Raw genomic sequence first — 230,686 nt, 5'->3', positions numbered from 1 at the left:
GCTCCGTGCAGCGTCTCTTCACCCGGCTGGAACATAAGCTTAACTGTCCCGCGAAGCTGCTCTTCGCTCGCCTTCAGAATCTCCGCCGCCCCCAGCAGCATGGAAGTGTGCATGTCATGCCCACAGGCATGCATATTTCCATTCAACGACGCGTAAGAGAGCTCCGTTTCCTCTGGAATGGGCAAAGCGTCCATATCCGCACGGATCAGAACCACCTTCCCTTCATGCTGTCCGCCAATGGTAACTGTTAGTCCTGATTCTCCTATGGGAGTGGGCTTAAGACCCATCGACTCCAATGCCTCTTTTACGTATGCAGTTGTCTTAGGCAAACTTAGATCAAGCTCAGGAATCGCATGAAGATGATGCCTGTACATGACCATTTTGTCCTGCAGCTGATGAGCCATACTCATTAAGTCTTCAGCTTCTACACTCACAATGAACATCTCCCAAAGCATAAATTAAATGAACGTAAGAACAGTGTAGGCATTCCTCCTTTGTATTTTAAGACTTTTTGAGAACATGTTTATCGTACTTATAAATTCATCCACTGTCAAGATACTTTTAGACATTTTAAGAACATTATTTCAGTAGGCCGCCGGAACATTGTAATATCACATTTATTGTGATATAACTCTTTTGATTGAACTGTTCATGAAAGGAATCAATTATGAAAATCAAGCTGGGTATTATCACGCCAGAGTCCCATATGGATTACTTCCGCGCCATTGAAGAAGAAATGCGGCCCCTGTGCCAGTTCCGCTTCCTTACCATCAGCAACTTCCGCGAAACAACGGACATTTATCTCAAAAACCTGGATTCGGTGGATGGATTTGTGATCAGCGGGAGGATGCTTTACGAGGCCATAGACAAGGAATGCCTTGACGATAAGGTACCTGTTCACATTTTGCATGATGATGAGAATCTGCTGTACAGAGAGCTTTTCCGGCTGCTGGTTACAGAACCTGAGCTTGATATCTCCCGAGTCTATGTGGATTATGCGTATGTCATCGATTCTTTCAGCGAATTCCAGCAATATCTGACTCATGAAGGAAAGCCCGTTAGCAGCGGAAATTTGCTGGAGCGTGTGGAGATCATGCTGGAGAACCATATCACGCTGTGGGAAGCTAAGAAAATAGACCTGTCCATTACAGCCTTCGGTCACTTTGTTCCAGAACTCCAAAAGCACGGCGTCAAATATATCTTAATCCGGCCAACTTTGGAGAACGTTAAAGAGACCATCAGCGAGATTATTAACGAAATTACCATCCTCAAGCTTAAGAACCAGAGGGCAGTGGTCGCATGTTTATCGGTCCAAAATGAGCAGCACTCCTCCGAAGAGGAGCTTCATGAGCTGAAAGTCCTGGTCGGCAATTTTTTGCGCAGCGTAAATCTGGCAGACACGGCCCAAATCTCAGAAGGCTATGTCAGACTGTACACCACCTACGGCAATTTCATGAGAATCACCTCTAACGCGCATAACTGTAGCCTGCTGGAGTATCTGGAGGAGCGTATACAGGGCAAGGTGAAGATCGGGTGGGGCTCGGGGCATGAATATTTTCAAGCGAACGTTAACGCCACCAAGGCTCACAGACAGGCCGAAGCCTATACGGGCAGTTCCAGCTTTTTCATAGACGAGAATCAGAAGGTTGCCGGCCCCATGCGGAGCATGAATGTCATCCAGTTCTCTGAACAGGGGGACCCGGAAATCATCGCCTTAGCCAAAAGGATCGGAATCAACAACATCAATTTACAGAAAATCATATCCTATGCAGCAATCATGCGAACCAATAAGCTATCCTCTGAGGATGTTGCACAGTGCCTGTCCATGACCGTCAAAGGTGCCAACCGAATTCTTAACAAAATTGAGGAAAGTAAACAAGTACAAACGGTATTTGAAAAAAGGGACAACAGTAAGGGGCGGCCCAAAAAATACTACGAGCTGTTGTTTCTCGACAATGAAGGGCGCAAATTAAGCGGATGACCATTGGCAAAAAGGCATGTTTTCAATTTTGAAAACATGCCTTTTTGCGCTTTTTTAACATTCAAATTACGCCTTGGCCGGACGACCAGTGCTGCACATGCTGTAAGAACCGCCGCGTGGCAGGTGAAGCATATTTCATCGAGTTGACCGCGATGCCCAGGGAACGAAAGCTCCGCTCCTCCAACTCAAGCATGGCAACACGCTCATACTGGAACCTGGTGACCAGCTCCGGGAGGATGCTGATGCCCAGACCTTTTTCCACCATGGCAATAATGGCGTAATCGTCACCGGCTGAGAACTTGATGTTCGGCTTGATGCCCGCCTTCTCCAGCACCCGCTGTACGTCATAGTCCGAACCGGGCTTCGGAATGATGAAGTCCTCGTAGGCGATCTGAGCCAGCGGCATATAAGGGGACTTGCTCAGCGGATGGCTGAGCGGGAGAATCGCCAGCATCCGGTCCTGCTTTAGCGGAATGACTTCGAACCGCTCCCTTGTCGGCAATGATAGGAATCCGCAATCGACCACCCCAGCCTCGATCCACTGCTCAATCTCCAGATACCCGCCCTCCATCAGCTTGAACTCTATGTAAGGAAATTCCCGGCGGAACTCCTTAATGATGTCCGGCAGCCAATGGACAGAGACACTCGTGAAGGTTCCTATGGTAATCGTCCCCGTCTCCAGACCATGAATATCCGCTACCTGCTGCTTAAGCTGCTCATTCCAGTTCAGAATCTCCCGGATCGGCTGCATCACCTGCTCCCCGTTCACCGTCAGCTTTACCCCCGACCGGCTGCGCACCAGCAGCGGAAAGCCGAACTCGTGCTCCAGGCTGCTCAGCGTGTGGCTGATTCCGGATTGGGTGAAGCCCAGCGCATCTGCGGCCCGCGTTAGACTGCCCAGCTCCACCACTTTCAGGAACACTTCGTACTTAATCAGACTCATGTCCAGCCCCCTCACTTAACATGATAATTTCTCATGTATCCTATGATAAACATTCAGTTACCTTATGTATTCATGCGTATTATACTATATTCACTTGAAATAAAGAAGGATGATGACTGAATGAAGCCGCTTAAGGCCGAGCTAATGCTCATTGTAGTAACACTATTCTGGGGCTCCTCCTACCTGTTCATGAAGCTGGGATTGGGTACACTGGGAGAATTCAATCTGATCGCACTGCGCTTCGGGCTTGCGTTCATCCTGGCGGGGCTGCTCTTCCGCAAACGGCTGCGCAGTATGGATGCCCGAACCTTGAAATACGGAGCCTTGCTCGGCTTCCTGCTGCTTGGCGTATTCACCTGCATCACCTTCGGACTGAAGACCACTACGACCTCTAATGCCGGTTTCCTGGTCGCTCTGACCGTTGTGTTCGTTCCGATGCTGGAGGTTCTGGTCTTCCGCAAAAAAGTCGCGCCCCCGCAGATCTTCGGCACCGTGCTCGCCATCAGCGGCATCGGGCTGCTTACGCTGAACGGATCGCTGCAAGTCCAGCCCGGTGATCTCCTCTGTATTCTGTCCGCAGTATTCTATGCGGTGCAGATTCTAGTGACGGGCCGGGCGGTTAAGACCTGCGACTCGCTGAATATCGGCATTCTGCAGCTCGGCTTCGCCGGGGGCTATGCTCTGATTCTATCCGCTATCTTCGAGACGCCTTCGCTGCCGTCCACCCTTCCGGGCTGGATCGCTATTCTGGCTCTGGGGATCTTTTGCAGTGCCTGCGGGTTCATCCTGCAGCCGGTTGCCCAGAAGTACACTACACCGACCCGCACCGGTCTGATCTTCGCACTTGAGCCGGTATTCGCTGCCTTCTTCGGCTACTTGTTCGTGCACGAACAACTCTCGCTTCAGGGCTATACTGGTGCCGCTCTTGTCCTGCTGGGGATTCTGGCCTCCGAGCTGCTGGGCAAGCTGCATATGGTTCCTCCGGCAAGGCTGCTGAAGAAGCGGCGGGCGCACTTATAGCTTAGCAAATGTATGTGCCAGCCTTAGCCAACCGCTTATTTATTGAAGCAACAGACGATTGAGGTGCATTAGTGCACCTCATTTTCCACTTTAGCCCGCATCTAGCATACTCAGGTGCACTAGTGCTCCTCATTTTGCTCCTTTAGCCAGCATCTCGCGTATTCAGGGGTATTAGTGCACCTCATTTGCTCTTTTTGCCCACATCGAGCATATTCAGGTGCATTAGTGCTCTTCATTTTGCTCCCCAGACTTCAACTGGTCCAGCGTCCTCCCATGCACCCTCGCACCCGCCCATTGTATTCAGTTTCCCATATACATCCGGCTCGAACCCACGGACCTCTATAGCTCATGCCCCACCAGATCATCCAAAAACCAAAAAAACGCCCCCCTGCCAACCGGCAGTCAGGGACGTTCTTTGTTAGTCTATAACGATTATCTTACATAGCAGCTACAACCGGTTAATGCCCCATCATCATGGCGGCATCCGTCTGCTGTTCTTCAGGAGAAGGTGCAGCGCCTGCTGTCTTTGGACGGCGCAGAATCAGACTGAGCACCACTCCGGCTACGGCGATGCAGCCCGAGAGGAAGAAGACATCCCCGAAGCCCTGTACGGCAGCGGCAAGCGGATTACTTCCGGCGGTCATTTTATCCATATGCACGGTAATCTGGCTGGTCAGGTACCCGGTCATACCGGCAACAGCGAACGATACCACAACCTGCTGGGCAGCGGCGGTAAGCGGGGTAACCCGGTTCACCCATTCACGCGGCGCAGAGTTCAGAACATGGGTGTTGACCGGCATCATCGACAGACCCATACCGAGGCCCATCATCACCAGACACAGCATAATAATAGGAAGACTGGTGTCTACTGTAACTCCAGAGAGCAGGAACAGGGCCGTCGATATAATGCTGAGACCTACGAATACCAGCGGACGTGCACCGATTTTGTCAAACAAGCGGCCGCCCAGCGGCATCCCTACTCCGGAAGCCAGCGCCTGGGGAAGCAGGATCAGACCCGTCTCGAGCGGCGTGTAATTGCGGATCTGCTGAAGATACAGCGGAACGAACAGCATGGAGCCGAACAATGCCGCCTGTGTGACCCAGGACAGAATAATCCCGCGCGTGAAGTCCGAGGAACGGAAGACGCGCAGCTCCAGCAGCGGATGCTTTTGCAGCAGTTCAACAATGACAAAGACGATCAACGCGGCTCCGCCAACCGACAAGCCTACGATAGCCCCGGTTGAAGTCCAGCTCTCCCCGCCGCCCTGATTGACGCCATAAGCCAGCATCGAGAAGGCGAGCGGAGCCAGAATGATTCCGAGGATATCGAGGTGAGCTCTTCCCTTTTTCTCGGTCACCGGCAAATATTTAAGGCCCAGAATAATACCTACAATACCGATTGGCAGGTTAATCAGGAAAATCCAGTGCCAGCTTACATACTCCACCAGCCAGCCCGAAAGAATCGGCCCCAGGGCCGGAGCCAGCAGCATTGGAATACCGAGCATTCCCATGATAGAGCCTCTGCGCTCTGCCGGAGCGAGCCTGAAGACCATCGCCATCCCGATTGGAGCGACCATGCCGCCGCCAAGACCTTGAATGACGCGGAATAGAACCAGCTGCCCCGAAGTCTGAGCTACAGAGCATAATACAGAGCCAAAGACGAACATGGCAATGGTCGTTAGGAATACCTGCTTGGACCCGAACCGGTCCGTCATATAGCCGGCCAGCGGAATTACAGCAGCGAGCGCAAGTGTATAGCCGGTGATCGCCCATTGAACAGTCTTCAGATCCGTATCGAAATATTGCACCAGATTCGGAACGGCAACATTGACCGCGGTGCTGTCCAGAATAACCATGATCATCCCGACAATAATCGCCAGCAAGGATGGCAGTATAGCTCTCAGAGAGAACGGCGCCTCTGCTGCTGCGGTGCTACTTGGATTCATAGGTTTTGACATTCTCTTGTCCACTCTTCTCTCTATTCATGATTAGTTATACTTGTGAAAATAAAGCTCAAACAACCCGTCAATCTGCTCCTCCAGCGGGGCCAGCCTGAAGATCTCCTGAAGATCCTCACGCTCCTTCGGGAAACTGCTCACCATAATTACCGGGAAGACAATCGCCCCGTAGATCTGCAAATTCATCATCATGAGCTTATCGCGGTCCTGTTCTCCGGTAATCTCCCCAAGTGCGTCCAGAATCCGCTCAATCCGCATCAGCTTGGAATATTTCGCATATTCATCGTGGGAGCCCATGATATGATGCCGCTGGTCAAGCATCTGCCGGGCCATACCGGGATAGCGGTTGAGATTGACAATGTACCGCGTGAAGAACAGCTTCAGGCGCTCTTTTGGCGGCAAAGATGTATCCTCCAGGACCTTAAAGGCATCGTCAAAAGTCGCCATAAGCTGCTTCACCGCATCGCCGAACAGCTTCTCCTTGGAGCCGTAGTAGTAGTTCACCAGCGCCAGATTGGTCTCTGCCCTCGCTGCAATACTGCGCAGGGTGATGCAGCGGAATCCCCCCTCACGGATTAAGTCCACGGTGGCATCCAGAATAATCTGCTTCGTATCTTTGTCCGTTGAATCCGTCTTACCGTCCGGTTTGGCCATAATGAAGATTGCCGCCCTCCTCTGTCACAGAATCTTAATCATTGATCTAATCAACGATTTAAACATTGTTTAATTCGAATTTAAAATTACTCTCTTTCCGGCATTCTGTCAACAGAAATATAAAGGGAGAATTCCTGCAGCTATGCTTAAGCCGTGGAATTCTCCCTTGGGAGTGAAGTTATGTCTTATACGAATCTAGGGTTGGGCCGGGCTGGCCAATACTTCATTGGCTGCCTGAACCGGCGTTAGAGTCAGCTTGGTGAGCTTACCTGAAGCGCCCAGTTCCAGAGTCAGTACGGCCTCCGCTTTGGTGAAGGACAATACGCTCACAATCATCATTACTCCATCCTGCTGTGTGCTGGTGGTCGATTTCACTCCGAGGTAGCTGCCCGCCGGCGTATTCATCCCTTCCCAGCTCTGCTGGAGCACCGGAAGAACAGCGGGTTCTGCATCCTTGGCGTAATACCGCTCCTTCAGCGCCGGATAGTTACCGGTTACAAGCAGACCCGCTACGGCACCAGCCATTACCTCCGGTGCGTATACGTCAACCTGGTCTGTTTCCGGATTATAGGAAGTGACTAACCCGATTGCTGCAAAAAAAGACAGCGGCGCGTACGCCTTTTTTTGTTTTAATTCAAAGCCGCCTGTAAAAGGTACTTTGTTCTTGCCGTCGAGCACAAGCTCCTTACCGGAGAGTCTGAACTGAACGCTCTCCTGGAACCGTTCCAGCAGGAACGTCCCGGTAGCACCACTGAAGGTGACCTTATACTTGAGGGCTTGGGCCGTCTCCCGCAGCGGGAGCATAATGTCCGTTCCGTCGGTATAGGCCGATGCCCCCCCGCCTAGCTGCAATTCCTGCCCGTTCACGATAATCCTCAAGCTTCCGGCGGCACTAACGTTAGGACTGGTCAATACACCTGCTCCTGCTGCAAATAACATTACACTAAGGAATACGGTTACGATTCTTTTGAACAAATCGATCCCACCTCTCCTGTATTAGAATATTATGCACGCATGCTTCAGAGATTAACCTTACATTATTCATTAACCGTTCTGTACAGCTTTGGAACAGCCCTACTCCACCTTGAAGTTGAAATATTGCTTCGGATAAGGTTCCTTAATCAGGGTGAAATGCCACCATTCCTTGGCGTACGGCTTGAAGCCCTGCTTCGTCATCGCATCCTTCAGAATCTTGCGGCTCTCATGCTGGGTGCTGCTGATGAGCGTCGTATTATAGTAAGAGATTTCACCGAAAAAATCATAAGGGCTGCCCATATCCACCAGCTTGCCTGTACTCTTCTGGGCCAGGGTCAAGTCGATCGTGCTGCCCCGGGAATGCCCCGATTTCTTGGCGATGAAGCCCAGCTTGAACAGATTGCGCTTGTCCAGCTTCGGATAATACTGTGGCTTCATCTTCAGATCGGAAGCATCCTGCGACCAGCGCACGAAGTGATTGACGGCTTGCTGCGGACGGTATGCGTCATAGATTCTCAGGATATAACCCTTCTGCTCCAGATCTTCGCTAACCTTCTTCAGTGCAGCAGCGGCAGTCTTCGTGAAGATCGCGAGCGGTGCCTTATATCCGTCCACTCTGGTGCCGGTAAAATTATTCTCACTATAATAACGGATCTCATATTGCGCCGAGGGAATAACCTCATCCAGATAGACAAAACCGCCGGGCAGATTATTTTTCTTCACAACTGTACTTGGTGTAAACGGTGTCTCAGGAGTCACGGATGCCGCTGTAGCCGTTGTCATGGCGCCCAGAAGCACAGCCCCGCTTACAATCATTGAACCTAACAGTAATCCGAGTCTTGTACCTGTATATCGCAGCTTGTTCACGATGCTTACTCCTCACCTGCCTCATCCCATATTTACCCTTCCAGTATACGGTGCAGCCCCAGGGAGCGTCTATAGTGAAGATGGAGCTTGACCCGCCGGGAGCATATCTTTACGCCGGTAAATCCCCATCAGCAGCCCGGCAGCAGCGAATTCAATGAAGACATGCTGACCGTAGCTCAGGAATGGAAACGGTATGGAGATCAGCGGCATTCTGCCGCTGAGTATAGACAAGCCATACAGCAAGCGGATCGAGAGCATCAGCGTCAAAGCAAAGATCAACATCCGGCCGTAAGTGTCGCTTACCGCGCGGGCGCAGGAAACCATTTTCAGCACAAACCAACAGGTTAACACAAGGAGCAGTAGCCCCCCGGCCCAGCCGAAGGTTTGAATCAGCACCACGGGAAACAGATCCGTATATGGATAAATCAACCCGTTCCCTGCTCCTTCCAAGCCATGACCCTTCCAGCCGGCAGAGGTAAGCGTCCCATGTATGATCCGATTAATATAGCCTGCACCTGTCACTACATCTTGGAAATAGAAGGCATCAATGTTCCGGTCACTCCAATGCAGTTGACTCCAAACATATAGGGCAACGCCTGATACACTGCTTACAGCAACAACCATAACGCTTACCCAACGCCGGGTAATCCTTATATATAATGGTAAAGCAACAACCAGATATACAACCAGCTCGGCAAAAGAAGGGATAAGAATATAAATGGCCGCAGGCAGCAGCAGCAAGCCCAACTCCAACCAACTCCTCAGTCGTCCGCCCGTAGTATTCTGCACATTTGGTCTTTTCCAAATTCCTGCAAGCGCCACAACGAAGAGATAGGGACTGCAACCAATCAGATCAAATGGGAATCCCAGAATAGAAACATAGCGCCTGCTGCCATTCATCATCTCAGGACCGAGCCACAGACTGGCAGCAATCATTAGTAACGCTCCACCATAGATAAAGCCTGAGGCCCGCTGCAATTGCTTGAAATTGATGAAGAACATTCCGGTCATAGCTATAAGACCAAGGATGATAAAGACAGACTGACGCAACATTAGCGCATTAGGAATAAGATCCTCAGTGAATCCCGCCTCCACAGCTGCCATCCCCAGCAGACTTACCGCCGACAACAATATTACACCGGCCAGCAGCCCCCAGGGAATGCGCGGTTTATGAATCTGGTGCAGCTCTCTGCCTACGGCCTGCGGATCACCTAGTTGCCTGATCGCATACTGCTGAGCCTCTTCATCGGTAGCACCAAGCTCCAGCCGCTCCGTCACCAGGTCTGTGAAGTGTCCGCTTAGCTCGTCCCGGATTTCTTTATGCATCCCTTTGGCCCTAACTTGTGCGCACACTGTATCCAGATAACGCTCCAGATCCTTCTTACTTTGCTCCATCATCCGCTGCCCTCCCCCAGAACGGTATCCATGGCACCCTTGAACAGCGCCCATTCCGCCTTCTTCTCCTGCAGCTTGTGCTTGCCCTCATCCAGTAGCCGGTAATACTTGCGTCTGCGTCCGTCTACCTCCATCCAATACGCTTCCACCCAGCGTTCACTCTCCATCGCATGAAGAATCGGGTAGAGCGTACCCTCCTTCAGGGCAAAAACCCCCTGTGAGCGCTGCTCCAGCTCCTTAATCAGCTCGTACCCATACAGCGGCCTGTCCAGCAGCAGAGTGAGGATCATCGTACCTGTACTCCCCTTCAGCATTTCTTTGCTGACCTTCATCGGCATTCCCTCCTGTTTGTTTCGCCTATACATCGGTTATCTATGCTTAATATACAGGATTATCCAAATGCAGTCCAGTATTTATTCACCCAGAATGAAGTCATTTGTGCTTATCCTGTTTATAGTACAATTATAGCTGTCAGCCGACACGTTATAATATGCTGTCTATTATCACCTCAGGTGAAGGAGGACTTACTTACTATGAACGAATTGTTAAATATGAAGGAATTGTTCACGCAGATTATCAAACAAGACGTCAAACCTTTTTTCTCCGCGCAAGGCTATCGGACAAAGGATCTGAATTTCAACAAAATAGAGGGCCAACTCAGCTATAAAATCAATATTCAGAAATTCAAGTACAATACACACAAGGAGCTCAGCTTCTATGTGAATTACAATATTCATTCCGAAGAGCTTGCGCAATATAGGCCTGCTTTGTCTCTGGGTTTGGCTCACTTCTATGCCCGGATCAACCAAATCGTCCCCGCCGCCCCGGAACGCTACTTCCTGACGCCGGAAGTAGATGTGGACAAGTTCACGTCAGACCTGCTGCTCCACTTGGATCAGGGGCTTCAATTCTTGTACACCTTAACCGATGCCAGGGCCATTATTGAATACTATATGCAGCGGACAGCACTGCATTTAAGTGAGGAGACCTTCGGGTTCCTGCTGGATACAGGGGATACAGAGACTGCGGAGCAATACCTGAAGCAGCTCCAGGCGAAATACGGCGCCGAGAAGCGCTGGGCGATCTTGGAGAAGAAGTATGCAGTGGTCTGGGAGAAATACGGAAGCTCTTCCTAGTGGCCCTTGTTCAATCCTCCCCATTAAAGTATAAAACACAAAAAAACCTCTCCCGCCAAATTGGTTGCCCATTTTAACAAGGAGAGGTTCTTATTCATTTGCAGATAATTAATGCATAGAAGCCTGAGTCTTGTGTGATACGATGACACGCTTAAGGAAGAATGCAATCACCAGACCTATAATAGCCATGACCATTCCGAAGATAAAGGCATTCTGCACTCCATGAGTGAAGGCAGCGCCGATGTTTAGCGGATCAGCCGGGTTAGTAACGGTCTGCATGTAGCTTTTGGAGCCGGAGGTCATGATGCTTACCGCCAATGCTGTACCAATCGCACCCGCCACCTGCTGGAGTGTATTCATAATGGCTGTACCATGCGGGTAGTATTCCATGGGAAGCTGATTGATACCATTCGTCTGTGCAGGCATCATAATCATGGAGATTCCGATCATCAGCACACTGTGAAGCACGATCACGAAGACAACGGTCGAAGTAGCTGTAATCCCCGAGAAGAACCACAAGGAGACGGCGACGAGCGCCAGTCCTGGGATAACCAGCCATTTCGGACCGTATTTGTCGAACATACGCCCCATAACCGGCGACATTAGGCCGTTGATGATTCCGCCCGGCAGCAGCAGTAATCCTGCCTTGAAGGCTGAATACCCTTGTCCCTGCTGCAGATACATAGGAAGAATCAGCATCGAGGAGAGAATAACCATCATACAGATGAAGACCATCAGTACTCCAACCACGAACATCGGGAACTTGAAGGCGCGCAGATCAATCATCGGCTGCTTCATTGTCAACTGGCGGATACAGAATAGAATAAGGGCAATCGCACCGATCACGATGGCGATAATAACCTTCGGACTTCCCCAGCCTTCTGCTTCACCAGCACTGCTGAAGCCGTAGACAATACCGCCGAAGCCGAAGGAGGACAGAATAATGGACAGGACATCAATCTTCGGCTTCGTCACTTCCGTGACATTCTGCATGAAGAGAATTCCGCTAATTAGGGCGATCACCAGGAACGGCAGCGATAGCCAGAAGATCCAGTGCCAGCTTAGGCTCTCAATCAGCAGACCGGCAATCGTAGGTCCAATCGCTGGAGCTACCATGATGACCAAGCCGATAAGTCCCATCGCCGCCCCTCTTTTCTCAGCGGGAATGATGATTAGAATCGTATTGAACATCAGCGGCAGCAGCAGCGCGGTTCCCATCGCCTGCACCACTCTCGCAGTGAGCAGAAACTCGAAATTCGGCGACATCGCCGCAAGGAATGTGCCCAGAATAGAGAAGCATAGGGCAGCGACGAACAACTGTCTTGTGGTGAACCACTGCAGCAGCATCCCCGAGATCGGAACCAGAATGCCCAGCGTCAGCAGATAGGCGGTAGTCAGCCACTGCGCCGTCGATGGTGTAATTTGCAGGACATTCATAAGATCACTTAAAGCTACATTTAGGGCGGTCTCACTGAACATGCCGATGAAGCCGGCAATCAGCAGGGAGATCAGAATAGGTAAAGTCTTGAATTGCCGGGGTTCGCTTGACCCCTTGTCAGTCATAGTTGCGTTCACTCTCGTATCCTCCTGGTATCTGTGTATATCTCTCTCTGGTCTTGCGTATTACGGTTAAGCCAGTATTGCCGGAATGCACTCTGCCGCTGCTTCCAGCGGTTGAATATTTCTGCAGGTCAACGCCTGCAGCAGCGCTCCCTCGAACAAGGAGACCACCACCGAAGCTTTGCGCTCTGCCGTTTCCTCCTGTACCCCCTCCCGGATCAGACGCTTCGCAATAATATCCTGCCAATCTCTGAAGACACACTGGCAAGCAGTACGAAGCTCATGGCTGACACAGGAGGTCTCCACGGCTACCCAGAAGCTGAACGGAACGAGCCCTTCAAAAGAAGATTTTTCCGCCTCATTTGCCATAGACATGATGAAATTCTGCACTGCCTGAGCCGGTGCCGCTTCACCCTCCATATAATGGCGCAATAAATGGGCTACCTCTTCACTAGTCCGGTTAATGCAGGTCAGTGCCAGCTCCTCTTTGCCGTGGGGGAAATAATAATACAAGGAACCCTTGGGCGATTCGCTGTCCTTGATGATCTGATTCAGTCCGGTAGCATGGTACCCCTGTGTAAAAAACAACCTGGAAGCCGTATCCACAATGGCTTCGCGTGCATTAGGCTTGTTCGACAAGCTCTACACTTCCTTATCTTGACGATCCAACAATTATAACAATTGGTCTACATAATAAAACCACAAAAAAACTTCCGTTGTCAATGGATAATAATTTCAAAATTTAATTTCTGTTTCTTGATCGTAGCACATAAGGATTGCTACTTCCGCGTTCTGCCGTTATAATCGAGTTAAATTATATAATTCCAATGAGAAAGGTTTGATTTACATGAATCAAACGCCTTCCGTGCAGGGAATTCCCCGGCCGCTAGTGAAGCTCAATCAGGCCTTCATTGTCATATGTGTATTACTGGCCTTGCTCACAGGTCTCCACTGGATTCTCGCCCTCCCGCTTGCCGCGGGATTATCCGGTCTAATTTTCGGATATAATCCCGTCATCAAGCTGTGCAGCCCGCTGCTGAAGAAGCCGCGCTCCGCCTATGTGCTTGAAGACCCGGAGCAGCAGCAATTCAACCAGAAGATTGCCGTCTTCAGTCTGGCGGGCGGACTGGTCAGCTTTCTCGCCGGCTGGACCATCGCGGGATATCTCTTCAGTCTGATGGTCGGAATCGCAGCAACGGTTGCCATTCTCGGCTTCTGCATCGGCTGCTTCCTTCATTATCAGTGGAGAATGTACACTCACAGACGCAAGCAGGCCGGGCTTCACAAATAATCCGGATTTCCTTCCTGCTGCATACCTCTACTCCTTGTCACAGAACAGGCCAGCCAGTCCTTGCAGCAGTAGAACACTACTGTCAAGGCTTGGCTGGCCTGAGTTCTCTCTTCTTCTATGCTTCGAATCTAAGGTGTAAACCGATCAGCGTTCCCTGCCTGCCACATCCCAGCGGTGACGGAATTTCTCCAGGCGCGGATGGACCTCTGCCGGCGCTTCGGAGAGAAGCAGACGCAGCTTGACGATCCACTCCTCGAAGGAGGAGAAGGAGGCGAACAGATTCGCCATATCTGGAGTCAGATAGAGGAAATACGGTGCAGGATAGATATCGCTGATATGACGCAGTGCCGAATCCAGCGGGGTGTACTTCTTTCGCTTACCTTCGAGGCTCTCCACGGTGATGAAGGACTGTCCCTGCTCTTTTTTCCACTCATGCAGCCGGTCATCCCGCTTATACCAGGCCTTCACCGGCTCCTTCGTCATCCGCCGGACGGTTTCTTCATGCAGCGGGTAGAGCACTAGCTTCATGAACTTGCGGTCCACTGCCGTCTCTGCCGCCTTAAGCAGCTCCATATCCGATATATGCTCGAACGAATCATAGAAGATCAGCGTCCCCTTACGTTCATTGGCTGGCGGTTCATAGCCATAAGGCATATGTTGTATGTCGCGTGTCATCATATTACCTCCCGTGTATTACTGCCTATAGCATATCATGCTACCCGGAACGGCGTACAATTCTGCAAGTTTATTATACAAGCACTGCTGCTCAGTTCCCTTGGCTTCATCCGCTAGCCCAGCTCTTCGCGGAACCATTCTATGGTTTCCCTAATGGCCCGCTTATACGATGTCGGATTGTACTCGGGGAACCGCATCATGAATTTATTATCATTCAGCAGAAGCGGATACTCGAATTCATATAGAAGCTCATGGAATTCGTTCGCTTCCTTATTGAACACACCGGCTACTCCGACTGCCCATGCCGGCAGCGCACAGCACTTCCCCTTGCTGCCAGCCGCTTGCTGGATGTTCATCAGGAATTGCCGCCCCTCAATAGCGCCGGAGCCGGATACATGCCACTCCCCCTGCTCGCCGCTCTCCGCCAGCAGCACGGCCGCCCTGGCCGCATCGCGGATATAGACCAGATCATGCGGGACATCCAGCTTCACCGGCCACTTAATCGTTCTGGCCTGGAGGGCTCCGCTGAAGATCGGTCCGAATAACCGGTTCGTGACATTGGGACCGTAATAATCCGGATATCGCGGAATCACGTAACGGAAGCCCCGCCGTTCAGCCTCCGTCTTCAGCAGCTCCTCCAGTTGATTCCGCAGCTTCCCCTTGCGGGTTCGTGCCTCCTTCGGATGGCGTTCATCCGCCGGAAGATATTGGAGCTTGCCGTAACCGTAAATATTGCCCGGAAATACCAGCGTCTGTCCGGTCCTAAGCAGGCGGGTTACCCGCTCCAGCGCCTCCGGCATGACAGAGTACCAATCCTGATACGGCACATTAAGACAGAAATAGACGGTTGTTACCCCATTCAGCGCTTCAGCCAGCACCTTCTCATTCATTACATCTACTGCTGCTATGGTCAGCAGCGGCCCCTTCAGCCTGCGCAGAGCCTGACTGGAACGGTGGTATGTAGCTGTCACTAGCTTGCCCCGTGACAGTAATTCTTGTGTGATAGAATGGCCCAGACCGCCATTACCCCCAATTACGAGATTCATAACATGAACGGCTCCTTATCGAACGCATGAAGACCTTAAGCAACCTGCTAACGGTTCATTCAATCTGCCCGTGATTATAATTCGCAGTATGGAAGAACCAGATCATCCAATCTTCTTCCTTAGAAGAGGAGGATATATATTCCATATATCTGCACTGTTATCAGTATATCGCCTGTCAGTTACTATATTCATTGGGTTAATTTGACGATTCATGTCGATTCCGGGCTTTTATATGGACATATGGTGAATTATTGCATTTCAATAGTTTTGCATCAGTGGATTTTCTGCTCAGTTAGAATAGTCTAGTTGCGTATGCTTCTGCTTCTGATAAGCATATACAGCCGCACCCAGCGTACCTGCACGGCTGCCCAGTTCAGCCTGAACAATCCGGCACCGGCTGGCGGACAGCTTCAGCGCATGGGCATTTACAGTATCGCGGACACTGTTCAGGAGACGGTCTCCTGCTGCGGCCATGCCGCCCCCGATAATAACCAGCTCCGGGTTCAGCAGATTAATCACATTCGCCAGCCCGTATCCCAGCAGCTCCCCCGTCTCATGCATAACCTCAATGGCCAAGGGGTCTCCAAGATCATAAGCCTCTGAGATCATCTGCGCCGTGATCTGCTTCTGGGTCTGCTTGGTCCAGGTCTGAATCAGGCTGACCCTACCTGCCTCCAGCTTCTCCTTGAAGGTATTCACCATCCCCACCGCAGATACATACCTCCCCAGGCATCCAGAGCTTCCGCAGCGGCAGGGACGTCCCTGCCGGTACATATTCATATGCCCGATTTCACCTGCGCTGAAGGTTGTCCCATACAGCACCTTGCCGTCATGAACCATCCCGGAGCCGAGACCGGTCCCGAGTGTGAGCAGTATCAGATGCTTATGCCCTTGTCCGGCACCATGGTGCCATTCTCCGTAGAGATTAACCCGCACATCATTATCTATGTAGACCTCGAAGCCGTAGTATGGCTTCATTTCGTTGACCACATGGACCTGCTCCCAGCCGGGAAAATTCGGTGAGAAGACCGACAGGCCCTCCTCCGGGTCGAGCAGACCAGGGATTCCCATTCCCATACAGGTAATCTGCGACTCGTAAATTCCGCTTCCTGCACATAGCTGTGTAACAGCAAGCCTGATCCGCTCCAGCACATGTGCCGGACCCTTCTGCGCTTCTGTGGGTATCGACAACTCCTCCAGGGCTGTGAAATGCTTATCAAAAAGGCCTGCCTTGATATTGGTTCCGCCCAGGTCAATGCCGACTATGTATTTATCCATTCTGTCCCATCCTTCTTTCCCTATTAGAATGCTGTACCTCTCTTCTCTTATTATGCGCTTTCAACATTTAGATAAGTAGCATTTTCCGAGCATCTGGATAGTACGTTTCACTTGAAAGCGAACATCCTGCGGATAGCGATTGCTGTTATTTTATTGACAAAGAGGGCTGCCCCGGCAGCCAGACTTATGCTGCGGGACAACCCCCATTGTATAGCTATTTCATTCAACCGTCTTAAGACCCGGCGCCCTTATACCGCTTGACGCCATAGCTCCAGGCCATCAGGCCGATGCTGAGGAAGACCACGCCGACCAGCGGGGTCAGCAGGGCCATCGTCCGCATCTCATCGCGGTGCAGGAACAAGGCTGCCGGATATATCCCGACAAAAGCGAACGGGATAATCCAGGTAAGCAGCACCTGAATCGCCCGGTTGTAGATCGTTACCGGATAACGTCCGTACGTCTGAATGTTATACATCAGCGGCAGAATGCCTGTAGGCGCATCCGAATAGAACGACAACGAGGTCAGTGTCGTATAGATCCCTGTATAAATGGCTACAGCGCTGAGCGTCAGAAGAATCAGCATCGGCAGGGTCCACCATTCAAACGGCAGGCCCAGATTGCTGCCGCTGATCGCCATCACAATCAGCCCGATGAAGGAGCCGAACAGGGATGGCGGGTCCACATTCTCCAGGAAGATCTGGAACAGGTTATGCGCCGGACGGGTCAGGATGCGGTCCATTTCGCCTTTGACAATATACCGCTCACTGAAGCCCCACATATTGACGAAGCAGCTGAACACGCCGAACGGTACCATGAAGAAGCCGTAGACGAACACCACTTCGTTCTGATTCCAGCCGCCCAGGCTGTCAGTATGCATGAAGATGACCAGGATGAAGATAAAGTTCGTCGCCTGGAACAGCAGGTCGGAAATGACCTCCACCCAGAAATCCGCGCGGTAAGTTAACCGTGTTTTCATATAATTCTTCAGATATTCAATCAATAAGCCCAGGTAGTACATAGCTCAGCTTAACCCCCCTGCACGAACAGCCGCTGACGCGCTGCGTGATTTAGCCAGACAATCGGAATGAGCAGAATCAGGAACCAGATGACCTGGATACCCAGCACATTCCAGATGCCTACCCCCTGCACCCGGCCTGTAAATACTGAGCCCGGCAGATAGGTAATCGCTTGGAAGGGAAGAACTTTAAGCACGGAGGACAACCAGTCCGGGAATAAGGTAATCGGCACAATCAGCCCCGAGAACAGATCCACGACCACACGCTTCATGCGCATCATCCCCTCATTGTTCTCCACGAAGAAGGCAGACAGGCCTGTGATAATATTAATCTGCGAGCTGATCAGGAAGCTGAAGAACAGCATGACCAGGAACCCGGCCCAAGCCGAAGGCTCCGTAGGAAGCTGTACCGGAAACAGCAGAATGGCAATCACCATGCCCGGGATCATCAGCATCATGAAGCGGAACAGGCCTTCGCCGAGGCCCTGCATCATTTTGACCAGAACATAATTATAAGGCCGGATGAACTGGATCGCAATGCTTCCGTCACGGATATCCGTAGAGATCTCCCGGTCCAGATTATTGAAGTAGAAGGCACGCGCCATCCAGGACACCGCCACATACGTGGTCATCTGCGCCCCGGTAAAGCCGCCGAGCGATTCACCATCGCCATAGATCGCTCTCCAGGTGAAATAGTTCACCCCGATATTGAGCGTGTAGATCAGAATCCCCGAATAGTAATTCACCCGGTAAGCAAGCATCGTCAGGAACCGGATACGGATAAAATCAAAATAAGCGCCAAGCAGCAGCCTCCGCCCATTCTCCCCGGAACCGCCCCGAGAACCTCCGGAGGAGGGAACTGCCGTTGCCAGCTTCTCAGACATGGATAACCTCTTTCTCATCGCTGAGAGCGGCGATCCGCTCCTCCGGCTTCTCTGCCGAGCCTGACTGATAAATACTGCGGACGATGTCATCCGTATTTGTTTCGATGATTTTGATGTCTGTAATATCGGCCTGTCCGACGACCCGGCCCAGCACATCCGATACATTCAGCTCCAGCGGAATCCAAACCTTGGCCGCCAGCTCATTCTCTGCGGTCCAGGTCACCGGCATGCCTTCCGTCCAGCCGATCAGCTGCTGCAGCTTCGTGGCTGTTCCGAACTGGAACTGCACCTCACGCCCGGTTCCCCAGCGCTGCTTCAGATCATCCAGACCTCCGTCATAGATAATCCGCCCGTCATCCAGCATGATGACCCGCGAACAGAGCGCTTCGATATCCTGCAGATCATGAGTCGTCAGCAGGATGGTTGTGCCATGCTCCCGGTTCATATCCTTCAGGAATTCGCGGATCTCCGACTTCACAACAATATCCAGTCCAATCGTGGGTTCATCCAGGAACAAAATGGACGGATTGTGCAGCAGTGCCGCTACAAGCTCGCAGCGCATACGCTGGCCCAGGCTTAATTTGCGGACCGGACGGTTCAGCAGATCCTGAAGCTCCAGGCGTTCCACCAGCTCATCCAGACGTTTTTTGAAGTCCTGTTCGGACACGCGGTATACCTTGCGCAGTAGCTGGAACGACTCAATAACGCCGATATCCCACCAGAGCTGGCTCCGCTGGCCGAAGACAACGCCGATGTTCTGCACGAACTTCTCGCGTTCCTCGTACGGCACGAAGCCGCCGACAGTCAGACTGCCGGCGGTCGGGACAAGAATTCCGGTAAGCATTTTGATCGTAGTAGACTTCCCTGCCCCGTTCTCCCCAATATATCCGCAGATTTCACCTTCGGGAATGCTGAACGAGATGTCCTTCACTGCTGTTACTTCGGAATATTGCCGCTTAAACAAATCAGCGAAGGCCCCTTTGAGGCCCTCGCGGTTTTTTTGGACTTTGAAGGTCTTGCGCAAGTCCTGCACTTGTATAGCATTCATAGGTTACCTCACTAAGCTAAGTATTGGGTTCAGTACCCCATTATAATGGAACGGATGCATATCCGTCCAGCCTGCTTATTTAGCCACTCTTCCCTCAAAAAACTCTGCACCCGGCACAGCCTCCAGATGTCCGGAACGGGCCACCTTGGTCCGCAGGTACTTCTCATTGAAGGCCGATACGTCGCCCCATAGCGGCACCCGCTTCACTGTATTCATTCCGGCAGCCCGTAGTGCTTCCAGCTTCTTCGGATTGTTGGTGATCAGAGTCACCGGATGGCTGCGCAAATGCTGAAGCACACTAATCGCATCTGTGTAATCTCTGGAATCATCGGCGAACCCAAGCTCCAGATTGGCCTCTACTGTATCATACCCTTCTTCCTGAAGAAGATATGCCATTGCTTTGCTGAACAAGCCAATGCCTCTTCCTTCATGATTCGCCAGATAAAAGAGGGCCCCGGCGCCATGCTGGGCAATCATCTTCATCGACTGATGCAGCTGGAAGCCGCAATCGCAGCGCTTGCTGCCGAAGATATCCCCGGTATGGCAAATACTGTGCATTCGGATCAGCGCTTCCTCGGAATGCTCGAAATCTCCGTAGACCAGGACACTGGACTGCTGTCCATCTGCAAGCTTCATTGAGGATAAACGGCTGATGAGCAGCTCGGTAGCCTCCTTGCCTTCCGCGCGCTGAAGCTCTTCGTCCGTCACGTTCAGCCAGCTGTACCATTTGAAGGTGATCGTCTCCCCGTCCAGATTGACAGGCAGAGTAATAGGTCCGACCAATATATTCATGGAATGTTCCATAGGAATCCGGCTTATTTTGTTCTGTAGGATAGATAGGATATCTGGGTTAATCATAAGAGCACCGTCCTAAAAGTTTGATAGTATACGCTTCTTCGATTCCATTACGCAAACTTGCTGCGAATAGAGTGCACTTCGTTTTAAATTTTGATATTTAATTTTCTTCACAGTAACTATTTGTAAGTTAGTTTATCATTGTAATATAACTTCGTCAAGTTATAATATATATTTAAATATTTATAATTACTTATTGTAAGTTTATGATATAATGAATGCTGAGGTGATCCTTATGAATGATTTTGAGATGTGCCCGCGGTTTGAGAAAGCGGTAGATGTGCTTAGTAAGCGGTGGGTCGCCCTGATCGTGTTCGTCCTGATGGATGGTCCGCGCCGGTTCGGAGAAATTGAGCATTGCTTGTCCAACCTTAGCGGAAAGGTCTTGTCAGACCGGTTGAAGGAAATGGAGGCTGAGGGGATCATACAGCGTTCTGTATACCCTGAGATGCCCGTACGAATTGAGTATTCGTTAACCGATAAAGGTACGGCCCTCGCTCCCATTCTAGGAGAGATCGGTAACTGGTCAACGGACTGGATCGAGATCGGCGTGAGCAAATGATTCCCGCACGGCACGCGAAGCAGCGCCCTTGAAGCTCCTGAACAGGAACCTTCGGGGCGCTGCTTTGTTTGTTTTTTAAAGTATGCACGGCCTGATTCCTACAGATCCTTACGCTGAAAGCGCAGAAGTCCCAGCCCAAAGATAACCACAGTATAGATTACAGCGTATACGACAAAGGTATTAGACGGAAATGAATTGAAATTCATGAGACTAAGCGCCCCGCTATCCATCGACACCATACCATTCATATCCTGTAAACTGAACAGCTCGACAGTCATTCGGCGCTGCAAGGTATCTGCGGGCATAATCATCGAGATCATTCCGGTCAGATTATTCAGCACCTTCAGTCCGTCGTCCTCCAGTCTCAGCGACCCGCTAAGCTTATCTACCATCCCTCCGAGAAATCCCGCCCCGTAGAGCATCGTCATGAACACACCGTTGCCAAGCGCCGAGAATAATCCTGAACCCAGCATGGATACGGAGATTAACAAGGGAACTACAGAGGCGAACAGCAGGAATGACTTCGCAAGCACGACTGCATCTCTAGGAACATTCGCGTGGGCACTTGTAATCAGCAGAATCGCAGTGAACAGAATGAGGGCATAGATCGTTCCCAGCGTGACGAAGCCCAGCCAGCGGCCAAGATACCATTTCCAGCGCGGCAGCGGCCGGGGTAACAGAGCCTGCATGACCCCCTGCTCCGCTTCACCGGCAATCACCGAGAAGGAGCTGAAGATCGCCAGAAAGGCAATAACGAATGCGCCGAAGAAGAAGCCCAGACTCAGAATAAAAGCGCCGTTCATGTACTGCATGAACAACCCGCTGCCATTTCCCAGCGTTCCGGCCCCCTGATCGTTCATTCCCACGGTATCGGCCACGAACCAGAAGGCAATCAGGAACACCAGAGTCAGCAGGAGGGTTAGCAGCATCACTTTTTTGCGCAGCATTTCCTTCCAGGTCATTGCCAGTATGGTTCTCATTCCTTCTCCCCCCTATGACTAAGCCCGGCTACCGCATCCATGAACCAATCCTCCAGCCGTTCAGACTGGCGGTTCACCTGGTACAACGTCATTCCCTGCTCCACCATCAGCCCGTTCAGCCAGCCTGCCTGTTCCTCATGATCCAGCTCCGCCGCAAGCCATACGACGCTTGAATCTGACTCCTCCCGTGCCGGAGCATTGCCCGATTTACCCGCCGCAGGCATGGATTGCCGGATGGATAGACCCGTATGCTCATTAAGCCAGGACAGCAAAAAAGGCGTGTATCCGCCCACTTTAAAATGCCAGCTTGTCCGTTTATTCAGCATCTCCGCTACTTTGCCGTGCCGCAGGACCGCTCCGTTACTCAGCAGAGCCATCCGGTCGCACAGCACTTCAACGTCCTCAAGTAAATGAGAGTTGAGAAAAATAGTAATTCCCCGTTCCTTCAGCCGCTGCAGAATCTTCCGCACTTCCATTCTCCCGATGGGATCAAGGGCTGAGGAGGGTTCATCCAGGAACAGAATCTCCGGGTCATTCACCAGCGCACACGCAAGACCCAGCCGCTGCTGCATTCCCTTGGAATAATGCTTGACCCGGTCCCTCCCGCGCAGCCCGATGCCTACCTCCTGCAGGAGCTGAGGAATTCTCTGGTCCATGACGGATTTGGGAATCCGGCACAGCTTGGCATGAAGCCTAACCACCTCTTCACCGGTCAGCCAATCCTGGTAACGGTACAGCTCCGGCAAATAGCCAATCTTCATTTTGGCTTCCATAGAGCCCAGCGGATGGCCCAGGATGGAAGCATGGCCGCCTGTTGGTGAGATGAGTCCGACCAGCATTTTGACAAAGGTACTCTTGCCGGCACCATTGGGGCCGAGGAAGCCGAAGGCTTCCCCTTTCCCCACAGTCAAAGTAACATCCCGGCAACCGCGCCCGTTCGGATAAGCTTTGGTCAAGGCGTTCGCATCAATCGCAGGGATACTGCTCATTGTGTGATCAACTCCTGTACCTTCTGGATGAACTGCTCGCGGTCAGGATAGATATCTCCGCCGCTAAGCTGCAGGAACTGCCCCTTTTGCACCCAGACAGCCGTATAGCTGTTGCTGTTACTGAACTTCATTTCAGTAAGAATCACCGGCGTACCGGCCACCGTAATCTGTTCATCATGACTGCCCTTAATCAGCGGCATCGGCAGATCGCCGGACAAGATCCGGCTCTTCTGCAGGCTGCTTCGCAGATTGTCGGGAATCAGCGGGAAGTTCACAACCGCATCAACCGCTTCGTCCAGATCCACAGAAGGATCTACGGTAACGACAGGTGTGTTCATTTGTGACAAGGCTCCCCAGTGTTGATCGCTGCCCAGATCATAATTCACCTGCTCGGGGATATGAAGCGTAATCGGTTTGCCGTCTACAGATGCAGGCAGCAGATTGTCCGAGCCCAGGCGTTTCAGCGCCTTATTCACTTCCTCCACCTTCAGGTTCAGTGTGATATCATAGGACCCTCTTACCTCTACAAGCTTGGCTGAATCCATACCAGACCCCTTCAGCGGCTCATAGCCCAGCATGCCTTGGATATCCTTGAGCGGAACATTCCCCTTCGCCTCACCATTAGTGATGGAGACGTCACCGAAGGCCTCAAGGGATTGTTCAATATTGCCATTACCATTCTCTGTTATCCGATAGAACATATCCCGCAGATCGCCTTCTTCAACAACAGTAGCCTCCTGCATCTTGAACTGGTTCAGCAAGGCTGCCATGGCTGTATTCCCTACCGGAGTAGCCAGAATTGCTGCAAAAATCGCTACGCCTGCCGCCGCTGCGGCCCACTTGCGGGTGCGGCTCATCATAGGCCGGCGTGACTTCCGCCCTGTATTTTGCACTGGCTCCGCTGCTGCAAGGTTATCCGCCATTGCTGCCGTAAGCAATTCATCTGCTGCCAATTCTGTTCTATCTGATCTATCAGTCTTGGCAGCTTGTTCCTCAAGAAGGGGATTTTGCTTGCCCCATGCAGCCCATACTGGATTGACCGGCTCGTCTCCCAGCTTCTCCTGTAATCTAGCCCAGGCTTCATCTGTACTCTGGGGCTGTACCTGCCCGTTTGCTCTATTCATGGTTTCTTTCCTCCCGGATCTCATTATTCTTGCGGAATGGATTTCACCGCATGGTGTTTCAGTTTGGCTGTCGCCCGGCTTAATAGAGTTCCGACCACGGGCGGCCTCACTCCCAGCTCCCCGGCGATCTCAGCATAGCTGTAGCCCGAATACTTAAGCAGCAGGGCTTGCCGGTCCCGCTGAGGAAGATCCTCCAGCCAGCTCCGCACATCTTCCTGATCCAGCTTGCTGAGGACCACTTCTTCACCTGTAGGAGCTGAAGCCCCTGCATCATATAGCAGCTCCTGCTTGTTGATCAGACGCCGCTCTCTCACCCGCTGATTCAGATAATCATATCCGATCCGTGTAAGCACTCTATGCAGCCACGCCCCCAGAGCCGCCGGATCATCCGGCGGATTCCGGTAGAGTCTGATAAAAACCTCCTGTGCCAGATCATCAGCAGCACTCTCGTCCCTCACAAGTGCCGCCAGCTTACGCCGCACACTCGGGTAATGCTCATAAAAGATTAATTTGTATGGGTCTGATTCCGGAATATTCATTAGGTAAATCCTCCTTATCCGCTGCAGCTATAAGTAAGACGAAGGCTAAGGCAGATTTGTATCACCTTGCTTCAAGATTTCTCTCCAGCAACATCCCGATCCGCTGCGCCATTACGTCTGGAGAGAGCGGCTGTCCATTCTTGAACCACCATTCCACTACCCCAACGATCGCTGATCCCAGAAACTGGATGTCTACATTACTGATGTTGGCTGAATCCTTGCTGCTCCCACCAGACAGGCTCTTATCCTTCTCCAGCTCTCCGAGGAAGAATTCAAGAAACCGCCCGCGGAAAAACAAGCTGCCTTTACTCCCCAGCAGAACAGAGAAGAACATCGAATGCTTCTCAAAATATTCAAACCACACCAATCCCATTTCGGTATATCCGGCGGCATCGTCAGAAGTTTCGCAGATTTCTCGTATATTGCCGATATGCTCTTCTATGAGCTTGTCCAGAAGATCAAATTTGTCTGTGTAGTGAAGATAAAGGGTTCTGCGGCTGACATCCGCTCTATCGGCAATGTCCTGTATTGTAATTTGATCAAAATCCTTCTCCAGCATCAGCTCAATAACAGCCTTTTTTAAGGCTTCCTGGGACTTGCGTATTCTCCGGTCGATCTTTACCACTCTGTCCTCACCAGCTTTCCTGCAGATTACTGCACAATTCCATTGAAGTCGTGAATTAATGCACAGAATCAGGCTTTTTAAGACTTGTATCGATTCTTGTTCTGCTTATTATTATACATACATGCTTACTAATTCACGACTGTGCATTAAAAGGAGAATATCATAATGAAAATTGCAATTATCGGAGCCACTGGAGGAACGGGAAGAAAAGTAATGGAGCAGGCACTTGCAGCGGGACATGAGGTTATAGCTGTGGTACGCAGACCAGAGGCACTCTCCCCTGCAACTGGGCTTACGATCCGGCAAGGGGATGTATTCGACAAATCCAGCATGATTGGGGCCCTTGCCGGAAGCGAAGCGGTCATCAGTTGTGTTGGTCCTCCAAGCAACGTCTCCCCGGATACTGCCGGCAAGAAGGGCCTGGTAAATCTTAAGGCAGGCAAAAATGTCATGGCGGCCAACTTCTCGCCCGGTACCGTCATGTCAGAAGGAATTACAAATATCCTTGCAGCCTGTCAGCATCACGGAGTTCAGCGGCTGGTGATGCAGAGCGGGATTAATCTGAGTGACGGAAGTGAGTTGTCACTCGTCAACCGCTGGGCTGTCCGCTTGATGCGCCGCATTTTCCGCAAAGCGATTGAGGATAAGGCAGCTGCTGAACAAGCCGTAATGCGCAGCGGATTGGACTGGGTGGTCGTACGGGCGTCCGTGCTTAAATACGCAGAGAGTTCTTCTAATTATACGGCTGGCCCATTGGCCCGCATACATCCGCTCCAGGCGCTGCCTTATGCTGCCTGTGCCGATTGCCTGCTACGTGCGGCAGGCAACGAGCCGACTTGGGTCCGCAAGGTGATCAACGTAGGCCGATAGGGAGCAAGCGAACGAATGAGCAAAAAACAGACACCCCGCGAAGGATGCCTGCCAGGAAAAGCTATTCTGCTCTGTTGACCTTCTTGAAGCTACATCAGTTTCTTGATATCATCCTTGAGTTGCTCGGACTGTGGTCCGAACACAATCTGTACAGCGCCCTGCCCAAGCCGCATAACTCCCGATGCACCAAGCTGCTTAAGCGCGGAATCCTTAACCGCCTTGTCATCATTTACGTTAAGACGCAAGCGGGTAATACAGGCATCGATGCTGCGGATGTTCGCAGGACCGCCGATGTTCTCCAGAATCTTAGCGGCTCTAGAAGAGGACGACACTGTTGTACCGCTCTTGGACAGATCAATCAGGTTCTCTTCCGTCTCATCCTCGCGTCCTGGAGTTTTGAGGTTGAACTTGACGATAATGAACCGGAATAACACATAGTAGAGGACGAAGAAGCCAAGCCCGACTGGAATCAGCACCCACGCATTGGTGGACTGCTTCATGTTAAGCAGGTAATCAATGAGCCCGGCAGAGAATCCGAACCCGAGCTTCACCTCCAGCACATACATTAGGAATCCGGCAAAACCCGTCAGCAAAGCGTGTACCAGATACAGCAGCGGCGCGAGGAACATGAAGGAGAATTCCAGCGGCTCCGTGATTCCCGTCAGGAAGGAAGCAATCGCCGATCCGATGAAGATGGACGCGACCATTTTGCGTTTCGACGGTTTGGCTGTATGAATGAATGCCAGGGCTGCGCCCGGCATAGCGAACATCATAATCGGGAAGAAGCCTGTCATGAACATTCCCGCAGTCTTATCTCCGGCGAAGAAGCGTGTCAGATCTCCGTGAACAATATCCCCTGCAGCGTTCGTGAAATCACCGAGCTGGAACCAGGCGATAGCGTTGATTACATGATGCAGGCCGAACGGAAGCAGCAGACGGTTAGCCGTCCCGAATACAAATGCCCCTGCACCGCCGAGACCAACAACCCAGGTACCGAAGTCACTGATGACATCCTGAATCGGGCTCCAGATCATGCCGAACAGCACTGCGAGAATCATGGTGGTGATAGCGGTAATAATGGGTACGAAGCGTTTGCCTGCGAAGAAGCCAAGCCAGTCCGGCATTTTAATATTATGATATTTCTTGTAGAGGTAAGCAGCCCAGGCTCCGGCAAAAATCCCGCCCAGCACGCCCATATTCAGCTTCACATCATCGGCGATGAATGGCATTTGGGCTGGAAGCACCTTAAGAATACTGTCCAGCACCTGATAAGCAATCAGGGCTGACAGCGCGGCAACCGCATCACCTGCGAACCCGATCGCTACCCCTATTGCAAAAATCAGCGCCAGATTACCGAAGATTGCACCCGCACCCGCATTCAGAAAAGGAGCCACATACTGGTTAAGGAATCCCCCTACGGTACTGCCCAGATGGAAATCCTTCTCATAATTAATCAGTCCGAACCCTTGCAGAATGGCTGCCGCCGGTAAAGTTGCCACTGGAAGCATCAGAGATTTCCCTAACTTCTGTAGAAAAGCCAACATAATGAAATCATCCCCCTGGTTTCATATTAATAAGTGTATGTTCTATAGCTGTGAAGCTGCTGTGGTAAGAATACTGCTCGTTCCTGCCGTAACCTGGCCGTAATGACAATTCACCTCCGGGGTTTCCTCCCCGTTACTAGTTACTATCACTGGAGTAATGGTACGGTAGCCCGCAGCCCGGATCGCCTCCAGATCGAATTCGATCAGCGTCTGCCCTGCCTGCACTTCATCTCCGGTGGCAATATGGCTGATGAAGCCCTCTCCCCGCAAGCTGACCGTATCAATTCCAATGTGCATCAGCAGCTGTAGCCCGGAGGCATGCTCCAGGATTAGAGCGTGATTAGTTTTGACCACATGCGCAATTTTCCCGTCAAAAGGTGCCGTTAAACGTCCCTCTATAGGTTCTATGGCGATACCTTGGCCCATATGCCCACCAGCAAAGGTCTCATCCGGCACTTCCGTTAACGGTACGGACTGTCCGCTGACCGGAGCATATATCTCCAGGCGGGTTACCGCCTCAGTAGGTTTCTCTTCTTTTTTGGCTTTCCATCTCGAAAACATAAAACTCACTCCTTGCCGCTGCTATTTATTCTTCTCTATGGTCTGGAACAGCCGGTGCAGATGCATAGCCAGGAAGCAGATTTCTTCTTCGGGTACGTCTACACTGAGCTTGCCCTGCATGAATGTGCCCATCCTGTGTGCGAGCTTGTATTCATCCTTGAATTCCTTCTTAATATGCTTCACAAAAGGATTGTCGATAATCGAACCCTGCAGAATCCGTTCAATCGAGAATCTCAAGTGGACCATCAGCCGGACATGATTCATACTGCCCTGCTCGAAGCGGATCTTGCGCTCACTGCGGATCATCTCCATCAGCTCGCTGACAATGTTGGAGGCCTTCACGAGCTGGCCCACCGGCACATTGCTGACCGCAGAATAGACGTGGTAAGTAAGGAAACCGACCTCGTCTTCAGGAATCTGCACTTCAAAGCCTTCGCTGATCTTCTCAGCCGCCTTGGAAGCGATCTCAAATTCCTTGGGGAACGTCATCCGGGTCTCCTCCAGGAATGGATTCACAATGTCCATCCCGCTGCGCAAGCGGAAGATGGTGAATTGGATATGGCTGGGGAGCGCCAAATAGATCTTGTCGTTTAACTTGCCGGAAAACTCACGGGCGATATCAGAGATAATCTCATCCGTGATCTTCATGACTTTGGGATCAATATCCTCCAGCAGAATCTGATACTGACTCCATTCCTCCCGGTCCTCCAGCCGAAACAGCTTTTCAATCCGGGGATCATCCGAATCAATAACACCCGTATCCTTAAGCGCAAACCCGATGCCCTTGCCGATAATTACATATTCCTTGCTCTTCTTGCCGCCCTCTACCATCACGACATTATTCCCAATCACCCGCAGCACCTGAAATTGTTCAGTGTCCCTCGCCAAGTTCCCCCTCCTTTCCGCCCATTGCCTGATTTTTTGCACAAAAAAGAGCCAAGACTGGACTCAAAGTAATGAGTACGAATCTTGGCTCATGCCCTGTTAAGGTAACACGCCACTGCATATAAATGATCATTTATGAACCCATCATAAAGCATACCTTGTATCCCCGTCAATGGGTTTTTGGAAAAGTCAAATGTACCGGCACATTCGTGTAATGACGTCCTGCATCATTACCGGCTTGCTGATGAAATCAGTGGCTCCGGCGGCCTGGCAACGCTCACGGTCTTCCTTCATGGTCTTGGCTGAGATCGCTATAATCGGGAGGTCGGTGAGATGCATCTCCTCACGGATAATGGATAGCGTGTCGTAGCCATCCAGAACCGGCATCATAATATCCAGGAGTACGATATCCACCTCCGGCTGCTCTCTAACCACTTGAAGACATTCATACCCTGTCTGAGCGGTAATGATGATCATTCCGTAAGGCTCCAGACCCTTCTGGAGGGCATAAATATTGCGCATATCATCATCTACAATCAGCACAGTTCTGCCTTGCAGCTTGGCATATTCCTTCTCGAACAGGGAGTCCTGGCTAATGCCCGGCTGACCTTCAAGATGGACGGTCCGTGAGTGCTCCGCCCCGGCTGCAGTCTGAGCCAGCTCCGCCGGATGGAACGGTTCTTCTTCACTGTCCAGTTCACGGCAAGGGAGATACAAGGTGAATGTACTGCCCTTGCCCTCATCGCTCTCCAGGCTGATATGTCCGCCCAGTAGCTGAGCCAATTGCTGGGAGATGGATAAGCCCAGACCAGTTCCCCCGAATTTGCGGGCTGTCGTTCCGTCCACCTGGCGGAAGGCCTCGAAGATCAGGTCACGATTCTCCGCGGAGATGCCGATTCCGGTATCCTGTACAGCAAAGGCCAGCACCGGCCCCTGTGTTATGTAACGCTGATCCGAATACGCCGCCAGCTTGGTAATTTCTACGGTAACCGTGCCCTGTTCAGTGAATTTGAAGGCATTGGACAGCAGATTCCGCAGAATCTGATGCAGCCGCATCTCATCGGTGAAGAACAGATCCGGAACCTCCGGGTTCAGAGTCACGTTAAACTCTACATTTTGCGCTTCTGCAAGCTTGCCGAAATAACCCTGCAGCAGCGATGGTAGCTCGGTGAGATTAACGGCATCCATTTCCACCAGCATTTTGCCGGCTTCCACCTTGGAGAGATCCAGAATATCGTTAATCATATTGAGCAGATCACTGCCTGAATTGTAGATGACCGAGGCATAGCCCAGTTCTTCCTCATTTAAGGTATGATTGCGGTTCTCCGTCAGGAGCTGTGAGAGAATCAGCATACTGTTCAGCGGCGTACGCAGCTCATGCGACATATTGGCCAGGAACTCAGACTTGTAACGCGAGCTCTGCTCCAGCTGTTCATTGTACCGCTCCAGCTCGATCGCTGCATTCTCGGCTACATATTTCTGATTCTCAAGCTCCTTGTTCACGGTGAGCAGCTCGCTGGTCTGACTCTGAAGCTCCTCCGTCTGCATCTGCATCTCCTCAGATTGCGTCTGAAGCTCCTCCGATTGAACCTGAAGCTCTTCGTTCATCACCTGCGATTCATGCAGAAGCCTCTGGATCTCCATCCGGGTCTTCACCGAATTCACGGTAACACCCATCATGTCCAGCAATTCCTTCAGCAGCTCGAAATGATACGGTGCCCAATGGGTCAGCGCAGCGATCTCCAGTACGGCAACGGTCTTGTTCTCAAAAATAATCGGAGCGATCACAGCGAATCTGGGTGCCGTTCTGCCCAGAGCAGAGTTGATGTAGATATAGTCATCAGGCAATTGCTCGATCACATTCATCCGCTGATCCAGCGCACATTGACCTGCCAGGCCTACTCCAGGCTGAATAACCTGCGGCCCGATGCGCTCTTCCTTATTCTCTGCGCCTGCATAGGAATAGATGCGCTCGAACAGTTCATCATTATTCACGACATATATAGTGGCATACTGCATTTCCAGCATAACCGACAACCGGCTGACAAAAATTCTGCACAGTGAAGGCATATCAATGGTCTCTTGCAGGGCAATCGACATCGAGGTGAGCTGTTCGCTCATCCACTGCTCCCGCTGCACGTTATCCAGCAGTCCGTTCGTCGCTTCGCTGAGGTCATAGATTTCATCAAGTGTCTTCACCTTAATGCGCTCTGAGCGGTTACCGCCTGAGGCAATGCTGTTGATGGCCTGTATGACGCTGTGCAGAGGATTCACAATGCTGGCCGAGAGCAGATAAGTGATGAGCAGCGCAAGTACGACCACCAATCCCCACAATATGTACATGGTGATCAGCAGCTTATGATTACTGTCCTTCAGGTTGCTGATCCGGTCGTTCGTGAGCGTTCGTTCGATGTCACGGAAGTAATCGGATTGGGAGCGGATCGTGTCGACGAGATTTTTCCCCGTATCGTTGCGAAAAAAAGCGTTGACCGCCTGCGTATTGCCATTCTTCTTCAGCTCAACCACATGCTGCCCGGCGACATCGACCCACTTCTCGATATTATCCGTAACCGTGTCCAGATTCCGCACCTGATTCGGGTTATCGGCAATGAGATTATTCAGCTTAGCTGCATTAATCCTCCACTGTACCAGCCCGTCATTATACGGCACCAGGTAAGACTCATCATCGGTAAGGACGTATCCCCGCTGTCCGGTCTCCATATCGAGTACATTTTTCTCAATTTGATATGTAAGTTCATGAACTTCTATATCATGATCGCTCAAGAACACGGTTTCTTTCTCCAAGCTGTTAATCCGGCCGGAGACTATAATCAGAAATAGGCCTAACATTAATAGTATCATGACATATCCAAGTGCGATTTTGCCGCGGATCTTCAAGTTCCAAGCATGCTTCTCCGGCAATGGTCCAACCCCCGTCCAGAGTTATACTTATGCTGCATATTGTTTATTCTCACGTTGTGGCTGCACAGGGCTTACAAATACCCCTCCGTGCGGGGCACAGGCAATCTGTCCTTGAGCTGACGCACATTGGCTTCCAGCTTGATAATGATATCCTCAAGATCCTGCGGATCGATCCCCTTAATAATCGGCACAGGGGCCGGAGTGGCTGCGGTCTTCACCTCTGCCTTCAGCTCTTTCATCTCAATCTGCTGCTCCTGCCACTTATCCATCAGATCCGCTATGGTGGCATAGAACCGTTCATAATCCTTAATAACGCTGTCCAGGAACGTATCCACCTCTTCGGCATCATAGCCGCGAAGCTTCATACTGAATTCCTTCTCGTGAATTGTAAGTGCATCAAGGGTAATACCGAGCTGGCTGAACAGCTTTCTCTGCTTATCCAGCCGCCGTTTCATATGTTCGTCCATTTCATAACCTCCAAGTGTATGCTGCTTTCATCCGGCAGTAATTATTATAACAGGGTGAAAGCAGCCTGAAAATATCACTAAAGTTACAATTCAGCATAGAGATGTCCGCTGATTGCCCTATAACACATGAGCCACTTAACCAAAGACCAATTGAATACACTCCGGGCAGCCCTTAAGGAGCGCAAGGCAGAGCTGGAGCAGCATTTCTCCGGCAATGGAGCTGAAGACAGCCTGCTTGGTGATTCCCTTATTCTCTCTACGGGCGAGCTCTCTTCTGTCGATAACCATCCTGCCGATACAGGAACAGAGACGTTTGAACGAAGCCGCGACCTGTCCATTAATACCTCGCTATCCGAAGAATTAACGGAGGTCGAGGCTGCTCTTGCGCGGATGGATGACGGAACGTACGGCATCTGCGAAGCCAGCAAGCAAGAGATTCCTTATGAACGGCTTGAAGCCATCCCCTACACCCGCTATACCGTGGAACATGCCCTAACCAGCCGCGACACCGGCGCACGTCCTGTGGAAGGAGAGGTCATGACCCCGCCGCCAGCCGGTGCAGGCGAAGGACGTCAGCAGAATAGCGGAAGATTCGATGACGCCGGTACCTGGGAAGCCGTGGAGAATTATGGCAGCGCAAGCTCACCGGTGACCCCGCCGGACCAGGATTCTGAAGATGAGGATTCCTGATCGGCCAGTTCACAGCTTATAAGGCTCGTGGATAGACTGATATTGATGAGTCCGCCGGATCGTGGCCTGATCGATATACATGAGCCCGCCAGCTCGTGGATCTGCCATCAAAAGTTGTCTGCTACCGCTTTATTAAGGATTCCAAGACAACGGTCAAGGTCAGCCTTCACCTGCTTCTTATACAGCTTGGCCTTCTCCTCCCCATCCGAAGTGAAATGATACAAGACAATCTCCTGAAAATCGACCTTCGGGTCGCTCCCCTTGAGCTGCTTGGTGCGGTACAGTATCCCTTGCTGCACTAGCTCATGCAGGGCGCGGTAAATTTCACTTTGGGGAGGCGAATAGCCATGAGCTTTGAAATCTCTGCGCAAATCCTCTAGCATCTGATAACCATACCCTTTGTGCTGCTCCACCATAGTAATCAGGTATACCTTTATAAACGCCCGCTGGGCAATCATAAACGCCATAAGACACCTCCCGGGGTGTTTTTTGTTTGAAATCGTATAGCAGGAAAAACTGTTGCCGCTTGGCAATTCCCACTATTACTCTAGTATAAACTCTATTTCCCAGCTTTCACAACAAGTTATTTAAAATTAGGGAGGATGCCGGGGCAGTACTGTCGTCGAGCAGGGAAATGCTACAATACAGAAAAATGCTACAAATAGTCATTTAGAGAGTTGCCTATTTATCGAGCTATTTGTCGAGAATGGGTTATCTTCACTTTTTCTGTTTTTGAAGTAGATAGGTAAGTGGTTGGTATGGGGTTTAGATGTCGTGGACGAGTGTGGTTGTTGATTTTCGAGCTTCTATTGTGAATTTTTCATATGATGAAATATTGTTTTTAGTGGAAAAACGTATCTTATTTCATCAAACTTCGAGGATTGCACGGCAGCAAGCGGAAAAAAGACCGTTAATTTTACTCGTTTGCCTTCAAGTTGGGGTATTGTGGTTTTTTAAGTGCTCTTTTTCCAATTGTTGCTGTAGATACGCGAAAAAGCTCATTAATAAGTGTTGAAAATCCAACTATTCCCCTACTGTAATGGCTCGTAGCCTCCAGGCTTGTCCCCTGTCCCGCCTTATGGCTCTATGTAGATCTATACAGGATCTGAGCAGGTTGGGTGGTTGGTGGTTTGCGGTATGGAATTTGCGGTTTGTTGTGAATTTTTCATATGTTGAATTTATATAATAAGCGGCTGTATGTGTCCTTTCCCTTATGTCACATTATAATGAAGGAATGCGATGCAAGCCGCAAAAAGAACTGCCTGGGGGTTGTCCCGCAGGCAGTTCTTAGAGGGTGCTATATTAGCGGGGCAATATCCCGCTATATCATTAGATTTTGTCGCGGTTGTAGAGGTCCGGGTCACGGTCTGCATTCATCGCGCCCCTGTTGCCCAAGGTATTGCCAACCGTGGTATCTCTAGGGACCAGATCCGGGTTAGTTGCTCCGCGGTCTGCCAGCGTATCCTCAGGGTACAGACTGTCGTACCGGCCCGAGTTAAGTGAACGGTTCCCCCGGAACACAGTATGGATATCTCTTCCGCGGCCGTTGTCATCGACGAGGACGAGGATTTTGCCGCTGTCGATGTAGCCTTCGTAATCTCTGGCCTCATCCTCGGGAATGCCGAGTCCGATTAATCCGCCCACTAGACCGCCTGCTCCTACTCCGATGGCAGCCCCTGTTAACGTAGCTGCGATTGGGCCTGCGGCAAGGATTGGACCAATTCCCGGAATGGCCAGCGCACCGATTCCGGCCAGCAGTCCGGTAATTCCGCCTACTACGCCGCCGGTGGCTGCACCTGTAGCAACGCCTTCCGGCGCCATTGTTCCTGTATCTTCGGAGATGTGTTTCAGGTCATCTCGATCCTTCGTTATTACTGAAATCTCATCGTTCGTGAACCCTTGACTCTGCAAACTTTCAATTGCTCTGGTTGCTTCTTGTTCCGTATCGAATACGCCAATAATTTTCTCTGTCACTTGAAGCCCTCCTTCGTAATTGTTGTTCGCTATTGTATTACCCGTTCACGCAGTGCCCAAACAGGAAATGCTTCATCAGCTGCACTAATACCTGATTACCCTCTCATTCTATTTGGAAGGACGGGTACGGCTAGTCGGTACTGCCTCCAGCGGATTATCAGGCCAGTAGTGCTTGGGGTAACGTCCTTTCAGATCTTTTTTCACCTCGAAATAGGTGTTCTGCCAGAAGCTGGCCAGATCTGAGGTAATCTGCATCGGCCTTCTCGCCGGAGACAGCAGGTGCAGCAGTACCGGGACCTTCCCTCCGCCGATCCTCGGCGTATCCGTCTGCCCGAACATCTCCTGCAGCCTGACTGCCAGTACCGGCGCTCCCGGATTGCTGTAATCCAAGGGAACCCGCGAACCGCTCGGTACCGTAATATGCGTCGGCGCCTCCTTGTTCAGCTGCTGGCGGCTATTCCAGTCCAGCATCCCCTCCAGCGCCTGCGTCAGCTTCACCCGCTGCAGATCACGGAGATTCCGCATCCCTTGTATAAAAGGTGCCAGCCATTCCTCCAATGTATCCGTCAACGCCTCATCCGACATATCGGGCCAGTCGGCCCGCAGCGAGTGCACGAATTCCATCCGCTGCCGCAGCTGGAGGGTTCCCTTCTCCCAAGGCAGCAGCTGTAGCCCTTCCGCCGCAATCACCTTTAGCAGTACGCTCTCTGTCTCCTCGGAAGTAGCCCGCTCATGGGTCGTTTGCTTCAGAATGAGCGCCCCCAGCCGGGTCACTCTTCGCGCCTTGACGCTTCCGCTCTCACTGTCCCAGTAGACTTCGCGCTCCTCCAGAAGGCTGTCCGCATGATGCTTCAGCAGGTCCTGCTCGGAGAGCGCTGCGGCAAGCATAATCCGGCTCTGCCCGGCACGGTCATCCACGCCGGGTGCCACGATGTAAGGCGAGCGCGCCAGCGGCTGCCCCTCGCGCATCGCCGCCCCCCGGCCGCCGGAGAGCAGGAACGCGCCATTGCCGCGTCCCTGCCCGATGCGGTCGGGATAGGCGAACGACAGCAGCAGGCCGCTGCGGCTGATGTCGCCGGGCCCTTCGCCCGGCGCTGCCTGCAGCTGCGCCAGGAAGCTGCGGCTCTCGCGCTGCACCGCGCGCAAGGCCGCCGGGTCCGCTCCGCCGCTGCTGGCGGAGCGCTCGAACCCGAGCAGCGCCTCCACGCGCAGCGTGAGGTCGCTATCTAGAGCCGCGGGACCCTTGAAGAGGTCCCGCTCTTGCAGCAGCGCAGCGAGCCTGGCGGCGAGCGGCGCAGCTGCAAGGTCTGCCGCGCGCAGCAGCATATGCGCGATGCGCGGGTGCGCGCCAAGCACGGCCATGCTGCGGCCGTGCGGCGTAATGGCGCCGCCGGCGTCCAGCGCGCCGAGCTGGCGCAGCAGCGCCGTGGCCTGCGCGTAAGGCGCGGCAGGCGGCGCGTCCAGCCAGGCGAGCGCTCCCGGCTCCGGCACGCCCCAGAGCGCCAGCTCCAGGGCGAGCTGCGCCAGGTCGGTCTCCATGATCTCCGGGACGCTATCGTCCGGCAGATGATCATGTGCCTCCCGGCTCCACAGCCTGTAGCAGACGCCCGGCGCTGTGCGGCCTGCCCGGCCGCGCCGCTGGTCGGCCGATGCTTTCGAGACCGGCACCGTCGTTAAGCGCGGCATGCCGGTACGCGCAGAGAATACCTGCGTCCGGCGAAGCCCCGTGTCAATCACGGTGCGTACCCCTTCTATTGTCAGACTCGTCTCGGCAATGGAGGTTGCCAGCACAACCTTCCGCTCGCCTTCGACCGCAGGAGCCACTGCCGCATCCTGCTGGTGCTGCGGCAACTGGCCATAGAGCGGCCGCAGCACCGTTCCCGGCGGCAGGCTTCCTGACGCCAGCTCCTGCTCCGTCCGGCGGATCTCCCGCTCTCCGGGCAGAAAAACAAGCACATCCCCAGGCTGCTCAGCGAGCACCCGGCGGACAGCGGCAGCTGCAGACTTCTCAGGAGTAGCATTACTTGCCTCAGGCATATAGATCGTATCCACAGGATAGGTGCGGCCCGGGCATTGCAGGACTGGCGCTTCCCCCAGCAGAGAAGCTACGCGGTCTCCGTCCAGAGTCGCCGACATCACCAGAATGCGCAGATCCTCTCGCAGCACACTCTGCGCTTCAAGCGCCAGTGCCAGTCCAAGATCCGCATGCAGACTACGCTCATGGAACTCATCGAAGATCACAAGCCCCACATCCCCAAGCGAAGGATCGCTCTGGAGCATTCTCGTCAGCACGCCTTCCGTCACTACAACAATGCGTGTATTCCGCCCCACCCGGGTATCCATCCGCATACGGTAGCCTACAGTCTGTCCCACACTCTCTCCCAGACATGCAGCCATATAAGCTGCGGCCGAACGGGCTGCGAGGCGTCTGGGCTCCAGCATCAGAATAGTTTTACCGGCCAGCCAAGGCTCCTCCAAAAAAGCAGGCGGCACCGCCGTTGTCTTCCCCGCTCCAGGCTCAGCAATCAGAACCGCCGCTGCACGGCCTATCAGAATTCTCTTCAGGTCAGGGAGCACCTGCATAATTGGAAGCTGCTTCATTTCATCTCTCCATCATCTGCTAAAAGTTAAGTTAAATCTCCATCTCCCTATCATCGGCGAATTCATTCCAGATATCAAGCGGTTCGTTGTGCATCTTCATACAAAAAGACTCCGGTTCCATGAACCGGAGATCTCATATCACTTGTCACAATTCTTCTATCTTCCATCCGCCCAGTCGCCCTGCCATATCACTAACTACTCACCACCATCCCGTTCCACCCCGGCCAGCCGCTGCCCGATCGCGTCCCCGTAATCCGCATATGCAGCATTGCCTTCAAGACCCCGTTCCTGCATAAGCATCTGAAGACGCAGCCGCTTCAGCGAGAGCTTGCCCTCCAGCTCCTTGCGTTCCCCGGCAGTGCTGTTGCCGCTGCGGTGGCAAGCCACCAGCAGCTCTTCGAGTGTTACACACTCTGCCCGCAACGTCATTTCCTCCGGCAACAGCCCGGCGTTCTTCATAATCTTGTAGGACATCCGCAATTCCTCCGGTACGCCGGAGAGATCCTCCAGCGCAAGCGGCTTACCGTGCCCCGGCAGATTGGAGAACTCTCCGCTGCGCATCGCTTCCTGAATTCTCTGTTCTGCAAGCCAAGATAATATAGCCATATACACCGCACCTTTCATCAGCAACTGAGGATCTCTTCTTCATTACATCCGGCTGATCTGCCGCCACAGCTTTGCCCTCATTTTACCACAGCCGCTGATGAAATTCCTTCCGCTGCCCTGCTACAGCTACCATTTATTTCTGCTTATGATAGCCGCGCTCCCCGTAAGGAGACAGCTGCTCCAGCCACTTACTCTCCATGTCCGGCAGCATCTTGCGGTACTTCTTCAGCTCCAGCACATCCGCCACGAAATCCTCCTCAGGCTTAATCTGCTCCAGCACCTCGAAGCGGAAGCCGGCTTCCCCGCGTTCATTCCAGTCTTCCTGCAGCGCCTTGTTGTCATGGCCTTTGATATCCAGCATGAACTTATGCTTATTCCAGACCCCGTCCAGATTCAGACTGCTGCCCACATACATTTTGTCGTTGCCGGTGTTCACAATCCGGTATACCCCCATCGGCCTGTGCGAGTGCGCATAATTATATCCCAATTCCTTGCGTCTGGTTTTGTCCGTCATTTCTTCTCTCCCCTTCTTCTCTCCGTTATAAGTTCACCCAGTAGCTGCTTCCGTCTTCTTCACGATCCAGCAGCCCGTAATCGATCAGATACCGCCGGAGCGTCACGTAATCGGGGTAAGCGGCTTCGAGCACCGCATTAATTTCCTTCTCACTGTACCTGCGTCCTGTCTCAAAACGCTGCAGCAAATGGCGCAGAATAGCCGCCTTCCGCTTCTGCCGCTTAGGGAACTCTGACAACGGGCCGTCCGGCCCTTGTTTGAAATAGGTGCCCAGAATATCGGCGTTCTCCTGCTCGGTAATCGCGAACCGTTCATCAACCATCACAGCCGTACGCGGAATACTCACAAAAGGAGACGAAGCTCCCGGCTTCTCCTCAGCCAGCTCCATAACCGCCAGAAACAGCTTGGCCTGCTTCACCTTCTCGCGAAGCGTGAACCGGTGGTTACGCACCGTGGAGGTGCTGCCGATTCCCAGCTCCTTGGCTGCTTCTGCATCGCTAAGACTTTGGCGGAAGGCCTGCAGCAGCCCCTTTTGCAATTCGGTTAACCCGCTCAGCTTCTTGTCCAGCGTCAGCAGCCAGTTGAACATCCCGCCATGAACCCTGTCCACATGCAGAGCGGCGTACTTCTCCGCTTCGTAATACTGCCCGCCATCCTGATAGATCAAGCCCTTCTCGAAGGCAACACCGCAGACCAGACAATGGTACTTTTCCGTCCGCTCTTCCGTCTCCACATTATAGCCCTGCTTCAATTCTGCAATGGACGCATTCCAGAATTTCTCCGATATCCGCACCGCCCCATTCTCTTCTGTCAACTGGATCATCACACCCTTTGTTTACTTTTATATAGACATATTATCATTTCGTTTGTTATTTTACAACCATCTAATTAGATTGTTTGCCGCAAAAGAAAAACACCGCCACTCATGGCAGTGTCTCTGGATCCTGAAGGATCGCTATTTGTCAGTTCTTATAATGCAGACGAAGCCTATGACAGCAACGACTCCGCACCGTCAATCACAATCTGCGAGCCGGTAATATGAATGGATTCATCCGAGGCCAGGAAGGCAACCAGATCGGCGACATTCTCCGGTTTGCCAGGTCCGTCTGCCAGCGGCTGTGCTCCTTCAGGGAATTCAATTGGAATAACAATCGACTCCACATCATCGTTCCACTCTGTGCTCTCGTCGATATTCGTGGCAATCGCTCCCGGACAAATGACATTAACACGGATTTTGAACTTAGCCAGCTCCAGTGCAGCCATCTTGGCAAAAGCGACCTGACCGGCCTTAGTGGTACTATATGGTGACCAGCCGAAGCTGGTAAATCTGCTGTTGCCGTTGATCGAGCTGGTAATAATAATGCTGCCCTTGCCCTTCGCCTTCAGATGGGGAATGCTGTATTTCAGCGTCAGGAACGTGCCTGTGAGGTTGACCGACAGGGTTTTCTCCCAATCGTTTACGCTCAGCTCCTCAATCGGCCCGACTACTCCGTTAATGCCTGCATTGGCGAACACAATATCCAGACCTCCGAAATGCTCCACGGTTCTGCGCACCGCTTCCTCCATCCGCCCGGCATCCGAAGTATCCACATCAATCGCTAATGCACAGTCCTTGCGCAGCTTGTTCAGCTTCTGTTCCAGGATAGAGGTACGTTCGTTCACCAGATCGAACAAGGCGACATTCGCACCTTCACGTGCCAGCTGGATCGCTGCCGCTCTGCCGATTCCCGAGCCCGCACCTGTAATTATGGCTGTTTTCCCCTGAAAACGTTGCTTTTTTGCTATATTTGGGCTCATATGTACACTCTCCTTCCGTGGATACCATTCTGCTTGTAATGGCTCTGTTTCAAGATTACCCAATTGGTGCTTGATTATAATCATGTTATGCAAAAAATTGCACAAACCTTGTGCAACATGCACAGCAAATCTGCTAACTATGCCCAAAGTGCAGCTTACCAGCAACAGCAAAGACCCCACATCTGCGGGGTCTCTCCTCTAACGTATTTAATTCTCCAGCTGCCGTACATCCACCTTGACCGTAAGTTTGCCCGCTCCTCCACGGTATACGCCTTTGACCGGAACAATATCCTTATAATCCCGTCCATGCCCAAGCTTGATATACCGCCAGTTCACTTCAACATTATTGGTCGGATCGAAGCCCAGCCAGCCCGTACCCGGAATATGCGTCTCCACCCAGGCATGTGAGGCCTGTTCGAAGTTGGCATTGCCCCCCTGCAGGTCTCCGACAAAATGGTACCCGCTCACATAACGTGAGGGCAAGCCGACACTGCGGCAGACCGCAATCATCAGATGCGCATAGTCCTGGCAGACTCCGCGCTTGAGCATCAGTGCTCTTTTTACCGTAGTATTGACGCTAGTCGCCTCAGGATCGTACGTAAACTGCTCATAGATCGTGGACGACAGCTTCCGAGTCCATTCATACATATCTTCTGCTTCCTCAAAAGGATGCTGCGACGCGAATTCCACCAGCTCCGGCGTCACCTCGGTGTACCGGGTAGGCAGAATAAACTCTATATAGCGGTTCTGAAACTTCTCGTCATTCAGCAGCTTCACCTGCTCCTCCAGCGGGATATGCGGCAGATCCGTGCCTTGCGCCTTGTCGAGCGTGACCACGGTAGCTTTGGTGTGGATCACCATTTCCGTATGCGGCTTATTCACCGAATAGGCATGAACCCGGTTGCCGAAGAAATCCTCATAGGTCAGCAGATTGGCCGCCGGATGCACCTCCACCTCATGGTGATAGCAGGATTGCCGGTAGTTCGTGCGCGGCGTCAGCCTGATCTCATTGACACTGTCCGTCACCGGCTCGGGGTAGCTGTAGGTGGTTGTGTGATTGATTTGTATTTTCATACCGAGACTCCTTCACGGCGAAAAAAAGCACCGTCCATCGTTCTGCCGAGCCTCTGACAGGATATCATTAGTGACTCCAGCACATCCAGGGCCAGGTCCCCGGACATCTCATCCTTCTCCATATAATCCAGCTCCGCTTTGATCTTGCCCGCCTGCCGGATCACCTTCTCATGCCCCGAGCCTTTCTCTGTAGTGTCCAGCTCCAGCTTGGCCAGATGCTCCTCCAGCTTGTGGAACGAGAAACGGATCGAACGGGGAAAGAACGGGTTCACAATCAGGAATTCCAGAATGCACTCCGGCGACATATCATCGGCATAATACCGGCGGAAGGACTGATAGCCGCTTACCGATTTCAGCACGGCCTGAAGCTGGGTATAGATGGAGCTGATATCCTTCGACTTGCAGGATACCGTGACGGTCTGCAGGATACGTGTCGTATTCTCTGCCCGCTCCAAGAACCGGCCGCTCTCAATGAAATGCCATTCATTGCCCCGCAGCATCACCGATTGCTCCGCACCGAGGAACATCGCCGCCCGTTCCTTAACTTGCTGATAGAATTGATGGGGACCGCGCATGATATCCGCTACTGACTGCTCCCCCAGCCACAGGTTGAAGCCGTTGACAATATCCCACAGCTCACTCGGCAGATGCTGGCGCAGGGTGCGCAGATTGTTCCTAGCCTGATGCACACAGGAGAACAGGGAGTTGGTATTCCCCAGATCCAGCGTGATGAAGGACAATACATCCTGCTCGCTGAAGCTCTCAAACTGCCGCAGATATTCGCCTCGCACCCCAAGCGCGTCAATCAGGCGCGACCACTTGTGGCCCTCTTCCTGGAAATCCTCTTCCTGCTGGATATGGTAATGTACATCGATCAGCCGGGCGTGATTCTCAGCCCGTTCAATATACCGGCCGATCCAGAATAGAGCCTCCGCATTGCGATTCAGCATTCTAGCCACCCCTTTACCTTAGAAAAGTCTCTAGGCCATTACCCAGGTATCCTTCACTCCGCCGCCTTGGGAGGAGTTCACGACCAGCGAGCCTTCACGCATCGCCACCCGGGTCAGGCCCCCTGGAATGACATGCGGCTTGCGGTCAGCCCCCATCAGCACAAATGCTCTCAGATCGATATGCCGCGGAGCCATGTTGCCTTCTGACAAGACCGGCGCACGGGACAGCGACATAATCGGCTGGGCGATATAACGCTCGGGTTCTGCCAGTATTTTGAGCCGGAAGTCTATGAGCTCCTCCTTCGTCGCCTCACTTCCAATAAGCATGCCGTAGCCCCCGGAGAGAGATGTCTCCTTCACGACCATTTCAGACAGATGATCCAGCACATACTGGCGCTCTTGCGGCCGTGACAGCAGATAGGTCGGCACATTGCCCAAGATCGGCTCTTCATTGAGATAATAGCGGATCATATCCGGCACATACACATACATGGCCTTGTCATCGGCTACCCCGGTTCCCGGCGCATTGGCAATCGCGATATTTCCTGCCCGGTAGGCATTCATCAGACCTGCAACCCCAAGCAGCGAACTGGGCTGAAAAGCAAGCGGATCAATGAAATCATCATCCAGCCGGCGGTACAGCACATCTACCTTGCGCAGCCCGTTCATTACCTTCAGGTAGATTTTGTGGTCCTGCGCGACCAGGTCGCGGCCCTCAACGAGATGGATCCCCATCTGCTGTGCCAGAAAAGCATGTTCATAATAAGCCGAATTGTATTCCCCCGGTGTCAGTAGAGCAATGACCGGGTCTTTGGTCCGGGACGGGGACAGGCTGCGCAGCACGGAGAGGAAACGGTTCAGGCTGTGATCCACATCGCGGATGGAGCTGGCAAACGACAACTCAGGAAACAACTGGTTCATGAGTGATCTGCCTTTGAACAGATACGAGAAGCCAGAGGGTGTACGCAGATTATCCTCAAGCACATAATACTCGCCGTCATGGTGCCGGATCAGATCGATTCCGGAAGTGGTGATGTACGCACCGCCGGGCACGCGGAGGCCGGACATTTCCGGCCGGAAATAACAGTTCGAAATAATCATCCGCCGCGGCACTATGCCGTCCTTCACGATGTATTGCTCATGGTAAATATCATGAATGAACAGATTCAGTGCCGTAATACGCTGCACGATGCCCGCCTCCAGCCGTTCCCATTCCCCCTTGGGGATAATGCGCGGAATCATGTCAAACGGAATCGTCCGCTCCATAGGCTGATCCTGTGCCGGGTTATACAGCGTAAAAGTAATACCTTCTTCCATCATCCGACGCTGCATCAGCTTCTGCTTGTCTTGCAGCTCTTCGGGGCTCATCCCGGAAAACATGCGGTTCACATGCTTGTAATGAGGCCGGACGTTCCGTTCATCCGCATACATCTCATCATAGAAATGCTGCAGCGGATACGGTGACAGACCGGGCAAAGGATCTAGTTTGGACATGAGCCCGACTCCTCTCGGATCAGTATAATGTGTTATGTTTCTTAACAAATAAGTTCAAAATATAAAAATTCACCACAAAAATATGATTTACTACCTTCATAATACGTAAATAATATTATCCATGTCAATATATATAACAGCAAAATGGAGTTTCTGAACCATACTACGGTTTGAAATCGCTTCCTTTCTCTTAAACTTGCTTTTGGGGGCGCGTTGCATTTATTCCACATCCAATTGTATGCCGGAGTGCTGACAAGCATTACTATTATGAATTTTTCATATAATGTATTTTTAATATATTGATGAACTGGAGAACTACAAAAAACCTCCCCGGGAATGAACCATTCCTTAGGGAGGCTGCAATAGCCGTTATTCGGCCTTCACTGGTTATCTGGTCAACTCTGCCTTCACTGCTTCAAATACAAGCATGAGCAGTTATTCTTCCGGATTCGCTTCTTCCGAGATCATGCCTGCGAATAGGGCGTGCACGAACTGGTCGGAGTCGAACGGCTGGAGATCTTCCATTTTCTCGCCGAGACCGACCAGCTTCACCGGCAGGTTCATTTCCTGGCGGATCGCTACCACGATACCGCCCTTCGCCGTACCGTCGAGCTTCGTCAGTACGAGACCAGTCACACCGCTCTTCTCGCCGAACAGCTTGGCTTGAGTCAGCGCATTCTGCCCGGTGGTCGCATCCAGCACCATCAGCACCTCATGCGGGGCGCTTGGAATCTCGCGCTGGATGACACGGAAGATCTTGTTCAGCTCTTCCATCAGATTGCTCTTGTTCTGCAGCCGGCCTGCCGTATCGCAGATCAGTACATCCACACTGCGCTGCTTGGCAGCCTGAACCGCATCGAACATCACCGCTGCCGGGTCCGAGCCCGACTGCTGCTTAATAACATCAACTCCGGCACGCTTGCCCCACACCTCAAGCTGTTCAATAGCTCCGGCACGGAAGGTGTCGCCTGCCGCCAGCAGAACCTTCTTGCCTTCCTGCTTGTAGCGGTGCGCCAGCTTGCCGATGGTCGTCGTCTTCCCGACTCCGTTAACACCAACGAACAGGATCACGGTAATGCCGTCTGGATTCTCGTTCAGACTGTTGTCGTCATCGCCGCGAAGCAGCTCCATCAGCTTGCGGGAGAGAATCGGCTGAAGCTCTGCCGCATCCTCGATCCGCTTCTGCTTCACTTCGGCGCGCAGCTCCTCCACCAGATTCATGACCGTATTCACGCCCACATCAGCGCCGATCAGAATTTCTTCCAGCTCTTCGTAGAACTCTTCATCTATCTTTTTGCGGCGGATAATCAGATCAGAGACCTTCTCAACGAAGCCCTTGCGTGTTTTCTCCAGACCGTCGCGGAACTGTTTCGTTACGCTTTCCGTTTTGCCGGAGATGCTGTCTTTCAGTTTTTTGAAAAAACTCATATGCTTATGCTTCCTCCTAAAGGGTTATAGGGATCACTTCATGAATCCTGCATCTATATAAATCGAACTATTTTTTTATGTTTTGGGATTAGCCGTGACTCCAGAGAAGTTTTGGACTTCCGGCCGCTGTTGTCTACAGATTTCATGATCTTATACCGTTTTTAACGGTTGAAATCCGCAGACTGCTGATGCTTCCGATGCTAGCTTTCCTACGGAAAGCTTTTAGGCGGTCGCTACCGCTCCTACAGTTCCAAAACTCCCCTCAGCCACTTTTCCTTTAACTTAAATTTTTTGTTCAATCTATATCGTTAAGCTATCTCAGCCTCTTCATCCTCCAGCCGCACCGATACGAGCTTGGATACGCCGCCTTCCTCCATCGTCACGCCATAGAGCACATCGGCTTCCTCCATCGTTCCCTTGCGGTGGGTCACTACGATGAACTGCGTCTGCTCCGAGAACTCACGCAGATACTGGGCGAAGCGTACCACGTTGGCTTCATCCAGCGCCGCTTCCACCTCATCCAGCACGCAGAACGGCACCGGCTTGACCTGCAGAATAGCGAACAGCAGAGCCATCGCGGTCAAGGCGCGTTCTCCGCCGGAGAGAAGCTGGAGGTTCTGCAGCTTCTTGCCCGGCGGCTGGGCAACGATATCAATCCCTGTATCGAGCATATGCTCAGGGTCCAGCAGCTGCAGATCTGCCCGGCCGCCGCCGAACAGCTTCGTGAACACCGTGCCGAACTCGCGGCGGATGGCATCGAAGGTCTGCTTGAAGCGCTTCGACATCTCCTCTTCCATCTCATGGATGACATGATACAGCGTTGTTTTGGCTTCCACCAGATCATCCTTTTGCCCGCTGAGAAAAGTATACCGTTCATGCACCCGCTGATACTCTTCAATCGCGCCCAGGTTGACCTCGCCCAGACCGGAGATGCTGCGCTTCAGACGCTGCACCTCCAGCTGTGCCGCAGGCACATCCTCCGGCACCGGGTAACGCTGCTTCGCCAGCTCGTAGCTCAGCTCGTAGTCATCGCTCAGCTTGCGGAGGATATTGTCCAGCTCCACATCGAGCCGGCCAACGGCAACCTCCGTGGAACGGAGCTTGTCTTCGACCGCCCGGAGCGCCTGACGCTGGTCTTTGGTCTCGCCTTCGGCCAGCTCCAGCTTACGCGAGATCGCCGCACGGTCGGCACGGGCCAGGTCAAGCCTCGCTGACGTATCTTCCTTGCTCAGCCGCAGACTGTTGACCTCTTCCTTCTGCTTCACGGTCTCCCGTGCATTCTCTTCCAGATCCTGCTCGATGGTCATAAGCAGACTGCGGCTCTGGCGCAGCTCCTTCTCCTGGGAGCCGGCGTCCTGCCTCATCCGCCGCAGCTGCTCCTCCAGCGAGAAGATCTCCTGATCCAGCTTGCCCTCCGTAACCTTCATCCCGGTCAGCTTGCCCTGCAGCTCTTCCTTAGCCGATTCATTCGCCTTGCGGTCCGATTCGGCACTGCGGATCGCCGCATGCGCCTCCTGCTCTTCCTTCTCCAGCCGGGCCAGCTCAGCTTCGGCCTGCTTGCGGGCCTCGTCCAGTCCGCGTACCTCCTGCTCGAAGCCGCTGCGCTCTGCGCCTGCGCCCTCGACCTGCTCCTGCACATGCCGCAGCTCCTGCTCCAGCTGCTTCAGATCACCGGATACGCGCTGTTCCTCCAGCCGCTTCTCATCACCGTCATGCCGAAGCTGCTCCAGCTTCTGGGAGCCCTTGTCCTGTTCGGCGCGCAGGCGGCTGATCCCCTGCTTCAGCTTGGTAATCTGCTGCTCGCTTTCTTCAATCTCGCCGGAGAGCTGGTCAAGCTGACGCTTGCGGCTAAGCAGGCTGTTATTCTTCTTATGCTGGCTGCCGCCGGTCATCGAACCGCCTGCATTGACCACATCGCCTTCAAGTGTAACTACTCTGTAGCGATATTGGCACTTGGCCGCAATGCGGTTCGCCTGCTCCAGACTCTCAGCGATTACGACATTGCCGAGCAGGCTTCCGATAATACTTCCATACTTCTCATCATAGCCGACCAGCTCCGAACCAATACCCACGAATCCTTCGGCACCTTGAACTGTGCTGCGGTCACTGCCGGTAATCTGCCGGGGCCGGATAACATCCAGCGGGAGGAAGGTCGCCCGCCCGAGCTGACGCTGCTTCAGGAAAGCGATCGCCTGCCGGGACAACGCTTCATTCTCCATAACCACGTGCTGCAAGGAAGCGCCCATGGCGGTCTCAATCGCCATTTCCAGCTTCTCGGGAACGGAGATCAATTCGGCAACTGCCCCGTGTACACCGCTTAGCTGTCCTTTGCGCGCGCCCTTGAGCACCTCTTTGACCCCAAGCATGAAGCCGTCAAAATCATCCTGCATTTCCTTCATCGTCTCATGCCGGGACACCTGGGCTTCGCGTTTCTGCTCCCATTTGCGCAGGCCGCTCTGCGTCTCTTCGAGCAGCTTCTGCCGTTTGCCGGTCTGCTCACTCTCCGTAATGTACGCGCCGCGTAGCAGGCCGATTTCCTTGCCGAGCCCGGCAATCTTATCCTTCAGCCCGCTCTGTGCAGAGACCAGCTCCTCCAGCCGTGCTGTCCACTTGCCGCTCTCTTCCTGGCTGCGGCTCATCCGCCGCTCCAGGCTCTCCTTCTGCTGATCCGCATAGCGGATCTCGTTGCGCGCCTGGGCCATCAGGTTCATCAGCTCAAGCAGAGCACTCTTCAGCTTCTCTTCCTTGCTCTGGCTGATGCCTCCGGCCACACCCTGCAGCTTCGATTCCTCATCCGCCAGCTGTGCCCGCAGCTCCTCCAGCGCTTGCCTGGTCTGCTTCAGCTTATGCTCCAGCTTGGCCAGCTCACGCTGCCGCCCCTCGGAACGTTCGCCTACAGAACCCAGAGTCTGCATGAGCTGTTCCCGGTTCTGTTCCAGATTCCTGCGGCGCTCCTTCAGCAGCTCTCCGTAGCCTTCGCTCTTCTCGTTGGCTTCGCTGCTGCGCAGCAACTGTTCCTGCAGCTTCTCCACTTCCTGCTCCAGACTCCGCAGCTCCGCCCGGCCGCTCTCCAGCTTGGCATCATGAGCAGAGACTACAGTGGACAGCTCCAGCTGCTCTGTCTTAAGCACCTCCAGGCGGGCGTTGCCCTCCTGCCAGGATGTATGTATGCCTTCGATCTGATGCACATATACCGAAATCTCCAGATGCTTCAGCTGCTCACGCAGCTCCTTGTATCTTATCGCCTTCTCGGACTGATCCTTCAGCGGTCCCACCTGATCTTCCAGCTCACTGATCAGGTCATGAATCCGCAGCAAATTCTGCTCGGTCTCATCGAGCTTGCGGCCGGCATCCTTTTTGCGTGACTTATATTTAACAATACCTGAGGCCTCTTCAAATATCCCCCTTCGGTCTTCCGATCGGGTACTGAGAATCTCTTCAATCCGGCCTTGTCCGATAATTGAATAGGCTTCACGGCCGATACCGGTATCCATAAACAGCTCCGTAATATCCTTCAGCCTGCAGGCCTGCTTATTGATCAGATATTCACTGTCGCCGCTGCGGTGGACACGCCGGGTCACGGTCACCTCGCTGAAATCCAGCGGCAGCACATGATCCTCGTTATCCAGCGTCAGCGAGACCTCACCGTAGTTGACCGCCTTGCGGGCATCACTTCCGGCAAATATAATATCCTCCATCTTGCCGCCGCGCAGGGATTTGGCACTCTGCTCCCCAAGCACCCAGCGGATGCCGTCGGATATGTTACTTTTGCCGCTTCCATTCGGGCCGACTACAGCCGTTATTCCGCGTACAAATTCCATCTCCGTTTTGTCGGCAAATGATTTGAAGCCTGCTAATTCAATCCGTTTCAGAAACATAACTCGTTATTCACCTCTGACCCATTATACCATAGTCTTTCCTTGCCAAAACAACCCCATAAAGTGGTGCACCTGATTCCTCAAAACATATGATTTCTGACCTTTTAAGTGGAAACAGTTTTGCCGTCCTTTTAAAGGACGGTACCGTTTCAGCGAGAAATAGAGGGATAATTTATCGCGTGAAACAGATAAATTCTAGAGTAAAGGGCTGGTGCAACCCAGCCCCTCCTCATCAAACCGTACGTGAGGTTTTCCCTCATACGGCTTTCCGATGTTTGTCATTCATCGGCATGCAGATTACAATAGCGTTTTTAGTCCATATTGGATGGTCAAATATCTAACTTCTGACCGGGATCTCATCCATCTTCCTCGTTGTCTCTTCTTCGCATACCACCGGGTAAATCGTTGCAGAATATACCAATCCAGTTTTGCTAACCTCTTTTGGCTGTACTTTGTGTAATAGTAGTTTCTCCATCCTTGAATCTTGGGATTGAGCCATTCCACGTGTTCCGCAAACGATTTCGAACGCATGCTGGGCGGTGCTAATCTTTCTTTAACCACGCCTCGAATTCGTTCCTCCGCCTTCTTCGTTAGCCACTGCTGCGTGGTGTAATACACCTTGCCTTGGGATGTTTCTGCCTTCTTTTTCCGGTGGTGCATTCCTAAGAAGTCGAATCCTTCGTCTCCTGTCCATAAGCCGACAATACGGGTTTTGGTTGGGTGTAGCGTCAGCTCCAGACGTTCCATGATTCTGCGTATGAGTTCATACGCATGTCCGGCGTCCTTTTTAGTTTTACAGACCACCACAAGATCGTCTGCATACCTCGTGAGTTCACCTACTCCTTTCCCGTGTTTTTCCCACAGTCGGTCAAAATAGTTCAGATAGATGTTCGCCAAAAGTGGTGAGATCACTCCACCTTGTGGTGTGCCTAAATCGGAACGTCTTACGTTTCCTTCTTCCATGACTCCCGCCTGAAGCCACTTCCGGATTAACTTCAGGATTCGTCTGTCATTGATACGCATTTGTACCAATTTCATCAGTTTCTCCTGGTTAATATTGTCGAAGTAACCTTGGATGTCGACGTCGACTACCCAATTTCCTTTGCGGTTGCAGGCTTTCCGGATTCGATCCAGTGCTCCTTTCGCACTTCGCTTCGGGCGAAATCCGAAGGATACTTCTTCGAAATCCGCTTCGAAGATCGGTTCAATGACGAGTTTGGTTGCCATCTGCACCACTCGGTCGCGCACGCTGGGTATGCCCAGCGGTCTTGGTTTCCCGTCTTTCTTTGGGATATAGTGCCGCCGTACGGGCTGTGGGTGGTAGTTACCATCCTTTAATGCTCGCTCGCAGTCTTTGAGAAATTGCACTTCTCCTTGTTTCTCAATATCCGCGAGCGTCACCGTATCTACTCCGGCAGCCCCCTTGTTCGCTTTCACCCGTTTCCAGGCTTCACTCAGCACATCCCAGCGGTAGACTTTGTCGTACAGTGCATGGAATTTACGCTTGTTGTTCTCCTTGGCCGCATGACCTAGCTTTTCTTGGAGTTCTTGAACTTTTTCCTTAGGTGTCGTTAGCCTACTGGCATTCACTCACTCGTACCTCCTCCAAAAGCATAAACAAAGCAGGGCTCCTTCTCTCCCTAAGGTTATGTTGTCCTTAGGTTCCTCGGTACTATGAGCCCCTCGGACTCCCTTCCCACAGACGGTTCATTTCATCTTTTGGACTTATAGAGCGTCTTTTTACGGGTTTCTAAAAAAAAAATCCTCCCGTGTGGGGGAGGGTCTCCCCAGTTCACTATGTCTTCTTTCCTTCCATGCCGATCCCCATACGCCGGAGGATTCTTCACTGCCGTTCCAAGTTCTCTGCAGCTTCCATGGTCTTCACCCATATAAGCGAGGTTCGACTTCCTCTCTTCCCCCTTGCGGGGCCTTTATGACGACGCGGCAGGATTCACTTCATGTTACGGCCTGGCGGGTTGCTCGCCCTGTCTCTGACCGGACTTTTGTCGATGCGCTTCTACGCACGGATTTCGCCGTACGCAGGCATCCTAGCTACACGGGGGCTTGGCCCCTCCCGTGACCGGACTTTCACCGGTTAGAAGATACGCGCTTTCTGGGCACGCCTTATATTTCGAAAAAGAGCAGCAAAAGTCTGACTTCCGCCGAACCGCCGGCATTCAGACCATTGCTGCTCTACTCCGCATTCCAAATGTTCAAATCTGCCTTCAGGCACCGTCTTCCTTCAGAAGCAATAACGCCGCTGCCGCTGCCTGCTGTTCCGCTTCCTTCTTGGAGCGGCCGCTGCCGCTGCCTAGTGAACGGCTGGCCATATATACTTCTGAGACGAACTCACGCTCATGCGCCGGTCCGCGTTCTTCAATAATCCGATATTCCAGCGTACCCAATCCATGATGCTGTATCAGTTCCTGAAGCTCTGTCTTGAAGTCGCTCATCTGCATTTGCAGCTTACCGTCGGTTTCAACCAGCGGGAATACGTGATTATCCAGGAATCTTCGGGCCGTTTCCAGGCCCTGATCGAGATAGAGCGCTCCCACGAAGGCTTCGAACACATCGGCCAGCAGAGCCGGGCGGGTACGCCCGCCCGTAAGCTCTTCCCCTTTTCCCAGCAGTACGTACCGCCCGAAGCCCAAGGTCTCGGCGAACCGGACCAGCGACGGCTCACAGACAATCGCAGCACGCAGCTTGGTCAATTCTCCTTCGGGTCTGTCCGGGAGCAGATTATACAGATATTCGGACACCGTCAGCTCAAGCACCGCATCACCCAGGAACTCCAGGCGCTCGTTGTCCTGATGCTGATTGAACCGGTGTTCGTTCACATATGATGCATGGGTGAAAGCCTGCTTCAGAAGTACAGGATCGTGAAATTGGATTTGAAGTTGGCTCTGTAACTGCTTCAGGTCTCCTTTCACTGCACTGTCTCCCCTTACTTATTATATTTTTTGAGAATAACGGTCGCGTTATGTCCCCCGAATCCGAAGGAATTCGACATCGCTATATTCAGCTCCGCCTGACGTGGCACATTCGGAACATAGTCCAAATCGCAGTCCGGGTCAGGGTTGTCCAAATTGATGGTAGGCGCAATCATGTTCTTCTGCAGGGACAGCCCGCAGATAATCGCTTCCACCCCGCCGGCAGCGCCAAGCAAGTGGCCTGTCATCGACTTGGTCGAGCTGATCGCTACCTTATACGCATGCTCTCCGAGCGCCTTCTTGACAGCGGCTGTCTCTGATTTATCCCCTACAGGTGTAGATGTACCATGCGCATTGATGTAGTCGATATCCTCAGGATTAATGCCGGCATCACGGATCGCCATCTTCATGCAGCGTGCTGCACCGTCAGGATCAGGCTCCGTCATGTGGTGGGCATCGGCGCTGAGACCATAGCCGATTACTTCGGCATAGATCTTGGCTCCGCGCTTCTCTGCGTGTTCCAGGGATTCGAGAATCAGGATTCCCGCACCCTCGCCCATGACGAAACCGTCACGGTCCACATCAAACGGTCGGCTGGCCTTCTCCGGCTCGTCATTGCGGGTAGACATGGCTCTCATTGCACAAAAGCCTGCCATTCCTGTAGGACGAATGGTCGCTTCCGCACCGCCGCAGATCATCGCATCCGCATCACCGCGCTGGATCAGACGGAAGGATTCCCCGATGGAGTGGCTGCCTGTCGCACAAGCGGTCACTGTCGTTGTATTCGGTCCCTTGGCCCCGAGGTTGATCGACAGCTGGCCGGAGCCCATGTTGGCAATCATCATCGGAATGAAGAACGGGCTGACCCGCTTCGGGCCTTTTTCGAGCAGCAGGTTGTGGTTATCCTCCCATGTGCCCAGGCCGCCAATTCCGGAACCGACAGATACCCCGATCCGCTCTGCATCAATATCTTCACCGATCGTAAGTCCGCTGTCTTTCAGCGCATCTTCACCGGCAGCAACCGCGAATTGTACGAACCGGTCCATCTTACGGGCTTCCTTGCGGCCGAAGCGTGCTTCCGCATCGAAATCCTTGACCGAAGAAGCGATTCGTGTTGGATATTCACTGACATCAAAAGCTTCAACCAGGGATACTCCGGACTTGCCGCTCATGAGGCTATCCCAGAACGTCTCAAGATCCTTACCCAGCGAAGTCATTACACCCATACCAGTTACAACTACTCTATGATTCAAACATAATCACCCCGTCTATAGGCTGTGTACCTCTACAATTTGTAAACGCAAACATGCCAGATGTCTATATAAACTGCAGTCGCCGCAAGATTAGTTAATCTGCGGTTCTGTTATTATCTTTATCAAGATGCTCATGCACCACTTCGCGGATGCTTGGCTTAAAGAACCGTAAAATGAGGAGAAGTCCCGCCCTGACAGGAACGGGACCCTCAATCATATGACTCTAGGTATGAGATTGTATGTACTTCACAACTTCACCCACGGTCGTAATTCTCTCTGCATCTTCATCAGAGATTTCCATGTCGAATTCATCTTCCAATTCCATTACCAATTCTACAACATCAAGAGAATCAGCACCTAAATCATCTTTGAAAGACGCTTCTAATGTTACCTCTGCTTCATCGGCACCTAAGCGGTCGATGACAATGCGTGTTACACGCTCTAATACATCGGACATCCGGTTCACCTCCTCTTTTGGTATTATACGAGATATGAAGTCAAAATACCATAGAGCATAAAAAACGCTGCCCTGGCCGCCTCTGTCCATCTTCCCCCGTAATGATCTGATGCCCTGCGAAGCCTTACATATACATTCCGCCATCCACATGAAGCGTCTGGCCTGTCATGTAGGCCGCCCCTTCCGAAGCCAGGAATACCGCCGCATTCGCAATGTCCTCCGCCCGCCCAAGCTCTCCCAAGGGAATCCCCTTGATCAGCTCGCTGCGAACCTCATCGGACAACTCGCGGGTCATGTCGGTATCAATGAAGCCGGGCGCGATGCAGTTCACGGTGATTCCACGTGAAGACAGCTCGCGGGCCGCAGACTTCGTCATGCCGATTACACCTGCTTTGGCAGCGGTATAGTTCACCTGTCCGGGATTCCCCGTCACACCCACGACCGAAGAAATATTGATGATCCGGCCATAACGCTGCTTCATCATCGGGCGGGTTACTGCCTTCAGGCAGTTGAAGACGCCCTTCAGATTCGTCTCGATGACCTGATCGAATTCTTCCTCTTTCATGCGCATAATCAGATTATCCCGGGTAATGCCCGCATTATTCACCAGAATATCGATTTTCCCCCAGGTCTGGATAACCTGTTTGACCAGGTTCTCGGCGTCACTGCTGCTGCCGACATTTCCCTGCAGAGCGATTCCTTCCGAGCCCAGCTCGTGAATACGGGCCACGGTCTCTTCAGCCGCCTGAAGACTGCCGGAATAGTTCACCGCGACCTTCACGCCATGAGCAGCCAGTGCCAAGGCTATGCTGCGGCCGATCCCCCGGGACCCTCCGGTTACAAGGGCGGTCTGACCTTTTAGTGCTGCAAACATGCTATGTTGTCCCCCTTCGATAATCATGCGGCTGCGGCTAGGCCCAAGCTGCTTACCAGCCAGCCTGCACGCTCTCCAGACTGTTGATATTCACAACCTTGACATTCCTGTCAATCTTGCGGATCAGGCCAGACAGCACACTGCCGGAACCGATCTCTACAAAAGTATCTACCCCTGCGCCAATAAGCCATTCCACGCTATCCTGCCAGAGTACCGGAGAATACACCTGTTCTACCAGCAGCTTGCGGATTTCTTCCGGGTCTGTCACCGGAGCAGCAGTCACATTGACCACTACCGGCATAGCGGGAGCATTGAAGGTTACCTTGTCGAGCTCAGCAGCCAGCCGCTCAGCCGCACCCTTCATTAATGAGGAGTGGAACGGCCCGCTAACCTCCAGCGGAATCGCCCGTTTGCCCCCGGCTTCCTTCACACGCTGGATCACCTCACCGACACCGGCCACGGAACCGGAGACCACAATCTGTCCCGGACAATTGACATTCGCCAGTTCAACGGGAGTACCCGCCGCTGTAATACTACGGCATAATTCCGTAAGCCCTTCACGGTCTGCTCCAAGCACAGCTGCCATAGCCCCCTGTCCTCCGGGAACGGCTTCTTCCATGAATTGTCCGCGCAGGCGGACCAGCCTTACAGCATCTTCATAGGACAGCACGCCGGCTGCCACAAGAGCGCTATATTCACCGAGACTGTGGCCTGCCACATAATCCGGCGTAACCTTAAGGCCGCTTAGCGCTTCCAGATAAGCCACACTGGCCGTAACCAGTGCCGGCTGCGTATTCACCGTCTGCTTAAGCTCGCTGTCCGGCCCTTCAAATACAAGCCCGCTCAGCGGAAATCCAAGCACCTCGTCACCCTTTTCAAAGACTGCACGGCTCTGAGGCAATGCTTCATATACATCCTTACCCATACCGACTGCCTGTGCACCCTGACCGGGAAAGACAAATGCGATTTTGCTCATGAGGTATAAAGCTCCTTCCCTTTAACTGCAGTCAACCCGGATATTCTCCGGATCGAGCTGCTGCGCGTTGCTATTATTAATGCCCCGATTCTTACCAGATCAGCACGGAAGCGCCCCAGGTAAGTCCGCCGCCGAAGCCGACCATAAGCACAGCATCTCCGGCCTTCATCCGGCCTTCCTCGGCTGCTTCTACAAGAGCCAGCGGAATGGAGGCTGCAGAGGTATTTGCGTATTTATCAACGTTGACTACAACCTTCTCCGGCGGCAGATCCAAACGCTGCATAGCGGATTGAATAATCCGGATGTTGGCCTGATGCGGCACGAACAAGTCGATATTCTCCTTAGACAATCCCGCCTTGGTAAGCACACGCTCCGTAGCCGATCCCATGATGCGTACTGCGAACTTGAAGACCTCGCGGCCATTCATATAGATGAAGTGCTTCTTATCTTCTACGGTCTGCTGGGAAGCCGGGAGGCGCGAGCCGCCAGCTTCAAGATTAAGCAGGCTGCCGCCAGAGCCTTCTGCCCCAAGATCAAAGGACTGGAAGCCGCGTCCTTCCGGAACCTCGCCGACGATTACCGCACCGGCACCGTCACCGAACAGCACGCAGGTGTTGCGGTCTGTATAGTCTGTAATACGCGACAGTGTATCCGCACCGATCACCAGCGCATTGTTATACATTCCATTCTGGATAAAGCCGGTAGCCGTAGCCAGGCTGTAGACAAACCCCGAGCAGGCTGCCGACAGGTCAAAGGCGGCTGCGTTCTTGGCTCCCAGCTTGTCCTGAAGAATGCAAGCTGTGGACGGGAAGGCACTGTCAGGTGTAACTGTAGCGACTATAATCAGATCGAGCTCCTCGGCCTTCATGCCTGCGGACTCCAGTGCCTTCAGGGCCGCTTCATAGGCCAGATCAGAGGTAGCCTGCTCCGGTGCCGCAATATGCCGTTCCCGGATTCCTGTACGGCTGACAATCCATTCATCATTCGTTTCGACGATCTTCTCCAGATCGCTGTTGGTTAATACTTTCTCAGGTACATATTTCCCAGTTCCAATAATTCCTACCGGACGTAATTGTCTCATGTCTTCACTCACTTCCCGCTAATTTCCTTCGATATACTAGGCACCAGATCCGCCTTCAATGCAATCCGCGCCTGTCTTACCGCATTCTTCACCGCATTGCCGTCGGACGAACCATGCCCCTTGACTACCAGGCCGCTAAGACCGAGCAGCGGTGCTCCGCCGTGTTCCTTATAATCCATCTTGCCCTTCAGGCTTCTAAGCTCCGGCATCAGGATCGCCGCACCCAGCTTCGTCTTAAGCGATTTGCTGAACTGCTCCTTCAGCAGGGAGAACATCGCGCCGGCCGTTCCTTCCAGCGTCTTCAGAAGTATATTACCGGCGAAGCCGTCACAGACCAGCACATCGCAGCTTCCGGTGAGCACATCCCGCGCTTCCACATTGCCGACAAAATGAATGCCCTGCAGCGCCTCAAGGAGCGGATAGGCTTCCTTAGTCAATTCATTCCCCTTGCCCGGCTCAGCTCCGACGTTCAGCAATCCTACCCGGGGCTTCGCAATGCCGTGCACTTTGTTGCGGTATATGCTGCCGATCAGTGCATACTGTGCCAGATGCTGCGGCTTGGCATCCATATTGGCGCCAAGATCCAGGGCCAGTACACCGACATCATCCAGCGTCGGAATCATCGGAGCCAGTGCCGGCCGTTCGATCCCTTCCATTCTTCCGACTACCAGAAGTCCTGTAGTCATCAGCGCTCCGGTATTCCCGGAGGAGATCATGGCATCAGCCTCACCCTCGCGGACCATCCGTCCGGCTACGACCATGGATGAGTCCTTTTTGCGGCGGACCGCCTTCACCGGCTCTTCATCCGAACCGATCACATCCCCCGCATGACGTACAGTAACGTTGGAGGGCTTAGTCTTCAGCAGCGGCCCAAGCCGCGCTTCATCGCCGACCAGCACGATCTCTATATCACTCCACTCCGCAGCCGCTGCAAGCGCGCCTTCCACATTACATTCAGGAGCATTATCCCCGCCCATGGCATCAATGGCGATCCGCACTCCGGTTTCCCCCTTCGCTGTACTCTTCAGTTGCTGAACGATACACTATAAAATGGCCTTGAAATACCAGCTCTTCTCCGACATATGTAAACACATCCACTTCAGCTTTGCCGTTCCGGCCCGCAAGTGACCGCACCTGCGCCTTGGCTATACACTTCTCGCCCAGCCGGACCATGCGCACAAACCGGATGTCGGCCGAAGCCGTTAAGGCAATCTCATCATTAATAATGGCTACTGCCAGCGAATTCGCCTGACCGAAGACATAGTGGCCCCGGGCAATTCCATTGCGGGAGAACACATGCTCATCGCGGATCTCGAAGATCGAAATTCCGCTCCGGTCAAGCTGCAGATCCACAATATCACCGACCACTTCATCGACTGGCAGGGAACGCACCTGATCATAGGAATGCTCTGCCATCTGCTTCATCCGCTCACGCAGCTCCGGAATCCCCAGCTCCAGCCGATCCAGCCGGATCGTCTGGATACTCACCTTCAGCTGGCGGGTCAATTCCCGGTCAGTTACAAACGGGTTCCCTTCAATTATAGCCAGCAGCTGCTGCTGACGTTCCTTCTTGGACATCCGCTCGATAGCGGCTCACCTCCCGGCACAGGCCTGATGTGCAGCTCACCGGCCAGCAAGAGTGGCCGCTGTAGTTATGATTCTCTGTTATCCTTTAGCATTTAGAACCAGGTACTAATATGTAGTATAAAGCATGCCGCCGCAAAAATAAAGCTTTGGCTTGAAAAGTGCCTGAAAACCCGCGCAGTGCAAGGAATGCAAGCTCCACCCCGGCTTCATTTTTTCCATAAAAATAGCACTTCACCGGCAGATGAAGTGCTACTCTTATGTGCAAACTATTGTTTGATGATTTCTCTTGCTTTGTATGTTCCGCAAACTTTACATACGTGGTGGGAAAGCTTCAGCTCTCCGCATTGTTCGCATTTCACCATACCTGGAACAACCAGTTTAAAGTGAGTACGACGCTTGTCACGGCGAGTCTTGGACGTTCTGCGTTGTGGTACTGCCATTGTTAGACACCTCCTGATTTTGTTGTAACCCAATTCCTTGGGATTTGTTCTTAGTCATCTTGCTTGGTAAAGAATCCTTTCAACGCAGCGAGTCTTGGATCGATCACTGTGTTGTCGCAACTGCAGGTGCCTTCGTTCAAGTTCTGTCCGCATTTCTGACAAAGACCAAGACAGTCTGCCTTGCACAATACCGAATCCGGTAAGTGCAGTACGAAATTTTCTTCCACATACGGGATAAGATCCACAATCTCATCTTTGATGTAAATGAGATTCTCATCATCATCTTCCGGAAGAATTGGCTGCTTAAGCCACTTGAAGGTCTCAGCGAAAGGAATGTTCAGCTTACTCTTGACCTCACCCAGACAACGTGAACATAACATGTCCACTTCTCCACTCAGTGTTCCCACCACGTTCACACTATCGGTTCCCGCGGGCAGCGCTTTAAGGTCTACTGAGAGTGGTGCAACAGCAAGTATATCCTTGCGCCCTGTGACAACCTCACTGACATCCACAACTTCGTGGAGGACCAGAGGCTCGTCGGCATTCGCTAATTTGCGAAAGTGAATGTTCATCGTTATCACTCCAAACAAACAAAATTTATTATACCTATTATTCCCTGACTTTGTCAACCACTTTCCCTTTTTATTGTTTCAGGGGGCGTGACAATTTATGATATACATTATAGATTCCAGAATGGGGCGTGATGCAACTGTGTCAACTGTAGGTATTATAGCCGAATATAACCCTTTACATAACGGGCATGTCCATCATTTCACCGAGGCCAAAAGAATATCGGGAGCGGACCGCTCGGTCGTCATTATGAGCGGACCGTTCACCCAGCGCGGCGAGCCGGCGGCGGTCAGCAAGCGCGCCCGCACCGAGATGGCGCTGCTTATGGGCGCCGATCTGGTTATTGAATTGCCGGTGGCGTACGCCGTCCAGCCAGCGGAATGGTTCGCCTTCGGAGCGGTCTCCCTGCTGGAGGCGACCGGCGTCGTCGACAGCCTGTGCTTCGGCTCCGAAGCGGGCACTTTGGGCGTGTTGCTGCCTCTGGCCGCCTTCCTGGCCAAAGAGAGCAGCGCGCTTAAGGAGGAGATCCGCGCGCGCCTCTCTGAGGGCGCGGGCTTCCCCGCCGCCTACAGCGCAGCTGCGGCGGCGGCCTGGAAGGCCTCTTTCATGGGAGAGGAGAACCCGGAAGATGCCGAAGATATATTGCGGCAGCCCAACAACAGCCTCGGCCTGCACTACCTGATCGCGCTAAGGCGGCTGGGCAGCACGATCAAGCCCTTAACCGTGCCGCGTACCGGCGCGGGCTTCCACGACCCGCTAGAGGGCGGGTCGGCCATTGCCAGTGCAACAGCCATCCGCAGGCTGCTGCAGGAGGGCGGATCACCGGAGGCTTACATGCCGGAGTACGCCCTGTCCATCCTGGAGCGGGAGCGCGCCGCAGGCCGGGGGCCAGTGCTGCTTGAAGACTTCTCCAGGCCGCTGCGCCATGTGCTCTCCACGCGTTCCACTGCGGAGCTACACACGATACAGGATATGAACGAAGGCTTGGAGAACCGGCTGCTCCGCAGCCTGCCACAGCTGGACAAGTTCACCGTCAGCGGTCTGCTGCAGGAACTCAAGAGCAGACGGTATACGCTCACCAGGCTCCAGCGTCTGCTGCTCCACACCCTGCTGAACCACAGCAAAGCAGAGATGTCCCCCTCCGTTCTCTCTCAGGGTCCCGGCTACATAAGGGTTCTCGGGTTCCGCGAGAGCGGCCGGGAGCTGCTGAAGCAGATGAAGCAGACAGCGGCGCTTCCGGTGATTACAAGCCCTGCCCGTTACACCCATTCCATGCTGGAGCGGGACCTCCAGGCGGCCGCTGTGTTCGCCGGGGCTTATGCCGACCCGCGGCGCAGCGATCTGTACAGTGATTATCTCGAGCCGCCGGTCAGGATTTGATGACCGGCAGCTCCTCCATGTATTTCAAGGCATCGGATAGCGTTGAGACAGGAATCAGCTTCATATTCGTGCCGATTTGCTCCGCCTTTGCCTTGGCTTCATCATAGTTCTTGAGCGGAACGAAGAAGATCTCCGCGCCCTTGCGGTCGGCTGCTACAATCTTATGCTTCACGCCGCCGATTGGCCCCACGTTCCCCTCCGCATCTATCGTACCCGTACCTGCCACCTTCCGGCCCTTGGTGAGATCTCCCGGCGTAAGCCGGTTGTAGATTTCCATGGTGAACATCAGTCCGGCAGAGGGTCCGCCCACGTTAGTATCCACGAAACTGACGGCTTTGCCTTCTTCCTTAGGCTCCACCTTTTGAACCGCACCAATAACGACTCCGAATCCCGGCCGTGCAGCCGCAGCTTCTTTATCCTTGACCCCCACCAGCTTGACCTGCTCCTTGATCTCTTTGCCGTCGCGCAGGAGTAATACCTCCACAGTATCCCCAATTTGATGAACAGACAGCAATTTGGACAGAGCGGCCGGATCGGCTGCCTTTTGCCCGCCTACACTGATGATCTTGTCCCCGGGCTTGAACCGGTCCTGATTCGCAGCCTCAGGTACGGAGAACACATACAGATAATCCACGACATCCGCATAGGGTACACCTGCCGCATGATAAGCTGCCTGCACGGCGTAGGATTGTGAACTATTCATATAGAATACCTGCTCCGCCGCATATTCCTGCTCCGTCTTATCTTGCAAGCGGGTCTCTTTCAATACTACCTCGGCATTCGAGTTGAACACAGAAGCGATTAGTAGAGCCACATTCGCATAGCTTGCAGAGACCGTAGTCATCATGAAGGTCCCCTGCTCCTGCGGATCGGCATTCTCAACCTTGATCATCGGTGCCACCTCGGAGGCACTTCCCGGCTGGTATACAATATAAGGCGTGTTCATAAAGACCACAACATAGAGAATGACCACGAATGAAAATAAATAGGCTGAAGCGCGGAGGCCTACCCGGCGTTTATACTGCCTCAAGTCTCTTCCCCTTCTTTCCTGCGGAATGTGCCCCGGCACTTAGAATGTGGTACCAGCCCCTGGAGCTTCACTCCGGCTGTGGCATGATGGTTGTCTCCCCTGCATAAATTGATAACAAGATCTGCCCATGTCCTAAGCTATGAAGAGGGGATAACTCTAATGATAAACTTTAGATTCAGACGCTTCCTGTCGGGTTCAGCTCCATTTATACCCGGGGCTGCAGCCATTCTGCTCGCTATAGCAATAGTCCTAGCACCCGAAGCCTCATTCAAGGCTTCACTTGCGGGACTTACGCTCTGGTGGACCCTGGTCTTTCCTGCGCTGCTGCCCTTCCTGATCCTCTCAGAGATGCTGAGCGCATCTGGCTTCGTGCACGGTATCGGCGTCCTGCTTGAGCCGCTGATGAAGCGGTGCTTCCGGCTTCCCGGGGCGGGCGGATGGACGCTGGTGCTCGGCCTTACAGCCGGCTTCCCGGCCGGAGCCGGAGGAGTGATGCAGTTGCACAAGCAAGGGGACATTACGGACAAGGAGGCCGGACGCCTGGCGGCTATCGTACATTATGCCAGTCCAGTCACGCTGCTTATTGTGGTCGGAACAGCCTTCCTGCACAGTCCTGCCGCCGGGTATGCCCTGCTTGTCATCCACTGGCTGTCAGGGTTAGCCGCAGGTATTCTATCCGCCGGCTTCAATGGCTCCCGCAGGATAACCTCATCTATTCAGCAAGAAAGTGATCCCAGCCTTACCGGCGGCCGCCCCCACACCAAAAAAGCATCTTTGCCCCGGCGTATCCATCAGGCAGCAGCGGATGCCCGTTCAAGGGACGGACGGGGCTTCGGCAAGGTGCTCGGTGAGTCCGTATCCTCCGCCGTACAGAACCTGATGATTGTAGGCGGCTATATGATCATGTTCGCAGTTGTCGTAAGTATTGTTACCCGGCTATTCCCTCAGCTGCCGGCTCTGGTTACAGCAAGCATGCTTGAGATTCATCTCGGAGCCCGGTCAATGACTTCAGCCACAGCAGGTCCCGAAGGCTTCGTCATAGGCGGTCTTCTTGGCCCGGCACTGCTGTCCGCCGGACTGGCCTGGAGCGGCATCTGCGCCCAGCTCCAGGCACTGACTGTGCTGAAGGCAGCTAATGTCCGCTTTCTCCCGTTCACCGCAGTCAGGCTGGTGCATGGACTAATTGCCTTTGTGTTAACAATCCTGCTGTGGACGCCGCTGCTCCATATTCAGTCTGCGGTGCTGCCGGTTCTTGGGGGTTCTCCCCCAGCTGCCCTGCCGCAAGCGGGCCTTGCGCTGAATATATGGACTCTGTCCCCTCAGATCTTGGGACTTCAGACCCTGCTTGTTACGCTTCTGCTGTTGCTGTCTGCTGCCGTGAAGCTGTTCACTTCGAACCGCCGTCCATCCGGCTGAACTTCAGCTTCATAGCCTGCTCCACCTCAGGGGTTACAAAATCCGAGACCTTCCCGCCGAAGTGGGCAATCTCCTTCACCACACTGGAGCTAAGATAGGAGTATCTCGGATTGGTCATCATAAATATAGTTTCCGCTTCAGGATCAAGGTTATGATTAATGGAAGCATTCTGGAGCTCATATTCAAAATCGGTAACGGTCCGGATTCCCCGGACAATAACCTGCGCATCCTTTTGCCTCAAATAGTTAACCAGGAGATCACGGAAGCTGTCCACCTCAACATTCGGAATATCCGCTGTTGCCTGACGCAGAAGCTCTGTCCGTTCCTCGACCGAGAACAACGGATTCTTGCTCAGGTTGTTCAGCACCGTCACAATCAGCCTGTCGAACTGTTTGGCGGCCCGGTGAATAATATCCATATGTCCCAGCGTAACCGGATCGAAGGTTCCCGGATAGATGGCGACACGTTCTTTTCTAATTTGCAGACTCATCATTAACCTCCTTGCCGCGTACGGCAGCCTCTGGAACAGCAGCTTCATACCGGTAGATAGAGATCGTAATCTCTCCATAGACGGATTGCTTAGTTCTCACGAACCCGGGTATATCCTCCGGATAGGCATATCCCGACTCATGCTCCAGCACGATCACTGCATCAGGGTTCAGCAACAGCTTGTCCGCCAGCGTAACCATCAGCTCGTCTCCATGCTTCATACGGTAAGGCGGGTCCAGAAAAACAAGATCAAATACTTTCCCCCGCTTCTGAAGTGCCCCAAGCGCTCTTCCCGCATCATTGCGGTAGACCTCAGCCTGTGCCTCCAGCCGGGCCGCCTTCAGATTTGCGCGCACCGTGTCAATCGCCTTCTGCTCCATGTCCACAAACACTGCGGCTTCCATCCCTCTGCTAAGGGCTTCGATCCCCAGGCCTCCGGTACCGGCATACAGATCAAGCACCGTACCTCCCTCAAAATAAGGCCCGATCATACTGAATAACGCTTCCTTCACTTTATCGGTAGTAGGCCGTGTGCCATTGCCTGGAACACTTTTAAGCGGCCTGCCTTTTGCACTTCCCGATATGACTCTCACCGATCATCCACCTGCTTTTTAGCTTTTATGTCTCTACATTACTATGCCATTTCAGGGCATAAGTCCAAGCCTATAGTACCACAATTATTCCATGAAATAAAAAGATTGTCCGAGTTTGTCACAATGCGGAGCTGAAGAATATTCGTAAGCAAATGTATAAAACTCCCGTAAACGGGTCATCCTGTAACTATCGACATCACAAAATGTCGTAGACAACCGCGGAGCAGGCTTACGTTTCCCCATAAGCTCTTCGTCCGGTTTCTCCTCTCCCATGAAAGAGGCTCCCGAAAGGGAGCCTCGATTTTTGTTCTATGCATAAAAGCCCCCGCCTTGAAATCAAGGTGTGGGGGCTTGCTGTGTGTATACTTAGATAATCCGCTTCAGCTTGGCTTCCTGCTCAATGGAGCGCGCTGAGAGAAGTTCGATAATTCTGTGCTGATTCTCCAATAAAGACTCAACGTTGATGAGGCGCTCGTTTGTTTCCAGCACAGCACGTTTAATCTGCTCCTGATCTTGCTTCATGTTCTGCTGCTCTGTCTCTATTCGATCCAAACGCTCGTTGACAGTGACTAATTCTTCCTTAACTGAGGACATGTCATCCTTAACTGAGGACATATCATCCTTAACGGAGGACATATCATCCTTAACGGAAACTAACTCTTCCCGAATAACAGACCGCAATAATTGTACCAAATCACTATCCATGTGCTCCGCTCCTTCAAACTTAATATATAGATTGTACCAGAATCAAATGTATTATTCTACTTCATTTCAGCTTGTCATTTGACCTTATTGATCTTGAACACAAGCTTCCAGGAGGCTGAATTTCCGGAATACCGCCCGCAGTTTTCGGCTGCCTTGACGTCAGCGATTTTCCAGTTTCCGCTTCATTTTACATACATATTAATTCAATCTACCCGGACAAGGTTACATATATATTATATGGATACCAGATAGATTCAGGAGGAACCGCTATGAAGAAGCCCTTGTATAAAAAGATATCGTCCCTCGCCCTAGTGATCGTATTCGGCGGTGTCATTGGACTGACCGCAGGCTGCAACGCTCCGGCTAATCAACCCGCCCCAACTCCCACCGGGGCAGCGCAGCCGACAGCAGTCCAGTCAACCCCTGCGCCTGTAACTGAACCCTCCACCGGGAAGGGGTCAGTGAACTGGGAATCTGCGATCCAGCAAATCGCGACTACGGATACGGAGCCCACACAAAAAGCAGATGCTGCAGAAGTTTTGGCGAAATCGTACACTCCGTCGGCTGTGGAGCTTAAGGATTTCGAATCCCAGATCGTGGAGGAGTACACCGCCGGAAATTATCTCGCACATAGCGAGGATGCCGGATACATGCTGACCAATCTGTTCAAGGCTACTGTTGTCGAGCGCAATCACCCTGATGGTGAAGCTATTAAGAAGTTTGCCTTTGACTTTTATCAGAACACCAAGAATGTCTTCCGCGGAGTTGATGCTGTGGACAGCGAAGCCGTACAGTCGAATGAAACGCAGATGGACAAGGCGTTGTCAGAGATTACAACCAAGTAGCACTCCTTATGTCTCCGGCATGGGACCTCCCTTTATATATAATCAAGCGGGACCCTAGTCAAAAAAAATAGCCCGGCCTCTTTCAGTGCCGGGTAAATGACATCTACATTCCGATCAAATTCGGCCGGACTCCTTCAATAAAATAAAATCATGACCACGCCGGGTCAATTTAATATCAGTGGTTTTAACCGTCACAATCCCGCTGCCTGCTCTGGAGATCTTAACATTCTCCACCATCCGGCTGTCGATGAGCTCCTCCATAATATCGGCGAAGGCTTCGGCTTCCAGTTGCATTACCTCCTGATTAACCGGCTGTTCCGCTTCAATCCGCTTAAGGATGGCATATATCTTTTCCTTCTCTTCCATCGTACACCTCTTTCATGCCAGCACTGATTGCCCTGAAGACAATGACTTCTATTATCGCACATCCTGTCAGGGCAAGGCGAATTAATTTTACCGTCAGGCAGCAAGGCTTGTCCATCCAGCACCGCAAAAAGAGCAGCCCCGGATTACCGGGACCGCGCTGACTGATTGGATCTCCTAGTAGAAGCAGGCACTCAGAATAATAACGAGCAGGATATAAAGAACCAGAATCGCGCCTGTCGATGTCCAAGGACTTACTCCACAAGTATTCACGCCGCCTACATTGCCACCGTATCCGCAATCTGCACCCATGAGATTACCTCCTTCATAATGTTGACTACAGAATAGCATATGAGCAAGCGGCCTTATCAGATTGGGCGAAAAGGACATAATTTGGGGCGTATGTACAAGGGCATCCTGCCCGCCCGGACGTTAGAGCAGAGCAGGATGTCCCACAGCCCATTGATTAATCAGACACCAGAATGCCGTCGAAGCTCTCCGGACCCACACGAATTGTACCCAAAAGATTCGAGCTGATAAACGCAGTATAGGTTAACTGCGGAGTAATCGTCGGGAGGAAATCATCTGCAGAGAAGGTGATCACCTGCGGAGCCAGAACACTAAGGCTGAAAGTGGAAGTAGCGGAATACACGACAGGGTCCGTAGCCAGCGTTCCTCTAACGATGGTTACAGTGATGCCAACCAGTGCAAGAGGGAGCGAAACCGAAACTGTTCCTTTCAGAAGTACACGTGGATTCGTGCCTACTCCAGCCGTAATCAGGCCAATTTGTCCGAACAGCTGCGGAGTATTAATTACTAGAATTGGAATTGCAATAGAGTTGGCAGTACTGGCATTCTGTGAGGTTCTTCCATCAACATAAGTTCCCATATCAAGCACCTCCTTTCTTCTTTATTAGTATATTTGCGTTCCTACCAAGTTGATTGGATGTAATTACCATTCCTTGCACCCTATTTTATTATCTCTCAGTTTATGTTCTCTCACGTAGCCGGTACTGTCCTACTCTCCTTTGGTAGTTCCACTCCGCTTATTGAACGCCAGTTCAAATAGTCCCGTTGCCGATAATCCGGCCAAGCCTCCTGCCCATAGACGAAGAATGAGATTCATATCTGTAAAAGGGTACGCAGCCGCTCCTACCAGCAGGCCGATGACCAGCCCCACCGCAGGAACCACATTGCGCGGAAGGTTCAGCCTGTTCTTAACGAGCTGCACCAGCGCCATGACGAATACCGCCAATACGGATGCAAAAGCTAGTACACTATTAAGTGCATCATTGTACATAACGGCTACGCCCCCTTGCTGGTAACCAGCAGACCGGCGCGGTTCAATACGGTCAGCATCCGGTAAAAGTCATAGCTGCCGCCGGATGGCGTATCCAGCAGACCGGCTGCTGACGCTGCCTGTACTGCGGGCTCAGCCCAGGCTGGCACATTCATCACTGTACGACCCTCAATGACAGCCAGCCGCTCCGCTACACCTTTAATGGACTGGCCTTGCTCTTGAACGCCGGTCTTCAGTGTATCTCTGCTGACAGACAGTCCTGCCAGCAGCTCCTTCAGCTCCCGCAGCTCGGTTTCCAGCGCCGCAATTTTTTGTTTATCTTCAGCGGACATCTCTTCATCCTCCTTCAGCTCGTCATATTGATACAGGTTATATGAATTCATAATCTGTATCAGCTTGGCTGCATAATCCGGGTCCGTTGCATAGCCTGCAGCAGCAATCTCGCGGGCAGCTGTTTGGCCGTCTACTCCAATGGCCTTGCTGTACAGCTTGGGGTTCCAGGAGACTCCCCCGGTAATCAGCGCGGAATGATCCGCTATAGATTCTCCCCAGTTATTATACGAACGGAATGGAGCAGTTACCTGTACAGCTTGGCCGTTCCTGTATTCCGTTGTCAGGAACGGCAGGGTGCCCGCAGGCCCGCTGCCCTTGATGCCGAACAGATTATTGGCCTTCTGCGTCAAGCCGCTCGTTCCCCAGCCGGATTCCAGCGCCGCCTGGGCAATCGTCAGCGAAGCTGCGATATGGCTGCTCTGCATATCGGCTATAGCGAAGGAAGCGATCCGGGTGATAAATTCGGAGCTTGTCATTGCATCACTTCCTTTCCTACTATATTAAATGCGCCGCCCTGCCAAACTGCCTGTGCTTATCCCTGTTATGATGTATATGGAAGCGAGCTGCGGCTTATACGTATGCAAACAGTGCCGGAGCGGATGCCCCGGCACTGTTTCAATAACCCCCTAGATCCCCTTCCGCTAAAATACGCTAAGGATAATAATCAGCAAAATAAACAATACCAGTATGGTAGCCGTTGACGTTCTCAGACCTCCATTCATCAATAGCCCTCCTTTCTTACGCACATGCCCAGCTTCAATTCCTCTTCATCATATGCCTGTAGTCCCAAAAAAACTGAGCGAACGCAGAATATGGGATTAATATGTAATAAAATGTATTGTTAAATCTTCTATCCTGGCTTAAACTAGTAATAATTAACTATATCGGAGGGACTAATTTACTATGCCTTCATATTATTTCAAGGAAATTTGGACACCACTGAGCTGGATAGGCATTAAGTTTTTCCGGGATGACGAAGGATTCCTGTGGATAAAAAGATGGTCCAATCCACGTAAGCGGTTACGCTGACAGTAGCGAGATAACGTCAAACAACCTTTTATCCGGCACAAGAGGAGCCCCCTGTCCTGCTGATAAAAGGTTGTTAGTTGTTACTGTCTGCTTGTGATTGCTGATCCTAAGATGCCGCCTCGAAGGTGATCCGGTTCTTCCCGCTCCGCTTGGAGATATATAGCGCTTCATCTGCGAGCCGCAGGGTCAGGGTGGTATCTCCGCCGTCCGGAGTCCATACAGCAGCACCTACGCTGCAGCCTACATGAAGCTCCTCGCCTTTGATCACAATCGGCTGGTTGATCTTGCTGATAATCCGCGAAGCCACCACCTCCGCTTCCTTCATCGGTTTGGCCGCTGAGGTATTCAGAATAATCACGAATTCATCCCCGCCCAACCGGGCAACGATCTCATTGTCCCGCGTACAATCCATCAGCCGGAAGGCAACCTCCTGCAGCAGAGCATCTCCAACCGCATGGCCAAAGCTGTCGTTCACTTTTTTGAAGCCGTCCAGATCCATGTACAAAAAGCTTAGTGTCGTCCGTTTCTGCTTGGCCTTACTGACCGCATGGGTGAGAAACTCATCCAGCGCTGCCCGGTTGGGCAAGCCGGTAAGCTTATCATGCAGCGCCATGTCCGACATATAGCTCAGCTTGGTCTCTGTCTTGGTCAGGTTGTTCACCAGGCTCCGCAGCGAGGCCGACAGAATCGCCACATCCTTGAAACGGGTAGAGGCCGGGATCTCCACATCGGCGCCGGAGCTGAGCAGGTCGGCTGTACGGGTGATATCCCTCAGCGGACGGCTGATCCATCCGGCCAGCAGCCAGCCGATTAGTGCGAAGACTGCTGCGGTAAGCAGACCGCTGATCAATATGAAGCGTTCAAGCTGATGAACCGAGGCAAAAGCGATGTCTGCCGGCTGACGGATGATTACCGTCCAGCCAAGTCCCGGGTAGTTCATGTAACCATCACCGTAGGCGTATCCCGTTAAATAGGAGTCACGGCCCCGCTCCTGTTCAATTACGTAAGAGCTCTTGCCGCTGCGGGCCTGCTGCAGGACCGCATCCGTCATTCTTTTACCAGTGAAGGCTTCGGGTCCCAGCAGAATAGTGTCATCCTTCTTGCTGACCACGAACACTTCCACGCCCTTAAGCCGTTCCTTGAGCGGATTCACTATGGAGGCCTCGACCTCGCGTGACCACTCCCAGCTAAGATGTGCCGCCAGCACGCCGCTTGTTTGTCCTTGCTTATCCATCACCGGAACGCTCACATCAACAAACTGCAGGGCTTCCCCCGTAGGGTTAGGCAGCAGCTTAGAGAGCAGCACCGCATCGTGGACATCCCCGATGAAGGTTCCTTTGAGCGCCTGCTGAAAGACCGGCCTCTGGCTGATATTCGTCCCTTGTAGAATCCGATCTGTGGAAGCTACCACATTCCCTGTCATATCCAGAAAGCCCACCCAGGTGAATACAGGCAGACTCTTCTTCAGCTGATTCAGCAATCCGCCGGCTTCTGCCGGTTCCACGGGCTCTTGAAAAGCATTCAGCTTACTCAAAACTTCTATCTCACCGGAACGTGACCACATGAAATGATCAAGCTTCTCAGACATTTGATTGGCCTCTGCGGCCAGGGAGCTGCCGATACCGACTTCCACAGAAGTGGTGGAGCGGTTGCCGATCACATAGCTGAGCATAGCCGTGAGCAGTATGATAATAACCGCAAATGCTGTTGAAAATAAAGTGCGAAGACTTAATGACATGTATACTCTCCTCTTCCGATGACCTTGTTCATGATTCCGACCACTGAAGATATCTTGCAGCAACATGTCGAAAAGGGTCGATATTTCTTTATCGGAAGAGTCCGGCAGAAATATAATACGGCTTCCGGCACACGGCCGTTTTTTCTTCATTATGCTTATAAGCTCTAACCATTTAGCCCTTACGCGTTAACCTACCTTCGCTCCCATAGAGCGGGCCAGCAGCACAGCCTGCTCCACATCCAGCCGCACACCTTTGAGGTCAAGGCTCTTCAGGTCAATCCCTTCCAGCTTGGCGTCACGCAGATCTGCCCCTGCAAGCTTACACTGGGCAAGCTGAACCCGGCTTAAATCCGCCCCGCGCAGATCCGCCTTTTGCAAATCGCAGCCCTGCATGTCAGCCTCGGTGAACCGGATGCCCCGCAGATCCTGCTTGCTGAGATTCAGATGGCGCAGATTCGTATAGGCCCAGTCTCCTCCGGTCAATGTAATTCCGTCCATATAAGCATTGGCGAAATCCGATCCCACCATCTTGCAGTTCTCGAACTTCGCCACGAACAGATTCGCTCCGGTAAACTTGCAGTTGGTGAACGCACCCTCCCTGTGCAGCGAAGCATTCAGCAGGGCACCGGTGAAATCACAATCTACAAACCGGCAGCCGCTGGAGGTCATCTCTTCCATGGAAGCTCCCCGGAAGGTGCAGCGCTCAAAGGTACAGCCGTTTATTTCTCCATCCTGCAGAGCCGCGTAATCGAAATTATGCTCATTAAACGTTTCGTTATGATACTGATACATGGTCTAAGCACCTCTTTATCTGGGTATTGGAGCAAAGGTATGGTATAACAGATATTATATTAATCTTTACTATACTACTTTAGGAGATTGTTCAAGTGGAACCAATTCGATATAATAGCAAATAAAATCGCGGAGGTAAATAATGGATGACTCCAGCAGAAAAGAACCATTCCGATATGTAATGAACCAGCCCATCGATTGCTGGCTTGAAATTCCCGCCAGTAATTCGGGACCGGGAGCGGGAAAATTGACTGAAGGTATCCTGCTTGACCTTAGCCGCTCCGGCTGCAAGGTCCGCACCTCGCTGAACCTCCGCTTCACCGCAGGGGATACGAAGCTGATTATTCATTTTCAGCTGGCGGAAGAGAAGCTACAGTACGAAGGCAGTGTCCGCTGGGGCTGGATGTTCGGTCTGGGACAATACCAGTACGGGGTAAGGCTGGACCTGCAGGAAGACGAGGAAGAACAGCTGCTGCGGGAGCTCGAGCTCTGGACCAGCGGAAGAAGCGCACAAGGCTTGTAGCCAATCCTCCCCTTATCGATGCACACAAACGCAAGCAAGGCTGATTAGGAGCCTTGCTTGCGTGAAATACGAACAATGTTCTATCCCTCTGTTACCCTTCTCCTATACTTCTATTCTTCTCTTCACCAGTGCAACCATTCCATAGATCATCAGGCACACCATCGCCACTTCAAACAGCAGCGCCCCTTGATTTATCGGAAGATATTTTATTGTGAAATCACTGCCGGACTGGGGTCTTACAGGGTATATTTTGAAGTTAAAAGGACTATCTAAACCAATGAAATAAGTGTCAAAGAGCACCTTCTCCAGATAACCTATTCCGTTCTGCAGTAGGGTCACAAGGGCAATGCCAACCCAGACTCTCCCTTTCATGCGCAGACTGTAGGCAACGGTAAAGGAGAACATCACCATCAACATTAAAAAAAAGATAGACCAGACCGATTGAAGCAATACCCGGAAGCCAACCGTCACCAGATTGCCGGGCAGAAAATCCATCGTGTACAGCAGCTTATAAATCCCCAGATGGCCTAGACCCAAAAGGATGACCACCCCGATCAGCAGCAGCGCCAGCAGCATGGGAGACAGGACCGTTTGTTGCGCAGTAACCGGCAAAAGCCGCCGCTGATAGGATTTAAGATTACGGAAATATCCGGTGACCGCTATAATTATCATCGCGATGGCCAGTATACAGTAAACAGCCAGATTCAGGGTGACCAAATCCACGTCCATTTTTGCACTGAAGATCCACAGCCCGGCCTGAGCGAGCAACGCAATGACAATGAAGACGAGAATGCGTTCTTTGCGGCGTTTAAGATCGTATTTTAATAGCTTCAGCATTCGGCAAACACCTCTCTGAACAGCTCATCTACACTTTTCCCGTGCTCTTGTCTAAGCTCCTCCACCGGACGATGCAGTACAATCTCCCCATCCTTCAGGAAAATCACCTCATCAAAGATCCGTTCAATATCCGTCACCAGATGCGTAGAGAGCAGAATACTGCTGTCCTCTTCATAGAACTCCATCAGCGCATTCAGAATTTTGGTCCGCGCCACCGGATCAACGCCGCCAATCGGCTCATCCAGCAGATATAATCTGGCCCGGCGGGAGAGCGCTAAGGTCAGCTGCAGGCGTTCGTTCATCCCTTTGGATAACGTCCGCACCTTATCCGCTGTGCGCAGCTTCATGAAATCCAGCATCCGCAGCGCCTTGGCCTGATCGAAATCCGGGTAGAAATCCTGCTGGAATCTCAGCGCATCCCCAATATTCATCCATGACTCTGTGACCGGCACATCCGGCATGAAGGAGACAAGCTTCTTACTCTCTACGCCCACGGGTACGCCAAGGACCCTGATCCGGCCCGAGCCGGGCCAGGCGAGTCCTGAGATCAGCTTCATGAGTGTGCTTTTGCCGCTGCCGTTGCTTCCCAGAAGACCGGTGATAGTGCCGCTGCCCAGCTTGAAGGAAACCTGGTTCAGCGCCTGTCTGGGCCCGAACTGTTTGCTCACATTCTGAATGTCAAGTATATCCTCCACTCTTCTTACTCCCCCTGTTCTTGGTCCCGCTGATGAATGCTCTCTGCTACTGCAGTTAGAATATCTTCGCCCTGGAAGCCTAGCTCCTGCATGCCGCGGATAAAACGGTCCAGCACATCCTGTGCCATCTCCTTCTTAACGGTCATAATTGTCTCTTCGCTTCCGGTCACATATCTGCCCATGCCGCGGCGGGTCTCCACGATGGTCTCACGCTCCAGTTCCTGAAATGTTCTTTGTACGGTATTCGGATTAATCTGCAGTTCAGCGGCCAATTCACGGACAGAAGGAATCTTATCTCCAGGCTTCAGCTTGCCGGTGATAATCTCTCCCTTGATGTAATTCATGATCTGGAGATAAATCGGCTGGTTATTATCGAATTCGATCCCCATCAAGCAACATCCCTGCGTCTGAAGACGGCGAAGCCTGCAAGCAGGAACAGCGTCATGTAGATGCACAGCAGGATAACCGAGAAGCCCAGCGTCATTCCCTGCATCGGAGCACCGCCATCCTGGTAGGCTGCGAGATTAAGATTAGGGAACAGCACATATTTGTAGAACTCGCGGGAAATGACCAGCTTGTCGATGGTGGTGGCGAAGATGGTCGCCCCAATGGTTACGCCTGTCGACTTCGTCAGAATCCCCAGCATGAAGCCGATTGTGGCGTAGACGGTACAGTACACAGTTGAATACAGCAGCGAAGCAAGGATCGCACCTATTCCCGCGTCACCTCCGCTAAGTCCGAAGAAGACCGCGCCTGTGAGGAACAGCGCAACCGCTGCAACTACTTGCATGCTAAGTGTATACAGCAGTACAGTTACATATTTGGAAGCCAGGATTGCGGTGCGGCTGCGGGCACGGATCAGCAGAAATTTGATCGTTCCCTGGCTGTATTCTCTGGATACAATCCCCGCCGTTCCGACGATGACCAGAATGGCCAGAATCTGGCCAATGCCTCTGGGCTGAAGAGAATCCGCCGTAAAATCCGCCGCTGAAGCATAGATATCCGTAGCAAATGTACGTGTGATATAGCCCACTGCCAGCGACAGAACCAGCAGAATGACGTAAGGAATGATATTGCTGCGTTTCTTCGATATTTTGAGCCATTCATTCAGCACAAGCAGATTAAATTTACGCAATGCGGTTGCCCCCTGTCCATTTCAGGAAATCTTCTTCCAGACTTTGTCTGTTCTCAGTAATCCGGTAAATCCCTACCTTGGCTTCGCTAAGTGCCGCCACCAGCTCTGGTACGGCTCCATCCGGCAGCTGCACATGCAGCTCGGAGCGGGCCTCATCCGTTCCTGTGACCTTGACGCCCTGCAAGGCTGCAGCCACAGTCCGAGCAGCTTCAAGCTTATCTACCCGGATTGCAAGCGCTACCTCGCTCCGCGCCTCCGGCGCTTCCGTAAGCTGTGTCACCGTTACAAGCTTACCGTTCTGAATAACCACCGCCCGGTGGCAGATCTGTTCAATCTCAGCCAGCATATGACTGGAGATTAGAATGGCAATGCCCTCTACCTCTGCTATTTTCCGCATGTAGTCGCGCATCTCACGGATACCGGCGGGGTCCAGCCCGTTGGTCGGTTCATCCAGTATGAGCAGCTTCGGTGAGTGCAGCAAGGCCTGAGCGATCCCCAGACGCTGGCGCATCCCGAGCGAGTAAGCCCGAACCTTCTTATTCATTGCCTCCTGCAGCCCCACCAGCTCCACAACCTCCTTGATCCGCGAGACCCCGGCTCCATCACTCATGCGTAAATATTGCAGCAGGTTGTCGTACCCGGTCATATGCGGATAGAACTCAGGATTCTCAATGATCGCCCCGATCTGTGAGATCGCCTGCTTGAATTCCTTCCGGATGCTGTGTCCATGAATCAGAATATCCCCTCCGCTCATGCGGATCAGTCCGGTCATCATCCGGATGGTGGTCGTTTTGCCGGCACCGTTCGGTCCCAGCAGCCCGACAATCTCTCCCTTCTGAATCTTGAAGCTAAGATTATCTACAATCGCCTTACCTTTAATCACTTTACTGACGCCCTGCATTTCCAGTACGCTTTGTTCTTGCGCCGGGCCAGACGGCCCCTGAGCCTTAAGAGCGGTTGAATTCATGACAGCCTCCTTGTGCGGTTCGGTATAGGTGGAATATTCAATCCACGGGTTGGTGCTGAGCTGGAACATCTGTATTTTCCAACGTTGTGTCGGTGTGTTAGTTAAATAGTACACTAGGGATTTCGTTTTGTAAAGCAGGTTTGTGAAAAATTTCCTGAAGCTGTATTTAAACAGGCTATCCGTGCAGGGGTTCTAACCATACCAGTCTCTATCAGCATACATAGAATAGTATTGCAGATGGCAGTATCATGCTGCTTTTGCCAAAACCGCTTCAAGGAGGAGTTCACATGAATAAAGAGGTGCACATCTCGCAGACTTTTCCAAGACTGACCGTGTACAGTGAAGAAAACTTTCGGGGAAGAAGCAGAATCTACAGAGGCAATCTCGGTATCCGCAATACGGACAATATTCTGGATGGCATCGAAAGCCTCCGCTTCTTCTCGACCAGCAGCAATGCTACGCTCGTTCTGTTCAGCAGAACCCGCTTCAGAGGCAGCTTCCGCGTGCTTCGCGGCAACCACAGCCTCCGCGATCTGGATGACTTCATCTCCGGCAATGACGTAGAGTCGATCATCTCCACCAACCAGAGACTGACGCTGGATCAGATCCGCCGTATCCGCAGCAGCGGGGAGCTTCCTGCAGGCTACCGCTTAATCTAACAGAATACGCATACTGAACAGGGCACCCTCTGGTATCGCCCAGCCGGAGAGTGCCCTGCCTTGTTGTATCTATGGATTAGTGAACTTCCTGTGATAGGATATTACTGTAAAATAGTGATTAACACTTATTATGAAGGAGGATCAGCAGAGCATGAATCCACTGGATATCCATCCATCAGCGTTGTACGGGCGGGTACAGTCCGACATTGGCAGCTTTCAAGTCTTGGAGAATTACAGACAGAATAGTGCAAGGACCGGGGTCTGGAAGCTGCAAGCCGAGCAGGACTCTAAATGTTATTACATAAAAACATACAGCCGCAAACAGAGATGGCACCCGGAAGTCTATGCATACCGTCATTGGGTTGGTCACTTGAAGTCGTATGTGCCTGATTTAATGGCTGCTTACGAGGGGGAGGGTTGGCAGGCTATACTAATTACTGCAATCGATGGGTCCATTATGAGAGAGACGGCACTAAGCCCGAGTGCTGCTGAAGCCGCTTTTTATAAGGCAGGTGAATTAACGAAGATTCTGCACCTATCGCAGACAGGCCGCTGGTTCGGCCGCCCCGATCAATACGGAAACCCGATAGAGCTAAGTCACAACGCTGACCCGGTGAAGTATGTTGCTGCTGCCATTCAGGACTTAACTTCTCAGTGTGTTGATGAGGGGCTGCTGCAAGCCTATGAACGAAGGTTAACAGACTGGGCACTTCAGAATGTTCATATCCTCCGGCATAGCGCACCTGTGCCTATTAGCTGGGACTCTACGCCTGGCAACTGGCTGGTGAATGACCAGGGGATTTTGACGGGAATGATCGACTTCGAGAATATGTTGTGGGGGCTGGCTGTGGACAACTTCTCCATTCTGTTCGCCAGATATTTCATAGATCATCCGTCAGTCAGAGATGCCTATTTCGCAGGGTATGGACCTGAAGTGCTTAAGGACCAGTCTGCTGAAATACAAATATGCTGCATCAAAATGGCCCTCGGCGATATCTGCTGGGGTACTCACCATCATCAACCCGAAGTCGTCCGGTCTGGCAGAGAGCTTATGAAAAGAATACATAATCAGCAGCTTTTCCTGTAAGAAAGCTTGCTTGAGGAAGCTTGAAGGGAGCGCAAGCTTCCCTCCTACATCGCAGAGACCTCTGCCGCCAGCTCCCTCACCTGCTGCTGCAGGACATTCACCTCATCGGTCCCTTCCCAGTAACGGGTGACGAAATGCAGGAACACATCTATTTTACGGAGGAGCATAAGCACCGGAATAGCCGCCAGTTCTTCGGGAGTCAGCGAGACTATGCGATTATACCCCCTCCAGAAATCACGAATGACCTTCTCCGATTCCTCATGACTGAGCAAGGCCGACAGAATTACTGCAGCATCCATAACCCTTACATCCCTGGTGCAAAATTCAAAATCCAGCAGTGCCGTCACCCGGGTAGTATCCGCTCCATCCACCAGCAGGTTGGAAGCATTCAGATCGCCGTGCACCAGCTGATGCGGCAGGCTCTGAAGCTGTTCCAGCGAGTCAGCCACATTGTCGTAGGCCTCCACTAATACTGTCAGCTCTGGCAGCAGCTCCTTCAGAGATTCAGGCGGGTCCGTCACCAGACCATGTAGCGCTTCACGGGTGCACAGCGGATAGGAGGTCCGCAGCTCATAGTATGGACGGTATACTGGGGCTATCCCTGTCTCCACCTTAGTCAGGGCAACGGATAATGTGCCTGCCGCCTCTCCGAGCGAATCATAGAAGCCAAAATCCTGTTCGGTGGGAGATTCTCCTTCAATATACCTGAACAGGCAGGCAAATTTATCTGTGCCATCCTCCAATTGTACTAACGTCTCCCCCGTAACGGTAAGAATCGGAACAGGTATTGTAAAAGGAAGATTCAATGCGTTTAGCTTCTGCAGGATAGTATGCTCGAACTCTATTTTATTCCTGTCTCTATGTGTATCATAGACGCGCAGCACAGCTCGGCGTTCCCCGCTCTCCACAAAATACGTTGTATTATTCCAGCCTCCGCTCCGTTTGCACAGCGTACCCTTCCATTCAGGCCAGGCCTGACTCCATGTAGCTTCCGTAGGCTTATGCCCCCTTTCTTAAAATATAGAATTTATATGTTTCACGTTATAAATTATCCTTCTATTTCTCGCTGAAACGGTGCCGTCCCTAAAAGGACGGTAAAGCCGTTTCCACCTGTACGTTCAGAAGCAATTGTAGAATCCGGATACTGCGCTGTCAACTCTACTAGGATTGGGGCGGTTCGCTATCCTCTGATCCAGTCGCCTTTTTTAGTTAACGAAAGACAATTATACAAAACAATCTATCAAATTTACATACATTGCATTATCAAGAGAAAAGGAGGACTTGCAAATGCCAATTTATACTATCGGTGCAGTGCCCAACCTTGAACCTACTGGAACAGTAATCTCACAGTTTGTCGAGCTTCGCATCACCAATACAACCGCTGCAAGGCTCGAACCAATTGTTGTCAATGCCTACAGTATCACAGATTCCGGCCCGGAGGGGATAGCTGAAACTCTGAATTTCACAACAACGTTCGCAATTGCTCAGGCGAGTCCTGAGCTTTTTTTGTTTCTGGTAAAACTGTATAGGATCGCAGCCCGCTCACTATCACGATCACTCCGGATCTGATAAGCCCATGCTTGCACCAGTTCGATAATATGCGGAGCGGCTGATTATCCGCTATAATATAATCCAAATGATACAAGCAAAGGATGGGATACATATGGACGCAACCGTTAACAAACGCTGGCTGCTCGCCAGACTCTATGAGCCGGAGCAGACCATCGTGGACTGCCGGTTCACCCTGGACAAGCCCGGGGCCGGCAGAGACAGCTATGAACAAGAGCATATTCCAGGCGCGGTCTATCTCGATTTGGAATTGGATCTGTCTGCTCCTGTAGGCGAACATGGCGGACGCCATCCCCTGCCAGACCCGCAGGTGCTGGCCGCCAGGCTCTCGAAGCTCGGCATCGGCAATGATACTCGCATTGTCGCCTACGACGATGAGAACGGCATGAACGCCGCCCGTCTGTGGTGGCTGCTGCGTTACCTGGGGCATGAGCAGGTATACATTCTGGAAGGCGGCTTCAGCCAGTGGAAAGAGGGGAAATATCCGGTGACGGATCACCAGCTGGTGCGGGTGCCTAGTACCTTTACAGCTAATGTTCAGCCTCAGATGCTGGCGGGAGTTGAGGAGGTGCGGGAGGTGTCGGAGAAGACAGTTAATAATGCTGGCGCTAAGTCTGGGAATGACGTCAACGTTACGGATACCGTACCTACTCTTCCCGTGCTGATCGATTCCCGGGCCAATGACCGCTATCACGGCCAGAATGAGACTCTTGATAAGAAGGCCGGCCATATCCCCGGCGCGCTCAACTACTTCTGGAAAGACACGCAGAACGCAGACGGCAGCTGGAGGAGCGCGGATGAGCTTCAGGAGCATTTCGCCGGACTGAGCAAGGATGCGGAGATCATCGTCTACTGCGGCTCCGGCGTAACCGCCTGCCCGAACATCCTGGCACTGGAGAAGGCTGGATTCAATAATGTGCGGCTGTATGCGGGGAGCTGGAGCGACTGGATTAGTTATGAGGAGAATCCGGTGGCTACTGGGAAAGAATAAAGTCCAAGAGCCCGCGTCCGGCGCGGGCTCTTTGTGCTGAATTTATGGCGATGCAGGGTTCGTACAGAGTGCTAGGAGGTATCTCAAGTCAACAAGGAGTCAACCACAAGCTGGAGAAAGCACTTTCTGCGAGGTAACAAGGATATTTCCTCTCGCTTTGCAGGATTTTGGGTTGGGAGGTTGGGAGACCTATGGGAGATATGACGGGAGTTACAAGCCAAAATGAGCTAGAACAAGGTAACAACAACTTTAAAATAAAATAATATATATATCATCCTCCCAGCCTCCCAGCTTTTTGCCTTTCCGAAATTGTGCACTTGTCCCTTTCTTGATTGTTCCGTTTTTCTTCTGTTCTTCTTTAGGGAGACTGGGAGGACGAAAGCTCTTAAGCCCGTTCCCAATGGGCTAAAGGTCGTCCTCCCAATCATTCTCCCAACCATTCTGTCCTCCCACAATCGAACGACTCTGGGGAGACGAATCTTACATCGTCCTCCGCATGAGCAGCACAAAGCCTTCACTCCATGAAAGTGTAGCGGGTGCTGACCGGCATAACCACCAATGTAGGCCTTGCCTTCTTTCTTACGCTCAAAGCAGCCTTGCTATCCAAGCGCTGGGAAATGGTGAGACTGAAGCTACTTCATATAGAGATGGGCTATTTGTTGCTTCACAAGTTAACACGCATACACCGAATCAACTTCAGGTCAACCTAACTCGTAAATCGTCTATGCTTAAGAGAATCCAGCTTCAATTTTGCACATTCAACAATTAAACTGAAGAATTAATGAAGAATTACAATATACAACGCTTTGATTGTAATGATATAGTTAAGATGGAATTTTATTCAGTTATTTTGACAAATCGAACTATTATTCTAATAATTCTGGAGGCATGCTGAGTGGATAAACAGCAAGAAGTCAAAATAGTTTTTATAGGAGAGTCGGGTTGTGGGAAAAGCACACTCATCCGACATTTGGCAGAATCTCCGCAACAGTTGAAATATGCCTCATCCAGTGATGGGCATGCAGGCACTACAAAAGTGACTATTGAATATCTTTTCGGAGATTATAAATCTATAAAAGTTAATTCTGTTTTTTGCAATATTAAATACTCTAAAGATTCTGACCTCGATCCTTTTGGGGACGCTGGATTTGAATCATTCCTAAGAAATATTGAAGATTTTCAAAAAATAGAACGATCAAACGATAAATATGAACAAATTGTAAATGCCTACGCTACACAGTATTTAAATGGTAAATCACTTCAGGAAGTTTTCACAATTATTAATACCCCCAATGCATTTTTTAATCGCATAACAATGGAAGTTCCTGCGAACAAAGAATTATATTCTCAAATGAATATAAATGATATTGATGTATTAAGAATTGTTGATACTCGAGGTCTTGGGGACCAGGATGACATAGAGAGAGTAATCCCATTTGCTGGTGCAGACGCTATCATTATAGTAGGGAAAAATGAAACACCTTCGCCTGTAATATTACAAGGGTTGATTAAAGTCTGTCAGGATTATAAACATTTACCCGTCTTATTCATAGGAAAACATGCGATCAATGAAGATGAAGTTAACATAGCTTCTGCCGATACAGCAGATGATTATTTATTAAGATTGATCAAATTTAATAAAAGCCGTGACTGCTCGATTAGACGTCTGTATGCAGACGTGTGTGAAGAACATTTAGAATTAATTGAGCCCGTCCAGGAAGTTATGAAAGAATGTCGTATCAACAATGTTCCTTATATCAATTCTTTAGCATTTTCAACCGCTAAGGAATCTAACTATTACAAGTTTTACGTTCCAGCATGTATTCAGATTTTTAGTAATTGTATTAAAACAATTAGCTCTTACCAAATTGCCCAAAAAGATGTATCTAATCAACTGCGTAATAGTAAAGCTAATCTTTTTAGCAGTATGTTTACAAAAGATGTTTTAGAAAGTGTATTACCTTATTTAGCGATTGAACCAAAAAGATATAATCGTTATGTTGATTTTCTATCTGTTGCTAAAGGTTCTCCCCAAAGACACGGTTCCCCCCTTTATTACTCATATGATTGCGTTGCTGCCACACTGTACGCAATGCTGAGAACCACTATTGATCGTGCTGTTATAAGCGTTGACAATTCAATTAGCAATGATATTCTTATCTTTTTCTTTAACCGAGTGCTACAACACAATTCATATAACTGGTATTGGGGCTTCGATAATGGTTACTACTACACCGTTATTGATTTTAGTTATACAGCTGCTCGTGAATGTAAAAAGAAGCTTCGAGAAAAAGAGCTCAAACTAGATCAAGTTGTATGTAAAAGATTCGATAAGCAGTATGATCGAAATGATTCAATAAAAATTTTACTTTTTGAAGAGAGTTTGAATACGTTAATAAATAAGATAGATAGTGATATTGATGTGAATAACTACTTTTCAAATATCCTTGATGCTGATCCCGCATAAAATTTTTATAAACAATGTTAGAATTTCTACCGTTACATTATCAAATACTTCATTAGTGGAGGTGTAAATTCATGTCTGTAAAGCACATTTCAACCGGAATCGTTCATAGTGGTACGACAGGAGGTATGACTGGGTGTGGTTCTAATACGAGGGAACACCCAAGCCATTGGTTGAACACTAGTTCTAAGATCACTTGTGATAAGAACGGCTGTAAAAACTAGTTACAATCACTATAGAATCCAAATGCCAGCGAGTACTCAAGGTTTCTCTAAGAGAAACCTTGAGTACTCGCCCTTTCGATTATCTTCTTAAAACCCCATCCATTTCTTCAGCGGCCCCATAATCGACCCATGCGTATGCAAGTACCTGTGTAAGCGTCAAGCACATTCCACCTATGAGTAACCCGCACCTCTGTCAAAATAAAGCTGTCTATAAGACAGAGGAAAAGTCGAATGGATTGAGAAGAACGGCGACAACTCTGGCAAACTCGCATCGCAGATTACCGTCAGAGCTGCCTGAGCCTAAAGGAATGGTACGCCCAGCAGAACTATACATCCGATTAACTGAAATATTGGCTATACAAAATTGAAAGGCTGAGTCAACAGCTAGTCAACTTAGATTGCTTCTTCTTCGCTATTTACATCGGTCAGGAACTTTTCCAAGGCGTTTTCTAATTGAGTACTCCTTTTCAGCCCAAATATTCTTAGGAAATCGATAGCAGCTTTGCCCTCTGTCCTGTACAGATCATTAAGTATACGACTTCGGATAATTCCTCTTACGTCCACAGTTGTTTGAAGAAAGTTATAGTTTGCCTTCGATTTCAATATACTAAATAAATAGTTAATATTAGAGTTATTAGCAGGTATACCTCTAATATATAGTAACGATGCATTTGGAGAGGAATTTTGCCGGGTTTGGATATAAGGAATTAACATCTCATATGCCTCATCACCTATTGTTAACCACTTACAAGCCTTATTCTCTGCTTCCGCTCTAAGATTTCTTATCCTTCTATTATCAATATCAACATCGCTATTTTTAAGCTTGAAAATGAGATCTTGATCAAACACGAAATAGTACGACAGTGCAATCGTTGCGGACAACACTTCTTTATAAGCCTGTTGTTTCTTTGTATACTCAATTCTTGAACTTAATAAGAAGTTGATCTGGTCTTGTGATAAAAAAATCACTTGCTTCTTTTCTTCTTTTTCAAAGAACTGCTGAATCCTTTCTAATATCAACAAATACTCAGCAGCATCAATTCTTTTTTTCTCTTTAAAACACTCTAGCAGATTTCGCAGAGCTGCTCGTGCAGTAGAACTTTTCCGTTGTTCCAAATAATACTTCATATAGCTTTCAGAGAAGTAGATTTCAAACTTGTCTTCGGGAAACTTAATGCCAACGCACTTATCTATGTAGTATGTGATGTCACTTATGTACCTTTCCTTTGTTCTAGCTGTGATTGCTCTTATGCTTAAGTATTGTTTAAAGTCCTGTAGTATAATAATAAAATCCTCTCCTTGAAATATTATAATGAAATTATGATTTTATGAAATTATTGTTTGAAATAATTTCTTTCTTTGTTCACCTCCCTATAGTGCAATATATACTATTCTTAAATAGATGTAAATAGAGTCCTTAAAATATTGGCCTCTTATCGTAATGGACGAGCATTTCATGATTATGGAGGGTACTACACTGTCTGCCCAATAAGAATTGCGACACATCATGCGGTCCACTGGCATAGTCATAGATTTAGGTGGTCGATCCGGTAATATCACGTCCTCTGTTCTTGTTTTATCGTAGACAATACTGAGTATTCAATAACAATAAAATTTGAATACCCAGCCCAGTTAATAGCCTTGGGCTCGGTTTACTTTACAGTTATCCTCATTTTACAAAGATAAACATAAGTTAGCGGGATAGATCAGTGTATCGAATTCTCCATTGACCCATAGTCCTCTCCATAGGTATGCGAGTATTCATCTGGTTTAATCCCCACCGATGAATGACTCAACCTATCAGACTACAACTTTTAAGCTATACATTCTTTTTGAGTAATCTTTGACTATAAAGGCAAAAACCTTTTCAATAAAGAACCCCGCAGCAAGTTACGGGGCATCCACAACCATGTTACTCAAACTCAGCAAGCTGCGGTGAATTAAACCCGTAGCAATTAAAAATGTTCAGTCAACAAACAATCAACCAAAGATAACAACTTATACTGCCCAGTATGTTGTCGATAAATGTCGAACGTTTGTTTGCATAAAAAACTTGAATTATAGAAAAATATGCTATAGAATGTTCTTCATTAGCACTCAAAGGTAAAGAGTGCTAATGAATCTTATTTGTTAAACAAAGGGGATTATATCTATGGCTACTACGGTTAACAACGCCTTTAGTGAGTTTATGAAGAACTATGTAAATTTAGATTCAGATGAAACATTAATTGCTCGTGGTAGTAGAGACTGGTTAATAAAACAAATAGATAACTTTGATTCACAAGATGGTTTTCTCAAGCTTTATAATGATATCGATATTCATTTTGGCTCTTTTGAAAGAAGAACAAAAATTCGAGAGTTGGATGATATTGATCTGATGATCGGTTTAGGCGGTCAAGGAAGCACTTATTCAGAAGACTATTTTGGCAAAATAGAAATAATAGTTCCTAGCTCTGCAACGGACTTGTATTCTTTGTGTCATGAGGATAGCGACAAACTTAACTCAAGAAAAGTGATCAACAGGTTTATAGGAGGTTTAAAGAACGTCCCTCAATATGAAAAAGCTGACATCAAACGAAACAACGAGGCTGCTACTTTAAAGTTAAAAACGTACTCCTGGATTTTTGATATAGTTCCTTGCTTTTTTACAAGTGCCGATTCATTTGGTAGAACCTACTATATTATACCAGACGGAAAAGGTAATTGGAAAAAAACAGATCCTCGGAAAGATCGTGATAATGTAACACGGATTAACCAAAAACATAATGGGAATGTTCTGAATGTCATTCGTTTAATAAAATTTTGGAATAAAAGGGCGAAAACGCCTACGATGGGGTCTTATCTTTTAGAATGCTTGCTTCTCTCTTATTTTGATAATACTTCCAATGTATCTTCCTATGTAGACCTTGAAGTCCCCGGTTTATTTTTACACCTTCACACTTCGATCTTTAGCGATGTACAAGACCCCAAAAATATACAAGGAAATTTGAATCAGTTATCTTATGAAGATAAACTAAAAATTTCAAGCAAAGCATACGCAGACTATACAAAGGCATTTGAGGCGCGTAAGGCTGAGGATGAAGGAGATCACGCTTCATCTATAGGAAAATGGAGAGAGATATTTGGGAGCGATTTCCCAAAATATACTTAGGAGGTTACGATATGACCACTGTAGACAATGCAATTGCGCTTCGTCAAAATGCTGAGATTAATATCAAAGTTCTTACAGCCCAGCGTCAGCTTTATGCTGAAGCTAAAATCCTTTCTAACTACCAATTTATTTTTTGCATATTGTTCCCTATCGCGATCCCTTTTGTAAAGCTGCTTACCCCTTCCGATACAGTTGGACTCGGTCTTATAACTTTATTATCAATTCTTATCATCATATTGAATATATATTTTTTTGAAAGGTCCATTAAATATAAAAAGGAAAAAGCAGCAAGGTTTCAGGAAATCTTCGATTCAAATGTACTTGAGATAGAATGGAATAGAGCACTTTGTGGACCTAGAGATAAAGCTATCCAAGACTTAGAAGAGATATTTAAAAGATACACACTAAAAAATAAATCGCTTAATGATCTAAAAGACTGGTATTCAATAGAATACTCGAATGCAGATATTTTTGCAGGAAGAATTATGTGCCAAAGAGTAAACACAACGTGGGATAGTTACTTAAGAAATGCATTCCAGATTTTTTTGAGACTTTTATTTTTAGGATGTATTTTAATAATCGGTGTTGTATCCATTATCAGAAATGATATTGTTGTAAATACGCTTGTTTCCATAATCGCCCCTATTATTCCTTTATCCCTTTATATATACAAACAACATTTTGAAAACAAAGCGACCATATCAAGATTAGATAAACTATCATATAGAGCAGAAGATCTTTGGGAAAAAGTTTTAAACAATGTTGATTCATCGACACTGACAACATGCTCAAGAAAGCTTCAAAACGATATTTATAAACATAGGGAAAGCGCCTTGTTAATCTGGGATTGGTTTTATAAGCTATTCAAAAATAAACAAGAAAACAACATGAATTTAAGTGCAGGGATAGTAATTGAAGAATATCGCCAAAGCAAACAGATGCTTCTATAGTGAAAAAGCATTGCTGCCTTTTTCGCAAGGCAACAATGCTTTTTCATTTTCATTACATTCGCGTCAGTGGATTATTCGGTTTATTTCTTGAGCTGCTTTATAGTCTACACCATACGTATGCGAATACCGATCTAGCGTTATCCCCACCGATGAATGCCCCATTCGCTCGGATACTATCTTTGGATGAACATTTTGTAAAAGAAGCAATGATGCGTGTGTATGCCGAAGGTCGTGAAAGCGAATACATTTCACTCCTGATTTCCTGAGCATGTCTAGCCAGCGCGCTTCAAAGTAGTACGGGTTGATCGGAAGTCCATTCTTTGTTTGTGAGACTAAACCATGATCTGTGTACTTCACACCGGCTGCGAGCTTATCTTTGGCCTGCAAAACCTTCTGATGCTTTAAAGCATCTATGGTCATTTGTGGCAATGCGATTGTACGAATTCCCGCTTTTGTTTTAGGTTCTTGAAAGGCATGTCCCTTCTCTCCTCTTACGTATGACTGCGCAACTTTTATCGTTCCTTTTGTAAAGTCTACATCCTCCCACCTAAGCGCAATGGCCTCTCCCCTTCTCAGTCCACAGGTTGCTGCCAGCAGTATGATCATGTAGTAACGGTACGGTTTTGAATACTCCAAAAACGTCACAAGTTCTACATCTGTCCATACATTGGTCTTGGCTTTAGGGATCTTTGGCGGCTGAACTAGTGCTGCCACATTCCGGTTTAACGTCTCATACCGAACCGCCGTAGCCAGACCATCATGCAGCACTTTATGAACGTGGTTAATCGATTGCGGCGACAAGCCACCATCTAATCTTAGTTTCTCATACATCGTGACCAAGTGGTGCGGTGTAAGTCTTGTAAGCGGAATTTGCCCAAGTTGCGGAATGATATGATAGCCAATAAGCCATTTGTAGGTCTTTACAGTACCTGGACGCAGATTGGGTCGTTTTAGCTCCAAAAACTTAGTAAAGTATTCTTGAACCGTCTCTTTGGTTTCCTCAATGTAACTGCCCCTGCCCATGTCGGCTAAAACTTTTGCAAGAGCTTGCTCAGCCTCTTTTCGCGTGTTGAAACCCGCTTTCATTTTCTGCCTACGCTTTCCCTCAGCATTCTTGCCCATCTCCACTGTGTACGCATACGTGCCGTTCTTCCTTTTGCTGATACAACCTCTCATTAGTATCCAGCCTCCTTGTTCGTTTTACTGGAAAAGTAAAACTCACGAAGGAACCTAGGGCCAAGGGAATTCCTCTGATAAGTGAGAGAATGTAACCTATGAAAAAGCCTGCCTACTGAATTGTTTTACATGGCAAAACAAGTTTAACGGAGCCTGCCTGTTGTTCGCGTTTAAACACTGAGAATGCCCGGTTTAACTTGGTTTAACCCCGTTTAACTCAGTTAAACTTTACCGGTAAAGAGGTCTATGCCTAACGATGCTACGATATCTTTTCTAGAGACGTTAGACTGGAAGAAATACGAAAAAGTACGAATCGAATAATTGTGTGAAATAATTTTGACATGTTAAAATTAAAATAGGAAAGGAAGGGAGGATTTGCTGTGGAACTACAAGTTTTTACCGAGGATACAGACCAGCATAGAGAGAAGCTCCTAACTGTAACAGAGCTTTGCGAAACTATCCAAACCACCCGAAGGAACGTAGAATTGTTGCGTAAGATAGGTTTACCTTACTACGCCTTATCCCCAGGAGGACGTCCTAGATTTGATCTGAATGAGGTAAAGGAATGGATGAGGAAAAATACTATAAATGGATGATCATTTCATTAAATTAAGTCTTGCATTCTCAATCATTAATGGTATACTATTGCCGCAAGCAGAAAGTAGATTTGAGTTTTATCTCTAGTAATGTACATAATGTATATATAATGTAAGCCATGTTAAAGAGTGTTGTGTCGAATCAAACTTAACTTTTCTGAGATTATCAGAACGGTTTATTTTGAACACTTCTACCCGAGAACATGGCTTTTTGTTTTGTCTTTTATTGATGTCAGAGTCAAAACATACAAATAAGGCCAGGATATTCTTGGAAATATCCCGACCTAATATCCAAATAGGCGAATCATTCGTATTTTTATTAAAACACACCATAATATTAACGGTCAATTATTGGTGTATATGAATGAGAGCCCCTAATTATAGGAGGTTCGTAAAAATGAAACATCTGCTCATTTATAAAAATAACGTTAATCTATCCAGCACCTATGACCAACATCTGCAGGAAATGGTAATGGCACTTAACGCTTCCGCTACTTTCAAAAGAACGGCAGGTGAGCCCTCACACCAGGCTGAGCGAACTGCTATCATTCAAGCCATTATGAACGTTTTTCCGGATAAAACTGAAGAAAACATTGTAGTTGACCTAATCAATACTCTGCGAATCTCACCAAACGCTGTTGATGATTATATGTTTTTCCACCATCGTAGCTTTCGTGGGAATAAAGCCTGCCTAATCCCAAAAAAATTCCCAGCTGCAATGGCTCTAGGGCTTCATATCGTGAGACGTATCAAGAGCAGTTTCTTCACTGGCTCTGGTTTAGATGTGGTGAATAATAAGATCATCCCTCAGACTGACATTGGTTACTATAACGATGAGAATCAGGAATGGGTAACTTTTCGATTAGCTGATACGGACTTGTATAGAGCAACTAAAGAGTATGAAGAAGCTTGCATTACGAACGGTCTCCAGTTTAAGGGCGGTCGGAACTCGGAATTCAGCAAAGTTGTGGATTATATTAGTGCGTACCAAATGATTAATGCTCCATATGTCCCGTCTGTTGAACAGTTTGATTTTTTGGGCTGGAACAAAGACAAAAACCGCTTCATTAGCCCACGCCGGAAAGATTGTTACATCAATATGCCTGATGAAGTGGCTCAAGAGATGATAAACGAAGGATATGTACAAAATGGTGATGATCCTGCTCAAAACGTAAATGATATTTTGAATAACCTCAAAGCACACCCTCTCGCAGTCGCCATATACGCATGTTCATATATCAATGCCCTTTCCGCCGGTAGTATTATCGACTCCAACTATTTGGTCCTGGACATCCACGGGATTAAGGGAACCGGGAAAAACCTGCTACAATACACCGCGATGAATCCTATCGGAAAATCCGAGGAAAAATCAACCCCCTTGCTGCAGACTTGGGTTGGGGCTTCCCATGCCGGGCTTCTAGCAAACATACGGTCACATCGCAGTCATCCTGTGTTTTTTGATGATGCACAAATGAATGATATAAAAACGTTAGAGGACATCGGATATATTACCTTTAATTCCTCACGCGGGGTTAAATCTAAGACTGATGGTGTCGCTAGAAATGATAAAAATACCACTTCAATGGTAGTTTCTACAGGAGAGGCTTCCATTCTGTCCATCGTTAAAAAGGATGGCTTGACACGGCGTATTCTACCGCTACCTATGGATAGAGTACTAGAAAAGATTATTAACAATCCTGGGCATTTAAGAATGTGGCAGAAGCAGCTTGGATCACTATTAAATAAATCCTACGGAATCGCGCTTGATCCATTGGTCGATTATGCTTTAGAAAATAAAGAGACCCTTAAGACTAAATACGAAAAGTATAGCTGCCAATATATTGCCAACAATGAAGACCGCCACTTCGACTGTACAAGATACGAATCATACGCGAAATACGTAGCTGGCTTACATGTCGTACTGGAGAGCCTTTGTGAAAAATATCAGCTTTCCGCGGTCAATCAGGAAGAGATTGATGATATCTGCTCATACGTAGATCAATACTTAAGGGAAATTTGTATCGAAAATAAAAATATCGAAGCCTTAGAAGCGACTATTAGTTACGCAAGCACTAACTTCGAGAAACACTTCCAGGGTAGAAACCAGAACCATCCGCAATATGGTAAATTTGCAGAAATCGAACTGGATGGCTCAAAAGAACAATGCCTTGTGTTTGTGACTAGCGAGTTAGAAGGATTTCTCAAATCGGCAGAATACGTAGTTGCTAATGTTCTAACAGCTTGGGAGAGTTTGGGAGTTATCCGTTCCAAGATCACCAATAAAGGCGGGGGGAGAAAATCTCGAGTAAAGAGCTTCAAATACGCATTAAAGAATACGGGCAGTGCAAATGCCAAGCCTTACTGCACATTTATTCTCCTGGAGAAAGCACAGCAACTCATTGATCAAGTCAATGGTACGAGCGAGATCCTGGATACTGCACCTTCTCACAGTTCAGAACAAAAGATTGTACAAGTGAATTTCAAAAAATAATAAGAAAGCTCTTCTGCAAATGGCAGAGGAGCTTTCTTATTGAAATACAATGTGTAAGCTCGAACCCCTCGCCGACCAGGAGCTCAAGAGATTGTTAATAAAGTGGGGGGGTGAATGGGCTTGTATTATGGTTTGGCTGTGATAATATAGGGACATAAGCAACGTGTACAGGACGCGATTAGCGCCCGAATGTAAGATTCCGTAATACCATAAACCAAAATCCGCCTCCATTCGGATTTATTGGTTTTGTGGTTTGGAATTGCATTCGGGCGTTTTTTTGTGTTCTGCGCGTTCTAATCACTTAAATTACAAGGAGAGAGTAAACATGCCAACAAACAAATCACTATCAAGCCATCCTGAGTTCCAAAGCCCTGTACAACCTGTACGTGTTGCTCAATTTTTAGAAGCTGTTTTTAATCCGATTTATGATGGTGCCGGGGAGTCCCCCTATTACATCGAGATTTCACGAAAGGCCCAACAAGGTTATTTGTCCACCCACACCTACGGACTAAACCGCAAAAAATACAGCAACATTAGAGAGCGTATCCAAATGGATAATCGAGATGCCTGTGTTTTCTTTTCCATTTGCCCGCGCGACGCAGTGCTCATCGACGTAGAAAGTGGTTATGCTCATCGCACCTCCGCACGGAATGTAAGTATAGCGACCGTCTGCTGGTTGGATATAGATTATAAACTACTGTCTGACGATCCAGCTATGGCCGATGAAAGAGCAGTTGCCATAATCTCAAATCTAGCCCCCTATCCTAACATCATCGTTAAAACCCCTGGAGGCTATCACCTGTACTTTTTGCTGGATACAGCCTATCCGGTCGGCGAAGTGGTGGCCATCAACCGGCGACTGGAAAAATACACTGGGGCGGATTCTTGTGGCGATGCTGCGCGAATCATGAGAGCCCCTGTTGGTTATCATCGCAAAGACCCTAATCATCCAAAAAAAGTTGAGATTATTCATTTTGATGGCAGCCGCCGCTATACGCTAGACGATTTTGATCATTATCCTGCTGTGGACATCCCTACTCCCCCGCATCTGGAACTGGTTATCCTGCCGGAGCATGCTCCGAGCGTACTTATTGACGATCTACGCACCCATTTTCGGGACAGCAAACTGTACGATAAGATTACCGCAGCAACTTTTACTGAATATAAACATGTGACTGGAAACAGCCGAAGCAAATCGCGTAGTGAACGAGACTATCATATTATCTGCCAGCTACTTAAAAGCGGCATTGACCCGGCTATGATTAAAGGTATATTCGCTGAGTATTCATGCGGTGACAAATACCGCGAAAAGCTGCAACACGGTGATGTCTATCTGACACATCAAATCGAGAAATGCAAAGAAGCTATTTATTATGAACAACAGTTCCAACCTCGGATCATTACTCATACCGAACAGGATCGTGTAATCTTTATTTGATTCCAGCACTGCTGCTTCTGAGGAGCAAGCCAGTTCATGCTTGGCGGCTACTCCGGTCAGCACCTGCAAGAGAACCAAAGCAAAAGCTGTTCGGTAAAATATAAGTATTGGGCTGATCCATTAAATGAAGCAGCGGCGAACTAAGACTTTAATTATCAGGTCTTAGACCGCCGCTGGTGTTATTCAACTAACGTTTCCAGTTAGCGTAATGAATATGTCTTGATGGTTATATTTTTTTCCTACTGGAGTTTTAGATAAAAATAATTAGTAAGCCCATTCCGCTCGTAGATAAAGAATGATTCATAACGCCTTGCTTGCCCACCTATCGATTGCTCTATCCATCTGCTCCCATAGACTATTAAATGGCTCGTACTCCCCTAAGACTAGGCGTACAACACCGTTTAATGGATCATTAATTACTCCTAGGTAGTTTGACAATTTGATACTGAATTATCGAATGTTTAGGATACCCTTTAGGAAGAGAGTCAATATCAAAATAAAGTTCAGTAGGTGGCTTTAAAATGTCCGTTATAATTGGTATAACTTGTCTCGCAATATTGTCTAGATCTTTCTCGTGACTTGCTGCAGGAACATATAATATTGTCAGTTTTACGTTTAATAAAAAGGGGGTGAGAATTGAGTAACGCTGTTTGTATTTTTCTACGATCTCCTCGATTGCTTTTTTAAACTGTTCACTATCCCCTTCTTTGTATGGTAAGCCAAGTGAACGCAGTTGACCTATAGGAGGAGATATTACCCATTTACGATGGTCTGTAAAAATTCTATCAACAATTGTATTGGTTTGGTATAATTCATCAAAAAAGAGCGCCAGATGTTGGGGCATAATATCATATCCCTTCATTGTAACTGACTGTACTCTACGAACTCGAATATTTTCGCTATGCTTCGATTGTTCTCCAACAATATTTGCTAGCTTTCTAAAATCTTCAAGACTATCCCATGCGGATTCCATTTCGTTTTCATCGTATGGTTCTAAATGATCAAAGATATCATTTTCATCATAAAAATAATCCCCATCATCTTCAGAAAAACTGTTACCGTTCCTTATATGCTGGTATAGCTTTAAATCAAGGATGAAATCACGCATTGGGGCCATGGTCAATGTAATTGAAGGCGCCTTATTCTCCCTCTGCACATGGTAATTAACAATAAGCATGGAGATTTGCTGATCGTCTTTTAATGGTAATCTACAATTATTTGCATCTTTTGAATATAGTAAATCTATATAATTTTTTGCTAATTTGTGTATGCTGGGTGGATTTTTGCGTTTCGGGAAGAAATCTAATTGCAAAACAACGGGGCCAAGAAATGTATTTCGATGAATGGAACGCAAGTAGATATCAAGCTCCGAACGAAATCTTTGTTTTTCAAGTAGTGGCATACTATTCTTACTATACGTTTCTTGATGAATTTGAAAAGTCAATCGTTGGCAATACCGATCCATATATCGACTATAATTTCCCGGGCTTGTATGGAGCAAATAATCAAGTTTCCGCATATATTCTCCTCGTTCTGTTTGGTGATTTCATAACAAATAGCACATTCCTTTTGCTGAACCCAAAATTAAAGTTTTAGCAAAGTCAACCGATCCCAACGTAATCGGCTGACTTCTTGTTTTTATTAAGCTAATCTTTCTCATTAGCGTAATCTTCTGATTGAACGATATTCGGATTCCTTAGTCAATGCCGAAGAATCCTAATATTCCAAGTAAATCCTGATCATAACAAACGTGATAAAGGTAGTAGAGAATGATAAGTCAAATGGTATTCTCGAAAAGTTGAATTACATTGCCTATTAAAGACGTTAGATAGGTTCAATGTTGCAATCACGGTGGCTTTTTTTGAATTTTTCCCATATTAGAACGACCGTTGCAAGCATCTCTAAAGTCTAGTCCAGAATCACGAATTTCACAATATTGATTCCAATTGGTATTGCGATAATAATAGCAAGAATTATTCCGAAAATCCTTCACTCTAGCCCGGTCATAATGTACTTCACGATAAGTGCTGCAACTCCAAAGAATATGAAATTCCTTATTGCATCTTTAAACAATTTTCTGACTACTGCTATGGGATTGTTAATGTCGACTGCTTGGTTTAAACTTGGCAGTTTGATCCCCTCCGAGTCCCTTTTTGATTTAATCAAGGTATTCAACAAAGGCATCAGTAAATCCGGACCTAAATGCATTAACCGGCATATTCTTGGACCCCCAATCGGTACCGAACCATTCATTAAGCTGCTCTGTTGTCGGCAGGTCGGCACAATCATCAGCTCCCCAACAATAAAAGTCCAACTTTCTCTCGTCCAATAACATTCCTGCCAATTTGCGGTAATCTTCTACCGACACTTTCTCATAAAGGATATCTTCTACACCGCCGGCTTCATATCCTTCAGCTGTAACATGCCCCCACAGACGACCATTTGAGTATGCTCTCTTGGCTAAATCATCATGCTTTTCTTTGCGTAACTGATAGCCTTCATCACGGTCCAGCTTCCCGTAAATGTGCCCAGCGAAGTTTATCCCCCAAGATAGTACCTGAAAAGCTCCAAGAAGGACCAAAATCCCGATCGTCCAAGACTTAAGCGTACTTCTTATGAGAATCACCCCCTAATGGATTGAGTTCATTAATGTCTTTCAACAAAATCTAGCTAAATCCCTCTTGTTTTAACAAAATGATGCATTGCACTAATCTGCCCGCTAGCGTATCTGCTAGTCTAATAATTTTATTCTCAGTCAGAACCTCTATTATCGAGTCTAACACTTTATTTACAATCTAATGCTTTCTTTTTTTGAAAAAGGCCTTGTGCTGCTCATGCGGAGGACGATGTAAGATTCGTCTCCCCAGAGTCGTTCGATTGTGGGAGGACAGAATGGTTGGGAGAATGATTGGGAGGACGACCTTTAGCCCATTGGGAACGGGCTTAAGAGCTTTCGTCCTCCCAGTCTCCCTAAAGAAGAACAGAAGAAAAACGGAACAATCAAGAAAGGGACAAGTGCACAATTTCGGAAAGGCAAAAAGCTGGGAGGCTGGGAGGATGATATATATATTATTTTATTTTAAAGTTGTTGTTACCTTGTTCTAGCTCATTTTGGCTTGTAACTCCCGTCATATCTCCCATAGGTCTCCCAACCTCCCAACCCAAAATCCTGCAAAGCGAGAGGAAATATCCTTGTTACCTCGCAGAAAGTGCTTTCTCCAGCTTGTGGTTGACTCCTTGTTGACTTGAGATACCTCCTAGCACTCTGTACGAACCCTGCATCGCCATAAATTCAGCACAAAGAGCCCGCGCCGGACGCGGGCTCTTGGACTTTATTCTTTCCCAGTAGCCACCGGATTCTCCTCATAACTAATCCAGTCGCTCCAGCTGGCATTGCTGTTAGAAACTGCTTTCAACTCGCTCAGCCTCCGGACTTTGAAAGAACGAGACTACACTGCATCGGAGAAGCATTGCCAAGTGCCGGTGTACCCATGAGTGCCATTGCTCAGGAGCCAGCAGCATAGGGTTCCCGAGCCAGAGGTCAGGAAGAAGCACGCTAGCCGAGTCAGCCGCCGAGCCGCATTGCTCTCGAATCAGGAAAATTCACTCTGTGGAATACACCACCCCGAGAGAGGAAGCAGGCTAGCTAGGTAACAGGAAGAAGTCACCTTGTACTATCTTGCCAGCTACCGTGGCCTCTCCCGATGTATCCCCGTTGCGGGAGGGCTGTTTCTCGCTCTCCGACATCCTAACCTCAGGAGGTCAAACACTAGGCAAGCATGAACCCGACCACGGATAGCCCTTTAATAAGTGCTGAACGTTCGGGCCGCTGAGATCAGAGGCATCTGGCTCTTCCAGCCGCACTGAATACATCGGTATGAGCTAGCCGGTAGCTGCTACTTGCTGGCGCATCCAGGCCTCAAGCTGAGATCACTCTGCAATGTAGGACCCCGGTTCCCAAGCCCCGTTCTTGCTCCCCGAACCCCTAAAGCTCACGTGTCCAATACACAACAATGGTCATAACCGATGCGGGATGGGCAAAGCTACATGGCACTTGGACCACTTGAGTTCCGGCACTCGCATGACTACATGCCACGCATCCCGGTACGATGTATCTCGCTCTCATATCCCCAAATCTCAAAGAGAGTATCACACTTCGCCGCCCGTTCCCTTGCCCATAAACCTACTTGACCCGAATCGCGTGACCACTTTTTAATGTGGAAAAGGGAGGGCTTGTTGTGAAAATACTTATAAAGGTTGCACTGACGCTAAACGTTCTGTTCCTTGCTTCTCTGAGCATAGGGTACGTTGAAATCGAACTGACCAATTCTCATGTAATATATCTGTTCAGGTGAATGCAAAAGAGGCCTATCGTATGAATAGACCTCTTTGCAAAGCATATGTGGCTGCGCCTGCTACTTTATAAAATCGGACGAATGAACAACATTTTTCCATCTTTGGTATGAATCATTGTATCGATGATATCGGTTTTACTTATTACGCCAGCACCCCAGATGTTGACTTCGCCTTGCCCCTTGTTATACACATTTCGCGTATCCTCACCAGTGTAGCTGTTTGCGCCATATTTTGTGAAGTTGGAGGAGTCGAACAATCGCCGTCCAAGTTGTGTTGTTAGCCCTTGGTTGGCAAGCGAGCCAAGACGTTTCAAGTCGTCTACCTTCGAAACGAATGTGTGCTCTGTAAATACACGGTATTTTGGGGTGTAGAATCCGATAGATGACTCATCCGGCCCATAATGGAACATCGGCTCATACACACTGTGTACGCTATCTGACGGTATAACGTCCATGAAGATCATCTTAGAAATCGTCACTGTGGCCACATCGTTGCGGAGTGTCAGTTCTTTGCCAAAGACATCCTGCACATTTTTGTACTGCGACTCTACAGGAGACATGACCTTTAGCTTGCCAAAAGTGTTGAAGTTTGTTCCCGTGAGAGCTACTTCGCGCAGTTCGTTAAGGCCTGTAAAGTCAGTGGCTTTCTTGTTCTCTACATCGATATAGCGTAGCAGGATGATCGCCACCTCTGCACGTGTAGTATTGGCTGTCATGTTGAACTTGCCGTTCTGATCGCCTGTCATGAGGCCTGTACCAACAGCCACAGTAACGAAAGGATAATCAGACTTCTGTAGTCCACCGCTGAAAAACTCTGCTACAGGGATAAGGGCGTTTGGCCCTTTGGAATCTGCCTGAGCTTTGTTGTACTCTCCATCCTCAGCTGCTAGCCCGTTTGCCATCCATTTGGCAAGCTCGATGCGAGTCATGGCTTTGCTTCCTACAAATCCGTTTGGATAATCGACGCGGTTCACAAAACCAAGGGCAGTGACCTTGTTGACATCGGCGTATGCCCAGTTCGTAGGTGTTACATCGTTAAATGCTCCATTTACGTTAGACGGAACATGCTTAGTTGCTCTTGCCAGCATGGCTGCGAACTCTGCGCGGGTGACATTAGCACCTGGTTTGTATGTCCCGTCGGTGTAGCCAGTAACGAGCCCAAGTTCAGCCGCCTTGTTGATAGAATCTTTCGCCCAGTGATCTCCGATATCTGAAAAACTCACTGCCGATGCGGCTACAACCTTGGGTGTAAACTGTGTAGATCCAAGTACAAGTCCGGCCGTTGTTGCAAAAACTAGAACACCTGATAGAAGCTTCCTTGCTACATTCATGTGAATCCCCCTTATGTCTAAGAACCTACACATTGTGTAGGCCCTTAGATATTACACGCAATCAGTTGGTTACGGCTTTTTGAAGCTGATAGTGATGTTGTCCATGCTTGTCGCACTTGGCGAAATGTACACCGTATAACCATCAATCGTTGTTGTCGATGTTTTACCCGACTGCACTGCACTTTCGAGAGTTGTTGTAAAGTTCGCTGGTACGTTGACACCAGCTGCTTTCAGCATTTCAGTAGCGAGTTTCAGCGAATCGTTATTTGTTGCATCAAAGGAAATAACGCGGTTGTTTCCGCCAGTGGATTGTGCCACCTTGTAGTTGATTGAGGCGTACCCCTCGTTGTCATAAATCGATACTCCAGCATCCCCTGCTTTTACAGTGTAACCGGGATAGTTGCCTACCACTTTCGTGATGCTGTCCTTAACATCGCTAATTCCTGTTGGAAGCGAAGTTACAGGTTTAGGCATCTCAGATACAGAAGTCGGCAATGTAGGACGGTCTTTGAGTTCATTCAGTCCAGCATCTTTTGCCTTTTTGATGAAAGCTACAGCTTCTGCACGAGTCAGCTTGTCAGTTGCTTTGTATCCAGCAACGGTGTTACCTGTTTTACCACCAGACAGATTCGTGTTAAGCAAGTACTGGATTGCATTGTTACCCATGTAGTTGATGCCGTTGGCACCAGCAATGATGTTAGCGACTTCGCCGCGTGTGATTGGCGTGTCGCGTGCAACTTTACCAGCTGCATTGTTGTTGACACCTGCTACAGGCCAGTTGAAGCCTTTTGCAACAGTGTACACTGGATCAGCCCAGTGTGTCTGGCCGGAAATCGGTGAAACTTTTTGATACGCGGAAACGAACATCATCAGGAATTCGGCTTCCGATACTTCTTTGTTTGGACGGAATGTTCCGTCCGGATAACCCTTGACTACATTGTTGCTGGCAGCCCAAACGATGGTGCTGTACGCCCAGTGCGTGCTTTTAACATCTGATAGCTCAGGCGTTGCTGCAAAAGCTGAAGAAAAGGATGTTAAAGAAAGATAAAGTGCAACTACAAAACCAACCAACTTCGTTTTTGTACTCTTCATAAGTCCTCCTTAATCTCCGATATTATATCTCTACCCATTAAAAATGCTTTTCGGCTATAAGATCAAGGAAACCCATTTTCCGTTTTACTTACGTAGCTTCCTCCACAAAACGTTATAAAATGCATGGTTCATATGCTAAGGAGCCAATTTAATATGCCTAACCAGCAGTAAAGACAGCGACTTTTTAGGTCCTGTCTCTACTCAATTTAGACCTATTTAGTTAAAATCGGATTAACGATAGCGGGGTAAACAAATCCATTCGTTAGAGCAGTAAATAAGATCTCCATCTTCAATACTCCACTGATGGGAATAGAAGCTGATTGCAGAGGGACACCTTTAACTGCGGTGCTGCTCCAAACTTCTACCCCGTCTCCTATAATCGTTATTTTTGCTGAAGCTCCATCTTTCGCTTTATCTAGACTTCCGTAGTTGATGTTCAAAGATCTATACTGCCCGTTCAGGTTATATGTTTGTTTTTGCTCAGGAAAACCCGAGTTGAATCCGTTTATCGTGATCCCATTTGTATACGATTGTCCATCAATCTCCATTTTTGTATTAACGACTGAATAGCTTGCTACATTCACTGGCGCTTTATTGCTTAAATAATCTCCACCCGCAACAGAATCCCCAAACAGTACAGACTTGGTTTTTGCATCCCAAGCAACTGGTTTACCCACCATATTTCCAACAAGCTTGAGAGGAACATACGTTGTGCCATTGTAAATAATAGAGGCAGGAACAGATGTTCCATTATTATTGAAATTACCATTTGCAGGCGTTTTGTCTACGTTGTCTACCATAAACTTGACTGGGTCAAAGCTAACCTCGATCTTGTTGGTAGCGGCCCAAGCAAAACTCCCGAAAAAAACAGCACCTATTAAAAATCCAGTAACCCCATACTTTAACTTGTACATCGTTTTCATGTTTTTTTACCTCCAGTTAGTTTTTAATGTTAATGAAGAGCATGTTATGCCCATGTTTCAAACACCATAAATTGTTTTTTCGCCCTTAAAAGACATTATAAATGTTATATTTAAAAAAAGTAATATTTATAGTGTGTTAATATTGCAAACCACCTCATGTACGCTTGTTCTGAGGTGGTTACCGTGTCAGAAATAGCCAAAAAATTAGGAGAACGCATTCGCCGGATACGTAAACAAAATGGAATGAGCCAAGAGCTACTTGGCGAACTATCAGGTCTGCATACCAACTACATTGGACAAGTGGAGCGAGGAGAAAAGAACCTTACCGTTGAAAGTCTGGAAAAGATCGCTGAAGGTCTTCACACTCCTCTTGAACAGTTGTTTCGCAACATTGAACATGTACCTTCTCTTGACGAGTTGGATAAATTGATTGCTCTACTTGAAGAGCGTTCATTACATGACAAGCGTTTTGCGCTGCAGCTACTTCAGTCCGTATTCAGTTGGGAGGAGATCAAAAATAACCGGTAGACCTGCGTTCGAGTGAAAGGGAAGTAAATATGTATAACTCAGTAGTAGACACGCCATTCTTTAAAGATATTGTTGAATACAGTGATAGAGAGCTCGTGGAATCTCGGTTTACTCTGCGCACTTTTCCAAAAGGTCAAATTTTGTACTCTCATGGAGATGAAGGCCATGAAATGTACATCATCAAGACGGGAGCGCTGAAGATATATCGTCAGGATGATCATCACGAGATTATTTTTGGACATCAGTTCCCAGGAGAGGCCATTGGTGAACTCGAAATATTCCATCACGACAACACCAGGACCGCCTCTGTAGCCACGATAGAGAAAACGACTCTCTGGATGATTAAGCGCCAAGATATGGATGAACTCGTCAAGCTTTACCCGGAGATCCTGCGTAAAACCATATACATACTAAGTGAACGACTAAACCAGGCTGACAGAAAACTGGAGTACCTGGCTTTTCTGGATACGCGGATTCGTGTAGCTAACTTGTTGCTTGATTTGCACTCCAACTTCGGTGTGAACACCGGTGACGGAGTATTTATCAATTGGCGGATTACACAACAGCATTTTGCCCAAATGATTGGAGTCGGCAGGGAAACCGCAGCCCGAGTTTTGCAAGAACTGCAAAGTGAACGCATTATACGTATCCAGGCACGCCACATTTATATCCTTGACCTAACGGCTTTGACAGTACTTGCCGGTGTCCAGCCAGATCATAATGAAGGGCGAATATGGCACTCTACCCATAAATATGATATCCCTTCCTTATAAATCTTTCTGTGTCCGCGTCGATATTTGTTTTGTGTTCCTCATCACAAACGTATGTTCCACAATCGGGGAAGCATCCAGACTACACCACCACGACCCCGTTTCTTCTCCTTCCTGCACAAAAAAATCTCATTGTAAAATCCAGGAATTTGTTTTGTCAACTCCGCCATTCTATTCCCTTGTCACGAATTTTTGAGGTGTGGTTTAATTAAGGTATTTTTTCGACAAGGAGTCGATGCTTATCGCCAAATTTGAACTTGGAACGATCGTAGTAACTGAGGGTGTTCAGAATCGGATCAGTGAAGCTGACCAAATGCTTGCTTTGAACAGGCATGCCTACTGCGATTGGGGGGACGTACTGGAAGACGATCGGACAGCGAACGAGAACGGACTTATACATGAGGAGAGATTGTTTTCCATCTATAAAACTCAAACAGGAACAGTCTTTTGGGTCATTACAGAAGCGGAACGTACGGCAACAACGCTGTTACTGCCGGGAGAGTGCTGATATGTTATCAGCAGAGCGTGTAACAGCTGTTTTTGTTGAGCTTGCGGATGACCTTTCTGTTCGAACCGATGTAGCCCATCAGGTAGTCGTTTCAAAGGATGTGGAGGATTACAGGATGCAAATTCAGGCCACCCTCAACCACTTGACCCTCACCATGACTGAACAAGCTGAACAAAAAACGATTGCGGTTGCTACATACGACAGAGCCAACCAGCGTGTAGTTCACTGCGATGCCCTGCTCGAATCAGCATTAACGGATCTCATTTTGCTGGACAAAATGGATCTGCTCTGGTCAGGCGGCAAGGCCAAACTAAGTGTTGCCGATAAAAGAGTACAACTTGTACTGGAGGCGATGGTCACTACACTTAGCAGTGATGCGGTAAAAGAAGAGACTTGTTTAAAAGCCCAGGCACTGGAGCACACCGTTCAGATCACCATTACATTGGAGGCCATCGAGATCTGCGCATTCCATACCGCAGACGGAGACTTGTTTGCAGCTATAAGATACAGTAAGCGACTTAGGAGCATTGTGTATCACATGCGGTTAAACATATTGGAAGGGAGTCTTCGGGACTTGATCCTGCTTGATAAAATGGACCTGATTTAACTGCCAATCTGCCACTTGGCACACACACCACTCTTTGACTTTATAAATAGTAAAGACCGGCCTGACACAACCGGTCTTTTTTGTCGTGCATTAGGAAGGAGGACGAACTACAGAGGCATTGAACGAGATGTGGGATGAAGTGCTGAGAAGAGTTCACGCTTTGGTTTCTGTTCAAGACAGCAAGCGGATGCAACAAAGCAAACTGTATGCTCTAACAGAACATCAAGCCGCTATCTGGACTCGAAGCCGTAAGCTCAAAATCTTACTTGAACAGAGGTACATCGGACTCATTTCAGCGGTGCTGTTCGGCATTTGTGGAAGGGAACTGAACTTGCTCTTCGTGACGAAAGGAGAACTATCGATGCCTGAAACAGAACTGGACCTGTACTGGATCTACATGCTGGAGGAGCTTCGCAAGAAATTGTCTGAACCCGTGTACAAAGCCTTCTTTGAGCCTACCCGACTTGTATTCTTAAGTGATACGCTGGCGATTATCCGAACGCCGAGCGTATATGCAAAAGATTGGCTAAGCGTTAAATATACGAAACTCGTTAAAGATCTGTTTGAACAACTGATGAGTCAAAAGCCCGATTTACTATTCACAGAATGAAAGGAGCGATGCCGATGCCAAGACCTGTACCCAGAGCTGACTGGGTTAAAACTTGCTTAAATCCAGATTGTGGGAGCGTGGATCTTACACTGAATCCGAATCCCAAGAAGTCGAGCAATGCCGTTGTATTATGCAACGCCTGCAAGATGAAGTTTGAAGTGCTGTCAGTATAAAGTAGAGGGGCCGGTCTAAGACCGCGCCCCTTTAGCTTATTTATTGAAGCTGATCACAGATGTCGCCGAGATAGGTTCTTGCATCAAATTGAGCGGTACTTGCTTTTCATCAGACGTTCGCTTTTTGACAGCCAAGTCCCCAGAGCACGTATCCTCTTCGACCACAACCACTCCTTTATACGTATGGAACTTTGCTACCCATTTGTTTTGTTGTGGAATATGAAACACTTCAACACCGTCTCCCGATACATGCTCGTGCTCTCCTTTTTCTTTTGCCTGATGAATTGCACATATACGGCATCACCAAATGTTTTTTGTCGTTTATCATTTGTCATGCCTCCATGTTTTAAATAGGATAGTCTTACCGATAGAGAAGAAAGATGGTTACCAGTGGTTGGATATATTTAGGTATCCGGTTATTTCGAGTTCAGCTTTATACACCCATTCTGTTATGTTTGCAATGATATCAAGAAAGTCCGGATATCGATTGAAGCCAGCTAAAAGGAGGAAATCTCCGCCTTTTTCTTCTGTTGGAGAGCTTCCATTAGAAGGTTCTTCAGATGGGGATGTACAATTCTCCGGAATTTCAAAAGGATTGTCTGTTTTTCCGCAGTTTGTTTCAGGCGTTGGCGACGTTGGTATGCTGGAAGTTGTAAATATAATCTGTGTTGGTGACATAATATCTTGATTAAAGGAGATTTGGCCACCCAGCCCCAGTTGCCCCATCACGTTCCTACCCCAAGTCCAGAGCGTACCATCCAGTTTTATCGCCAATGTATTATTTTCTCCTGCGATCAGGCGATCTACACCTGTGAAATTCTGAATGATCTGAGGAGAAAGATGCAGGTTATAATCGCTAAAACCAAAACCGAGTTGTCCTATACTGTTTAATCCCCATGACCAAACCGTATGGTCTGATTTCACAATAAAACTGCTAGCGTTACCGGCAGCAATTTGATTTAAATTGGTCTGAGCAGGGATTAAAATAGGTAAGGGTTCATCTACACGAATGCTGTTGCCTAATTCACCATAATATCCTGAACCCCATCCCCAAAGGGTATGATCCTTTTTTATGGCAAAGCTATGACTCACTCCACTTACAACCGTATCAACATCCGTGATAAGGTACATTGAATATCCTTGGCTATGGTTCCCCCATGCCAAAAGATCCTCATGGCTGGTAAGTACATAGGTCCAATTTTGACTGCTTACAATCTGCTTTACCGAGGGTATATCTTTTACTTGGGTCGGGGATGTATATGTCATAATGCCTGTACCGTGCCCCAGCAAATTGTTACTGGAAAAGCCCCAGCTCCATACATTGCCGTTGTTGTCGAGTGCAAAAGAGCGTTCGTTAGAAGCTGCGATTTTTTTAATTCCCGTTATTCCAGGCACCTGTGTAAAGACATCGTGGAAAACATAATCAGTATTTCCTAAACCGAGCTGCCCGTTCATGTTCTTTCCCAATACCCAAACCGTTCCCCCTGATGAAAGAGCAAGTACATGGCTTCCACCAGCTGCTACTTGGATAATTGATTCAGGTATTTCCTTACGAATAGGTGTTAGAAATTGGTTGCCCCAGAGCCAGACCTTCCCCTCGCTATCCAGTGCTGTACTTATATTTCCTCCTATCGCAGCATCGATAATAAAGGGAGAAGATGCAGCAAACATTACTTTCGACGGAATACTACACAACAATATCAAAAAAATAAAGATCATTTTTTTCAGCATTCCAATCATGTTCCTTTCATTGTTGTTTGTACCCTTACTTTAGGAGGGGGGAGCCAACGGCTCGTCCCCTTACAAAAAAAGGTCACTGACCGGAGCCGACCGAGGTAACTAATGTTGAGAACATCAGTACATCTGCCACTCCTGTTTCTACTTTTGTCACAACTCCACTGCTTATGTCGTTGTACTTGTAGTTAAAGCTTATAGCCACTGACTGCATCTTACCGCCCTCTTTAATCGGTGTTGGTACACCGTTTTTCAGTGGTGGTAGTGTTCCGTACTGTGTCCAGTACCCAATTGGATCTGTTCCTGGACGTGCCACTAGGTCAACGATCCAGTGACTGTCTGTTTTAGTTTCCCAGTTCGTCTGAACTTTGGCCACTACAGATGACTTGGTGCTTCCGTCAGCAGCAAGAGTGCCAGTCTTGTTTGCCCAGAACGTCTCATATTCGTACCATGTAAACCCGCCGTACGATTTCTCTACTCTGGTTACATCGTAGATATATGGGATGTTTGTTCCACCAGATGCGGTATTTTTAAAGTCGCCCGTCCACGTCTTGTTGTCTGTTGACTGCTTTGAAATGCTGTAGTGAGAGGCACTTGGCGTATTACCAGAAACTCCAAATGAGCTACTCACGGGAACATTTTTCTTAGTACCCGGGCCATACACAGTATTAGCGTACTGAGAGCACATCCGGTGAATTCTGTAACCCCACTTGTTTTCTACTTGCTCGATACCGGCCGTCGATCCGACTTTGATCTGAACTTCTTGACCATACTTGGCCGGATTAGAGTTGGTGTTCTTAGTAGCTGCACCTGTTTTAGGATCAATGTTGAAAATATCTGTTTTACCCGTAGATGTGATATTTTCTACATTGTCTATTGGATACATCGTTACACCCTGAGTGTTATCTGTGAGTGTAGTCTCTTTAATGCCTGTGCCGGAGACCACGCTCTTTAAACGGGACTCTGTAGCAGGCATTGTGCCAGCAATAACGCAGGATTCCTCAGAGCCGCCACGGATAAGTGTCAGATTACATGTTTGCCCTTGAACGGTTACTGTTGCCTTAACATTAGCCCAAGTACTTGTCAGGCTTGATATGGTGCTCTCAGCAGTAGCGTAGTTTGGATTATTTCTGGTCACGTAACCATAGCCACCGCATTCAAAGTATGTGGTAACGTTCTTACCATCTTTATCTTTCGTGGTGGTAGAACACGTATCAGAAATGTACTCCCAGTTTTCGTATGTCTGGCTAGCGGTAACGGAGCCGCTAGAATCCACGCTGACATGGTCTAAGTTGCCTAAATTAGTGAGAGCGGTAGAAACCTCGGAGTAAAGAGGAATGGGATTAGACTTAGCTCCACCATTGAAAGATACGCGAACATAGTTAGTAGGGAGTTCAGCTTTAACAACGGATCGGTAGTTAATTTGCTCCCCTGCAGGTTTGCCACCGTTACCTGGTTGCGGGATAAGAGCAGTCATCTTGAGGTTATCAAGACCGCTAGCAAAGGATGGTGTATCATCACCGCCACCGCCGCCAGGGGCAACTTGAATGTCCAATGCTGCGAAATTGTTACTAAGCTCATATTCAAGGAAACTCGGATTTTTCTCATAGGTGGGTACAACCAGGACATACAGCTTTTGACTTTTAGTTGGGAACTTCCAGTTTAAGGATACGGTTTGTGACTTTTGATTTGTCAGTACAATGGGCTTCATCCCGATAATATTGAAATTGGCATCAAACCAGTATACTTCTGCATCGACTACTTCCGCGCCATTAAGCTGGTAAAAATCCAGAAGAAGGTTGTCTTTAGCGTACTTATCTGCAACTTCTTGTACTTCCGCATTTCCTATACGAGGCATCTCAACTTTTACATTGGCTTGCAGAGTGACTGGTGTACCTGCTGGCTGTGCCGAACCTTCATTGGGCCAAGTCGATCCGGCTGGAGGATCAACCCAACGGTGAGTCACCATGAGATCATCCCAGTACTGTACAACGAACAGGAGACTGCCAAGAATGTCTTCAGTAGGCTCCAAGTAAAAGGTATCGTACCAGTCCTTATAATTCCTGTTTGCATTCGTAATATAATCGTAACCTCTTGTTGCACCGTCTCCGTCGTAGCGTCTGTGCCACATGGTGACTTGCCCTGGACTTACCGGGGTGGGTGCTTGCTGGATCATCGCATAATCTACAAGTTTCCTGCCCGTCCATGTCGGGTCGAAATTCCCTCTGGTGGGTTCACTTGAGTTTGCGTATTTGTCGATAATGCGGTCCAACCATGCTGCGCGTTCGTTACGAGAATAGCTGTAATCATACATGTAGTCCGTTTTAGCAGGTTTGGTTGTGTTGTGTATGGTGCTTGTTACTTGATCCCAAGGATCAGGAAGCCAGTTTCTATCACCTACATCGTAGGTAGCCTCAGCATCCGCTGGGAAGTCCATATTTAAATATTTGTTCCCTGATGCATCATACCCTAAATACCTGTACTGGCTAGCTTCGAGGTCATTCGCTTCATTCTTTTTCACATCCTCAGGTCCGCCGTAAACAATGAGCCCCGTCTCAAGGAACTTGTTTGTATCGCGTTTCAATTTACCTAATCCTCGAACACTCACCTGTTGCTCAACTGTTATGCCTGTACTATCCAGAATCAGGGCATCGAGGTAGTCGTCAAATTCCTTTTCACCCAGTTCGGTTCGTTTTGTTTTAAGTGCTTTAAGCACATCAGTTTGGGTAATGGACGTACCTGACGTTGAAGCCTGCTGTTCACCATTTCGAATATACATCAAGATCGAGTCCACGAATGTACTTGCCTTGTATTCTGTTGCACCGCTATCATCCGCTTCTACAATAGCGAGTTGCTCCCCCAAAAATGAAAACATGAGTAGAGCCAGAAGTAGTAGAATCGGCAACTGTCTTTTCCTTTTTCTGATTCCCATATGCTGCTCTCCTTTCGAAATAGAGCCTATAATCTTCTCCACAATGTAAAAAACTCTCTCTACGTATGTAGGGAGAGGAGGGAAGCGGTAAGAATTACTGCTTAATGAGCATGATAGACACTTGATCTGCATTTGTCGGATGCGGTATAACATCGATTCTATATCCATCAACTGTCAGGGTTGTAGCATTGCCCGATACGGCGGCATTTTTCACGGTTTGTGTGAAGTTGCTGGGTACAGAAATACCTACTGCTTTCATCATTTCAGTCGTAAGCTGAATCGAGATATCTGAACTTGCATCAAACAGAACGACAAGATCATTACTGCCTGGATTGCCAGACTTGATACTATACCCAACTATAGTTTTTTTAGTTCCCTTAACCACAACACCAAGGTCGGTATCACTGGCTTTCACCTCATAATTTTCGTAGTTGTTGGAGCTAGTCAAAACAGCTTCCAGCTTCTCCTTGATGATACTGATGCTTTCAGGGAGCTTATCGGGTGTGGCTGGAATGAGCTCTGTTCCTGAAGGTAGTGTAGGTCGGTCCTTCAGTTCTGAAAGGCCAGCATCTTTGGCTTTCTTGATGAAGGCAACGGCTTCTGCTCGTGTTAGCAAGTCGGTTGCTTTGTAGCCAACAACTGTAGTATCTGTTTTTCCACTGGATAGTCCGGTACTCAGAAGGTACTTTACAGCATCTGTACCCATGAAGTTCACGCCGTTTGCAGCAGCAACGATTTCAGCAACTTCGCCGCGCGTAATGGCTACATCTCTGCCCCCTTTTGTGGATATACCGCGCACAGGCCAATTTTTGTTCTGGGCTACACTGTACACCGGGTCTGCCCAGTGCTTTTGCCCATCCGTGGGTGTGACTGATTGGTACGCTTTGATAAACATCATCAGAAACTCGGCCTCAGAGACTTGCTTGTTGGGACGGAATGTGCCGTCTGGATAACCGGTAACAATGTTTTTGTCTGCCGCCCATTTGATAGTACTGTACGCCCAGTGATCCGTTTTGACATCTGTTAGCTTCACAGTTTCTGCAGCGTAAGCAGAGCCAATGGGAAGACTCAGCGAGCCTACAACAACTGCACTGCATGTCGTGACAACAAGAGCCAGCTTAATCAGCGTCTTATTCATCTTTAATCTCTCCTTTGTTATGTTTTTTGTACCATGCCAGAACTTCTTGAACATTGTACCGTACAGCACGCCCCAACTTTACACGCGGGAAACCCTGTTTCTTCTGATGGGATTTGATTGTTCTTTCGTTAAGCCCTAGAAAACCGGCCAATTCTTTGATGGTATACATTCTATCTGGTGGTTGATCCATGGGGACACTCCTTTCTCGAAGAAACAACCATATTTTCTAAAAAAATTAAAACATGTACAAAATTGTTGTGTCAATTATTCCCTTTCACTTTGAATCACTCTGGTTCACTTTAATTCATTTCTCATTAGCCCAATTAACATGCAGTTATTAGGTTTGGCCTAAGGTCTAAATATGCACATAACTAAAAGAGGTATCCGTGAAGGACACCCCTAATGTTTTAACTGATATTTCCCACTATAATATTGTATTGTAAAAACATTATTACAACAGACCAAAATATAAAGTAACGATATGTTTTTTGTGAAATAACAGAAGTCATTTTCACTGTGGGTTTTCTCCAAGCCAACAAAACAACAAGTAGACTGGGTCCTCCACCTAGTATGCATAAGACATATAGTAGGTCAAACCTAGCTCTACTGCCAGCAACTAAAGAATTGTATCGGTCAAGCCCCATTACGTAAAGAGAAATATGGTTGATTATCAGCAAGTATATAGTGGTATGAATCATTTTGGATTCGCCTCCTCAAATTTACAGGGGAGGATGATGACCGCCCCCGTTTGTTCTGCTTGCCAAAGCAGGGGGCGGCACACAGTTTATATTGGAATACATTGAGTAACAATATGAACACGAATAATTGTATCCAAGTTAGCTTAGACCAGCTACACCAAATACATTGTATGTACTTTTATTAAATCATACTGGAAAAATGTCCACAATAATTTCAGTTTTTCTATGGAAAATCATGGGCTATAGTCTTGATCTTGTTCCGATTAAATAGAATGAGCACGATAGAACTGATCTCTCTCGAATAAGGAAGGACCTTCGGGCTCCTGTGAAGAAGTCATTCTTATCGCATAGCAGATGGTTTCACTATTTTTATTTCTGTCACCTATTAGGCTAAGTAATATTTGACCGAATTTTGTTGTGCTCCACATGTAATTTCCACCCCCTCTAATATTTTTATATGAAGAACCCCGCAGTAAGATCCGGGGAATCAAATCCGTATCGATTAAAAAAGCCACGGAGTTAACCGTGACTTTTCTAGAACACAAGTATGAGGTTATGGTTTATACTTTTTAGCCATAGCAGAGTTCCTAAGCTGTCTAACTCTAGGCTGAGTTACTCCAAGTTGCCTCGCAACATCAGCCATAGTTTGACCGTTGACTACAACTCTGTTCCATACTTGTTGCTCTCTTTGTGTTAAGTTCATTATAATTCCTCCTAGAGAAATAGAATGTACACTCCTTAACACAATTCGATTTTAACATTGTATGAATGCAATAACAAACTTTTTATAGAGACTGTTTGGCAAGGCCAAACAAATTGATCCATTCTTCCTTTTTCCACATTAAAAAGTGGTCACGCGATTCGGGTCAAGTAGGTTTATGGGCAAGGGAACGGGCGGCGAAGTGTGATACTCTCTTTGAGATTTGGGGATATGAGAGCGAGATACATCGTACCGGGATGCGTGGCATGTAGTCATGCGAGTGCCGGAACTCAAGTGGTCCAAGTGCCATGTAGCTTTGCCCATCCCGCATCGGTTATGACCATTGTTGTGTATTGGACACGTGAGCTTTAGGGGTTCGGGGAGCAAGAACGGGGCTTGGGAACCGGGGTCCTACATTGCAGAGTGATCTCAGCTTGAGGCCTGGATGCGCCAGCAAGTAGCAGCTACCGGCTAGCTCATACCGATGTATTCAGTGCGGCTGGAAGAGCCAGATGCCTCTGATCTCAGCGGCCCGAACGTTCAGCACTTATTAAAGGGCTATCCGTGGTCGGGTTCATGCTTGCCTAGTGTTTGACCTCCTGAGGTTAGGATGTCGGAGAGCGAGAAACAGCCCTCCCGCAACGGGGATACATCGGGAGAGGCCACGGTAGCTGGCAAGATAGTACAAGGTGACTTCTTCCTGTTACCTAGCTAGCCTGCTTCCTCTCTCGGGGTGGTGTATTCCACAGAGTGAATTTTCCTGATTCGAGAGCAATGCGGCTCGGCGGCTGACTCGGCTAGCGTGCTTCTTCCTGACCTCTGGCTCGGGAACCCTATGCTGCTGGCTCCTGAGCAATGGCACTCATGGGTACACCGGCACTTGGCAATGCTTCTCCGATGCAGTGTAGTCTCGTTCTTTCAAAGTCCGGAGGCTGAGCGAGTTGAAAGCAGTTTCTAACAGCAATGCCAGCTGGAGCGATTGGATATCCTTTTCGGCAAATCCTATTGCCACTGAGGAAGAGTAACGTTTAAGAGCCCGCGTCGGACGCGGGCTTTTTGTGCTGGAGTTATGCGATGTATGGTTCTTACAGAGTACCTGACTCTACTTTATAACATAATATAAAGTGCTAAATATAATTTAGCATCATGAATTTTGTCCCTTTAAATTGAAAGAAAGGATTAAACCTGCGGCGGCAATTACAGTCAAGCTCCAAAATGCCATGTGAAAGCCAAGCAGTATGTTCTCCATACCGACTAATGAAGTGTTATTCCTGGATAGAGTCATGATTGCAATCAGAAAAACGCCTCCGAGGGAACTGGCTAACGAGCGGATCGAAATGGTCATTGGAGAAGCATGGGTAATCATTTGTACAGGTACACTAGCCATCGTATACGCAGTAACGGGTGTCATGATACATCCAATTCCAACCATAAGAAAGGTATACGCTATAGCGAAAAGCGGGATGGAAGATTGAATAGATATCATAAGCGGCAAGAGCAAGGTAATCCCAGCTATGAGGATATAACCACCGCGGAGAATCAGCTGAATTCCATAGCGGTCATATAACCTGCCGGCAAATACACTAGTCAGTCCCATGAGCAGTGCTCCCGGCAGCAGCATCAGACCCGACTCTCTAGGCGTAAGTCCCCTGACATTCTGTACATACAACGGAAGCAGCAGCTCACTACCGACCATGACTATGAACATCAGCACTCCTATTATTGAAGCGCTTGTGAACCTCCGGTTGCGGAACAGGTTGAAATCAAGCAGCGGGATCGTCAACTGTATTTGCCGCCTAATGAATAGAGTTATGAACAAGATGCCAATTAGCGTAACCATCCCTGCCATTATAAGGGAGGCTCCCTGCTCTCCAGCCAGATTCACACCATATAACAGACTAGCAAACCCTATTGTTGAGTACAGAATGGATCTCAGGTCCAGCTTTTCCTTATGGCTCTCCCCCACATTCTTTAAACAGAAAGCAGCTAACAGTAAATTGGCAATACCAATAGGCAGGATTCCATAAAAGAGGATACGCCACGAGTGCTCCTGAACAACTAAGCCCGACAGTGTCGGGCCTAGTGCCGGAGCGAGCCCCATAACGAGTCCTATTAAACCCATTGCTGAACCTATTTTTTCCTTAGGGTAGACTCTTAAAATCGTGGTCTGAAACAGCGGCATTAATAACCCAGCGCCGATCCCTTGAATCATTCGTCCTATCAGGATGAACGCGAAGTCAGAAGAGCCTCCAGCAAGAAGGGTTCCAGCGGCAAAGGCGCCTGCCGAAGTAAAGAATAACCCTCTCGTAGTGAATCTTCCGATCAAAAATCCGGCAATAGGCACGGTTATGCCTGCAATCAGATAATATATTGTAATCAGCCATTGTGCTTTCCCTTCATTAATCCCTAAATCCTGCATCATTCTCGGCAACGCCGTATTCAGCATGGTTTGCATCAACTGGCCAAGAAAATTCGCAATTACCAATGATGAAACGATGATACCGGGCTTACTCTTCATGGTTACTCCACCTGTCTCCCGTCTATTTAAATACATTGAAGATATTTTAAGTCTTTAATTAAAATATAAGAATCCAATCAAAGACTTAATATATCTACAATATATTTAAAAGAACAGATTGTCAATCTGTTCTTACAGGCTGGATCACATCCACAGGTTGCCGGAAGGCAGGCTGCTCACGGCCCTTTTTCGGCATTTTCGCACGCGCTGTTCCAGATAGAGACAAGTTGGTAATTTGAGGATTGACAATATAGCCCGTTAAATTTAAAATAATCACAGCGGAAAAGTATGATTTAAATTATTATAAACTAAACCATAAAAGGAGATTTTAAAAATGACCGCTCTCCAAACTTTTAAAGCATCTGCGCATTTGCAAGACGGAGTCCAAGTGAAAGTAGCATCCCGAAACTTTGAATTTATTATTGACGAGCCCAAAAGCTTGGGCGGAACTGATACCGGTATGAATCCGGTCGAAGCTTTGCTGGCCTCACTGGGAGCATGTCAGTCTATCGTAGCCAGAGTGTATGCGCCTAAATTCGGCGTGAACCTCAAGGATTTCTTCGTGGATGTAGAAGGCGATCTTGATCTGGATGGCTTTTTCAACAAGTCGGAGGTGCGTCCGGGCTATTCAGAAATTCGGTATACCTTCCGTATTAAAACAGATTCACCCAAAGAACAGGTTGAAGAATTTGTACGATTCCTGGAAAGCAAATGCCCAGTTGGAGATACCCTCGCATATCCGGTTAATCTCAAGCTGGACAGCATTATCATCGAAAGCTAAGCGACCGATAAGAACCGAGGAGCCGCGTCGGACGCGGGTTTGGGGGCTTTCCTGTTAACAACTTACAAACGATCCGGATTAGCAGCCCCCACTCCCCTTCGTCAGTTCTACCTAAGACCGGTCCGGCTACCTTCTACTACAGTTTGGTCAGCACATGCGCGCTCACAAAGTAATCTCTGTCTTCATATTCGTCATGGACGAACTCCCACAGCAACGAAAACCTTAATTCAACTTTATACAACTGCATTATTTGCGGATGAACGTGGACAAATGCTCCCGGCAGGCATAAGCCTTGTTTAGCCAGCTCCGGCAGATGCTCATAAATCAAGTCCAAGTTATCCCGGATATTCCCTCCCGTCAGCTCCAGAGTCTTAAAAGTAGCCGGGCTGGTATAGCCGGTTGTTTTCATGTGCTGCAGCAGCAGAGTATCGGTTAAATGAACAATCACCCCGTCCGATGCCAAGAGGCCCCACAATGATTCAAAGATGTTGATATGAATCCGTTCAAGCAACTGATCCAGCTGAGCGCTGTATTCTGGCGGATGGACAACCCTATTTTTCTTCCTGTAAAAAAAGGCGGAGATGAGCTGCGTTGTGAAGCATAAATTCATGACCACGTCAAAAGGAGGGTGCAGCGGCGAGAAGTCCACCTTTGGCAGCAAATCGTCAACCTTTTCTTTCAAGTCATCCGGAGATGACACTTCTCTTCCTACGCCGGTCAGATCAATGATTGCTCGTTCGTATTTTTCCGGGTGCGCCGACTTGGCCAGAAAGCGGTCCAACGCTTTTTCATCGATATCGACGATCGTGATCCGTTCAAATATAGACTCGATGTACGAGATGGGCACATCGTTTCCGTTCCCTGCTCCGAGTAATAAAATATGCCCGCGCCCGCAGCGGTTATGCTCCAGAGTTTGCTCCAAAACTTGCCGGATCTGATCACGGTAGCCGCCCCAGTGCTGCCAGTCATGCTGGGTAGAGTCGTTTCGGAGGATGTTGGCTTTACGGAATTTGACGTAAGGAACATTGACTTTTCTATTAAATGGATTCATATCGAGATTCACCCTTCCTACTCCTGCAGCTTCGACACCTGCTCAATCAGTGCATCCACTCCCCGGTCCACCGTGTAAGGCCCGTTGTTCCAGTTGGCGCGCGAGACATTGATAATCCGGTTGTTCTTCACCGCTGGGATGCTCTGGTAGACCGGCTCCTTGAACAGCTCATGCATCGCGTCCAGCTCTTCATCCGTCATCTGTGTGAAAAAGTAATCCGCCGGCTTGTCCACCAGTCTCTCCATCGACAGCGCCGTTCCACCGTCAGCATACTCCTTGAATTGCTCCGGCATGGTGAAGCCGAAATCCTGATAGATCAGCTTGCCCAGGGTGCCACCCTCGCCTCCAAGCAGCACCTCCCCGTTATGAATAATGAAGGAGATGGCAGTCGTGCCTTCATCAAGCTTCACGTTGATGCTGTCCCGGATACCTTGCAGCTTCTTATCGAACGATGCAATCCATTTCTCTGCCTCCTCCTGCTTGCCCATAATCTCGCCCATGGTCCGTAAGGTGTTCACCACATCCGGGTCACCGCCCCAGGCTACTGCTACGGTTGGAGCAATCTTCTCATAGGTCTCAATGACATCTTGGCCCAGATAATCCGGGATAATAATCAGATCAGGCATCAATGCGGAGATGGCTTCCACGTTGCCTGTTCCTGAGCCGACATTCTCCACATCCGCCATCTCTTCCTTATATTGTTCCAGTGTCTCCTGGTTAACACCTGCCGGCTTCAGGCCAAGCGGAAGCATATACCCGCCGTAAGTGAGGGCAACAACCTGATTCGGCTCTGCCGGAATCTCCACCTCTCTGCCGAAGCCGTCGGTGAACAACTTGGTGGTTTTGTCATCAGCAGTCTTCGTATTTCCGCCTCCGCAGCCAGCAACCATCACAGACAAGCTGATCAAGAGGGACATCACAAACATGGGCTTAAGGCTAGCTTTCAAATCATTCACACTCCGTCTTCTGTATTGATAATGATTATCATCGATATCAATATAACGTGCTTCCCTCCGGCGAGCAATGAACGATTCCGGCATTTCTTTGGTAGGATTTGAACCTTCCAGAAGCGGAGCGTGCATTTTGAACTGTGCGGGGGTCTCTCCATATACCTTTTTGAACAGTCTGCTAAAATAATAAAAATCCGTATACCCCACACGTTCAGCCACATCGCGGATCGGTGCATCCGTCCTGGCCAGCAGGCTTTTGGCGTGCTGCATCCGCGTACGGCTCACGTACTCCATCGGACTGCACTGATATTTGCGCTTGAATACCCTCACTAAGTGATGCGTGCTGTAATGAAACAACCTAGCCATAGCGCTCATGGACAGAGGCTGATGATAGAATTCCCCGATATAACGGGCGATCTGCTCTGCCAGATCTGTCTCCGGCTCCTGCTCGCCCGCCAGCTCAAGCTGACGGAATTGCTCGGCTACAAACTGGTAGAACAGTCCCAGCACCTGCACCCGTTCCAGCTCCCCTCCGCTCCTCCATAGCTGATGCATACGCTCCAGCAGGGACAGAATCACCCATGGGTCACTCCCGGGGAAGGCGTATCTCTGCTGAAAAGAACCCGGCTCGTCCCCGCGCGCTTCTGTGAAGGCACTGCCTGACCAAGGTTTGTATAGAATGAGGTAATAATCTAACGGTTGACCCAGACTGGCGACTTGAAGAATGGCGCCTTTGCCGCCATGCATAACCTGTGATTGTCCTGCAGTACCTCCGGTCCCGTCGAGCAGGAAGACAGCCTCCCCCTGATTAGTGAATACAAACACACTTGACGGAAAAACGTACCGCTCCTGCTCTCCCGGCCTCATGCTCATATGACGGATATCCATAATTCTAACCGGTACATGATTCCATGCCCGAATACTGTCTGATCTATTGAATCTCACAAGTATTTCCCCCTGGCTGCCGTCCACTGTAAATTTCTATTATTATAATTGATAACCATTATCAGTTACAACACTGTAGCTCTGCAAATAGGATCTGTCTGTCTAGTGAGCTATAATAAATTCCATGAAATTAAGCTGCATATAACAGAAAGGCGGTGCAACGAATGAACGATAAGAATAGCCTCCCCCCTTCGGAACCCTTTGGAATGCTTGATCAGATGTGGTTCAGGCTTCAGAGTATTATGCATGGCAGTAATCCAGGGGGAGAGTGGCCGCTGCGGCTGCAATTTCTGAAATCGTATCTGCTGCTGATACCCATTGCGGGGCAAGGCTCCATCACGGTGGACGGCAAATACTGCGAGCTGAGGGCGGGAAGTGCGTTCTTCTGTCAGCCGGGGCAATTAATCGAGGCCTCAATGGAGAACACAGGCGAACAAAGTGTATACATCCTGCGGTTCGATGTGTATAGCCAGCATAGTATACCGGAAGAACAGCAACCTACCCGACCGGCTGAGCTTCATCTCCCCGTCCCCCTGGAAGGAAACATAGCCATTCAGTCAACGATTACATACAGCAAACTTTGTGAGTCCATCACCGGTTACATGGGAAGCCAGAACCCCTTGCAGCGTCTGCTTGCCCAGAGCCGGTTCTATGAGCTGCTGCACAGTCTGCTGAGCAGTGCCGGACAAACGCAGCCAAGCGATACCGATACTGCCATGGAGCGGGCCAAGCTCTATATAGAGCAGCATTACCGTGAAGAGTTGTCCATCGGTCTGCTTGCTGCTGAAGCAGGCACCAGCGTCAGGCATTTCATCCGGCTATTCAAGCAGACCTATGGTCTCAGCGCGATCGAGTACCTGACCGAATACCGAATCAGACAAGCACGGAGCCTGATGCTGCCGCAGACGAATTATGAACTGAAGGATATTGCGGCTTATGTGGGTTACAAGGATGTTCCTTACTTCCGGCGCAAATTCAAGCAGATTACCGGGGTCGCGCCGGCCACCTTCATGCGCAATGCCAAGCTCAAAATCGCAGTTTGTCACGGCAGCCTCATCGGGTCGCTGCTTACCCTGAATATTATTCCCTGCGCAGCTCCTGCGGACCATCCCTGGGCTGAATATTACCGGCGAAAATATGAGACGGATGCGGCGCTGCCGCTTGCCAAACAGGAGTCTCTCCGGCTAGCGCAGCTTAGCGTTCTCCGTCCTGATTACATTCTCGGGCTGGAGACGTCGGTAAGCCGGAGGATGGTTCCGCAGCTTCAGGCAATTGCACCCACGTTCCTTGTGTCTCCGCTCCAGACAGATTGGCGCTCGCAATTACACTTCATTGCAGAATGCGTGGGCCGGGCGCCGGAAGCAGTTGCTTGGCTGAATAACTATAAGCGCAAGGCCCAGAGCATCCGGGCAAAATTGGGTCAAGGACCCGCCATGGGCAAGCTGCTCCTTGCCCGCATATCCAGGCAGTCCATCACCGTGCTATCTGCGCGAAGCTTAGCTGAGGTGTTCTATGATGATCTGCATTTTATCCCGGCGTCCGTTGTGGACCGTAAGCTAAGTAATCAGACCATAACCCCGGATGCGCTATGGTCGTCAGATGCGGACAAGCTGCTGTTTATTGTGGATGAGGATGCTGCTGCGCAGGCCGTTTGGTCTGCATTCCGGGACAGAGCGTCCTTGCTGCTCCCAGATCCCGCAGGGTTTTCACGTATCGGGCACCTCCCTCCCTACCCTTGGACAGAGTATAACTCGTTCACTCAAGAGCTGGCTCTCGACTCCGCACTGACACTCTGGCGTAATCGGACATGAAATATTGGCGTGATAATCAATAGTCGAATCAGACGGATTGTTTTATACTCCTAACAGTGATATTGATTCTCACTCTCAGGTGAGAAGACAGGTATTGATACTCAGGAGGTTATTGAAGATATGCGACAGATGAGACAAAGAATGGTGTACTGCATGGCGATAGCATTGATATTGGTAATGACAGCTTGCTCTAACAACAGTGGACAGGCCAAAGTTGCCGCAGACGCCGAGACAGATTTCCGGGTAGTAGGCAGTGAGAAAGGCGAGATTAAAATCCCCGCCCACCCGGCCAGAGTGATTGGATTGTCTGTGGTCTACCCGGAATTCCTGCAGGCCCTGGGGGTTACGCCTGTTGCTGTACAGAACTACCAGGAGGAGTTCCCGACCTATCTAGAGGAGCCGTTCAAGGATACGCTGAAGATGGGCATAGCCCAAACCCCGAATTTCGAAATGATTCTCTCAGCCAATCCTGATCTGATCCTCGCCCCTACATGGTGGTCGGCTAAGGATTATGACCAGTTGTCCGGGATCGCTCCGACGGTTCTGCTGCCGCAGCGGGATGACTGGCGGGATGAGCTGAAGGATATCGCCGGGGTACTCGGCAAAACGGAGCTTGCAGAGAAGGTAATCAAGGATCTGGAGACTCAGGAGGCGGAAGCCAAACAGAAGCTGGATGATCTGGTGGGTAATGAAACGGTGATGTACATGATGGTGATGCCGGGCAGCTTCGTTCTTTACGGAGATCAGATTGACCGCGGAAAATTCCTTCATACTACGCTTGGGCTGGAGATGATCCCGAATTTTCCAACTAAGGACCCTTCCTTATCCATCTCGCTTGAGAAGCTGCCTGAGTATAATCCCGATCACATTTTCCTCCAGTTGAATAACGAGGACGATGCCGGGGTGAAGAAAACCTATGAGGATCTGCTGAAGAGTCCATTATGGAAGAACATGACGGCGGTCAAAAAAAACCAGGTCTATACCATGGCCGGCAAGGATTGGTTCAATCTGGGGATGTCTCCTATGGCTAACCGTTATGCGGTGGATGCAGTGCTTCAAGCCTTTGAAGGCAACTCCAAATAAAGGGGGACTTCAGATGGGCAACACTGGCGAGCTCCAGCGGGCTGAACGTTATTACATCTGCCCCGAAGCTATTGAGAACGCAGTGGTTACTTTACGACTGACCGAATTATGTATGCCCGCACATGCTGAGCATCTGCTTACCACTTATGCTTCCATGCTCGGGACTGAGGATAAACGGATAGCGGCAGCCATCTTCTGCACATGGATCGCCGGAATCTGCGGAGCCAAATACGTACTGCTCACAGCTGCAGACCCGCTGGCTCATGCCTTGCGACTGAATAACCTGTCTGTGCAGCTCATCCGCACAGAGGGGTATCCCGAATTCGCCTTTCCTATCCATAACTACCGGGAGGGTATCTATGACCGGAACGGGAATGGAAATGAGATCATAGACGAACTTGGGTGGTTCTACACGAACGAGGTCAGACCGATTATTGCGGCACTTGCTGAGGCTTCACAGACCAAAGCGGTAATGCTGTGGAAGCATGTCTATAATCAGTTGTATACTTTTATCGAAGAGGATGCTCTTGATGCTCCCAGTGAGTGCCATCGCAACCTGATCCACGGGCAATTCCAAGCTGTAATCTGGGAGTTGAAGCCGGAGGTATTCGGACTTCGCAGCAATCCGTTCCGTATCACCCCCAAGTTCAGGACGGACCCACACTCTCCGCACGATACGATATCTGTGAAAGCTACCTGCTGTCTGGCCTATAAGCTCAGAGCGGATCATGACTATTGCGGCGGATGTCCTATAATCTCTACAGCTGGGAATTCCCAGCTACCTGTCTCATGGAAAGATCAATGGTAATTACCGTTGATCTTTTTTCTATTTTATACCATTTAATGGGTTATTACCTTAGTCGGGCTGAAGCACAAACACATATGATAACAAGTAATAATATATGGGGAGGTAACCGAAATGAATAAGAAAAATAGAAAACATTCCTGTATTCCCACAGATCCAATTAGAAAATGTTTTGTGAAAAAAGAGATTGTTAAAACATTTGTCACCGTTAGATACGATCCATGTATTGAAAGCTGTTGTACAACAACAAAAAAAATCGGCTGTAAGCCCATCCCCTGTCACACCGTGCCTTGCAAACCCTATATACCCTGCAAGCCCTGGAAAAAGCCTAAGCACAGATGTTAGTAAAAGGCCGTTGCAATCACAGAGCAAACCTGAATTCACAGGTTTGCTCTGTATTTGTTCTTCCTGTCATATTCATTGATAGGATTGACTCGGCTTATCCAATAGAAATTTATTAAAGAAATTTAACATACTTCCCTCTACAAGAATATCCGCCATATTCCGACATATTATTTAAGAGCTTTCGCTCTAATACATATCCGGGAGATGACCTATGTCACAGTTAATTCAAAAACGGCCAGTCCGTTCAACCAGCATTGCCAACACATTGGCCATTGTACTGCTAGTCATTATTCTTGTCGTCTTCTCGATTCTGGGTACCTTCTTCTATTCCAGCACCCGAAGCATTCTGGTCAGCCAGCAAGAGTCGATGCTGATGACCAAGACGCAGGGAATTGTCAGCCAGTTCGATGCTTTGTTCAAGGAGAAGGGCGCACTGGTCAAACAAATGTCCACCAACTCGATTTTCCAAAAATATATTGAGAGCACTACACCAGATCAAATCACCACCTCCCCCCACGCCGCAGAAGCACTCGCAACACTGGCGGACATTGTAAAGTCAGAGCCCTCCTTCGCCGATGCCTGGGTTGCCGGGTTATCCGGGAAGGGATATTTCCTCCAAAATGACGGTCTGGCCTCTAACTCAGACTTCGATATCCGCGCCCGCCCATACTTCAAGCCCGTATCTGAATCCCAGGGTCTCTATTATTCTGAGCCTTACGCCGATGTCATTAGCGGCAAAATGCTGATGGGCATTTTCTATCCGATTCTGAATGACAGCAGCCAAATGATCGGCTTCATTGCCGCAGATATTGCCTTCGATGACATCCCGGAGATCATGCAGAGCTATTCCTTGGGAACTACCGGGTTCTCCGTTCTGGCTACCCGCTCAGGCGATATTCTCTACCATCCGGATAAAGCCAAAGTGTTGAAGGAGAAGATTACAGACAGTCCGGGCGATCTCGGGGCCATCGGCAAAAAAATGATTAACGGCGAATCCGGCGTATCACTCATTGATGATAATGGTGACCCCCGTTATATCGGTTATGCCACCAGCAAGGATACCGGATGGTCTGTAGGCTTAACCATTACCCGGCAGGAGGCGCTTAGCGAGCTGACGTCCTTCACCCGGACGACCATCACCGGTTTTGCTGTGGCCGCTTTGGTCCTGGTGTTCATCTGTTATCTCACACTGCGCTACCTGTTACGCTCCATTCCAAAACTGCTGGCCGCTATCAAACGGATTGCAGACGGAGACCTGACTGTTCAGCTCAATGATGCCTCCCGCAATGAAATCGGACAGATTGCTCATGGCATCGCGGGCATGGTCCAGAAGATTCAGGGCATGATTCAGGTGATCCATAATACGACTCAGGTGCTGGCCCAGTCTTCCCAGAACCTGCAAGCCATCTCTACCAAAACCGCTATTACCATGAACGAAACGGCTACGGCCATCAATGAAATAGCGAATGCCACCAACTACCAGTCTGCTGAATCCGAGAGCATTCTCCACAAAACCGGTGCATTATCGGATCAAATTGACGAAATCACCAGTGATGCCCAGACTGTAGGAACCATGGTACAGACCTCAGCAGAGCTCAGCAGTTCCGGTCTTGACTTGGTGGAGCAGCTCTCCAAGGCCGCAGAAGACAATCACCGATCTACACAGGCGATGTCATCGCTCATTGAGGATATTGATCTGAGCCGTCATGAGATTTCGGGTATTGTAGGCACAGTGAATCAAATAGCGACGCAGACCAATCTGCTGGCCCTTAATGCTTCCATTGAAGCGGCACGGGCAGGTGAACATGGCAGAGGTTTTGCCGTGGTGGCTGGTGAGGTGCGTAAGCTTGCCGAGCAAACAGCCCGCGCTACCGAGGAAATTTACAAGAAGGTCAGCGCCATTGAAGAAAAAACAAGTCTGTCCGTAGAACACACTACGCTTAACCTTACGATTGCGGAGGAGAATGCCAAATCTGTCGAGAATGCGAAGCAGGTCTTCTTCAGCTTGAACAGCGACCTGGAGGAGCTTAAGGTACGGATGCTGCAGATCAGCAATAACACTTCGATTGTCCACAAGCACAAGGATGAGATTCTGCAGGCGATTGAGGTCATCTCGTCCACCACAGAGGAGAATTCCGCCTCCACTGAAGAGGTTAGCGCCAACACGCAAGAACAGCTAGGCAGTATTGAGCAGGTCGCTGAACTGTCCAGAGAGCTGAGCCAAATCTCGCAGAAGCTGGAGGAAGAGCTGAGGCAGTTCAAGCTGGAATAACGGGGTATGCAAAAACACCGCCAAGTGAATCTATCACTTGGCGGTGTTTTTTAAATCGGGAGTTTTCAGTTCGGCCGGCCTACTTCAACATATATTTGGTAATCGTCTTAGGCGCGTAACTCCTCGTAATGTACAGCTCCCCGCCTCCAGCATAAATGTAATTATGCCCGGTTTCATAGTCGTGCCATAACGTGGAGAGATGATATTTGATCTGCAGGTTCGCCGGGTCCAGCACATAGAAATCCTCCTTGGCAATATCCCCCTCGAAGGTCTCAGGATCAACGACAGCCGGACGCTCCTGCCATTGGTACTGCTTCTCGACCGTAATCTCGCCCGATGGTGTTATCCGGCAGTACCATTCGCGGTCCCCGGCTTCACCGATCTGCTGCTTGCCGAGTAATTGGTTGTCTTTGCTGTACAATTTATAGACGTTGTCGCTCTGGATCAGATAGTTGTTGCCTGTCGTATCAATCCGATCCATCTTGTTCACAGGACGCACCCACTTCTTGGTGCCGTTAGCGTCATAGCCGAATAACAGCCAGGTATCGCTACTACTCATCTTAATCAGGAACGACCCGCCGCGAAGCGGATACACCTGGAAATCAGGATATTTAACTGCTTTGGGAGCGGTGTAGGTAACCAGTGGTTTCGTCAGAGTATCCAGACTCCGGTATACACTGACTTTGTTTGTATCCAGCTCCTTATGTACCACATAGCCGTTCGGCAGCACATCAATCACCCCTGAGGCCCATTTGCCGGTCAGCTTAAGCTTGCGTACCTGCTTCCCGTCCTGACTGTACTCGGTAATACCACGAGAAGCTACATTGCCGCTAACCAAGGCTTGAATCACTATATTTCCGTTATCCAGCACCACCGGCGAGTAGGACCCGGTTATGGTTTTGGTCCATTTCCGTTTGCCGTTCGAATCAACAACGGTAAGATCATAGGGTTTGCCGCCCCACATTTTATAGAAATAGCTGTAGCCGTTACTGGCCGTAAAGAAACGATTGGCAGTAAACGGCTTGTCGTTGGCCATGTCCGAATAGTCATATACCCAGTTGGCAGAACCGTTAATGCGGTCAATGGATGCGTACAACATGCCCGAAGACTTCGTCTTGGAAGGGGCTACGGTTACGGTCTTGACTAGCGGAATGAACATCCGATTCTTACTCTGTAAGGTGTCTATAGTGCCCCAGAAGCTAATGCCATCCGGCAGCGTATAGCTCCATTCCGGCTTGGGGAGCTGTTCAATGACTTTCCCCGCAGCCGATGAGCGCCCGGGAAGCAGTACCTGTGCAGCCAGTAATAATGCAAAACCTGCCGCGAAGAATTTCAATCGTTTTGAATTCATAACTCCTATCCCTCTTTTACTATGTATTAATGTTCCAACCTGAATTATTATATGACCACGCAGACAATAAGGACAGGTTATAAATGGATGCTATTTAACAGGTGTGTCCGGCAGCATTCCCGGCGGGTTTGCCAGTAACCCGGGCTGTCCATTACAATGACAGTAGACAGGCTGAAAGTGCCAATTCCCGGGAGGAGAAGATGACATGGAAGCATGGAACCGTGCCGCATGGGGGCAATTAACGGTTGATGAGAAAATGCACGCGATGCAGGAAGTACTTAAGCAGTTACCCGCTGGCTTCAAGTGGCTGCGGCTCGATAGGTTCGAACGTTACGGCCAGTCTCTGGAAACAGGGGTATTCATGTACGAGGGCAGTGAATATGTGTTCGTGCCGGGCGACTCGGTGACCCTGGGCCGTTCAGAAGTACATATGTATGCGAAGATGTCCCCCCTCCGAGAAGCTGTAATCGGGCCGTTGCTTGTTCAGCGCTCGCCGCAATCCGCAGGCTGGTATGAATGTCCGCTGGTCCGGCTCGACCCGGAAGAGGATGAAGATGTGCTCGAAGCCATCGAGGAGTTCCGTCAGGGGCCGCACACCAGCTATGAGTTCTCCCAGTATTTCCGGCTGGAGCGGGACGGCGAACAGATCGTGCTGTTCCTGTTCGACGACAGCGAATCTTTCGGGGACTGGTGCGAGGCGGAGCTGCCTGCGGGCTTCGCCCTGCCGACTGAGGATGAATGGGAGTATCTGTACGGCGCAGGCACCCGGACGCTGTTCCCGTGGGGCGACGAGATAGACGAATCCATGCAGCTCAGGCATGTGCCCGGTTCAAGTAAGGCTAATGCTGAAGACCCGTATCCGCTGGAGCTGCCGAATGCGTTCGGGCTATGTTTTCCCGGTGATCCTTACAAGAAGGAGCTGGTCCTCACACCGGAAGGCATCACCGGCAAAGGCGGCGACGGCGGCTGCAATCTGCACGGCGGGCAAGGCGTTGCTCTAGGGTATCTTCCAACTGCGACCGCTTTCCGCGATCCTTATGAGAGCGAGCTGGAATGGGAGGATCTGCTGGATTGCCTGGTGTACCGGCGGATTGTAAGACTGTAGCTTATCTAAACATGGTCAAAAGCCGCCCTTCCTTCGCATCTGCGAAGCCGGGCGGCTTATTAGATTCCATTATTAATGTTAATACAGCTTCATAGGCTATCGGTTTCACACACCCTGTGCTACAAGCTCTCTCTGGGCTGAAGCTGTTGAAGCTGCTCCTTCTGTGTCCGAATCCAGGCTCTTATCCAGTTCCTCCACACGTGCCACATTCAGTTCCTGCTCATTCTGATGAAGCTCCTTGACCATATTCCTGTAGATATGGGCTTCCTGACGGTCCAGCCCGTCACGATTCTCTTTCATGATCCAGGTTTCCACGGTTCGCTTGAGAATTTCGCCTTTTCGTTCTAACAGTTTCGTATAAGTCAACGTTTCTTCATTCCCTTCCTGATGCTTAGAGTTCATACGCCGGGGTACGCTCAAATGTAACTTCCGGCGTAACGTCTATTATTATACGGGAAAGACCCGGCTCACCCAATGCGGAGCATCCGGGCTCACACTGGGTGAGCCGTGCTGAGCGCAGAAGAGGCTAACTCAGCAGACAAGGTTCGTAAACATTCGGATGGATGCTCCCATATGCGGCAGGATACATAATGCCAGGACGATACGGGTTCAGCATACGTCTCAGTCGTTATAACTCCGCAGCTCCACACGGAACATGCTGCCCCCCGCATCTCCGGCACAATGACAAATAAGCTAAGCGTTTAGCATAAAAAATACAATACCAAAGAGCCTGTGTCTAACGATGCAGGCTCTTCGTTTGGAGAGGATATTCCAGCAGGTGCTAGAATAAAAAGTCGTTTCCACTCGAATTCTGTCAGGGAATTAGCTTATAATGATCACACTGCGGCTTGACCGAGGATGGAACAGGACCAAGCAATCCAGAATAACCCCAAGGAGGAAGTCCATTGTATAAGGTGCTGATTGTAGATGATGAAGTTTTTGTGCGGAAGGGCTTGATCCGGATTCTAAGTGAATGCTCGCCGCAATTCGAAATTTGTGGTGAAGCCGAGAACGGGGAGCAAGCGCTTACCCTGATTGAACAATTGAACCCGGAGCTGGTGATTGCCGATATCCGTATGCCTGTGCTGGACGGGCTGGGACTGATCAAGAAAGTGAAGACGGAGCTTGTGCAGGAGCCGATTTTTATTATTTTGAGCGGATATGCCGACTTCTCCTATGCCCAGCAAGCCTTCCGGTACAATGTGTCCGATTATATCCTCAAGCCGGTTGACGAACAGGAGCTTACGGTTGCGCTAGGCAAAATCGCCCATATGTTGAACAAGAAGCAGCTCCTCTCTATCACCCGTGAAAAGCCTCTGGTTGAGACGGTCATCGAAAGCCTGCTGCAGACAGAACCTGATGATCAGGTCATGGGGCGGATCGCCTACGCGCTGGAGCTTCCTCTCACCTCTTCCTATACGTATCTCATCGTAGAAATGCAGGATCAGCTCCCCGCCGGAGAAGTCGATTACCTGCCTGCACTGAAGGACTCGCTGCTGCGTTATTTCCGCCAAGAGGCTCAGACTCTGCTCCTTCATGTACGCACTAACAATCAATACGGGGTGATCGTGCCCGGCCATTGGGTCGATGATCCTAATCCATCCCCGTGGGGAGGCTACCGCACAATGCTGGATGCACTGGAGCGGGAGCTTGGAACAACCATCGCTTTGTTCGTTGGCCGGACGGTAAGCCATCTCAAGCAGATTGCAGACTCCGGGACCAGTGCCGAGAAATGCCTCCAGTACCGTTTTGCCGCCGGCTTCGAAGGCATTTATATGGCGGACGAGCTGCTGGAGCTGCCCTTATACTATTTCGACATCGATGAAGGATTGCACAGCAAGCTGATTTACGAGGTCGAAGCCAATGACAACAAGGGTTACAGCTCAACTGTGGACGCTATCTTCACCCTGTTCCAAGAGCGCCACTTCGCCCCCGGAGCGGTGACGAACACGATCCGGCGCAGCATGATTGCCATCATTAATATTATCCGGCAGCTCGAAGGTGACGAGAATACGCTGCAATGGATGAATGAGCTGCTCAACTGGCCGCTGAAGTACCGAAATCTGAATCAGCTGAAGCAGATATTCCAGCAGTTTATCGCCGAAGCCGCAGAATATATCGCAGAGAAGCGCGGCGGCAAGAGCGAGGGCAATATTGAAAAAATCAAAAAATACATCGACGGGCATTACCGTGAAAATATCTACCTCAAGGGTATTGCCGCCGATTTCGATATGAACCCTGTCTATCTTGGACAGTTATTCCGCAAAACCTACGGAGTGTATTTCAATGAATACCTGCTGACCCTGCGGATTGAGGAGGCCAAACGCCTGCTGCGGCAAACCAAGAAGCGGATGTACGAAATCGCGGAGCTGGTCGGCTTCCAGAATGCGGATTATTTTGCCACCCAGTTTGAAAAGCTTGAGAATATGACGCCAACCGATTATCGCAATATGATGATTGGGCAGTAAATAAGGAGGCTCCCTGCCGTGTTCAACTTCCGTCTGAATCATATGAAGCTTAGAAGCAAGCTGATTGTCATCTACATTGTATGCGTGTTCATTCCGATCATCCTGACCAATGTAATGTTCTATCAGGTGACCACCGCCAATATCAAGAATCAGAAGACCGCGGATGCCGAGCAGGCGATGAATCTGCTGCAGGCTGAGCTGAGGACCGTCATTGAAGATGCAGCAGGCATATCCTACCTCTACTCTATTGACCGGCAGCTGATCCAGCATCTGAATACCACCTATGCTTCAACAGACCGCTATGTGGAGTCGCTGAACGCCATATCGAATCTGTTCAACCGGACCGACAAAGAGAACAAGGTGCTGAGCTCCTCGGTGATTATGACCGACAATCCAACCGTTCTGGCCTCAGCCCATATCATTAAGCTGGAGGACAGTATGCGCCAGCAGGACTGGTATAAGCAGATCAGTAAGTTCAGCAACACCCACCCTCATCTCTATGTAACGCCCGACAGCATCAGCGTGATCCAGCGCCTTACCGACCGCAGGCTGGAGACCTACGAGCATGTGCTCAAAATCGACCTGAACATGAACCATATCCAGCAGATTCTGGATTTATCCAGCTTCAGCGGTGATTTCTATATTCTCGACCCGTCGGGCCAGGCCCGCTTCGGCCGTCTCTCCAGCGGTCAGCCCAGCGGGCTGATTACTGCGGCGCATACCCTGACCCCAACTGAGATTCCCAAGCCTAAGCAGGCCATTGTGATCGACAAGACCTACCAGAATAACCGTTATCTAAGCGGCTGGTCGATTTACGGCGTCCTGGATGAGACCCTTATTTTGTCTGACGTCAGACAATCCGGGCAATTTATCCTCTGGTTCGCCGGCATTAACTTCCTGGTTCCTACCATCGTAATTATGATCATGTCCCGTTCGATCCACACGCGTATCAAGAACATCTTGAAGCATATGAAGTCTGTAAAAGACAAAAACTTCGGACTGATCCCCTACCACCTGGAGCGGGATGAGATTGGCGAGCTTACCGTTGAGTTCAACCGAATGAGTAAACGCATAGAGAACTTGATTAATGATGTATATGTTGCAGAAATACAGAAGAAGGAGCTTGAGCTGAGGCAACGGCAGGCCCAGCTGCATGCGCTGCACAGCCAGATCAACCCTCACTTCCTGTTCAATGCGCTGGAGACGATCCGGATGCGGAGTATGATGAAGGGCGAGACGCAGACGGCCCGGACGATTCAGAACATGGCGAAGATTTTCCGTAAATCAATCATGTGGAAGAGCAGCTTCGTTACGATCCGCGAGGAGCTTGAATTAATCGAGAGCTTCCTGGAGATTCAGAAATACCGCTTCGACAACAAGCTTGAATATCACATCGAGGTGGACCAGTCACTGCTGAGCATTGAAATTCCGAAGATGGCCTTCCTTCCGTATGTTGAGAACGCCAGTATTCACGGGATTGAGAATATAGCGGGCATCGGATATATCAACATTCAGATCGCCCAGGAGAACGGACAGGTGTAGACTGGAAAATGGAATACGTAGTTGGCGATGGAAGCACCAAGTCCGGGGTTATGATTGCCGGAGGCGATTATCCTGATGTCATCTCTCCAGTCGGCGAGCTCGCCAAGCTGCTCGATGCAGGTGCATACATTCCGCTCAATGATCTGATTGAGAAGTATGGCCCTAACATCAAGCGTGTCTACGGCGATTATATGAACAAGATCACCAATGAAGACGGCAACATCTATATCCTTCCCTTCACTGCAAATGTAAACGGATACTTATCGCCGCCAGATCCAAGCAGTACCTTCTGGATGCAGAGACGCGTCCTTAAGGAATTCGGTTACCCGGAAGTGAAAACGCTTGACCAGTACTTTGACCTGATTGAGAAATACCAAGCTAAGTACCCTAAGGTGGATGGTAAAGACACCATCGGCTTCGCTACTTTCGCCGGTACAGCCGGTGAATTCTTCACCATCACCAACCAGCCCATGCATCTGGCCGGTTATCCGAATGAAGGCGGCGTCCTAGTGGACATGGAGTCTCATGAAGCCAAGCTGTATCAGGGAACCGAAGATGAGAAGCGCTGGCTGGCTAAATTGAACGAAATGAACGGCAAGGGTCTGGTTGACCCTGAGACGTTCACAGCGAACAAAGACCAGTATCTGGCGAAGCTGACCTCCGGCCGTGTACTCGGATATGTCAACTATTCCTGGCAGATCAACGACGCCACGAACAATCTGAGATCCGCCGGTAATGACGATCTGCGTTACGTTGCCCTTCCTATCGTATTTGACGAAGGCATTAAAGATGCTTATGTTGATCCTCCGTCCTTCGTTAACAACCGCGGGCTGGGTATCTCTGTCAGCGCAAAAGATCCGGTCCGCATCATCAAGTATTTCGACAACCTGCTGACCGATGAGAACCAGAAGCTTGTCGAGTGGGGCATTGAAGGCGAAACTTACACTAAGAACGCTGAAGGCCGTATGGTGATGAGCGAAGAACAGCTGACAAACCGCAACGACAATGATTTCAAACGTAAATTCGGCTTCGCTTATTTCGATTATGAATGGCCGCGTTATGGCGACAATTCCGTGTATGATGACGGCAACGCCCACGTTCCGTTCAACCAGCCGGAAGTTGCAGCTATCAACTACACAGATGGCGACAAAACACTGCTGAAGGCATACAACCTGAAGACCTTCTCCGACTTCTATGCCGAGCCGGTAGAGCGTCCATGGTACCCTGCCTGGAGTATTGAGAAAGAACCGGGCTCCCCTGAGCAGCTCTTCAGCCAGAGAGCCGGCGATTTGCAGCAGAAGTACTATCCTCGTATGGTGCTTGCTGCCCCTGGCCAATTTGAAAAGGTCTGGAGTGAATACCTGGCCGAATACAACAAGCTCGATGCTAAGGGCTACGAAGAATTCATGACTAACAAGATCAAGGACCGCATCGACGGCAAATGGTAAGCGTCCGCTTCCCAGATGCAGCATGATGAACCGGGAAAAGTGAAGCCTGCCTTCACTTTTCCCTTCTACACTTGTTAGCAAAGAGAGAATATGGAGCTTGGAAAGGGGACGGTACAGGTGGGAAAAACCGCTGTGCAGTTGGCAAAATCGAATAATACCGGTACTTCGCGCTTCAAAACCTTTTTTAAAGAGCTATCTAAACAGAAAATGCTGATGCTGATGTCATTGCCCTTTCTGTTATGGGTGATTATATTCAAATACCTCCCGCTATGGGGATGGACAATTGCTTTTCAGAAATTCAAGCCAGCCAAGGATCTGTTCGACCAGAAGTGGGTCGGCTGGGACAATTTCAAATTCCTGTTCCAGGAACAGCAGTTCTATCGCGTCCTTCGTAATACTCTGGTTATGAGCTCCATTAACCTGGTTCTCGGATTTGTAACGGCCATCGTACTGGCCCTGCTGCTGAATGAGCTGCGCAATGTGTTCTTCAAACGCACCGTGCAGACGATCAGTTACCTGCCTTACTTCATTTCCTGGGTCGTAGCGGCCAATATTGTACAGATGGCACTGGCACCGGAAGGGATCATCAATGTGCTGCTGGTCAAAGCGCAGCTTATTGATCATCCAATTCTGTGGCTGGGCGAAGGCAAGTACTTCTGGGGAATACTCGGGGTTACGGAAGTCTGGAAGAATGTCGGCTGGAATACCATCATCTATCTGGCAGCCATCACCTCCATCGACCCTTCTCAATATGAAGCGGCTGAGATTGACGGGGCATCCCGTCTGCAAAGAATGTTCTATATTACCCTGCCGGGTATCAAGCCGGTTATCGTTCTGATTCTGATCATGAACCTGGGCCATATTCTGGAGTCCGGCTTCGAGGCACAGTACCTGTTAGGTAACGGGATGAACCTCGACTACTCGGAGAATCTGGATATCTTCGTACTGAAGTACGGGATGCAGATGAACAACTTCGGGCTTGCCACCGCAGCGGGTATGTTCAAGACGCTGGTCAGCTTCATCTTCTTGATCGCAGCCAATAATATCGCCAAGCGTATGGGCGAAAGCAGATTGTACTAGAAAGGAGGACACAAGTAATGGCTAAATCCAAAACCAATTCATACCGGAATTCATCGCTTGGTGACCGAATCTTCGATATATGCAATACGATCTTCATGATTCTCTTGGTCATTGTTACCCTCTATCCGTTCCTGAATATGTTTGCTCTATCGTTCAATGAAGCGAATGACTCTGTCCGCGGCGATATTTATATCTGGCCTCGTGAATGGACGCTGCGCAACTTCGAGTATGTATTCAGTGAATCCAACATCTTCTTTTCAACGTTTGTCTCTGCAGCACGGACGGTAATCGGCACTGTGGTCTCCGTATTCTGTACAGCGATGCTGGCCTATACGGTAAGCCGTCCGGAATATAAGCTGAAGAAGTTTGTGTCCGTCACGTTTATTTTCACCATGTACTTCAGCGGCGGTCTGATTCCAGGCTACCTGCTGATCAAAGAGCTGAACATGCTGAACAGCTTCTGGGTCTATATCATTCCGGGCATCATCGGCGTATTTAATATGATCGTCATCCGCTCCTTCATTGAGGCACTGCCTGAGGGACTGATGGAATCGGCCAAAATCGACGGCGCAGGCGACTTCATCACCTTCTCGCGCATTGTGCTTCCGCTGACCGTTCCGGCACTGGCTACCGTCTCCCTGTTCGTAGCGGTCTATCAGTGGAATTCCTGGTTTGACGTCTTCCTGTACAACTCCTCCACGCCAAGCCTGAGTACTCTGCAATACGAGCTGATGAAGATGCTGTCAACATCCAACACCGCGATGTCCAGTTCCTCGGCAGCCGATGCCTTTGCGAACGCGCAGGGCAACAAATCGACCGTTACACCGACCTCTATCCGTGCTACGATGACTATTGTGGCCAGTGTGCCGATTATCATCGTCTATCCGTTCCTGCAGAAGTATTTCGTCAAAGGGATGGTTGTCGGCGGGGTCAAAGGCTAAGTGTAGCCGAAAAAATACAGCAAGCCAAAACAAGCGATCCTCCGAGGGCTGTCCGCCTTCAGAAGGGTCGCTTGTTTGTGCTTGCCATCAAATTCTGCTCCAAACGGGCTTTCGTTGCCGTATCCGGCAAATATAGCATAATCCTCTGGTCCGGGTCATTGGGGAACTGGAGGTTAATTTGTTCAAACTCCAGCACTCCAAGTGCAGGGTGAAGCAGCTTCTTGTAGCCGTCAAGACTGCTCGGTGCCTCGTGCCCCTGCCACATCCTTGCGAAATCTGAGCTTACATTCTTAAGATCAGCAATGAATTGGCTAAATGAAACATCCTCCAAATAACGGGCTCGCGATGTCTGGAACTCAGCTACAATTCTCTGGGAGACCGTCTCCCAATCCTCTGAACCCTCTCTCCAGACAGGGTCAGTGAACTGGCGCCACATCAAATTGTAATCATGCGGCGGTGACGGCCGACTAATCATAAATACAGCTTCCGCCGCTGCATTCCAGGCCAGAAAATCATACCTCCTCCCGATTACATAAGCAGGATTCGGGCTGAATTCGTCCAGCATCTTCTGAACATACGGGCTGATCTTCTCTTCAGCTGCAGCCAGTTGAGGCGGTAGTGACTCTCCTGACAGCAGAAAAAGATGCCTGCGCTCATTGGGTGTTAGCTTAAGGGCCGAAGCCAGACTCTCCAGTACACCGACTGAAGGGCTGATATCACGCCCCTGCTCAAGCCGCGTATACCATGAAAGTCCTATATTCGCGAGTTGAGCAACTTCTTCTCGGCGTAAACCTTGTGTCCGGCGGCGGCCCCCGGCAGACAGTCCGGCATCATGCGGCGAGATCGAGGATCTTAACTTCCGCAGAAAATTCCCTAAGGCTAAACGGCGTTCATTATCATCCAACTAGGTAGCCCCCTTATCCTGTCACTCGTAAGCCTACCATAAAGAAGGCTCTCCTCCCAAAACAATAGCCAAAGTATACTCAAAGTGATCAAGGATATCAATATACCTGGCGAAAAGGAGAAATAACATGACAAAACATTCTGAACTATTATTGAAGGACAAGGTGGTAATGATTACGGGTGCCGGACGGGGGATCGGGGCTGCGGCAGCAAAGTGGTTTGCCGTGCAGGGCGCTTCGGTGATGCTCGTCTCACGGACAGAATCTGAGCTGCGTGCACTCAGAGATGAGATTACAGCAGCCGGAGGTCAGGCGGAATATTTCACAGCCGATCTGGCAGAAGCGGGCGGCGCTGGGGAAGCGGTCAATGCCACAGTAAGGCAGTATGGCCGGCTTAATGCCGCTTTCAACAACGCTGGTATCGGAGTCACCGTATCCTCTTTGGTCGATGAGAAAGAAGAGGATTTCGACCTGATTCAGTCTGTAAACTATAAAGGGGTCTGGCTGTGCATGAAAGCCCAGATTACAGCAATGTTGAAAACCTCCGGATCAGGCGCGATTGTCAATACCAGCAGTGTCGGCAGCTTAAAGGGCAATCCGGGCTTGGGTGCTTACGGTGCCTCCAAACGCGGAGTTAACAGCCTCACGCAAACAGCTGCCATCGAATACGGACCGGCAGGCATTCGGGTCAACGCCATCGCCCCCGGCACAACTATGACAGGTATGATTCAACAATGGGTCTCCATCAATCCTGAGATTATCGAGCAAATCAGTGCCAAGACGCCCCTCCGGCGTCCGGCTGAACCCATAGAAGTCGCACAGGCTGCGGCCTGGTTACTTAGTGATCAAGCCTCCTTCGTGACAGGGGTCATTCTGCCGGTAGACGGCGGACTGAGTGCCTAAAGGCTGCTGACCCTCCTCTTTTCTATCCGGCCAATACTTGTCTCGGGAGCTTATAATCCATACATTGGTAAATCGAAACAAGAATGAATTATAATGTACAGGTAAAGTAGCCCGATGACGTTCATATTAGAGCCGGGAGAACGGGGAGAGAACATGACTATGAATATAGCTGCTAGATTCGTGCAACGTTTCAGAGATTACGATAACCGGAATATACTTAGTGTCTACCGGGACAAAACAGAGCAAATCCGCAAACGTAATTTGCAGACCTGGGATGACATTAAGCTTCAGGAGGAGTCCCTCCGGCTCCAGCACGCCGCCCAATCCGGCATAGCTCTGGACGAGCTGCTTGTCGATGCCTATTCATTAGTCTGTGAGGCGGCCTCAAGAACACTTGGATTACAGCCTTATGATGTCCAGATCATGGCCGCTATCGCCCTGCACGAGCGAATGCTGATTGAGCAGCACACGGGTGAAGGCAAAACCCTCTCAGCCGTAATGCCGGCCTATCTGAATGCGCTGACCGGCAAAGGCGTGCATGTGCTGACCTTCAATGATTATCTGGCCCGGCGGGATGCACAGTGGATGGGTCCTATCTACCGCTTCCTGGGACTATCGGTGGATTCGGTTCAAGCGGGCATGAGCCTGAGCGAGAAACGGGCGGCCTACAGGAGCGATATCACCTATGTTACGGCAAAAGAAGCAGGGTTCGACTACTTGCGGGACACTATTGCACTCACGGAAACCGCTACGGTACACCGCCCTTTCCACTACGTCATCGTGGACGAAGCTGATTCCCTGCTGCTTGATGAAGCGCGGGTCCCGCTTGTCATCAGCGGAGAATCCGAGGTTAGCCATAGCGAAGATATGCGATACGCAGATCTGGCCCGGCAGCTTCTGCCTGGGGAGCATTATGATTATGATGAATTTCAGCGTAACGTGTATCTGAACGATGCAGGTGCTGCCCAAGTGGAGGAGCTGCTGGGTTGCGGTAATCTCTATGATAGCCGGAACAGTCAGCTGCTAACCTCACTGAATTGTGCGCTGCATGTGGAGACCTTATTAACGAAGGACATTGATTACATTGTCCGTGGCGGTGCTATCGAGCTGATCGAAGAATATACGGGACGCGTGGCCGAGAACCGGTATTTGCCGGACGGGCTGCAAGCCGCACTGACTGCCAAAGAAGGACTGAAATGGACCGCAGGCGGGAAAATTCTCGGTACAATCACTATTCAACACTTCATTAGCCTATATCCGGAAATCTGCGGAATGACCGCTACGGCCTGCGCCACAGCTATGGAATTCAAGGATATCTATGCTCTGCAGGTGGTGGAGATTCCGCCGAATCAGCCTAACATCCGGGTAGACCACCCTCACCGGATTTACACTCACAAGGAAGCCAAGTACCTGGCGCTCGTACAAGAGATCACTTCTGTCCACCGGGAGGGACGGCCTATGCTAATCGGAACTGCAAGCGTGGAGGAGTCGGATATGCTGGCTGAAGCGCTTGCGGTTGCCGGTGTTCCCGTTCAGGTACTGAATGCGAAGAATGATGCTGAGGAAGCGGATATCATCGCCAGAGCCGGAGAACTCGGCGCCGTAACGGTCTCAACGAATATGGCGGGTCGTGGTGTCGATATCCGGCTCGGCGGCGGTGACCCGGTACAGGCAGACGCTGTCGCCCGGCTCGGCGGGTTATATGTCATTGGCACCCATGTGAATGAGAGCGTGCGGATTGACAATCAGCTTCGCGGGCGTTCCGGCCGCCAGGGCGACCCGGGGGCTTCTGTCTTCTATGTCAGTCTGGAAGACGACCTGATGCGCCGCTTCGGCTCCCCTACCCCAGCCCATGCACTCAGACAGCAGGAAGCTATTGCAGAGCCTTCGCTTGGTCGCAAGATCGCAAGTATTCAGCAGATTGTAATGAGCCAGAACTTCGATATCCATAACGAGCTGAACCGTTATTCGGATATGATCGAGGACCAGAGGCGGATTCTCTACACGGAGCGGCTCAGCATCCTGCTGGGCGAGCAGCCGATGAGCCCTGCGCAGCAGCGGGTACGGCTGTTCTATATCGATGAATGCTGGGCTGACCATCTGGCCTTCGTCTCCTATCTCCGCGAAGGCATTCACCTGGAGAGCATCGCCAGCCGCAGCCCGATCGATGAATTTCATACGCAGATTACCGGAGCATTCGATCAGATTCCGGGTAAGATCGAACTTGCGGCCGAGGCTATGCTCATCAGGCTCGGCGGGTCCAATGATCCGGCTGAATGGGAACGGCTGGGGCTGAGGAGCCCTGCTTCGACCCGGACTTATATCATTAATGACCAATATCTACAGAATAAGCGCAGCTCATGGACAGGAACGACCGTCGTAGCTTTTTGGCTTCGTCCAATTGCACAAAAGCTATTGTCCCCCTTCATTAAGGGGCCGAAATACTAACTGTAGAACTCCCAGAATACAAGCTGGGCCAGCAGAATCGACATCATCACCATGGGCACGATGGCCGGCCAATGGTTACGGGCCGGTGAGACAGACGGGGACCGGCGCTTCATCAAGGTTAGCAATAGCGCAGCGATAAGCAATGCCGCCAGGCCGGTCAGTGCAATATTCACTATAATCTGCGGATAGACCTCTGCATAGGCACGTTCATTGTTGCTCAGCATCCGTAAGGCCAGCACCAGATTGTTCACGACCAGACCGGTACCGGTTAAAGTCAGTCCGGCCGTCAGCTTCCGGTTGGCGGAACGGGGGGCAGGATCTTTACTACGAGCTCTCCTTTTGCCCAGAAGCGCCTGTACCAGCCACACAAACGGAGCGATTATGAAATAGACGATGGCCAGTGCAGCAAGTGCTGCACTGATCAGCAGTACAGGCATGGACCGGCCCGGAGACAGCGGCAGATAATCGGAGGTGTACACCGAGACAGACTCTACCTTTCCTTCCTTCATTGTGGCGTACAGCATCGGCCAGGCATCCAGCCCTGAATCCCCGCCCGTCTTCTCATAGAGGTAAGGCTGAACCTGCTGATAGCTTCCGCTCATCCCGGCAAGAGACACCTGAAGCTGACCTGCGCCCTGAGGCTCAAGCTTCATCATCGTAAGATAAGGGAATAGCTTCATGAAGCCATGTCCGGGACGGCGTGCTGCCACGAATCGGCCTTCCACCTCTGATACATCCGGTAGAACCGCTGCCTCCGTCTTCGCTCTCTGCCCCACTACTGCCTTGGTCAGACCATGAACAATATGGGATTCGCCCGCCTGATTCGTCATAATCACGACTGCAAACCGGTCTGCAGGCACCAGCATCAGATTGGTAGCAAAAGCAATCGTGTTCCCGCCATGTCCCAGCGTCCGCTGTGCCCCGGGATACTCCCAGAATCCGTGGGCAATGCCGGGCATGGCTTCAGCAGCAGAATGACTCCGGGTCAGCATCGTATCCAGCGTACCTGACTTCTGGAACAGCGGGGATTGCTCTCCGGCTGCGGGCATGAAGGCCATGGCGAACTTGGCCAGATCCTCCGCCGTCCCGTTATTTCCGCCGTTCGGGTACATGGACATATAATTCCATGACCCTTGATTGAAGGAGCCTGGTCCGGCGAAGAAGTATCCCTTTGCCTTATGCTCCAGCAGCTCCGGGCGGTCCTCCACCACAGAATACGCCATGGAATGCTTCATGCCCAGTGGCTCAAAAATATGCTGCTGGACGTATTCATGATACGGCTGTCCGCTGATGCGCTCCACAATATAGGCAGCCAGTGAGTTTCCGTAATTGGAATACGCGACCACTTCCCCTGGTCTGTATATCTGTGCGGGCTGAGCCAGCTTCAGCCCCTCTTCCAGTGATCTCACTTCCTCAGGAGACTGGTAGGCCATATCGAACATATACTCTTCGAATCCGGCGTTGTGGTTCATCAAATTCAGCATCGTGATCGGCTCTTCATACGTCAGCTTAGTCAGGAAATTCTCCGGCAGCAGCTTACGGACATCTTGATTCAGGTCCAGTTTGCCCTGCTCCGCCAGCTGCATTACGGATGCCCATACAGCAAGCTTGCTGATGGAGCCCCATTCCATGACCGTATCCGGGGTGACGGGGATCTGCTGCTCCACATCGGCGTAGCCGTACCCCTTGGACAGAACCACCTGTCCATCCTTCACCATCACAACGGAAGCGCCTACGGTCTGCGTTCCTATGTACTCTTTTACATAATCGTCTACAAAAGCTTCCAGCCCGGTCAGCGGAATGCCGGATGGGGTAGCTCCCCCTGCTCCTACGCTGCCTTGCTCTGCGGCAAATGCTGTAATGCTGCCCGCTAGCAGCAATAGCACCATGAGCACTAGTGTGAATCCTCTTTTCAAAATAAAACCTCTCCTTTAGTCGAGTAAAATCCTGCAGCCTTCCTAATTCTAACAAAAAACTTCACCGGCTACCGGAAAATTTCCTTAAGGCCGATTTCCCTGATAGTATCAGTAGTTGAAGCAGCATGATCATCTTCATGGAAGAAGGGCCAGCGCATGAATAAATTCCACACCATATTAGCTTATATTAATGATACATTGTACGCACCAGCCCGCTTAACTGTCGGTTCCATACGTGAAGAACCGCAGAATGCCGAATATGGAGCTGGTACATTCCAGCTGGGTGCCCTGTCAGTCCGGTTTCGGGTGGCCAAAATCACCCCTACGAAGACCGGTCAATTTGTCGCTATCTGGGAAAAAAATGCCGAGCGTAAAAACCAGGCCTTCACCTATGCCGATGCCCCTGATTTGCTGGTCATTAACACCTTCCATCCCGTTAGCGGGGAGCTTGGACAGTTTGTCTTTCCGAAGGGCCTGCTGAAAATGCATGGCGTGCTGGCAACCGATACTGCACCGGGAAAAATGGCGATACGCGTATATCCAGCCTGGGATACCGTGACCAATAAGCAGGCTATAGCTACTCAGACATGGCAGCTCCCTTATTTCGGAATAGTTGATCCGATGAACAATCACCATCTGCAGACGTTAACCCGGTTGTATCTGCCAGAACTACCGTTTACAATTTAAAAGATGACATCTGTATCTGAAAGGAACTACATCTATGATTCTATTCATACACCGCAAGGACCTGCGGACTTCAGATCTGCCGGCCTTCGACGCCGTAGCTTCAGCACAGGAAGATTCGCTGCATGTACTGATTCTGGAACCGTTTTTGCTCCGGAATAAGCGTTATCTGGAGCATAGCGGACAGAATTTCCTGCAGCATGTTGCCCGGCTTCAGCAGGAATATGCGAAAGAAGGCAAGCTGCTCCATCTCCTGTATGGAGAGCCGGAGGGGATTCTCCGGCGGCTGGCACAGCTCCACCCTGTTCAGGAGGTCAGCCTACATGCGGACTATACGCCTTATGCCCTTAAGCGCGACCGTTTGCTGCTGGATACCGCCCATGCGCTGAATCTCCGGTTCCACGCCCGGCATGACAGTATGCTCTGTGATCTGGAAGAATTCATGGACTGGTGCGGCCGGAGTGAGCCGTTCAAGGTGTTCACTCCCTTCTACCGCCGCTGGCGCGCTTTCCTCTCGCAGCGGTTCCAGCCGCCTTACTCTGCCGGGCTAAGCCGTCTGCGAACCGTTGATCTTCACCCCCAGCTCGCGGACGCCTTCCAGCTTCCCGAAGAGATTGCCACTCAGCTTACAGCGCTTGCTCCCGCTGCAGAGCAGATGAACCCGGGTCATGTGCTTGAGAGTTTCCTGCACGCGGATCTGCATGATTACAAGGTGGGCCGCGATCATTACGCGCAGGAACGGACGAGCCGGATCAGCAGGCATTTGAATACAGGAGCGATCTCGGCACGGACCCTATATAGCAGACTTACTGAAGAAGAGGATTTCGGGGAAGAATGGCTGAGACAGTTAGCCTGGAGGGATTTTTATCTATATCAGGCACGGCTGGACAAGGATTTCTTCAACTATGAGAATGTCTATGATCTGTCTGCGCTGGGGACACAGCACTTCGAGGCCTGGGCTCAGGGCAGGACCGGCATTCCGGTCATTGACGCGGCTATGCACCAATTGAACGAGACCGGCTGGATGCCTAACCGGCTGCGAATGATTACGGCCATGTTCCTGACGAAGAATCTGGGCTGCCCCTTCATCTATGGCGAACGTTATTTCCGGCTGAAGCTAAGCGATTACGACAATGCCCAGAACCGTGGCGGCTGGCTGTGGAGCTCTTCGCTCGGCTTCGATGCCTCACCCTATTTCCGGGTGATGAATCCGGTCACCCAATCCCAGACCCATGATCCGGGCGGCAGCTATATCCGTACCTGGCTGCCGGAACGCGCGGACTGGTCTGACAAAGACATTCACCTCCCCGGTGAAGATGCTATTGTCGATCTGAAGCGGTCCCGGGCCTACGCCATCGAAGTCTATAAGGGAATTATGCAGAGGCGGGAAGGCTAAGAGTCCCCCAACCGCAATCGGGTTCCGGCGATCATCAGAATTCTTTATTCCGATGAATCCGCACGGCAATCAGATAGGACACCGCGAACAGGAGAACAGCAAGGATCAGGGTGGTATACCCGGTCTCAGGACCATTATAGTTCACATCGTCCATATACAGGTTCAGCAGCATCCACACCAGGAGACGAAGGCCCACCGATAGCCCTGCCGATATCATCACCATCTGCTCGCTTTTTTCCACACCGAATTTAAGAATGACCGGATAGTAGATCGCCAGGGTGGAGATAGATAAAGATAAACCGAAGGTATACCCGGTGGACAGGTTCAAATGTGCTATGTCTCCCTTGCTTACATAGGTTAATGCCAGAGTAACCAGACTTACAGCGGTGCCCATGAGGATTAACATCAGGAAGGACAAATACTTCGCATGGATGACCGTTCTCCTTCTGATCGGCATGGTGAGTTCAAACCGGTTCCATTTAGAAGCCTCATCCAGCTGCAGGGAGGCCCCGATGCTCAACACAAAAATCCAAATCTGTGCCGCGATGACTGCATTCAGTACGCTGTGATCCACCCCGGCAAAGGAAACCAGCGACAGAAGCAGCGCAATGCCGAGGGAGGATTTGATGTTATTTTGCAGTGAGTAATAATTATTTAACAGCAGCCCGCGCATATTATTTCTCCCCCTTTACGAGCAGCAGCAGAATCTCATCAATGGATACCTGATCCACCGTAACGCCGCTGTACTTCTGTCCAAAGCCTTGTTTATCCTCGACCAGCACATCAATCTGATGCTCCCTTACTCTATAAGCCAGCCGATCTCCTTCCGCAATACTCTGGAACTGGCCGCTGGTGCAGCGGGCCACGCCGTAGTCGTAGATCAGCTCATCCTTCATCGCTGTCAGAATGATCTGCCCCTGATGGATGAAGGTGATATAATCAGCAATTTTCTCCAGATCGCTTGTGATATGGGAGGACATCAGTATAGCGTGACGCTCATCCTCTACGAATTCCAGGAACACCTCCAGAATCTCCTCTCTGGTCACCGGGTCCAGCCCTGAAGTGGCCTCATCTAGAATCAGCAGCTTGGGATGGTGCGACAAGGCGGCAGCAATCGCCAGCTTCATCGTCATGCCCCGTGAGAACCCGCTGATCTTCTGGTTCATGGGCAGGCTGAACTTCCCTGTAAGCTTGGCATACACCTCCTGGTCCCACTGCTTATAGACGCCGTGCATGACCTTAGCCAGCTTAGCCGGGGTCAGCACCGCCGGGAAATTGGCCGAATCCAGCACCACTCCGATGTCTTCACGCAAGACCGTGTCTGTATCCTTCATCTCCCGGCCCAGCAGCCGGATCGTTCCGCTGTCCATCTGAACCGTGTTCAGGATGGACTTGATCGTTGTCGTCTTCCCTGCCCCGTTCTCCCCCACGAACCCCATAATCGTTCCGCTGGGAACAGAAAATGATACATTGTCCAGCATAAAGCCGGAACCGGCATAGGACTTGGTCAGTCCGGTAATTTCCAAACTAAGATTCATGATTTCCCTCCTTGTAAAAGATAGTCAGCATATCCACCATCGTTTCCAGTTTGATTCCGCTTGCGCGGGCGATTTCGGCTGCCTTCATTAGATGCTCATCCACCTTCTTCAGCTGCTCTTCCTGAAAAACATCCTGGTTCACGGCCGAGACGAAGCTTCCGCGCCCGACCGTCGTTTCGATGAATCCGTCGCGCTGCAGGTCCTCATATGCCTTCTGAACGGTGATGACACTGACCTGAATAGATTTGGCCAAGGCACGCATCGAAGGGATCGGGTCTCCTGCCCGAAGCTCTCCGCTCATAATCTTGCCCTTAATCTGCGAGGTGATCTGCTCATAAATGGGCTTGTTCCGGTTACTGCTGATGATAATCTCCACACGCTTCCTCCTTGCGTGAACAGTGTACTTATTGTACCAGTACAATATAACTGATCTAATGGATTTTGTAAATGTATCATCCAAAAAAAGAGCCAACCCGAACACCGGGTCAGCCCTTCCAAATTACTTATTCACGTTGGAAAATTCCACCTGAATGGACACTACCTCCGAGCGTGAGCCGATACGGATCGGCGGGCCCCAGAAGCCATAGCCTGAAGAGACAACGGTATGAAGCTGCCCCTTCTTCAGATACCCCCAATCATTCTCGAACACCCGGGAAGTAATCAGGTTGGCTGGAGCAATCTGTCCGCGGTGGGTATGGCCGGAGACCATCAGGTCGATGCCTTGCTCTTCAGCAATTCCAAACTCCACCGGCTGATGCTCTAACATAAATACCGGCTTGGAACGGTCTACGTCCTTGGTCAGATCAGCCAGCTTGGCCCGTTCCTTATCACTGTAATCCTTCCGTCCAATCAGCGTCAGCCAGCCGCCTACCTCAACGTCCTCATCATAGAGCACCTGCATCCCGCTCTCCTCCAGCAGGCTGATGATCTCCTCTGTCCCGCCCTTGAACCGGTCGTGGTTCCCCAGGGAAGCATACACGCCGAGTGGAGCTTCAAGCTTAGCCAGTACTGCGCCGAGGCCTTTGTCCTTATAGGGCCTAACGTCATCATCCACGATGTCGCCCGGGAGCAGTATCAGATCGGGGTTCAAAGCGTTAATCTCCTGCACCATCCGCTCCGCATGGCGTTTGCCGGATAAATAACCGAAGTGCATATCCGAAGCCATCACGATGTGAAGCTTACCGCTGGCCGGACCCGGCTTGTCAATCTGTACCTCATAGGAACGCACAACCGGACTGTACGCATTATAGCTTCCATATCCTATCAGGGCGATCAGAATAACCAGCGTCAGGATACCGGACCACTTCTGAACCGCGCGGCGCGGCAGCTTGGCCAGCTTCGTTAGCCAGACCATAAGATGCACGAGCGGCAGCAGCATGAGCAGCAGACTGAATATGGCCAGCCAGTAGCTGCCGATGACGCTTAAGACTGCTGACCCAGCCACCACTCTGGAGAGGATCAGCGAGCTGGCCAGGAAGATCAGCGCAATAATGTAGAACAGCCGGAACCGTCCGGAGACGACCGGCTTGATCCAGCTCCAGCCGCTCCAGCCAATGTAGAAGACAATCAGGGCATATATCGTAATAAATACCAGTCCGAGAATAATAAACATGCGCTCAGCTCCAATTTGTGTTAAATAAATATAGTGTAGACTATCGATAACATGGAGGATTTCATCATGGCAAAACCCTTTTTTCCGCGGCTGGAGGGAAACAGCCGGGGCTGCTTGACCTTTGAGCCTTTTTTTCTGATTCCCTTTAGCATGTTCTCTACCTATGCCACCCTGTACATGTATGAGCTTGGATTGACCGAGCTGAACATCGGCTGGATAACGACGATCGGACTCATCATACAGGTATTCTCCTCTTTGCTCAGCGGATATTTAACGGACCGGCTGGGACGCAAGCGGGCTATATTATATTTTGATCTGCTTAGCTGGAGTTTCGCCACCTTGTTATGGGCCTGCTCACAGAACCTGTGGTTTTTCGTGGCGGCTGCGGTGATTAACGGCTTCCAGCGTGTGCCGCATATTGCCTTTTACTGCCTGATTGTTGAAGATACCCGTCCCTCGGACCGGACCTATGTATTCACACTGCTGCAGATTATCGGGGTGATCGGAGGCCTGTTTGCACCGCTGGGCGGTCTGCTTGTCCACCAGTATGGCATGGTCACGGGCATGAGGATCATGTACGTGCTGGCCTTCCTCTTCATGACCTTCCAGTTCGTAGGCCGTCATCTGACTACCCGGGAGACCGAGGCCGGCATCCGCAAAAGACAGGAGACCCGTGAGCTCAGCCTTAGGGAAAGTATGATTGAATACGGCGGCGCCTTCCGTGACCTCGGGGCGGAGCGCAATCTGCTGCTGATCTTCGGCGTATACATTCTGTTCAACTTCCAGGCTACGCTGAAAAGCACCTACCTGTACCTGTATCTGGCAGATTATATCCATCTGGACAGCGGCATCCTCTCTCTGTTCCCGGCCGTGTCCTCAGTCATCATGCTGCTAACGCTGTGGCTGCTGATGCCCAGAATCCCGGATCAGAGCGCTAACCGCGCTATGATGGCAGGCTTCGGCTTATCTGCTCTGTCGAATGCCATGCTGGTTCTCTACCCGACAGCGAGCTTTATCTGGATCGGACTGAGCACCATTCTGGCAGCTGTAGGCCTGATGATCAGTTCTCCTTATCTGGAGGCAGCTGTGCAGAACGCCATTGATGATGATAAGCGGGCCAAGGTCTTCTCCATGCTGTCTGTCCTGATCCTGGTATTCACCGCGCCTGCGGGCATTATCGGAGGCTGGGCCTACAAGCTCGACCCGAGAATTCCATTGTGGCTGGTAACCGCAGCGTTCGCCGCCTCGTATCTGCTGCTGCACCTGTACCGCAGACGGACAGCTCCTCAGAGCGCATGACCAAGCCAATATTACAACAGGGATGTCCGTAGCAGCTCAAGCGCTGTGGACATCCCTGTTCTTTTATGGTGATGCGTCAGTCTTCACACGTTCCGTTGCCTCTTCCTCTGCCTGCTCCTTTTCCAGCGCCGCCTTAAGATCATCCTGGACGCGGCGGCTCCAGAGCGGAACACCGGAGCGGTAGGCCGCGCGGCCTGTCAGATGAGCGGAGAGCGGCGAAGTCATGAATACGAACACGATTCCCAGCAGCAGCTTCGCACTGATGAAATCGAGGAAGAAGGCGAAATACAGGAAGGCGCCGCTGAGTACACAGAGCACACCAAGCGTAGCACTTTTGGCAGCGGCATGTGATCTTAAGTAGACATCGGGCAAGCGGATCAGCCCTACAGAGCTGACTGCGCTAAGCAAGGCTCCGGTCAGAATCAGCAGGACAAACACATACTCAATGACCGTCTTGATCATGTCCATGTTCAAACACCACTCCCCTTTCGATATATCTGGCCAAGGCCATCGTCCCGATAAAAGAGAGGATTCCAATCAGAAGAATATATTCTATAAAGGCTTGCGTCTTGAACAGAACCGAGAGGACCGCCACCATCGCCAGCAGATTGATACCGATGGTATCGAGTGCGGCAACCCGGTCAGGCAGCGATGGCCCCTTAACCAGCCTCCAGGCACAGATCGCGATGGAGATGACCATAATTGACAACGCCAGCATAAGAATCGATTGAATCATGAACGGGTCACCTCCTGAATCGCGCGTTCAAAGGTATTACGGATATTCGCATCGAACTGCTCCACATCCTGGATGTCCATGGCATGAATGTATAGGGTCCGGTTGTCTTTGGACACCTCGAGCACGACGGAACCTGGCGTAAGGCAGAGCATTGTGATCAGCACGGCTACCTCCCAGTCCGACTTCAGCTCTGTATGGTACATCAGGATAGCTGGGCGGATATTGAGATTCGGTCTAAGCACCGCCTTCACCACTACATAGCTGGATACCACCAGCTCCCGCAGCAGCAAGGCCACCAGCTTCAGAACCGCCCAAATTTTACCCAGATACAGCCGTCCGCCGAAGAAGCGCCGCATGACCACCAGCACGGCCACCCCCAGCACATAACCGATGATGAAGCCGGAGGCCGTCCAGTCATTATTCAGGAACATCCACAGGAAGGCAATCATGAGATTCAACAATATTTGAAAGGCCATCTTCATCGACTCCTTATGACAGCATTAATGTACGCTGCCGGATCAGCGAGGACTGCGCCGGCCTGTATTACATAGCCGTTCACCAGCTCAGCGCCAATACCCATTAGGATGACTAGAACAAACAGCACAGCAGCCGGTACCATCATCGCTTTGTAGCGCAGAGGGCGGATTTCTTCATCGCTCTTCTCGCCCCCCCAGAATACCTGCTGGAACACTTTGATCAGCGAATACAAAACCACGAAGCTGGAAGCCAAGGCGATGAGCGCAAGCACAGTGTGCTGCTCTCCGAAGCCGCTGCGGACCATCATGACCTTCCCGGCAAAACCGCTAAGCGGAGGAACACCGACCAGCGCCAGCGTCAGGACGAAGAACATCCAGCCCGTCCACGGATACCGGCGGATCAGACCGCCCATCAGCCTAAGCTGCTCCGTCCCCGAAGCCGCGACAATCAGCCCGCCCAGGAAGAACAGTAGCGCCTTGGCAACCATATCGTGCATCAGATAGAATACAACCCCGCTAAGCGAATCCTGGGTAGCCACGGAAATGCCGAAGGCGATGAAGCCGACACTGATGACAATATTATAATTGAAGATCCGGCTTAGATCATTATAGGCGAGTGCCCCTATGGCTCCAAGAATCATAGTGGCCCCTGCCATCCAGCCGATCAGCGAATGGGTCAAGCCCATATCATGTACAAAAATCAGCGAGAACGTTCTGGTGATGGCATACAGCCCCACCTTGGTAAGCAGTGCGCCGAACAATGCCCTTACCGCCTGCGGAGGAGCACTGTACGAATCCGGCAGCCAGAAGAATAACAGCAGACCTGCTTTGAGCGAGAACACCAGCAGCAGAAGCACGGCAATCACATTCATCACTCCGCCCTGCCCGGCCTCTCCCACACGGATGGCCAGATGAGCCATATTAAGCGTGCCTGTCGCAGCGTACAAATAGGCAATCGCCGCTACGAACAAGGTGGAGGAAATTATGTTGACAAGGATATACTTGAGCGTCTCGCGCAGCTGTACCTTGGTTCCACCCAAGACAATCATGGCGTAGGAAGCAACCAGCAGCACCTCGAAGCAGACAAACAGGTTGAACAGGTCACCCGTCAGGAACGAGCCGAACACGCCGGTGAGCAGGAAATGGAAGAACGCATAATAGTAGAAACGTTCCCGCTCCTCACCGATGCTTGCGAAGGAGAAGAACAGACAAGCTGCCCCTACCACCGCAGCCGTCAAGACGAGTAGCGCTGCGAACATGTCAGCTACGAAGACGATGCCGTAAGGCGGTAGCCACCCTCCCATATACAGCGTTTGAATCCCGTCCGTACGGACCTGGTACACAATAATAAGCGCTACTGCGATGTTCACCAGCACACTGATGGCACTGAGGATACGCTGCAGCTTCACTTTCTCTTTCAGAAAAATCAGGATGACCGCCGTAAAGGCCGGAATCAGCAAAGGCATTACCAGCAGGTTGTTCATGGTCTCTCCCCCTTGCTTCCTTCCACATCATCCGTCCCCGCCGAGCGGTAAGCCCGGTAGGCCAGAACGATGAAGAACGCGGATACCCCAAAGCTGATTACAATGGAAGTCAGGATAAGCGCCTGCGGCAGCGGATCGACATAACTGTCCGCCTTCTCGCCAAGCAGAGGTGAAGCGCCCGTCTTCAGGCCGGACATCGTCAGCAGCAGCAGATGAACGCCATGAGTCAGCAGCGTCGTCCCAAGCAGGATGCGGAGCAGACTTTTGGACAGGACCAGATAGACACCTACGGTAAACAAGACACCGATCGCCAGGGCAATAAGGATCTCCATTAGTTATCCCTCCCGACCGTAAAGATAATATTCATCGTGACACCGATCACCGAGAGGTAAACTCCCAGATCGAACAGCATCGCAGTGGTTAGCTCCGTCTTGCCCATGACCGGCAGTTCGAAGTAGCCGAAGGCTTGGGTCAGGAATGGAGCATCGAAGACAAAGGAACCGATTCCGGTGAGAAAAGCGATCATAATCCCGACTGCGATTAACTTGCGGTAATCGACCGGCAGCACCTTCTCTACAAACTCCGTGCCGAAGGCAATCGCAATCAGTACAAGCGCCGCAGCAGCCATCAAGGCTCCGATAAAGCCGCCGCCCGGCTGATTATGACCGGCGAAGAACAGGTACAGGGAGAACGTGATGATGATCACGAAGGCTACTTTTGCCACCGATTGCAGCAATACATCATTGCTGCGGGTATAGCGGCGCGTGTAGGACTCCGGTTTGCTTCTGGTCAGAACAGGCGTATGATCCTGCTCCAGCTGTAGCTTGATCATCGAGTAGATGGCCAGCGATGCCAGCCCCAGCACCGTAATTTCGAACATGGTATCGAAGCCGCGGAAGTCCACCAGCAGGACATTGACGATGTTCTTGCCGCCGCCAAGCTTGTAACTATTCTCCACATAGTAGGTTGAGATAGACTCGAACGGACTGCTGCCGAGCGCCGCCAGCGCCACCAGCGTCATCGTGATCCCGAAGCCTAAGGCGATGATCAGCTTGGGTACCTTGACCCGCAGCTTGACCTTCTCCCGCTTCAGCTTCGGCAGATGCCGGAAGCAGAGCAGGAACAGCGTAACGGAGACCACCTCCACAATCATCTGGGTGAGGGCCAGATCGGGTGCACGGAACAGGATGAACAGCAGCGTCACCATGTAACCGACCATTCCCGTCATCAGAATCGCCGAGACTCTGGACTTGGCAAACGGAATGGCAAGCGCCCCTGTCAGCAGGACCAGTACGGCAACAACTTCAAAGAATGTGACCGGAGCATATTGCCCCTGGCCGAACGTAATGCCTTCCGAGTACAGCATCGTGCCGCCGACAACAGCGATAATCAGGGTGAAAATGTACATCAGATAATGACGCATTGAACCTGTCATGTACAGGCCTGTCACTGCACGGGATACGCTCTCCACGAGACGGATACTGCCGTCATACACATGGGTCAGCGTAAGTCCGGTGCGCCATTCCTTCTCGACCAGACTGAACCGGCCGTATACGCGGTATACGATAATCCCCAGAAGGATCACACCCAGCGTCATCCAGACCTCGGCGGTGAACCCGTGCCAGAAATAGATATTCACATAAAAAGGCGAGCTGGCGGCAATCTGCGGATGAATCGCATTCATCCCCGGCACGATCAGTGACTTCGACAGTATATTGGGGAAGAAGCCGGTGACTACGGCCAGTAATGCCAGAATCACTGGCGGAAGCAGAAGGCCGAAGGGCGCTTCATGCGGTTTTTTGTCCAGCTTCTCCGGCTGATATTTGCCGAAGAAGGTTTGGAAGACCATAATCATGCTGTATGCAAAGGTAAATATGCTTGCAATCCACGCCAGCACCGGGAAAAGGGTGAAGAAGGCCCCCGGGCTGAAGATATCCAGCTGTCTGATATTCAGCACAGCCGTGAAGAACATTTCCTTGCTCAGGAATCCGGCAAACGGCGGAAGACCCGCCATCGAGAAGCTGCCGATCAACGCCAGCGTGAAGGTGACCGGCATCAGAGACACCAGACCGCCGAGCTTGCGCAGATCACGGGTATTCGTCTCATGGTCGACAATTCCGACCACCATGAAGAGCGAACCTTTGAATATGGCATGATTAATTAAATGAAATAGGGCTGCCGTTGTTGCGGCGGTATAGAATACAGCCTCTTCCCCTGTGTAGAAGGACGCGGCTGAACCCATACCAAGTAATCCCATAATCAGTCCAAGCTGACTGATTGTAGAATAGGCTAACAGAGCCTTCAGGTCCGTCTGCTTCATCGCCTGGATCGATCCATAGATCAAGGTGATCAGGCCGACACCCGACACAATCCAAAACCACTCATGTTGCCCCGCGAACACCGGGCTGAAACGTGCTACCAGATATAAACCGGCTTTGACCATGGTTGCCGAGTGCAGATACGCACTGACCGGAGTCGGCGCTTCCATCGCATCAGGCAGCCAGATATGGAAGGGGAACTGGGCCGATTTGGTGAAGGCACCCAGCAGAATAAGCAGCATCGCAGGAATGAACAGCGTCTCTCCGCTGATATCGCCCACCTGGCTCCAGATCTCGCGGATACTGAACGTACCCGTCATCACATACAGCATCAGGAAGCCTGCGAACATCGCCAGACCGCCGAAGACGGTAATCAGCATGGACTTTTGTGCGCCATAGCGTGATTTCTGTCTCCGGTGCCAGTAGGCGATCAGAAGGAACGAGGAGACACTCGTTAGCTCCCAGAATCCGTATAACACCATAAGATTATCGGACAGCACGACTCCAAGCATCGCCCCCATGAATAACAGCAGATATACATAGAACGGCGTCAGCTCTTCCTTGCGTTTATCGAGATAAAATATGGAATAGATAAAGACCAGAGTACCCATGCCCGTAATTAACAAGGCGAACAGCAAGCTTAATCCATCGAGATGGAAGACCAGATCAATCCCAAGGGAAGGAATCCAGGACAGGGTCTCGTATCCGAGCTCCCCTCCCTTGATGACTGGAATCCGGGTCAAGAAATATATGAATAACGCCAGCGGTGCGGCTAATACAAGCCATCCTCTATGGAGCTTTCGCATCCTCCCGCGCAGAAGCGCTATCATCAGGGCCAGGAGAAACGGAACAAGAACGGTTATATGCAGCAAAGGCAAGCCTCCTTTTTCATTCTACAATTTGGGTTGTGAACGCTGGTACTTACTTCCTGAAGACAAGAGCCGGTTATAATGGCTCGGTCAGCGTTCCTTCACAGATATGCAAATATCTCGCTTTACCATCTTGCTCAATTTTGAACAAGCCATTCTCAAATTCTGTGTGCAATTCATGAAAAAATTTGCCTTTGATGTAATCGTCGCCTTCCGGCTCATCGCTGAGCTGGTATGCTCCCTCATTCTTCACCAGATAAGAGATTACGCCTTCTTCATGGGTCTCTTCGAGACCGGCGCGCATACGCTGAACTGCAACGACATGCAGATCCATCATATTCATCTTGCTGATCAGCTCATTGACAAAGTTGCGTTTGGTCAGCTCCTGCCACAAGGTCTGGGCGGATTGGCCAATAATGATCTGAGTGACCTCTTTCTCTTCTGCAGCTTCAACAATAACATCCGTTGTCTTGCGGCCCCGGCGTTTGCGGACCATAAATTCTGCCCCGGCTTCCTCTGCCAGGCGCTTCCAGACAGCCATATACATTTCTTTGCTATGATTATATTCATCGCTGTCCGAACTCTCCACATTAAGCACATAGAGCGGTGCCCCAAGCATCTCAGACAGCTCGACACCACGCCGGATTAGACGCTCCCCATGCGGCCCATAATGAACACATACCAAAATCTTTTCCTTGTGAATGACTTTCGCCCTCCTGTTAACATGGGTGAAAATACAAAAGGAGCCTAATGGCGTTAGGCCCCTCTTTGTTGTTTCCAACCCTGAAATATACTTAAATTATACCTATTCCGATGCTGTTTGTAAAGTTTACGGACAAGCGCACGTTTAGCACAGGCTTGCGGCTGTGAATACCAGCACCCTTCCGTCTGTATTCAGAAGCTGGACACCGTTGTCCAGCTCTGCCAGCGGCTGGTCCCAGTGAACATGCCCGCTGCAGACCAGTACCTCCGGCCCGGCTTCCAGCCGCTCGCGGATGCCTGCATGTCCCGGTAGCTCTGCTCCAGGAAGGTCAGGGCTCTGGTGCAGCAGCAGCAGAGCGGGTCCGCGTTGCAGCAGCCACTCCAGTCTCTCCAGATACTCCTTCTCCGGCGTGCGGTTCGGCCGGCCTGCTCTTCCCGTGACGCCTCCAAGTCCAGCGATAAGCATATTCTCATGGTGCAGGACCGCCGGTTCGGTGAACAGATGCATTCCCGGTGTGGAGGCAAGCTCAGCTTCGCCTTCTGAAGTCAGAAGATCGTGGTTGCCGTTCACGCCGAATACCGTACCGAATCTGCGGCGGAAGGCCCGCCATACCGGCAGCGGATCACCGCTAGAACCTCTTACTGCAGTGTCTCCATATAGATCGCCGCATAAACAGACCAGCACCTGATCCGGGCGGACATCCGGCATATGGCGGAGAAGCAGACCTTCCAATGTGGCGGCAAGCTTCTCACCCACCAATAGATCGCTGTAATCTCCATTGTCAGACAAGGCAACTCCCTGAAGATCGGATGCGACGATCAGCACCTTCACCTCTTCCGGCAGTCCCTGCATTTCTCCCGGATATATCGGAAGCCCACCATATATTATTCCCTGGCTGCCGGGCGCCGCACTGACAAAGGGGACCACCTCCAGCGGTTCTTCCGCTACCCGTAAGACTCTAGGCTGCCCGCGTTCAGCCTTACGCCGCTTCATTCAGCACCTGCACTTCTTGCTGCCCGCCATGCCTCTAGAATAGAGACCGGTGCTTTGCTGCTGGCCGAGCCGCTACCCTTATCCGTCCAGAGCGGCGGGTAATACCCGAAGACCTGATCCGGCGCAAGCTTCTGCGTCTCCTCTTCCCATCCTTCCCAGCGGAACGTTTCATAGAACAGATCCAGGTCACCTTCCGCCAGCCAGCCGATGAAGCCCGAATAGGTTAATTCCGTCGTCTCCCATTCTAGCGCATCGGGGGCATAATAATAGATATGCCCGCTCTGTCCGAACCGCCCGGTATCCAGGCCGAAGAAGCCTCCGGCCGCATCATATGCTACAATTAGCACACCCGGCAGCGGGACTGTGTCATCTGCATCACCCAGACCGTTCCAGGAAGCAAGACTGCCGCAGACCCCTTCTGCTCCAGCGCCAAGCAAGGTAATCCAGCCATGCTCGAAGATAATACCTCCGGCTTCATAGGCAATGGCTCCCAGATAAGACCTCGTACTTACCTGCAGACGGACGAGCGTCAGCGCGGCTGCCTCCGGCTCTGCGGCCTCCAGCCGGTAGGTTCGCGGCCCTTGGCTCAGCAGCTCCCTGATCTCTTCCCAGGCATGATTCTCCACATCTACTAATTCTGCTACAGATAATAAGTGCATATGCTTCCGCCTCTCTCTCAATGCTTTATGCTGTTTCCAATATTTATATATACCCTATTTAAGGGGAACTGCAATCCTGAATTGACCAGAGGTTTATTAACACTCTGCCGCATTTAGCTTGCATAGTATGTAAGGTTCATAGAATTTCTTAATGACTCTGCCAAAAATAATTGATTGGCAAATTGATGTCAGGTTTTATAGAATTCTTTTAAATTCTAATTAATACGGGATAGCCCGAATTACAATCAGACAGGGAGTGCTTGCCAAAGTGTCCATCGTTCCTACACTAACGTCAGAAGTATCAAATGAGGCTGTGCAGTACGTGCAGCGGATCTATGCAGAGGTCCAGAAGCGCGATCCGCATGAGCCGGAATTTCACCAGGCTGTCCAGGAATTCCTGGAGAGCATCACCCCCGTTCTGACCCGCCACCCGCAGTATATGAAGCACGGGATTCTCGAGCGGCTGGTTGAGCCTGAGCGCAGCATCTCCTTCCGTGTCCCTTGGGTGGACGATGCCGGTAATACGCAGGTTAACCGCGGCTTCCGCATTCAATTCAACAGTGCCATCGGTCCCTACAAAGGAGGCCTGCGCTTCCATCCTTCTGTCTACCTCGGGATTATCAAGTTCCTGGGCTTCGAGCAGATCTTCAAAAACTCGCTGACCGGCCTGCCCATGGGCGGCGGCAAGGGCGGCAGCGACTTCGATCCCAAGGATAAATCGGATCAAGAGGTTATGCGCTTCACCCAGAGCTTCATGACGGAATTGTACCGCCACATTGGGCAGGATACAGATGTTCCTGCAGGAGATATCGGTGTAGGCGCGCGCGAGATCGGTTATATGTTCGGCCAATACAAACGGATTCACGGCGGGCATGCTGCCGGGGTTCTTACCGGAAAAGGGCTGCTCTACGGCGGCAGTCTGGCGCGCAAGGAAGCTACCGGCTATGGCTGTGTATACTTCGTGCAGGAGATGCTGTCATCGCGCGGAGCAAGCTTTAAGGACAGCAAGGTGGTCATCTCCGGTTCCGGGAATGTCTCCATCTATGCGATCGAGAAGGCTCAGCAGCTTGGCGCCCACGTAATTGCCTGCAGTGACTCGAACGGTTACATTCATGATCCTCAGGGCATCAATCTGGCTACCGTCAAAAGACTGAAGGAAACAGAACGCCTGCGCATCAGCGAATATGTGAAGGAGCACCCGCATGCCGAGTATGTTGAGGGCTGTAGCGGAATCTGGTCACTGCCTTGCGATATCGCCCTGCCGTGTGCTACGCAGAACGAGCTGGATTTGGAATCCGCCCGGACGCTGATTCTGAACGGTGTTCAGGCCATTGGCGAAGGCGCCAATATGCCGACCACCCTCCAAGCGGTGGAGCTGTTCCTGGAGAACCAGGTGCTGTTTGCTCCAGCCAAGGCAGCCAATGCCGGCGGCGTAGCCGTCTCAGGCCTAGAGATGAGCCAGAACAGCATGCGTCTGTCCTGGACCTTCGAAGAGGTGGACGAGAAGCTGCAACTCATTATGAAAAATATCTACAGCAGCACCGTTCAGGCGGCTGAGGATTATGGCGTCGCTGGTAACCTGGTTGCCGGTGCCAACATCGCCGGGTTCCTGAAGGTTGCCGATACCATGCTGGCGCAGGGTATCGTGTAACTGTTATAGACTTAATTGATACTAGAAGAGGTGTCCCTGAGCCATTTGGCTGGGGACACCTCTTTTTTAGGTTGAGGGAATAGATGGTTGGTTATACTGTGTGCTTGCTAGTCGTTAGTCTGAGCTCATGCGGTTGGACGAATGCGTACGATTGGCGACTCAGGTGCATTTGTGCTCCTAATTCGCTCAAATAGGTGACTTCCGGTGGATTCAGGAGCACTAATGCTCCTCATTTGCTCATATAGCTGACTTCTTGCGAATTCAGGTGCACTAATACTCCTCATTACTCTCCTTCAGTCACACGCGGCCTCACCAAAGGGATTTATCCCTCTCATGCTGCCCTCTAGCCAACTTCCAACCTCACCAAGGGGATTTATCCCTCTCATGCTGCCCTCCAGCCAACTTCCAGCCTCACCAAAGGGATTTATCCCTCTCAATCAGCTCTCCAGCCAACTTCCAGCAGTTCAGTTGTCAACACGCTTTCTGGTTCTGTCATTCAGCGTATAGCTAAAGCGTAGCCTTTTAAGGCAACACAGCTTTACGCATCTGCCGAACGCCCTCCCCCAAGTGGTGCCTCCATTTAACCGGAATGAGCGATTTTTTGTTTCTTTTTTTAAGGATGGACGGGTCGTTTCCCGCTTAAACAGCAGAGCGGGCAGAACGACCCGCGGAAATGCGGAGCGTCCACCCAAGCGCTCACATTGATTCTACTCCAAAATAAAGAGCTGCCCCTAGCCATTTCATGGCTTTGGGACAGCTCCATTCATTGTTGCCTACAGCAGCTCGCGCCGCAGTTCCTCAGCAGATCTTGGGGAGAGGTGGCCGAGCGGAATGTCGAATACCGTCTTGGCTCCTGTCTGGCCTTCCTGCTTCAGGCGCACAGCAGCGCGGGCATAGGCGGCCAGGACGCTGGCGGTGAATTCCGGGTTACTGTCCAGCTTCAGCCCGAATTCAGCAATCTGCTTACTTCCGCCACCGGTCACTCCGCTGCGGATGACGAAGCCGCCATGCGGCATCCCTGAATGCTTCTCGGCAAGCTCTTCAGCCGACACAAAGTTTACCGTTGTATCATAATCGGCGAAATAGTTCGGCATCTCTACAATGGTGCGGGTAATAGCATCGCGGTCAGCTCCTGCTTCAGCCACTACGTAGCATTCCCGGCGGTGCTTCTCGCGGGTGGACAGCTGCGGGGTTTCTCCTCCGCGAATGCTGTCAATAACCTCTTGGACAGGCACGGTATATTGCACGCCTGCCTTGACACCGGGAACCCGGCGGATCGCATCCGAATGCCCTTGGCTGACTCCCGTACCCCAGAACGTATAATCCTCGCCTACCGGCAGGATGGACTGCATCAGCAGCCGGTTCATGGAGAACATGCCCGGGTCCCAGCCGGTGGAGATCACACTTACGCTGCCGCCTTCGCGGGCGGACTTGTCCACCGCAGCGAAGAAGTCGGGGATTTTGGCATGCGTGTCAAAGCTGTCCACCGTATTGAACAACCGGGCCAGCTGCGGAGTCTGCTCCGGCAGATCTGTCGCGGAACCGCCGCACAGAATCATTACATCAATTTTGCCTATGTACTGCTCGGCGGCTGAGATGTGCTCGGTGAGTGTTCCTGTGATGTCTGCCAACTGCTGGGGGTCTCTACGGGTAAATATGGCTACCAGCTCCATATCAACATTCTGCGCAATGGCCTGCTGTACCCCTTTGCCCAAATTTCCGTATCCGACGATCCCTACTCTAATGGTTGATGTCATGTCTGTAATATCCTCCCTTGCCGGTTAACCCGGAGATATGAATCCTTCAAAAGTTAAGTATATATACATTACACGAAATGTAAACATCAAGTTGTACAGCCGCACCGACCAGATTATTGCCCCGTTCCCAGAAAGCTATCCACAATGAATTTCAGCTGTGCTTCCAGAGAGATCGGGTCATTGTAGTATGAGCCTTTCTCATCAATGAAATAGACACGATTATTCTTCACAGCCGGGAGTGACTTCCATACCTTGCTGCCGTACACAACATTGGCATCCCCGTCATCCCAGCCCCAGTTGCTGGTGAATATATAGTCTCCCGCATACTCCGGCAGCAGCTCCAGCGACAGATCACCTCCGAAACCTTCCCCGTCAATCAGCGTGGTCCGGATAATCTCCGGCGCCTTCAGGCCGAGGTCCCCATACAGAATCTCACCGCCTCTTCCTCCCTTGTTGCCCCAGGCATAAATGCCCTTCGCATAGGGCTGGAGAATCGATACCGTCTTGTCCCCGACAACTTCAGTAATCTTCGGCTTCACTTCAGCGATTCTATCGTTCCACCCGTCAATCCACTGCTGCGCCTCCGCTTCCTTGCCGGTAATCTTGCCGAATTCGAGCAACAGGTCCTGCGGAGTACCCCCGCCGTATTTCAGCCGGACCACCGGAGCGATCTGGACAAGCTGCTCATACTGGGATTCTTCGATATAGTCAAAAGTCAGAATCAGATCCGGGTCCAGCTTGAGAATAGCCTCAGCATTCGGCTCCGCCCCGATATTCACGATATCATCCAGCTGACCCGCATGGAACGGATTCTTCAAGGAGTCATCCGAAGCTGCGACCGGCTTCACACCGAGCACCAGCAGATTGCCGATTGCGCTGCCTGTCAGATCAATAATCCGCTGCGGGTTTACTGGAATGCTGACCTCTCCCTTGCCGTCAGTATATACCTTCGTTGCTGCAGCCGTATTGCCTGTAGTAGAGCCCGGAGCCGCCGCTTCGCTCCCCGGATTGGACGTACTCACGGATTGAGCAGCCTTATTTCCTGCCGCACCATTATTCGCCGATGTCCCTGCACCAGCCCCCGAACATGCGCTTAGCAGCAGGGTTACGCACAATAATAAAACCGCTGTAGCCATAGATGCCGTCTTCGTTCCCCGCATCACTGGTAATCCCCCTTTTCGATGTAAATGATAATAGTTCTCACTGCTTTGGATACTATAGCACCTGGAATTATGAGCTACAAGGGCAGTTATCGGATCAACAACAGGCGATTCTTGCACAAGCAGCTTGGCATCCATTCTCATTCTGAATTGTACCGGCGGGCTACCATAATACTTCTTGAAATTCCGGCTGAAGGTATGGGCATCGGGATAGCCTGTCCGTTCCGCGATCTCCTGCACGCTATATCCGCTATGCAGCAGATCATGCGCTGCCCTCTCCATGCGGATCTGTGTAAGTACACGGATAGGCCCTGCCTGCATCCGGCTCTTGAACAGCTTGCTCAGGTAGCTGACGCTGCAATCAAATTGATCAGCCAGAGTATCCAGTGTGATCTGCTCCCTGTAATGCTCCCGCATGAACCGCAGAGCCTGGGCCAGCAGGTCCGGCTGAACCGGAACAAGACCCTGCTGCTTCATCTGAGCCAGCACCTCATGCACAAACTGAAGAAACAGCGATCTCACATAGAGATGCTGCAGCGGATCTGCGGTTAACCACTCTATGTGCATCTGTCCTAGCCGGTCCAGCAGGGGATGCGCGTAAGTTGGACTGAAGCTGTATTGATGCCTGGCAGGATTCTCCTGCTCCAGCAGCTTTATCCCTCTGCCCGCTTGAGGCAGCATCAGCACTGCCTTGTACAGCACCAGGAAGTATTCGAAGGCCTCATCCGCATGCACCGCAAGAACCGCTCCCCGCCCGCCATGCACGAGCTGATTACGTCTCAAGGTAGTCTGTAGCTCATCCAGCTGTACTTGCGCCTGTCCCTGCACTGCATACAAGAATCCACTCGCAGGCAATTGGTAATACGGAAGTGCCGAGCCTGCCGGAAGTCTTCCTCTGCGGATATCCATAATCCTGACCGATGCTTGGTTCCACCACTGTATATGTTCGTTCAGCTTCATCTCTATTCCCCGCTTATCTTTATTCCGCTATATCCTTTGCCGGTTAATCACATTATAATTGATAACCATTCTCATTAATACCCCGTACTATAGCCCACGCCATAGACTAACGCCCTGCATACCATAACCTAGTCAAAGTCATATTCTTGCATGCCAATATTAGCTCAAAAGGAGCTGGAAACCAGTGAACTCAGCAACAAAGCTTACCGGACGCGTCGTCTACAAAGGTGATCCGGGTTATGAAGCAGCGCGTAAAAATTGGGACCCGCATACCGACAGATTCCCCAAAGTATTCGTGTTCGCCCAGAAGACACAGGATGTAGCCAATGCCATTAAATGGGCCAACGAGCACCGGATTCCCATCCGGCCCAGAGGCGGCAGACATGCGCTGGAGGTCAATCTGTCCCAAGTGAACGGCGGCATCGTCATTGATGTCAGTGAAATGAACAGCATTAAACTAAGCCGAAAAACCGGGACAGCCGTCGTTGGAGCCGGAAATACAGTCGGGAGAATCGCCCATACGCTGGCCCGGAAAGGGTATATGTCGCCCTTCGGGGATAGTCCAACCGTTGGAATCGGCGGCATTACACTGGGCGGCGGCATCGGCCCGCTCCAGCGTACCCTGGGGCTGGTCAGCGATAATCTGGTGGAGCTTGAAATGGTCGATGCCAAGGGTAGAATTATTATTGCGAATAAGAAAAGTAATGCCGATCTGCTCTGGGCTTCCCGCGGGGGCGGCGGAGGGAATTTCGGCGTATGCACCCGTTACAAATTCAAAGTACGCCCGGCTCCGGCCACAGCAACGGTATTCCGTATCACCTGGCCCTGGAGCCAGTTCGAGAAGGTACTGAAGACCTGGCAGCGCTGGGCGCCCGCAGTGAATACGAGACTGGGCAGCGAATTATCCATCGGTCCCAAAAAAGGCGGAAATGTCAGCATGCTGGGGCTCTTCCTTGGATCTAAGGCCGAGGCGGTCCGCCTCTTGAAGCCCATTACAAGCGTAGGAACGCCTACGATCCAAACGATCCGTTCTCTGCCTTATCCGCAGGTAGTCAGCTTCTTGCTTGCTCCCGATCCGGTACAGACCCAGCGGTTCAGCAACCAGTTCTCCAGCGGCTTCGGACGGAAACCGTTCCCGCAGCAGGCATTCAAGCCGATGCGTGAGTTCCTGGAGAAGGTGGAGGGGAAAGACGCCGGGTTCTTTTTCCTCAACTGGGGTGGGGCTGTAAGCCGTAAATCTCCTAAAGCTACCGCCTTCTACTGGCGCAAGGCCAAATTCTATGTGGAGTGGAACAGCTCCTGGATCAAGAAAGCAGATGCCGCCAAAAACATATTCTACGTCCGCAACACCCGCCGCAAGCTGCAGCCGTTCATCGTGGGAAGTTATATCAATGTGCCCGACCAGGGCATCAAGCATCCCGGACCGGTCTATTATGGAACGAATTATGCCAGATTACGCAGAGTCAAGGCGAAATATGATCCAGGCAATGTGTTCAACAATCCGCAGAGCATCCCGCCAGCCCGCACCACAAGCTGATTTCCGCACAAAAAAGCAGGAGGGGGTTGCCGCCCCCGCCTGCCCGTTGATTCTAAATATACCGCTACCCTGGTATTGCCATTTACTTCTTAAGGGTAATCTGGAACTTCGCACCCGCCCCGCCTGCAAATACAATCTTACCCTGCTCTGGCAGCAGGACCTGATTCTTCCCGCTGACCACGGTGTGGTTCACACAGATTCCGGCTTGATCATATACCGCAAAAGAGCTGTTCGCAGGTAACTTTATGGTCATAATCTTCCCTTGGGCTGACTTCGGCACACTGTACCACTTGGCATAGCCGCTTGCTGAGACCGTTGCGGATGACTTCGCGCCTGCATAGAGGTCTGTGACCGCTTGTTCACTAACGTACAGGCTGCCTGCTACCGCCATATACTCTATTCCATTGTCTGTATAGAAATCGATCTGCATATTGTCACGGCCTGCCATCCCGGGAATCTGCTGTTCATTTAATACCTGATTTGCGCTCAGAATCTTATGGCCGTTAATATATCCCGGTGTATTTTTGTCCAAGTTGACTGGTACAACCGGCAGCCCGTATTGATAGAGCATCGATGAATACTTCTCGGATATCGAATAATATCGGGTATTGTCCCGCTTCTCCCATGCGTCTGCAACCTCTGCAGATAAGGGATTGGGATCAAGCTTCTCAGCAGTGTATTCAGAGGTCGCCGCCTGTCCAAGCTCCGGTACACTTATATAAGAACGGGACCACATATAGGTACGCCCATTTTTCTCAACCACGAATTTTATTTTTTCCGTTCCTTCTTTATTTACAAAAGAGCCGTCGGCTGTGTACGTATACTTCTGCACAGCACTGTCCGGCACGCCGCTCGCTGCTACAGACAGTTCCCCTGCCGGAGTGATCTCTGCCTTTAACAACGCAGAGTTGCCATAGAGACCGGCATATTGAGAGACTTCCTTGGGCATAACGGCGGGTACTGGAGTCCCGAAGGATTGTTCCGGCTTCAACTGCTTAATGATTTGTTTGTCCTGAAGCACACGGAGCAGCAGTTCACTTGCCATCATTTGATCGATCAAGCTTGAACCGTCTGAAGAGATCACAGCCGCAGCCAGGTTCAATTCCGGGAGTACCACTAACGAGGAGTGATAGGACATGGTGTCTCCGCCTTTGACCAGCGCCTGGATTCCGTATTGGTTGAAGGGAAACAGTTCTACGCTGTCCCAGCCTAATCCATAAGCTAAGGAGCCGTCGCTTGACGGAGGCCACATGCCTTTTTTATACTCTGGCTGGGCCATGGCGGTTAAGGAATTCTTCGAGAGAATGCCCTTGTTCTGAGCCGTGAAAATCTGCGAGAATCGCACCAGATCTTCCGCTGTAGAGAAGATTCCGCCCGAACCGATAACCGCGTAATTCTCCTGGGGAAGCTGCCCCTCATACGTGGAAGAATAGATACCGGCCATTGCCTTCAGATCCATAGGGTCACGCGGGGTTCTGGTATGGTTCATCTCCAGAGGCTTAGTGATGTACTTGTGCAAAAATGTTGTGAAGCTCATGCCGCTGACCCGTTCGACCAGGATCTCAGCCAAGGTGAAGCCGTCGTTGCAGTAGACGGAGAAGGCTCCCGGATCTGCCTTCAGGTTCTGAGTGGCCAGTTGTTCCAGCAAATGATCGTGTGCGTACGAATCATTATCGTTATAGAGCGCCACATTCGGACCCGGTTTGCCGAGCAGGCCGGAGGAATGATTGAGCAGCATACGCGGGGTGATCTGCGTGTACCGGCTGTCCTTCATCTTGAATTCAGGAATGTAGTTCACTACGGGAGCATCCAGATCTACTTTTCCTTCATCTACAAGCTTCATCACAGCGGCGGTCAGCATCATTTTACTCGTTGAGCCTATCCCATATATAGTATTGGACGTAAGGGGACGCTTGCCGTTCAGATCGTTTTTGCCTGCCTGGCCTGAGACTACAATCTTGCCATGGTCGATTAACGCATACTGTACACTTGGAACACCATATGTCTCTGTCAGCAGTGCGGCCTTGTCCTCCGCCAGCTTCTGGGCGGCAGTGTATAGGGCAGGCTGGAGCGCCCCGGCAGCCGGTGCAGCCATAGCAGACATGGGAGCAAGCATAGTCACTACGAACGCTGCTGCCAAAGAAAATTTTGCGCTTGCTGTGCGTATGCTTGTCTTCGTGGTTCTTCTCTCTCTTAGCTTCATTGCTGCATCTACTCCTATCTTGATCTTAATGGTACAAGCCGCCTGATTCGGCGCTACAGACAGCTTAGCTTGCCATAATGTCCTCAGAGTGACGGCAAGATGAACAGAAGATGAACAGGCCAAAAAAAACATGAAACAGCGGTTCGCCCGTGAAGGGAGAACCGCTGCCATATTGTGCGTATCGGGTGTAACGGAGTTGTCAGGCTTATTGGGCTGAGTTCGCCAGGAATTCATCAATCTGACGCTGCACCTCTGCGATGATGGTATCGATACCGGCAGACTTAACCTGCTGCTGGAGCTTAGCCAGACCCGCATCTACATCCTTCACCGTTCCGTATTCCAGCGGAATGCCGTATTGCAGCATCACATTACCGACGTTGGCTACTTCTGTCTTCACCTTGCTGTTATCGAAGACGAAGGTCTCCAGCGGATAGTGATAGACTTCCTTCTCCCATTTGTCAGTCAGGGCGTTCGCTTCATCCGGGAAGGAAGCATTATCCCGGTTCAGCGGCGAGTTGAAGCCCCAGTTCGAGAAGCCGGTGTAGTTGGCATTCTTCTCGGCGTTCGTGAATTTATCTTCGCCGACCGGATTATAATGCACCGCCGTGATGCCGTTCATCATAAGATCATGCAGCTCCTTGTCGTTCTGGAGCAAATCGATCATCATCAGTGCACGTTCCGGCTGCTTGGAGGTGGAGTGAATCGCTACGCCGTTCTGCGTAGAAACAGCAACGGATTTTTTCTTATCCGGGTTAATATCGGCCAGAGCCAGCTCATACGGGGAGTTCTTCTCCCGCATATCGGTCATCAAGGCGCCAAGCGTACCCAGATTGTGGGTGATGGAGGCTGCCTTACCTGCCTTGAATTCCTGCTGATGATCCAGCTTGCTGTTCAGTGCGCTCTTTGACCAGGCGTTATTCTCGGCCAGATCTTTATAATAGTAGACAAGCTCCTTGAATTCAGGAGTCTCATATAAGTTGAACACTTTGCCAGCCGGATCATCCAGCTTGAAGCCCATCGGCAGATCGAGGTCGAACAGATTCCATTCATTCTGTTGCTTCAGCAGGATCCGGTCCAGATTATGCAGCTTCCAGTCTCCGGTCTCCGGTACGAATGGGGTCATCCCCTTCTCTTTACCGGATATAGTCTTGAGATAGTTGGCGTACGCCTCCGGGCTGTTGATCTCCGGCAGGTTATATTTTTTGCGCAGGTCTTCGCGGTACAGAATCAGCTTCTCTACGGTTTCGCCGCGGTTCTGAGGCACCATATACAGCTTGCCGTTCACCTTCGCCTGACCCCAGGCTACTTCAGGCATCGCCTTCCAGGTCATCGGTGCATATTTCTCCAGCATCTCGTTTGTCAGCTCCAGGAACCCGCCTTTGAGTGCCTGGTCGTTATAGCCTGCCCAATTGGCAGCATAGATCAGATCGAAGTCCTCGTTAGCCGCCAGCTTAAGCGGATATTTCTGCGCCCAGTCGGACCAGTCCAGGAACTCGGCTTCCAGTGTGGCGTTGATTTTCTCCTTCAGCTTCTTATTGATCTCTCCGAATACCTGATCATAATCAACCGGCTTCGGACCTACGAAGATCATCTTCAGGGTAACAGGCTGGGATGTATCCACTGCACCCGCATCCTTGGCTGGCTGTGCGTTTGTTCCTGCAGCTTCCGTTGCTGCGGCTGAGGCCTTCGGCTCCGCTGCGTTTCCACCGGCATTGCCGTTACCGCCTCCGCACGCGCTAAGCAGAGAGATCATCAGGATACTGGACATCAGTGTCATTGCTTTTTTCTTATTCACTAGAATTTCCCCCCAGCTATATGTGTGTAATCGCTTACAAGAACAGTATAATAAAAAATCCGCGCCCCGCTAATATAGGCGTTCAACGATTATACATACTTTTGCAACGACTTTTAGGGCGGGATAACATAATATGCTAACCCTGAAAAAAAGACGGCACCGTCTGACCAGCCGGGTGAGGCTGATTCAGACAGTGCCGCCCCTAAGGCAACACAGATGATAGTAATCTTCTGCTTATTTCTCCATGAATCCGGTGGATGGATTGGTGATGAAGAAGCCTTCCTGCGGTACATAGAAATACTGAATCCAGACACCGTCGAGCAGCGGTTCGCGGGTATCCAGCAGAATCTCGATATCCTTATCTGTAGCCACCACTTCATCGTGCTCAGTAGGTGTATCAAGTGCTACATCATAGTGTCCGTGATCTCCGTGATTCTGAGTAATGACCACACGGATTTTCTTGCCTTCCGCTTCCGGGCTGTTCAGCATATCTTTTAGAACTTTAGCTGCATTGCGGTTAATTTTTACTTTCATCCTTTGGCGACCTCTATTCTGCTTAGTAGTATGAAATCAGAAATTCATTATAACATATTATAAGGTGCTATAGATAATTAAGTGGTTATTCAAGTAAGGATACTACACATCACCACCTCAGCTCATAGTCTACCGCAAGCAGCTCAAATTGATTCCGCGTGAACCGGATCAGCCCGTCCCGCGCCATCCGCTGCAGCTCCCGGGATAAGGCGCTTCTATCCACCGTCAGATAATCCGCCAGGTCACTTCTGCTGAAGGGGATCTCGAAGGCGGGCGAATTGTTTTTGCGGGCCTGAATACTCAGATAGTGAATGATCCGCTCCCGCAGCGATTTGTGCGAGACCAGATCAAGCTTCTGATACATCGAGCGGTTATTCTCCAGCAGTAGTGCCAGCATATTCTCAATAATCCGGCCGCGAAGAATGCAGGTCGTTTGCCCCGGACGGATAATATTGTTCATCCGGATGAACAGAATCCGGCATTCCGACCCGGCTATCGCTTCATAGCCGCTGGGCTCCTGCTCCTGACGAAGCGCTGTCTCCCCGATAATCTCCCCGTCCGCAAGCTCTGAGAAGATGAAGCGCGCGCCGGAGCTGTTCTCCTTGCAGAGCAGGACATTTCCCTCCAGAATGATGCCCGCCGCCTCCAGGTATTCCTCTTGCTTGAAGATGAAATCCTTCCTGGCGAAATCCTTAATCGTCCCCTGCAGACAACCGAGGGCCTGCTGCACTTCGCTGCCCCGGAATCCTTTGAACAGGACTGTATTTTGAATTTTGTTCATATATTGCTGCAAATTTATCCGCCTCCTGTTGCCATGGCAACAGAGTCATCTTAGAAACTCTGCTACAATTCAATAAATGAGAACGATTCTCATCTTTTCTCTCATTATAGCAAAAGTTACGCATCAAGCAATATACAGGAGGACATTATGAGTGAAATCAAGGAAGGAATGGTAGTTCATTTCAATCACATGATCAGCATCCGGCCCTATCAGATTTCCAGCAGAACACTTCACTTCCCTGAAGGAGCTGCCACCTCTGCGGAAGCCCCGGATTGGGTGCTGTACGGCATGGACACCGGCGAATCCATCAGCTCGGAGACCTCGCCCAAATCCAAGATCATTCACGTTCTGGAGGGGGAGCTGCATATGCTTATCGCTGACCACTCCTGTGTATTAACCGCCGGAGCAGCAGTCGTCGTGCTGGCTGGCACCTGGCATGAGTTCAATGCACAGAGCAGCTGCAAATTCCTGCAAATTAGCATTTAACCTGGAGGTAACCGTATGGAACAAGAACAAGAGCAATTTATTAAAAGACTCCCGCAAGCGGAAGTCATGGATCTGCGCAAAATCATCACTGTCGAGCAGGAGCAGGTATCCAGCCTGACCCTGGTCCAGCGCCAAAACCTTGCCATGACACTGATCTCTGTAGATACAGGTTCATCGATCGGCGGACATTCCTCTCCCGGCGATGCCATGGTCAACATTCTGTCAGGCGAAGCACGGATCACGATTGACGGCAAGCCCTATTCAGTGCGCGCTGGGGAGACCCTTATTTTACCCGCCAATATTCCCCATGCATTATATGCAACAGAAGCATTCCAAATGCTGTTGATCGTCGTGAAGCCTGAGAAGAAGGGATTGAGGCATGTTGAAAAAGGAAGTCGGTCATAATTTCCTCGCCAAGCTCGGTAAAAAGCGGCTTCGTCCCGGCGGTGTCGCTGCTACGAACTGGTTAATCCGGCACGCGAAGCTAAGTAAGGACAGCCGGGTACTGGAAGTAGCCTGTAACATGTGCACTACCTCTATCCAGCTTGCGCGGGAGTACCAGTGCCAGATTACCGGAATTGATATGGACCCCAGGGCGCTTGCGAAGGCGGAGCAGAACATCAGAGACGCGAAGCTGGAGGGGTATATTAGCGTCAGACAAGCGAATGCGATGAAGCTCCCTTTTGAAGATAACAGCTTCGATGTTGTCATTAATGAAGCCATGCTGACGATGTTGAACCAGACGGCGAAGCAAAAAGCGGTAGCTGAATACTTCCGTGTCCTGAAGCCGGGCGGCGTGCTGCTTACGCATGACATCACTTTTGCAAAGGAGAATATGGCGGAGGAGCTGGCAGAGCTGCGGAAGACTATTCATGTGAACGTAGAACCGCTGCCTGTAGCAGACTGGGAGGGGCTGTTCAACACGACCGGCTTCAAGCAGGTTGAGCATGCAACCGGAACGATGTCGCTGATGAGCATTAAGGGGATGATCCGGGATGAAGGGGTGGCCGGTACGCTGCGTATTTTCAAGAATGCTCTCAAAAAGGAAAACCGCGCGCAGTTCAAGAAAATGTATACCTTCTTCAACACCGCAGGCAAGGATCTGAATTATATCGCAGTATGCAGCAGCAAAAATGATTAACACAAGAAGCTGTCCCAATCAGCCCTATTGCACGGCATGCGGGACAGCTTCTCGTATGTGTACATCTATTATGAAGCGTTCTGATTTGAAAGAGCGGCTAACACTTCATTGGTGACATCCTTGCCGCCCTTGAAGTTGGTAATGAACGCACCGATGGAATAGATCGGCCCCCAGGGAATCCCCCACCAGCCTACAAAGAAGGTCAGCAGGCTGTACTTCAATCCTTTTTTGACGGAGCCCTCGCCCGCCCTGATGAAATAGATGTTAGAGCTGCGTCTGAATGTCATCAGGACAACAGAGAAGCAATACGTGTAGATCACGAATTTGCCGCCTTGCTGAATCTGGCTCATTATATTGCCGCCGTCCATGTTCTCGATCCCTTTTATGATCATAGGAAATCCCCTTTAATGTTTATTAATTATCATATACCATAGGGACCGCAGACTGAAACAGCAGACAACTATTTGTAAAAAGTGAGCTTCCGGCAGTCGCGGATTACTCCAGCTCAGCTCCGTTACTGGCGATTACCCTTTGATACCAGAAAAAGCTGTCTTTGCGGGACCGGTCCAGCGTCCCCTTGCCTTCGTTATCCTTATCCACATAAATGAAGCCGTAGCGCTTCTTCATCTCTCCGGTGCCTGCACTGACCAGATCGATGCAGCCCCAGGAGGTATATCCGATTAAATCCACGCCGTCAGCCACCGCCTCCCCCATCGCCCCGACATGTTCCCTCAGATATTCGATCCGGTAATCGTCCTTGATTGAACCATCTGCTTCTACAGTATCCACTGCACCAAGGCCGTTCTCCACAACCATCATTGGCAGTCCGTAACGGTTGTAGATATTATTCAGAGCCCACCGCAGGCCTTGCGGGTCAATCTGCCATTCCCACGCACTTGCCTGCAGATACGGGTTCTTCAGACCCAGCGACATATTGCCGCCAATCGACTCCTGATCCGGAGCTGCGCTCACGCAGGTGGATGAATAGTAGCTGAAGGTGTAGAAGTCCACGCAGCCTTCCTTAAGAATCTGCTCGTCACCTTCCTCCATCTGCAGCTCAATCTGCTTTTCCCGGAAGTATCGCAGCGCGAAGCCCGGATAAGCCCCTCTTACCTGGACATCGGAGCAGAGGAAATTACTCAGATTATCCTTTTGCTGGGCCAGAAGCACATCCTCGGGATTACAGGTCAGCGGGTAAGAGCACATGTAGGCAATCATACAACCGATCTGAAAATCCTTATGGATCTCATGTCCCAGCTTCACGGCTCTGGCACTGGCGATGAACTGGTGATGGAGCGCCTGGTATCTTAGCTGCTCATTGTCGGTTTGCGCGGATGCCGTCAGCTCGGCACTTCCCTCCGGCTTCATCGCCCCGGCCATGAAGGTCCCGAACGGCATCGTAAGGATGTTGATCTCATTGAAGGTCAGCCAGTACTTCACTTTGTGCTTATACCGGTTAAAGATCACCTCGCAGTAACGGACGTAGAAATCAATTGTTCTGCGGTCCGCCCATCCGTTATAGGCTTCAGCCAGATGGTAAGGCGCTTCATAATGGGAGATCGTCACCAGCGGTTCAATCCCGTGCTTGGCCAGCTCGTCAAATACCCGGTCATAGAACTGCAGCCCTTCTTCGCTTGGCGCGGCATCATCCCCATTCGGAAAGATCCGCGACCAGGCGATAGACATGCGGAACACCTTGAAGCCCATTTCGGCGAACAGCGCGATATCCTCCTCGTACCGGTGATAGAAATCAACCGCTTCATGGCTCGGATAATTAGCTCCGGCTTCCAGTACTGGAGTAATTCTCCGGGAGACCGTATGCGTTCCGGCGGTCATGACATCCGCAGTGCTTAACCCCTTGCCACCCGCATCGAACCCGCCTTCGAGCTGATTCGCAGCCGTTGCGCCGCCCCACAGGAAATTATCCGGAAAACTTCTGTTGCTCACATCTACGTTCTTATTCATAATAATTCCTCCTCAGATTAGATTAGAATATCAGTTAAATCATGACGGTCAGCAGATTCTCCCGGTAATCGACACTCTTCTTGTCCGTCTCAATGACATCTAGATACTCACCGGAATTGGAGATGATCACCGGCGTGGTCAGCGTATAGCCAGCCTCTCTGATCGCAGCAACATCGAACTCCATGAGCAGCTGGCCTTTGGTGACGGTATCGCCTTGCTTGGCCCGGGGGGTGAAGTGTTTGCCTTTCAATTTGACCGTGTCCTTGCCGACATGAATCAGAATATCGACCCCGTTATCACTAGTAATGCCGATTGCATGGCCAGAGGCGAACAAGGTGGTCAGTACCCCGTCAACCGGAGAGTACACCTTGCCTTCCAGCGGTTCAATCGCTATGCCTTTACCCATTGCGCCTGTAGAGAAGGCTTCGTCCGTCAGCTCCGACAAGGCTCTGACCTGGCCCTTCAGCGGACTTCCCACCGTCTCCTGCTTCACCAGATTGCTCCGGGCAGTCCCGCCGCTCTTACTGTCAGCCGTTTCCTCATCCTTGAACCCGGAGAAGAAGACGAGAATGAACCCGAGAATGAAGCTGATCACAATGGCAGCAATCGCGCCATAGAAGCCTTTATCCATCCCGTCCGGGCTGATGTAGCTTGGGATACCGAAGATCCCCAGACCGCCGAGAATATAGCCCTTGGTGCCCATCAGACCGACGATACCGCCGCCGACCGCCGCCGCGACGCAGCTTAAGATGAACGGCTTCTTGCGCGGCAGCGTAATGCCGTAAATGGCAGGCTCCGTAACTCCGAAGATCCCTGAGATAATAGCCGGAATCGACAATGACTTCAGCTTGGCGTTCTTGGTCCGCAGCATAATCGCCAGCACTGCACCGGTCTGAGCAAACGAAGCGCCGAATGAAGCTGCCAGAATTGGATCGGATTTCAGTACAGCCATGTTATTGAGGGCAATCGGCACCAGACCCCAGTGCAGCCCGAAGATAACGAAGACCTGCCAGAATGCGCCTACCAGCAGCCCCTCAATAACCGGACTGAGGTTGTAGAGGAACAAGGTTCCCTGCCCCAGCAGCTGTCCGGCCCAAGTGGAGACCGGACCGATGGCAATCAGCGCCAGCGGAACGGTGACCAGCAGGGTGAAAAACGGGACGAGGAAGGTGCGTACCACACTCGGCGTTACTTTTCGGAAGAAGGCTTCCAGCTTGGAGCCAATATAAGTCGAGATGATGATCGGAATGACACTGGAGGTATAGGACATCAGAATGACCGGAATCCCCAGGAAGGTAATGTACACAGGCGATTCAAAGATCGTTCCGCTAAAAAGCGTGTACAGCGGTTCGCCCGCCGCCGTGATGCTGCCGAAGGACGGGTACACCAGCGTAGCGCCTATCGCCATCCCGATAAAGATATTGGCCCCGAATTTCTTGGCCGAGGTATATCCAAGGAAGATCGGGAAGAAGTAGAACAGGCAATCCCCGAGCGCATTCAGAATCTGGTAAGTCCCCGACTCCTTGGTAAGGAGTCCCACGGTCAGGAACAGGGCGGTGAAGCCCTTGATCATCCCGGTTGCAGCCAGTACGCCAAGGGTCGGCGAGAATACGCCGGAGATCATGTCGATGAAGCTGTTGAACAGACCCATTTTCTCACCGGAGGCTGTCTCTGATCCGCCTTCCTGTAATCCGCCCGCGGTCATCACCTGGGCATAGACCTCAGATACGTGATTACCGATCACGACCTGATACTGGCCGCCGCTCTGAATGACCGTTACAATTCCATCCATGTTCTTCAGCACATCTGTATTCGCCGCCGCCTCATTCTTCAGCTTGAAGCGCAGACGGGTCACGCAGTGACTGAGTCCGTTGATATTCTCCTTGCCGCCGACATGCTTGATAATATCCTTGGCTAGTGCCTCATATTTCATAGTAAATCCTCCCGTTTCCTGATGAATGATAAGCAAAAGGCGAAACCATCCCGGCAGCTTCCTGCCTGATTTGGTTTCGCCTGCATGACCAGTAACAATCCAAGTGGTTTTATTCAGTTTGTCTTTGCGTTACCCGCTGAATGTGAATCGTTAGATACAGGATTTCTTCATCCAGGAGCTTCAGGTCCAGATACTTCTCAATTTTGAGCACACAGTGATGGGCCTTCCTGTATTTCATCTTCACCTGCTTGAGCAGAAAATCGTCCACGGACTCCTCAGACTCCTGGTTGCGTGAGCGCTGGAAGAAATACCGCAGATGGGTGATGAACCGTTCGTAGCTGACGGTACGCTCATCAATTTCGTTGTTATAGGAATACTTAACAATATTGAGGATGTCATCAATCTGCTGGGTCTGCCTGGTAAGATCCGCAATCTTGTTGCCCGAGCTGTTCATTTGCGCATTAATCAGGTGGAGTGCAATATTGCCTGCCTCATCCTCCGGCAATCGGATACGGGTATACTGCTCAATCATCCCCATGGCATGATGCCCGATCGCGTACTCCCTCGGATAACAGCGCTGAATCTCCCAGAGAAGCGGATTGTCATTGCGGATACCCTGCTCATGAAGCCTTAGGGCATGAGTCAAATGATCCGTCAAGGTCACATAGATATAATCGCTCAGCCGGGCCTTCAGCGTCTGCTTGGCATACTCGATAATGTCATAGCTTAAGGCCACATATTCGGCGGGAGCGTCCGCCATTAAGGCCTTGAATTTCTCGGACGCGTCATTTCGCTTCAGCACAAATGTCTTCTCGATCAGAGAGACATCCACTGGATCACCCGGGCTCTTCTTGAAGCCGATGCCGCGTCCCATAACAACCAATTCATCCTTACCTGAATCCTTGGCAATAATGGCATTGTTATTGAAAATCTTCTCGATAATCAACCAAGCTGCCCTCCTTTACCCCGAATTTCATTTGGCACTGCTTACAGGATGTTAGACGGGTCAAGGCTTCCTTACGGCGTCCCGCAGGGCCTTAACATAAAGAAAGGCAAAACCCAAAACACGTGACCATGTTTTGGGTTTTGCCTTTGCAGTAACAATCCCAAATTCAGAATAGCACTGAATTTCACTTTTGGCAACATAAATGTTTGCGCTTACAAATAACTGAACCTGTAAGAAAAAGAGTGTCCCCTATTCACAGGGAACACTCCTCTTCTTCTATTCTGCCTGAACTCAGACCGATGAGGAACTCACGGCCTGGGCATTTCCATTTCCCCACCGCAGCTTATACAGCTCCGGCAATACCACACCCAGCAGCACCAGCACCACTCCGGTCCATTGCAGAAGACTTACATGCTCTTCCAATACGAACGAAGACATTAAGACGGCAACGGGCAGTTCTACGGCGCCCAGAATACCGGCCATGCCGCCGCCGATATGCGGAACCCCGATGGCGAACAGCAGCGGCGGGATGAAGGCGCCGAACAAGCCCAGCAGGAAGCCGAACAGCAGCAGTTGACCCCACAGTAACCCGTTAAACAGGAAGTACGGCGGGAACAGAATGCACAGCAGCAGCAGACCGCCAGTGACCATCCAGGCACTCCGGTAGGCCGGATGAGCCGAAGGAACGGCTTTGCCGCTGAAGATAATGAACATCGAATAGCTTACTGCCGATAGCAACCCGAGCACCAACCCAAGCAGGTTAAACTCGGCAGCTCCCTGATTCAGAATACCTGCGGCCAGCAGGGTGCCGCCGAACAGCAGGATCAGCGTCAGCACCGTGATTTTGTCAGGGCGTTGACGTTTGCTTACCGCCTGAATCAGCACACTGATCCAGGTGAACTGGAACAGCAGGATAATCGCCAGCGAAGCCGGAATATACCGGAGCGACTGGTAGTACAGCAGACCTGTAACCACGGTTGGCGCACCAGCCATCATCAAGAGCATTCTATGCTTCCAGGTCAGCCGGGTGGGAACGGCCTTGGCGGGCGCCGCAACGTCCGCTGTGCTGCGCTCTTTGCGGTTCGCTCTGAGCTTGGTATATAACGCAAGCAGCCAAGCTAGAATACAGCCGGTTAAGAGCTGGGTGCCGACCACCTCTCCCAGCTTGTAACCCTGCCCGTAAGCCAATACAACAATCGTTGATAAAATGCCGTAGCTCATAGCGCCTACAAGTACGGAGATTAAATATTTCATATCTTTCATTCTGATTATGCCTCCTGAATCTTCTGATCTGAATCATGCTGCGTCAAGGTCAAGGACCGCAGAGACGCAAAAAATCCTAACTCCGGGACAGGGACCGCTGGTTCATGGTCCTTATCATCGTAGTTAGGAAGAGTAGGCTTCCTGTAGAAACCCTCGCCCTGTGACATCTGAATGGCTGCGAGGTTATACGAGAACAATATTGAGTTATGAATAATTGCCTGGTTGACGACTGTTCATATGTTACACGCCAAGTGAGCTGACGTCAAGCCTTAATTCTTTTAAATTTGAAACTCAGGGAATGCAGCCCGCTATTAATCAATTCTCCAACCTGACTTCACCCGTACTTTTATTCCACTCTAAGCCAATTCCGAGAAGATCACATATTGTCGCCAGCGGGAATTGTGCTGAATCCGGCAGACTGTTCATTATAAATTCGCGGTCTGATTTCTTGCCATTGATAAATAATTCGAGTGGATCGCTGAACTTTACCTGAACGGTATTCTTACCGTATACGAAAGACCAAACCGTGAAGTGATAATAATATAATTTCGGATCAGGGTTGGATGTGCTCATGCTTACCTTCACGCCAAGAGCCTTGAATACACTGTTCTGCGGTACATACAGCTTGCCATCCTTGATGGAGGCCGTGCCGTAGAATGAGAACGGCTCACCGTTGACGAAGAACATTAGCGGCGGCTGGACCGGTGCCAGGATATATCCATCTTCATCCTTGACTGCTGCCCCCTTCCCGGTCGCAAGTCCCGCGTCGAAGCCATCGCCCCAGCCTAGAAGCGTCCCATCCTTGTGCTGAGCAAAACCAAAGGTTCCACTGCTTCCCCAAATATTGCTGATTTGATTTCCCTTTTTTATCTGATACGGCTTAGCCAGTGCTCCAGAATTATAGTTCCATTGCCAAAGTGTACCGTTTCTCTTCAAGGCAAACAGCCGGTAGAAGCCGGTATCCAGCTTGTAGACATTATTAAGGCCAGTAACGGCAGACGGTGCTTTAAGCCCCTTGTTCCAGCGCAAGACTTGACCGTCACTGCGCAGCAGGAACAGCTCACCTTGTGTAGCAGCCATACCGGTTATTGAGGCTGAAGCAATCGTAGCTACACTGACCGGATCACTCTCCAAGCGGATACGGTTATACACTGTGTTAACGATACTCATCTGCTTCACACTGCCCTCTTTAGTAAGAAACAACGCATCGTTACCGTTAATTAGCGCGGATCTGACCCCCGTGACTGCCTTGAGTGCTAAATAGCGAATCTGCACCGGCAGCACGCCAGGCTGATCGTAGGACGGGTACCACAGTGTAGCCGTTCCGTCTTTTTTCACAGCGATGCCAAGATTACCATTTGTAGTGATAGAGGCTACCTCCTGCAGACCTTCCAGCTTCACAGGACCTCCCCGTTTTTGATCCCGCAGTTGGGGGTCATTCTGTATATAGCTGCTGTAGTCCCGGCCCCACCCCCACACCTCTCCATCCTTACTGAGCGCAAAGGATACGCTTCCCGCTGCTGCCACCTGAACGATCCCGCTTAGACCTTCCACATGCCTCGGAATGTACTGATTAATACTTGTACCGTCCCCGACTTGACCGAACTTATTGTCTCCCCAGCCGGTTACGGTCCCGTCACTCCAGGCCGCTATTCCATGCGCAGAGCCGCCGGACACACTTACCGCTCTTATCCCCCCGGCAGCAGCCTCACTGCCAGCAGGCAGACCTAAGGATACTATCAGCAGTGATATAAGGAGCAGAACTGATTTACGAAAAAACAACGGCTTGTCCCCCTTGTAAAATACTCTATTCGCATAGATTCTTTCCCCCTCCTATTATGTTCCATTTATTAGCAATGAACAATAACAAACACAGACCCTACTCTCCCAAATTATGATAAAATATAACTCAATTCAGCAGATCATTCGAAAGGAGCCTTACATATGGTCAAGACCCGTCCTCAATCCGGCGGGATCGTAAAAATTTGAAACATAGACAAGTTTCGCTACGTACCAGTCTGTAATAGCCTTCATTCCAACCTATTTCATGTGATTCAAGCTGCTATCCCCAAATATACTACTATGGAGGAGGTGTAGATCCTGAACAGATCCGGGCCCGTTAAGCTCCTCGGCATGATTGCCGGAGTTGTAATCTTAAATGTCATCGTTCTCTCTCCCGGCCTGCTCGGTGTCGAGATCGGCGGAAGTCCGCTGGAAACGGCATCGGCAGTAACCCTGTTAATCATCAGTCTGCTGGTCGTCCTATATGGCAGTTACACCTTGCTCTTCAAACCCCCGGCTGCCAAGCCTGCCAGCGTGCAATTAGAGACGCGGGAGGATTACATTGCCGGCCTCGGCCGTCACCGGAATGTGAAGGTGCTGAAGGAGGATATCTCCCTCGCCTTGGACCAGATCGAGCGGATTGAGAAGAAGAAGACCGCACTGCTCCAGGTGCTGGGCCGCAGGTTCGATCCGGCTGAGCTCAGCTTCCGCAAGTTTCATTCTGTCATTATGGAGGTCGAGAAGCTCTTTTATTTGAATATCCGGGGGCTGCTGGGCAAGCTCAGTGTGTTCGATCCCTCGGAGTTCGCCAGATTCAGTGCCGGTAACGCTTCCACCCGGTTCTCCAGCTCCCTGATTCAGAAGAAAACCGCGCTATATAACGAATATCTCTCCTATGTCAAAGGCTGCCTCGGGGCCAATGAGGAAATTCTGCTGAAGCTGGATCAGCTGCTGCTGGAGATTACCGAGCTGGGCAGCGCAGATTATACCAATGTGGAAGAAATGCCATGCATGCAGGAATTGACCGCCCTGATCGGGCAGACGAAACTCTATCAGTAAGGAAAGGGAGATGAACCTATGAGGAAAGGCAAAACACTGTTCATACTCGGCATTATCGCCGCATCCGTCTTCGCACTCGTCTACTTCGGAATTACCTTAACGTCCAATCTAGGCAAATCCAAGACAGAAATCTCTGCCGAAGACGCCGACAAAAGACTGAACCGCATCTATAAGGATATCAACGTGACCAGTGCTGAGCCTGTAAAAGGACAGATCGATCTTGATCCGTCGTCCATCGGCGATTCGTTGCCCGATATCTCCAAGTTCCCCATCTCCGTAGAGAGCACCACGGACAGCTTCGTCGAGATTTTCTCCTCTACAGAGAAGTCCGGAACAGGCAATGACGGCTGGCTGAATGAGGTCGCCGCAGATTTCAACGCTGCCGGTATTACAATAGACGGCAAGCCGGCCTCAGTCAAAATCCGCAACATTGCTTCCGGCACAGCCGCTGATTATATCCGGTCCGGCAAATATGTGCCTGACGCCTACACTCCCTCTAATGAGCTATGGGGCGAGATGGTCAAGGCCAGTGACGTGCAGGCCGAATTGGTTACGAAGCGTCTGACCGGCAACGTAGCCGGAGTAGTAATGAGCAAGCAGAAATACGATCAACTGGTCGACAAATACGGCTCGATCAACGTCAAGACAATTACCGACGCTATTGCGGCTAATGAGCTGGCGATGGGGTACACCGATCCTTTTGCCAGTTCAACGGGGCTGAATTTCCTGGTCACCGCACTGAGCACCTTCGACAGTACGGATCTGCTGGGAGACAAGGCGGTTCAAGGCTTCGAGAAGTTCCAGGCCAACGTGCCCTTCATCGCCTCCACCACCCTGCAAATGCGGGAAGCCGCTAAATCCGGCATGCTGGATGCCTTCGTCCTTGAGTATCAGACCTTCGTCAAAGCGAAGGATTTGAACAGCGGCTATGTGTTCACCCCATTCGGGGTAAGACATGACAGCCCGCTGTATGCACTCGGGCAGCTGCCGCCGGAGAAGCTGGCGATCATTAAGAAGTTCGGCGAATTCGTCCAGCAGGAGAAGTACCAGAAGACGGCTGCGGACAAGGGCTTCAACGGCCTGACCGACTATGTCTCAGAGCTGGCACCGGTTGACGGCTCCATTCTCTCTTCGGCCCAGAAGCTCTGGAAGGAGAAAAAGAACGGCAGCAAGCCGATTGCGGCAGTGTTCGTAGCCGATGTCTCAGGCAGCATGGCCGGTGAGCCGCTGAACCGTCTCAAGGAGTCCCTGCTGAAGGGCCAGAAATTCCTCGGCAAGGACAACAGTATCGGCTTTGTGTCCTATTCCAGTGATGTGACTATCAATCTGCCCATCGGCAAATATGATACCAATCAGCAGTCCATGTTCGTAGGGGCGATTAACAGCCTTCAGCCTGTGGGCGGCACGGCTACCTTCGACGGCGTGGTGGTTGCGATGAAGATGCTGAAGGATCAGCTGGCGCTGAACCCGGACATGAAGCCTCTAATCTTCGTGCTTAGCGACGGGGAGACCAACGAAGGCCATTCCCTGGATGATATCCGGGGCCTGATCGAGACTTACAAGATTCCGGTATATACCATCGGGTATAACGCCAATATCAAGGCACTGGAGAGCATCTCGAGCATCAACGAGGCGGCCAATATCAACGCCGACACAGAGGATGTAGTATACAAAATCGGAAACCTGCTCAACGTGCAAATGTAGACTTTATATTCTGAAGGAGGGTTCATATGTCATTCACCATGGAAATTCCCAGCCCCGAGAAGCTGAAATCGGTCATCGAGGAGCAGGTTCAGCCGGAGCCGGAGGAAGTCACCCAGCTTAAGGAGCAGGCGATTAATAATGTCTCCAGTATCCTGGAGCTGGACTTCGAGTCTCTGGAGAAACGCAAGGCTGTGCTGCAGTCGATTGACAGCTTCGGGATGGGCACCATGCGCTCCTCGTCGGAGAAGAACTCCCTGCTTCAGGTATCGGTGGGCAATCTGTCCAAGACCGGGGATGAAGGCGGCCAGGTCGCCAAGGGATTAACCGAGCTGCACCAGCAGCTCAAGGATCTGGACCCCAGCGCGGTCGATTTCGCCAAAAGCGGCTTTCTCGGCAAGTTTTTCCACCCCCTGCGTAATTATTTCGCCAAATATCAAAAGGCTGATGCCGTCATCTCAGATATTATTCTATCCCTGGATAAAGGCAAAGCCGTGCTGAAGAATGACAATACGACACTGGAGATTGAACAGCAGACCCTGCGGGAGCTGACCAAGCGGCTTAAGAAGGAGATTCAGCTCGGCATCCTGATGGACGAGGAGATTGAGAAGCAGATTGAAGCTGCCAAGCAGCGCGGTGAAGACGAGGATAAGGTGCGGTTCATTACAGAGGAGGTGCTGTTCCCGCTGCGCCAGCGGGTGATGGATCTGCAGCAGATGCTCGTAGTCAATCAGCAGGGCATTATGGCTATTGAGGTTGTCATCCGCAACAACAAGGAACTGATCCGTGGAGTGGACAGAGCCAGGAATGTTACGGTATCTGCGCTTAAAATTTCGGTTACAGTCGCCAGCGCCTTATACAACCAGAAGATCGTCCTCCAAAAAATCGAGCTGCTGAACCAGACCACCGACAATCTGATCAGCGGCACCTCCAGAATGCTTAAGGAGCAGGGTGCAGCCATTCACAAGCAATCGCTCGAAACCAGCATTTCGGTTGATACGCTGAAGCAGGCCTTCACCGACGTCCTCTCCGCCCTGGATTCGATCAGCACCTACAAGCAGGAGGCGCTCCCTAAGATGCGTGAGACCATTATCCAGTTCCGGGAGCTGGCAGATAACGGCGAACAGCAGATTCAGCGGCTGGAAAAGGGTAATACGCTCGGGCTGTAGCATCACTGCCCATATACAAAGCAAAACAGAGCACGGCGGAGAATACGCCGGTGCTCTGTTTTTTGTCTGTCTATTTTCCTTTTGCACTCTACTTTTCTTTATTCAGTAAGCCTGTCACCATTCTGCTCAACGTCCCTTGATCGATGAACGTGGCGAGGCTTGCCAGCAGATCAGGGCTAAGCTGTTCCGCTTCGACTTCACCAAGAAGCTTCCCAAGCTTCCCCCTGTCCAGGAAAGGAGCGAGGCCTGTGAGCTGATTTGCATCGACAGTACCGTCTGCCAAGCGGTCAACTAGAAGGCCCAACGTTTCCCTGCTAATAAAAGGAGCCAGGCCTTGAATGGAATGCCAGCTGGGGCTGCCCCCTCTGGCTTGTTGCACCAACAGATCCAGCTGTTCCCGTTCCAGAAACGGGGCGATGCCCACAAGATTGTTCACCTCTTTAGAACCGTCTGCTGCTTGATCGACAAGCAGGCTTAAGGTGCCACTGCTGACGAACGGGGCAAGTCCGGAAATGACATTCCAAGCCGTTTCTTTCTTTTCAGCCTGATGAACCAGTTCATCCAATAGATCTGTACCCAGGAACGGGGCCAGCCGCATAATTACATCTAACGTAAGGACGCTGCTGTCAATGCTCTCTGTAACCTTATTCAGGGCACTTGCTTTTACAAAAGGCGCTACCTCTACAAGCTCTTCCATCTCCAGCTTACCGGCATTGACCAGCTCTGCAATCTGGCCCGGCCTGTTCTCTGCAATCTCCTCTACGATCCGTCCCAGATGCGGGTGCTCTCTATGCTCTGCGTGGTCTCCTGCATTCAAAATGTCGTCTACGGTTAGGCCGAATAACCCCGCAACCTGCGGAAGTGTTCCAATATCCGGCAGCGAGTCGCCCCGCTCCCATTTCGATACCGCCTGATGACTTACATTCAGTTGATCGGCAAGCTCCAATTGGGTCCAGTCCTGGTCTTTGCGAAGCCGCGATATATAAGCCCCAATTCTACGTAAGTCGAGCATGATATCCCTCCGAGATTATAAAATGTACAGTGCACACTGCCAGAAACAGCATATCATTTCAGCATATACAATCCTATCAATTGCTGGTTGAATAGCTGCATACCCTCTGATTCAACTGCCGGTAGAATATACTTTTTAACATTAAATGGGTTGTATACTATTCCTGATTATTGTATATTTATTCAACCGGCATTTATTGCTGATTTCTCATCTACCGGGGGATACACCGATGCATTTTTTGAATATCAACCAGCTTACTTCAGAGCAGATTCTGGATATCTTTGAATTAACCGACCGGCTTCGTCTCCGAAAATCAGAACCGCTGCTCGAAGGTAAAACGATGATTCTCTTCTTCCCGGAGACCAGTCTGCGGACACGGGTCAGCTTCGAGAAAGGCATCCGTGACCTGGGCGGGGCCTGCATTACCTTTCCGCCGGAGACGCTCGACAAGAAAGAAGGGCCGGGCGATATCGTCCGCTACCTGGAGAACTGGGGGGATGGCATCATTGCCAGAACACCTGACCTTTGCAAACTGGAGGAGTTGTCAGCCTACGCCTCTGTTCCCGTTATTAATGCGATGACTGCACGTAATCACCCCTGTGAGATTCTGGCTGACCTGTATGCTCTGCGCAGCCTCCGGGACAACTACCAGGAGTTGTCCTACACCTTCGTTGGACCGCCCGGCAATATATCAAGAACTTGGCTGGAGGCGGCGCAAGCCCTGAATCTCTCGTTCCATCATGTATGCACGCCAGGTCATGAGATGGCCAGCGGCAATCACCCGGGCTATACCTTTCATACGAGCCTGGACAGCGTGTTACCGGAGAGCGATGTGATTCTTACCGATTCATTGCCTAAGGATTTCCTGACCCCGGAGTATATCAGCACTTATCAGATTACACTGGACCGGATGAAGCAGACAAGACCCGGGGCGCTCCTGAACCCCTGTCCTCCCTTCTTCCGCAATGAGGAGGTCAGTGAAGAGGTGATTGCTTCGCCTTATTTTGCCGGATTCGGGTTCAAGAAAAGTCTGATCTATGTTCAGCAAGCCATCCTGATCTATTGCTTATCGCATTGATGCACCCGGACCATGAGTCCCAGTGCAACGGTTCATTTTCTCTTTCGTGCAAGCCTTTTAGGGCTTAAGCTGTATATTTGAAACTGCCGATTCCTCCGATATCTTATTAGAACAGTATTTGTTCGTATGTTTATCACATTGGCTGAAGGAGAGAATTACTATGAAGGCTTTACACTTACTATCCAGAAAAACAGGCGTCCTTCTGCTTGTACTGCTACTGGCGTCACTCGGTACAGTTGGGGGAGGCAGACAGTCACACACGGCAGCAGCGGCTGCTTCTACGAAATCATATGTGTACTATGTCTCTAACGATGTTCTATATCGTGTAACGACAGATGGAAGTGAGACACAGAAGATCGCAGAGAACTATGACGGCAACGGATTAGACTCGACCGGCAAATATCTGTATTTTTACTATGATGGCGCTATGGGGATACAGCGTCTGTCCCTCAGCGATCCTGATGCTTTAATTACTAACTTCCTCGGGGACCGGAACATCCTCTTTTACCTGTTCGACGGTCCCTATCTGTACTTCCTTGATGATACAGGCCACATCTACCGTACCTTGGCCGACGCTGACGATGATTCACAGCTTACCCTGATAGCAGACAATGCCGATGTGAATTTCCGGACCTTCGACGTCTTAAGCGGGCGGATCTACTATAATGCACTGAAGAACAACACTACCTGGGTTGCTTCGAGGTCCCGCGACGGGAGCGGGGTCATTCAGTGGATTGCCAGTGGAGCTATACAGAAGAGCAAATTTTATCATCCATACGCTACAACTATTAACCTTATGATTGACAACAAGCCCACCGAAACCGAGTATTCTTTGAACTCCATGTTGCTCTATACCCTCCCCCTAAGCGGTGGAGCTCCCAAAGCAGCCAATCCCAATAATCCGTTGGAATCCAACGCCGCTATTGCCGGTACCTGGTCCGACCATTATTTTCTGTTCAACAAAGGCATTAAAGTAGACGCCACCGGCGATGAGCTGGACTATAATACCGGCAAAGGCTTCCTGATGGATAAGAACGGGAAGATCCTGCAGCTAAGCCAGAACAGTGTGATCAGCATCAGCGAGATTGCCACGAATAAGCTGGTCTATGCAGATTCCAAAGGCAAAGCCTACATCAGCACGCTGGCTAACGGCAAAATTATCTCCTCCAAGCCGCTGCCGTTGTCGAATATTCAAGATATCCGAACGGTTAGAAACGGATCGGCGCTTACCACCGTATTGTTCACCGCAGCCGATGCTTACTTGCTGAATGCCGATTTATCCTTGACTAAATTGAGCGGTGTAGAATCCGATTACTCTGTAATTACAGACAATATTCCCGGCTTGTATTATATCAACGGTCTGGATAACGACTGTCTATACCGGTACAGCAATGACGGCAAAACCAAAATCAAGCTGTCCACTGGTCCGGTTAGCTACTTAGCACTGGTCTCCGCGAAGTAATATACAGAGAGAATAAGCCGGAATTTCCGATATCGGAAGTTCCGGCTTTTTTAAGATGTGAATAGATAAAGTTCAGTTTATAACAGAGACTTGCCTATGAAGAGACTTCATTTCCGGTATACAGTGGGAGTAAGCGTTATAGATGATTACAGAAAGCAGGCTGGCAATGAATATATCAATCAAGCTAACCGGGCCGGATGAAGCCTATATTATCAAAAATATGTTACCGCTCTATCTGCATGATCTTTCAGGTCATTACGGACTTGTGGAGGGGCATCTGCCTAACCGGCATGGCATCTTTGAGGACACGGACGAATACCGCACGCTGGCAGATCAGTATGAGGTGCAGAATATTTGGTGGGACAAGCCGGGCATTCTGTACTCTTTTCTGATTCAAGCTCATTCGATGCCGGCAGGCTTCGCACGGATTGCTACCCCTCCATATTGTGCGCAGGGCGTCGATTATTTCGTGAGCGACTACTTTCTGCTGCAGCCCTTCAGAGGGACGGGAATCGCGGAACAGGCGGCGGTGCTGGTGTTTGAACAATTCCGGGGCGAATGGGAGCTGTTCACCAACCCGGCTGCGAAGAATATCACCGGCCAGAGCTTTTGGCGCAAGACGGTCTCCCGCTACACGCAGGGCCAATATTCGGAGCGCAGCGGGGAGACTTTTGACGGCCATAAGCTTGCCTTCAGGTTCCATAATGGGGGATGAGAACCACTCTGACCGCAGCGCAAAAAGGCTGACCCGCCGGATATACCAACAGTCAGCCTTTTTCGCGTACAAGGGTTCACGGCAGAATGCGCAAGTTAATGTCTCTGGTATTCTTGCCGGTCCCTGTCTTCATAATCATATTCATCGATTCTGGCTTATCGAGCAGATTGCTTCCGAAGATCCGTTCATAGCCTTCATCGGTTGCAGTGCCTGTGGGTGACCATATCTTGGTCGTTCCGTACCCGGTTTTCGACTGAATTTCATTCCCGTGTATAGCGCCAAATACCTTTTGACGGTCCTGCCACGTAATCTCAGTCTCCTTCTTGATTTTGAATACAGTACGGATCATCAACGGGGAGAGCTCAACCTGCTCCAGCGTCACTTGAACGCCCTCCAGTATGAAGTCTTCCTGCGGCTGGACAATGACTGTCTGTTGCTGTTTGAATTTCGGATCCAGCTTGAAGCTGATCTTAAGTCTCGGGGAATAATACACATCGGCTACATTTACACCTTTCGTCAGATCTTTCATTTTCCCCTTGTCCATAGAGGAGATCTGGAAATTAGCTTCCAGTTTCTCCGGGAACGGCTTGCTCCGGTCCAGGTAGATGGTACCTCTTCCGTAGTAGATACGCTTATCATCATAGCCATTGTTTTTAGCATGGGCACCAACCCCGCCCCCGTTCTCCAGATCATATCCGGTTGACAGATTCTTAATTATCGCACTGTTAACACTATAGATCTCCTGGCCTTCCGCGACATTGGCTGTATACAAAAAGATGATTGTGTTCTCATCCGCCGTTACAGCATTCAAAGTAATCCGGAAATTCCCGCTGGCTGCACTTTTATCAATCTCCTGAATGTAGCCGTGCCGGATAGCCGTATCCAGCGTAGGCGCTTCTGAATCAAAGGAATAGAGCCGCTTGAACATCTCCAGCCCGCCCCAATTCACTTCTCCGGCAGGTCCGGCAGCACGGGGTACTGCATTATGAATGACCGGGATGAAGAACAGAATCACTGCAGCAATTGCGGCTGCGGCTATTCCGAGGAAGGAGACTTGGCGGAGTCTGCCCTGCCAGCTTTTCCGGCGTCCGCGCTCGATCCCTGCCTGAACCGCCGCTCTGACCTCATTCCCCCCACAGTCCCCCCTTACCTCCTCACGGATACGTGTCGCATCGGACAACATCGCCTGCTCTACTCTGCTAATGTTCATTCCATTCACCCCGGTTCTTCATAATTTCCCTAAGCTGCTTCAGGCCTTTGTGCTGCCAGGTTTTGACGGTTCCTTCCGGCTTGCCCAGCAGGACTGCGATCTCGGCCAGGGTCAGATCATTATAATATTTGAGCAGCAGCACATGGCGGTATTTCACCTTCACCTGCGAGAGCGCCCACTGCATTTCCATGGCATCCGTACTGGTCCGCATAACCGGCTCCTGCATATTCTCTGCCGCTGTAGGGACTGCCCTTTTTCTTCTGCGCTGCTCGTCTATGCAGACATAGATTAATATACGGATCAGCCAGGTTTTGAACGCGCTGGGGTCCTTCAGGGTTCGCCGTTTCATCCAGGCCCGGCAGGTGGTCTCCTGGAGCGCTTCCAGTGCGTCATTGCGGTTGCCCAGATAACTGTAAGCAATATGGTATAGCTGGTCGCTATGCTCCATCACCGCTTTGACCCAATCCGTCTCCTCAAGCGGCACGGCGGCAGTTACCCGCTTCATCTCTGCCCCGGACATCGTCATCTCTCCCTCTCCTCTCCATCCCTTTTACATGAATTAGACGGAGAGGTTATGCAAACAGTTTTAGTCTGCGGCAATTATTTTATATCTTCCACGAACAACAGAAAAGCCGCAATCCCCGCTGCCGGGAATGATGCGGCCTTTCTTAATATCGGAAGCTATAGCTTCTTGCTGCTGAGGAGAAGGTGTGCTGGCGAGCACAGGCTTCATTGTATGTGAAAAACAGCATATGTTGTGTTCACAAACAGGCACACGGCCTCAATATGTGAAAAACAGCATACGTTGTGCTCGTGTAAAGGTATTCTTATTCATCCGGTTAGGACGATTTTGTTCTGGAGATTATTTCACTTCTAGATAGGTTACACCTAGAGTACCCAATTCCCCTTACGGAACACCGGCTCAATCGTGCCGTCAGCCAGTTCTCCGTCAATATCTAGCGCATCGGAGCCTACCATGAAATCAACATGTGTGAGGCTGACGTTGGCCCCTCTGGATAGCAGTTCCTCGCTGGTCATGGAGGTGCCCCCTTCAATATTCACCGGATAGGCGCTGCCCAGCGCGAAATGACAGGAAGCATTCTCGTCAATTCCAGTGTTGTAGAAAACTCTGTTCAGCCGGGAGATCGGTGAATCATACGGCACCAAGGCCACTTCTCCGAGATAGGAGGCGCCTTCATCCGTATCCAGCAGGGAGGTCAGATGCTCACGGCCGGATTCAGCGTCATAGGCGGTAACCTTGCCGTCTGTGAAGGTAAGTGTGATTCCGTCGACGAGCCGCCCGTTCAGGTTCAGCGGAAGCGTACTCTTGACGGTGCCATTCACACCGGTGCGGTGGGGCATCGTGTAGATCTCTTCTGTAGGCATATTGGCTACAAAATAAACGCCACTCGCATTCTCCCCGCCGCCGCCGCGCCACAGATGGCCTTCCGGCAGCTCGACACGCAGATCCGTTCCAGGGGCACGGTAGTGCAGGCTTTTGTAGCGCCTCTCGTTCATACGGTCCTGGCTCTGCTTCAACTCGCCGATATGAGTACGCCAGGCAGCCACTGGGTCTTCGCTGTTCACACGGTTCATCTGGAAGACTGCTTCCCACATCGCATCGATCCGCTCTTCCTCCTGCAGATCGGCGAACACCTTGTCCGCCCAGGCACGTGTCGGCGCCTTAATCAGCGACCAGCTGATTCTGCTGTTCCGGGTGTAGGCCTGGTACTTCTTGCGCGCAACCGCAGCCGCTTTAACGGCAGTGGAGACCTTGGCCGAATCGATCCCGCGGAATAATTCCGGATCCGGCACTTTTATATGTAATATAGCTCCGCCTTCTTCAGCGAATCCCTCCAGCATATCGGCATGCCACTGCGGATAATACCCGAACGATTCCTCAGGAGCCTTCTCGTAACGGATGCGTGTGACCGCTTCATCGTCCCAGTCCACAAGCACGTATTTCGCTCCAGCGTCATAAGCCTTGCCTACAATCAGCCGGGTAAGCTCCGCTGTCTCCAGCGGGGCGTGAACCATCAGCACTTGTCCCGGCTGCACATTCACACCGACCTTGACTACCAGCTCTGCGTATTTCTCCAGCATCTGCTCAAAATCCTTCATTTCATCTCTTCCTCCATATCTTCTCTGTCTCTGTATAAGTATAGCGGAAGACCGGGAAGATGGCACGTACTCTATGATCTATGTACAACCGGAAGCTGAGCATGGCGTAACTTCTCCCGCTTCCGGCAGCGCTTCCTCTACTGCTTATCCACCTGCAGCAACTGAATGGTCTTCACATCAAACGTATGGGCGATTTTCTCTTCCGCAATCACTTTCAGCTTCGTCAGGCTGGCCACCTTGGCCGGATCAGCCCGGGAGAGGAGCCTCCACAGCTCGGGGTCGGACAGGGTCTGATAGAGCTTGTCGTCATCATATTCCTTGCGGTTCTGCGTGACCAGCTTGACCTTGTAGCTGCCGAACACCGCTTCGGTCTGCCCCGCTTCATTAACGTGGGCAAGGATCTCCTGCCGGAGTCCGGCCAGCTCCTTTTCCAGCTCCTTCTGCTTCACCTTGAGCTTATAATACTGTTGAACCTTCTTTTCCATACAGTGCTCACGCTCCTCTCCTAACATGTCTATGCAGGAAAGAACGGTTAGAATGATTAATTCTGTTGAGACGGTTTATGTTTAATTCTATAATGGAGTCGATGTGACAAGTTATAACTTCTTGTATTTTCAAAAACCAGACAGCAGGTGAACCCATGTTCCAGACTTATCTATTCCCGATTTCCTACGCATTCATGGCCTTTCCGGTTGCGGCGCTATTCTTCACCTTACCGTTCCTGATTGTGCAATACCGCCGGCACGGCTATATCAATAAAATCCGGGCCTTGATGCTGTATCTGCTGCTGCTGTACCTGCTTAATGCGTTCTTCCTGGTCCTTCTGCCCTTGCCTGATTCCAGGCACAATGCAGCCCCCTCCGGGAGTATGATCCAGCTTGTACCGCTACAGTTCATCCAGGATATTCTGCACAATACGCCAATTACGCGCAGCGACCCTTCCAGCTACCTTAATGTGCTGACCGGAGCGGATTTTCTGCTGGCAGCCTTCAATGTTCTACTGACCGTACCCTTCGGTATGTTCCTGGGCTACTACTTCCGCACGCGCTGGGTGGTGTGCATTATCCTGTCCTTTGCGCTGTCGCTGTTGTTCGAGATTACACAGATTACCGGCATTTACGGCTTCTTCGATCATCCTTACCGGATCTTCGATGTCGATGACATGATCACGAATACGCTGGGCGGCATTGTGGGCTTCAAGATATCCCTATGGATCTCCGGCCTGCTGCCGAGGATTGAGAAGCTTGACAGCCAAGAGGACCTTTCCGCCAAAAAAGTGACCTACACCCGCCGCGCCCTTGCTTTCCTGCTGGATTCTATCCTGCTGCTCGCGGTAACCATCCTTCTTAATTTGCTCTCTCTGAGTATTTCGTGGTGGGCAGTTAGTATGGTGTATTTCCTGAGCATTCCTCTGTTCACAGGCGGACGCACCTTCGGCAAATGGGTTGTACGTATCCGGCTAAGGAGTGAAGACGGCGGCCTAGCCAGACCCTGGAGGGTATGGGCACGATATGGATTACTCTATGGCGTCTTAGGCGGAATGAATTCCCTTATGCCTGACTCCTCCTTCTTCATCTCTATCGGCACAGCGCTGGCTACTGTAGTGAAAATAGTCATCCTATTGGCTGATTTGGCCTTCTTCATCCATCTGGTGCTGCGGTTGATTAAGCGTGAGCGTCCGCTCATCTATGAAGAGATTAGCAGAACCCACAATGTAATCACATGGCCGAAACGGCATCAGGCAGCGGCAAGCGAGACCCTAAATAAGACAGTAAACAATGAATAGAGGTGCAACACTCTAATGTATAAGAACGATTCCACCCTTATCTCATCTGCGCCAGATGAGCATGATTGGTTAATAGAAGCAGACATCACCAGCATTCAGGAGCAAATGGCACAAGGAAGCCTAACCTCCGAGATGCTGGCAGGCTGGTATTTGGAAAGAATCAACCGGTTAGATGGTCTCCTCCGCTCCGTATTGGAGGTGAATCCAGAGGCTCTTGCGATTGCTGCAAGGCTCGATCAGGAACGAAGGGATCAGGGTAGCAGGGGACCGATGCACGGCATTCCAGTCCTGGTCAAAGATAACATCAGTACAGCAGATCAGCTGCACACCAGTGCAGGAGCCTTGGCGCTTGCAGAGTGCATAGCAGCAGAAGATGCTGAGCTTATCACTCGGCTAAGGACAGCCGGGGCAGTGATACTGGGCAAAGCCAATATGACCGAATGGGCCAACTTCATGTCGCCGGCGATGTGGGCCGGATACAGCTCGCGCGGTGGTCTTGTACTGGGCCCTTACGGCCCGGGGGAGCTGTTCATTGGCGGATCAAGTTCGGGAAGTGCGGCGGCAGTTGCCGCTAACCTTGTCACCGTCGCCGTAGGTACGGAGACCTCCGGCTCCATCATCAGTCCGGCGGCCCATAACTCCCTGGTCGGCCTTAAGCCTACCTGGGGACTGGTCAGCAACCAGGGCATTATACCGGGAATCGGCAGCCAGGACAGCGCCGGTCCAATGGCCAGAACGGTCAAAGACGCTGCACTCCTGCTTAATGTATTGGCCGGGAATGCTGACTCTTCTTCCTCTGTTATACTGGATTATTCGACAGGTCTGGAGCCGGATGCGGTAAGAAACACGCGAATCGGAATTCCGCGATTCTATTATAAAGATCTGGATAGTGAAGCTCTTAAGATTATGGAATCTGCCATATTGGTCCTGAGAGAGCTGGGGGCAGAAATTATTGACCCCGTAGAGCTCCCCTGTCAGGATGCGGAATGGAAGGCTACGATTCTGCAATATGAATTCAAGCCTGGATTGAACCGCTATCTGGGAAGCCTGCCGGAATCCGCTCCTGTGCATTCCCTGCAGGAGCTGATAGATTTCAATCAGCAGCATAGCGAACAGGCACTGAAATACGGCCAGGGAACACTGGAATGGCTGAACACCTCCGGGGATGATATTACAGAGCAGGAATATCTGGAGCAGCTGCATTCTTCCCGTTCACTAGCCGGTAGTCAGGGAATCGATTATGCCCTGGAGCATTACGGTCTGGATGCGCTCCTGTTCCCTGGAGATCACGGATGTGAAGTAGCGGCGAGAGCGGGTTATCCGCTGATTACAGTTCCTGCCGGGTACACCTACTCGGGTATTGTTGCACCAGGCGGCTATCTTACCAAGGGACCGCAGGGTATCACCTTCTGTGCTTCAGCCCATAGTGAAACTATGCTGCTAGGGATTGCTTATAGTTACGAACAAGCCACGAAGCACCGGCGGCCGCCGGTGCTGGAGCCAGGCACCTCGTCAGAATAACCGGGCAAACCGCCCCTCAACCGCGTTACAACTGAAAGAGGCCGTATCCCGAACTCCGGGATACAGCCTCTTTTTATATCATAGCTATACACTCTGTCTATGCTTCCGCCGCATCCGCCAGATGGAGGACCACCGGGCAATGATCGCTGCCAAGAACATTACATTCAATTCCGGCGTCCAGCAGACGCGGGGTTAAGCGCTCTGAAGCGAGAAAATAATCGATCCGCCAGCCCACGTTCTTCTCTCTAACCTTAGGCATGTAGGACCACCAGCTGTAGGCACCCTCCAGCTCAGGATAGAACCATCTGAAGGTATCCACGAAGCCGGCTGCGAGCAGCGTGGTCATTTTGCCGCGTTCTTCGTCGGTGAAGCCTGAATTCCCCCGGTTCGATCTCGCATTCTTCAGGTCAATCTCCTGATGCGCCACATTCAGATCCCCGCACACGACAACCGGTTTATGCTCATCCAGCTTCAGCAAATAGGCACGGAACCGGTCCTCCCACTCCATCCGGTAGTCCAGCCTCGACAGATCGCGCTTGGCATTCGGCGTATACACATTCACTAGATAGAAATCCATGAATTCCAGGGTGATAATCCGCCCCTCATCCTCCGTCTCCTGCTCCAGTCCATATCGTACGGATAGCGGCTTGATTCTGGTAAATACAGCCGTACCCGAATATCCTTTTTTGAGTGCATAGTTCCAGTACCCGGCATATTCCTCCCCATGATCCAGAACAATCTGCCCCTCCTGGAGCTTCGTCTCCTGTACACAGAAGATATCTGCGTCAACCTCCCGGAAATACTCGTTAAACCCTTTATTCACACAAGCTCTCAGACCGTTCACATTCCAGGACACCAGCTTCATCGTTGTCATTTCCCCTTACCAGTCACTAGATTACATCCAGTGTACCATAGATTCGGGGTCTCTATGAACCTGAAGGTATCCTATTGAAATGTGTGAATCTCCCATGGCATACGTTACAGCAATCATAGTTTTGCCGAATATACTATCCTATCACAAGGAAAAGGAGGACATTACAATGGCTATCTTATTACCGCAACAATTCTTCAATCTGCCCGCTTCTGTAGGTAAATCTTACTATGAAAATCTGGCAGGTGGCATCAACGCGGCTGTGACGGTAAACAACAATTCCGGGTTTCCTGTGGATCTCGTTATTTACCGCGTCAACGCTCCAGTGGTCACTTATTTGATCCCTGCATTTAACAGTCTCACTTTATCCGTTCATGCCCTGCTGGTCGCAGGACTTCTGAGCACAGCTGCCGGTGCAGTCTTCGGCACAATCGAAGTGGCAACCTCTGATTTCTAATCTAATGTAAGAGTATCCCCCTCATACTCTCTCATTAACATTCCCTTGTTAAGCATCTCCGGCTGGTAGACGGCCGGGGGTGCTTTTGCATGTTCAATAGAGAAGCAGTTGCTATCATACTGTCTCTGATTCTGGCATAGGTCCGATATAAGTAGATTGTGGCCGGAAAATCCGGTTATGGGCTGACTGCTCCAGTAAATGGGCCGTCCAGCCGACAATTCTTCCCGCCGTGAATGTAGGCGTGAAGATCTCCGGCGCCAGCTTCAGCGCCTTCAAAATAGCCGCAGCATAGAACTCAACATTGGTGAACAGGCGGCGGCCCGGCTTGTATTCCTCCAGCAGCGCAACCGCTGTAGCCTCCACATGAAGCGCAAGATCAAAGTAGGCGTCCTTGCCAATCATCGTAAGCGTCGCAATCTGCAGCGCTTCAGCCCGCGGGTCCTTAGTCTTGTAGATCCGGTGCCCGAAGCCCATCAGCTTCTCCCCGGCCTCAAGCTTCCCTCTCAGCCAAGGCTCCGCGCGTTCCTTCGTCCCGATCTCCTCCAGCATCGATATCACTTCATACGGCGCGCCGCCATGCAGCGGACCCTTCATGGCCCCGATTGATCCGGCTACAGCCGCACACAGATCCGATTCCGTGGACAGCACCACCCGCCCGGCGAAGGTAGAGGCATTCATGCCATGCTCCATGCAGAGGATCATATAGGCGTTGATCGCCCGCACATGAGCCTCCTCCGGCAGCTTGCCTGTGAGCAGATATAGATAATTCGCAGCATGGCCAAGCTCAGGAAGCGATTTCAGCGGCGCCAAGCCCTGAAGACTGCGGTACCTGTAAGCTATGATCGCCGGAAGCATTGCCGTCAGCCGCACGGCCTGCTTCAGTGTGGGCGGCCAGGTAGCGTTCTCCTCATCCCCAAGCGCAGCCACTGCACTTTGTAATACCAGCATCAGCGGGACAGAAGCCGGATACAGATCAAGCATCTTGCAGAGATATTCAGGAATCGCCCTCTCCACTGCCATTTGCGCCTTGAGCTGCGCCAGCTCCTCCGCATCAGGCAGGTGTCCGTTCCAGAGCAAATAAGCGACTTCTTCATAGCTTTTGCCCACCGCAAGCTCCTTCGCCCAATATCCGCGGTACACCAGATACCCTTTCTCTCCATCTACTAATCCAATTGCTGTCTCTCCGGCAACTATGCCTTCTAATCCCGTAACTTTAGCCATTATATCTTTACCCCTTTTCCGGTCCCTCCCGCAGGAAGAAATTCATCATATTAGGAGTATAAACTGCAAAATCTATATTGCATATTTATAGTTTTTTATGAAACCATAAGGAAAATCTATCACCTACCTCACTTAAGCTCCATAAGCTGCTTCAGCTTGGCTTCTGTACCTGATTCACCCGCTGGCGTGTAGATGCTGCAGCGCAGATCCGCTGTACCTTGCACTTGGAGGGAGGTGAGATGGAACAGCATTTTGCCGGCTTTGGCATGCCGGAATTCCAGTACAACATCCGGCGCGGAGCTGACCCGGCTCTCTTCCCATAAATGATAGAATTCCGGATGCCGTTCCTTCATCTCCGCGATGAATTCATCGTACCAGCGGTCCTCCAGGTATTGCCCGTAATAGGCTCGGAAGATCGATAAGTAACCCCGGACGAACTGCTCCCAATTCACCGCCAGCCGCCTGAACTCCTTGCGCTCGAACAGCAGTGAGATCATATTGCGCTGCTGCGGAGCCAGCTTGGCGAAATCAAGAAACACATGCGCCGCTGCCTCATTCCAGCCGACAATGCCGCAGTGCCGGTCCGAGATGATGGTCGGGCAGGTCTTCAGCTCCTGCAATATCTTCTGCAGGGACGGATGAATCACCGAAGGCTCTTCTTGGGTATAGTCTGCTACTCCCGGTCCGTTCTCCAGCGCCAGAGCGAACAAGTAACTCCGCTCATCCTTCGTCAGCTGAAGTGCTGCGGCAATACAATCAAGAACGGATGGAGATACCTTAATATCACGCCCCTGCTCCAGCCAGGTATACCAGGTGCTGCTTACTCCGGAGAGCTGCGCCACTTCCTCGCGCCGGAGCCCGGGCGTCCGCCTCCTGGTGCCCTCCGGGAGCCCCGCTGATGCCGGGGTAATGGCCGCGCGTCTTGCTTTCAGGAATTCCGATAATGCTTGAAGCCTGTTCTGATTGGACATCATGCTTCCTCCTGTCATACAGTTCGTCTGCCTGTTAGTGTAGTAGTAATTATACTAGTATAAACTACAACTTGTAATAGGATAAGCAACATGAAAAAATAAGCTTATTCAGAATAACAGGAGGAATAGCAGATGGAACGTGTCGTAATTACAGGAATGGGTGTCATCTCCCCGCTTGGCAATACTGTGGAGCAGTTTTGGAGCCGCCTTACGGCAGGAGAATCGGGAATTACGCTGATTGATTCTTTTGATACCACCCATTTCAAAACCAAGATTGCCGGCTCGGTGCAGGCCTTCGACCCGGATGCCAGATTCGGCCGCAAGGAAGCCCGGCGGATGGACCGGTTCAGCCAGTTCGCGCTTGCCGCTGCAGAGGAGGCCTGGGCGCACTCCGGTCTCCGGCTGGAGGAGCTGGACAGGGAACGGCTGGGCGTCTATGTAGGCTCCGGCGTAGGCGGTATCCAGACGTTAATGGACCAGGGTGAGCTGCTGCGGTCCCGGGGACCGGAGCGGGTAAGCCCTACCCTGATCCCGATGCTGATCTCCAACATGGCGGCAGCGATGATCAGCATCAAGCTCGGGGCACAGGGGCCGACACTCTCGCCGGTGACCGCCTGTTCCATCGGGAATACGGCTATTGGCGAAGCCTTCCGCCTGATCCGTTACGGCGGGGCCGATGTGATCATCGCCGGAGGTGCGGAAGCGGCGGTGACCGAGATTGCCCTGGCCAGCTTCGGCAATGCGACCGCCTTGTCTACCCGGAACGGGGACCCGCAGGGGGCCAGCCGGCCTTTTGACCGGAACAGGGACGGGTTTGTCATCGCGGAGGGCGGGGCTATTGTCATCCTGGAGTCCCTCTCCCATGCCCTGCGCAGAGATGCCGTCATCTATGGCGAGGTCACCGGATATGGCGCCAGCTCGGATGCTTATCATATGGTAGCTACTCATCCTGAGGGGATAGGAGCCTACCAGGCAATGAAGCTGGCACTCAGCGAGGCTGGCATCAGTCCCGGGGAGGTAGATGTCATTAGCGCACACGCGACCAGCACGATGGTCGGAGACCTTTCGGAGACCCTGGCGATTAAGAAGCTATTCGGCGAGCAGGCCTACCGGATTCCGGTCACGGCGAACAAATCGATGACCGGTCATGCCCTTGGCGCAGCCGGTGGTCTGGAAGCCATTGCCCTGCTGCTTAGCCTGCAGGAAGGGCTGATCCCGCCAACAATTAATCTGGAGCAGCCGGACGAATCCTGCGATCTGGATTATGTCCCTAACGTAGCCCGTCAAGCGGACCTGAAGATAGGGATTTCCAATTCCTTTGGCTTCGGCGGCCACAATGCTGTAATCGTTCTGCGCAAGTATGAAGCGTAATCGCAGCTAATGCCTATGAACAGCAAACAGCGGATCGCCCATTCTAAAGGGAGACCCGCTGTTTGTAATGGTTAAGTGTATGATGTCGGCTATGACTTGAATGCCCGCAGGATCAGGTTACTTTTTCTCCGGTGACACATGGCTTCCCCAGACTGCAACGCCTTCCGCTGAAAGTACCGTGAAGGTCATTACCTCGCTTGAGGCCGCTTCATTCCATTCCCGCAGGAACACCCCGCTATACTCTACACCCTCTATGGTCAGCTTCGCCATATGATCATTGCTCAAGGCCCATGTACCTGTTACTGCCCCGCTTATCGTGCCGTCTGTGTTCAGCTCCACCAACTGCGACTCCGCCAGCTCAGCCGTAATCTCCTTGCCGTGGTTCACCAGCTTGTAGGCACCCGTTACCTCCTTGGCCGTGTAATTGCCTATCTTCTCGCCGCCGTAACGGTGGGGTGCGACAACTGGCCAGCCTGCTTCATTCATGAACATCTGGTGAACCCGAACCTCATGCTGCTCCCCGAGACCTGGGAACCGCGTGTGGAAGATCAGATAATACTGCCCGCTCTTCTCATCATAGTACGCCGAATTATGTCCCGGGGAGACATAGCCTGTACCTGATCCGGCGGCTTCTTCAGCTGTATTCACAAATTCATGATTCCCCATCAGCTTCACGCCGTAAGGTGCGTAGGCCGGATCATCGAACAATACCCCAGGCGTCCCTTGCGCGTCCAGCATAGCCTTGCCTTCCGAGTCCTCGAACGGGCCAGCCGGATGCTTGGAACGGGCGACACGGATATTATAACCGCCATTCGCATCAAGCCCGCCGTAGGAGAGGAACAGGTAGTAATAGCCGGTCTCCGGGCTGTATAGCATATACGGCCCTTCAATCCGCGCATGATTCCCTCCTAGCAGCTTCTTGCCGTAGCCCTGGCCCTCCAGCGGGAAGCCCGTAGCCGGGTCAAGCTCCAAGATGAAGATACCACCGGAGTAGGAGCCGTAGACCATCCACAGCTTGCCTTCCTTATCCCAAAACACATCAGGGTCCACCACATTCGGCTTCTCCGTGGAATCGTAGACCTCTCCATCATCCCCGATGCCGGACATTCCCGACTTCAGAATAATGCCTTTATTCTTGTAAGGACCTTCTATCTCATCGGCTACAGCAATGCCAAGCGCGGACAGCGGAGAATCCCCCTTACAGGCATCGTAATACATGTAGAACTTGCCGTCGGCCAATTGAATGACATCCGGTGCCCACAGCGTATCCGACTGGGCCCAGCTAAGCGTCTCGCTAAGCTCCTCCGTTACATTCGGTATCAGTACGTTATCATCCGTCACGCCGGAAGAAATCTGCGTCCACGACATCAGGTCCTTGGATTTGGCCGAGGCCAGATGCGAACCGAACACGTAATACGTATCCTCCACCTTAATCACAGAGGGATCGTGTACAGATACATTCCCGAACTCCGGCGGCCCTTCCGGATTCCCTCCACTGCATGCCGACAGCAGAGATAAGGATATCAATGCCGTTAAGGATCTTTTTCTCATCTCATCATTACCTCCCTATGTATACCCTTACATTTTGCTGCCCAAATAAGATTTAGTCAATACTTTTATTTATATTAGTTAGTTTTGTTTCATACTTATATGAAACATAATCTCCCATAACCACAAAAAAAACGCCAGGCCCATGAAGGCCTGACGCTAATCTAATCATTTAAACTTAGTAATCGCTGCTATTGCCGACAAGTACTGGCTCTGGATAAGCATTGCTCAACACTCGACGCTGCTTCTTCACGACATCCGGCGGCTCTACCGCTGGTGCCATCGGATGCATCAGCCAGGACTTCACAAGGTGGGAGTCCGATACCTTGTACATTGGCGGTTCCTTCTCCATGTCGATTGCCATTGCATACGTGCTGCGCAGGGCAAAGGCATCTCCCTTAGGTGGCTTAATCAGGTCGGGAGGTGTGCCCGGGATAGCTGTAAGCATCGAGCCTTTGCTCTCCAGACTTGGCATGGAAGCCAGCAGGCCCCAAGTGTACGGATGTCTTGGATCGTAGAAGATCTCTTCTGCGGTACCCATTTCAACGATCTGACCGGCATACATAACAGCTACACGGTCAGCCATTCTCGCCACAACCCCAAGGTCATGGGTGATGAAAATGATCGCTGTATCAATCTTCTTCTGCAGGTCCTTCATCAGATCAAGGATCTGTGCCTGAATAGTTACGTCAAGCGCGGTTGTCGGTTCATCGGCAATCAGGAGCTTAGGGTTAGCAGCCAGTGCCATAGCAATTACAACACGTTGGCGCATCCCGCCGCTGAATTCATGCGGATACTGCTGGAAACGGCGTTCCGGTGACGGAATCCCTACCAGATTAAGCAATTCAACACCACGTTTGTAGGCAGCATCCTTCGTGATATTCTCGTGCTTGAACAGCACTTCCGTAATCTGCCGGCCAACCTTCATCATCGGGTTGAGTGAAGTCATCGGATCCTGGAAGATCATTCCGATTTCTTTGCCGCGGATTTTTTGCATCTGCTTCTCATTCTTGCCGATCAGATCTTGTCCATCGAACAGAATCTGTCCACGCTTATATTCGCCCGCAGGCTGAGGAACCAGCTTCATGACGGCTTGCGAGGTTACGCTCTTACCGGAACCGGATTCGCCAACAATCGCCAGTGTCTCCCCTTTATTTACATGAAAGCTGACACCACGGATTGCTTGAACTTCTCCTCCGCGTGTTCTGAATGATATAGCCAGGTCTTTTACCTCTAAAAGGCGCTCCATCCTGTCACCCTCTCTGTTTCTTTTCAAGTTATGATAGTGATTCCAAAAAACACGCAATACTATTATTTTATCTATCTTTAGGGGCTTACGTCAAGATTTTTCTGAAAACGTCACCGTCAACAATCATCATTCCTGGCTCTGCTTATGCCTTGTCCTCTTCTTCATCAACCCCCATACAAGCGGCGGTGTTAGAATCAACATGAGCAGCAGTGACCACCCCATGTCAGCTTCACTAACAACACCATCATGCAGCAGGCGGTAAAAAGCATACAAAGAATACGGAAATGCTATAAGCACCGCTGTCACTACACCCGGGGTGTACAGCTTCAGAACAATAGTTTGTGCCAAATGTGTGAAGACATGCAGCAGAAACACAGCGAGGACTGCTAAGTAGGGCCAGTAGAACTCTAAAAATACCGCAACGAAGGTTACCCCTACTATGAGAATATACACGAAGAGCACATCCATAGCAAAATTCCTGGTGGTTACGCCCATCATTGGCGCAATACGCTTTCGCAAAGCGGGGGAAACTGATGAGGTAACAGACTGTCCGCGCTTCTTTCCCCATGCCTCAACTGTAAGAATTTCTTCAAAATCATGAAACATAAAGCAGACAGGCAGCAGCCATAGCAAGCTTGTTAGGTCAATATGTAATTGAAGAAAGCTCATCATCCTTACATCCCTCCCTTTGCCAAAGAAAGTCGTCATCTGGTATGTTTATTTCAGCAATCCCTGCAACCACCAAACACCGATGAAAGCGAGGTAACTACTCAAATGATCATAAAACCGAGAACCCGCGGGTTCATCTGCACGACTGCCCACCCGGCAGGCTGTGCACAGCAGGTACAGGAGCAAGTGACCTATGTAAAGAACCAAGGAAGGTTTGCCGGTCCCCGCAATGTGCTCGTTATCGGCGCTTCAACCGGTTATGGGCTTGCCGCACGAATTGCAGCAGCCTTCGGTGCAGGAGCAGCCACTGTAGGTGTCTATAGGCCGAGTACAGCCAGCGAGACCCGGACTGCTTCCGCAGGCTGGTATAATTCCGCAGCGTTTGAGGAAATGGCCCACACAGCGGGCCTGCGCTCTTATAGCGTGTGCGGGGACGCTTTTACCGCTGAGACGAAAGAACGGACCATCGAGTTGATCCACAGCGAGCTTGGACAGGTTGACCTGGTCATCTACAGTGTAGCCTCGGCGCGCAGAACAGACCCGCAGACCGGAGAAGTTCATCAATCTGTGCTGAAGCCCATCGTCAACCCTTATACCAATACAACGGTCAATTTCCATACCGGAGAACTAAGTACCGTACAGATTGAACCAGCTATTGAAGCTGAAATAGATGATACAGTTCATGTGATGGGCGGGGAGGACTGGCAGCTATGGATTGAAGCGCTCCGGGAGTCCGGCGTTCTGGCAGCAGATGCGGTTACCCTCGCCTTCTCCTATGTAGGTCCAGAGATAACACAGGCTATCTACCGCGACGGCACGATTGGCCGGGCTAAAGATCATCTGGAAGCCACAGCCTTGCAGCTGAATGCAGAATTATCACGAACGGGCGGCCGCGCTTATGTAGCAGTCAGCAAGGGGCTGGTGACCCAGTCCAGCTCGGCGCTTCCTGTAGTTCCGCTATACATCTCAGTCCTCTACAAGGTCATGAAAGAACAGGGAGTGCACGAAGGCTGCATTGAGCAAGCCTACCGGCTGTATACCGGTTTCCTGTACAACCCGGAAGGGACTCCGTTAGATACACAAGGGCGTATCCGGATAGATGACCATGAGATGAGCCATGCCGTGCAGACAGAAGTGGACCGGATATGGCCCATGCTACGCACGGAGAATGTCTACGAATATTCCGATCTGGCCGGTTACAGACGCGAGTTCTTCCAGTTGTTCGGCTTCGAATCCGGCGGCGTTGACTATGAAGCTGATATCAATCCGGTAGTTACCATCCGCAACAGTTACTGAGGATGAACAGGCCTTAAGGCCGGATCTCAGAAAGAGAACCGGCCTTATGAGTATGCTATAGTACCAAAGCTGTGAACCGTGTCCAGGATTCCGCAAGATTATCGTGCACCCAGTTAATATGATTCTCATCCTTATACTGGCGTGAGTAACATTCGATCACTAGGATCAGATCCAGATACAGGTCATATAGCTGCTTGCGCAGAATTTCATTCCGGCTGGCAAAAGCCGACCCATACCCTTCATAGAACGCTGCCGAGCTCTCGAAATGCCGGAAATAATACTCCAGCAGCACATCGCCCCACATCGCCCGCTCCCAGTCAATAATCGATACGATTACCCCATCCTGTACAAAAAGGTTGCCGCCCCACAGATCCCAGTGTACCAGCCGCGGCTGCGTCACTTCATCCAGGGCTGGCAGATACAGCTCCACCACCTGCTCTATTTCCTGCTGACCAGCCGGTAGCCGTGCCTCCAGTCTGACCGCATCCTGAAGCACATTCAGCAGCATAGACTTGAAGGTCTCCCTCCAGGTGAGTCCGCTCCCGTCAGGCTCTTTGCCGAACAGCCCGAAGGCTGGCCCTTCAATCGCATTGATTCTCCGCTGGTACCGGCCCAGCTCGAATTCAATGGAATACCGTTGTTCCTCGGTGAGACTCTCCTTCACCTCGTTATACGGCTGTCCTTCAATCTTCTCCATGAAAAAATAAGGACACGGAACCAGCTGCAGACTGTCGTCATAGCTGTACACTTCCGGCACAGGCACACCGCCAGCAGCACGTACCAGCCGGAGAGCCTCCACCTCAGCACGCATGATATCCTTCTCGTAGCTAAGAGTCTCTGTCTCCGGGTCCGGAGCTACCTTAAGAATGACCGAGCGGCCATCGCTTAACTCCAGATCATAGGCCGTATTAAAGAATCCACCGGTCAGCTCCCTGCTGCTAACGATCTGTACATCTGTGCCAAAGGCTGCAGCAGTCAATAGACTCAGCTGCCAGTCGTTCAATTGGACTTTAGTGAAGCTCTCCACCGGTTAGACCCACCACATCTCAGACAGCGGCTCTTCGATCAGCACCTGCTTGAGATTGTCAACCGCTTTGGAGAAGCCCTCTTCAATCGACATCAAGCCGTCTTCATGCTCGATACTGACTACAAAGTCGTAGCCTACCAGACGCAGTGCGCTCATCATATCTGCCCAGACCTTGACATCGTGTCCGTAACCTACGGATCGGAACTGCCAGGCGCGGTCCAGCATGTTCGCATAAGACTGCATGTCCGTCAGGCCATACTTGTTGACGTTCACCGGATCAATAACGGTATCCTTCGCATGGAAGTGATGGATAGCGCCTTCACGGCCGAGAATATGAATGGCCTGTACCGGATCAATTCCCTGCCACCACATATGACTCGGGTCAAGGTTCGCCCCAATGGCATCCCCGGCAGCTTTTCTTAATCTCAGCAGAGTGGCCGGAGTGTGTACCGAGAAGCCTCCGTGCAGCTCAAGACCAATCTTCACATCATGTGCAGTAGCGAAGGCCGCCTGCTCTGTCCAATAAGGAATGACCTTGTTCTCCCACTGCCAGGCCAGAATCTCCTGGTAATCATTCGGCCATGGGGCAACCGGCCAGTTCGGATATTTCGCGCCTTCATGATCGCCCGGACAGCCGGAGAAGGTATTCACAACCTTGACGCCCAGCTTCTGTGCAAGCTTCACGGTGTCTACAAACACCTCATGATCCTTGTCTGCCAGCTCCTTCTGTGGGTGCAGCGGGTTGCCGTGGCAGCTTAGCGCGCTGATGATCAAGCCGCGGGATTCAATTTGCTGCTTGAATTCCTGAAGGGCCGCTTCATTCTCCAGCAGCTCCTTGGGATTGCAATGGCTGTTCCCGGGATACCCTCCGGTACCGATCTCAACAGCCTTAAGTCCTTTGGAGACCACATAATCCAGTGCATCCTCCAGCTTACGGCCGCCGAACAACACCATAAATACTCCAAGTTTCATTTGCAGATTCCACCTCTCCTAGGGTCGTATTGGAGCCTGCTTAAGCTCCGTAGATATCGAAATTCTTAACAGTCTCATTACGCTCTGCAGCTTCGAAGATCGCCTCAATTAGTCTCAGCACACGAAGCACCTCGGCATTCTTGACAACCGGCTCCGCCGTGCCTTCGATGACAGCGGCCAGATTATCATAGAAGCTGGAGGGCATCTCTAATGCCGCAGGCAGATCTTCAAGGACTGTTGAACCTTCTGAAGGCGGGGCCATTGTCTTGGTCAAGCCTACACCTGCGCGGATCGGTGTCGGTTCAATCTTTTCCGATTCGTGGTTGGGGGCTACAATTCTGCCTCTCAGTGACCAGTCTTCAATAATAGCGGTTCCCCCGGTGCCCTTCACATACCATCTTGGCATCGTGATGAAGTTGGTTGTCCCTACCTCCACGATGGCTCTGATGCCATTCTCGAACTGCAGCACTGCATCGAAGCCGTCATCCACGTTATTGCCGAGGACAAAGCTCAGACTGCTGCTGACACTGCTCACCTTGCTGTCAATCATGAACAACAGCTGATCCAGCAGATGCACGCCCCAGTCCAGCAGCATCCCGCCGCCTTGCTCCTTCACATGGCGCCAGTCGCCGGGAATTCCGTTGGCACCGTGCACCCGGGATTCAATCTGAAAGAGTGATCCAATCGTCCCCTGCTCATACATCTCCCTGATCACGCGGAAGTCCTCATCCCAGCGTCTGTTCTGGTGCACCATCAGCACCCGTCCGGCCGCCTCCGCAGCAGCCTGCATCTCGATGAATTCAGCCGAGGACATGGCCACCGGCTTCTCACAGACTACATGCTTGCCTGCCTGAAAAGCCTGAAGGGCGATGTCCTTGTGGACATCATTCGGTGTAGCGATCAGAACGATGTCCACAGCCGGATCTGCCAGCACTTCTTCATAGCTGGAATACGCGGTGTAGCCTGCTTCCTCAGCCAAGGTGCGCCGGTTCTCCAGCAGATCGAAGGCACCGGTTACTACCACCCGGTCACTCTCTTTGATTAATTGGGTATGGTAGCTCCCCATTCCGCCGTAACCAATGATGGCTACAGTATGTTTGATTGAACTCATGGATTCCACTCCTGTTTCTCTAAATAGTCGCGTGACCCGGAGATGCTCTTAGTTGTCAGAACTTCCGTCGAAATATACGGCGCGTCCGGTACGTGCTGATTCATACACTGCTTCAAGAATCTGGGTAACTACGAAGGCCTGCTCCGGCAGAACCACCGGGTCCTTATCTTCTCTTACGGCTTCCAGCCACAGACGGGCTTCACGGTCTGCTTCATTCTCCGCAGCTCCGCTGTAGAAGGCGACACCGCCGGAGGACAGGTCCACCTTGGTCTCATACAGGCGGCCGGCACGTTCGCCGTTCAGACGCAGCCCGTCCTTCATATCTGCTCCGCCTTCCGTTCCGGCAAGCATGGTCTTCGCTTCACCGAATTCAGATACGTTCAGCGCCCAGCTGGATTCAAGTACAATTGTAGCACCGTTCTCCATTGTAATGAAGCCGAAGGCGGAATCTTCAACCTTGAATTGCTCAGGGTCCCAAGGACCGAAGGCATTCGCGGCATTCTTCTTCTGGCCCAGCTTATGGAAAGTAGAGCCTACGACCATACGCGGTTTGTAGTTATTCATCAGCCAGAGTGTCAGATCCAGCGCATGGGTACCGATATCGATCAGCGGTCCTCCGCCCTGCTTCTCTTCATCCAGGAACACACCCCAGGTTGGAACCGCGCGGCGGCGAAGCGCAATAGCCTTACCGTAATAGATATCGCCAAGCTCCCCTTCTTCACACAGCCCCTTCAGATATTCACTGTCTGCGCGGAAACGGTTCTGATAGGCGATGGACAATTTCTTGCCTGTACGCTTGGCGGCATCCAGCATTTCCTTGGCCTGTGCAGTAGTCTTGGCCATCGGCTTCTCACACAGCACGTGATTGCCGGCTTCCAGTGCAGCAACCGTAATCTCGGAGTGGCTGTCATTCGGCGTGCAGACATGCACGATATCGAATCCGCCCGTTGCCAGCAGCTCCCGGAAATCGGTAAATACAGCAGCGCCTTCGCAGCCGTAGGTCTTGGCAGCCTCCTGGGCACGTTCTTCCACGATATCACAGAATGCCACCATTTCGGCATCCTCCTGACGGGCAAGGCTTGGCATATGTTTGCCGTTTGCGATACCACCGCAACCGATAATAGCAATTTTGAGTTTGTTAGACATGAATACTTCCTCCTTGATTCTCATATGTTTTGATCCAGTTCAAGCTGTCAGCCACACTACCAAGCGGCGAGCGGCTGCAGAAGTCCTGCTCTACCACTGCCCATTCCACACCAGCCGCAGCTGCTGCTTCAATGATCGCAGCCAGATCCACTTCACCTTCGCCGAGTACTACGGTCTCCGGTGAGCCGTCTTCTTTCTTCTTCAGATCCTTGAGGTGGATGATCGGCAGGCGTCCTGCGTACTTACGGATATATTCTGCCGGATCATATCCGCCGTAATACACCCAGCATGTATCCATCTCCACTTGAAGCTGCTCAGCAGGCACCGCTTCGAACAGATAATCAAAGGCTGGCTGGCCGTCAACCTTCTCCGTGAATTCAAAATCATGATTATGATAAGACAGAACAGCACCGGCAGCCTGGCACTTCTCGCCGATGGTCCGCAGACCTGCCGCTACCTCCGGCCAGTTCCGTTGTTCTTCTGACAGATAAGGCACGATCAGATTACGGTTGCCGATCTCCAGATTGAAAGTGATCTCCTGCTCTGTATCATTCAGCATCGCTTCGTACGGGCGGTGCGCTCCGACAGCAACAAGCCCTGTCTCTTCAAGCAGCGCCTTCACCTGCCCGGCCGTACGGCCGAAATAGTGGAAGAACTCCACACCGCTGTAGCCCAGCTCGGCTACCTTACGTATAGTCCCCTCGAAATCCTGTTCCAGTTCTTCTCTTAGTGTGTACAGCTGTAGTCCAACCTTAAGCATTATTATTCCCACTCCTTATGTGATCCGGAGATATCCTGTTCTTGCTGCCGCCACACTTCCGGTTGCCTTCCCCGAAATGTATCACCTGAACAAACGGGCTGTAAACATTGGAGAACGTCACGTTCTATTGGTTTCATCCACTGCTTCCAGAGTTTGTTAATATAGCAATTAGCGCCGCAATACGGCCTTCTCCACATCATTTTTATGTTTTTCACTTAGGTACATGGTAATATGAAAGCGCATATAATAAAATGAATAATATGATTAAAACATGAACAATCTGCTTATCATTTATTAGACTTAGGAGGGACTCATGACCACATCTGCCGCTTGCCACATTCTATCCGCCGGATTCTCCTTCCACCGCAAACCGTTTCATATGTCACGCAGCGAGGGCGTACAGTATTATCTGCTGCGGCTCCAGACCGAAGGCCGCAGCCGCACCAGGGAGAACGGAGCCATTACGACCGTTGAGAGCGGCGATCTCATGCTGTTCGCACCGGATGACCCCTACTATCTGAGTATCGACAAGGAAGTCTATCCCGTCGGCAAGCCGAGGATCGAGAGCGGCGACTATCATATCTTTTGCAGCGGCCCATGGATTGAAGAATGGTGGGGACGCAAGCAGCGTCCGGCGGTGCTCCGTCTGCCGATGAGCGATCATATTCTCGGCCTCTTCCGCCAGCTTGTGCTGGAGCAGCGCCGCTTGTCGGACTCCTCACCGGACATCTCCTCTTGTTATCTGCAGATTCTATGTATGGAAATTGACCGGCTGATGATTGATCAGCCCGCGATCTCACCGAAGGCTTATCTGGCTTACCGGATGAAGCAGTACGTTGAAGAGCATGCCTCTTACGCCTTCCGGCTGGAGGATGTGGCTGCACATGTAGATATCTCGGTCTCCCGGGCAGTTCATCTGTTCAAGGAAGCTTTCGGCACCACGATTGTCAAATATGTAAATGATGTACGGCTGGATATGGCCCGGGAAAAGATTACGTTCAGCCCCATGCCGCTGGAGCATGTCTCCGAGACCTGCGGATTTGCGAACTATACCTATTTCCACCGGATTTTCCGCAGCCGGTTCGGCATGTCGCCCAAGGAGTACCGTATTCATAGCAGGGCACAGGTTTAAGCATTAAGCAGTTATGCCCAGGCATGCAAAAGGAGCGCCATCATGGAAGATCCGCTCCTTGTGTTTGACCTTATGGAGTTGCTCGCGTTTGCCGGGTGTAACTCTGACATGCTGAGAGATAGCCCCGTAATCCTGGTTGAGTCTGCGGTTTCTTTCTGCAACCCATGTGCCTGAGCGCTCTGCCTTAAGCAGCGCCTTCTGCGTTCTTGTTCGTGCCATAAGCGGTAACACTCCTTGTCGTTCGTAGATTCAATGCGGCTGCACTGTCCGCTTCATTTTAACACAATATCCTGACTGCTGCCCGGTACTGTTCACTATATTCATTTGTTACTGCATACCAGCCCCTCGCTTCCTTAGGTCCGGCTTGCAGTCGCACGGCTTGGTACAGTATCCTTGAAGAGCAAGATACATACCTGTGATCATAACAAATAACCGCAAGAATGAGGAGGAGTACTATATGAAATATGATGTGCTGTATGACGGCGCCTTCGCCATGCTGAAGGTCCTGCTGGAGCCGGGCGAGAGCGTCAAGGCGGAGATGGGGGCGATGGTCGCCATGTCACCGAACGTGGAGCTGCGGGGCACCGTGGACGGCGGAATTATGCGCGGCCTGGGCCGTATGCTGAGCGGGGAGAAATTCTTCTTCCAGGAGCTGACCGCCACGCGCGGACAGAGTGAGGTGCTGCTCTCACCCGGTTCCATCGGGGATGTGCAGGCCATTGAGCTGGACGGGTCGTACAAGCTGATTGTTCAGAAAGACGGCTTCCTGGCGGGAACCCAAGGCATTCAGGTCAATACCAAGATGCAGAATCTGACCCGCGGCCTGTTCTCCGGCGAAGGCTTCTTCATTCTCGAAATCAGCGGCAGGGGCACCGTCTTCCTCTCCTCCTTCGGAGCGATTCACGCTATTAACCTCGGACCGGGCGAAGAGATGATCATCGATAACGGACACCTTGTAGCTTGGCCGGACTATATGAATTACAAGGTGGAAAAAGCAGCCTCCGGCTGGCTGAACAGCTTAACCAGCGGCGAGGCCCTGGTCTGCCGGTTCCGCGGCGAAGGGGTGATCCTGGTTCAGACCCGCAATCCCGGCAGCTTCGGAACCTGGATCAAATCCTTCGTGCCGAACCGCTCCTAGCAGCGGCATTTCGCAGATTACGCATACACAAGTGGAAACGCTATGCCGTCCTTTTAGGGACGGCACCGTTCAGCGAGAAATAGAAAGATAAGTTATCGTGTGAAACATATTACTTCTAGAGTAAAGGGCTGGTGCAACCCAGCCCCTCCTCATCAAACCGTACGTGAGGTTTTCCCTCATACGGCTTTCCGATGTTTGTCATTCATCGGCATGCAGATTACAATAGCGTTTTTAGTCCATATTGGATGGTCAAATATCTAACTTCTGACCGGGATCTCATCCATCTTCCTCGTTGTCTCTTCTTCGCATACCACCGGGTAAATCGTTGCAGAATATACCAATCCAGTTTTGCTAACCTCTTTTGGCTGTACTTTGTGTAATAGTAGTTTCTCCATCCTTGAATCTTGGGATTGAGCCATTCCACGTGTTCCGCAAACGATTTCGAACGCATGCTGGGCGGTGCTAATCTTTCTTTAACCACGCCTCGAATTCGTTCCTCCGCCTTCTTCGTTAGCCACTGCTGCGTGGTGTAATACACCTTGCCTTGGGATGTTTCTGCCTTCTTTTTCCGGTGGTGCATTCCTAAGAAGTCGAATCCTTCGTCTCCTGTCCATAAGCCGACAATACGGGTTTTGGTTGGGTGTAGCGTCAGCTCCAGACGTTCCATGATTCTGCGTATGAGTTCATACGCATGTCCGGCGTCCTTTTTAGTTTTACAGACCACCACAAGATCGTCTGCATACCTCGTGAGTTCACCTACTCCTTTCCCGTGTTTTTCCCACAGTCGGTCAAAATAGTTCAGATAGATGTTCGCCAAAAGTGGTGAGATCACTCCACCTTGTGGTGTGCCTAAATCGGAACGTCTTACGTTTCCTTCTTCCATGACTCCCGCCTGAAGCCACTTCCGGATTAACTTCAGGATTCGTCTGTCATTGATACGCATTTGTACCAATTTCATCAGTTTCTCCTGGTTAATATTGTCGAAGTAACCTTGGATGTCGACGTCGACTACCCAATTTCCTTTGCGGTTGCAGGCTTTCCGGATTCGATCCAGTGCTCCTTTCGCACTTCGCTTCGGGCGAAATCCGAAGGATACTTCTTCGAAATCCGCTTCGAAGATCGGTTCAATGACGAGTTTGGTTGCCATCTGCACCACTCGGTCGCGCACGCTGGGTATGCCCAGCGGTCTTGGTTTCCCGTCTTTCTTTGGGATATAGTGCCGCCGTACGGGCTGTGGGTGGTAGTTACCATCCTTTAATGCTCGCTCGCAGTCTTTGAGAAATTGCACTTCTCCTTGTTTCTCAATATCCGCGAGCGTCACCGTATCTACTCCGGCAGCCCCCTTGTTCGCTTTCACCCGTTTCCAGGCTTCACTCAGCACATCCCAGCGGTAGACTTTGTCGTACAGTGCATGGAATTTACGCTTGTTGTTCTCCTTGGCCGCATGACCTAGCTTTTCTTGGAGTTCTTGAACTTTTTCCTTAGGTGTCGTTAGCCTACTGGCATTCACTCACTCGTACCTCCTCCAAAAGCATAAACAAAGCAGGGCTCCTTCTCTCCCTAAGGTTATGTTGTCCTTAGGTTCCTCGGTACTATGAGCCCCTCGGACTCCCTTCCCACAGACGGTTCATTTCATCTTTTGGACTTATAGAGCGTCTTTTTACGGGTTTCTAAAAAAAAAATCCTCCCGTGTGGGGGAGGGTCTCCCCAGTTCACTATGTCTTCTTTCCTTCCATGCCGATCCCCATACGCCGGAGGATTCTTCACTGCCGTTCCAAGTTCTCTGCAGCTTCCATGGTCTTCACCCATATAAGCGAGGTTCGACTTCCTCTCTTCCCCCTTGCGGGGCCTTTATGACGACGCGGCAGGATTCACTTCATGTTACGGCCTGGCGGGTTGCTCGCCCTGTCTCTGACCGGACTTTTGTCGATGCGCTTCTACGCACGGATTTCGCCGTACGCAGGCATCCTAGCTACACGGGGGCTTGGCCCCTCCCGTGACCGGACTTTCACCGGTTAGAAGATACGCGCTTTCTGGGCACGCCTTATATTTGCAAGAAGGCGCAGGCTGAACTTCAGCCCTGCGCCTTCTGCGTGCTGCAGATGTGCTTATGAGACGGCGCGGCAGTCCTTGTCGCCCTTGCAGCCGTTCTTTTGACAGCTATTATAGGTGCCTTTGAAATCGAGACGGTGATCGGTCACACTGAAGCCATATTCACGGGCTACCCGCGCCTCCAGCTCCAACAGCCAATCATCCTTGATCTCTTCCAGCTTACCGCATACATTGCAGATCAGGTGATGATGCATATGCACATGATCATCGTCGCGCAGATCATAACGGGCGACGCCGTCGCCGAAATTCATTTTTTGCACAATATGAAGTTCACACAGCAGCTCCAAGGTACGGTAGACCGTCGCCAGGCCCAAATGCGGGTAACTGCGCTTGACCAGCATATATACCTCTTCCACGCTTAGATGATCCTTCTCATTATCCAGCAGCACTCTCACTATCGCCTCACGCTGTGGTGTAAGCTTATAATTATGAGCCGCAAACTGCTGGCTGATATTTGCCACTCGGTTCACCCGGGTTCCCACCTTTCCGGAAGCAGAACAATTCCCGCAGAATAATTAGTAATCGTTACGATATAAGCATAACAAACTTGCCCGTCAAAGAAAAGTCCTGACACCAGTATAACATCACTTGCCCGCAATAGCCCCCTCTGCCGCTCCGCACACAGATAATATTTCTGCCGAAACCGGGTCCGCCCATTCCGAAGTGCGCGCTATCCCCATACTCTATATCAAGATCACATGAAACTTATAGGATAATTTATCGTGTGCAACGTATAAATTAATATATTTAAAAAGTGAGGATGATCCAGATGGCGAAAGTACAACCTAAGCAGACGCAGCGGCTTGTAACAGCCCGTGTACTGCGCAGCGTAGCTGCGGCCATGCTGCCGTTCTACCGGAAAATTGCCGGAGACCGCAGTTATGCCAGGCAATGGACAACCGCGGTTGTCACTGCCGACCTGGACCTGATGGGCAGCCTGCTCCACAGTATCCCCGCACTTGCGGACGCGGAGAATTACGGAACGAACGGGATCGGATATTTTATCTCTTTCCCTTTTCCGCTGCCGGTTGCCTTCTATACCAATGGAACGACGATTCCGCCTGGAACCGTTCAGTTCACCTTCAATACAGACGCTCACCGCTGCATAGCGCGTTCCATCATCCCGCTGTACCGCGAGCTTGCGGTTAACCGGAGCTTCGCTGAAGCTATGGCTGCCGCCATCCGGCGTAAGGATAACCGGGCGGTAAGGGCGATGGTCCGCAGTCTGGTGAGAACAACGTCACTGAAATCTGTAACGATTGAAGAAAGCGGAATCGCGCTGCTGTTCAAGACCAGATTTAGCCGGTACCCCTACCGCAATCTGCTGTTTCAGGAAATGATGTAGAGCGCTGCAACCTTTTCTAACCTTATACCGTCAAGGGAGTTGATACAGGCCAAGCGGCCCAACCTATAATAGAGGTGGAATTCAGATGTTTATGAGAAAATACACTATCGCAGCTATAACCGCAGCCACCCTTCTCTCCTTCTCGCTGGCCGGGCAGATGTTTGCAGCAGGCAGCAGCTTCAAGGATATCGGCAGTATAAGCGGCAAGGATAAAATAGATACACTAAAGGAGCAAGGTCGAATCAAAGGAATATCAGACACACAGTTTCTTCCCGGAGCCATAGTATCGACTGCACAAGGTGTACAGTTCATCTCCGGTGGTCTGCAGCTTAGCCTGGCCGCCATTGATTTCAATAAGGCTCCCCAGGCCAGTGCTATTTTCTCCAAAGTAAAGGACAATGCCTGGTACGCGGAAGCCTTCATCAATGCGCACTATAATGGTGTGAATATCCCGGCCAATATCGATCCGGCAAAGCCGATTTCTAAAGAGTTGTATACCAGTATGCTGGTTCAAGCTGTGGAGAAGGCCGGTAACCTGCCGATGATCAATCTCGTCCCTGCTACGCTTGCAGACGCAGACGCGCTGGACCCTTCCTACCAGGGCAGCATTCAGCGGGCGCTGAAATACAAGATCACTGCCCTCGATGCCAGCGGCAAGTTCAATCCGAAGAGCACGATTACCCGCGCTGAAGCAGCAGTTATGCTGTACAACACGCTGGACTACTTGAAGTCCGTTAGCGATGGCGGCACACAGAATTAAAGGAAAGTTGGAGTTGTTCATACCGTTCCCCCGCGTATGATAGATACAAGGCTGTCCCGGAAGCCGTTACGGCTAGGGGCAGCCTTGTTTTTTTGGCAGGAAGTACGTAGGCTTATTGTGAGATGAAACATTCTCCCTTTACCATACGTGTTAGTAGTGAATGGAGGCGGATGATGGGGAATAACGACAACCTTATGAATGAACCTGACAGCTTAACAACTACAGTCAACCAATATACCGATATGCTCCTGCGCTTAGCCCTTGCTCATCTCGGTAATCTGGCGGATGCTCAGGATGTGTGCCAGGAGGTATACATCAAGTTTTTCAAGCACCAGCGTATCTTTAACAGCCTGGAGCATGAGAAGGCATGGTTCATAAGAGTAACAATTAATACGTGCAGGGATGTCATCCGCAGCCCGTGGCGGAAATGGTTCCGCTCCTATGAAGAAGTGCCTCTTCCTATTGAACCGGCAGAAGATCTGGAAATCCTATCCTATGTGCTGATGCTTCCCCGAAAATATCGGATCGTCATACATCTCTATTATTATGAGGGCTACAAAACAGCAGAAATTGCGCAGCTCCTGGGCATCAATGAGAATACGGTCCGCACTCAGCTTAAGCGGGCTAAGGAGCTGTTGAAGACTAAGCTAATGGAGGATTTCGACCATGATGAAGGATAAGTATGTGAACGGGATGGACGGTATCAAGGCTGACGAAGCTTTTAAACAATCCATTATCCGCAGTGCCACAATTCATTCCGGTACGTCAAAGACCTCAGCTTGGACATTTCTCAGAAAAATAATGACCACTGTGCTCTCCTGTGTGATCATCCTCTTAATCGCCACCCTAGGACCCCTCCTTGTGAACAGCGGTGATCCTGCCACCCCTTCTCCCCTTTACAGCGGGTTCATGGTGACAGCTTATGCAGCAGACGGCGTCCCGGTAGTGGTTCAGCCGGGTGTCGAATTTCCGCTCGGCCAGTACTCGTTATATATGAGCAGTGTGCCCGGCTTCCCGATCAAGCTTGCTGCTGAAGGTGCAGATACCATTGAGGTACGGGCCACTGAGGGCCAGCTGCTGTTGTGGAATCCGGCCGACGGAAAGGTGATCCTTTCGAAAACCAAAGCCATTGTTAAGCCCGGGGATACGGTCTACTGGTCTCCTCCAACTGATAAATCCATTCAATACACTGTCTCTGACAGCAGTCTGGAGATTACAGCCTTCAAGGGTAGCACCAAGCTGGGCAGCAGCTCGATCCAGGTCCTTTCACAAGATCACATCACATACACAGGCAAATTAGTTTCTAAATGAGGAAATTTGACCCGCTCAACCGGTTGAGGAATTGCAGGGCGCGCGGGTTCTTCGTCTCCTCCAGCACCTCCCGGGGGGTTCCCTGCTCCAGAATAACTCCGTTGTCCATCAGGATGATCCGGTCGGCCACATCGGCCGCGAATTTCATCTCATGGGTGACGATGACCATTGTCATTCCTTCCCGGGCCAGCTGCTTGATAACCTTCAGCACCTCGCCGACCAGCTCAGGGTCAAGCGCCGAGGTCGGCTCATCGAATAGCAGCACCTCCGGCGAGGCCGCCATGGCGCGGGCTATCGCTACACGCTGCTGTTGGCCGCCGGACAGCTGATGCGGATACGCATCTGCCTTGTCTGCCAGACCCACCTTGTCCAGCAGGGCCAGCGCTTTGCTGCGCGCTTCTTCCTTAGAACGCTTTTGCACCGTGACCTGTCCCTCCATCACATTGCCGATCGCCGTCATATGCGGGAACAGATTATAAGACTGGAATACCATTCCTGTCTGCTGGCGCAGGGACAGTACGGTACGCTGTGGAATTTTGGCGCCTGGGGTGAAATCCAGCTTAATCGTGTTCAGCATAAGACTGCCCTTGTCGGGGGTCTCCAGCAGGTTGAAGCAGCGCAGCAGTGTGGTTTTGCCGGAGCCGGAAGGTCCGATGATGACCATTACCTGGCCGTGTTCAACGGTGATATCCACACCTTTTAGCACTTCCAGCGGCCCGAAAGACTTATGTAAATCGCGTATTTCAATCATGCCTGTGCCTCCTTAACCTTAACTGGCCGAATACCGGTCCAGCCGCTTCTCCAAATAATTCTGCAACGCCGACAATACGGAGCAGAACAGCAGATAGAACAATGCCGCTTCGCAATATAGCAGCAGGGGTTCATAGGATGTCGCCACAATCTGCTGGGCTTTTCTAAAAATCTCGACATAAGTAATACTGGCCGCAAGCGAGGTATCCTTAACCAGGCTAATAAAAGAATTCGATAACGGAGGAACCGATACACGGGCAGCTTGAGGCAAGATCACCCGTCGCAGAGCCTGCTTCCGGCTCATTCCCACAGAGAACGCGGCTTCCCACTGGCCCTTGTGGATAGACAGAATAGCAGCCCGGACAATCTCCGAGGAATAGGCCCCGACACTTAGCGTGAACCCGATGACAGCGGCGATGAACGGATCAAGCACAATCCCGGCGGCGGGCAGTCCATAGAAAATAATGAACAGCTGCACCAGCAGCGGCGTTCCCCGGATCACCCAGACATAGAAACGGGCAATCAGTCTCGGAAGCCTCAAGGAGGACAGCCGGGCAAGTGCAGTAACCACCGCCAGCAGCAGCCCAAGAATAAAGGATACTACCGCAAGCGGAAGGGTAAAAGCCACCCCCGCTTTGAACAGAGGCAGCAGTGAATCGAGAAATATTTGTATTTGGCGGTCATCCATCATTTCGATACGTCAGCGCCAAAATACTTCTCGGAGATCTTAAGGTAGGTTCCGTCGCTCTTCATAGCGGTCAGCGCTTCGTTCACCGCCTGCACCAGCTCGTCATTCCCTTTCAGGAAGACTGCGGCACTATGCGAGCCTTCGGCAATCTCATCCACCTTCTTGATCTTGATATCCGGCTTCTGCTTCTTCAGGTCGAGGTAGGACAAGCCGTCATTGACGGTAGCATCGATCCGGCCGGAGGTCAGCAGATCAATCGCCTGATTGAAGCCCTCGGTGGATACGATCTCAGCACCGTTGTCTGTGGCGATTTTGCCGAGGTTGCTGGTGAGCGACTGGCCGGCTTTTTTACCCTTGAGATCAGCGAAGGTCTTAATATCCTGATTATCCTCGGGGACGATCAGCACAGCCTTGGAGACAATATACGGATCGGAGAAATCATATTTCACTTTACGCTCATCGGTAATGGAGACTTCATTGAAGATCACATCGAAGCGCCCCGCATCCATCCCGGCAAAAATCCCGTCCCACTGTGTCTCGATGAACTCCGGCTTCACACCCAGGCGCTTGGTCACTTCTTCGGCGATCTCGACATCGAAGCCCGTCAGCTTGCCGTCTGCATCATGGAAGGTGAACGGTGCATAGGTTCCTTCGGTTCCGATGCGCAGCTTGCCGCTGGCTTTGACGGCCTCAAGGCTGTTCTGCTCCCCGGAAGCTGCACCCTCTGTAGCAGCAGATGTGGGTTCAGCCCCGGTATTGCCGCCCGTTGCTGTCTTGTCCGTATTGTTGCTTCCGCAAGCCGCAGCCGTGACCATGGTCAGGAGCAGCATAATAGTTAGACTTAGTTTTTTCATTCGATGAATCCCCTCTCGTATCTTCTCTGCAAGCACCGTGTTTACCGGCAAAAAGAATCGTAACACCGGGGTGTTACCTGCGTCAACAACTTTTTCCGATTATATTCATCGGATTTGTATTGTATTGATTTTCAATAGCTTAGCTTGCCCCAATTTCTGTTCCTGCATCAGGATATCCAGAAGAGAAATCAATACAAAAAGCGACTCTCCGAGAAAAGGAGAATCGCTGCTCTATGCACTACATAAGCTCTGCTTCTATATGGGCATTACTATACGTGCATGATTTCTGGTGCTGCCTGTTCCTTAGAACGTTCAGTTCCGGAATGGCGGCCCCGGCGCAGCAGCAGTCCAAGGACCGCACCGCCAAGCGCGACAAACATCATAATGTGGAACGTATCTGCGAAGCCCTGCGATAATACAGTTTGCTTAGCCAGCAGCAACGCTTGCTGTGAAGCGCCTGCGGTACTTTTCCCGGCAGCTGCCGCCGCTTCCTGCATCTCTATGCCGCGCGCAGTTGTTCTTGCGGTCAGAATCGTAACCAGCGTCGAGACGGCCAGCGAAGTAATTACCTGCTGCATCGAGTTCGTCAGCGAGGTTACCCGGTTCACCAGATGGCTGGGTGCCTTATTGAGCAGATGCGTGTTCATTGGCATCATCATCATGCCCATTCCCGCCCCGCACATGATCAGCGGAAGGATCAGGTCCCGGCTCTGTGTGGTAAGATCTACATGCGAATACTGGAATAACGCGCCGGAGACCAGACTGAGACCGCAGACCACAAGCCAGCGCACACCGATCCGGTCGAACAGTATCCCGGCAATCGGCATCATCAGCCCGGAAGCGATCGCTTGCGGCAGCAGCGTCAGACCGGTATCAAATGCGCCGAAGCCGCGGGCCTGCTGCAGAAATTGCGGGAGCAGGAATAACGCGCCATATAAGCCGAATTGGGCAATCCACTGCACGATGATTCCTGTCGTGAAATCTACGGATTTCAGAATCCGCAGCTCCAGCAGCGGTGTCTTGGAGCGCAGCTCTGCGATGATAAAAGCGATTAGCGCCACAGCGCCCAGCAGCAATCCGATCAGCGTTTTCTCAGAGGTCCAGCTCTGCGCGCCCTGGCTAACCCCGTAGGTTAACGAAGCAAAGGCCAGCGGGCCAAGAACCATACCTAGCTTATCCATGCCGGGCACGCTGTTCTTCGCAGCATTCGGCAGCTTGCGCAGGCCAATCAGCACAGCAATGATGCCAATCGGAATATTAATGAGGAAGATCCAGCGCCAGGAATGATATTCAACCAGCCAGCCCGACAATACCGGACCAATAGCCGGTGCGAACAGGACGGGAATGCCCATAATGCCCATGACTACGCCAACCTTGCTTTTGGGAGCCAGTCTGTACACATAGGCCATCCCGACAGGGAGCACACAGCCGCCGCCCAGTCCCTGAATGACCCGGAAAACAATCAGCCATTCGGCGCTGCTTGGTGTAGCGCACAGAATCGAGCCTATCGTGAACACAATAACCGCCGTCAGGAAGACTGTCTTGGCTCCGAACCGGTCAGACAGCCAGCCTGACAGCGGAATAACTGAAGCTTGAGCCAGCATATATCCGGTAACTACCCACTGCAGCGTATGCAGATCCGTCTTGAAATCCACCACCAGCCTGGACAAAGCTACATTCATCGCCGTACTGTCCAGCACAACCATAAATACTCCTGCAATAATAGCCAGCAGCGGAACCAGAATACTGGACAGCCGGAAATCGGCTTCCTGCTTCAAGGTCTGATCCATGTCTCTTCTCCTCCTAAAGCTGTCCGCGTTCTACATTGACCTGCGGGCAGATTGTTCTATATAATGAGTGAACGGACAACTGTCCGTTAGTGCAATTCATAGTCTACGGACAATTGTCCGTGGTGTCAATTCTTTTATTTATTTTTCTGTAAATCACTGATTTATTTCTGAAAGGGGTTCTCATGAACAAGCCAGACACCGATGCTGCGCAGCTCCATCCGTCAGCTCCGCAAGCCATAGAATCCGCTCCGCCCGTGTCCGCCGATCCTTATGTCCAGCGGATTCTTGAAGCTGCCCGCCAGTTGTTCACCGAGAGCGGACTCGAGGCGGTCAGCATGTACAGCATTGCCAAGCGGGCAGGCATAGGGCAAGGCTCCCTGTACCGCCGTTTTACGGACAAGGGTGAGATCTGTTCTGCCCTGCTGAAGGGCAGCGCAGATCAATTCCTGTCCGGGCTGGAGCAGCAGGTCGCTGCCAGTGCCGGTGAAGCCCCGGCGCTCGCTCAGCTGCAGAGCAGCATTGAGCAGATTGCCGATTTCATTGAACAATATGCCGAGCTGTTGAATATGATCAAAGCCGAGTTCACCGGCAAGAAGCAGCTGACCCAGTTTGAGCATCCTTTTTTTCAGCGGCTGGGGGTGATGATGACAGAGCTGCTAGAGCGCGCTGCGGCAGGTGGTGAGATTATTGACATTGATCCGGCCTTTGCGGCCACAGCCCTAATCTCTGTCCTCAGTCCCGATCTGTACCTGTATGAGCAGAAGCGGCACCACGCCTCCAAGCTGGACATCTCCCGGGGCATCGTCACTTTGTTCGTGACCGGTCTGGCGAAGCGCTGACCGCCTGCCCTTTACAAGAGGAGAATTTGTGGTATATTAAGTAGCAATTACGAATTCAATAGCAACATTATTCACTAGGGGAGTCGGCCGACTGAGACGGAGCTTAAGCTCCGGACCCTTTGAACCTGATCTGGATCATACCAGCGGAGGGAAGTGGAGCAGAATGTATCAGTGGTTCCCGTCACAGGGCCTCAGCTGACTGTACCTTCCGCCCCATTCATTGCCTCCGGGAATGAATGGGGCTTTTTTGTGCTCCGTACAGTATCTATACCAATTCCAAGGAGGCTTCGTACATAGTCTTATGATCAATATTAGCAATCTGTCCTATGTCTTCGGGACCGGTTCGTCCCGGACACCCGTATTCTCAGGGCTATCCATGAATGTGCAGCGCGGCGAATTCATTTCTATCGTAGGCGGAAGCGGATGCGGCAAAAGCACTTTGTTCAAAATCATCGCCGGTCTGCTGGAGCCGGGCAGCGGCAGGATCACGCTTAACGGAGCTGATTCAGCAACAGCAGCGAAAAGACTGGGTAGCGTGGCCTACATGCCGCAGCAGGATCTCCTCCTGCCTTGGCGCACCGTATTGGACAATTGTCTGTTGCCCTGGGAGCTTAAGCGCAGCCGTCCCAAAGCAGCCGCTATTGCCGAGATCCGTACCCTGCTACACCGTTTCGGCCTTGACGAGACCGAAGGGGCTTATCCGCAGGAGCTGTCCGGCGGGATGCGCCAACGTGTGGCGGTCCTCCGCACTGTGGCGGCCGGGAATGACCTGCTGCTGCTCGATGAGCCGTTCGGGGCGCTCGATGCCATTACGAAGCGTTCGCTGCAGCGTTGGCTGCTGGAGTTATGGGCGGAGCTAGACAAGACGGTGCTATTCATCACCCATGACTTGGAGGAGGCGCTCTTGCTCAGTGACAGAATCTATCTAATGACTGGCCGAGAGGACGGCGGGATACAGGAATTCTCAGCCAGTCTCCCTCGTCCGCGTCATCACAGTCTGAACTATGAACCGCAGTTCGCCGCCCTGCGCCAGAAATTGGAGCTGAAGTTATATGAGAACCGCCGCTCTTAGAAGATTGCTCCAGCATTACGGTCCGGCGGCCCTGCTCGCCCTGCTGGCGCTTGCGGTCTGGGAGTCAGTAGCCCGGCTGGGCCTGGTTCCTCCCTTCATCCTTCCGGCTCCATCTGCGATCTGCATGGCTGTGCTGGAGGAACACCGCTTGTTATTCGCGGTACATCTGCCTGCTACACTGCTTGAGGTGCTCACAGGCTTTGCACTTTCTGTGGTCTGCGGCAGCCTGCTGGGCATCGCCATGCACCTGTTCAGTCCGCTGGCCAAGGCGCTGTACCCGCTGCTGATTATCAGCCAGACGGTTCCGCTGATCGCCCTCTCGCCTCTGTTCATCATGTGGTTCGGCTACACCTTGTGGAGCAAGGTCGCCGTTGTCTTCCTGACCGCTTTCTTCCCGGTGGTCATCGGCACCTATGACGGCTTGTCTAAGAACACGGACGCCTACCGGGAGCTGCTGCTTACGTACGGCGCGAACCGTTGGCAGATTCTCTGGAAGGTGGGCGTTCCGCTGGCCTTGCCTTCTTTTTTCTCCGGACTGAAGCTGTCGGCTGTGTACTGTGTGATCGGTGCAACGATTGGGGAATGGCTTGGGGGCAGCCAAGGGCTGGGCTATTTCAGCCGCAGAATGGCAGGGAATCTGCAGAGCGCCAAGATGTTCGCTGCTGTTGTCTTATTATCCGTACTCGGTATCCTGCTGTTTCTGGCAGTCGCCGCGCTGGAGAAGATTATTTTGAAGAAAAGAGGACGTTATTCATGACTACTATCCGCTATACCCGTTATCTGCACAATGCAATTTCAAGGCCAGCCATGCTGCTGTCCGCTCTGCTCCTCTGTATGCTGCCTGTACTGGCAGGCTGCGCCAATACGAATAGTCCCGCGGCCTCCGGCTCTTCAACTGGTACTACTGCCACTTCTGAGGCTGGGGCCGGGACTGGAGCTGAAGGCGCAGCCCATAAGCTGACGATTATGCTCGACTGGTATCCCAATGCTGTCCACTCCTTTTTGTATGCGGCAGAGGCTGAAGGTTATTTCGCGGAGGAGGGCCTTGAGGTTGAGATTCAGATGCCGGCCGATACCAATGATGCGCTGAAGCTTGTTGCTGCGGGGAAGGTAGATCTGGCACTCAGTTATCAGCCGCAGGTGCTGATGGCACGGGGCGAGCAGATTCCAGTCAAGTCGATCGCTGCGCTGGTGCGCCACCCGCTGAATCATCTCATGGTATCCGCAGACAGCGGCATTACCCGCCCGGGAGAGCTGTCAGGCAAGCAAGCCGGATATTCCTCCGTTCCGTTATATGAAGCGATGCTGAAGACGATGGTGAAAAGCGACGGCGGGGACCCTTCATCCCTCAAGCTGGTGGATGTCGGCTTTGATCTGATTCCTGCTCTCTCCACCGGACGGGTGGATGGAATTATGGGCGGGTTCATCAATCATGAGCAGCTGATTCTGGAGCAGCAAGGCCATCCGGTCCGCTCCTTCAATCCCGTAGATTACGGGGTCCCGGATTATTATGAGCTGGTACTGGCCGCCAGTGAGCAGGGACTGCAGGATTCGCAGGGCTTTTATCAGAAATTCGTGGATGCCATCAGAAAAGGCCAGCAGTATGTAGCCGATCACCCGGATGAAGCACTGAAGCTGCTGCTTGCCCATCAGGAGGACACCGCGACGCTGGATGAAGCGATTGAACAGCGCAGTCTGGAGATCCTGCTGCCGCTGATGGATGCTGACTCCCAGCCCTTCGGCTATCAGGATGAGGCTACATGGGAGAAAGTTAACCAATGGCTGAGCGAGAACGGACTGCTGGCGCAGGAAGTGGATGTTAAGAATGCTTTTATTAATTTCTAAATTATACCTTCAGGAGGAATTCATATGTCTTATCTGTCTAAAGTACGCCAGGCGAACCCGCTGGTGCATAATATCACGAATATCGTAGTCGCTAACTTCACAGCGAACGGGCTGCTGGCTCTGGGAGCCTCGCCGTTCATGGCCGATGCCATTGAAGAAGTAGCGGATGTAGCCGCCATGTCCGGGGCGGTTGTACTGAACATCGGCACACTGAATGAAGCCGCCATTGCTTCCATGATCGAGGCTGGAAAGGCTGCGAACAGTCACCATGTGCCGCTAGTGCTTGATCCCGTTGGAGCCGGGGCTACCGCCTACCGCACGGACGTTACGGCTAAGCTGCTGAGTGAGCTTCAGCTTACTGCGCTGCGCGGCAATGTGGCCGAGGTTGCCAATGTGGCCGGGGAGAGCTGGGCAAGCAAAGGCGTGGATGCCGGAGCAGGCGAAGGCGATGTAGTCGCTCTAGCCGTTAAAGCGGCGCAGAAGCTGAACTGCGTCGTGATTATCACCGGCAAGGAAGACATCATTACGGACGGAAAGCGCACTTACATTGCCAGCAACGGGCACTCCATCCTGACCCGGGTAACCGGAACCGGCTGTCTGCTAAGTGCTGTGGTGGGTGCATTCCTTGCCGTAAGCGGCGGGGAGGTACTTAAGGCGGCTGCCGAGGCCCTCTCCTTCTACGGCGTGGCAGCAGAGCTTGCTGCTGAGGAGGCTGAAGCCCAAGGTCCCGGCAGCTTCCAGACCTTGTTCCTGAATCAATTGTCATTGGTGACCCCGGAGCAATACAGCAGCCGCTCACGGCTGAAGCTGCTCGAAGCCTAAAACGCACACCGCAAAGGAGAGAACAAGATGACTAGCATACGCAAAGCGTTGACCATTGCCGGCTCCGACAGCGGCGGCGGGGCCGGGATTCAGGCGGATTTGAAGACTTTTCAGGAGCTGGGAGTGTACGGCATGTCTGCACTTACTGCACTCACCGCCCAGAATACACTAGGTGTCCAGGGAGTCTATCCGATGGAGCCGGAGACCGTTGCAGCCCAGCTGGATTCGATCGGCAGTGATCTGCCGCCGGATGCGATTAAGACAGGGATGCTGTTCAGCAGTGACATTATCCGCGTCGTTGCCAGTAAAGTGCAGCAGTACGGCTGGGAGCAGAAGCTGGTGATCGATCCGGTCATGTTTGCCAAGGGCGGCTCACAGCTGCTGCTCCAGGAGGCAGTGAAGGCGCTAATTACAAGCCTGCTTCCTCTCTCGCTTGCCATCACCCCCAATCTTCCTGAAGCAGAGATGCTGACGGGAATGAAGATTCACGGCAGGGAAGACCGGGAGAAAGCAGCAAGACTGCTGCATCAGATGGGACCCAAGTACATTATCTTGAAGGGTGGACATGACCCGTCTGGAGATGAGGCGGTGGATCTGCTCTATGACGGACGGGAATTCCAGTATATGTCCAGCCCGCGGATTGCGACGAGGCATACTCACGGAACCGGCTGCACCTTCTCAGCTGCGGTGACGGCAGGTCTTGCGCTGGGCCATTCCATGCCAGAAGCTGTCCAGACCGCCAAGGCCTTCATTCAAGCGGCGATTGAGGATAGCCTGAACATCGGGGCCGGGCAGGGGCCGACGAATCATTTTGCTTACGGGAACAGGATGAGATCAAGGGGGATAACGTTATGACACGGATTGACAACGAGGATATGCGCAGACTGCTGAAGCTGTACTTCATTATGGGCAGTGTGAACTGCCGCCGCTCGCCGGAAGACACTTTAACCGCTGCTGCCGATGGGGGCATTACTCTGTTCCAGTTTCGGGAAAAGGGTCCCTCTGCGCTTAAAGGTGCCGCTCTGCTCCGTCTAGGCCAACAACTCCGGCAGATATGCCGGGCCTATAACATCCCGTTCATCGTGAATGATGATCTGGAGCTTGCCGCAATGCTTAATGCCGATGGCATTCATGTCGGCCAGGATGACCTGCCTGCCCGGCTGATCCGTGAGCAGCTCGGTGAGCATAAGATCATCGGAGTCTCCGCGCATAATCTGACGGAAGCCCGGCAGGCCATCGCGGACGGAGCCGATTATCTCGGAGTCGGACCTGTCTATCCTACTACTTCCAAGGATGATGCCCAGGCCGTCCGGGGAACTACTGTCATTGAAGAGCTAAGACGAAGCGGCCTGACCATTCCCGTAGTGGGCATCGGCGGCATCACCCTGGAGAATGCTCCGCCGGTCATCCGGGCTGGTGCGGATGGAATCTCCATCATCTCGGCCATTGCCGGAGCTGAGGATATACACGAGACCACGCGGAGATTCGCGCAGCTCGTCGCTGCTCCTTAATTTTAAACCAGGCGCCCAGTCCAATTATGATCGGTTTTTCGATTACATTTGGCTTACGTGGCACGCCCAGTCCAATTATGATCGGTTTTCCGATTACATCTGGCTTATGTGGCGCGCCCAGTCCAATTATGATCGGTTTTCCGATTACATTTGGCTTACGCTCCCCCTCTATCCCCGCGTAATCTGCCCATAACAATTGTAGAATAGAATTGTCCATCGGCCAGCCGCTTGTCTCTGCGCAGGACACCTTCGACCTCGAAGCCCAGGCTCTCATAGAGCCGGATCGCCTTGTCATTCCTCTCCAGAACCTTCAAGCTCAGCTTCTCCAGTCTGATAGAATCCGCCCAGTTGATAGACTGCTCCAGCAGGCTCCGGCCGATGCCGTATCCCCAGAACTCCTGGAGCACTCCGACTCCGAACTCGGCCTGATGGGCCAGCCTGCGCAGCGGACTTCCTTCACATCTGGCGAAGCCCGCCAGCCTGTCCTGAACCCCGGCAACCAGAAACAGGTTCGTGCCGCTGGCCGTATCCGCCGCTATAAGCGACCGGAAGCCCTCCGGGTCGATGAATGCTTCCCCCTGAACCCGGTCTAAATTCTCCGTCTCCCCGTCGACCGTCAGTCTCAGCGCGGACAACTGCGGGGCATCCTGCGGCACGGCTGATCTCACCGTGTAGCGGAGTCCTTTGTTTTCATATTCCTGTGCATCTATAATCATTCTGTCCCTCTCCTCTCAATCTTAGGGCTGCCATTTAGTTCTCCAGTTCATTCCAACCTATCCAGTTTAGCATTTACATCCGGAAAATCCAGGCGTATAATGCCCATGACAGACATATTACAGGATTATTTTTACATATATAGTATCCCTAAAATTCAAGCAAAGCTGGTGACCCTATTGTCGAGAGGCTTCAGAGCCATAGGACCCGGAGGAGGCTTCGGGCATGGCAAATTAAAGTTCGATGAGGAGGAGGCAAAGCCGGATATATCCAAAGCGCTGCTATTACGCATCGTCAAGTATTTCGCCCCGTACTGGAAGCAGACTCTGCTGGTGATGACTGTATTGTGCATATCCGCAGTGCTGGGGCTGCTCCCTCCTATCCTGATTCAGCAGATCATTGACCGGGCGCTACCGGACAAGAATCTGCAGCTGCTCTTTCTGCTCGTTGCCGCCTCGCTGGCTACAACGGTAGTGTCAGGATTGCTGGGTGTGCTGCAGAATTATTTGAACTCTTTTATCTCCCAGAATATTGTCCATGATATGAAAAACCAGATGTACCGCCATCTGCAGAGCATGCCGCTGCAGTTCTACTCAGGTGTTAAGCAAGGCGAGGTCATCACCCGGATGACCAGTGACATTGCTGGGATTCAAGGCGTGTTCAACAGCACCATCGTCAATTGTGCCAGCAATCTGTTCATTCTGATCTCCACGGCGGCAACCTTGTTCATCATGAACTGGAAGCTTGCGCTGCTAGGTATCCTGGTCATTCCCTTATTCATCATACCCACCCGCAAAATGGGCAATGTGCGCTGGAAGCTGGCCAAAGAGACACAGGAGAAGATCTCGGAGCAGAATCAGATCATTGAGGAGACGCTCAGCCTCAGCGGGTACATGCTTATGAAGCTGTTCACCAAAGAGGACACCGCACTGGCAAGCTTCCGGACCGTAAATGCCCAGGCAACACGGCTGCAAATCCGCGAATCCATGGCCGGCCGCTGGTTCATGCTGGTCCTTACCACCTTCACCAGTATCGGGCCAATGATGATTTATCTGTACGGTGGATATTTATTCATCCAGGGAGAGCTGAGTGTCGGAGCAATTATCACCTTTGTGGCACTGCTGAGCAGATTGTATATTCCGGTTATGCAGATGACCAATCTCTATGTGGATGTGAACCGTTCGGTGGCGCTGTTTGAACGGATTTTTGACTATTTCGATATGGACCCGCTGATTGTGGATGCTAAGCTGGCTCTTCCAAGCCGCGTAGAGGGACAAGACATCGTCTTCGAGCAGGTGAATTTCGCTTACGCCCCGGATAAGCCCGCACTGAGCGGGATCTCCTTCACGGCAGCCGCCGGATCACTGACTGCCCTGGTCGGACCCAGCGGAGCAGGCAAAACTACCATTACCAACCTGATTCCCCGGCTCTATGAGCTGGATTCGGGTATGATCCGTATCGGCGGCAAGGACATCCGCGAGTTCACGCTGCATTCGCTTCGCTCGCAGATAGGCCTCGTCACCCAGGACACGTATCTGTTCAATGGAACGATCCGTGAGAATCTGCTCTATGCTAACGCTGAAGCCACGGAAGCCGAGCTGACGGCCGCCTGCGAAGCCGCTTATATTCATGATTTCATTCTGAAGCTGCCTGAGGGCTACAACACGGTCGTCGGCAATCGGGGTATTAAGCTGTCGGGCGGTGAGAAACAGCGGATGTCCATCGCGCGCGTACTGCTCAAGAATCCGCCCATTATCATCATGGACGAAGCCACCTCGTCGCTGGACACGGTATCGGAATATTACATCCAGCAAGCGATGCATGAACTGCTGCGCGGCAAGACCAGCATGGTCATCGCCCACCGTCTCTCCACCATCATGGCAGCCGACAATATTCTGGTTGTTCAGGACGGCAGGATTATGGAGTCGGGGCAGCACGCTTCCCTGCTGGCAGAGAATGGGGTATACCGGGATTTGTACAACAAGCAGTTTCAGCGGGAAGATTCATAAGCCAGCAGGCGCGGTCGTAGCTCATGAAAAAGGGATTCCTGGAGCAGCATCACCTGCCCCCCGGAATCCCTTCTCTTCTTGCCCGCGATCAGTGTGGCCTATCGCGTAGTACGCAGCGGCTTCAGCTTGTCCATCCAGCCGCTGATTTGTTCAGCGGTCTCCGTGCTCTGCAGCAGCCGTTGGTATTCATCCACATAGCCGCCGTAACCGGGAAGCTGTCCGGCCCACTCATGGAACTCTTCGAACCGCGTCAGCGCGATACTGCGCCGCCCGAGAATCAGGTAGGCGTTCAGCAGCTGCTCTAATGTCTGCTCGGACGGATTGTTTTTATACTCCTGCTCACTGAGCTGAAGCTGATCGACCGCGTATTGCTTGGTAAGCAGCTTATCTGGCACATAATTCGTCCCTTCCAGCTGATAGATGCCCATCAGCGCCGGACCCAGAGGAGATTGCCCCGGATAAGGGCTGGCCAGCAGATCCTCACTTCCATCCTGATCCACATCCTCATAATTCACGCTGAACAGATCGTTAACCGTTACCTGCATTGTTCCGTCGATCTCTTCGACCACAATAGACGCGTAAGCAGGACGGTTATCCATCAGACTGAACAAGAAGGTATTCCGGTTGTTCTGCACAACCGCTTCGGCCCAGAGCTGCTCCTCCTCATTCCAAATGTCGCCGCCTTCCAGGGTAAGCCCGGCCTTCTTGCTGTCAAAGACCATTTTGCCCTCCTTGACGATGGCGAACTGTGTATAGTTGAACTCTCCCTTGTTCCAGTAATATACCTGAAAAATCTGCCCGTTCAACTGAACCGCATCCATATGTACGAAGCCCGAATACTCATCCGCTATCTCAGGTGACACTTCCGCCAGCGCTGCGTCAGCCGTGTCTTCCTCCTGATGCCCTCCAGGTACTGCCGAGAGATCCGCTGCCGGGGAAGCGGCTGGCGCTGCGGACGGTTCTACTGATCCGCCACCCCCTGTTCTTGAGCAACCCGCTATAATTGCTAAGGCTATCAATAAGCTTATAATCCGCATGTGATCCTCCTAAATGTCGTGTCGTGGTAGCATGGCTTCCTAATATGCCCATCGCAGAGCAAGCTTCGGAAGCCTGTACCTTAGTATGTGAGTTGCGGTTAACCATCCAGTTGTGCATGGAGCTCCACCAGTTCTTCCTCCGTCAGCCGTCTCCACTGCCCTTGCGGCAGACCGCTGAGCGTGATATGCATAATCCGTATCCGCTCCAGGCGGAGCACACGGTAGCCCAGCGCCTTGCACATCCGGCGGATCTGCAGGTTCAGCCCTTGGGTCAGAATAATCATGAACTCCTTATCCGCGATCCGCCGGGTGAGGCATGGCTTGGTCCGGGTCTCCAGAATATCTACACCCGCTGACATCTCCGCCAAAAACTCTTCCGTGACCGGCTTGTCCACGCTCACCCGGTACTCCTTCTCATGACTATGCTCAGACCGCATCATCCGGTTGACAATCGACCCGTCATTGGTCAGGAGAATCAGCCCTTCCGAGTGCTTATCCAGTCTGCCGACGGCAAAAATCCGGGATGGATAGTTGATATAATCTACTATATTCCCTTCCACGTGCCGGGCGGCTGTACAGGTAATGCCTATCGGCTTGTTCAGCGCCAGATAGACCCGCTCCTCCCGGTCTGGAGTCACAGTAATTCCGTCTACAGCCACCGTATCTCCAGGCTCCACCATTGCTCCAGGCGCACATATCTTCCCGTTAATCGTGATCCTTCCGGCGGCAATCAGCCGGTTCGTCTCTCTGCGCGGATAGACGCCAGTCTCACTGATATATTTATTAATTCTCATGAAGTGCCCGCTTTCAGGTCCTACATATGAAAGAACACCTGATTCACATACAAATCAGATGTTGCTCCAACCTATAACCCTTATATTTGGTAATTATCAATGGGCAGATGTCCGCTTATTTAGCGCCTCCGGTTTTGCTGCTGCCGCTGCCACTCTTAGCTGGCTTGACTGGTTTGGCCCCTTTAGCGCCTGGACTTCCGGGAGGGCCGCTTTTGGCCGGCTTCACGGGTTTTGCTGTCTTATTCCAGCGGGTCCAGCCCTTGCTGCCTGTTCCTCTGCCTGTACCGCCGCCTTTACTTTTTGCCACAATATCACTCCGTCAATATTCAGTTTTCGCCGTACATTACTCTATCTTACCATTATTTCGGACGGATTGTCAGGTCCAACTGCAAACAGCCTGCGCGAAGGAGCCTCCGGCAGGCTGCGTAACGGGTATCCATCCAAGAGCATAGAATGGCTTATTTAGGCTGAATATATCCTTCGGCCTTCAGTAATTCAGCGATCAGTACCGCACCTCCGGCAGCGCCTCTTACCGTATTGTGGGACAAGCTGACGAATTTGTAATCGTACAGTGAATCCTCGCGCAGACGACCTGCGGAGATACCCATGCCATTCTCAATGTCACGGTCCAGACGAGTCTGCGGGCGGTTCTCTTCCTCAAAATACGTGATGAACTGCTTAGGCGCGCTCGGCAGACCGAGCTGCTGCGGACGCCCCTGGAAGCTGTTCCAGCGTTCCAGAATCTCTTCGCGGGAAGGCTTCTGCTCAAAGGAGGCGAAGACTGCCGCCATATGGCCGTCAGCAACAGGCACACGAATACACTGTGTGGTGATTACCGGCTGCGTGCTTGGGACAATCCCCTCACTAGTTACCTTACCCCAGATCCGCAGCGGCTCCTGCTCGCTCTTCTCTTCTTCTCCGCCGATGTATGGAATCACGTTATCCAGCATATCTGGCCAATCCGCGAAGGTCTTGCCGGCACCTGAAATTGCCTGATAAGTAGTTACAACTACCTTAGAAGGCTTGAACTCATGAAGTGCATTCAGGGTAGGCATATAGCTCTGAATGGAACAGTTCGGTTTCACGGCGATGAAGCCGGTCTCCGTCCCCAGACGCTTGCGCTGCTGGGCGATGACCTCCAGATGCTCCGGGTTGATCTCGGGAATCACCATCGGAACATCCGGTGTCCAGCGGTGTGCCGAGTTGTTGGAGATCACCGGAGTTCCGGTACGCGCATAAGCTTCTTCCAGCGCCTTGATCTCTTCCTTCTTCATATCTACGGCGCAGAAGATCAGATCCACATCCGCAGCCACTTCCTCCACCTTGGAGGCGTCTTGAACCATAATGCCTTTGACGGCTTCGGGCATAGGAGTGGATAGCTTCCATCTGCCTTGAACAGACTCCTCATAGGACTTGCCGGCTGAATTCGCGCTCGCCGCAATCGCTGTTACCTGAAACCATGGATGATTCTCCAAAAGTGCAATGAAACGCTGGCCGACCATACCGGTACCGCCAACAATACCCGCTCTGAGCTTACTCGACATAAGAAATTCATTTCCTTTCAAGCAGCGCCTAGCGAAAAGCGCTTTTTAATAACCGATTATAAAGGATAGCGGCATGTTACACAATATGTGATTATAAAGTAAGTGTTTCCTCTTCTAATGAAATTATCGCGTCATCCCGAGCCGCTTCGCCAGCTCACCCAGCTCCTGACCCTTCAGCGCCCCCTCCACCAGGACAGGCAGCAGTGCCGGAGTACAGGCGAAGCAAGGCGTTCCATCACGGGTGAGCTGGGCGGCCAGCCGTTCATCATAGGAAGGCTTGCCTTCATCGGAGAGAGCCAAGAGCGTCATCGTCCGCACCCCGGATTCCCGCAGCTCACGCATCCGCCGGACCAGTCCGGCCTGATTGCCGTTCTCATACAGGTCCGATACGATAATGAACAATGTCTTCTTCGGCTCCTCGATGAACTGCTCGCAATACTTCACCGACTTATGAATATCCGTGCCGCCCCCGAGCTGGATGCCGAAGAGCATGTCAACAGGATCATTCGCACACTGCTCTGTCAAGTCTACCACCTCGGTGTCAAAAGCAACGACACGCGTGTTCAGCGCAGGGATACTGGCGAAGATCGAGCCGATCACCGACGCCCAGATCACCGAGCTGGCCATCGAGCCGCTCTGGTCAATATCCACAATGACCGTCCATTCCTTGCTGCGGCGGGCCCGGTCGAAATAGAAGAAGCGTTCGGGGATTATCATCCGCCGCTCCGCATCGTAGTGCTTCAGATTGCGTTCAATCGTCCGTTTCCAGTCCAGCCCGCTGAGCGAAGGCAGCGGGGAATGCTGCCGCTTGTTGAGGGCTCCGGTAACCGCACGGCGGATATCGGTCTCCAGCAGCTTGACCAGCTCATCCACGAGCGCCTGAACGAGCATTCTGGCGGTAT

212 protein-coding genes, 1 pseudogene and 1 riboswitch (2 of these 214 cut by a window edge) are annotated in these 230,686 nt (G+C 51.0%); of the genes and pseudogenes, 72 read left to right on the top strand and 141 right to left on the bottom strand.

Annotation, left to right across the window (positions count from 1 at the left end):
- Nucleotides 1-443, bottom strand: the 5' end (the start) of a protein-coding gene (locus tag MKZ07_RS05780; protein ID WP_036694248.1) for a M20 metallopeptidase family protein. Its footprint begins 784 nt before the window's first position; the window shows 443 of its 1,227 coding nt (coding positions 1-443); its start codon is at nucleotides 441-443; its stop codon lies off the left edge, out of view.
- 224 nt (nucleotides 444-667) lie between these two features.
- On the opposite strand from MKZ07_RS05780, the gene MKZ07_RS05775 reads away from it, so the two are divergent.
- Nucleotides 668-1,981: a hypothetical protein gene (locus MKZ07_RS05775; RefSeq protein ID WP_036694097.1), complete on the top strand. Its 1,314-nt coding sequence runs from the start codon at nucleotides 668-670 to the stop codon at nucleotides 1,979-1,981.
- A gap of 61 nt (nucleotides 1,982-2,042) precedes the next feature.
- On the opposite strand, the gene MKZ07_RS05770 is transcribed toward MKZ07_RS05775, so the two are convergent.
- Nucleotides 2,043-2,924, bottom strand: coding sequence for a LysR family transcriptional regulator (locus tag MKZ07_RS05770; RefSeq protein ID WP_036694098.1), 882 nt, complete (start codon nucleotides 2,922-2,924; stop codon nucleotides 2,043-2,045).
- A 120-nt stretch (nucleotides 2,925-3,044) separates the two neighbouring features.
- Between MKZ07_RS05770 and MKZ07_RS05765 the strand changes: the two genes are divergently transcribed.
- Nucleotides 3,045-3,944, top strand: coding sequence for a DMT family transporter (locus tag MKZ07_RS05765; RefSeq protein WP_036694099.1), 900 nt, complete (start codon nucleotides 3,045-3,047; stop codon nucleotides 3,942-3,944).
- A gap of 458 nt (nucleotides 3,945-4,402) precedes the next feature.
- Here the strand turns inward: MKZ07_RS05765 and MKZ07_RS05760 are convergent, their stop codons facing one another.
- The 6 genes from MKZ07_RS05760 to MKZ07_RS05735 form a co-directional block, all read right to left on the bottom strand.
- Nucleotides 4,403-5,890 carry a DHA2 family efflux MFS transporter permease subunit gene (locus MKZ07_RS05760; protein WP_083677662.1) on the bottom strand — a complete coding sequence of 496 codons (1,488 nt, stop codon included), beginning with the start codon at nucleotides 5,888-5,890 and terminating at the stop codon, nucleotides 4,403-4,405.
- Between the two features lie 42 nt (nucleotides 5,891-5,932).
- Nucleotides 5,933-6,556, bottom strand: coding sequence for a TetR/AcrR family transcriptional regulator (locus MKZ07_RS05755; protein ID WP_036694103.1), 624 nt, complete (start codon nucleotides 6,554-6,556; stop codon nucleotides 5,933-5,935).
- Nucleotides 6,557-6,751: 195 nt separating this feature from the next.
- A complete protein-coding gene (locus MKZ07_RS05750) occupies nucleotides 6,752-7,531 on the bottom strand; it encodes a stalk domain-containing protein (RefSeq protein WP_076153998.1) in 780 nt (259 codons plus the stop codon).
- Between the two features lie 99 nt (nucleotides 7,532-7,630).
- Nucleotides 7,631-8,398 carry a M15 family metallopeptidase gene (locus MKZ07_RS05745; protein WP_200869195.1) on the bottom strand — a complete coding sequence of 256 codons (768 nt, stop codon included), beginning with the start codon at nucleotides 8,396-8,398 and terminating at the stop codon, nucleotides 7,631-7,633.
- A gap of 69 nt (nucleotides 8,399-8,467) precedes the next feature.
- Nucleotides 8,468-9,796, bottom strand: a complete 1,329-nt coding sequence (locus tag MKZ07_RS05740) for an FtsW/RodA/SpoVE family cell cycle protein (protein WP_036694108.1) — start codon at nucleotides 9,794-9,796, stop codon at nucleotides 8,468-8,470.
- A complete protein-coding gene (locus MKZ07_RS05735; protein WP_036694109.1) occupies nucleotides 9,793-10,125 on the bottom strand; it encodes a PadR family transcriptional regulator in 333 nt (110 codons plus the stop codon). The genes MKZ07_RS05740 and MKZ07_RS05735 overlap by 4 nt, the downstream gene beginning before the upstream one ends.
- 201 nt (nucleotides 10,126-10,326) lie before the next feature.
- On the opposite strand from MKZ07_RS05735, the gene MKZ07_RS05730 reads away from it, so the two are divergent.
- A complete protein-coding gene (locus tag MKZ07_RS05730; RefSeq protein ID WP_341025025.1) occupies nucleotides 10,327-10,929 on the top strand; it encodes a DUF4304 domain-containing protein in 603 nt (200 codons plus the stop codon).
- 108 nt (nucleotides 10,930-11,037) lie between these two features.
- Here MKZ07_RS05730 and MKZ07_RS05725 read toward each other — a convergent pair whose 3' ends face one another.
- Together MKZ07_RS05725 and MKZ07_RS05720 are read right to left on the bottom strand one after the other, a co-directional pair.
- Nucleotides 11,038-12,492, bottom strand: a complete 1,455-nt coding sequence (locus tag MKZ07_RS05725; protein ID WP_076154000.1) for a DHA2 family efflux MFS transporter permease subunit — start codon at nucleotides 12,490-12,492, stop codon at nucleotides 11,038-11,040.
- Nucleotides 12,493-12,558: 66 nt separating this feature from the next.
- Entirely contained in the window at nucleotides 12,559-13,128 is a 570-nt protein-coding gene (locus MKZ07_RS05720; protein WP_036694110.1) for a TetR/AcrR family transcriptional regulator, read from the bottom strand.
- Nucleotides 13,129-13,336: 208 nt separating this feature from the next.
- Here MKZ07_RS05720 and MKZ07_RS05715 point away from each other — a divergent pair, with 208 nt between their 5' ends.
- Entirely contained in the window at nucleotides 13,337-13,780 is a 444-nt protein-coding gene (locus MKZ07_RS05715; RefSeq protein WP_341025022.1) for a DUF4395 domain-containing protein, read from the top strand.
- Nucleotides 13,781-13,924: 144 nt separating this feature from the next.
- Here MKZ07_RS05715 and MKZ07_RS05710 read toward each other — a convergent pair whose 3' ends face one another.
- The 7 genes from MKZ07_RS05710 to MKZ07_RS05680 form a co-directional block, all read right to left on the bottom strand.
- The gene (locus tag MKZ07_RS05710) at nucleotides 13,925-14,455 is read right to left on the bottom strand and encodes a hypothetical protein (RefSeq protein ID WP_036694114.1); all 531 of its coding nucleotides are present in this window, start codon (nucleotides 14,453-14,455) and stop codon (nucleotides 13,925-13,927) included.
- A gap of 113 nt (nucleotides 14,456-14,568) precedes the next feature.
- Nucleotides 14,569-15,501, bottom strand: coding sequence for an NAD-dependent epimerase/dehydratase family protein (locus MKZ07_RS05705; protein ID WP_036694116.1), 933 nt, complete (start codon nucleotides 15,499-15,501; stop codon nucleotides 14,569-14,571).
- A 288-nt stretch (nucleotides 15,502-15,789) separates the two neighbouring features.
- Entirely contained in the window at nucleotides 15,790-16,779 is a 990-nt protein-coding gene (locus MKZ07_RS05700; RefSeq protein ID WP_341025019.1) for an ROK family protein, read from the bottom strand.
- A gap of 232 nt (nucleotides 16,780-17,011) precedes the next feature.
- On the bottom strand, nucleotides 17,012-17,797 hold the full coding sequence (locus MKZ07_RS05695; protein ID WP_076077875.1) for an ABC transporter permease: 786 nt from the start codon (nucleotides 17,795-17,797) through the stop codon (nucleotides 17,012-17,014).
- 8 nt (nucleotides 17,798-17,805) lie between these two features.
- Nucleotides 17,806-18,600 (bottom strand): ABC transporter permease, encoded by a 795-nt coding sequence (locus MKZ07_RS05690; RefSeq protein WP_036730060.1) that lies wholly within the window; start codon nucleotides 18,598-18,600, stop codon nucleotides 17,806-17,808.
- Nucleotides 18,601-18,670: 70 nt separating this feature from the next.
- Nucleotides 18,671-19,726 (bottom strand): ABC transporter ATP-binding protein, encoded by a 1,056-nt coding sequence (locus MKZ07_RS05685; protein WP_036728804.1) that lies wholly within the window; start codon nucleotides 19,724-19,726, stop codon nucleotides 18,671-18,673.
- 75 nt (nucleotides 19,727-19,801) lie between these two features.
- Complete coding sequence (locus MKZ07_RS05680) at nucleotides 19,802-20,584, bottom strand: GTP cyclohydrolase II (RefSeq protein WP_341025015.1); 783 nt, start codon at nucleotides 20,582-20,584, stop codon at nucleotides 19,802-19,804.
- Nucleotides 20,585-20,816: 232 nt separating this feature from the next.
- Here MKZ07_RS05680 and MKZ07_RS05675 point away from each other — a divergent pair, with 232 nt between their 5' ends.
- Nucleotides 20,817-21,143 carry a winged helix-turn-helix transcriptional regulator gene (locus MKZ07_RS05675; protein ID WP_036694124.1) on the top strand — a complete coding sequence of 109 codons (327 nt, stop codon included), beginning with the start codon at nucleotides 20,817-20,819 and terminating at the stop codon, nucleotides 21,141-21,143.
- Between the two features lie 98 nt (nucleotides 21,144-21,241).
- Here the strand turns inward: MKZ07_RS05675 and MKZ07_RS05670 are convergent, their stop codons facing one another.
- The 5 genes from MKZ07_RS05670 to MKZ07_RS05650 form a co-directional block, all read right to left on the bottom strand.
- Complete coding sequence (locus tag MKZ07_RS05670; protein ID WP_076154005.1) at nucleotides 21,242-22,123, bottom strand: ABC transporter permease subunit; 882 nt, start codon at nucleotides 22,121-22,123, stop codon at nucleotides 21,242-21,244.
- On the bottom strand, nucleotides 22,120-23,112 hold the full coding sequence (locus MKZ07_RS05665) for an ABC transporter ATP-binding protein (protein WP_341025010.1): 993 nt from the start codon (nucleotides 23,110-23,112) through the stop codon (nucleotides 22,120-22,122). The genes MKZ07_RS05670 and MKZ07_RS05665 overlap by 4 nt, the downstream gene beginning before the upstream one ends.
- A complete protein-coding gene (locus MKZ07_RS05660) occupies nucleotides 23,109-24,236 on the bottom strand; it encodes a hypothetical protein (protein WP_341025008.1) in 1,128 nt (375 codons plus the stop codon). The genes MKZ07_RS05665 and MKZ07_RS05660 overlap by 4 nt, the downstream gene beginning before the upstream one ends.
- Before the next feature lie 23 nt (nucleotides 24,237-24,259).
- Nucleotides 24,260-24,775: a sigma-70 family RNA polymerase sigma factor gene (locus MKZ07_RS05655; RefSeq protein ID WP_341025006.1), complete on the bottom strand. Its 516-nt coding sequence runs from the start codon at nucleotides 24,773-24,775 to the stop codon at nucleotides 24,260-24,262.
- A 61-nt stretch (nucleotides 24,776-24,836) separates the two neighbouring features.
- Entirely contained in the window at nucleotides 24,837-25,400 is a 564-nt protein-coding gene (locus tag MKZ07_RS05650; protein WP_341025003.1) for a TetR/AcrR family transcriptional regulator, read from the bottom strand.
- A gap of 165 nt (nucleotides 25,401-25,565) precedes the next feature.
- Between MKZ07_RS05650 and MKZ07_RS05645 the strand changes: the two genes are divergently transcribed.
- Nucleotides 25,566-26,270 carry an NAD(P)-dependent oxidoreductase gene (locus MKZ07_RS05645; protein ID WP_341024999.1) on the top strand — a complete coding sequence of 235 codons (705 nt, stop codon included), beginning with the start codon at nucleotides 25,566-25,568 and terminating at the stop codon, nucleotides 26,268-26,270.
- An 89-nt stretch (nucleotides 26,271-26,359) separates the two neighbouring features.
- On the opposite strand, the gene nagE is transcribed toward MKZ07_RS05645, so the two are convergent.
- From nagE to MKZ07_RS05620, 5 genes are all read right to left on the bottom strand, one after another.
- Nucleotides 26,360-27,814 (bottom strand): N-acetylglucosamine-specific PTS transporter subunit IIBC, encoded by a 1,455-nt coding sequence (gene nagE / locus MKZ07_RS05640; RefSeq protein WP_341024998.1) that lies wholly within the window; start codon nucleotides 27,812-27,814, stop codon nucleotides 26,360-26,362.
- A gap of 42 nt (nucleotides 27,815-27,856) precedes the next feature.
- Complete coding sequence (locus tag MKZ07_RS05635; protein ID WP_036694139.1) at nucleotides 27,857-28,375, bottom strand: PTS sugar transporter subunit IIA; 519 nt, start codon at nucleotides 28,373-28,375, stop codon at nucleotides 27,857-27,859.
- A gap of 21 nt (nucleotides 28,376-28,396) precedes the next feature.
- On the bottom strand, nucleotides 28,397-29,263 hold the full coding sequence (locus MKZ07_RS05630; protein ID WP_341024996.1) for a PRD domain-containing protein: 867 nt from the start codon (nucleotides 29,261-29,263) through the stop codon (nucleotides 28,397-28,399).
- 186 nt (nucleotides 29,264-29,449) lie between these two features.
- Nucleotides 29,450-32,182, bottom strand: a complete 2,733-nt coding sequence (locus MKZ07_RS05625; protein ID WP_341024994.1) for a CHASE3 domain-containing protein — start codon at nucleotides 32,180-32,182, stop codon at nucleotides 29,450-29,452.
- 71 nt (nucleotides 32,183-32,253) lie between these two features.
- A complete protein-coding gene (locus MKZ07_RS05620) occupies nucleotides 32,254-32,649 on the bottom strand; it encodes a DivIVA domain-containing protein (RefSeq protein WP_036694144.1) in 396 nt (131 codons plus the stop codon).
- 126 nt (nucleotides 32,650-32,775) lie between these two features.
- Here MKZ07_RS05620 and MKZ07_RS05615 point away from each other — a divergent pair, with 126 nt between their 5' ends.
- Nucleotides 32,776-33,339: a TraR/DksA C4-type zinc finger protein gene (locus MKZ07_RS05615; RefSeq protein WP_036694146.1), complete on the top strand. Its 564-nt coding sequence runs from the start codon at nucleotides 32,776-32,778 to the stop codon at nucleotides 33,337-33,339.
- A 107-nt stretch (nucleotides 33,340-33,446) separates the two neighbouring features.
- Here the strand turns inward: MKZ07_RS05615 and MKZ07_RS05610 are convergent, their stop codons facing one another.
- The 23 genes from MKZ07_RS05610 to MKZ07_RS05500 form a co-directional block, all read right to left on the bottom strand.
- A complete protein-coding gene (locus tag MKZ07_RS05610; RefSeq protein WP_036694148.1) occupies nucleotides 33,447-33,806 on the bottom strand; it encodes a helix-turn-helix transcriptional regulator in 360 nt (119 codons plus the stop codon).
- Between the two features lie 862 nt (nucleotides 33,807-34,668).
- A complete protein-coding gene (locus MKZ07_RS05605) occupies nucleotides 34,669-35,313 on the bottom strand; it encodes a general stress protein (RefSeq protein ID WP_076154013.1) in 645 nt (214 codons plus the stop codon).
- 108 nt (nucleotides 35,314-35,421) lie between these two features.
- Nucleotides 35,422-37,914, bottom strand: a complete 2,493-nt coding sequence (gene hrpB, locus MKZ07_RS05600; RefSeq protein ID WP_341024992.1) for an ATP-dependent helicase HrpB — start codon at nucleotides 37,912-37,914, stop codon at nucleotides 35,422-35,424.
- Nucleotides 37,915-38,109: 195 nt separating this feature from the next.
- Nucleotides 38,110-38,520 (bottom strand): DnaJ family domain-containing protein, encoded by a 411-nt coding sequence (locus MKZ07_RS05595; protein WP_076154151.1) that lies wholly within the window; start codon nucleotides 38,518-38,520, stop codon nucleotides 38,110-38,112.
- 133 nt (nucleotides 38,521-38,653) lie between these two features.
- On the bottom strand, nucleotides 38,654-39,034 hold the full coding sequence (locus tag MKZ07_RS05590) for a GIY-YIG nuclease family protein (protein WP_036694152.1): 381 nt from the start codon (nucleotides 39,032-39,034) through the stop codon (nucleotides 38,654-38,656).
- A gap of 25 nt (nucleotides 39,035-39,059) precedes the next feature.
- Nucleotides 39,060-39,848 carry a DUF2087 domain-containing protein gene (locus MKZ07_RS05585; protein ID WP_372238043.1) on the bottom strand — a complete coding sequence of 263 codons (789 nt, stop codon included), beginning with the start codon at nucleotides 39,846-39,848 and terminating at the stop codon, nucleotides 39,060-39,062.
- Between the two features lie 173 nt (nucleotides 39,849-40,021).
- Nucleotides 40,022-40,831 (bottom strand): SDR family oxidoreductase, encoded by an 810-nt coding sequence (locus MKZ07_RS05580; protein WP_076154016.1) that lies wholly within the window; start codon nucleotides 40,829-40,831, stop codon nucleotides 40,022-40,024.
- Nucleotides 40,832-41,038: 207 nt separating this feature from the next.
- Nucleotides 41,039-41,905 (bottom strand): transglutaminase family protein, encoded by an 867-nt coding sequence (locus MKZ07_RS05575; protein ID WP_340753854.1) that lies wholly within the window; start codon nucleotides 41,903-41,905, stop codon nucleotides 41,039-41,041.
- Nucleotides 41,902-42,855: an alpha-E domain-containing protein gene (locus MKZ07_RS05570; RefSeq protein WP_036694156.1), complete on the bottom strand. Its 954-nt coding sequence runs from the start codon at nucleotides 42,853-42,855 to the stop codon at nucleotides 41,902-41,904. The genes MKZ07_RS05575 and MKZ07_RS05570 overlap by 4 nt, the downstream gene beginning before the upstream one ends.
- 30 nt (nucleotides 42,856-42,885) lie before the next feature.
- Entirely contained in the window at nucleotides 42,886-44,349 is a 1,464-nt protein-coding gene (locus MKZ07_RS05565) for a circularly permuted type 2 ATP-grasp protein (protein ID WP_036694158.1), read from the bottom strand.
- A 435-nt stretch (nucleotides 44,350-44,784) separates the two neighbouring features.
- A complete protein-coding gene (ftsY, locus tag MKZ07_RS05560; RefSeq protein ID WP_036694159.1) occupies nucleotides 44,785-45,777 on the bottom strand; it encodes a signal recognition particle-docking protein FtsY in 993 nt (330 codons plus the stop codon).
- A 308-nt stretch (nucleotides 45,778-46,085) separates the two neighbouring features.
- Nucleotides 46,086-49,655: a chromosome segregation protein SMC gene (gene smc, locus MKZ07_RS05555; RefSeq protein WP_341024983.1), complete on the bottom strand. Its 3,570-nt coding sequence runs from the start codon at nucleotides 49,653-49,655 to the stop codon at nucleotides 46,086-46,088.
- Between the two features lie 297 nt (nucleotides 49,656-49,952).
- On the bottom strand, nucleotides 49,953-51,245 hold the full coding sequence (ltrA, locus tag MKZ07_RS05550) for a group II intron reverse transcriptase/maturase (RefSeq protein WP_036694821.1): 1,293 nt from the start codon (nucleotides 51,243-51,245) through the stop codon (nucleotides 49,953-49,955).
- A gap of 635 nt (nucleotides 51,246-51,880) precedes the next feature.
- Entirely contained in the window at nucleotides 51,881-52,585 is a 705-nt protein-coding gene (gene rnc / locus MKZ07_RS05545) for a ribonuclease III (protein ID WP_036694163.1), read from the bottom strand.
- A gap of 14 nt (nucleotides 52,586-52,599) precedes the next feature.
- Nucleotides 52,600-53,838, bottom strand: coding sequence for a beta-ketoacyl-ACP synthase II (gene fabF / locus MKZ07_RS05540; protein ID WP_076154017.1), 1,239 nt, complete (start codon nucleotides 53,836-53,838; stop codon nucleotides 52,600-52,602).
- A gap of 223 nt (nucleotides 53,839-54,061) precedes the next feature.
- Complete coding sequence (gene acpP, locus MKZ07_RS05535; RefSeq protein ID WP_036694165.1) at nucleotides 54,062-54,295, bottom strand: acyl carrier protein; 234 nt, start codon at nucleotides 54,293-54,295, stop codon at nucleotides 54,062-54,064.
- Nucleotides 54,296-54,419: 124 nt separating this feature from the next.
- The gene (fabG, locus tag MKZ07_RS05530; RefSeq protein ID WP_036694166.1) at nucleotides 54,420-55,169 is read right to left on the bottom strand and encodes a 3-oxoacyl-ACP reductase FabG; all 750 of its coding nucleotides are present in this window, start codon (nucleotides 55,167-55,169) and stop codon (nucleotides 54,420-54,422) included.
- A 52-nt stretch (nucleotides 55,170-55,221) separates the two neighbouring features.
- On the bottom strand, nucleotides 55,222-56,145 hold the full coding sequence (fabD, locus tag MKZ07_RS05525) for an ACP S-malonyltransferase (protein ID WP_036694169.1): 924 nt from the start codon (nucleotides 56,143-56,145) through the stop codon (nucleotides 55,222-55,224).
- Between the two features lie 91 nt (nucleotides 56,146-56,236).
- On the bottom strand, nucleotides 56,237-57,226 hold the full coding sequence (locus MKZ07_RS05520; RefSeq protein ID WP_156949599.1) for a beta-ketoacyl-ACP synthase III: 990 nt from the start codon (nucleotides 57,224-57,226) through the stop codon (nucleotides 56,237-56,239).
- A gap of 8 nt (nucleotides 57,227-57,234) precedes the next feature.
- Entirely contained in the window at nucleotides 57,235-58,224 is a 990-nt protein-coding gene (plsX, locus tag MKZ07_RS05515) for a phosphate acyltransferase PlsX (RefSeq protein WP_036694171.1), read from the bottom strand.
- Nucleotides 58,208-58,804 carry a transcription factor FapR gene (gene fapR, locus MKZ07_RS05510; RefSeq protein ID WP_036694172.1) on the bottom strand — a complete coding sequence of 199 codons (597 nt, stop codon included), beginning with the start codon at nucleotides 58,802-58,804 and terminating at the stop codon, nucleotides 58,208-58,210. Before fapR ends, plsX begins: the two co-directional genes overlap by 17 nt.
- A 275-nt stretch (nucleotides 58,805-59,079) precedes the next feature.
- Nucleotides 59,080-59,253 carry a 50S ribosomal protein L32 gene (rpmF, locus tag MKZ07_RS05505; RefSeq protein WP_076154019.1) on the bottom strand — a complete coding sequence of 58 codons (174 nt, stop codon included), beginning with the start codon at nucleotides 59,251-59,253 and terminating at the stop codon, nucleotides 59,080-59,082.
- Nucleotides 59,254-59,303: 50 nt separating this feature from the next.
- Nucleotides 59,304-59,825, bottom strand: coding sequence for a YceD family protein (locus MKZ07_RS05500; protein WP_076154020.1), 522 nt, complete (start codon nucleotides 59,823-59,825; stop codon nucleotides 59,304-59,306).
- Nucleotides 59,826-59,964: 139 nt separating this feature from the next.
- Here MKZ07_RS05500 and MKZ07_RS05495 point away from each other — a divergent pair, with 139 nt between their 5' ends.
- A complete protein-coding gene (locus MKZ07_RS05495) occupies nucleotides 59,965-61,203 on the top strand; it encodes a nucleotidyltransferase (protein ID WP_341027890.1) in 1,239 nt (412 codons plus the stop codon).
- Here MKZ07_RS05495 and MKZ07_RS05490 read toward each other — a convergent pair.
- Nucleotides 61,193-62,233, bottom strand: a complete 1,041-nt coding sequence (locus MKZ07_RS05490; protein ID WP_341024975.1) for a SepM family pheromone-processing serine protease — start codon at nucleotides 62,231-62,233, stop codon at nucleotides 61,193-61,195. The genes MKZ07_RS05495 and MKZ07_RS05490 overlap by 11 nt on opposite strands.
- A gap of 159 nt (nucleotides 62,234-62,392) precedes the next feature.
- Here MKZ07_RS05490 and MKZ07_RS05485 point away from each other — a divergent pair, with 159 nt between their 5' ends.
- The gene (locus MKZ07_RS05485; RefSeq protein WP_341024973.1) at nucleotides 62,393-63,649 is read left to right on the top strand and encodes a nucleoside recognition domain-containing protein; all 1,257 of its coding nucleotides are present in this window, start codon (nucleotides 62,393-62,395) and stop codon (nucleotides 63,647-63,649) included.
- Here the strand turns inward: MKZ07_RS05485 and coaD are convergent.
- The 4 genes from coaD to MKZ07_RS05465 form a co-directional block, all read right to left on the bottom strand.
- On the bottom strand, nucleotides 63,621-64,139 hold the full coding sequence (coaD, locus tag MKZ07_RS05480) for a pantetheine-phosphate adenylyltransferase (protein WP_036728903.1): 519 nt from the start codon (nucleotides 64,137-64,139) through the stop codon (nucleotides 63,621-63,623). The two genes, MKZ07_RS05485 and coaD, sit on opposite strands and share 29 nt — an antisense overlap.
- Complete coding sequence (rsmD, locus tag MKZ07_RS05475; RefSeq protein WP_341024970.1) at nucleotides 64,123-64,731, bottom strand: 16S rRNA (guanine(966)-N(2))-methyltransferase RsmD; 609 nt, start codon at nucleotides 64,729-64,731, stop codon at nucleotides 64,123-64,125. Before rsmD ends, coaD begins: the two co-directional genes overlap by 17 nt.
- Before the next feature lie 84 nt (nucleotides 64,732-64,815).
- A complete protein-coding gene (locus MKZ07_RS05470) occupies nucleotides 64,816-65,004 on the bottom strand; it encodes a hypothetical protein (protein ID WP_076154022.1) in 189 nt (62 codons plus the stop codon).
- 93 nt (nucleotides 65,005-65,097) lie between these two features.
- The gene (locus MKZ07_RS05465) at nucleotides 65,098-65,436 is read right to left on the bottom strand and encodes a hypothetical protein (RefSeq protein ID WP_036694272.1); all 339 of its coding nucleotides are present in this window, start codon (nucleotides 65,434-65,436) and stop codon (nucleotides 65,098-65,100) included.
- Nucleotides 65,437-65,705: 269 nt separating this feature from the next.
- Between MKZ07_RS05465 and MKZ07_RS05460 the strand changes: the two genes are divergently transcribed.
- Nucleotides 65,706-66,281, top strand: a complete 576-nt coding sequence (locus tag MKZ07_RS05460) for a hypothetical protein (protein ID WP_341024966.1) — start codon at nucleotides 65,706-65,708, stop codon at nucleotides 66,279-66,281.
- Between the two features lie 114 nt (nucleotides 66,282-66,395).
- Here the strand turns inward: MKZ07_RS05460 and MKZ07_RS05455 are convergent, their stop codons facing one another.
- From MKZ07_RS05455 to MKZ07_RS05425, 7 genes are all read right to left on the bottom strand, one after another.
- Nucleotides 66,396-66,647: a YjcQ family protein gene (locus MKZ07_RS05455; protein ID WP_341024964.1), complete on the bottom strand. Its 252-nt coding sequence runs from the start codon at nucleotides 66,645-66,647 to the stop codon at nucleotides 66,396-66,398.
- Between the two features lie 174 nt (nucleotides 66,648-66,821).
- Nucleotides 66,822-66,956: a YjcZ family sporulation protein gene (locus MKZ07_RS05450; protein ID WP_209873522.1), complete on the bottom strand. Its 135-nt coding sequence runs from the start codon at nucleotides 66,954-66,956 to the stop codon at nucleotides 66,822-66,824.
- 154 nt (nucleotides 66,957-67,110) lie between these two features.
- Nucleotides 67,111-67,533: a hypothetical protein gene (locus MKZ07_RS05445; protein ID WP_036694275.1), complete on the bottom strand. Its 423-nt coding sequence runs from the start codon at nucleotides 67,531-67,533 to the stop codon at nucleotides 67,111-67,113.
- Nucleotides 67,534-67,662: 129 nt separating this feature from the next.
- Nucleotides 67,663-67,944: a holin gene (locus MKZ07_RS05440; protein ID WP_341024961.1), complete on the bottom strand. Its 282-nt coding sequence runs from the start codon at nucleotides 67,942-67,944 to the stop codon at nucleotides 67,663-67,665.
- Between the two features lie 5 nt (nucleotides 67,945-67,949).
- A complete protein-coding gene (locus MKZ07_RS05435) occupies nucleotides 67,950-68,753 on the bottom strand; it encodes a glycoside hydrolase family 73 protein (RefSeq protein WP_036694277.1) in 804 nt (267 codons plus the stop codon).
- A gap of 659 nt (nucleotides 68,754-69,412) precedes the next feature.
- Nucleotides 69,413-71,044, bottom strand: coding sequence for a sensor domain-containing diguanylate cyclase (locus MKZ07_RS05430; protein ID WP_036694278.1), 1,632 nt, complete (start codon nucleotides 71,042-71,044; stop codon nucleotides 69,413-69,415).
- A 186-nt stretch (nucleotides 71,045-71,230) separates the two neighbouring features.
- Nucleotides 71,231-71,836, bottom strand: a complete 606-nt coding sequence (locus tag MKZ07_RS05425) for a pentapeptide repeat-containing protein (protein WP_036694279.1) — start codon at nucleotides 71,834-71,836, stop codon at nucleotides 71,231-71,233.
- Nucleotides 71,837-72,083: 247 nt separating this feature from the next.
- Between MKZ07_RS05425 and MKZ07_RS05420 the strand changes: the two genes are divergently transcribed.
- The gene (locus tag MKZ07_RS05420; protein WP_235218399.1) at nucleotides 72,084-72,359 is read left to right on the top strand and encodes a PilZ domain-containing protein; all 276 of its coding nucleotides are present in this window, start codon (nucleotides 72,084-72,086) and stop codon (nucleotides 72,357-72,359) included.
- Between the two features lie 102 nt (nucleotides 72,360-72,461).
- Here the strand turns inward: MKZ07_RS05420 and MKZ07_RS05415 are convergent, their stop codons facing one another.
- Genes MKZ07_RS05415 through MKZ07_RS05395 form a run of 5 tightly spaced genes read right to left on the bottom strand, consistent with a single transcriptional unit; the run spans nucleotide 72,462 to nucleotide 75,993 of the window.
- Nucleotides 72,462-73,196: a hypothetical protein gene (locus MKZ07_RS05415; RefSeq protein WP_036694282.1), complete on the bottom strand. Its 735-nt coding sequence runs from the start codon at nucleotides 73,194-73,196 to the stop codon at nucleotides 72,462-72,464.
- Nucleotides 73,190-73,891 carry an ABC transporter ATP-binding protein gene (locus tag MKZ07_RS05410; RefSeq protein ID WP_076154025.1) on the bottom strand — a complete coding sequence of 234 codons (702 nt, stop codon included), beginning with the start codon at nucleotides 73,889-73,891 and terminating at the stop codon, nucleotides 73,190-73,192. Before MKZ07_RS05410 ends, MKZ07_RS05415 begins: the two co-directional genes overlap by 7 nt.
- A gap of 5 nt (nucleotides 73,892-73,896) precedes the next feature.
- The gene (locus MKZ07_RS05405) at nucleotides 73,897-74,280 is read right to left on the bottom strand and encodes a GntR family transcriptional regulator (protein WP_036694284.1); all 384 of its coding nucleotides are present in this window, start codon (nucleotides 74,278-74,280) and stop codon (nucleotides 73,897-73,899) included.
- Nucleotides 74,280-75,026: an ABC transporter permease gene (locus MKZ07_RS05400; protein ID WP_036694285.1), complete on the bottom strand. Its 747-nt coding sequence runs from the start codon at nucleotides 75,024-75,026 to the stop codon at nucleotides 74,280-74,282. Before MKZ07_RS05400 ends, MKZ07_RS05405 begins: the two co-directional genes overlap by 1 nt.
- Nucleotides 75,019-75,993, bottom strand: a complete 975-nt coding sequence (locus MKZ07_RS05395; protein ID WP_341024950.1) for an ABC transporter ATP-binding protein — start codon at nucleotides 75,991-75,993, stop codon at nucleotides 75,019-75,021. Before MKZ07_RS05395 ends, MKZ07_RS05400 begins: the two co-directional genes overlap by 8 nt.
- Before the next feature lie 287 nt (nucleotides 75,994-76,280).
- Between MKZ07_RS05395 and MKZ07_RS05390 the strand changes: the two genes are divergently transcribed.
- Nucleotides 76,281-76,652 carry a hypothetical protein gene (locus MKZ07_RS05390; protein ID WP_036694287.1) on the top strand — a complete coding sequence of 124 codons (372 nt, stop codon included), beginning with the start codon at nucleotides 76,281-76,283 and terminating at the stop codon, nucleotides 76,650-76,652.
- Between the two features lie 151 nt (nucleotides 76,653-76,803).
- Nucleotides 76,804-77,739, top strand: coding sequence for an aminoglycoside phosphotransferase family protein (locus MKZ07_RS05385; protein WP_076154027.1), 936 nt, complete (start codon nucleotides 76,804-76,806; stop codon nucleotides 77,737-77,739).
- A gap of 44 nt (nucleotides 77,740-77,783) precedes the next feature.
- On the opposite strand, the gene MKZ07_RS05380 is transcribed toward MKZ07_RS05385, so the two are convergent.
- Nucleotides 77,784-78,689 (bottom strand): phosphotransferase, encoded by a 906-nt coding sequence (locus MKZ07_RS05380; protein ID WP_051493382.1) that lies wholly within the window; start codon nucleotides 78,687-78,689, stop codon nucleotides 77,784-77,786.
- 337 nt (nucleotides 78,690-79,026) lie between these two features.
- Here MKZ07_RS05380 and MKZ07_RS05375 point away from each other — a divergent pair, with 337 nt between their 5' ends.
- The 3 genes from MKZ07_RS05375 (at nucleotide 79,027) to MKZ07_RS05365 (ending at nucleotide 82,766) form a co-directional block, all read left to right on the top strand.
- Nucleotides 79,027-79,308: a hypothetical protein gene (locus MKZ07_RS05375; protein ID WP_076154029.1), complete on the top strand. Its 282-nt coding sequence runs from the start codon at nucleotides 79,027-79,029 to the stop codon at nucleotides 79,306-79,308.
- Between the two features lie 94 nt (nucleotides 79,309-79,402).
- Nucleotides 79,403-80,299, top strand: a complete 897-nt coding sequence (locus MKZ07_RS05370; protein ID WP_341024946.1) for a sulfurtransferase — start codon at nucleotides 79,403-79,405, stop codon at nucleotides 80,297-80,299.
- An 895-nt stretch (nucleotides 80,300-81,194) separates the two neighbouring features.
- Nucleotides 81,195-82,766, top strand: coding sequence for a hypothetical protein (locus MKZ07_RS05365; protein ID WP_341024943.1), 1,572 nt, complete (start codon nucleotides 81,195-81,197; stop codon nucleotides 82,764-82,766).
- A 614-nt stretch (nucleotides 82,767-83,380) separates the two neighbouring features.
- Here MKZ07_RS05365 and MKZ07_RS05360 read toward each other — a convergent pair.
- Nucleotides 83,381-84,103 carry a hypothetical protein gene (locus MKZ07_RS05360; protein ID WP_341024940.1) on the bottom strand — a complete coding sequence of 241 codons (723 nt, stop codon included), beginning with the start codon at nucleotides 84,101-84,103 and terminating at the stop codon, nucleotides 83,381-83,383.
- Between the two features lie 309 nt (nucleotides 84,104-84,412).
- On the opposite strand from MKZ07_RS05360, the gene MKZ07_RS33520 reads away from it, so the two are divergent.
- The 3 genes from MKZ07_RS33520 (at nucleotide 84,413) to MKZ07_RS05350 (ending at nucleotide 87,088) form a co-directional block, all read left to right on the top strand.
- The gene (locus MKZ07_RS33520; protein WP_445670272.1) at nucleotides 84,413-84,541 is read left to right on the top strand and encodes a DUF1883 domain-containing protein; all 129 of its coding nucleotides are present in this window, start codon (nucleotides 84,413-84,415) and stop codon (nucleotides 84,539-84,541) included.
- Between the two features lie 598 nt (nucleotides 84,542-85,139).
- On the top strand, nucleotides 85,140-86,138 hold the full coding sequence (locus MKZ07_RS05355) for a nucleotidyltransferase (protein WP_341024937.1): 999 nt from the start codon (nucleotides 85,140-85,142) through the stop codon (nucleotides 86,136-86,138).
- Between the two features lie 11 nt (nucleotides 86,139-86,149).
- Nucleotides 86,150-87,088 carry an S-4TM family putative pore-forming effector gene (locus MKZ07_RS05350; protein ID WP_341024935.1) on the top strand — a complete coding sequence of 313 codons (939 nt, stop codon included), beginning with the start codon at nucleotides 86,150-86,152 and terminating at the stop codon, nucleotides 87,086-87,088.
- A 63-nt stretch (nucleotides 87,089-87,151) separates the two neighbouring features.
- Here the strand turns inward: MKZ07_RS05350 and MKZ07_RS05345 are convergent, their stop codons facing one another.
- Nucleotides 87,152-88,264, bottom strand: a complete 1,113-nt coding sequence (locus MKZ07_RS05345) for a tyrosine-type recombinase/integrase (RefSeq protein WP_341024932.1) — start codon at nucleotides 88,262-88,264, stop codon at nucleotides 87,152-87,154.
- 993 nt (nucleotides 88,265-89,257) lie between these two features.
- Here MKZ07_RS05345 and MKZ07_RS05340 point away from each other — a divergent pair.
- Nucleotides 89,258-91,351 (top strand): hypothetical protein, encoded by a 2,094-nt coding sequence (locus MKZ07_RS05340; protein ID WP_341024930.1) that lies wholly within the window; start codon nucleotides 89,258-89,260, stop codon nucleotides 91,349-91,351.
- A gap of 325 nt (nucleotides 91,352-91,676) precedes the next feature.
- Nucleotides 91,677-92,789 carry a hypothetical protein gene (locus tag MKZ07_RS05335; protein WP_341024927.1) on the top strand — a complete coding sequence of 371 codons (1,113 nt, stop codon included), beginning with the start codon at nucleotides 91,677-91,679 and terminating at the stop codon, nucleotides 92,787-92,789.
- Between the two features lie 412 nt (nucleotides 92,790-93,201).
- Here the strand turns inward: MKZ07_RS05335 and MKZ07_RS05330 are convergent, their stop codons facing one another.
- The 5 genes from MKZ07_RS05330 to MKZ07_RS05310 form a co-directional block, all read right to left on the bottom strand.
- Nucleotides 93,202-94,308 carry a hypothetical protein gene (locus tag MKZ07_RS05330; protein WP_341024924.1) on the bottom strand — a complete coding sequence of 369 codons (1,107 nt, stop codon included), beginning with the start codon at nucleotides 94,306-94,308 and terminating at the stop codon, nucleotides 93,202-93,204.
- Nucleotides 94,309-94,947: 639 nt separating this feature from the next.
- Nucleotides 94,948-95,370 (bottom strand): hypothetical protein, encoded by a 423-nt coding sequence (locus tag MKZ07_RS05325; RefSeq protein ID WP_341024922.1) that lies wholly within the window; start codon nucleotides 95,368-95,370, stop codon nucleotides 94,948-94,950.
- Between the two features lie 1,839 nt (nucleotides 95,371-97,209).
- The gene (locus tag MKZ07_RS05320) at nucleotides 97,210-98,475 is read right to left on the bottom strand and encodes an S-layer homology domain-containing protein (RefSeq protein WP_341024919.1); all 1,266 of its coding nucleotides are present in this window, start codon (nucleotides 98,473-98,475) and stop codon (nucleotides 97,210-97,212) included.
- Between the two features lie 69 nt (nucleotides 98,476-98,544).
- Complete coding sequence (locus MKZ07_RS05315) at nucleotides 98,545-99,567, bottom strand: S-layer homology domain-containing protein (RefSeq protein ID WP_341024916.1); 1,023 nt, start codon at nucleotides 99,565-99,567, stop codon at nucleotides 98,545-98,547.
- A 212-nt stretch (nucleotides 99,568-99,779) separates the two neighbouring features.
- Entirely contained in the window at nucleotides 99,780-100,490 is a 711-nt protein-coding gene (locus tag MKZ07_RS05310) for an NPCBM/NEW2 domain-containing protein (RefSeq protein WP_341024914.1), read from the bottom strand.
- A 183-nt stretch (nucleotides 100,491-100,673) separates the two neighbouring features.
- On the opposite strand from MKZ07_RS05310, the gene MKZ07_RS05305 reads away from it, so the two are divergent.
- The 5 genes from MKZ07_RS05305 (at nucleotide 100,674) to MKZ07_RS05285 (ending at nucleotide 103,513) form a co-directional block, all read left to right on the top strand.
- On the top strand, nucleotides 100,674-101,018 hold the full coding sequence (locus MKZ07_RS05305) for a helix-turn-helix domain-containing protein (RefSeq protein WP_341024912.1): 345 nt from the start codon (nucleotides 100,674-100,676) through the stop codon (nucleotides 101,016-101,018).
- Between the two features lie 29 nt (nucleotides 101,019-101,047).
- On the top strand, nucleotides 101,048-101,791 hold the full coding sequence (locus tag MKZ07_RS05300) for a Crp/Fnr family transcriptional regulator (RefSeq protein WP_341024908.1): 744 nt from the start codon (nucleotides 101,048-101,050) through the stop codon (nucleotides 101,789-101,791).
- 232 nt (nucleotides 101,792-102,023) lie between these two features.
- The gene (locus MKZ07_RS05295; protein WP_341024904.1) at nucleotides 102,024-102,296 is read left to right on the top strand and encodes a hypothetical protein; all 273 of its coding nucleotides are present in this window, start codon (nucleotides 102,024-102,026) and stop codon (nucleotides 102,294-102,296) included.
- A 1-nt stretch (nucleotide 102,297) separates the two neighbouring features.
- Complete coding sequence (locus tag MKZ07_RS05290; RefSeq protein WP_341024902.1) at nucleotides 102,298-102,903, top strand: hypothetical protein; 606 nt, start codon at nucleotides 102,298-102,300, stop codon at nucleotides 102,901-102,903.
- Between the two features lie 127 nt (nucleotides 102,904-103,030).
- On the top strand, nucleotides 103,031-103,513 hold the full coding sequence (locus tag MKZ07_RS05285; RefSeq protein WP_341027887.1) for a DnaA N-terminal domain-containing protein: 483 nt from the start codon (nucleotides 103,031-103,033) through the stop codon (nucleotides 103,511-103,513).
- A 557-nt stretch (nucleotides 103,514-104,070) separates the two neighbouring features.
- Here the strand turns inward: MKZ07_RS05285 and MKZ07_RS05280 are convergent.
- From MKZ07_RS05280 to MKZ07_RS05255, 6 genes are all read right to left on the bottom strand, one after another.
- A complete protein-coding gene (locus tag MKZ07_RS05280; RefSeq protein WP_341024900.1) occupies nucleotides 104,071-105,417 on the bottom strand; it encodes an RCC1-like domain-containing protein in 1,347 nt (448 codons plus the stop codon).
- Nucleotides 105,418-105,499: 82 nt separating this feature from the next.
- Entirely contained in the window at nucleotides 105,500-108,352 is a 2,853-nt protein-coding gene (locus MKZ07_RS05275; RefSeq protein WP_341024898.1) for an Athe_2463 domain-containing protein, read from the bottom strand.
- Between the two features lie 94 nt (nucleotides 108,353-108,446).
- The gene (locus MKZ07_RS05270) at nucleotides 108,447-109,490 is read right to left on the bottom strand and encodes an S-layer homology domain-containing protein (protein ID WP_341024896.1); all 1,044 of its coding nucleotides are present in this window, start codon (nucleotides 109,488-109,490) and stop codon (nucleotides 108,447-108,449) included.
- On the bottom strand, nucleotides 109,483-109,680 hold the full coding sequence (locus MKZ07_RS05265) for a helix-turn-helix transcriptional regulator (RefSeq protein ID WP_341024894.1): 198 nt from the start codon (nucleotides 109,678-109,680) through the stop codon (nucleotides 109,483-109,485). The genes MKZ07_RS05270 and MKZ07_RS05265 overlap by 8 nt, the downstream gene beginning before the upstream one ends.
- 1,061 nt (nucleotides 109,681-110,741) lie before the next feature.
- Nucleotides 110,742-110,891: a sigma factor-like helix-turn-helix DNA-binding protein gene (locus MKZ07_RS05260; protein ID WP_341024892.1), complete on the bottom strand. Its 150-nt coding sequence runs from the start codon at nucleotides 110,889-110,891 to the stop codon at nucleotides 110,742-110,744.
- A gap of 1,141 nt (nucleotides 110,892-112,032) precedes the next feature.
- A complete protein-coding gene (locus MKZ07_RS05255; protein ID WP_341024891.1) occupies nucleotides 112,033-113,406 on the bottom strand; it encodes an MDR family MFS transporter in 1,374 nt (457 codons plus the stop codon).
- A 334-nt stretch (nucleotides 113,407-113,740) separates the two neighbouring features.
- Here MKZ07_RS05255 and MKZ07_RS05250 point away from each other — a divergent pair, with 334 nt between their 5' ends.
- Complete coding sequence (locus MKZ07_RS05250; protein ID WP_341024887.1) at nucleotides 113,741-114,187, top strand: OsmC family protein; 447 nt, start codon at nucleotides 113,741-113,743, stop codon at nucleotides 114,185-114,187.
- 136 nt (nucleotides 114,188-114,323) lie between these two features.
- On the opposite strand, the gene MKZ07_RS05245 is transcribed toward MKZ07_RS05250, so the two are convergent.
- Both MKZ07_RS05245 and MKZ07_RS05240 read right to left on the bottom strand, forming a co-directional pair.
- Entirely contained in the window at nucleotides 114,324-115,250 is a 927-nt protein-coding gene (locus tag MKZ07_RS05245) for a hypothetical protein (RefSeq protein ID WP_341024885.1), read from the bottom strand.
- Nucleotides 115,251-115,255: 5 nt separating this feature from the next.
- Nucleotides 115,256-117,133, bottom strand: a complete 1,878-nt coding sequence (locus MKZ07_RS05240) for an ABC transporter substrate-binding protein (protein WP_341024883.1) — start codon at nucleotides 117,131-117,133, stop codon at nucleotides 115,256-115,258.
- 164 nt (nucleotides 117,134-117,297) lie between these two features.
- Between MKZ07_RS05240 and MKZ07_RS05235 the strand changes: the two genes are divergently transcribed.
- The 4 genes from MKZ07_RS05235 to MKZ07_RS05220 all read left to right on the top strand — a co-directional run bounded on the left by MKZ07_RS05235 (nucleotide 117,298) and on the right by MKZ07_RS05220 (nucleotide 123,449).
- Complete coding sequence (locus MKZ07_RS05235; RefSeq protein WP_341024881.1) at nucleotides 117,298-118,944, top strand: helix-turn-helix domain-containing protein; 1,647 nt, start codon at nucleotides 117,298-117,300, stop codon at nucleotides 118,942-118,944.
- 120 nt (nucleotides 118,945-119,064) lie between these two features.
- Nucleotides 119,065-120,027 (top strand): ABC transporter substrate-binding protein, encoded by a 963-nt coding sequence (locus tag MKZ07_RS05230; RefSeq protein WP_235218401.1) that lies wholly within the window; start codon nucleotides 119,065-119,067, stop codon nucleotides 120,025-120,027.
- A gap of 13 nt (nucleotides 120,028-120,040) precedes the next feature.
- Nucleotides 120,041-120,835: a (2Fe-2S)-binding protein gene (locus tag MKZ07_RS05225; protein WP_036694298.1), complete on the top strand. Its 795-nt coding sequence runs from the start codon at nucleotides 120,041-120,043 to the stop codon at nucleotides 120,833-120,835.
- Nucleotides 120,836-121,388: 553 nt separating this feature from the next.
- A complete protein-coding gene (locus tag MKZ07_RS05220) occupies nucleotides 121,389-123,449 on the top strand; it encodes a methyl-accepting chemotaxis protein (RefSeq protein WP_036694299.1) in 2,061 nt (686 codons plus the stop codon).
- Nucleotides 123,450-123,528: 79 nt separating this feature from the next.
- Here MKZ07_RS05220 and MKZ07_RS05215 read toward each other — a convergent pair whose 3' ends face one another.
- Complete coding sequence (locus tag MKZ07_RS05215; RefSeq protein WP_156949605.1) at nucleotides 123,529-124,800, bottom strand: hypothetical protein; 1,272 nt, start codon at nucleotides 124,798-124,800, stop codon at nucleotides 123,529-123,531.
- Between the two features lie 205 nt (nucleotides 124,801-125,005).
- Between MKZ07_RS05215 and MKZ07_RS05210 the strand changes: the two genes are divergently transcribed.
- Entirely contained in the window at nucleotides 125,006-125,905 is a 900-nt protein-coding gene (locus tag MKZ07_RS05210) for an SUMF1/EgtB/PvdO family nonheme iron enzyme (RefSeq protein WP_051493384.1), read from the top strand.
- Between the two features lie 105 nt (nucleotides 125,906-126,010).
- Here the strand turns inward: MKZ07_RS05210 and MKZ07_RS05205 are convergent, their stop codons facing one another.
- A complete protein-coding gene (locus MKZ07_RS05205; RefSeq protein ID WP_235218402.1) occupies nucleotides 126,011-126,205 on the bottom strand; it encodes a hypothetical protein in 195 nt (64 codons plus the stop codon).
- 614 nt (nucleotides 126,206-126,819) lie between these two features.
- Here MKZ07_RS05205 and MKZ07_RS05200 point away from each other — a divergent pair.
- The 5 genes and pseudogenes from MKZ07_RS05200 to MKZ07_RS05180 all read left to right on the top strand — a co-directional run bounded on the left by MKZ07_RS05200 (nucleotide 126,820) and on the right by MKZ07_RS05180 (nucleotide 133,384).
- Nucleotides 126,820-128,373: a response regulator transcription factor gene (locus MKZ07_RS05200; protein WP_235218406.1), complete on the top strand. Its 1,554-nt coding sequence runs from the start codon at nucleotides 126,820-126,822 to the stop codon at nucleotides 128,371-128,373.
- An 18-nt stretch (nucleotides 128,374-128,391) separates the two neighbouring features.
- Nucleotides 128,392-129,915, top strand: coding sequence for a sensor histidine kinase (locus tag MKZ07_RS05195; RefSeq protein WP_341024875.1), 1,524 nt, complete (start codon nucleotides 128,392-128,394; stop codon nucleotides 129,913-129,915).
- A pseudogene (locus MKZ07_RS05190) lies at nucleotides 129,900-131,363 on the top strand (extracellular solute-binding protein); the annotation flags it as partial. The gene MKZ07_RS05195 and the pseudogene MKZ07_RS05190, both read left to right, overlap by 16 nt.
- 117 nt (nucleotides 131,364-131,480) lie before the next feature.
- Nucleotides 131,481-132,443, top strand: coding sequence for an ABC transporter permease (locus MKZ07_RS05185; protein ID WP_051493410.1), 963 nt, complete (start codon nucleotides 131,481-131,483; stop codon nucleotides 132,441-132,443).
- Between the two features lie 17 nt (nucleotides 132,444-132,460).
- Nucleotides 132,461-133,384 carry a carbohydrate ABC transporter permease gene (locus MKZ07_RS05180; protein ID WP_036694305.1) on the top strand — a complete coding sequence of 308 codons (924 nt, stop codon included), beginning with the start codon at nucleotides 132,461-132,463 and terminating at the stop codon, nucleotides 133,382-133,384.
- Between the two features lie 58 nt (nucleotides 133,385-133,442).
- On the opposite strand, the gene MKZ07_RS05175 is transcribed toward MKZ07_RS05180, so the two are convergent.
- Nucleotides 133,443-134,288, bottom strand: a complete 846-nt coding sequence (locus MKZ07_RS05175) for a helix-turn-helix transcriptional regulator (protein WP_036694306.1) — start codon at nucleotides 134,286-134,288, stop codon at nucleotides 133,443-133,445.
- A gap of 127 nt (nucleotides 134,289-134,415) precedes the next feature.
- Here MKZ07_RS05175 and MKZ07_RS05170 point away from each other — a divergent pair, with 127 nt between their 5' ends.
- Nucleotides 134,416-135,189, top strand: coding sequence for an SDR family NAD(P)-dependent oxidoreductase (locus tag MKZ07_RS05170; RefSeq protein WP_036694307.1), 774 nt, complete (start codon nucleotides 134,416-134,418; stop codon nucleotides 135,187-135,189).
- A gap of 159 nt (nucleotides 135,190-135,348) precedes the next feature.
- On the top strand, nucleotides 135,349-137,637 hold the full coding sequence (locus MKZ07_RS05165) for a preprotein translocase subunit SecA (protein ID WP_341024872.1): 2,289 nt from the start codon (nucleotides 135,349-135,351) through the stop codon (nucleotides 137,635-137,637).
- Here the strand turns inward: MKZ07_RS05165 and MKZ07_RS05160 are convergent.
- Complete coding sequence (locus MKZ07_RS05160; protein WP_341024869.1) at nucleotides 137,634-139,553, bottom strand: serine hydrolase domain-containing protein; 1,920 nt, start codon at nucleotides 139,551-139,553, stop codon at nucleotides 137,634-137,636. The two genes, MKZ07_RS05165 and MKZ07_RS05160, sit on opposite strands and share 4 nt — an antisense overlap.
- 156 nt (nucleotides 139,554-139,709) lie before the next feature.
- On the opposite strand from MKZ07_RS05160, the gene MKZ07_RS05155 reads away from it, so the two are divergent.
- Together MKZ07_RS05155 and MKZ07_RS05150 are read left to right on the top strand one after the other, a co-directional pair.
- The gene (locus tag MKZ07_RS05155) at nucleotides 139,710-140,240 is read left to right on the top strand and encodes a MepB family protein (RefSeq protein ID WP_036694311.1); all 531 of its coding nucleotides are present in this window, start codon (nucleotides 139,710-139,712) and stop codon (nucleotides 140,238-140,240) included.
- A 34-nt stretch (nucleotides 140,241-140,274) separates the two neighbouring features.
- Complete coding sequence (locus MKZ07_RS05150; RefSeq protein ID WP_341024866.1) at nucleotides 140,275-141,633, top strand: cryptochrome/photolyase family protein; 1,359 nt, start codon at nucleotides 140,275-140,277, stop codon at nucleotides 141,631-141,633.
- A gap of 34 nt (nucleotides 141,634-141,667) precedes the next feature.
- On the opposite strand, the gene MKZ07_RS05145 is transcribed toward MKZ07_RS05150, so the two are convergent.
- The 4 genes from MKZ07_RS05145 to MKZ07_RS05130 form a co-directional block, all read right to left on the bottom strand.
- The gene (locus MKZ07_RS05145) at nucleotides 141,668-142,306 is read right to left on the bottom strand and encodes an ABC-2 transporter permease (RefSeq protein WP_076154046.1); all 639 of its coding nucleotides are present in this window, start codon (nucleotides 142,304-142,306) and stop codon (nucleotides 141,668-141,670) included.
- Nucleotide 142,307: 1 nt separating this feature from the next.
- Nucleotides 142,308-143,171 carry an ABC transporter ATP-binding protein gene (locus MKZ07_RS05140; RefSeq protein ID WP_341024862.1) on the bottom strand — a complete coding sequence of 288 codons (864 nt, stop codon included), beginning with the start codon at nucleotides 143,169-143,171 and terminating at the stop codon, nucleotides 142,308-142,310.
- The gene (locus MKZ07_RS05135; protein WP_036694315.1) at nucleotides 143,161-143,547 is read right to left on the bottom strand and encodes a GntR family transcriptional regulator; all 387 of its coding nucleotides are present in this window, start codon (nucleotides 143,545-143,547) and stop codon (nucleotides 143,161-143,163) included. Before MKZ07_RS05135 ends, MKZ07_RS05140 begins: the two co-directional genes overlap by 11 nt.
- Nucleotides 143,548-143,670: 123 nt before the next feature.
- Nucleotides 143,671-144,783, bottom strand: coding sequence for a metallophosphoesterase (locus tag MKZ07_RS05130; RefSeq protein WP_341024860.1), 1,113 nt, complete (start codon nucleotides 144,781-144,783; stop codon nucleotides 143,671-143,673).
- 66 nt (nucleotides 144,784-144,849) lie between these two features.
- Between MKZ07_RS05130 and MKZ07_RS05125 the strand changes: the two genes are divergently transcribed.
- Nucleotides 144,850-146,082 (top strand): MFS transporter, encoded by a 1,233-nt coding sequence (locus MKZ07_RS05125; RefSeq protein WP_341024858.1) that lies wholly within the window; start codon nucleotides 144,850-144,852, stop codon nucleotides 146,080-146,082.
- A gap of 63 nt (nucleotides 146,083-146,145) precedes the next feature.
- Here the strand turns inward: MKZ07_RS05125 and mnhG are convergent, their stop codons facing one another.
- From mnhG to MKZ07_RS05080, 9 genes are all read right to left on the bottom strand, one after another.
- The gene (gene mnhG / locus MKZ07_RS05120; protein ID WP_051493387.1) at nucleotides 146,146-146,550 is read right to left on the bottom strand and encodes a monovalent cation/H(+) antiporter subunit G; all 405 of its coding nucleotides are present in this window, start codon (nucleotides 146,548-146,550) and stop codon (nucleotides 146,146-146,148) included.
- The gene (locus MKZ07_RS05115; protein WP_036694318.1) at nucleotides 146,525-146,818 is read right to left on the bottom strand and encodes a Na(+)/H(+) antiporter subunit F1; all 294 of its coding nucleotides are present in this window, start codon (nucleotides 146,816-146,818) and stop codon (nucleotides 146,525-146,527) included. The genes mnhG and MKZ07_RS05115 overlap by 26 nt, the downstream gene beginning before the upstream one ends.
- Nucleotides 146,815-147,294, bottom strand: coding sequence for a Na+/H+ antiporter subunit E (locus MKZ07_RS05110; RefSeq protein ID WP_036694319.1), 480 nt, complete (start codon nucleotides 147,292-147,294; stop codon nucleotides 146,815-146,817). Before MKZ07_RS05110 ends, MKZ07_RS05115 begins: the two co-directional genes overlap by 4 nt.
- Before the next feature lie 2 nt (nucleotides 147,295-147,296).
- Nucleotides 147,297-148,778 (bottom strand): Na+/H+ antiporter subunit D, encoded by a 1,482-nt coding sequence (locus tag MKZ07_RS05105; protein WP_341024855.1) that lies wholly within the window; start codon nucleotides 148,776-148,778, stop codon nucleotides 147,297-147,299.
- Nucleotides 148,775-149,110 (bottom strand): Na(+)/H(+) antiporter subunit C, encoded by a 336-nt coding sequence (locus tag MKZ07_RS05100; RefSeq protein WP_036694323.1) that lies wholly within the window; start codon nucleotides 149,108-149,110, stop codon nucleotides 148,775-148,777. Before MKZ07_RS05100 ends, MKZ07_RS05105 begins: the two co-directional genes overlap by 4 nt.
- A complete protein-coding gene (locus tag MKZ07_RS05095; protein WP_341024853.1) occupies nucleotides 149,110-151,974 on the bottom strand; it encodes a Na+/H+ antiporter subunit A in 2,865 nt (954 codons plus the stop codon). Before MKZ07_RS05095 ends, MKZ07_RS05100 begins: the two co-directional genes overlap by 1 nt.
- Before the next feature lie 67 nt (nucleotides 151,975-152,041).
- On the bottom strand, nucleotides 152,042-152,650 hold the full coding sequence (locus tag MKZ07_RS05090) for a universal stress protein (protein WP_235218403.1): 609 nt from the start codon (nucleotides 152,648-152,650) through the stop codon (nucleotides 152,042-152,044).
- A 162-nt stretch (nucleotides 152,651-152,812) separates the two neighbouring features.
- A complete protein-coding gene (locus tag MKZ07_RS05085; RefSeq protein WP_341024851.1) occupies nucleotides 152,813-153,661 on the bottom strand; it encodes a metallophosphoesterase family protein in 849 nt (282 codons plus the stop codon).
- Nucleotides 153,658-154,320 (bottom strand): DUF2625 family protein, encoded by a 663-nt coding sequence (locus MKZ07_RS05080; protein ID WP_036694328.1) that lies wholly within the window; start codon nucleotides 154,318-154,320, stop codon nucleotides 153,658-153,660. The genes MKZ07_RS05085 and MKZ07_RS05080 overlap by 4 nt, the downstream gene beginning before the upstream one ends.
- Nucleotides 154,321-154,594: 274 nt before the next feature.
- Between MKZ07_RS05080 and gdhA the strand changes: the two genes are divergently transcribed.
- Nucleotides 154,595-155,971 carry an NADP-specific glutamate dehydrogenase gene (gene gdhA, locus MKZ07_RS05075; protein WP_036694548.1) on the top strand — a complete coding sequence of 459 codons (1,377 nt, stop codon included), beginning with the start codon at nucleotides 154,595-154,597 and terminating at the stop codon, nucleotides 155,969-155,971.
- A gap of 773 nt (nucleotides 155,972-156,744) precedes the next feature.
- Here gdhA and MKZ07_RS05070 read toward each other — a convergent pair.
- Both MKZ07_RS05070 and MKZ07_RS05065 read right to left on the bottom strand, forming a co-directional pair.
- Nucleotides 156,745-157,728, bottom strand: coding sequence for a diaminopimelate dehydrogenase (locus MKZ07_RS05070; RefSeq protein WP_036694329.1), 984 nt, complete (start codon nucleotides 157,726-157,728; stop codon nucleotides 156,745-156,747).
- Nucleotides 157,729-157,841: 113 nt separating this feature from the next.
- Nucleotides 157,842-159,848: an AraC family transcriptional regulator gene (locus MKZ07_RS05065; RefSeq protein ID WP_036694330.1), complete on the bottom strand. Its 2,007-nt coding sequence runs from the start codon at nucleotides 159,846-159,848 to the stop codon at nucleotides 157,842-157,844.
- A 184-nt stretch (nucleotides 159,849-160,032) separates the two neighbouring features.
- Between MKZ07_RS05065 and MKZ07_RS05060 the strand changes: the two genes are divergently transcribed.
- On the top strand, nucleotides 160,033-161,385 hold the full coding sequence (locus MKZ07_RS05060) for an FAD-binding oxidoreductase (RefSeq protein ID WP_341024849.1): 1,353 nt from the start codon (nucleotides 160,033-160,035) through the stop codon (nucleotides 161,383-161,385).
- Nucleotides 161,386-161,467: 82 nt separating this feature from the next.
- Here the strand turns inward: MKZ07_RS05060 and MKZ07_RS05055 are convergent, their stop codons facing one another.
- The 4 genes from MKZ07_RS05055 to MKZ07_RS05040 all read right to left on the bottom strand — a co-directional run bounded on the left by MKZ07_RS05055 (nucleotide 161,468) and on the right by MKZ07_RS05040 (nucleotide 166,710).
- On the bottom strand, nucleotides 161,468-163,588 hold the full coding sequence (locus tag MKZ07_RS05055; RefSeq protein WP_341024847.1) for a serine hydrolase domain-containing protein: 2,121 nt from the start codon (nucleotides 163,586-163,588) through the stop codon (nucleotides 161,468-161,470).
- Nucleotides 163,589-163,793: 205 nt separating this feature from the next.
- Nucleotides 163,794-165,383, bottom strand: coding sequence for an ABC transporter substrate-binding protein (locus MKZ07_RS05050; RefSeq protein ID WP_327196379.1), 1,590 nt, complete (start codon nucleotides 165,381-165,383; stop codon nucleotides 163,794-163,796).
- Between the two features lie 234 nt (nucleotides 165,384-165,617).
- Complete coding sequence (locus MKZ07_RS05045; RefSeq protein ID WP_036694333.1) at nucleotides 165,618-165,917, bottom strand: heme biosynthesis protein HemY; 300 nt, start codon at nucleotides 165,915-165,917, stop codon at nucleotides 165,618-165,620.
- Nucleotides 165,918-166,026: 109 nt separating this feature from the next.
- Nucleotides 166,027-166,710 (bottom strand): Crp/Fnr family transcriptional regulator, encoded by a 684-nt coding sequence (locus tag MKZ07_RS05040; RefSeq protein ID WP_036694335.1) that lies wholly within the window; start codon nucleotides 166,708-166,710, stop codon nucleotides 166,027-166,029.
- Between the two features lie 135 nt (nucleotides 166,711-166,845).
- On the opposite strand from MKZ07_RS05040, the gene MKZ07_RS05035 reads away from it, so the two are divergent.
- Genes MKZ07_RS05035 through MKZ07_RS05025 form a run of 3 tightly spaced genes read left to right on the top strand, consistent with a single transcriptional unit; the run spans nucleotide 166,846 to nucleotide 168,325 of the window.
- Nucleotides 166,846-167,184, top strand: a complete 339-nt coding sequence (locus tag MKZ07_RS05035; RefSeq protein ID WP_036694337.1) for a cupin domain-containing protein — start codon at nucleotides 166,846-166,848, stop codon at nucleotides 167,182-167,184.
- A 15-nt stretch (nucleotides 167,185-167,199) separates the two neighbouring features.
- A complete protein-coding gene (locus MKZ07_RS05030) occupies nucleotides 167,200-167,589 on the top strand; it encodes a cupin domain-containing protein (protein WP_051493388.1) in 390 nt (129 codons plus the stop codon).
- On the top strand, nucleotides 167,567-168,325 hold the full coding sequence (locus tag MKZ07_RS05025; RefSeq protein ID WP_200869199.1) for a class I SAM-dependent methyltransferase: 759 nt from the start codon (nucleotides 167,567-167,569) through the stop codon (nucleotides 168,323-168,325). The genes MKZ07_RS05030 and MKZ07_RS05025 overlap by 23 nt, the downstream gene beginning before the upstream one ends.
- A gap of 68 nt (nucleotides 168,326-168,393) precedes the next feature.
- Here the strand turns inward: MKZ07_RS05025 and MKZ07_RS05020 are convergent, their stop codons facing one another.
- From MKZ07_RS05020 to MKZ07_RS04995, 6 genes are all read right to left on the bottom strand, one after another.
- Nucleotides 168,394-168,717: a hypothetical protein gene (locus MKZ07_RS05020; RefSeq protein WP_036694339.1), complete on the bottom strand. Its 324-nt coding sequence runs from the start codon at nucleotides 168,715-168,717 to the stop codon at nucleotides 168,394-168,396.
- 103 nt (nucleotides 168,718-168,820) lie between these two features.
- A complete protein-coding gene (locus MKZ07_RS05015) occupies nucleotides 168,821-170,290 on the bottom strand; it encodes a 6-phospho-beta-glucosidase (protein ID WP_036694340.1) in 1,470 nt (489 codons plus the stop codon).
- 34 nt (nucleotides 170,291-170,324) lie between these two features.
- On the bottom strand, nucleotides 170,325-172,223 hold the full coding sequence (locus MKZ07_RS05010) for a beta-glucoside-specific PTS transporter subunit IIABC (RefSeq protein WP_036694341.1): 1,899 nt from the start codon (nucleotides 172,221-172,223) through the stop codon (nucleotides 170,325-170,327).
- Nucleotides 172,224-172,332: 109 nt separating this feature from the next.
- Nucleotides 172,333-173,169, bottom strand: coding sequence for a BglG family transcription antiterminator LicT (gene licT / locus MKZ07_RS05005; protein WP_036694343.1), 837 nt, complete (start codon nucleotides 173,167-173,169; stop codon nucleotides 172,333-172,335).
- A gap of 291 nt (nucleotides 173,170-173,460) precedes the next feature.
- Nucleotides 173,461-174,423, bottom strand: a complete 963-nt coding sequence (locus MKZ07_RS05000; RefSeq protein WP_036694553.1) for an EamA family transporter — start codon at nucleotides 174,421-174,423, stop codon at nucleotides 173,461-173,463.
- A 324-nt stretch (nucleotides 174,424-174,747) separates the two neighbouring features.
- Nucleotides 174,748-176,214, bottom strand: a complete 1,467-nt coding sequence (locus MKZ07_RS04995; protein ID WP_051493390.1) for a hypothetical protein — start codon at nucleotides 176,212-176,214, stop codon at nucleotides 174,748-174,750.
- Between the two features lie 351 nt (nucleotides 176,215-176,565).
- On the opposite strand from MKZ07_RS04995, the gene MKZ07_RS04990 reads away from it, so the two are divergent.
- The 3 genes from MKZ07_RS04990 to MKZ07_RS04980 are packed head-to-tail and all read left to right on the top strand — an operon-like array spanning nucleotide 176,566 to nucleotide 180,143.
- Complete coding sequence (locus tag MKZ07_RS04990) at nucleotides 176,566-177,273, top strand: hypothetical protein (RefSeq protein WP_156949607.1); 708 nt, start codon at nucleotides 176,566-176,568, stop codon at nucleotides 177,271-177,273.
- Nucleotides 177,274-177,291: 18 nt separating this feature from the next.
- Nucleotides 177,292-178,977 carry a vWA domain-containing protein gene (locus MKZ07_RS04985; RefSeq protein WP_036694348.1) on the top strand — a complete coding sequence of 562 codons (1,686 nt, stop codon included), beginning with the start codon at nucleotides 177,292-177,294 and terminating at the stop codon, nucleotides 178,975-178,977.
- A gap of 26 nt (nucleotides 178,978-179,003) precedes the next feature.
- The gene (locus tag MKZ07_RS04980; protein ID WP_036694349.1) at nucleotides 179,004-180,143 is read left to right on the top strand and encodes a toxic anion resistance protein; all 1,140 of its coding nucleotides are present in this window, start codon (nucleotides 179,004-179,006) and stop codon (nucleotides 180,141-180,143) included.
- Nucleotides 180,144-180,231: 88 nt separating this feature from the next.
- On the opposite strand, the gene MKZ07_RS04975 is transcribed toward MKZ07_RS04980, so the two are convergent.
- Nucleotides 180,232-181,155 (bottom strand): helix-turn-helix domain-containing protein, encoded by a 924-nt coding sequence (locus MKZ07_RS04975; RefSeq protein WP_341024840.1) that lies wholly within the window; start codon nucleotides 181,153-181,155, stop codon nucleotides 180,232-180,234.
- Between the two features lie 229 nt (nucleotides 181,156-181,384).
- Between MKZ07_RS04975 and MKZ07_RS04970 the strand changes: the two genes are divergently transcribed.
- The 3 genes from MKZ07_RS04970 to MKZ07_RS04960 all read left to right on the top strand — a co-directional run bounded on the left by MKZ07_RS04970 (nucleotide 181,385) and on the right by MKZ07_RS04960 (nucleotide 184,410).
- Nucleotides 181,385-182,233 (top strand): ornithine carbamoyltransferase, encoded by an 849-nt coding sequence (locus tag MKZ07_RS04970; RefSeq protein ID WP_051493392.1) that lies wholly within the window; start codon nucleotides 181,385-181,387, stop codon nucleotides 182,231-182,233.
- 160 nt (nucleotides 182,234-182,393) lie between these two features.
- On the top strand, nucleotides 182,394-183,695 hold the full coding sequence (locus tag MKZ07_RS04965; RefSeq protein ID WP_036694350.1) for a DUF5050 domain-containing protein: 1,302 nt from the start codon (nucleotides 182,394-182,396) through the stop codon (nucleotides 183,693-183,695).
- A gap of 166 nt (nucleotides 183,696-183,861) precedes the next feature.
- Complete coding sequence (locus tag MKZ07_RS04960; RefSeq protein WP_036694559.1) at nucleotides 183,862-184,410, top strand: hypothetical protein; 549 nt, start codon at nucleotides 183,862-183,864, stop codon at nucleotides 184,408-184,410.
- A gap of 76 nt (nucleotides 184,411-184,486) precedes the next feature.
- Here the strand turns inward: MKZ07_RS04960 and MKZ07_RS04955 are convergent, their stop codons facing one another.
- From MKZ07_RS04955 to MKZ07_RS04940, 4 genes are all read right to left on the bottom strand, one after another.
- A complete protein-coding gene (locus MKZ07_RS04955) occupies nucleotides 184,487-185,620 on the bottom strand; it encodes a DUF4179 domain-containing protein (protein WP_036694351.1) in 1,134 nt (377 codons plus the stop codon).
- Nucleotides 185,610-186,146: a sigma-70 family RNA polymerase sigma factor gene (locus MKZ07_RS04950; protein WP_051493393.1), complete on the bottom strand. Its 537-nt coding sequence runs from the start codon at nucleotides 186,144-186,146 to the stop codon at nucleotides 185,610-185,612. Before MKZ07_RS04950 ends, MKZ07_RS04955 begins: the two co-directional genes overlap by 11 nt.
- A gap of 362 nt (nucleotides 186,147-186,508) precedes the next feature.
- On the bottom strand, nucleotides 186,509-187,741 hold the full coding sequence (locus MKZ07_RS04945; RefSeq protein ID WP_036694352.1) for an aminopeptidase: 1,233 nt from the start codon (nucleotides 187,739-187,741) through the stop codon (nucleotides 186,509-186,511).
- A 137-nt stretch (nucleotides 187,742-187,878) separates the two neighbouring features.
- Entirely contained in the window at nucleotides 187,879-188,226 is a 348-nt protein-coding gene (locus tag MKZ07_RS04940) for a hypothetical protein (RefSeq protein ID WP_036694354.1), read from the bottom strand.
- A gap of 155 nt (nucleotides 188,227-188,381) precedes the next feature.
- On the opposite strand from MKZ07_RS04940, the gene MKZ07_RS04935 reads away from it, so the two are divergent.
- On the top strand, nucleotides 188,382-189,527 hold the full coding sequence (locus MKZ07_RS04935; protein WP_036694355.1) for a VanZ family protein: 1,146 nt from the start codon (nucleotides 188,382-188,384) through the stop codon (nucleotides 189,525-189,527).
- Nucleotides 189,528-189,542: 15 nt separating this feature from the next.
- Nucleotides 189,543-191,048 carry an amidase family protein gene (locus MKZ07_RS04930; protein ID WP_036694357.1) on the top strand — a complete coding sequence of 502 codons (1,506 nt, stop codon included), beginning with the start codon at nucleotides 189,543-189,545 and terminating at the stop codon, nucleotides 191,046-191,048.
- A gap of 97 nt (nucleotides 191,049-191,145) precedes the next feature.
- Here the strand turns inward: MKZ07_RS04930 and MKZ07_RS04925 are convergent, their stop codons facing one another.
- Complete coding sequence (locus MKZ07_RS04925; protein WP_036694359.1) at nucleotides 191,146-191,913, bottom strand: exodeoxyribonuclease III; 768 nt, start codon at nucleotides 191,911-191,913, stop codon at nucleotides 191,146-191,148.
- Between the two features lie 175 nt (nucleotides 191,914-192,088).
- Here MKZ07_RS04925 and MKZ07_RS04920 point away from each other — a divergent pair, with 175 nt between their 5' ends.
- Nucleotides 192,089-192,376, top strand: coding sequence for a hypothetical protein (locus MKZ07_RS04920; protein ID WP_036694360.1), 288 nt, complete (start codon nucleotides 192,089-192,091; stop codon nucleotides 192,374-192,376).
- Nucleotides 192,377-192,490: 114 nt separating this feature from the next.
- On the opposite strand, the gene MKZ07_RS04915 is transcribed toward MKZ07_RS04920, so the two are convergent.
- Both MKZ07_RS04915 and MKZ07_RS04910 read right to left on the bottom strand, forming a co-directional pair.
- On the bottom strand, nucleotides 192,491-193,597 hold the full coding sequence (locus MKZ07_RS04915; RefSeq protein ID WP_076154069.1) for a citrate synthase/methylcitrate synthase: 1,107 nt from the start codon (nucleotides 193,595-193,597) through the stop codon (nucleotides 192,491-192,493).
- 128 nt (nucleotides 193,598-193,725) lie between these two features.
- Nucleotides 193,726-194,568: a helix-turn-helix transcriptional regulator gene (locus tag MKZ07_RS04910; protein ID WP_076154070.1), complete on the bottom strand. Its 843-nt coding sequence runs from the start codon at nucleotides 194,566-194,568 to the stop codon at nucleotides 193,726-193,728.
- Between the two features lie 132 nt (nucleotides 194,569-194,700).
- Between MKZ07_RS04910 and fabF (MKZ07_RS04905) the strand changes: the two genes are divergently transcribed.
- The gene (gene fabF / locus MKZ07_RS04905) at nucleotides 194,701-195,939 is read left to right on the top strand and encodes a beta-ketoacyl-ACP synthase II (protein ID WP_341024825.1); all 1,239 of its coding nucleotides are present in this window, start codon (nucleotides 194,701-194,703) and stop codon (nucleotides 195,937-195,939) included.
- A gap of 117 nt (nucleotides 195,940-196,056) precedes the next feature.
- Here the strand turns inward: fabF (MKZ07_RS04905) and MKZ07_RS04900 are convergent, their stop codons facing one another.
- The 3 genes from MKZ07_RS04900 to MKZ07_RS04890 form a co-directional block, all read right to left on the bottom strand.
- Entirely contained in the window at nucleotides 196,057-197,490 is a 1,434-nt protein-coding gene (locus tag MKZ07_RS04900) for a glycoside hydrolase family 43 protein (protein WP_341024823.1), read from the bottom strand.
- 175 nt (nucleotides 197,491-197,665) lie between these two features.
- Nucleotides 197,666-198,736, bottom strand: coding sequence for an ABC transporter ATP-binding protein (locus MKZ07_RS04895; protein ID WP_076154073.1), 1,071 nt, complete (start codon nucleotides 198,734-198,736; stop codon nucleotides 197,666-197,668).
- Nucleotides 198,737-198,862: 126 nt separating this feature from the next.
- Complete coding sequence (locus tag MKZ07_RS04890) at nucleotides 198,863-199,408, bottom strand: HXXEE domain-containing protein (protein WP_036694366.1); 546 nt, start codon at nucleotides 199,406-199,408, stop codon at nucleotides 198,863-198,865.
- A gap of 102 nt (nucleotides 199,409-199,510) precedes the next feature.
- On the opposite strand from MKZ07_RS04890, the gene fabV reads away from it, so the two are divergent.
- Complete coding sequence (gene fabV, locus MKZ07_RS04885) at nucleotides 199,511-200,701, top strand: enoyl-ACP reductase FabV (RefSeq protein WP_036694367.1); 1,191 nt, start codon at nucleotides 199,511-199,513, stop codon at nucleotides 200,699-200,701.
- A gap of 55 nt (nucleotides 200,702-200,756) precedes the next feature.
- Here the strand turns inward: fabV and MKZ07_RS04880 are convergent, their stop codons facing one another.
- From MKZ07_RS04880 to MKZ07_RS04860, 5 genes are read right to left on the bottom strand one after another with little or no spacing between them, the layout of a single operon-like run.
- The gene (locus MKZ07_RS04880; RefSeq protein WP_051493394.1) at nucleotides 200,757-201,728 is read right to left on the bottom strand and encodes a phosphotransferase family protein; all 972 of its coding nucleotides are present in this window, start codon (nucleotides 201,726-201,728) and stop codon (nucleotides 200,757-200,759) included.
- A 3-nt stretch (nucleotides 201,729-201,731) separates the two neighbouring features.
- The gene (locus MKZ07_RS04875) at nucleotides 201,732-202,700 is read right to left on the bottom strand and encodes a sugar phosphate isomerase/epimerase family protein (protein WP_036694368.1); all 969 of its coding nucleotides are present in this window, start codon (nucleotides 202,698-202,700) and stop codon (nucleotides 201,732-201,734) included.
- Nucleotides 202,701-202,740: 40 nt separating this feature from the next.
- Complete coding sequence (locus tag MKZ07_RS04870; protein ID WP_036694370.1) at nucleotides 202,741-203,811, bottom strand: Gfo/Idh/MocA family protein; 1,071 nt, start codon at nucleotides 203,809-203,811, stop codon at nucleotides 202,741-202,743.
- Between the two features lie 48 nt (nucleotides 203,812-203,859).
- The gene (locus MKZ07_RS04865; RefSeq protein WP_036694372.1) at nucleotides 203,860-204,957 is read right to left on the bottom strand and encodes a Gfo/Idh/MocA family protein; all 1,098 of its coding nucleotides are present in this window, start codon (nucleotides 204,955-204,957) and stop codon (nucleotides 203,860-203,862) included.
- The gene (locus MKZ07_RS04860) at nucleotides 204,950-205,717 is read right to left on the bottom strand and encodes a sugar phosphate isomerase/epimerase family protein (RefSeq protein ID WP_036694374.1); all 768 of its coding nucleotides are present in this window, start codon (nucleotides 205,715-205,717) and stop codon (nucleotides 204,950-204,952) included. The genes MKZ07_RS04865 and MKZ07_RS04860 overlap by 8 nt, the downstream gene beginning before the upstream one ends.
- 313 nt (nucleotides 205,718-206,030) lie before the next feature.
- On the opposite strand from MKZ07_RS04860, the gene MKZ07_RS04855 reads away from it, so the two are divergent.
- On the top strand, nucleotides 206,031-206,849 hold the full coding sequence (locus MKZ07_RS04855; RefSeq protein ID WP_036694376.1) for a helix-turn-helix domain-containing protein: 819 nt from the start codon (nucleotides 206,031-206,033) through the stop codon (nucleotides 206,847-206,849).
- A gap of 3 nt (nucleotides 206,850-206,852) precedes the next feature.
- Here the strand turns inward: MKZ07_RS04855 and MKZ07_RS04850 are convergent, their stop codons facing one another.
- Complete coding sequence (locus MKZ07_RS04850; RefSeq protein ID WP_036694378.1) at nucleotides 206,853-207,068, bottom strand: hypothetical protein; 216 nt, start codon at nucleotides 207,066-207,068, stop codon at nucleotides 206,853-206,855.
- Between the two features lie 238 nt (nucleotides 207,069-207,306).
- Here MKZ07_RS04850 and MKZ07_RS04845 point away from each other — a divergent pair, with 238 nt between their 5' ends.
- Nucleotides 207,307-207,987, top strand: a complete 681-nt coding sequence (locus MKZ07_RS04845) for a TIGR00266 family protein (protein WP_036694379.1) — start codon at nucleotides 207,307-207,309, stop codon at nucleotides 207,985-207,987.
- A 217-nt stretch (nucleotides 207,988-208,204) separates the two neighbouring features.
- Here MKZ07_RS04845 and ltrA (MKZ07_RS04840) read toward each other — a convergent pair whose 3' ends face one another.
- Nucleotides 208,205-209,497, bottom strand: a complete 1,293-nt coding sequence (gene ltrA / locus MKZ07_RS04840; protein WP_036694821.1) for a group II intron reverse transcriptase/maturase — start codon at nucleotides 209,495-209,497, stop codon at nucleotides 208,205-208,207.
- A 598-nt stretch (nucleotides 209,498-210,095) separates the two neighbouring features.
- Nucleotides 210,096-210,569: a ferric iron uptake transcriptional regulator gene (gene fur, locus MKZ07_RS04835; RefSeq protein ID WP_341024818.1), complete on the bottom strand. Its 474-nt coding sequence runs from the start codon at nucleotides 210,567-210,569 to the stop codon at nucleotides 210,096-210,098.
- A gap of 299 nt (nucleotides 210,570-210,868) precedes the next feature.
- On the opposite strand from fur, the gene MKZ07_RS04830 reads away from it, so the two are divergent.
- From MKZ07_RS04830 to MKZ07_RS04815, 4 genes are all read left to right on the top strand, one after another.
- Nucleotides 210,869-211,444, top strand: coding sequence for a hypothetical protein (locus MKZ07_RS04830; RefSeq protein WP_341024816.1), 576 nt, complete (start codon nucleotides 210,869-210,871; stop codon nucleotides 211,442-211,444).
- An 85-nt stretch (nucleotides 211,445-211,529) separates the two neighbouring features.
- Nucleotides 211,530-212,204, top strand: coding sequence for an S-layer homology domain-containing protein (locus tag MKZ07_RS04825; protein WP_341024814.1), 675 nt, complete (start codon nucleotides 211,530-211,532; stop codon nucleotides 212,202-212,204).
- 173 nt (nucleotides 212,205-212,377) lie between these two features.
- Nucleotides 212,378-212,884, top strand: a complete 507-nt coding sequence (locus MKZ07_RS04820) for an RNA polymerase sigma factor (protein ID WP_341024811.1) — start codon at nucleotides 212,378-212,380, stop codon at nucleotides 212,882-212,884.
- Nucleotides 212,871-213,515, top strand: a complete 645-nt coding sequence (locus MKZ07_RS04815) for a hypothetical protein (protein WP_341024810.1) — start codon at nucleotides 212,871-212,873, stop codon at nucleotides 213,513-213,515. The genes MKZ07_RS04820 and MKZ07_RS04815 overlap by 14 nt, the downstream gene beginning before the upstream one ends.
- Here the strand turns inward: MKZ07_RS04815 and MKZ07_RS04810 are convergent.
- The 4 genes from MKZ07_RS04810 to MKZ07_RS04795 form a co-directional block, all read right to left on the bottom strand.
- A complete protein-coding gene (locus MKZ07_RS04810) occupies nucleotides 213,508-214,266 on the bottom strand; it encodes an amino acid ABC transporter ATP-binding protein (RefSeq protein WP_341024807.1) in 759 nt (252 codons plus the stop codon). The two genes, MKZ07_RS04815 and MKZ07_RS04810, sit on opposite strands and share 8 nt — an antisense overlap.
- Before the next feature lie 18 nt (nucleotides 214,267-214,284).
- Nucleotides 214,285-214,953 (bottom strand): amino acid ABC transporter permease, encoded by a 669-nt coding sequence (locus tag MKZ07_RS04805; protein WP_036694388.1) that lies wholly within the window; start codon nucleotides 214,951-214,953, stop codon nucleotides 214,285-214,287.
- Nucleotides 214,953-215,807 carry an amino acid ABC transporter substrate-binding protein gene (locus tag MKZ07_RS04800; protein ID WP_341024804.1) on the bottom strand — a complete coding sequence of 285 codons (855 nt, stop codon included), beginning with the start codon at nucleotides 215,805-215,807 and terminating at the stop codon, nucleotides 214,953-214,955. The genes MKZ07_RS04805 and MKZ07_RS04800 overlap by 1 nt, the downstream gene beginning before the upstream one ends.
- 269 nt (nucleotides 215,808-216,076) lie before the next feature.
- Nucleotides 216,077-217,597, bottom strand: a complete 1,521-nt coding sequence (locus tag MKZ07_RS04795; protein ID WP_076154084.1) for a DHA2 family efflux MFS transporter permease subunit — start codon at nucleotides 217,595-217,597, stop codon at nucleotides 216,077-216,079.
- A gap of 182 nt (nucleotides 217,598-217,779) precedes the next feature.
- Here MKZ07_RS04795 and MKZ07_RS04790 point away from each other — a divergent pair, with 182 nt between their 5' ends.
- The 7 genes from MKZ07_RS04790 (at nucleotide 217,780) to thiE (ending at nucleotide 223,686) form a co-directional block, all read left to right on the top strand.
- A complete protein-coding gene (locus tag MKZ07_RS04790) occupies nucleotides 217,780-218,436 on the top strand; it encodes a TetR/AcrR family transcriptional regulator (RefSeq protein ID WP_051493397.1) in 657 nt (218 codons plus the stop codon).
- A gap of 66 nt (nucleotides 218,437-218,502) precedes the next feature.
- A riboswitch (TPP riboswitch) is annotated at nucleotides 218,503-218,605 on the top strand.
- A 132-nt stretch (nucleotides 218,606-218,737) separates the two neighbouring features.
- A complete protein-coding gene (locus tag MKZ07_RS04785; protein WP_341024800.1) occupies nucleotides 218,738-219,508 on the top strand; it encodes an ABC transporter ATP-binding protein in 771 nt (256 codons plus the stop codon).
- Nucleotides 219,489-220,265 carry an ABC transporter permease gene (locus MKZ07_RS04780; RefSeq protein ID WP_341024795.1) on the top strand — a complete coding sequence of 259 codons (777 nt, stop codon included), beginning with the start codon at nucleotides 219,489-219,491 and terminating at the stop codon, nucleotides 220,263-220,265. The genes MKZ07_RS04785 and MKZ07_RS04780 overlap by 20 nt, the downstream gene beginning before the upstream one ends.
- On the top strand, nucleotides 220,262-221,353 hold the full coding sequence (locus tag MKZ07_RS04775) for an ABC transporter substrate-binding protein (protein ID WP_051493398.1): 1,092 nt from the start codon (nucleotides 220,262-220,264) through the stop codon (nucleotides 221,351-221,353). The genes MKZ07_RS04780 and MKZ07_RS04775 overlap by 4 nt, the downstream gene beginning before the upstream one ends.
- Before the next feature lie 24 nt (nucleotides 221,354-221,377).
- Nucleotides 221,378-222,175 (top strand): hydroxyethylthiazole kinase, encoded by a 798-nt coding sequence (gene thiM, locus MKZ07_RS04770; protein ID WP_341024793.1) that lies wholly within the window; start codon nucleotides 221,378-221,380, stop codon nucleotides 222,173-222,175.
- Nucleotides 222,176-222,202: 27 nt separating this feature from the next.
- Nucleotides 222,203-223,030 carry a bifunctional hydroxymethylpyrimidine kinase/phosphomethylpyrimidine kinase gene (gene thiD, locus MKZ07_RS04765; protein ID WP_341024792.1) on the top strand — a complete coding sequence of 276 codons (828 nt, stop codon included), beginning with the start codon at nucleotides 222,203-222,205 and terminating at the stop codon, nucleotides 223,028-223,030.
- A complete protein-coding gene (gene thiE, locus MKZ07_RS04760; protein ID WP_341024790.1) occupies nucleotides 223,027-223,686 on the top strand; it encodes a thiamine phosphate synthase in 660 nt (219 codons plus the stop codon). Before thiD ends, thiE begins: the two co-directional genes overlap by 4 nt.
- Nucleotides 223,687-223,841: 155 nt before the next feature.
- Here the strand turns inward: thiE and MKZ07_RS04755 are convergent, their stop codons facing one another.
- Nucleotides 223,842-224,402 (bottom strand): GNAT family N-acetyltransferase, encoded by a 561-nt coding sequence (locus MKZ07_RS04755; protein WP_076154092.1) that lies wholly within the window; start codon nucleotides 224,400-224,402, stop codon nucleotides 223,842-223,844.
- A 105-nt stretch (nucleotides 224,403-224,507) separates the two neighbouring features.
- On the opposite strand from MKZ07_RS04755, the gene MKZ07_RS04750 reads away from it, so the two are divergent.
- Nucleotides 224,508-226,409 carry an ABC transporter ATP-binding protein gene (locus tag MKZ07_RS04750; protein WP_341024788.1) on the top strand — a complete coding sequence of 634 codons (1,902 nt, stop codon included), beginning with the start codon at nucleotides 224,508-224,510 and terminating at the stop codon, nucleotides 226,407-226,409.
- A gap of 98 nt (nucleotides 226,410-226,507) precedes the next feature.
- Here the strand turns inward: MKZ07_RS04750 and MKZ07_RS04745 are convergent, their stop codons facing one another.
- The 5 genes from MKZ07_RS04745 to MKZ07_RS04725 form a co-directional block, all read right to left on the bottom strand.
- Entirely contained in the window at nucleotides 226,508-227,446 is a 939-nt protein-coding gene (locus MKZ07_RS04745) for a hypothetical protein (RefSeq protein WP_076154093.1), read from the bottom strand.
- Nucleotides 227,447-227,544: 98 nt separating this feature from the next.
- A complete protein-coding gene (locus MKZ07_RS04740; RefSeq protein WP_036694400.1) occupies nucleotides 227,545-228,240 on the bottom strand; it encodes a pseudouridine synthase in 696 nt (231 codons plus the stop codon).
- A 115-nt stretch (nucleotides 228,241-228,355) separates the two neighbouring features.
- Nucleotides 228,356-228,550, bottom strand: coding sequence for a DUF3934 family protein (locus MKZ07_RS04735; RefSeq protein WP_036694402.1), 195 nt, complete (start codon nucleotides 228,548-228,550; stop codon nucleotides 228,356-228,358).
- Nucleotides 228,551-228,698: 148 nt separating this feature from the next.
- On the bottom strand, nucleotides 228,699-229,784 hold the full coding sequence (asd, locus tag MKZ07_RS04730) for an aspartate-semialdehyde dehydrogenase (protein WP_036694403.1): 1,086 nt from the start codon (nucleotides 229,782-229,784) through the stop codon (nucleotides 228,699-228,701).
- Nucleotides 229,785-229,907: 123 nt separating this feature from the next.
- Nucleotides 229,908-230,686: the 3' portion of a VWA domain-containing protein gene (locus tag MKZ07_RS04725; RefSeq protein ID WP_036694404.1), read on the bottom strand. The gene runs 451 nt beyond the window's last position; the window shows 779 of its 1,230 coding nt (coding positions 452-1,230); the start codon falls outside the window, past its right edge; its stop codon occupies nucleotides 229,908-229,910.

Source organism: Paenibacillus sp. FSL P4-0338 (genome assembly GCF_038002365.1).
Taxonomy (GTDB): domain Bacteria; phylum Bacillota; class Bacilli; order Paenibacillales; family Paenibacillaceae; genus Paenibacillus_AQ.
Note: the sequence above shows the minus strand (reverse complement) of the source record. Positions and strands in the feature narration are given on the sequence as shown.

Coding starts and splice junctions, on each gene's coding strand:
- MKZ07_RS05775 (WP_036694097.1), top strand. CDS start 668: ATGAAAATCAAGCTGGGTATTATCACGCCAGAGTCCCATATGGATTAC.
- MKZ07_RS05770 (WP_036694098.1), bottom strand. CDS start 2,924: ATGAGTCTGATTAAGTACGAAGTGTTCCTGAAAGTGGTGGAGCTGGGC.
- MKZ07_RS05765 (WP_036694099.1), top strand. CDS start 3,045: ATGAAGCCGCTTAAGGCCGAGCTAATGCTCATTGTAGTAACACTATTC.
- MKZ07_RS05760 (WP_083677662.1), bottom strand. CDS start 5,890: ATGAATCCAAGTAGCACCGCAGCAGCAGAGGCGCCGTTCTCTCTGAGA.
- MKZ07_RS05755 (WP_036694103.1), bottom strand. CDS start 6,556: ATGGCCAAACCGGACGGTAAGACGGATTCAACGGACAAAGATACGAAG.
- MKZ07_RS05740 (WP_036694108.1), bottom strand. CDS start 9,796: ATGATGGAGCAAAGTAAGAAGGATCTGGAGCGTTATCTGGATACAGTG.
- MKZ07_RS05735 (WP_036694109.1), bottom strand. CDS start 10,125: ATGAAGGTCAGCAAAGAAATGCTGAAGGGGAGTACAGGTACGATGATC.
- MKZ07_RS05730 (WP_341025025.1), top strand. CDS start 10,327: ATGAACGAATTGTTAAATATGAAGGAATTGTTCACGCAGATTATCAAA.
- MKZ07_RS05725 (WP_076154000.1), bottom strand. CDS start 12,492: ATGACTGACAAGGGGTCAAGCGAACCCCGGCAATTCAAGACTTTACCT.
- MKZ07_RS05715 (WP_341025022.1), top strand. CDS start 13,337: ATGAATCAAACGCCTTCCGTGCAGGGAATTCCCCGGCCGCTAGTGAAG.
- MKZ07_RS05710 (WP_036694114.1), bottom strand. CDS start 14,455: ATGACACGCGACATACAACATATGCCTTATGGCTATGAACCGCCAGCC.
- MKZ07_RS05705 (WP_036694116.1), bottom strand. CDS start 15,501: ATGAATCTCGTAATTGGGGGTAATGGCGGTCTGGGCCATTCTATCACA.
- MKZ07_RS05700 (WP_341025019.1), bottom strand. CDS start 16,779: ATGGATAAATACATAGTCGGCATTGACCTGGGCGGAACCAATATCAAG.
- MKZ07_RS05695 (WP_076077875.1), bottom strand. CDS start 17,797: ATGTACTACCTGGGCTTATTGATTGAATATCTGAAGAATTATATGAAA.
- MKZ07_RS05685 (WP_036728804.1), bottom strand. CDS start 19,726: ATGAATGCTATACAAGTGCAGGACTTGCGCAAGACCTTCAAAGTCCAA.
- MKZ07_RS05680 (WP_341025015.1), bottom strand. CDS start 20,584: ATGATTAACCCAGATATCCTATCTATCCTACAGAACAAAATAAGCCGG.
- MKZ07_RS05675 (WP_036694124.1), top strand. CDS start 20,817: ATGAATGATTTTGAGATGTGCCCGCGGTTTGAGAAAGCGGTAGATGTG.
- MKZ07_RS05670 (WP_076154005.1), bottom strand. CDS start 22,123: ATGAGAACCATACTGGCAATGACCTGGAAGGAAATGCTGCGCAAAAAA.
- MKZ07_RS05665 (WP_341025010.1), bottom strand. CDS start 23,112: ATGAGCAGTATCCCTGCGATTGATGCGAACGCCTTGACCAAAGCTTAT.
- MKZ07_RS05660 (WP_341025008.1), bottom strand. CDS start 24,236: ATGAATAGAGCAAACGGGCAGGTACAGCCCCAGAGTACAGATGAAGCC.
- MKZ07_RS05655 (WP_341025006.1), bottom strand. CDS start 24,775: ATGAATATTCCGGAATCAGACCCATACAAATTAATCTTTTATGAGCAT.
- MKZ07_RS05645 (WP_341024999.1), top strand. CDS start 25,566: ATGAAAATTGCAATTATCGGAGCCACTGGAGGAACGGGAAGAAAAGTA.
- nagE (WP_341024998.1), bottom strand. CDS start 27,814: ATGTTGGCTTTTCTACAGAAGTTAGGGAAATCTCTGATGCTTCCAGTG.
- MKZ07_RS05635 (WP_036694139.1), bottom strand. CDS start 28,375: ATGTTTTCGAGATGGAAAGCCAAAAAAGAAGAGAAACCTACTGAGGCG.
- MKZ07_RS05620 (WP_036694144.1), bottom strand. CDS start 32,649: ATGGACGAACATATGAAACGGCGGCTGGATAAGCAGAGAAAGCTGTTC.
- MKZ07_RS05615 (WP_036694146.1), top strand. CDS start 32,776: ATGAGCCACTTAACCAAAGACCAATTGAATACACTCCGGGCAGCCCTT.
- MKZ07_RS05610 (WP_036694148.1), bottom strand. CDS start 33,806: ATGGCGTTTATGATTGCCCAGCGGGCGTTTATAAAGGTATACCTGATT.
- hrpB (WP_341024992.1), bottom strand. CDS start 37,914: ATGAAGCAGCTTCCAATTATGCAGGTGCTCCCTGACCTGAAGAGAATT.
- MKZ07_RS05595 (WP_076154151.1), bottom strand. CDS start 38,520: ATGGCTATATTATCTTGGCTTGCAGAACAGAGAATTCAGGAAGCGATG.
- MKZ07_RS05590 (WP_036694152.1), bottom strand. CDS start 39,034: ATGACGGACAAAACCAGACGCAAGGAATTGGGATATAATTATGCGCAC.
- MKZ07_RS05580 (WP_076154016.1), bottom strand. CDS start 40,831: ATGAGCCCAAATATAGCAAAAAAGCAACGTTTTCAGGGGAAAACAGCC.
- MKZ07_RS05575 (WP_340753854.1), bottom strand. CDS start 41,905: ATGAAAATACAAATCAATCACACAACCACCTACAGCTACCCCGAGCCG.
- MKZ07_RS05570 (WP_036694156.1), bottom strand. CDS start 42,855: ATGCTGAATCGCAATGCGGAGGCTCTATTCTGGATCGGCCGGTATATT.
- MKZ07_RS05565 (WP_036694158.1), bottom strand. CDS start 44,349: ATGTCCAAACTAGATCCTTTGCCCGGTCTGTCACCGTATCCGCTGCAG.
- ftsY (WP_036694159.1), bottom strand. CDS start 45,777: ATGAGTTTTTTCAAAAAACTGAAAGACAGCATCTCCGGCAAAACGGAA.
- smc (WP_341024983.1), bottom strand. CDS start 49,655: ATGTTTCTGAAACGGATTGAATTAGCAGGCTTCAAATCATTTGCCGAC.
- acpP (WP_036694165.1), bottom strand. CDS start 54,295: ATGTCCGATGTATTAGAGCGTGTAACACGCATTGTCATCGACCGCTTA.
- fabG (WP_036694166.1), bottom strand. CDS start 55,169: ATGTTTGCAGCACTAAAAGGTCAGACCGCCCTTGTAACCGGAGGGTCC.
- fabD (WP_036694169.1), bottom strand. CDS start 56,145: ATGAGCAAAATCGCATTTGTCTTTCCCGGTCAGGGTGCACAGGCAGTC.
- MKZ07_RS05520 (WP_156949599.1), bottom strand. CDS start 57,226: ATGAGACAATTACGTCCGGTAGGAATTATTGGAACTGGGAAATATGTA.
- fapR (WP_036694172.1), bottom strand. CDS start 58,804: ATGTCCAAGAAGGAACGTCAGCAGCAGCTGCTGGCTATAATTGAAGGG.
- rpmF (WP_076154019.1), bottom strand. CDS start 59,253: ATGGCAGTACCACAACGCAGAACGTCCAAGACTCGCCGTGACAAGCGT.
- MKZ07_RS05500 (WP_076154020.1), bottom strand. CDS start 59,825: ATGAACATTCACTTTCGCAAATTAGCGAATGCCGACGAGCCTCTGGTC.
- MKZ07_RS05485 (WP_341024973.1), top strand. CDS start 62,393: ATGATAAACTTTAGATTCAGACGCTTCCTGTCGGGTTCAGCTCCATTT.
- coaD (WP_036728903.1), bottom strand. CDS start 64,139: ATGAGTCTGCAAATTAGAAAAGAACGTGTCGCCATCTATCCGGGAACC.
- MKZ07_RS05470 (WP_076154022.1), bottom strand. CDS start 65,004: ATGGGAGAGGAGAAACCGGACGAAGAGCTTATGGGGAAACGTAAGCCT.
- MKZ07_RS05465 (WP_036694272.1), bottom strand. CDS start 65,436: ATGGATAGTGATTTGGTACAATTATTGCGGTCTGTTATTCGGGAAGAG.
- MKZ07_RS05460 (WP_341024966.1), top strand. CDS start 65,706: ATGAAGAAGCCCTTGTATAAAAAGATATCGTCCCTCGCCCTAGTGATC.
- MKZ07_RS05455 (WP_341024964.1), bottom strand. CDS start 66,647: ATGGAAGAGAAGGAAAAGATATATGCCATCCTTAAGCGGATTGAAGCG.
- MKZ07_RS05450 (WP_209873522.1), bottom strand. CDS start 66,956: ATGGGTGCAGATTGCGGATACGGTGGCAATGTAGGCGGCGTGAATACT.
- MKZ07_RS05445 (WP_036694275.1), bottom strand. CDS start 67,533: ATGGGAACTTATGTTGATGGAAGAACCTCACAGAATGCCAGTACTGCC.
- MKZ07_RS05440 (WP_341024961.1), bottom strand. CDS start 67,944: ATGTACAATGATGCACTTAATAGTGTACTAGCTTTTGCATCCGTATTG.
- MKZ07_RS05435 (WP_036694277.1), bottom strand. CDS start 68,753: ATGACAAGCTCCGAATTTATCACCCGGATCGCTTCCTTCGCTATAGCC.
- MKZ07_RS05430 (WP_036694278.1), bottom strand. CDS start 71,044: ATGTCATTAAGTCTTCGCACTTTATTTTCAACAGCATTTGCGGTTATT.
- MKZ07_RS05425 (WP_036694279.1), bottom strand. CDS start 71,836: ATGTATCAGTATCATAACGAAACGTTTAATGAGCATAATTTCGATTAC.
- MKZ07_RS05415 (WP_036694282.1), bottom strand. CDS start 73,196: ATGCTGAAGCTATTAAAATACGATCTTAAACGCCGCAAAGAACGCATT.
- MKZ07_RS05405 (WP_036694284.1), bottom strand. CDS start 74,280: ATGGGGATCGAATTCGATAATAACCAGCCGATTTATCTCCAGATCATG.
- MKZ07_RS05395 (WP_341024950.1), bottom strand. CDS start 75,993: ATGAATTCAACCGCTCTTAAGGCTCAGGGGCCGTCTGGCCCGGCGCAA.
- MKZ07_RS05390 (WP_036694287.1), top strand. CDS start 76,281: ATGAATAAAGAGGTGCACATCTCGCAGACTTTTCCAAGACTGACCGTG.
- MKZ07_RS05385 (WP_076154027.1), top strand. CDS start 76,804: ATGAATCCACTGGATATCCATCCATCAGCGTTGTACGGGCGGGTACAG.
- MKZ07_RS05375 (WP_076154029.1), top strand. CDS start 79,027: ATGCCAATTTATACTATCGGTGCAGTGCCCAACCTTGAACCTACTGGA.
- MKZ07_RS05370 (WP_341024946.1), top strand. CDS start 79,403: ATGGACGCAACCGTTAACAAACGCTGGCTGCTCGCCAGACTCTATGAG.
- MKZ07_RS05355 (WP_341024937.1), top strand. CDS start 85,140: ATGGCTACTACGGTTAACAACGCCTTTAGTGAGTTTATGAAGAACTAT.
- MKZ07_RS05350 (WP_341024935.1), top strand. CDS start 86,150: ATGACCACTGTAGACAATGCAATTGCGCTTCGTCAAAATGCTGAGATT.
- MKZ07_RS05345 (WP_341024932.1), bottom strand. CDS start 88,264: ATGAGAGGTTGTATCAGCAAAAGGAAGAACGGCACGTATGCGTACACA.
- MKZ07_RS05340 (WP_341024930.1), top strand. CDS start 89,258: ATGAAACATCTGCTCATTTATAAAAATAACGTTAATCTATCCAGCACC.
- MKZ07_RS05335 (WP_341024927.1), top strand. CDS start 91,677: ATGCCAACAAACAAATCACTATCAAGCCATCCTGAGTTCCAAAGCCCT.
- MKZ07_RS05330 (WP_341024924.1), bottom strand. CDS start 94,308: ATGCGGAAACTTGATTATTTGCTCCATACAAGCCCGGGAAATTATAGT.
- MKZ07_RS05320 (WP_341024919.1), bottom strand. CDS start 98,475: ATGAATGTAGCAAGGAAGCTTCTATCAGGTGTTCTAGTTTTTGCAACA.
- MKZ07_RS05315 (WP_341024916.1), bottom strand. CDS start 99,567: ATGAAGAGTACAAAAACGAAGTTGGTTGGTTTTGTAGTTGCACTTTAT.
- MKZ07_RS05310 (WP_341024914.1), bottom strand. CDS start 100,490: ATGAAAACGATGTACAAGTTAAAGTATGGGGTTACTGGATTTTTAATA.
- MKZ07_RS05300 (WP_341024908.1), top strand. CDS start 101,048: ATGTATAACTCAGTAGTAGACACGCCATTCTTTAAAGATATTGTTGAA.
- MKZ07_RS05295 (WP_341024904.1), top strand. CDS start 102,024: ATGCTTATCGCCAAATTTGAACTTGGAACGATCGTAGTAACTGAGGGT.
- MKZ07_RS05290 (WP_341024902.1), top strand. CDS start 102,298: ATGTTATCAGCAGAGCGTGTAACAGCTGTTTTTGTTGAGCTTGCGGAT.
- MKZ07_RS05285 (WP_341027887.1), top strand. CDS start 103,031: ATGTGGGATGAAGTGCTGAGAAGAGTTCACGCTTTGGTTTCTGTTCAA.
- MKZ07_RS05280 (WP_341024900.1), bottom strand. CDS start 105,417: ATGCTGAAAAAAATGATCTTTATTTTTTTGATATTGTTGTGTAGTATT.
- MKZ07_RS05275 (WP_341024898.1), bottom strand. CDS start 108,352: ATGGGAATCAGAAAAAGGAAAAGACAGTTGCCGATTCTACTACTTCTG.
- MKZ07_RS05270 (WP_341024896.1), bottom strand. CDS start 109,490: ATGAATAAGACGCTGATTAAGCTGGCTCTTGTTGTCACGACATGCAGT.
- MKZ07_RS05265 (WP_341024894.1), bottom strand. CDS start 109,680: ATGGATCAACCACCAGATAGAATGTATACCATCAAAGAATTGGCCGGT.
- MKZ07_RS05260 (WP_341024892.1), bottom strand. CDS start 110,891: ATGAACTTAACACAAAGAGAGCAACAAGTATGGAACAGAGTTGTAGTC.
- MKZ07_RS05255 (WP_341024891.1), bottom strand. CDS start 113,406: ATGAAGAGTAAGCCCGGTATCATCGTTTCATCATTGGTAATTGCGAAT.
- MKZ07_RS05250 (WP_341024887.1), top strand. CDS start 113,741: ATGACCGCTCTCCAAACTTTTAAAGCATCTGCGCATTTGCAAGACGGA.
- MKZ07_RS05235 (WP_341024881.1), top strand. CDS start 117,298: ATGAACGATAAGAATAGCCTCCCCCCTTCGGAACCCTTTGGAATGCTT.
- MKZ07_RS05230 (WP_235218401.1), top strand. CDS start 119,065: ATGCGACAGATGAGACAAAGAATGGTGTACTGCATGGCGATAGCATTG.
- MKZ07_RS05225 (WP_036694298.1), top strand. CDS start 120,041: ATGGGCAACACTGGCGAGCTCCAGCGGGCTGAACGTTATTACATCTGC.
- MKZ07_RS05220 (WP_036694299.1), top strand. CDS start 121,389: ATGTCACAGTTAATTCAAAAACGGCCAGTCCGTTCAACCAGCATTGCC.
- MKZ07_RS05215 (WP_156949605.1), bottom strand. CDS start 124,800: ATGAATTCAAAACGATTGAAATTCTTCGCGGCAGGTTTTGCATTATTA.
- MKZ07_RS05210 (WP_051493384.1), top strand. CDS start 125,006: ATGGAAGCATGGAACCGTGCCGCATGGGGGCAATTAACGGTTGATGAG.
- MKZ07_RS05205 (WP_235218402.1), bottom strand. CDS start 126,205: ATGAAAGAGAATCGTGACGGGCTGGACCGTCAGGAAGCCCATATCTAC.
- MKZ07_RS05180 (WP_036694305.1), top strand. CDS start 132,461: ATGGCTAAATCCAAAACCAATTCATACCGGAATTCATCGCTTGGTGAC.
- MKZ07_RS05170 (WP_036694307.1), top strand. CDS start 134,416: ATGACAAAACATTCTGAACTATTATTGAAGGACAAGGTGGTAATGATT.
- MKZ07_RS05165 (WP_341024872.1), top strand. CDS start 135,349: ATGAATATAGCTGCTAGATTCGTGCAACGTTTCAGAGATTACGATAAC.
- MKZ07_RS05155 (WP_036694311.1), top strand. CDS start 139,710: ATGAATAAATTCCACACCATATTAGCTTATATTAATGATACATTGTAC.
- MKZ07_RS05150 (WP_341024866.1), top strand. CDS start 140,275: ATGATTCTATTCATACACCGCAAGGACCTGCGGACTTCAGATCTGCCG.
- MKZ07_RS05145 (WP_076154046.1), bottom strand. CDS start 142,306: ATGCGCGGGCTGCTGTTAAATAATTATTACTCACTGCAAAATAACATC.
- MKZ07_RS05140 (WP_341024862.1), bottom strand. CDS start 143,171: ATGAATCTTAGTTTGGAAATTACCGGACTGACCAAGTCCTATGCCGGT.
- MKZ07_RS05130 (WP_341024860.1), bottom strand. CDS start 144,783: ATGTTTATTATTCTCGGACTGGTATTTATTACGATATATGCCCTGATT.
- MKZ07_RS05125 (WP_341024858.1), top strand. CDS start 144,850: ATGGCAAAACCCTTTTTTCCGCGGCTGGAGGGAAACAGCCGGGGCTGC.
- mnhG (WP_051493387.1), bottom strand. CDS start 146,550: ATGGACATGATCAAGACGGTCATTGAGTATGTGTTTGTCCTGCTGATT.
- MKZ07_RS05115 (WP_036694318.1), bottom strand. CDS start 146,818: ATGATTCAATCGATTCTTATGCTGGCGTTGTCAATTATGGTCATCTCC.
- MKZ07_RS05110 (WP_036694319.1), bottom strand. CDS start 147,294: ATGGCCTTTCAAATATTGTTGAATCTCATGATTGCCTTCCTGTGGATG.
- MKZ07_RS05105 (WP_341024855.1), bottom strand. CDS start 148,778: ATGAACAACCTGCTGGTAATGCCTTTGCTGATTCCGGCCTTTACGGCG.
- MKZ07_RS05100 (WP_036694323.1), bottom strand. CDS start 149,110: ATGGAGATCCTTATTGCCCTGGCGATCGGTGTCTTGTTTACCGTAGGT.
- MKZ07_RS05085 (WP_341024851.1), bottom strand. CDS start 153,661: ATGAAGCGGCGTAAGGCTGAACGCGGGCAGCCTAGAGTCTTACGGGTA.
- MKZ07_RS05080 (WP_036694328.1), bottom strand. CDS start 154,320: ATGCACTTATTATCTGTAGCAGAATTAGTAGATGTGGAGAATCATGCC.
- MKZ07_RS05070 (WP_036694329.1), bottom strand. CDS start 157,728: ATGACATCAACCATTAGAGTAGGGATCGTCGGATACGGAAATTTGGGC.
- MKZ07_RS05065 (WP_036694330.1), bottom strand. CDS start 159,848: ATGAAGCTGAACGAACATATACAGTGGTGGAACCAAGCATCGGTCAGG.
- MKZ07_RS05055 (WP_341024847.1), bottom strand. CDS start 163,588: ATGAAGCTAAGAGAGAGAAGAACCACGAAGACAAGCATACGCACAGCA.
- MKZ07_RS05045 (WP_036694333.1), bottom strand. CDS start 165,917: ATGAAAGTAAAAATTAACCGCAATGCAGCTAAAGTTCTAAAAGATATG.
- MKZ07_RS05035 (WP_036694337.1), top strand. CDS start 166,846: ATGAGTGAAATCAAGGAAGGAATGGTAGTTCATTTCAATCACATGATC.
- MKZ07_RS05030 (WP_051493388.1), top strand. CDS start 167,200: ATGGAACAAGAACAAGAGCAATTTATTAAAAGACTCCCGCAAGCGGAA.
- MKZ07_RS05020 (WP_036694339.1), bottom strand. CDS start 168,717: ATGATCATAAAAGGGATCGAGAACATGGACGGCGGCAATATAATGAGC.
- MKZ07_RS05015 (WP_036694340.1), bottom strand. CDS start 170,290: ATGAATAAGAACGTAGATGTGAGCAACAGAAGTTTTCCGGATAATTTC.
- MKZ07_RS05010 (WP_036694341.1), bottom strand. CDS start 172,223: ATGAAATATGAGGCACTAGCCAAGGATATTATCAAGCATGTCGGCGGC.
- MKZ07_RS05000 (WP_036694553.1), bottom strand. CDS start 174,423: ATGAAATATTTAATCTCCGTACTTGTAGGCGCTATGAGCTACGGCATT.
- MKZ07_RS04990 (WP_156949607.1), top strand. CDS start 176,566: ATGATTGCCGGAGTTGTAATCTTAAATGTCATCGTTCTCTCTCCCGGC.
- MKZ07_RS04985 (WP_036694348.1), top strand. CDS start 177,292: ATGAGGAAAGGCAAAACACTGTTCATACTCGGCATTATCGCCGCATCC.
- MKZ07_RS04980 (WP_036694349.1), top strand. CDS start 179,004: ATGTCATTCACCATGGAAATTCCCAGCCCCGAGAAGCTGAAATCGGTC.
- MKZ07_RS04975 (WP_341024840.1), bottom strand. CDS start 181,155: ATGCTCGACTTACGTAGAATTGGGGCTTATATATCGCGGCTTCGCAAA.
- MKZ07_RS04970 (WP_051493392.1), top strand. CDS start 181,385: ATGCATTTTTTGAATATCAACCAGCTTACTTCAGAGCAGATTCTGGAT.
- MKZ07_RS04965 (WP_036694350.1), top strand. CDS start 182,394: ATGAAGGCTTTACACTTACTATCCAGAAAAACAGGCGTCCTTCTGCTT.
- MKZ07_RS04960 (WP_036694559.1), top strand. CDS start 183,862: ATGAATATATCAATCAAGCTAACCGGGCCGGATGAAGCCTATATTATC.
- MKZ07_RS04955 (WP_036694351.1), bottom strand. CDS start 185,620: ATGAACATTAGCAGAGTAGAGCAGGCGATGTTGTCCGATGCGACACGT.
- MKZ07_RS04950 (WP_051493393.1), bottom strand. CDS start 186,146: ATGACGATGTCCGGGGCAGAGATGAAGCGGGTAACTGCCGCCGTGCCG.
- MKZ07_RS04945 (WP_036694352.1), bottom strand. CDS start 187,741: ATGAAGGATTTTGAGCAGATGCTGGAGAAATACGCAGAGCTGGTAGTC.
- MKZ07_RS04940 (WP_036694354.1), bottom strand. CDS start 188,226: ATGGAAAAGAAGGTTCAACAGTATTATAAGCTCAAGGTGAAGCAGAAG.
- MKZ07_RS04935 (WP_036694355.1), top strand. CDS start 188,382: ATGTTCCAGACTTATCTATTCCCGATTTCCTACGCATTCATGGCCTTT.
- MKZ07_RS04930 (WP_036694357.1), top strand. CDS start 189,543: ATGTATAAGAACGATTCCACCCTTATCTCATCTGCGCCAGATGAGCAT.
- MKZ07_RS04925 (WP_036694359.1), bottom strand. CDS start 191,913: ATGAAGCTGGTGTCCTGGAATGTGAACGGTCTGAGAGCTTGTGTGAAT.
- MKZ07_RS04920 (WP_036694360.1), top strand. CDS start 192,089: ATGGCTATCTTATTACCGCAACAATTCTTCAATCTGCCCGCTTCTGTA.
- MKZ07_RS04915 (WP_076154069.1), bottom strand. CDS start 193,597: ATGGCTAAAGTTACGGGATTAGAAGGCATAGTTGCCGGAGAGACAGCA.
- MKZ07_RS04910 (WP_076154070.1), bottom strand. CDS start 194,568: ATGTCCAATCAGAACAGGCTTCAAGCATTATCGGAATTCCTGAAAGCA.
- fabF (WP_341024825.1), top strand. CDS start 194,701: ATGGAACGTGTCGTAATTACAGGAATGGGTGTCATCTCCCCGCTTGGC.
- MKZ07_RS04900 (WP_341024823.1), bottom strand. CDS start 197,490: ATGAGAAAAAGATCCTTAACGGCATTGATATCCTTATCTCTGCTGTCG.
- MKZ07_RS04895 (WP_076154073.1), bottom strand. CDS start 198,736: ATGGAGCGCCTTTTAGAGGTAAAAGACCTGGCTATATCATTCAGAACA.
- MKZ07_RS04890 (WP_036694366.1), bottom strand. CDS start 199,408: ATGATGAGCTTTCTTCAATTACATATTGACCTAACAAGCTTGCTATGG.
- fabV (WP_036694367.1), top strand. CDS start 199,511: ATGATCATAAAACCGAGAACCCGCGGGTTCATCTGCACGACTGCCCAC.
- MKZ07_RS04875 (WP_036694368.1), bottom strand. CDS start 202,700: ATGAAACTTGGAGTATTTATGGTGTTGTTCGGCGGCCGTAAGCTGGAG.
- MKZ07_RS04870 (WP_036694370.1), bottom strand. CDS start 203,811: ATGAGTTCAATCAAACATACTGTAGCCATCATTGGTTACGGCGGAATG.
- MKZ07_RS04865 (WP_036694372.1), bottom strand. CDS start 204,957: ATGTCTAACAAACTCAAAATTGCTATTATCGGTTGCGGTGGTATCGCA.
- MKZ07_RS04860 (WP_036694374.1), bottom strand. CDS start 205,717: ATGCTTAAGGTTGGACTACAGCTGTACACACTAAGAGAAGAACTGGAA.
- MKZ07_RS04855 (WP_036694376.1), top strand. CDS start 206,031: ATGACCACATCTGCCGCTTGCCACATTCTATCCGCCGGATTCTCCTTC.
- MKZ07_RS04850 (WP_036694378.1), bottom strand. CDS start 207,068: ATGGCACGAACAAGAACGCAGAAGGCGCTGCTTAAGGCAGAGCGCTCA.
- MKZ07_RS04845 (WP_036694379.1), top strand. CDS start 207,307: ATGAAATATGATGTGCTGTATGACGGCGCCTTCGCCATGCTGAAGGTC.
- MKZ07_RS04830 (WP_341024816.1), top strand. CDS start 210,869: ATGGCGAAAGTACAACCTAAGCAGACGCAGCGGCTTGTAACAGCCCGT.
- MKZ07_RS04825 (WP_341024814.1), top strand. CDS start 211,530: ATGTTTATGAGAAAATACACTATCGCAGCTATAACCGCAGCCACCCTT.
- MKZ07_RS04820 (WP_341024811.1), top strand. CDS start 212,378: ATGGGGAATAACGACAACCTTATGAATGAACCTGACAGCTTAACAACT.
- MKZ07_RS04815 (WP_341024810.1), top strand. CDS start 212,871: ATGATGAAGGATAAGTATGTGAACGGGATGGACGGTATCAAGGCTGAC.
- MKZ07_RS04810 (WP_341024807.1), bottom strand. CDS start 214,266: ATGATTGAAATACGCGATTTACATAAGTCTTTCGGGCCGCTGGAAGTG.
- MKZ07_RS04805 (WP_036694388.1), bottom strand. CDS start 214,953: ATGGATGACCGCCAAATACAAATATTTCTCGATTCACTGCTGCCTCTG.
- MKZ07_RS04800 (WP_341024804.1), bottom strand. CDS start 215,807: ATGAAAAAACTAAGTCTAACTATTATGCTGCTCCTGACCATGGTCACG.
- MKZ07_RS04795 (WP_076154084.1), bottom strand. CDS start 217,597: ATGGATCAGACCTTGAAGCAGGAAGCCGATTTCCGGCTGTCCAGTATT.
- MKZ07_RS04790 (WP_051493397.1), top strand. CDS start 217,780: ATGAACAAGCCAGACACCGATGCTGCGCAGCTCCATCCGTCAGCTCCG.
- MKZ07_RS04785 (WP_341024800.1), top strand. CDS start 218,738: ATGATCAATATTAGCAATCTGTCCTATGTCTTCGGGACCGGTTCGTCC.
- MKZ07_RS04780 (WP_341024795.1), top strand. CDS start 219,489: ATGAGAACCGCCGCTCTTAGAAGATTGCTCCAGCATTACGGTCCGGCG.
- MKZ07_RS04775 (WP_051493398.1), top strand. CDS start 220,262: ATGACTACTATCCGCTATACCCGTTATCTGCACAATGCAATTTCAAGG.
- thiM (WP_341024793.1), top strand. CDS start 221,378: ATGTCTTATCTGTCTAAAGTACGCCAGGCGAACCCGCTGGTGCATAAT.
- thiD (WP_341024792.1), top strand. CDS start 222,203: ATGACTAGCATACGCAAAGCGTTGACCATTGCCGGCTCCGACAGCGGC.
- thiE (WP_341024790.1), top strand. CDS start 223,027: ATGACACGGATTGACAACGAGGATATGCGCAGACTGCTGAAGCTGTAC.
- MKZ07_RS04755 (WP_076154092.1), bottom strand. CDS start 224,402: ATGATTATAGATGCACAGGAATATGAAAACAAAGGACTCCGCTACACG.
- MKZ07_RS04750 (WP_341024788.1), top strand. CDS start 224,508: ATGACAGACATATTACAGGATTATTTTTACATATATAGTATCCCTAAA.
- MKZ07_RS04745 (WP_076154093.1), bottom strand. CDS start 227,446: ATGCGGATTATAAGCTTATTGATAGCCTTAGCAATTATAGCGGGTTGC.
- MKZ07_RS04740 (WP_036694400.1), bottom strand. CDS start 228,240: ATGAGAATTAATAAATATATCAGTGAGACTGGCGTCTATCCGCGCAGA.
- asd (WP_036694403.1), bottom strand. CDS start 229,784: ATGTCGAGTAAGCTCAGAGCGGGTATTGTTGGCGGTACCGGTATGGTC.